Below are 161,930 nucleotides of genomic sequence, written 5' to 3' on the forward strand. Positions count from 1 at the left end.
TCGCTACGGCGCGACTAACGGCGCGCTCGCGAGCGGCTTCGTAACCGCCGAGCTACACCACCTGTGGGGACACGACCACAGCACGAGGGCGCTGAACACGAATCCGTTTCCGCCAGTCTGGGCGGCATCTAAGACGCTGCTGACCGACCAACCCTCATGTGCATCGCCGGAATCTGGCGGGACGGTGCGGACGGTGAGCCGCCCGACTTCACTATGCTGGCGACGGAACGGGATCCGGACATCGGGCCGTCTCAAGGTCGTCAGATAGTGGTCCTGAAGCCGCAGGATTGGCCAGAGTGGATCCATCTAACCAAGGCCGAAGGCGAACTCCTTCGGCCTTTACCTGTCGGCTCGCTCAAGGAAGAGACCGCGCGCTGCGGGCAGGCTGATTGCTATTCAGGCTTTGCGGGCTGCCCCGGCCTACCCCCGACCATTGTTGGGCCGGGAGCGACCTGTCCGGTTTCAGTCGGCGTTTTGCGGTTAGCTGCCGCTCCGGTGTCGACCATTTCGGAAGTTCTAGGCATTTCGGCCGCCTCCTAAAAAGCAACCACTCCCCATGCTTTTCTATCTTGCGAATATCGTTCGGCATCAGCTTCTTCTGCATACTCGTGAGAATGATGACGGACCGCAAATCGGGCCCTCCAAACCGGGAGAGAATTGATGGTCGTTAAGGCGTTAATCGACCATCCGGTAGCGGATTGGGTTTACAGGCGGGCCAATGAGCAACTCTCAGGCCGGGCCTTGTCGTGTGCGGTGAACGCTCGGAACCACCTGGTTCGGGCGCAAAAGATCGCTGACGCCGAAATTTCGAGTACCATCGCCTACTTCTGCGCGACACACGCCACCGAAGAGGCGGTCGCGGCGTTCATCGCTTCCGCGAAAATGCATGGCTACCGGAAGCTGGCCGGGAAAGTGAATATCCATGACCATGCGCAGAAGGCGGTGGTATCAGCTTACGCTCAGATCATTTCGGGTCATGCGGAAGAGTTGAAGCTGGTGGTAGCTCACAACCCTGCTGCGGATGACGTCCTGGCAAGGATCAGGATCGGAGGCGAAGAGACGGTCTATCCGCTGCGGCTCCGGCTTTTCTCGTTCAATGAAGATGGTGAGGACCCGTCCTCAGAGGCTGCTTTCGATGCCTTTAGAAGTTGGTTTCCGGACCGAGCAGCCATGGTTGAACGCGTTCGCGAAAGAGCGAGCTTTCGGGATAAAGCACTTTATGCTGGTGATGACGGCGGACCCGCTCTGTCGCGCCAGCAACTGGACGACGGACTTCGTGAGCACACACTCCTGACGCTCGGCCTCATCTGGGCTGCGATGGACGTCACCAGCCATAAAGAACCAGAGCCCTTCGTCGTGCAGGTTCTCGGCGCGATATCGACCGTTATCGACCAAGTAAGACCTTCGAAGGTCTGCAAACACTGCGGAAAGTAATGTCAGACACCGTCAATCACCACTTCATTCCGCAGTTCTATCTAAGGGGCTTCAGCGATGCGGTAGACCGACGGAAGTCCCAGGTTTTCGTCTTCGACCAGTCGACGAAGAAGTCGTTCCGAACGCTGGTCAGAAACATCGGAGCACGACGGAACTTTTTCCGGATCGACGTCGAGGGTTTTGACCCCAATCACGTCGAAGACGGCATGGCCGAGATCGAGAGCGAGATCGCACCGCTTCTCGAGGAAGTGATCGCCACGAAGAGCTTTCCCTCCGAAGCTCATTTTTCGTCGGTCATGATGCTGATGGGGAATATGGCCGTCCGCAATCCTCGTTTCCGTTCGATGATCGAAGACCTTCATGTGAAGGTTGCGAATGGCATGATGCGGATGACGATTAGGGACAAGGATCGCTATCACGACTCAATCAGAGATGCTCGGGAAAAGGGCGCACCAATCCGAGATGACATCAGCTACGAGGACATGAAGGAATTCATCGAGCGCGGCGAATACAACATCGCGATCGATCGGACCTACCTCATAGGCTTGGAGCTCGACTCGGTTCCGACGGTCGTCGAACAACTGGCTCGCAGAAGCTGGTCATTCGCTTCGGCGCCGCCAGGAACCACCTTCATGACCTGCGACGACCCTGTCGTCCTGGCTTGGGCTGATGGACAGGATAGGGGGCCATACTCTCCCGGGTTTGGAGTGCCTGGCACGATTGTCATATTTCCGATCGCGCCAGAGCTCGCGCTCATTGGTTTATTCGTCAAACAGCCGCCGAACCGGAATTTCGGCTGCGACCAGGTGGCCGACATGAATACGAGCATCGCAAAGAATGCCACGAAGCAGCTCTATGCCCGTGACGGCGAGTTCCAGATCCACACAAGGTCGGCTCTCTACACCAGCGGGAAGGATCTCCCCACCGTGTTGGCTCAACAGGCGAAGGCGAAAGTACAGTGGCATGGAAAAGAAGCGTGAGCTGAAATTTGGCGACGACATGGTCGGAGCTCTCAGCAATTGGGGTGAGAAAGCTCTCATTCCAGTGTCGATCGTGGGCGGCCGGCACATGGAGAGGAGAAACGTCAACAGAGGAACTTTCAAGGAAAACGACATTAAGTTGACGGAAGCGCACGCATTCGCCTGCAGTGCGTTCATGAATCTCGTTTCGCGAAGCTCCGGTAAAAAGATTGATGAAGATCCGAACGCGAGCCAGCAGATCAACCTGCTGTCGCATTTTATGCAGGGCATACATCTCTGCGAGGAAGCGATCGCCGAAGGTCTCTATGTCCAAGCGGCTACCCTGCTGCGGCAGGAGCACGAGATCATTTCAGCTGTCCAGGAGCTGGGGATAGGTCGCCGTAAAGAAGGGAAGACGCCGCACGCCACGATCGGCGTTCTGAAGAACATGGGCAAGGTCTACGGCGATCTCAGCGGGGCGGCGCACGTATCCCAGTCTCAGTTGCTCCACGACATCGTCGAGATGGAGCGCGGAGAACTTCGGGGGCCGTCGGCATTCCCGATCTATCACCGAGACCTGGCCCGAAACCTCTATTCACTGCATGTCTGCTACATCGTGCTGATGGGTCGTCTTACGAGTGAGATCCATGATGCCATCGGCCTTGGCAGGGCCTCGGAAGACGAGGAGAAGATGATGGTTCTGGCCATCGCTACACTGCACGCAGAGGGCCTCATCGATATCGAAGAGGCCCCCTTGGATAAGCCGATCGCGGAGCCGGAGAAGGCAGCTGAATAGACAGCCTCGTCCAGAGGGGGACTTCGTCTCCGTTCTCATCCTCGGTCATTACCACCTGCTCGACCTCGGCACCGGGAAAATGTTCCGTCGAGTTGTTGATCGCTGACAATCTGACGCTGGATACGAAACGTCGTGTCTGTTCAGATTTTTCAGATCACACTTCCGTTTTTCTTGGTCCATTTCAATATGTCCCCAACCGCTTTAATAAGCTGCTCGGGTGTCGCGTTTGCATCATTGAGAATGTCGAATGAACGCCTTGGCATGGTGCCGAAGACACCAGCAAAGTCGGTGTTGACGACTTCCCATATTTTCCGGGCCGCACCGCCTGTAGCGCCGATTGGGATGGGCGTTCGTCCCAACGCTTTCAGTATGTCGTACTCGGCGACCACCCCGTCGGCAACGACAACGGAGTCACCGTCAATTTTGGCGCCGCATATGAAGACGCAAGCTCCCGCTTGGCGGACGAGATCTTCCCGGTAGCGACGGTAGAATTCTTGCCGATCCTGTCCGGGCGGAATGAGCTGCGGGAAGGGCCGGAGGAAAAGCCGACGCTCAAGATTCGGAGCGACATCACGATAGAGTTCATCGAGCGCGCCTGACAGGGTCGCACTGCCGACAACGAGGCCGAATCCCGACACAATGCGGTAGTTCTCGTGGATCAGAAATTTGCCCACGCCTTGAGCCACCGCCTCGATCTTTCTCCGACAGTCGGGTTCTCCTTCGGGAAGTACCTCAGGGTAGCTGCCGGATACCATCACGCTTGCCGCGGCGAGCCTCTGCTCGACAGCTTTCATTAGCTCATCCAACTCTGCCCAAGCATCGACTTCGATGCATTGGATACCGTAGTTTTCCAGGTCCTTGACCCACAGCTTGTGTCGGCGATCTGCATACGCGAAACGCGCCTTGGCACCGCGACCTTCGAAGTCTCCCTGTTGCGGACGCCTGACGACCGCATAGTGCTCAGGTGGCATATCGCCGAATGAGTCCCGGATAAGAGTGAACAACTGGGAGAGATTCGGGTCCGTGAACGAAAAGCCAAGGAACAGCATGCGCCGGGAAACAAGGTGGCTGTGCAGCAGGTTCAGGAACTCGCCGCGCTCACGGCGGTAGCCTTCATAGTCCCCTTTGGCAATCACGACATCAGACGGATTTCCCACCGTACCGTGCATTTTGTACAGCTGCGCGTGTGCGGCAGGGTTGTTGATAACGAGATTCTGCTTCGCCGTATTCACCTCGAGGAAAAGCCGTTGCTCCCGCCACGCTCGTTCGAGAAGCTCGTCGTAATTCGTGGTCCAGATGTGTTTCAATGGGAGACGGGCTAGCGTGTGAAGGATTTCGGGGATTGGCTTGTCAATGCCGATCTCCTTTGAGATCAGGCTAGCAAGCCGGGTGCGCTTTCTCCCCGCGCTGTTCAGAAAATATTGCACCACTCCCGGAAGATCGGTTTCCTGGTTCACGTCAAGGCCGATCTCCTCCGCCAACTCTTGCACGAGGTCTTTCCAGCTCGGATAGCCCGCACCTGTCGATAGGCCGGCTCCGACAAACAGCCCCGCGTTTTCATGGTGCAGGGCCTGAACGTATTCCTCGATGAATTTCTCGTGGCGCATCAGGCGAGACTTCTTCCTGACTAGACGCGCGCCGTCATCAGCCGTTCGATTCGCCGCCCAAGTTCATCGGATGTCGTGAAATCAATGACAGGGGCGCGGTAGCTGGTGAGCAGTGCAGGGACGAAACCGGGACTGTCTACCGAGCCGAACTGGTCACGGAGATGGTGAATGCGAACACCCAAAAGCAGATTGCGACGAAGTGCGGACTGCTCGATCTCATAGGCAACATATTTCCGGGATGCCGTCTGGGCCCCAATGCACACAACCGTAACGCTGGTTCGTTCCAAACCCTTGTCGATCAGGCGCTTGATCGCGGTATCGCCTTGACGTTTGGCCTCTTCCCAGAGGGAGGCATCGTGCCACCCGGCGGCGGCCGCGCCGTCGATGATGTTGCTATTGCGAACGATGTTCACTCGCCAAATGTCGCGCTGATAGTGGAAGCTGAAAAATGTACGGTATGCCATTGGTGCTCCTATCGTAGGTAGGACAAAGGATCGCGCGACGCGGTGGCCCAGAATTTGAGCGGAAATGAAGTTGCGAGCCCGTAGACCTGCCCGGGTGTCATGATCCGCCGCAAGAGTTCTGGTGTCGCCGAGACCTTCAGCTTCTGCATCGCGTCGATCTCTACTACCGGGTAAAGACCAAGGAACTCGCGACCGCGGTAGGGATCATTCACGCTCCGAACAACGGGAAGGACGCCCACCTTGCCCTTGGCGGCATCGAACCATCCCAGTTCCCAGCACATCCATTTCGACTGGTCAGCGTTCTGGGTGTCCAGAAAAAGGAGTGAATCGCTGTGCTTCATTTTCTCGCGAACGTAGTGCGCATTCTCGGGTGTGACGTTTGCGCGATCAGTGTCAGGTGAGTCGATCCAATCACAGAAAACAGTCAGACCGAGGTCTTCCGTCAGAATTGCGTAGACCCCCAACACAAGTTCTCGATCCCTGATGGTCTGCGACAAGAACACGTCGTAGCTGCTCTTGTCGGCCCTCGCGACGGAGTTCAAGGCTTTCTCCACGGTCATGCCCTGGCGTTGCGCCCGGCTCTGGGCGCGGCGCCTAACTTGGTCCTCGGTCAGAAAAGCCAATCCGGCCCCCTTTGAATTTCGTTTCGCTCCCAAGAATCATTTGCCGGGCGCCGAGGCGCCCGGAATCTTTATTTCCTCGTCAGGGTAAGGGCCTAGGAGTTCGGATGGGCACTACCCGCCCGGATCCCCTACTGATTGGGACGGCACACCTTGCTGCGTTTGCAGACATTCTCGGCTGCAGAAGGACAATCCTCTTTGCCCTCCTTATTGATCGCTCGCCCCTCGGAACGGCGGAAAGCATGTTGAGGCGTACTGTTGTGTCTTTCGAGGCGGTTTAGCTGGAAATGTTACCAAACTATGCGCGCACCGATATTTATTAGCGCTTCAGATTCTCAGCTGCACCCGCTCGTGCTTCCACACGTATCGCACTTCTCACAGGTGCCGTTCCGCACCATGGTGAAGTTGTGGCATTCCGAGCATTCGTTGCCCGTGTAGCCCTGCATCAGCGATTGCTGGCGTCGGGTGGCGGCAAGCGCCTTGGCTTCCGCGGCCTCGTGCGCGGCGGCGTCGGAGAACAGCCCTTCGGCACCCGAAGCCCCGGCTTCCTCCTCGGCGATGTCCTCGACCAGCTCCCTGGCGCGTTCCTCATAGTCCCGCTTGTAGGCGATGGCCTCGTCGCTCGCCGGCTTCAGCGCCAGCACGTTGGAGCCGGAGAAAGCCGTCGGCGCCACGCGGGCAGGGGCCGTGGCCGGGCCAGAACCGCCGAATCCCTTAGGCTCGGCGCCCGACACCAGCTTGACCGGCGAGGCACCGCGGTAAAGCCCCTTGGAGAACGGCGTGGCCTTGCCTTCGGTGATGCCGCGGCCAAGTGCCGTCTTGTCGAAATCCGACTGGTCGACATGGGCGAGGTCGTGGCGGTTGAGATAAGAGACCGCAAGTTCGCGGAACACGTAGTCGAGGATCGACGTCGCGTTCTTGATCGCGTCATTGCCCTGCACCATGCCGGCCGGCTCGAACTTGGTGAAGGTGAAGGCTTCGACAAATTCCTCCAGCGGCACGCCATATTGCAGGCCGAGCGAGATGGCGATGGCAAAATTGTTCATCATCGCCCGGAAGGCCGCGCCTTCCTTGTGCATGTCGATAAAAATCTCGCCGAGACGCCCGTCGTCGAACTCGCCGGTACGCAGATAGACCTTGTGGCCGCCGACGACTGCCTTCTGCGTGTAACCCTTGCGGCGGTTCGGCAGCTTTTCGCGGTCGCGGTAGAGACGCTCCACGACGCGCTCGACGATCTTTTCGGTAACCTGCACCGCACGCTGCGCGGCGGGCGCGGCGACCAGCTGTTCGATCGCCTCGTCCTCGTCCTCCTCGCCATCGGCGAGCAGCGAGGCATTGAGCGGCTGCGAGAGCTTCGAGCCGTCGCGGTAGAGCGCGTTGGCCTTCAGCGCCAGCTTCCACGACAGCATGTAGGCGTTCTTGGCGTCCTCCACCGTGGCGTCGTTCGGCATGTTGATGGTCTTGGAGATGGCGCCGGAAATGAAGGGCTGTGCCGCCGCCATCATCTGGATGTGGCTGTTGATCGACAGCGAGCGCTTGCCGATCTTGCCGCAGGGGCTGGCGCAATCGAACACGGGGAGGTGTTCGGCCTTGAGGAAGGGCGCTCCCTCAAGCGTCATCGCACCGCAGACATGGATGTTGGCGGCTTCGATGTCCTTCCTGGAGAAGCCCAGTGCCGGCAGCATCTCGAACGAGAAGTCGTTGAGCTGCTCGTCGGTGAAGCCAAAGGTCTCCTTCACCCAGTCGGCGCCGAGCGTCCACTGGTTGAAGACGAACTTGATGTCGAAGGCCGACTTCAGCGCCGCGTTGAGCGCCGCGATCTTGTCGTCGGTGAAGCCCTTGGCCTTGAGCGAGCCGGGGTTGATGCCGGGCGCCTGGTTGAGATTGCCGTGGCCGACGGCGTAGGCCTCGATCTCGGCGATCTGGCTTTCCGAATAGCCCAGCGTGCGCAGCGCTTCCGGCACGGCGCGGTTGATGATCTTGAAATAGCCGCCGCCGGCGAGCTTCTTGAACTTCACCAGCGCGAAGTCGGGCTCGATGCCGGTTGTGTCGCAATCCATAACCAGACCGATCGTGCCGGTCGGCGCGATCACGGTCGCCTGCGCGTTGCGATAGCCATGCTCCTCGCCGAGTTCGATGGCACGGTCCCAGGCAGCCTTGGCGTGCGTCGCCAGCTCCTGCTGCTTGAGGTCGGAAGCGACCAGCGGCACCGGGTTGACGGCCAGCTTCTCGTAGCCGTCCTTGTCGCCATAGGCGGCGCGGCGATGATTGCGCATGACGCGCAGCATGTTCTGCGCATTGCGGTCGTAATCGGGGAAGGCGCCGAGCTCGGACGCCATCTCGGCCGAGGTGGCGTAGGCGGTGCCGGTCATGACGGCGGTGAGCGCGGCGCAGATGGCGCGGCCCTCATCGGAATCGTAGGGAATGCCCGAGGTCATCAACAGGCCGCCGATGTTGGCATAGCCGAGGCCCAGCGTGCGGTAGTCGTAGGAGAGCTTGGCGATCTCCTTTGACGGGAACTGCGCCATCATGACCGAGATTTCCAGCACGATGGTCCACAGCCTGACCGTATGCTCATAGGCAGCGATGTCGATCGTGCCGTCGGCATTGCGGTAGGGGAGCAGATTGATCGAGGCGAGATTGCAGGCCGTGTCGTCGAGGAACATGTATTCCGAGCATGGGTTGGAGGCCCGGATCGCACCGGCGGAGGCGCAGGTGTGCCAGTCGTTCATCGTCGTGTTGAAGTGCAGGCCCGGATCGGCGGATGCCCAGGCGGCGTAGCCGATCTTTTCCCAGAGATCCCTGGCCTTCAGCGTCTTCAGCACCTTGCCGTCCTTGCGGGCGGTGAGATGCCAGTCGGCATCATCCTCGACGGCGCGCAGGAAATTGTCCTTCAGCGACACCGAATTGTTGGAGTTCTGGCCGGAGACGGTGAGGTAGGCGTCGGAATCCCAGTCGGTGTCGTAGGTCTTGAACGACATCGAGGTGTAGCCCTGCTTGGCGAACTGGATGACGCGGTAGATGTAGTTCTCCGGCACCGCGTCCTTCTTGGCCGCCTTGATCTCGCGCTTCAGCGCCGTGTTGATGGCGGGGTCGAAGCAGTCGTCGTCATGGCCTTCGCAGTTGACGCAGGCCTTCATGATCGCTTCGAGATGCTTCTTGACGATCTTGGAGCCGGTCACCAGCGAGGCGACCTTCTGCTCTTCATTGACCTTCCAGTCGATGAATTCCTCGATGTCGGGGTGATCGGCGTCGACGATGACCATCTTGGCGGCGCGGCGCGTCGTGCCGCCCGACTTGATGGCGCCCGCGGCGCGGTCGCCGATCTTGAGGAAGCTCATCAGGCCGGACGAACGGCCGCCGCCGGACAGCTTTTCGCCCTCGCCGCGCAGCAGCGAGAAATTGGAGCCGGTGCCCGAGCCGTATTTGAACAGGCGCGCCTCGCGCACCCACAGATCCATGATGCCGCCCTCATTGACGAGGTCGTCCTGCACGCCCTGGATGAAGCAGGCATGCGGCTGCGGGTGCTCGTAGGAGGATTTCGACTTCGTCAGCTTGCCGGTGAACGGGTCGACATAGAAGTGGCCCTGGCTCGGGCCGTCTATGCCATAGGCCCAGTGCAGGCCGGTGTTGAACCATTGCGGCGAGTTCGGCGCCACGCGCTGGGTGGCCAGCATGTAGGCAAGCTCGTCGCGGAAGGCGCGCGCGTCTTCCTCCGACTTGAAATAGCCGCCCTTCCAGCCCCAATAGGTCCAGGTGCCGGCCAACCGGTCGAAGACCTGGCGGGCGTCGATCTCGGACCCGTAGCGCTCGGCTTCCGGCAACTTGGCAAGTTCGGCCTCGTCGGCGACTGAGCGCCACAGGAAGGAGGGAACATCGTTCTCCTCGACCTTCTTCAGCCGCGCGGGGACGCCGGCCTTGCGGAAATATTTCTGCGCCAGGATGTCGGCGGCGACCTGGGAGAATTGCGCCGGCACGTCGATATTGTCCAAGCGGAACACCACCGAGCCATCCGGATTCTTGATCTCGGAGAGCGCCTTGCGGAATTCGATCTCCGCGTAAGCCGATTGTCCCTGTCTGGTGAAACGACGCTCGATGCGCATTGGTCCGGTCCCTTTTGTCTATATATAGCGCTTTCGTCAGGAGATTTCTGCTCCCAATGCGAAACGCGCATGTCCGCCGTCTGCCGGCGTTCGAAAACGGCCGGCTCTCCATTTTCGCGGTCTTCGTCCGCCTTGCTGGTCAAACTTCTTGCGAAGCGCCTATCCAACTCACCGACGAACCCGCGGGTCCCTCAAAACTGATTTTTTCCGATTCCCTCACTCGAGGGAAATTCACATTATCTAGCGTCGAACCTGCCTGCAAACACTAAATATAGTGTTAACAGACAATTTATTCCAGTCCGACAATTCTCCCTTTTATCGCCCACGCCCCACAATCCCAACGCTTCCGCCAGCCTCGTAAACAGGCGGAAATGTGGGGAAAAACGCACATAATCCGGGAAAAAGACCGGGCTCAGAACTTTCCGGTCGCGCTCTCAACAGGAGCGCATGGCCTATAAAAGGCGACTCGTTTTGCGCCGTCAAGGATTCGTTTGCGTAGCTTTTGTGACCTCAACATCTTGTGTGTCACACATGTGGATAACGGGGATAGAATGGAGCTGCCGCGGTAGCCCCCGGCCGAGGGGACAAAGACGCGCTTGTCAGGCTTCGCGACGGCTCCGGGGCGTGATCCAGGCACAGACCATCTGGCCCATCCGACGTCGCGGATCAGCCGTAATGCGTCCTGGGCTTCGGCTCGGTTCCGGTGAAGTGCACCCCGATCCGGCCGTTGCGGCGCCAGCGGACCTCGCATCGATAGCCGATGCCGTCGACGGGCACATAGAGAAGGAAATGATCCGGAATCGTTGCTTCGGGCGGAACCTTGAGTTCGGCGCCACCTTCATTTTGATTGCGCAGCGTGCAGCCAACTTCCGAATTCGAGATGCCCGTGATGATCGTGCCGCCCTTGAGCACGCGCTGGCGATGCTCGCGCTTGTGCTCGTCGGATCTCTCTGGATTGGGATTTGCGGGATTTGTCATCGGTAAAACGCCAGGATCGGATCAGATCCTATTACGTCTTCATTAGAAAAGCATTCACGCCGCAGGCGCCCCCGTCCGAGCTGCTTGGTGGCGCGGCCGGTCCCGGTTCAGGCAAACCGACGCGGGTCGGCGCAGAAATAGGCGATGATCTGGCAAAGATCCGGTTCGTTGACCATGCGCACCGCTTCGCTCGAACTGACCCATTTGCGGGTGCGGGAGCGTTTTTCCTTCCAATGGTCGGCGACCTTGTCGACATGCAGCGGGAACACCAATACCTCGCATGGCACTTCCTCGCCGGAGGCCAGGGCCTTGGCGTAGAAGTAGCGGCCGGCCTCGAGATGCGAGATCGTCCCGCGCAGTCCGGCTTCCTCGACAGCCTCGCGCGCCGCGGCTTCGCAAAGCGGCTCCCTGGCTTCAGGCCAGCCCTTCGGAAGCACCCAGCGGCCGGTATCGCGGCTGGTAATCAGCATGATCTCGACGCTGTTTCCGGTTTCGCGCCAGGGCAGGGCGGCTACCTGCAGACGGCACGGCGCGGTGCCGAAGAGTCGCCGGACCCTTTCGGCCAGATGGTTGTGCGTCGTTGGCCTCGTCAGCATCGGAGAAGCTAGCCCCAGCCTCCAGAATCGTTTGCCGTCTCACGAATCTTACGGCCAATTGTCGGCAATAAAAGTAAAAACTTTCATCAGGATGGCCAATTTTCGCCAATAGACGCCGATTTCCGCGCGCCAGCCAGCCTCGCGAGACCCTTTGCCTAGTGGATGAGACTTCCCTGCGGCTCGATTTGCAGCAGGTTGCTTGCCGCGAATCAGCCGGCGTGATCGTCGGCGATCGGCTTCTGGTAGGTGAAGCCCATGTCCCAGGGAAAATAGATCCAGGTATCCTGACTGACCTCGGTGACGAAAGTATCGACCAGCGGCCGCCCCTTCGGTTTGGCGTAGACGGTGGCGAAATGCGCCTTCGGCATCATGGCGCGCACGATGCCAGCCGTCTTGCCGGTGTCGGTCAGGTCGTCGATAATCAGCACGCCCGCGCCGTCGTCGGCAAGCAGGGCCGGCGTGACCTCCTTCAGCACCTGCAGCTGACCCTGGCTGCTGTAGTCATGATAGGAGGCGACGCAGACCGTCTCGATAACGCGTATGCCAAGCTCCCGCGAGATGATCGCCGCCGGCACGAGGCCGCCGCGCGTGATGCAGACGATCGCTTTCCATTGCGCCTTGTTGGTGCCGGCAAGCCGCCAGGCGAGCGCGCGCGCATCGCGGTGGAACTGGTCCCAGGAGACGGGAAAGGCTTTTTCGGGAAGGGACATCTTTCGCGCACTCCGCAGCACGCGCGGTCGCGCGCAGAAAACAGGGGAATGCGCGCGGAAGTAACTGGAAAACCTCGCGCTTGGCAAGAGCGGCCGCAAACGACACTGTGAACTTACCGCGACAGGAAAGCCGCCACCGGCGCGGTGCGCAGCACGGAGCGCGTCACTCCGCCGAACAGGAGCTGGCGCAGCCACGAGTGGCTGTAGGCGCCAAGCACCAGCAAATCGGCGCCGGTCTCCGCGATCCTGGTCTGGATCACCTCGTCGACCGAGGTGCCGCCCGATCTCTGCACCGAGACACTCACGCTGGCGCCATGACGCGACAAGGCGGAAGCGATTTCCGCTCCGGCGGCCTCGGGGCGTTCATCGAGCGTGTCCGGCGGATCGATGACCAGAATGTCGGTTTTGTCGGCCTCGATGATGAAGGGCAGCGCATCGAAGGCGGCGCGTGCGGCCTCCTTGCTGCCGTTCCAGGCAAGCAGCACACGCTTGAAGGTGGTGATCAGTGGACCCAGGTGCGGCACTACCAGCACCGGCCGTCCGGCGTCGTAGACCAGTGTGTCGACGTCGGCGCTCGCATCGCCGCCCGTCTCGCGCTGCGCGGCGATGATCAGGTCGGCGGCACGCACGCTTGAAATGCCGGTCAGGGCGCTGTCGCCGGAAAAACTCTCCAGGCTGTGCCATTCGAAGGACAGGCCGGAATTCTCGATATGCCTGAGAAACGCGGCCCGCAGCTTTTCGGCCCGTTCGCGGTTCATGTCGGCCGAAACCTGCAGGAACTCGGTGTCGGGAAAGCCGGTGGCCGACGTGTAGGGCACCGGAAGCGCTTCGGCGTGGATGCCGATCAGATGGCTCTGGAAGCGGCCGGCAAGCGGAATGGCGAAGTCGAGCACGCGCTCCGCGTCCTGCTCGTTCTGCAGAATGGCGACGATGGTCTTGAAGCGCATGGTGATCCCCTCATTTTGCGAGCGATCCGCCCGCGGCAAGGAAACGTCGCCGCGTTGTGCTTGGTTCCGGCCTGGACCGGATCAGCTCGCGCTGCTGGCAAAGCCGGCCACCATCGCCTCGACATCGGCGCGCGCAGCGTCCAGGGCCTGCTGGCTGCGGGCACGGACCACCAGTTCGGTCCAGAACTTGCCGTCGCCGTATTTCGGATAGGAGCCGATGATCGTGTCCGGATGCGCTTTCTGGATCTCGCCCAGCGGCCCGCCGACGAGACCTTCGCCGAACGGGCAATGCACCGCTGCCGACAGCATTTTCGTGCCGGCTTTCAGCGTCGGCACGACATTGTCGAGCATGGCCTGGAAGATCGAGGGCACGCCCGCCATCACGTGGACATTTCCGATGCGGAATCCGGGCGCGACCGACACCGGATTGTCGATATGGTCGGCGCCGCGCGGCATTCGGGCCATGCGCTTGCGGGCCTCGGTGTATTCGATGCCGCGAGCGGCATAGCTTGCTTCCAGCAGGGCATAGGCCTTGGCATCGTATTCGCACGGCACGCCGAAGGCCTTGGCAATCGAATCGGCTGTGATGTCGTCATGGGTCGGGCCGATGCCGCCGGTTGTGAACACATAGGTATAGCGAGCCCGCACCGCATTTACCGCGGCGACAATCTCGTCTTCCTCATCGGGAACGATGCGCACCTCCTTCAGGTCGATGCCGATGGCCGTCATGATGTCAGCCAGATGGCCGATATTCCTGTCCTTGGTGCGGCCGGACAGGATCTCATCGCCGATGACGAGCATGGCGGCGGTAACGATTTCGGGCATCGATGGCTCCGGCAAAAACGGGTCGCCTGAAATAGCGCGGCACGCGGCCAGCGGCAATGCCATCCGACCGGTGAACAAACTGTGCCCGCATACGCGGTATTCCCCGAATATTGGCGCCCTAAGTACCCTGGCGTGGCTGGGGCGGGCGAGGATCATCTATCTCCGCATTTCAACCTGTCGGTGGCCGCCGGAGGCGATCGTCTTCCTGAACGGGACTGGCACCTCCCCAGATCAGTTTCGCCATGCGGGTCGCTGCCTTCGTCCAGGGCACAGTGGCTCGCGCATTCGGGATTAGGCTTCACCGACGCTTCACAAGGAATTCAAGGAACCATTCGGCTGATGACTGGTTTGCCCCGTGTCGCACCCAAGGCGACGAAGACAAAACGGAGTGATCCAATGTACAAAAAACTTTTCGCGGCATTCGTTCTGACGGCCGGTCTTGCCACATCGGCGATGGCGCAGTCGACTGACGGCAGGTATTACAACCATGACAGTTGGTGGAACAATTGGTCGCTGTTCGGCAATGAGGATTCATCAGCCATCGACCAGAGCACCACCGGGAGCATCAACGCATACGGCTCCGGGTTGAGCACCCAAGGCAATACCGGTGGGATGGGCCCATGTGCTCACAACACTCCAGGTCCGGACGCCAATGCTCAAGGCAACGTCAATGACCAGTACTGCGGCAAATAATCAGCCGTAAGCTCCCTGCTGACCGTAGGACGTTTTCTCTCCCGACGTCCGCGGTCGGCGCTCCGGGGCGGCCGGCCTTTGGGGCGATCGGGCTTTGGGCTGAAAGATCAGTCGGAAACCTCGGTCTGCGGCCGGTCGCGTCCATCAGCCAGTTCCTCATGCCATTTGCCGTCGGCATCCTCGTACTGGATGCCGTCCGTCGACCCCGCGACCTGCTGCTCGGCTGAAGCGATCTCGGCGGCCCGCAACGCGTCCTGATGCGTGGGAAACGTCTCCGAGAAGGTCGCTCCGACCTTGTAGGCCCAGCCGCCGTCATGCTCGACGATCTTGTAAGTCAGCTTCGCCATCAAAACCTCCGGTTTAAAGGTCCGTCCGCTCAATGCAGGCGGTCGTCGGACAGCTTGTCGTCTGGCACCAGCACTTCCGATTCCCTGGCGGCTTCGATAAGGGCCCGGCGCGCATCCGCTGTCGAACGATAACCTTCCAGCACTTTGAGGCAAGTGTCGAGAGCATCACGATGACGGGGGCCGCGATTGAGCGGCCAAACCGTCATCAGGCACTCCGCCGCCTCTTGGGTACTGCGGATGTGGCGATATTTGCCGACATGGCCGAGTTCGACCACGACCGGTGTTTCAAAAGGCTTGTTGTCCATCATGGCCGCAACGCAAAGCAGTCAATTTGGTTGCAACCGTGTCCTCAGCCTGCGCCCAAACGTCCCAGACCTCCTTGGAAGCTCCATTGCGCGGTCGTTCGACGACGCGTTCCGCCCTTCTCGGAAGGGTCGCTCAGCCCGCCGCCTTCATCCAGTGCTGCATCGTCGTCACCGAGCGCGCGAGCTGCGGCGCGGGATGGATCGTCTCGCTGAACGTGGCGGCCGCTCGCCACCCCCAGCGCGGGTCGGCGAGGAAGGCGCGCGCCAGCGCAACCATGTCGGCGCGGCCTTCGGCGATGATCGCCTCGGCCTGCTTGGGATCGTCGATCAGACCGACCGCGCGGGTAGGGATGCCGGCGCCCCTGCGCACGGCTTCCGCCAGATGCACCTGGTAGCCGGGCCCGGAGGGCAGTTTCTGCAAGGGCGAATTGCCGCCGCTCGAGCAACAGAGATAAGCGACGCCTTCGGCCTTCAGCGCTTTCGCCACTTCGATCGCATCCTCGACGTCGAAACCGCCATCGACCCAATCCTTGACCGACAGCCGGGCGCCCAGCATCAGTTTTGGCGCTGCCTTTTTCACCGCCTTGGCGATCTCGACGACAAGACGCATGCGGTTTTCCAGCGAGCCGCCCCAGCGGTCCGTGCGTTGGTTGGAGAGCGGCGACAGGAACTGGAAGATCAGATAGCCGTGCGCCGCGTGCAGCTCGATGAAGTCGAAGCCCGCGCGTTCGGCCCGCCTCGCCGCCTCGGCGAACCGCTCGATGAGCTGGAGGATCTCCTCTTCCTCCAGCGCTCGCGGCACGTTCCAGCCGGTATCGTAGGCGATTGCCGAGGCCGAGACGGTCTGCCAGGGATCCTCGTTCGGCTGCAGCGGTCCGCCCCCCTCCCAGGGCTTGCGGTTCGAGGCCTTGCGGCCGGCATGGGCAAGCTGAGTGCCGAATTTGGTGCCGGGTGCGGCCACGCGCCTTGCTGCGTCCAGGGCGCGGCGCGCAGCGGCTTCATTGTCTTCGGAATAGAGGCCGAGGCAGCCATGGCTGATGCGGCCACGCCGCTCGACATCGGTCATCTCGACCGTGACCATGCCGGCGCCGGACATTGCCAGGTTCATCCAGTGGTGGAGATGCCAGTCGCTCGCCGAGCCGTCCTCGGCCGAATACTGGCACATCGGCGCGACGGCGATGCGGTTGGGAAAGCTCAAGCCATCGAGCGTGATCGGCTGGAAAAGCGATGTGGTCATGAACGAAACTCCGGGAATAGGATGCGCTATTTAGGCGATCGATCGCCGCCATGCCACACACGAGAGAGTGAAATGCTTACTGGACCAACCGCTGCCCCGATTGCGTGAACGCCGGTTCGCGGCTACGCCTCCCGGGTAACGTGGAGGCAGCCGATGGAAGATCGTATCCGCATCCGTTCTGAAGAAATCCTATCCGACGACTGGGCGATTCTGAAGAAGACCGTCCTCGACTACCGTCGCCGCGACGGACAATGGGAGACACAAATCCGCCAGACTTACGATCGCGGCGATGGCGCGGTGATCCTGCCCTATGATCCCCAGCGTTCAACCGTGCTCCTGGTGCGCCAGTTCCGCTATCCCGCCTATGTCACCGGCCACCGCGAGCCGCTGGTCGAGGCCTGCGCGGGACTGCTCGACGAAAACGATCCGGAGACCTGCATCCGCAAGGAGGCGGAGGAAGAGCTCGGCTATCGGCTGAACCATGTGGAGCGGCTGTTTTCGCCCTACATGAGCCCAGGCAGCGTCACCGAGCGGCTCTGGTTCTTCACCGCCCTCTATTCGCCCGCCGACCGCATTTCGGCCGGTGGCGGCGCAGCGGACGAAGGCGAGGACATCGAGGTGCTGGAAATGCCGCTCGACGAGGCTCTGGCCGGCATTGCCGATGGCCGCATCATCGACGCCAAGACCATCATCCTGATCCAGCATCTGAAGCTCCATCCGATCGCTGTTTGACCGATACCGGTCGCCCCTGCGGGACGAAGAATCGGTGCGGGGCGAATGAAAACGAACGTGTTTTGCACAACGCTTTTTTGGGACTGCATGGGCCCCGATTGACGAGATCGCCTAGGTAGTTGAAACGAAAGGCGCGCGGACGTGGCGGAATTGGTAGACGCAAGGGACTTAAAATCCCTCGATCTCTGATCGTACGGGTTCGATTCCCGTCGTCCGCACCACCTTAACTCTACTTCAATGCTCTGCAGAGCCTAGCCGCCACCAACGGGTGCCACCCGGGTCTCTTAGCGGCGGCTCGGCGACCGTGCGCCGAGGCGCGCCGTCGGCTATGGGCCCTCGGCGAACGTTGCCACGATCCGCCGACCTGAAACGACGGATCGTGGCGTTCAAGCGCTCACTGGATAATCTTTACGATCTTGCGTGTGCCGGGATCCACGACGACGGTGTGATTGTCCACGACGACGTAGCGATATTTGACGTTGGGAATTTCATGAAGCTCGACCGTGTCGGGCAGGGCGGTCCCGACGTTGAGCTCGACGCCGGGAATCTTGACTGAGGCCAGAGGCTGTTTCTTTACGTATTCTTGTATGACGGTTTCGTCCTGCGGCTGAATGACCACATCCTGTGCGGCGGCGGCACCGATGCCGGCAAGCAGCAGGAATCCCGCTACGACGGTTGTAAGATCGGTTCTCATTGTTGCTTCCTTTCTCTCTCGTTGGGCTTGACGCGAAGCGCGGTGGCGCCCGAAGGATTGCCAGGGTTGGCAAGGGCTCCCAATGCTGGCCATCGATCAGGGGAACCATCGTTCGATGGCCTGTCAGGCAATCGCTCTTAGACGCGTGAGTTCCAAACAACCGTGGGTTTGGGCCTTTTGCGCGCCACGATCTGACTTTGGTCGCATGTTCAATAGGACCCAAGCCCTAGCAGTGGAACCGCCGGTAGGAAGCGTGCGTTGCGTTTGCTAATGATCTTCAACTGGAGGCCGATCATGGCAGCCGGGCCCGCTGTGGTAAATTCTGGCGGCAGCGCTGCCGTGGCCATTGTTCTGGCAGGCGGAAAAAATATTCGGCGTCAAGATTGACGCTCCCAAAGCCAAAGTGCCGTCCGCATCGGCGAATCCGGCAGCTCCGTCGAATGGTGGCTGATGTCAATCCGACGCTTCGTGAGGCAAAGCATGACCCCTGGTTCCATCAAAACTGATGGCCGTGACCGTGTCACAATCCCCGACAACGACAATCACATGGCTGGCGTCGACACCAAGCCGCTCTTGAAAAGTATCCAGAGCGACGATTTTGCTGAAGCGCTTTGCGCGAGAGCTGAGCGCTTCGCGACCAAGGTGGTCGTGGCAATGGCGATTTGTTTGACATCGACACTGGTCGCCGGCGCTTATTTTTTACTGGCGCCCTCTTGAGGGACCAGAAGCTCAAGCTGGAGAGCACGACCGGCCTCTCATACCCGGGCTGCGATTAAGCACTCATTTTCAACAGGGAAGACCCGCCTGGCTTCCTCCACTTCCCTTGTTGTCGGTCCGCCGCTCGCGGGCACGGCCCGGCAGGGTTGGCGATCAGCCGGGCCGGATTGCACAATATTAGTCGTTGCTGTCGTAGATCACCACTGGGTGACGCCGGTGGTGACGGCGTTCAGTTGAGCCCGTTATGACGACGGTGTCGCGGCGATGATGCCGGCGACCTTGGTCATAGAAAGCCACCGTGCCATGGCGCCGATGATGGAGGCGATGGCCCTGATCGTTGATCACTGCCACGTGACGGTGATGATGGCGATGGGTTTTGATGACGACGTCGGCTTCTGCCGCCGAAGCGACAACCGGCATTGCAACGAAAACGAGCGCCATGGCACTTGTCAGAAAAATCGCTTTCATAAGTGTTTCTCCATTCCAGATCCCTCGGGGTAGTTTCACGACAGCTCAAGCCGCACGAGATCTCGATTTGAGCTTTCTGCCTGCGAACTGAGCAGGGGGTTGAGGGTGCAAATGATTGTAACCCTGCTCTCGTGGGCACATGAAGGACCATTGCTGCACCCGTTCAACAAATGAAAGGAATGCGAGTACGTTCCTTGCAGGAGAGCTGATCGGACCTCTGCTGTAGGTATTCGGACCAAGGTCTTGCTGATGTTCTTGGACCTTCGTCCGCACTTGCGGGTTCGATGGCTCTTTTCTCGATGCAATTCTTTGAGTGTTCACTGCGCGATCGGGCGCGGGTACTGCGATGGCGGACGCGCGCCTGCGTGCGAGGGCAGGATCATAAACGGCACGCGGCATCAAGTGCTGCGCCGGTGACGTTCAGACAAGCGGGCATGGTGATACTGGTGCGATCACGCAATTCCGCGCGCCGCAGGCAATGATACGTTGTCTGCGCGGCGGATCTGATCCGTCGAGGCCGGCGTCTACCAGGCCCAACCCATCCCCCCGCCCACTGGGGACGCCGGCCCCTCAGTCCTTGGAATTGCCGTAGAATTGCCGTCGCGGACCATGCGAGATCGAGCATGATCCTGCCCGGTGACCGGGCGCGGCGATGGGGCTCAGAACTTGTAGCTCAGATTGATGCCGACCGTATTCAGCTTCACATTCTGGTCGCGATCGAGAAAATCGTCCGGCGCATCAAAATGCTCCTTACTGAAATCATAGTAGCGATACTGCGCCCCGACGACGAACCTGTCGGTCAGCGCATAGTCGACGCCGGCCCCAACCGTCCAGCCTATGCTGGTTCGCGTGTTGTCGAACGAGGTACCGGCATCTTGGGAGGTTTCGATGCCGGCAAAGGCGACGCCGCCGATGCCGTAGATCAGGAACCGATCCATCGCATAGCCGGCCTTGGCATTGATGGAACCGAACCACTTGACATCCGTGCCGAGCAGATTTCCCGCACCCAGTTCTTCGGCGCCCTTTGCCGAGGAATAGTTAAGCTCTGCTTCGGCGCCGAGCACAGCCTCGTCGAATTGCCACAGACCGGCGACATGGCCACCGACGAAACCGCCGTTGAGGTCTGGCGAGGCGGCAAACGGCTCGCCCTCGGTTCCCGAGATGTCGGAACTGCCCCAGCCATAACCGCCTTGCAGGCCGGCATAGTAGCCGGTCCAGTCGAAACCGGGGGCGGTCATCGGCACATCGGCCACAGGTTCGGCTGCGAAAGCCGGTGCGGCCAGAGCGGCAAGAAAACCGACACTTGCAAGCATTAGGCGACGCATCGAACTGCCCGAACGAAGAGCTGGAAGATCCTGGCAGGCACGGTAACCCGATTTGCGGCAAAACGGAATCGCATTTCTGTGCGGCCGATTTACGCTCTCCGTCGGTCTTGGAACAATCGGGAGAAAGTGTGAGGCTGGTCAAAACCGTGGCGGCTTGGCACAGTCGGGCAAACAGGAGTCGCTTCATGGCGAACACGCCGTCGGGCAGCAAACCCAGACCATGGACTGAAATGGCAACGCATCTGGTCGATGTCGCCATGGGCAGGAAACCCGCCGATCTCGTCATCCGCAACGGGCGCTGGGTCAATGTTCACTCCGGCGAGATCGTAGCCGGCACCGACATCGCTATTGCCGGCGGCCGCTTCGCCTATTGCGGTCCGAACGCCGGCCATGCCATCGGGCAGGGCACCAAGGTGGTCGATGCCGGCGGGCGCTATCTGGTGCCCGGCCTTTGCGACGCGCACATGCATGTCGAGAGCGGCATGGTGACGGTGACCGAATTCTGCCGCGCGGTGATCCCGCATGGCACGACTTCGATGTTTATCGATCCGCACGAGATCGCCAATGTGCTCGGCCTGCCCGGCGTGCGGCTGATGCATGACGAGGCCGTCGCCATGCCGATCAACGTGCATGTCCAGATGCCGTCCTGCGTGCCCTCGGCCCCCGGGCTCGAACATGCCGGCGCCGAACTGACGGTCGCCGACGTCGCCGAGGCGATGGGCTGGGAAAATATCATCGGGCTGGGCGAGGTGATGAATTTCCCTGGCGTAGCCGCCAACGATCCTGTGATGTCGGGCGAGATCGCCGCGACCGTGAAAGCCGGCAAGACCGTCGGCGGGCACTATGCCTCGCGCGATCTCGGCCTGCCGTTCCATGGCTATGTCGCCGGCGGCCCGGAGGACGACCATGAGGGCACGCGCGCCGAAGATGCCATCGCCCGCGTGCGCCAGGGTATGAAGGCGATGCTTCGGCTGGGCTCGGCCTGGTACGACGTCGCCTCGCAGATCAAGGCGGTTACCGAGGGCGGCATCGATCCGCGCAATTTCATCCTGTGCACCGACGACAGCCATTCCGGCACCTTGGTTCACCAGGGGCATATGGACCGCGTGGTCCGCCACGCCATCAGCCAGGGCTTGAAACCGGTGACCGCGATCCAGATGGCGACGCTCAACACCGCTCAGCATTTCCGGCTGGAGCGCGAGATCGGATCGATCGCGCCGGGGCGGCTGGCTGACCTTTTAATCGTCTCGGATCTCGCCGAAATGACCATCGACGAGGTCTATGCGCGTGGCGTCAGGCTGGCCAAGGCCGGCAAGCTCGACATCGACATTCCGGTCTACGACTATCCCAAGGCGGCGAAGAACACCGTCAAGCTCGGCAAGAAGCTGAAGGCCCACGATTTCGACATCACGGCACCCAACGGCGCGAACGAAGTCCGGGTCCGGGTCATCGGGGTCATCGAAAATCAGGCACCGACGCGGGCGCTGGAAGCGGATCTCGCCGTCGAGGACGGGCTGGTCGCCATGGATCGCCGCAACGACGTCTGCCAGATCGCGCTGGTCGAGCGCCACAGGGGTACCGGCGGCGTCACCAATGCCTTTGTCTCCGGCTTCGGTTACATCGGCGATTGCGCGATGGCGTCGAGCGTGGCGCATGATGCCCACCACATCATCGTCGTCGGCACCAACAAGCGGGATATGGCGCTGGCGGTCAACCGACTGGGCGAGGTCGGTGGCGGCGTCGTGCTGTTTTCCAAGGGTAAGGAACTGGCACTGGTCGAAATGCCGATCGCCGGGCTGATGTCGGACGAGCGGGCCGAAATCGTCGCGGCCAAGGCCGACAAACTGACCGAGGCCATGCGCCAGATGGGCTGCTCGCTGAACAACGCCTACATGCAGCACTCGCTGCTGGCGCTGGTCGTCATTCCGGAGCTCAGGATTTCCGATGTCGGCCTGATCGACGTGACGACCTTCCAGAAGGTCGACCTCTTCGTATAAGAGCAGTTGCGGTCGCTTCGCTCATCCGCCGGTGGCGATCGTCAGCACCTTGAACGGCGTGGTGATGACGATCTCGGCAACCGAGCCGACGGCCTTGCCGAGGCCTTGGCCGAGATTGTTGAGCTGCACTGGAGGTTCGTCCGACGCCAGGCCGGCCGGGGCCCGCAGCCGGTCGCCGAGCAACTGAACCAGGATCGGATTGTCGGCGAATTTGGCGTGGTTCAGCCGGTCGCCACCCTTGGTCTGGCTGAGATCGACCACAGACACGCCATAGCTGGCCAGATCGGCCGCGTCGCCATAGTCGCCGACGCGGGGCTTGTCGCCCGAAATCAGGGAAGACAGTTTGAGCGCCCGGTCGTCCGCGGAAAGCAGGATGGCGAACGGTTTGTCCGGCTTGCCGTAGCGGATCATCTGTTTCTTGAACACGTCGACGTCGATGTCGGGCGAGGCCAGGATGACATAACCAAGCTTGCCGTCGAGATCGCGGTCGCCGGTGATGGCAAGCTGGCGCAGCGCCTCCATGGTCACCCATGTTCCCATCGAATGGGCGACGATGTCGATGCTCTTAGCCCGCGTCTTGGCCAGCATCCTGAGCGTTGCCTCGAGGTCGTCACGCGCCGCGTTGGCGCTCTCCTTGTCGTAGATGTAGCCCGTCGTCTTGCCGCTCGAAGCCCAGGAAAACAGCACCGGCGTGCCCGGATATTTCGTGTCGTGCGCGATCTGCGTCAGCCGGTAGATACCGTCGTCGAAACCATTGTTGAACCCGTGCACGAAAACCAGCGCACGGTCGCCGCGCATGGCGATGTCGGCACCGACCGCTTTGGCGAATTGCGGCGCATCCGCATAGAACGCGACATCCTTGGCGGTGAAATCCTTGGCTGGATTGCTGTTGGCAGACCCCCGGACACGCTCGATCATGCCGACCTTGTGACTTTTCGGCACGGTGACGTCGACCCGGGCGAAGCTGGTGGTCAAGGAGCGATCGCCGTCGAACACCTGCCGCGGGTCCTTGGTCGCCTTCTGGCGGGTGGTGGCGACGAATATCTCGTGGGTGGCCGCGATGTCGGACGCGGGTACGGCAACCGTCGTCCTGTTCAGCAGATCGTGCGTGTTTCGGCCGGCGCAGCCTGCGACCAGCAGCGTGAACGCAATGACGACGAAACTCTTCGAATGCACCGTCACACGCCGGCTCCCGCAAAGGAGGACGTCAAACGCGTGACGTCGCTGGATATTTCGATAAGGCCAGAGGCCGGCGCGGTCCAGTTCAAAGTTGGTCGACTCTGTCGCAAGGCCGAGCGGGCCACGCGAACCCGCGGCGATGCATCTATTGGCCGAGCAGGCTGATGCGGTCGGTCACGTCGCGGTCGCTGGCAAATCCATCGTCTTCGCGCAGCCGTTGGCCGATCATCTTCACCAGCGCGGGATTGTCGGCGAATTTCGTATGGTTGAAACTGTCCGCTCCCTTGATCTTGGAGAGGTCGACGACCGTTACGCCGTAGGATGCAAGGTCGGCGGCGTCCTTGTAGTCGCCGACGCGCGGCCGCGCGCCGGCAATCAGACCGGAGAGCCGGAGCGCGCGGTCATCATCGGACAACAACAGGATGAACGGCTTGTTGGGTTTGCCATAGCGGCGCATCTGGCTCTTGAACACGTCGACATCGATGTCGGGCGATGCGAGCACGACGTCGCCGAGCTTGCCGCCGAGATCACGGTCGCCGGTGATGGCGAGCTGGCGCAGCGTCTCCATGGTCACCCAGGTTCCCATTGAATGGGCGACGATGTCGATGCGCCGCGCGCCGGTCTGCGCCAGCATGCGCAACGTCACCTCGAGCTGGTCGCGCGCGGCGCTGGCGCTTTCCTTGTCGTAGACATAGTCGGTGGTCTTGGCGCCGGATGCCCAGGAAAACAGCACGGGTGTGCCGGGATAGCCGGAATCGTGGACGATCTGGGTCAGGCGGTAAACGGCGTCGTCAAAGCCGGTGTTGTAGCCATGGACGAAGACCATGACGCGGTCGCCGCGCGCCGCGATGTCAGCACTTAGCGCATTGGCGAATTTCGGCTGGGTGTCGTAGCCGACGACCTCGGAGGCCATGAAATACTTGGCCGGATCGTTCGACTTGCCGCGCGAGCGGCGTTCGATCTGCCCGGTCTGGTGGATGCCGGGCACGGTGACGTTGACGCGGGCGTAGTTCAGCGTGGCCGATCGCTCGCCGTCGAAGACCTTGTTCGGATCGTCGGATTTCTTGCGCGTGGTGGCGATGAAGATGCTGTGATTGCCGGCGATCTCGGTCACCGGCGCTGCCACGATGGCGCTGCCGAGCAGTTCCTGGGTCTGCTGTCCCGCGCAGCCCGCGACAAGCAAGGCTAGGCCAATGGCAAAAATCGTCTTCAACGGCACGTCTGAAATTCCACTCCGGCCCGAAAAGGCCAATCGCCTCCGCAAGTCTCCCCCGACAGCGCAAGTGCGGCGGAAGTAAGTCGTGCCCAGCCGAAAAGCGGTCGGCGTCTCGCGACCGCCGCCGCAGTGTTGCACGAAAGCCAGACTGCATCAGGGCGAGCCCCGACGGGCCTTGGCACCCGCATGGATTTTAAGAATTACATGAACAATCACCTCCAACTAACGGCAAATATGTCACTAAACGCCGACCGCTTGGGAACATGAGTGACGGGCAATGGTTTCACGGGGTCGCCTGTGCAATAGACGGAATCGGGTTGCTTGGCGGCAAGGCTCGCGACAAAAGGGCGTTCCGCAGCCAATCGATGATAGACGTTCCCAAACGACATGCGTTCAAGGTGGCTTTCCGATGACCAGCTTCTCTTCCCGTGTTGCCACCGCTGCTTCCGCGATCCGCCGGATCTTTCCGGAAACGCCGCTGCAGGAGAACGACTATCTGTCGAAGAAGACCGGCGCGCGGGTGCTTTTGAAGCGCGAGGACCTGAGCCCGGTGCGCTCCTATAAGATCCGCGGCGCCTTCAACTTCTTCCGCAAGGCACTTGGCGAAGGCAATCAGGCCGAACTGTTCGTCTGCGCTTCCGCCGGCAATCATGCGCAGGGTTTCGCCTTCGTCTGCCGTCATTTCGGTAAAAAGGGCGTTGTATTCATGCCGGTAACGACGCCGCAGCAGAAGATCGACAAGACGCGGCTGTTCGGCGGCGACTTCGTCGAGATCAGGCTCGTCGGCGATTTCTTCGACGATTGCTATCGCGCCGCCATCGAATTCACCGAAAGCGCCGGCGCTCATATGGTGCCGCCCTTCGACCACAAGGACATCATCGAGGGACAGGCGACGGTCGCCTATGAGATCGCCCACCAGATGCCCGGCGCGGGCATGCCCGACATCGTCATGCTGCCGGTCGGCGGCGGAGGTCTGGCCGCAGGGGTGACGCACTACTTCGCCGATCAGGGGCGTGAGGCGCGCTTCGTCTTTTGCGAACCGGCAGGGGCGCCAAGCCTGCGCGAGAGCCTTGCGGCGGGAAAACGGCTCAAACTCGCCAAGGTCGATAATTTCGTCGACGGCGCGGCGGTCGCCGAAATCGGCCGTGAGCCCCTGCGGCACCTCAAGGACTTCGCCGCCGACACGGTGCGGCTGATCCCGGAAAACCGGCTCTGCGCGACCATGATCGAGATGCTCAATGTCGAGGGCGTGGTGCTGGAGCCGGCCGGCGCGCTGGCTATCGATGCGCTGAAGGATTTTTCCAGGAAGGAAATCCGCGGCAAGACCATCGTGGCCGTGGTTTCGGGCGGCAATTTCGATTTCGAACGGCTGCCGGACGTCAAGGAACGGGCACTGCGCTTCGAGGGCCTGAAGAAATACTTCATCATCCGCTTTCCGCAGCGGCCGGGCGCGCTGCGCGACTTCCTTGAAATGCTGGGGCCGGACGACGACATCGCCCGGTTCGAATATCTGAAGAAGTCGGCACGCAATTTCGGCTCGGTTCTGATCGGCATCGAAACCAAGGATCGCCGCAATTTCGACCTGCTGAAAGCGAATTTCGAGGCCGAAGGCGTCCAGTATCAGGATATCACCGATAACGAGACATTGGCCGGGTTCATCATATGAGCGGAAACGTCTTCATCGCCCTGTTTTCAGGCATTAATGTCGGCGGCAACCGCATCGTCAGGATGGCCGAGTTGCGGGCGTTCTTGGAGGATCTCGGGTTTTGCGATGTCGCTACCTACGTGCAGAGCGGCAACGCAGTGTTCCGGGCCAAGGAAGGTGACGCCGCCACGCTGACCAAACAGATCGAAGCGGCTTTCGAGGAGAAATGGGGTTTTCATTCGCGCATCATGGTGCGCGATCTCGGCTGGGTCGAACGGCTGGTCAGGGAAAATCCCTATCCGGAGATTGCCGAGGAGCCGACCAAGCTGCACGCGTATGCGCTGGAGCGCGCGCCTACCGCCGAGGAGGCGGCGCGGCTGGCCGAAAAATGTGCGGGTCCGGAGCGGTTCGAGATCAAGGGCGACGTGCTTTACCTGCATGCACCCGGCGGACTGGGCAAATCGGTATTTGCCAATCTCATTCCACGCGTACTGAAGGTACCGGGCACTGCGCGCAACTGGCGCTCGGTGCTGGCGCTGCTGGAGATGGCCGGCAAGCCCGGCGGCGGCTGATTAATGCCTGCCGTAATGCGCGGAGAAGAGCCTACGCCGCCTCGGCGCGTTTCCAGTCGAACGTCAGCTCCTCGCGAAACGCAAAGCGTCTGATGTGGTCGGCGACGACGCTTTCAAGGCGCTCGATAGAGCCGGGGTCGTCGCTCGACACGGTGATGTGCAGCGCAGCTCCGTCGGCATCCATGATGGTGCGGCCGAGCGAAAGGTCGATGGCGCCATGATTGGGATCGAATTCCACGGGGAATTTGTGCGCCCAATGTTTGCACAATTGCTGCAGATAACGGCTTGCATGTGCGGTGGTGACATCGGCATGGCTGATCGTCATGAAGGGATCTCCGAGGGTGAAACGCACAAAACGGTGCCCGCTTTCGAGGCGGGCGCTATCGCCGCATAGATAGGCGCAAGCTCGCCCGCCGCCATAGGCCGGCTGCCGACCGCTCGAAAAGGTGATCGATCACCAGCTTCCGGTGTTCGGCATCGACGCCCACGGTTCGGCCTTTGCCTTCGCCGGACCTTTCTGCAGAAGTTCGATCGAGATTCCGTCCGGCGACTTGACGAAAGCCATGTTGCCGTCGCGCGGCGGCCGGTTGATGGTGACGCCGTTGTCCATCAGCCGCTGGCACGTGGCGTAGATGTCGTCGACTTCATAGGCGAGGTGGCCGAAATTGCGGCCGCCCTTGTAGTCTTCCGGGTCCCAATTGTAGGTGAGCTCGACCAGCGGTGCTTTCTCGTCGATGCCACTTTGCTCGTCTTCCGGCGCGGCCAGGAAGATCAGCGTATAGCGGCCCTGCTCGTTCTCGTAGCGGCGCACTTCCTTCAGGCCGAGCTTGTTGCAGTAGAAATCGAGCGAAGCATCGATGTCGGCGACGCGGACCATGGTGTGCAGATAGCGCATGTGATTTCCTCGACTTGTTGGGTTGCGGCGCAACATAGGGGTGGGCCGTCCAAAGGGCAAATCCCAGGCGGCCGCCGGCGCCGCCAAAGAACAAATCCGGTATTCGCATAATGAACCGTGAAAAAAGGCACGTCAGGTCTTGCACTCACCGGAAGCCGCAGTGTTAATCTGGTGTCAAGAATCAGTTGCGGTGTTCTTGAAAAAAGGGGGCATTCTTATGGGGGAAAAAGCCTCTTTGACGGGGCGGGCCGAAACCCTTGGCGACGCCATGAAGCGCGACGAAGGCGGCGATGCCGTCGATCTGACCGAAATATCCGGCGCCATCAAGTGGTTCGATGTAGCCAAGGGCTATGGCTTCATCCTCCCGGATGACGGCGTTTCAGGCGACATCCTCCTCCATGTGACATGCCTTAGACGGGATGGTTTCCAGACTGCTCTGGAGGGAGCGCGCGTTGTCTGCCTCGTCAAGCAGGGCGAGCGCGGATTGCAGGCTTTCCGGGTTCTCTCGATGGATGTCACCACAGCGGTCCATCCGGCGGAAATGCAGGAACAGCGCACCCATGTCTCGGTGACGCCCGAAAGCGGGCTGGAGCGTGCCTTGGTGAAGTGGTTCAACCGCACCAAAGGATTTGGTTTCCTGACCCGGGGCGAGGGCACCGAGGACATCTTCGTCCATATGGAGACCTTGCGCCGCTACGGCATCACCGAGCTTCGGCCGGGGCAGGTCGTGCTTGTCCGCTTCGGGCGCGGCGACAAAGGCCTTATGGCTGCCGAAATCCACCCCGATATGGGAACCTTGCCGGTCGCGCATTAGGGCGGTTGCCGAGGATTTTCGCATGACACATAGGAACTGGCTGACGGCGGGCGCAATGTGCGTCCTGGCTGCCGTCATCGTCGCCGCGGGCGCCTATTTCTATTCGCCTGCACCGACGGCGGCCGACAGCCGGGTGATGACCCTGCCGGTGGACCCGACGCCGCTGGTCGTGGCGACGAAAGGCGGAGATCGCTCCTTTTCCATCGAAATCGCCGACACCGATGCTGAACGCGAGGCCGGCTTGATGTATCGCCAGGACATGGCGGACGATCACGGCATGTTGTTCGTCTTCGACATGCAGCAGCAGGTCAACTTCTGGATGCAGAACACGCCGATGCCGCTTGACCTGGTTTTTATCGGCCAGGATGGCAAGATCCGGGCGGTCAAGCACGGCGAGCCGCAATCCCAGGCGCTCATTTCGCCCGGCGTGCCGGTGCGCTTCGTGCTTGAGCTCAAGGCGGGCACCGCCGCCAGGAACGGTATCGATTATGGCGACCTGGTGCGGCATCCGGCCGTTGGCACCATATCAGGCCCCGAGGTGCCGCCATCGGACAATGGCGATGCGCCGAACGGCGGTGGCGGTTGAGGACGCGGGCAGTATAGCCGATGCAGTTTTTTTCCCATGACGGGTTCGACATCGCCTTCCTCGATCGCCAGCCGGGATCGGGCCGGGGCGATCCTGTGCTAATGATCCATGGCTTTGCCTCCAGCCATTACGTCAACTGGGTTTCGCCCGGCTGGTTCAAGACGCTGAACGATGCCGGCTACCGCGCTATAGCGCTGGACAATCGCGGCCACGGCTCGTCATCGAAAAGCTACGAAGAGGCAGATTACACCCCGGCCCGGATGGCCTCGGACGCGGCTGCTTTGCTCGATCATCTCGGCATCGAGCGCGCCCATGTCATGGGCTATTCGATGGGCGCGAGGATAGCGGCATTCCTGGCGCTATCGGATCCCGACAAGGTAGCGACGCTGGTCTTCGGCGGTCTCGGCATCGGCATGATCGACGGCGTCGGCGATTGGGATCCGATCGCGGCAGCCCTCCTTGCCGACGATCCGGCCAAGACCACACATCCCCGCGGCCGTTCGTTTCGCGCCTTCGCCGACCAGACCCGCAGCGACCGCCGGGCGCTCGCGGCCTGCATCGCCACCTCCCGCGAGTTGCTGAGCGAGGATGAAATTGCCCGGATCGCCCAGCCGACGCTGATCGCCGTCGGCACCACCGACGACATCGGCGGCTCGCCCGACGAGCTTGCCACGCTGATGCCCAACGCCAAGGCTTTCCACATCGAAGGCCGCGACCATATGCTGGCCGTCGGCGACAAGACCTTCAAGCGGCGTGTGCTGGAATTCTACGCCGAAAATCCGCTTTGACCCGGCGCAAGAGCCCGATAAAACCTGATGCACAAGCCAGATGTCACGCTGGTTTTTGCAGCGCTTCGAGCGATCGGGTGAGATTCAGCCTGGCCTGCTGCTCGAAGCGCCGACGGAATTCCTCGCTGTGGAAGATGTGCGGGCGTGTCAGGAAGCTGTTCAGCACCGCGCCGCGTCCGGCCCGCCAGATCGGCTCCTCCACCCATTGATATTCGGCGCGGATCGCGCGCTCATAAGCATCGAATGCATCCGGCGCTGCGCCGAGGATCGACAGGTCCATGTCCAGGAAAAGAGCGGCGTCATGCATCGCGGCCGTGTCTTCGAAGCCCGGCAACTGGTGTGTTGCGGTGGCAAGGATCATGGCGCTGATGCGGCCGAGGCGCTGGGCGTCGATGCGGCCCGCGAGCTTTTTTTCCGCGAGCGCCGCGCTTTGCGCCTCATTGTCCTTGGCCCGGCTGTCGTAGACGGCGTCGTGGAACCAGATCGCCGCCTCGACGGCCTCGGGATCGCCGAGCAGCTTCCGGTACTCGCCGGCGAGCGCCAGCATCGCCTCGATATGGGCAAGGTTGTGGTAGTGGCGATCCCGTCCCTCATAGAGGACGGAAAGCTCGCGTTTGAGGGCATTGTCGAGCAAGAGTTCATTTTCCATGCCGGCTTGAATTCCCGCGAACCAAATCCATTTGACAGAGCACTAAGGAAAATTGAGTTCAATCGTGCTATGATCTGGCTTATATGTGCGGCCCGATATTAGGCAAGGCGGCAGGACGACGTCGATGAACAGCATCAGCATTTCCCGACACAGCGCGTTGCAGCCGGTCGATCCGATCTGGCGCTCGATCCGTGACGAAGCGATGGACGCGGTCAATCGCGACCCGCTGCTCGCCGCCTTCCTCTATTCGACCATCCTCAACCAGGAGAGCCTGGAGGAGGCGGTCATCCACCGGCTGGCCGAGCGGTTGGCGCACCAGGACATAGGCTCCGATCTCATCCGCCAGACCTTCAAGTCGATGCTGGCCGACGACAAGGACTGGCCGACCACCGTGCGTGTCGACATCCAAGCCTATTACGACCGCGACCCGGCCTGCGACCGCTTCATCATGCCGGTGCTCTACTTCAAGGGTTTTCACGCCATCCAGACCCACAGGCTGGCGCATTGGCTGTGGAATCAGGGGCGCAAGGATTTCGCGCTCTATCTGCAAAGCCGTTCGTCCTCGGTCTTCCAGACCGATATCAATCCGGCGGCCCGCATCGGCAAAGGCATTTTCATCGACCATGCCACCGGCCTGGTCGTCGGCGAGACAGCGGTCATCGAGGATGACGTATCGATCCTGCACGGTGTCACGCTCGGCGGCACCGGCAAGGCCGGCGGAGACCGTCACCCCAAGATTCGTCGTGGCGTCTTGATCGGCGCCGGCGCCAAGATTCTCGGCAACATCGAAATCGGCCATTGCTCCAAGATCGCCGCCGGTTCGGTGGTGCTGTCGCCGGTGCCGCATAACAAGACGGTCGCAGGCGTGCCGGCTCGCGTCGTCGGCGAGACCGGCTGCGACCAGCCGTCGCGCCAGATGGACCAGCTTCTGCCGTCGCAGACGATGGACCAGGTCGTCAGCTTCGACATCTAGTTTTACTGAGGGGCGTCGCGGAGTTTCGCACTGCTCGCGCCGGCGGCTTCCATTGCCGTGCAATACGGCGAGCTTGCCTTTACATGGCCATCGTCGACGTGTCAGAAGCGCCGTTCAAACGAGCAAGCCCGATGATCGGAGAAGACTGTTGAAGCCTGACGAAATCAGAAAGCTGGACGCCTATTTCAAGCGCGTCTTCCAGAACCCCAAGCTCGAGGTCAAGGCACGGCCGCGCAAGGAGGATTCGGCCGAAGTCTATGTCGGCGACGAATTCCTCGGCATCGTCTTCAAGGACGAGGATGACGGCGACTACAATTTCTCGATGGCGATCCTCGACATCGATCTGGGCTGATCCTTGCATCCCATGGCGATGCCGGACGCAAACGCGACCGGCCTTTCCCGTCAACGTCCGGCCTTTAGGACACGCCCGGCCTCGGCGGTGATTGCCGCGTCAAGCGCCTGCCAATCCCCCAGAAATTCCTTCGGGAAGCGATAGGTGAGGCTGAGATCCTCGCCGACATGGATGTCGCGCTCGCAAGGCGCCAGCGATTGTTCTGCTGCCGGCCCGCTCAGGCAGCGGGCCACGAATGGGTCCTTGCCGGGCCGGTTGCCGACAACGAGCACCTCGTTGAGGTAACCTGATTTCGCGTTGAAACCGTAAATCGTCGTGCCGCCCGGACCTGCCGTGCCGGGCTGCACGATCAGCGCGCTGTAGATCGGCCCGAAACGTCCGCTCATGTCGCGAGACATCATTTGCGGTTCGAAGGACAGGAAGACGATGCTTTTGGCTGGCCCCGTGTGGTTGAAATCGCCGCGGGCGGCCTCGCTGTAGCCATCCATCTGGGGATAGCGCAGATAGAGGTCGAGCCGCGAGGCGATGCCGTCGCGCCGCGCCTGTTCGAAACGGATAAAGTTGGCAGGCACGGCGATGACATTGTTGCCGATCACCACCTTGCGCATCGTCGCATCATCCGTGTAGCCGGCCATGGCGATCGAATGGCCGAACCATTTGCCGCCCAGGCTGATTGCGACCGACAGCAGGGCGAGTGCTGCAAAGGCGTAGAACACCCGCTTCATCAGCGCGGAATCGACCACGGTGAATTGGGGGTCGTCGGCGATCGCTGCCTGCTTCATCTCTGTCACCGGATTCCTGTCCCGTGACGGCACGCATCGCACGGCACGGCTCTTGCAGTCCTTCCAGCGACTGTGCGATTTCATGGTAAACGGAAGGTAAAGATGGGCCCGGTTGAGCTAACTGCGTTCGCTTTTCTTGTCGGGTTGACGGCTTGCGGGCTGGTCGGATCGGCGATGGAGTTGGTTGTCGGGCGCAAGGTCGCGTTCACCGAGCCTTATGTGTCCTCCGCGCACGTACTGCGTTCGCTCGCCGCCACCGCGTGCGCCGGGCCGTTCATGCTGGTCAACGATGCCTTGGACGCCCGCCGCGACGGTCGTATTTCGTCGGTGGCGCTGATTTCCTGCGGCTGCACGGCGGTCGCCTGGACGCTGGCGCTCGGCATCGTTCTTGTGGCCGTTGCGTGTTGGGAGGTGCCAACCTAGGGTCGTTCGACTTCTAGGCTTGAGACGAATCGGAGACCAGAAATGCCGCTTTATGCGATCGATGGCACCGAACCGAACTTCGCGGATGCGGGCTCAAACTGGATCGCGCCCGATGCGACGCTGATCGGCGACATCAGCATCGGCCGCAATGCCGGCTTCTGGTTCGGCGTCGTCATTCGCGGCGACAATGAGCCTGTCGTGATCGGCGCCGACACGAACGTGCAGGAGCACACGGTCATGCACACCGATCCCGGCTTCCCGCTGACCATTGGCGAAGGCTGCACGATCGGCCACCGCGCCATGCTGCATGGCTGCACCATCGGCGATAACAGCCTGATCGGCATGGGCGCAATCGTGCTCAACGGCGCCAGGATCGGCAAGAATTCGCTGGTCGGCGCCGGCGCGCTGGTCACCGAAGGCAAGGAATTCCCGGACAATTCGCTGATCGTCGGCTCGCCGGCCAAGGCGATCAGGGTCCTGGACGAGGCTGCGATTGCAAGGTTGCGGGCCTCGGCCGCGCACTATGTCGCCAACGGCAGGCGCTTCAAGGCGGGTTTGGAGAAGGTCTAGGCCTCCGCCAGAAATGGCGGAGCCGGCCCGGGGACGGGGCCGGCTCCTTAGACCCGGTCGTTGGGACGGGGAGGGTGGGGACTCGACCGGGTTTCTCCTTAGACGCATCGCGTTGATGCGTAGCGCCTGGTCTCTGGTTCACGCGTGCCGGATCGACGCCGTCAGCGGACGCTGGCGACCGCGTCGGCGCGGCCGTCGTTGATCGTCACCCAGACGCCGGAATTGGTATCCGACTGTCGCTTGAGGTAGGTGTAGTCGGTGTCCGTCCAGGACAGGACCTTGGTTTCCAGATTGTCGAGGATGAATTCGCCGAGGCTGGTGCGCACGGTCAGCACCGCGTGGCCGTCACCGTTTGGCTGGCGCGCGACCGTCATCAACAGGTTGCCGGCCGGAACGCCGGCGTCCATCAGCTCGCGGCGCTTTTCCAGCGCGTAGTCCTCGCAATCGCCATAGCCATTGTCGGGATAGGCCCAATATTCCTCGACGCCGTTGTTTTCCATGTCGGTGCGCGGCTTGACGCGGGTATTGACCGAGTTGTTGATGCTGAGGATCGTCGCCCACAGCTTGCGGGTCAGTTCGACCGGCGCCCCCTTGGGTGTCCGCTCGCTGCATTCGCCCGGTATGCGCTGGCAGAATTCATAGTGTCCGACAGGCTGTGTCGTGCGGCCGCCGGTGTGCATATAGGCCGGTCCCGCGGCATATGCTGATCCCCAAGCGGAAAGCTGCATCGCCATTGCCATCAGCAACAGCTTGCCTCTCGTTTTCTTCATTGTTTTTGTCTCCCCGTTCGAGGGAGACATTGCCACAGGTGGATTTATTCGACGCAAAAGCGCGCAGTAGACATTGAGTAAAACGCCCCTAGAATAAGTATCAAATTTGAAACTTTTGAATGGTCAATCGTTTAACGTTTCGGGGACTGAAGTGACTCGAATTGCGCTGTCGTGAAATACAAAAAAACCGGCCGCGAAGGCCGGTTTTGATCTGGACGCTGTTCGACCTTCAGGCGCGCGGCGTGTTGAATTCCGAATCGAGCGTCTCAGGCCGCTGGATGACGGCGAATTCGATGGCGACGCCATCCTCGAAATGACGCACGATCTGTCCGCGCATGGTGCCGAGCATGACCTGGACGCCGATCGCCGGCTTGACGTCGATCTCGATCGCGGCGCCGGAGAGCGACAGGTCGATGATGCGGCACTGGTACTGACGGCCGTCGGTGAGCTGCAGGATGCTGGTCGGGTTGCGGGGGGCGACGCGCTCGTGGCGGCGGTCTTCCGGCAGATCGAGCTCGTGCTTGTTGGCGAGCCACGTCAATTGCGCGGCGAGCTTGTCCTTCTTGCGGTCCGACGCAATCACCGTCATTGCGAAACCGTCCTGCAAGGTGCGGGTGACGACGCCTTCTATGCGGCCGATATGGTCGACATAGGCGATGACCTTTTCACCGGGCATGCCGATGCGGTCCGTGCGAAACGCGACGTTACCCGGCGACATATCGACGACCTGACAAGGATGTTCGGTGCGGTCTTCCAGCATGAAGCGCCCGTATATCTTGACCCGGACGCGCTGAAAGTTACGTCTCTCAGCTTGGGACGGCGCGTAGTCGACCGCCGCTGACCTCATGACTGCCTACACCCCGTTTGGCATCCCCGCGCGCCGATGCCAGGGACTTCATCCCAGAACTACAGCAAAGCGGGTTAACAAAGGGGAAAAACGGGCAGGCGGGGCTGTAGGATCGTCAACTATTCCTCGCGCCCGCCATCGAAGACGACGAGGTGGCGGATGCGGCGCGCTCGGCCGAGCGCGGAGATGGTTTCGGGCGCCTCCAGTTCGGCGGGAACAAGCGAGGGAACGTCGATCGCCGGCCGGCTCGCCAGCAACTCTTTTTCGGGATCGATGACACGGATCGAATCGATCAACGCGTCCGTGAGCGGGTCGGCGCCCAGCCAGAACGGCTTCTCCACAGCGCTGATCACGCCAAGGCAACGCGGGTTTTCGACGCCGCCATCCAGCGGCAAGGCAAGCAGTTCGAACTTGTTGGAACGGCCGTTGCGGCTGAAGCCCTCGAACATGATCAGCACGACGGATTTCTGGTCGAACACGCCATGGATCAGCTTCGAGACCAGCCGCTGGTCCTTCTCGCGCCACAGCGAGGGAAAGGAGAACCCCTTGAGTTCGCGGCCATAGGAGGCGCAGAGCCTTGTGCCGGCCAGCCGGAACACCGCTTGCCCACGCGTGTCCCTTTCCAGGATGAAGGTGTCGGCCAGCAGCGACTTGATATCGGCCGGCTCCACTTCCGAGCGCTTCGGGGCTGGGCGTCCATCACGCAAGCGGTTCCAATACTGGAACAGCGTGATCGATCCGTTCTGGTTCATGCTAAGCAGCTCCGCGCATTCTGTCGTCTGATGTCCCATCGGTGAACAGAAGGGCGCCCTCCGATGACCTACATGCGTTGCGGAGCAGGAAGCGTGCCAGCGTCGTTAACACTTGTTCACGGGTCGGGGCCGTTAAGGTTAACAAGTGGTTTACGTTGCGCCCGGTCGAGCCGCGTGGCACACAAAAACCACTCCAGAAGCGGTCGTTTCGCGACGATCGGCAGCACTTCAGTCAAGAGTTCGGGGGAACAGGGGACTCGACAGCCGTTCAAGGGAAACCTTGGACGGCTTTCTTTTGATTCGGCACTTTTGATTCGCGCTGGGCGATTCGCCCTTTGTGGTCCGGCGGGCAGTGGTCTAGATGCTCGCAACAACGAATCCTGGACCGAGTGCTAGTGCGCATGAGTGAACCTGTAAGCCCACCGGAAATAGAACAGGCGGATCGCGAGCCCGAGCCGCGTCGCGAGCCGATCTTCAACCTGCCGCCGATCGTGCTGGCGGTGATCGCCATTTGCGTGGCCATCTACCTGTTGCAGCAATACGTGCTGAGTGATGCTCAGCAAATGACACTGCTTTACGATGGGGCCTTCATCCCTGTCCTCTACACCGGCCAATACGGCTTCGACTGGTTCCTGTTCACGCGGCCCTTCACCTATGCCTTCATGCATGGTGGATTTGCGCATATCGCCATCAATATGGTCTGGCTCGCTGCCTTTGGCTCGCCGTTGGCCAATCGGCTCGGAGCGTTCTGGTTCGCGTTGTTCTTCGCCGCGACGGGACTGGCTTCAGTGGCGCTTTTCTGGGCCATGCATCCATATGGCGAAGCGCCGCTGGTCGGGGCTTCCGGTGCGATATCGGGCATGATGGGAGCGGCGGCACGCTTTGGCTTCCGTACGGATCGTTCGGCGGGCAAAGCCGCTTTCGCCGGCCCCGTGCTGCCGATCGCAATGGTGCTGCGCTCGCGTGGCGTGATGATCTTCCTTGCCGTTTGGATGATGATCAATCTTGTCACCGGCCTTGTCGGCTTCGCCCCCGGCGTCGACAGCCAGATCGCCTGGGAGGCTCATATTGGCGGCTTTGTCGCCGGCTTCTTCGGCTTGCGCTGGTTCGACAGGCGTTGGCAGCCGCTCGATTGGGAGACGACCGACCACCGCACTTGAAATGCAACCGATCGCGGCGCACGATGTTCACTCTTACGTGAAAGCCGGTCAGGGCAGGAACCGGTTGGCAAAGTAGAGGAGGACGCCATGACGGTTAAGGCCATTCTCGAGCAAAAAGGCCACGACGTGTTGACGCTCGGGCCGAACGAAAAACTGAGCGAAGCCATCCGCATCCTTGCCGAGCACAGGATCGGGGCGTTGGTCATCACCAATGGAGACCGCAAGATCGTCGGCATCCTGTCCGAGCGCGACATCGTGCGCGTCGTCGCCAGGGAAGGCGCTGCCGCGCTCGACATAGCCGTTCGTTCCGCGATGACGCCGAAAGTAAAGATCTGCAACGAGAATCACACCGTCAACGAGGTGATGGAGATCATGACCCGGGGCCGCTTCCGCCATCTTCCGGTGGAAAAGGACGGCATGCTCGACGGCATCGTTTCGATCGGCGACGTGGTCAAGCGTCGTATCGAGGATGTCGAGCGCGAGGCTGAGGAAATCCGCGCCTATATTGCTACCGCCTGAGCGGCAAGCAACCGCCGGCCGCGCAAACGGCCGGCGGGCGATAGGCTACCTGTTGTCGAGTTCGGAGCGGACGAGTTGGAGCCCGCGCCGCGTGATGCGGTAGGGGCCGCCGTCCGACGACGAAACCGCCTTCTTGCGCTTCAGCTTCCGAAACAGGTCGAGATCGACGCCGGGGTAGTGCCAGCCGTCGCGGGTCAGGCATTTGACGGACGCGATCCGCTTCTTCTCACTTTTTTCGATCTCGATGCGTCCGCCCTGCGCGAGCAGGTGCAGAACGCGTTGTTCAATACGCGAAATATCCATGGGAGAGTTTCCGGGAAAACAACAAAAGCCGCCGCCGCGAAGCTTCGCGGCACGGGGTTTCAGGTTTTCTGCCCTGCCTCGCTGCGAGGTCAGGGCCTTACCGGGACTGAGCGTAAGTGGACATCCACTCTCCATTGGGATGGATGGCCTATAGGCGAAAGCGGCGGAAAAGGCCAGCGAGCGGCTTTACGCTTGTCTCGCGAGGCGGTTTGCACTAGCGAAGTTGCAAATCAGGATGTGCAAAACGCACGTTTCCATCGTTCTACTACGCAGGCCACCATGAGCATCATCGATACCCGCACGCCCGACGCGAAACGCCTGATCCCCGGCGCCACCGGCGACTGGGAAATCATCATCGGGCTCGAGGTCCACGCGCAGGTGACATCGGAAGCAAAACTCTTTTCCGGCGCTTCGACGTCGTTCGGCGCTGCCCCCAACGCCAATGTCAGCCTGGTCGATGCGGCAATGCCCGGCATGCTCCCCGTCATCAATGAGGAATGCGTCAAGCAGGCGATCCGTACCGGCCTCGGCTTGAAGGCGCAGATCAACCACAAGTCCGTCTTCGACCGGAAGAACTATTTCTACCCGGACCTGCCGCAGGGCTACCAGATCTCGCAGTTCAAGCAGCCGATCGTCGGCGAGGGCACGGTGATCGTCTCCGTCGGGCCGGACCGCCAGGGCGAGTTCGAGGACATCGAGGTCGGCATCGAGCGCCTGCATCTGGAGCAGGACGCCGGCAAGTCGATGCACGACCAGCATCCGACCATGTCCTATGTCGATCTCAACCGCTCCGGCGTGGCGCTGATGGAAATCGTGTCGAAACCGGACATGCGTTCGGCCGACGAAGCCAAGGCCTATGTCACCAAGCTGCGCACCATCGTGCGCTATCTCGGCACCTGCGACGGCAACATGGACGAAGGCTCCATGCGCGCGGACGTCAACGTTTCGGTGCGCCGGCCGGGCGGCGAATTCGGCACGCGCTGCGAGATCAAGAACGTCAATTCGATCCGCTTCATAGGCCAGGCGATCGATTTCGAGGCGCGCCGGCAGATCGCTATCATCGAGGATGGCGGCACGATTGACCAGGAAACGCGGCTGTTCGACGCCGTCAAGGGCGAAACCCGTTCGATGCGCACCAAGGAAGAGGCGCACGACTACCGCTATTTTCCAGATCCCGACCTGTTGCCGCTGGAATTCGACCAGGCCTATGTCGAAGCGCTGGCCAAGGAACTGCCGGAACTGCCCGACGACAAGAAGGCGCGATTGATCTCCTCGCTCGGCCTCTCGACTTACGATGCCTCGATCCTGGTGTCGGAAAAGCCGATCGCCGACTATTTCGAGAAGGTGGCCGCCGGCCGCGACGGCAAGCTCGCCGCCAACTGGGTCATCAACGACCTGCTCGGACAATTGAACAAAGCTGGCAAGGACATTGAAAACGCTCCGGTTTCGCCAGACCAGCTCGGCGCTATCATCGACCTGATCAAGGATGGCACCATCTCCGGCAAGATTGCCAAGGACCTGTTCGAGATCGTCTGGAACGAGGGCGGCGACCCGCGCCAACTGGTCGAGAGCCGCGGCATGAAACAGGTTACCGACACCGGCGCTATCGAAAAAGCGGTGGACGAGGTGATCGCGGCCAACCCGGACAAGGTCGAGCAGGCGCGCGCCAAGCCGACCATGGCCGGCTGGTTCGTCGGCCAGGTGATGAAGGCGACCGGCGGCAAGGCCAACCCACAGGCCGTCAATGACCTGGTCAAGGCCAAGCTGGGCATCGAGTAGGCTATGTTCGTGCGCACCGCCGGGGATCGCGACCTCGCCGCCATCCGGGCGCTGCTGGTCGAGACTTGGCATGCGACTTACGACGCCATCTATGGCGCCGAACGGGTGACAGAGATCACCGATGCGTGGCATTCGATCGCCTCGCTCAAGGCGCGGCTGGCGAAGCCAAACAGCGAGTTCCTCGTCGCCGACGATGGCCAGCGCATTGGCGGCATGGCATTTGCCGAAGCGCTCGATGGCGGCGGCGTGGTCATGCTGAAGCAGCTTTACGTGCAGCCCGGCCTGCAGGGCCGGGGCATCGGCGGCATGCTTCTCGACGAGATCATCGAAAGCTTCCCTGAGGCCCGCGCCATCCGGCTGGAAGTGGAAGAGAAGAACACGCGCGCAATTGCCTTCTACCAGGCGAACGGCTTCGTCCAGACCGGCCGCACCGACAATTGCGGTTCGGCCCAATCCGCTATCCCGGCGCTCGTCTATGAAAGGCCGCTTGCCGCATAGCGGCGGACCTTTCGGGTGCGCAATCCGGCGGTCGAATTCAGCGATCGAGCCGCAGTCTAACTGGTGGAGACGTCCACATTGTCGATCAGCCTGGTCTTGCCCAGCCAGGCGGCGGCGAGCAGGCGGCCCTCGTGCCCGCGGCGCCACGGCGTCAGCGTCCGGCTCTCGCGAGCTTCGACATAATCGATCTTGTGGAAGCCGGCCGCGAGTAGGGCGCGGCTGGCTTCGCCTGTCGCGCCGTTCTGGTCGGCGCCGGCCGCCAGCGCCGCGGCTGCCTTGCGCAGGATCACGTTGAGCCGGCGGGCGATCTGGAGTTCGGCCTCACCGAGATAGGCGTTACGCGATGACATGGCGAGGCCATGCGCGTCGCGGATCGTCGGCGCGCCGATGATTTCGACGGGCAGGTCGAGGTCGCGGCAGAGCTGCCTGACGACGCACAATTGCTGATAATCCTTTTCGCCAAAGACCGCGACGTCGGGCGACGCCTGCAGGAGCAGCTTCGCCACGACGGTGGCGACGCCTTCGAAAAAAGTCGGTCGAAAATCCGATTCGAGCCCGGCGGAGGGACCGCCGACCGAGATTTTGGTGGCAAAGCCGGCAGGATACATCTCACCAACCCCAGGCGTGTAGGCAAGATCGGCTCCGGCCAAAGCCAGCTGGTCGAGATCGCGGGCGAGCTGACGTGGATATTTGTCGAGATCCTCGCTCGGCGCGAACTGCGTCGGGTTGACAAAGATCGAGACGATGCAGCGCTCGGCTCTTTCAAGCGCGATCCTGACCAGCGATAGGTGCCCTTCGTGCAAGGCGCCCATTGTCGGCACCATGGCGACGCGAAGGCCGTCGCGCCGCCAGTCGCGGATCCGCGCGCGAAGGCCGGCGACCGTGTCGACGACGAGGGGCCGGCTCATCGGTTGTCCTTGCCCAAGGTGGCCGAAAACACATTTTCGGAACCGGGGAATGTCCGGTCTCGTACCTCGCTGGCGTAACGTGCGGCCGCCTGCGAGACCACGCTGCGCAAATCGGCGTACTCCTTGACGAATTTCGGCACGCGGTCGACGGTGAGCCCGACCATGTCGTCTATGACCAGGATCTGGCCGTCGCAAACGCCACTCGCGCCGATGCCGATAGTCGGAATGGCGATGCGGCGGGTGATTTCGGCCGCGACCGCTTCGACCGTGCCCTCGATGACCATCGAAAAGGCGCCGGCTTCTTCGACGGCGCGCGCATCGGCAAACAGCGCTGCCGCATTCTCGTCGGTCCGGCCCTTGATCCTGTAGCCGCCATCCTTCTCGACGGATTGCGGCAGCAGGCCGATATGGCCCATGACCGCGATGCCGGCATCGACGACCGCGGCGATCTGCCGGGCCATACCGACGCCGCCCTCGAGTTTCACAGCCTGGCAGCCGGTTTCGCCAACGATACGCCGCGCCGAGGCAACCGCTTGGGCAGCCGAATCCTCATAGCTGCCGGCTGGCATGTCGACGACCACGCAAGCCCTGGCCGAGCCGCGCATCACCGCTTGCCCATGCGCGATCATCATCTCCAGCGAGGCGCCCAGCGTCGTTTTGTGGCCATGCAGGACCATTGCGACGCTGTCGCCGACGAGGAGCAGATCGACATGCTCGTCGAGCAGGCGGGCGATGGGGTAGGTATAGGCGGTGAGACAGACGATTGGCACGCCACGCTTGCGGCGGCGAATGGCATCGGCGCCGATGCGAATGTCGGCGGTCGGCGATTCCCTGGCCAATCGTCACCTCCTTCGGCCAAGGGTCGGCCGGATACCCGCACGGGGCGCGCGCGCAGAGCTTTAGAAAGGCTGAGGGTGGTTGGCAAGCACCATACGGCGCCGGCAATGCATCACCGGCTTGTGTCGCCTTACCGGCGCGCCATTTGCGCCCTCTTGGCGGCAAGCCCCTTGCCTTCACGAAGGGCTGACGCCATAAGCAGGAAACGGACGCCATCGGCGCGAGGGTTTGAAGATGAAGACTTTCCTTAAGCAGTTTTTCACCTGGTGGAACGGCCAGACGCTTGGCACGCGCCTGCACACCTGGCGGCACGGCAGGAAGGTCGGGCAGGACGAGGTGGGCAACGTCTACTACGAAGGCGGTGTCGATTCCGAAGGACGCACGCGCCGCTGGGTCATCTATCGCGATTATTCCGAGGCTTCTTCTATCCCGCCCGGCTGGCACGGCTGGATTCATCACCGCGTCGACGTCGCGCCGCCGAGCGACGATTACAAGCCGCGCGACTGGCAGAAACCGCATCAACCGAACCTGACCGGCTCGCCCTCAGCCTATCGTCCGAAGGGCTCGGTGCTGACCAACCAGCACCGCCCGCAGGTCACCGGCGACTACGACGCCTGGACGCCCGGATCATAAGCGGGCGTCGATCCTTTATCGCCACAATTGGTGTTTAGCTGCTTGCTGATCAGAAAACGGCGACTAGCCTTTGTGATAGAGAATCACCCGGGCGCTAACCACCGGTATCCCTGCATGAGCATTTCCAGCCTGACATCGATGGGCGCACTGATGGTAGCCGCCGGGCTCAGCGTTGGCACAGCGGCACTTGCCGCTTCGCCAACGCCGGCCGCACCCGCGCCAGCGCCGGGGTCGGATCGAATCACCAACCCGGTCGCCGAATTCGCCGGCATCGACAAGATCACCGGCCGCATCATCACCTTCGACGTCTATATCGACGAGACGGTGCAGTTCGGTGCTTTGCAGGTGACGCCGCGCGTCTGCTACTCTCGGCCGCAGAACGAGGAGCCGAAGACCGATTCCTTTGTCGAAGTCGACGAGATCACGCTCGACCGCAAGATCCGCCGCATCTTCACCGGCTGGATGTTTGCCGAAAGCCCTGGTCTCAATGCCGTCGAGCATGCCGTCTATGACGTCTGGCTGAAGGCCTGCAAGCAGAAGTCGGATGTGCCAGCGCCCGATGCGGCCAAGACCGAGGCGGCCAAGTCCGATACCGCCCAGCCGAATGCCACGACCGCTCCGGCTGCGACCGAGCCGGAAGCCACGGAACCGCCTACGACCAACGCCAACTGATCCTTCGGAACCGCCCTGACGACAACGCGTTGGGGCCCTGACGGCCATACGATGCGCGCCGGGAGGATTTTCCGATGTCTGCCAGAAAGCGGATCACCGCCAGCATCAAGGAACTGCTTGAGCTCGAAAAGGGCTTCTGGACAGGCGATTCGGCATTTTTCGCGGCCAATGCCGACACCGAGTGCCTCGTGGCATTTCCGCAGATGGCCCAGACCATGAGCAATGCCGATCTCGCCGAAACCGCCGCCGATCCCAAGCGATGGCGTGATCTCGAGATCGATCTCAAGGGCGTAGTCGAACCAGGCAGCGACATCGTCATCCTGGCCTATGAGGCGCATGCCGTGAAGGGCAATGGCGAAGCCTACGCGGCGCTGGTCAGCACCGGCTATGTCCATCGCGTCAACGGCTGGAAGATGATGTTCCATTCGCAGGCTCCGCTGGAAACGAAGGTCCGCTGACGGGCTGGATCATCAGGGGAAAAACACCGCTTCACCCTTCAGCGCGTCGGCCAGCATCTTCTCGTATTTGCCGCGCGGCACGTCGATTGCGCCGAAGCGCTTGAGGTGTTCGGTGGTGAACTGCGTGTCGAGCAGTGCGAAACCGCGCGCCTGCAGGCGTTCGACGAGATGCACAAGGCAGATCTTCGAAGCATCCGTTTCCCGGGAAAACATGCTTTCGCCGAAGAACACCCTCCCCAGGGAGACTCCGTAGAGGCCGCCGACCAGCCGCTCCTCGCGCCAGGCCTCGACAGAATGGCAATGGCCGATGCGATGCAACTGCACATAGGCCTCCCGGATCGGCGCGTTGATCCAGGTGGAACGGCGCTCCTCGCGCCTTTCGGCGCAGCCATCGATCGTCGCCTCGAAATCGAAGTCGAAACGGATGTCGAAGAGGTTTCGCCGAAGCGCCTTCTTCAGACTTTTCGGCGTGTGGAAGCGGTCGAGCGGAATGATGCCGCGCGTCTCCGGCCGCACCCAGAACACTTCCGGATCGGCGGCGCTTTCGGCCATCGGGAAGACGCCCGAGGCGTAGGCCTTGAGCAGAAGGTCGGTCGGGATACGATAGCCTGGCGCGTAGGGGCGAGTCATCGCTTCATTATAGCGGCAAGTCCGGGGCTATTCGCCTTTGGCCAGATATTTTTCCAGCCAGTGGATGTCATAGTCGCCATTGGCGATGTCGGCGTTGCCGACGAGGTCGCGAAACAGCGGCAACGTCGTCTTGATTCCGTCGACGACGAATTCGTCCAGCGCCCGGCGCAGCCGCATCATGCATTCGACGCGGTTGCGCCCGTGCACGATCAGCTTGCCGATCAGGCTGTCGTAGTAAGGCGGGATCTTGTACCCTGAATAGACGCCGGAATCGACACGGATGCCAAGGCCGCCTGGCGTGTGGAAATGGGTGATCGTGCCGGGCGAGGGCGTGAAGGTGCGCGGATCCTCTGCATTGATGCGGCACTCGATGGCATGGCCCTGGAAGCGGATGTCTTCCTGCTTGACCGAAAGACCGCCGCCCGAGGCGACACGGATCTGCTCATGCACCAGATCGATGCCAGTGATAGCCTCCGTCACCGGATGCTCGACTTGCAGGCGCGTGTTCATCTCGATGAAATAGAACTCGCCATTCTCGTAGAGGAACTCGATCGTGCCGGCGCCGGAATAGCCGAGGTCGGCGATGGCGTTGGCGCAGATATCGCCGATGCGCGAGCGTTCCTCGGCGTTGAGGGCGGGTGAGTTGGCCTCTTCCCAGACTTTCTGGTGGCGACGCTGCAAGGAGCAGTCGCGCTCGCCGAAATGCACGCCCCGGCCAAAGCCGTCGCCGAACACCTGAACCTCGATATGACGCGGTTTTTGCAGGTACTTTTCAATATAGACGGCGTCATCGCCGAAGGCCGCGCCCGCTTCCGAGCGGGCCGTCTGCAAGGCGACTTCGAGGTCGGCCTCGGTATGCGCCACTTTCATGCCGCGTCCGCCGCCGCCGGCCGACGCCTTGATGATCACGGGATAGCCGATCTCTGCGGCGATGCGCTTGGCCTCCTTTTCCTCGGTCACCGCACCGTCGGAGCCGGGAACCACCGGGATGCCGAGTCGCTTGGCGGTGCGCTTGGCTTCGATCTTGTCGCCCATGATGCGGATATGGTCGCCGGTCGGACCGATAAAGGTAATGTTATGCGCGGCCAATATGTCGGAAAACTTGGCGTTCTCCGACAGGAAACCGTAGCCGGGATGCACGGCGTCGGCGCCGGTGATCTCGCAGGCGGCGACGATCTGGTGGATATTGAGGTAGCTGTCGCGCGATGGCGGTGGCCCGATGCATACGCTCTCGTCGGCGAGCCGAACATGCATGGCGTCGGCGTCGGCGGTCGAGTGCACCACCACCGTCTGGATGCCAAGCTCCTTGCAGGCACGCAGCACCCGAAGCGCGATTTCGCCGCGATTGGCGATGAGAATCTTCTGGAACATTAGGGCCGCTCTACTCGATCACGACGAGCGGCATGCCGTATTCGACCGGCTGTGCGTCCTCGAACAGGATCGCCGTCACCGTGCCGGCGCGTGGCGAGGGGATCTGGTTCATCGTCTTCATCGCTTCGATGATCAGCAGCGTCTGCCCTTCCTTGACGTTCTGGCCGATCTCGATGAACGGCTTGGCATCCGGCGAGGGCGCCAGGTAGGCGGTGCCGACCATGGGGGAGGCCACGGCGTTTTTCGACACGTCGGCCGCGGCCGGAACGGCTGCGGTGGCAGGTTGGGCCGCCGGCGCCGGCGCAAAGGCCGGCTGCGGCGCGGCTATCGCGTGAACCGCCGGCGCCTGCCGCGATACGCGCACCTTCAGGTCACCCAGCTCGACTTCGATCTCCGTGAGATTGGTGTCGTTCAGTATGCCCGCGAGGTCGCGGATCAGCTGCTGGTCAACACCGGTCTTCTTTATCGACATTTTCGAGCCTTCTGTTTGTTGGCCGGTCATAGGCGTGCGGCCAGCGCCTGCAGCGCCAGCGTGTAGCCGAGCGGCCCAAAGCCACAGATCATGCCGACAGCGACCGGCGCGACCATGGAGACGTGGCGGAATGGTTCCCGCGCATGGATATTGGAAAGATGGACCTCGGCGACCGGCAGCGGCGCCACGGAACGGATGGCGTCGTGAATCGCGATCGAGGTGTGGCTATAGGCGCCGGGATTGATGACGATGCCGACGGCCTTGTCGCCGGCTTCCTGGATCCAGTCGACGAGGTCGCCCTCGTGGTTCGACTGGCGGAAATCGATTTCGAGCCCGAGCGCCGCGCCCGCCTCTCTGCAGTCCTCCGCGATGGCGGCAAGCGTCTTGCCGCCATAGATGCCTGGCTCGCGCTTGCCGAGCGCGTTGAGATTGGGACCGTTCAGGACGAAAACCGTTTTCAAAAAATGCCGACCTTTTCCGGCACCGGCGTCAAACCGGCGCTGGGCCCTCTATAATGGGCATAGACGCCCGCGGAAAGAGCGCAAGTGCGTTCTTTCACTGTCCACAACAGGCGGAAATGCGCCCGTGAAGAAAACCCGCGGCCGATCAAAGCGCGGCTTTCGCCGCCTCGATCTTCTCCGCCAGGACTTCCTGTCCGAGCGCCCCGAACACGACCTCGTTGCCGACGACATAGGACGGCGTTCCGGTGATCGCCAGCTTGTTGGCGAGATCGTAGGTCTTGGAGAAGGCTTCGGTGATGGACGGGTCCTTCATCTTTTCACGCAGCGTCGCTTCATCGGCGCCGAGCGAAAGCGCGACCTTGATCGCCGCCGCCTCGGTGGCGCGACCCTGGCCGCCGAGCAGCGCATTGTGGAACTCGCCGTACTTCTGCGGCATCATCAGGTGGAAGGCCATCGAAACGACGCTGGCCTTCTGCGAATCCGGGCCGAGGATCGGGAACTCCTTGAGCACGAAACGCAGGTCCGGATCGGCCTTGGTCAGCGCCTGCATGTCTTCGATGGCGCGTTTGCAGAAGCCGCAATTGTAGTCGTAGAACTCGACGATCGTGACCTTGCCGTTCGGGTTCCCGACCACGCCGTCGAAGGAGGAGTTGAAGATCTGCTCCTTGGCGCCCTTGATGACGCCGAGATGGGCAATGCGCTGCTCTTCCTTCTGCTTGGCCTCGAGCGCATCCTGGACTTCCAGCAGCACTTCCGGATTCTTCAGGAGATAATCGCGGATGATGCCTTCGACCTCGGTGCGGTCGATCTTGGTATCGTCCGCTGCCGTCTGAAGCGGTTGCGCCGCACCGGCTTCCGCGATTTGCGGGCTGCCGGCCACGAAACCGAACGCCAGCATGGCAAGGGCTATCGCAACTCCCGTGGTGCCCAGCAGCAGTGCCTTTTTCATCGTTCCGTTCCTTTGCCTGTTTTCCGGCCTGGCTGCGTCGCAGCGCACGGCCGGAAGGTTCACTATACCTTGCCCGACGGCTTGTAGTTTATGATGTCCTGGGCGCGTATCCATCGCGGCTCGCCGCGTTTGAGTTGCTGCTGCGCTCGCATGGCGAAGATCTTCGCATCCTTGTAGTTACCGGAATAGAAATGACCCTCGGCCGTGGCGAGCTCGGCGCCCGGTATGTCTCCCAATTCGCCATAGGCCTGCGCCAGATAGCGGTATCCCACGGAATTTTCCTTGTCGCGTCGCAAGCCGTTGTTGATCTGCACCACGGCCTTTTTCAGAGCGTCTGGGGTGCCCGTCGCCATCAACGCCTGGCCGAGCGAAACCGGCAGCAATCCAGATCGCGCCTTGTCGAGGCTGACTGCCTTGGCGTAGGCATCGGCAGCTTCCTTGGGCTTGTTCGCCTTCATCAATATATCGCCGCGCAATTCCTGGAAATAGGCGTTGCCGGGCTGGGCTTTGATCAAGGCGTTGGTCTTGGCGAGTGCGGTGGCGATGTTGCCGAAAAGATAGGCCGATTGGGCCTCGCCATACTGCGCGGCAAGGCTGCCCTGCATCTTTCGCATCAGCCGCGACGCGGCGGCCTGGCCTTCCATGTAGACAGCGATCTTCACCCGCATCATGTCGTGGCGCAATTGCAGTGCCGGCGCATCGACCTTGTCGAGATAGGGGCTCTGCTTGACCAGCACTTCGAGGTTGGAGATTCGATCGCGCGGCATTGGATGGCTGATCCGGTAGGGATCGACCTGCGCGCCCGACAGCGACAAGGCCGTCTGGAAACGCTGAAACGTCTTCAGCATGCCCATGCCGGACTGGCCGGTGGCGTTGAGATAGGTGATCGCCGAGCGGTCGGCCGTCATCTCCTCGGTGCGCTGATAGGCGAGAATGCTGCGCTGCGCCATCTCGCCGCCGCCAGCCGCCACGCCCACGCCGGCGCCGGCAAGTCCGCGGCTGTTGGTGGTCGCCCCGGCGACCATGGCGCCAGCGCCCAGCAAGGTTGCGATGATGGCCATCGTCTTGGCGCGCTCGAGCTGGTCACGCAGTTTCTGCTGGTGGCCGCCGGCGATGTGGCCGGCCTCGTGGGCGATGACGCCGATGATCTCGTTGGGCGTTTCGGCTTCCATCAAGGCGCCCGTGTTGATGAACAGCCGGCGTCCGGTGACGAACGCGTTGAAGCTCTGGTCGTTGACCAGGACGATGTCGATGCCGTCATTCGCCAGACCGGCGGCCTTGAAGATCGGGCGGGCGTAGTCGCGCACCAGCGCCTCGATCTCGGCATCGCGCACCACCGGCACGTTCTGGGCGAAGGCGCTGATGGAACCAGACACCGCGACGGCGACGCCAAGCGAAAGCGTCGCAACGACGCGCGCTGCCCGGGCAACCATCGATTTGGGTCGGCTCAACATGACGTGTCCACTGGTAGACGAGCGGGCGAAAGATGAAAAGTCGGCACCGGAAAAACTTCCTCAACTTGTGATCCTCACACCAATCGGGCATTTGTGCGGCGCATGCGCCAGGACGTGGTGCGCTCAATCGTCGGATCGAGGTCAAAATGGTCGTTTCGCTCTCACGCCGTGGCAATGTCGAACCCTTCCACGCCATGGATGTGCTGGCCGAGGCGAACCGGCTGAGAGCGACGGGCGCGCCGGTCATTTCCATGGCCGTCGGCCAGCCGTCCGATCCGGCTCCGGCCCGCGTTCGTGCCGCGGCGGCCAGGGCTTTGCAGGACGGGCGTATTGGCTATACCGATGCGCTGGGCCTGGCTGGATTGCGCAAGGCGATCGCGGAACACTATGGGGATCACTACGGGCTTGATGTCGCGCCCGACCGGATCGCGGTCACCACGGGATCCTCGGCCGCCTTCAATCTCGCCTTCCTGGCAATGTTCGATCCCGGTGACCGCGTCGCCATCGCAGCGCCCGGCTACCCCGCCTATCGCAACATCATGGCGGCGCTGGGCATCGAAGTGATCGAGATCGAGCTCGGCGACGCGGCCTATCTTCATGCCGCTCACCTGGAGACCGCGCATCGCGAAAAACCGCTGAAGGGCGTGCTGTTCGCAAGTCCCGCCAACCCGACCGGCGCGGTCATTCCGGCCGATGATCTCGCGGACCTGGTCCGGACGGCGGAGGCGCTCGGCATTGCCGTCATCTCCGACGAGATCTACCACCGGCTGGCCTATGCGGCGCCCGACACCACGGCACTCGCCTTTGGAGCCGGTGTCACGGCGATCAACTCCTTCTCGAAATACTATTGCATGACCGGCTGGCGCATCGGCTGGATGGTGCTGCCGGAAGCGGTGGTGCGGCCCATCGAGCGCATTGCGCAGAGCCTCTACATCTCGCCGCCGGAACTGTCGCAGGTCGCCGCAATCGAGGCCTTTGCCGCTACCGAGGAGCTAGAAGCGGTCAAGGGTCGCTATGCCTGGAACCGCGAGCTCCTGATGAAGCGTCTGCCGGAGCTCGGTTTTCCGCTCGCAGCACCGATGGATGGCGCCTTCTATGCCTTTTGCGACGTCACCAGGCACAGCAACGACAGCATGGCTTTCGCCCGCAAGATGCTGGCCGAGGCGCATGTCGCGGCCACGCCCGGCCGTGATTTCGACACCCAGGCCGGGCACCGCACTATGCGTTTCTCCTATGCCTGCAGCCATGACGACATGGTCGAGGCATTGGCGCGCATCGAACGCTGGCTGAGGTAGATCCATGCCGGAACTCGAGCAGGCCCTGGCCGAAGTCGCGGTCGAAATGGCCGAACGCACCGATCGCGGCGAGGTCGCCACCTATATCCCGCAACTCGGCAAGGTTGATCCCAAGAAATTCGGCATCGCAGCCGTCACCAATGACGGCCGTGTGCTGATGGCGGGCGACGCCGACCAGCCCTTTTCGATCCAGAGCATCTCGAAAGTGTTCACCTTGACGCTGGCGCTGGGCAATGTCGGCGACGCGCTGTGGAAGCGGGTAGGGCGCGAGCCTTCGGGCAATCCGTTCAACTCGATCGTGCAGCTCGAGCATGAGAACGGCATTCCGCGCAATCCCTTCATCAATGCCGGCGCCATTGTCATCTCCGACATCCTGCTTGCCGGCCACCAGCCGCGCGAGGCGATCGGCGAGATCCTGCGCTTCATCCAGTTCCTCGCCGACGACGAGACCATCATCATCGACCGCGAGGTGGCAGCGTCGGAGCGCGCCACCGGCTATCGCAACTTCGCGCTCGCCAACTACATGAAATCCTTCGGGAATCTTCATCATGCGCCGGAGCTGGCGCTCGGCGTCTATTTCCACCATTGCGCCATCGCCATGAGCTGCCGGCAGCTGGCGATGGCCGGCCGGTTCCTCGCCAATGGCGGCAAAAATCCGGCGACCGGACATTCCGTGGTGTCGGTCGAGCGGGCACGCCGCATCGGCGCCATGATGCTGACCTGCGGCCACTATGACGGCTCCGGTGATTTTGCCTTCCGCGTCGGCATTCCGGGCAAGAGCGGCGTCGGCGGCGGCATATTGGGCATCGTGCCCGGCGTCGCCTCGCTCGCCGTCTGGTCGCCCGGCCTCAACGCCAACGGCAATTCCAAGCTGGGCTCGATCGCCCTGGAAAAGCTTGCCAGGATGATGAACTGGTCGATCTTCGCGCCGTAACGTTCCGGCAAACCGGATATGAAAATCCCGCGCCGTCTTTCGACCGGCGCGGGATTTTTTTTATTCAGGAAGTCAGTTCAAAGGGCTGAAATCTCAGAAGAAACCTTTCCGCTGCCACCAGCCGGCGCGCTTCGGCTTCTCTTCGGTCTTGGTTTCCGGCTCTTCGGCGACGGTCGAGGAAACCACCGGCACGATCGGCGCATCGATGGCCGCCGGCTTGCGTCGTGACGGACGGGCCTTCGGTGTTTCCTCGGCGGTCGCTGCCGCCGCCTCGTCCGATGCCGTGGCTGGCGTCTCGGCGGGTGCCGGAACGGCCAGTTCAGCGATCGGCTCCTCGGCGACAGCCTCGGCGGCTGCCTTCTTCGGCTTGGCTGCGCGCCGCGGCTTCTTGGGCTTCTCGGCGGTCGTCGCCTCGTCGCTCACTGGAGCCACCGGCTCTTCCGCAGCCACGACGGTTACCGGCTCGATCGCAGGCTCGCTTTCGGAAGCATCGACCCCGGAAGGTTCGGTCGCTTCATCGGCGCTTGCCTCGGCCTCGCCTTCGCCGTCCTCGCGCCGGTTGCGTTTGCCGCCGCGCTTGCCGCGGCGACGCTTCTTGCCCTGGCCCTCGTCGGATGCTTCCGCCGTTTCGGCAGTTCCGGCCGCGGGGACCGGAGCCTCGTCGCCGGCTTCCGCCTCGTCACGGCTCACCGGGCTTTCCGATGTGGACAACTCGTCGGCCTGCGCCGACACGGAAGCACCGTCGGTGTGGCCATGTTCTCGATCGCGATCCTTGCCGCCGCGGCGTCTGCGACGCTTGCGGCGCTTGCGGTCGCGGCCTTCGCCCTCTTCGCCGGGCCTCTGCTGGTGCTGACCTTGCTGCGGCTGACGCGGCTGTTCGGCCTGGGCCGGTGCTTCGTCTTCCTCCTCGACGATGGTCTCATCCTCGGGCTCTTCCGGTTCGACATAGGCCGGCAGGGTGCGTGCCTCGACGAAGCCTTCAGGCTTTTCGGCCAGCGCGCCGCGGAAGATCGCATAATGCTGCGAACCGACCGTGTCGTCGGCCTCGAGCGTGATGGTCAGGCCGAAGCGGCTTTCCAGTTCCACCAGCGTGCCGCGCTTGTGGTTGAGCACATAGAGCGCGGTCGCCGCGGGCGTGCGAACCGTGATGTGGCTGCGCGAATCCTTGAGCAGGAACTCCTCGATCGCCCTGACCACCATCAGCGCGACAGACGAATCGGAGCGCACATGGCCGGTGCCGCCGCAATGCGGGCAAGGCTTCATGGTCGATTCCAGCACGCTGGCGCGGATGCGCTGGCGCGACATCTCCATCAGGCCGAAATGCGAGATGCGGCCGACCTGGATGCGCGCGCGGTCGTTCTTGAGATGATCCTTCAACCGCTTCTCGACGGCACGGTTGTTGCGGTTCTCCTCCATGTCGATGAAGTCGATGACGATCAGGCCGGCAAGGTCGCGCAGCCTGAGCTGGCGGGCGACTTCCTCCGCCGCTTCCAGATTGGTGTGGAGCGCGGTGTCCTCGATCGAGTGCTCCTTGGTCGAGCGGCCCGAATTGACGTCGATGGCGACCAGCGCCTCGGTCTGGTTGATGATGATGTAGCCGCCGCTCTTCAGCGTCACTTGCGGCTGCAGCATGCGGTCAAGCTGCGCCTCGATGCCATTGCGCACGAAGATCGGCGTCGTATCGCGGAACGGCTGAACCACCTTCGCGTGGCTCGGCATCAGCATGCGCATGAAGTCCTTGGCCTCGCGGTAGCCCTCTTCGCCGGAGACGAGGATCTCGTCGATGTCCTTGTTATAGAGGTCGCGCACCGAACGCTTGATCAGGCTGCCTTCCTCGTAGACGAGGGCAGGGGCCGTGGACTGGAGCGTGAGATTGCGCACGTTCTCCCAAAGCCGCATCAGATATTCGTAATCGCGCTTGATCTCGGCCTTGGTGCGGCTCTCGCCTGCGGTGCGCAGGATGACGCCCATGCCTTGCGGCACTTCGAGATCGGCGACCACTTCCTTGAGGCGCTTGCGGTCCACAGCACTGGTGATCTTGCGCGAAATTCCGCCGCCGCGCGCCGTGTTCGGCATCAGCACGGAATAGCGGCCGGCAAGCGACAGATAGGTGGTGAGCGCTGCGCCCTTGTTGCCGCGCTCTTCCTTGACAACCTGCACCAGCAGGATCTGGCGGCGCTTGATCACTTCCTGGATCTTGTACTGGCGGCGCATCGGCTTACGGCGGTTGCGCGCTTCCTCCAGGGCATCCTCGGCGCCGACCGATTCGACCTCGTGATCGTCCGGATGCGAAGACTGAACCTCTTCCAGCATGCCGCGATCATCGTCGCTGGATTCACTGCCCTGTTCCGTCAGCGGGACGGGTTCGGAAATCACGTCGGCGTCGACGGAGGCGGCGATCGACGTCGGGCCGCCCTCGCGGGTCTCGCCTTCGTCCTGTCCGGACGATTCGTCGCTCTGCTCGGGGGAGGCTTCGCCATGATTGGATGCATCCGCGGCCTGTTCCGGGATATCGGCCGCATGTTCGATGGTTTCCGAACCGTGGGAAGTGTTCTCCGAGACGGCGTCATTGCCATTGTCGGCGTCGCCTGCCTCGCCGGCCGTTTCGGTTGCCTCGTCGGCATCGGCCCCGCTCGCATCGCGCTTGTGTTCTGCGCGGTCGCGGCCCTTGCCGCCGCGCCGGCGCCCGCGCCGGCCGCGATCGCGGCTCTGGCGGTCGTCGCCTTCGCCGTCCTCATCGTCCTCGTCCTCGGCTTCCTGCGCTTCGGCGCGCAGCAGCGCCTGACGGTCGGCGACGGGGATCTGGTAGTAGTCGGGGTGTATTTCACTGAAGGCGAGGAAACCGTGACGGTTGCCGCCATATTCGACAAAGGCTGCCTGAAGGGAGGGTTCGACGCGCGTTACGCGGGCGAGATAGATGTTTCCTTTGAGCTGCTTCTTGTCCTGTGATTCAAAGTCGAATTCTTCGATACGATTACCGCGTACGACGACAACGCGTGTTTCCTCCGGGTGGGAGGCGTCTATCAGCATTTTGTTGGGCATTATTTCGTTTCCCCCCGGCAGCCGTCAGCCGCAGCTTGCGGCGCAAGGGCCGCTGCTGTGTGTCTGGATGAATGTGGGTGCCGGATGTCTGAATGTCCGCCGGACGGTGCCTGCGCGCCATGGCGGTGCCGCCCGCAGCCATATTGGCGCGGTTTGATGCGGACCTTTCCATGATTGCGCTTGAAGCCATCGTCACCAGCAGAACCTTTTGAACCAAAGCCCGGAAACCGGACCAGCTTGTTTGCTCATACAGAGCCGGCGCGGGACAAACCCGGCCGTTTTCCTCACGCAGGCGATTCCCCCGCCACGGGCGCACACCTGCGAAATTCGTCGCGATCACCTGAACCCTTCTCGCATGGAGCGAAAGGAGCCGCCTTTCGTCTCACCTGTAGCGGGAAGCTGCGGAGGAGGGCGGTTCCAGGATTGCAGTGATCCACTATCGCTTTTATGATTTGGCGGGTTGGAAGGCAACCCCGTTTTCCGACGCCGGCAAAAGCGGTTCCGCCACGTAAGCACGGGTCCGGGCCTCGCGTGAAAAGGCTTGGTTAACCTTCTCTGGATACCAATCGTTAATCGAGTTCGCGGCCTAACCGGCACTTCGACTACATGACCGGGCGCCTTGGCGCCAAACCGGGAGCGACTGCAAAGAGATGGGACTGGCAGGCTTCACAGACAAGGGCAGTCGTGCCGGCGGCCGTTTGCTCGCGATCTTCTGCCTCCTGCTGTCGATGACCATTTCGTTGGTCGCCAACGCCGCCGATGCCCCGCTCACGGCAACCGGTTACAAGATGGCGGGCGATGCCACCAAGATGCGCATCGTCATGGATTTCGACCGCGAGCCCGACGTCAAATGGTTCCTTTTGCGCGGGCCCAATCGTCTGGTCATCGATCTGGCGAATACGAAGTTAGCCATCGATGCCAAGGATTTGAAGCCTCGCGGGCTGGTCAAGGGCGTGCGCCTGGGTGAGTTGGAGGCAGGCGTGTCGCGGCTGGTTCTCACCGGGAAGGGGCCGTTCGCGGTCGACAAGCTCGATGTTCTCAAGAACGAGGACGGCGCGGGCTACCGCATCGCCATCGACATGTCGGCGGCCTCCGAACGCGAGTTCGACACTGCCCTTGCCAATCAGGCGCTGACCACCGGTTCCACGGTTTCGACCGACAAGGGCGGGCGGGTCGGCACCGGGCCGGTCTCCAATCCGGGCCATCGCTTCACCGTCGTCATCGATCCGGGCCATGGCGGCGTCGATGGCGGTGCCGAGGGCCTGAACGGCACCGTCGAAAAAAACGTCACGCTGGCTTTCGCCACGGAACTGCGCGACAAGCTCGCCGCCGTCGGCAGATACGATGTCTTCATGACGCGCGACACCGACGAATATTTGCGGCTGGACGACCGCGTGCGCATCGCTCGCCAGCATGAGGCCGACCTGCTCATCTCCATTCATGCCGACACCATCAGCCTCAAGGGCATCCGTGGCGCGACCGTCTATACCGTTTCCGACAAGGCTTCGGATCCGGAAGCGCAGGCGCTTGCCGACCGTGAAAATCTCTCGGACCAGTTCGCCGGCATGGTGATCAAGGACGACAACAAGGAAGTCACCGATATCCTGATCGACCTGATCCGCCGCGAGACCCACACCTTTTCGATGAGTTTCGCCCACACGCTGGTCGGCCAGTTGTCGACCAGCGTCGGCCTCATCAACAATCCGCAGCGTTCCGCGGGATTCAAGGTGCTGAAAGCGCCTGACGTCCCCTCCGTGCTGGTCGAACTAGGCTATCTCTCGAATGCCAAGGACGAGGCGCAACTGCTCGACGCCGACTGGCGCGGCAAGGCGGCGCAAAGCATCACCAACGCCGTCGCGCTGTTCGCTTCCGCGCGTGCCGGAACGGGAACCGGGGGCTGAAATGCCTGACGACGCCTGCAACCACAGGCAGCGTTGCGCGGCGACAACACCCGACGCTTTTATTTCCGACTCACGGCCGCGAAATCCGGCCTTGCCGTATTTTGCCCACATGGTAGCGACATGGGTTTTCGATTACGGGTTGGGACCGGCTCGAATGCTTGCGCGGAAGGCGGCTTCGTTTAGGAAATTCCCGAACCAAGGACTGGAGCGGGCATGATTCGTCTCATTGGCTATTTCTTCGGTATCGGCACGACGCTGGCCCTGCTGGTCGCGGCGGGGGTTGCCATCTATATCGGGCATTTGTCCAAGGATCTGCCCGACTATGAGGTGCTGGCCAAGTACGAGCCGCCGGTGACCACCCGAATCCATGCCTCGGACGGCGCGCTGATGGCCGAGTACGCGCGCGAACGGCGCCTGTATTTGCCGATCCAGGCCATCCCCGACCGCGTCAAGGCGGCCTTCCTGTCGGCCGAGGACAAGAATTTCTACAACCACCCCGGCATTGACGTGACCGGCCTGGGCCGCGCTATCATCGTCAACCTGCAGAATTTCGGCTCGGGCAGGCGTCAGGTTGGCGCCTCGACGATCACGCAGCAGGTGGCGAAGAATTTTCTGCTGACCTCGGACCAGACCTACGAGCGCAAGATCAAGGAGATGATCCTCGCCTTCCGCATCGAGCAGGCCTATTCCAAGGACCGCATTCTCGAACTCTACCTCAACGAAATCTTCTTCGGTTTCGGCGCCTATGGCGTGGCGGGTGCGGCGCTCACTTATTTCGACAAGTCGGTGAATGAGCTGACCGTGGCCGAGGCCGCCTATCTGGCCTCGCTGCCCAAGGGGCCGAACAACTATCATCCCTTCAAGCATGCCGACCGCGCGCTTGAGCGCCGCAACTGGGTCATCGACCAGATGGTGGAGAACGGCTACGTCACGCGCGAGGAAGGCGACAAGGCCAAGGCGGAGCCCCTCGGCGTCACACCGCGCCGCAACGGCACCTATCTGTTCGCCGGCGAATACTTCACCGAGGAGGTGCGCCGCCAGATCATCGCCCGCTACGGCGAGAACGCGCTCTATGAAGGCGGCCTGTCCGTCCGCACCACGCTCGACCCGAAGATCCAGCTCATCGCCCGCAAGGCGATGCAGAACGGCTTGATCAAATACGACACGCTGCGCGGCTACCGCGGGCCGCTGAAGACGATCGACGTGTCCGGCGACTGGGGTGTGCCGCTGGGCAATGTGAAGGGACTGGAAGACGTTCCCGAATGGAAGCTCGCAGTCGTGCTCGACAGTTCGGCATCCGGCCTGTCGATTGGCTTGCAGCCGGCACGCCAGGCGTCGGGCGACATCGTCAAGGAGCGCGTCGAAGGCACCGTCAGCAAGGAAGACATGGGCTTTGCCATGCGCCATGTGGTCGGCGGCAAGACGGTCAGGGCCAAGTCGCCGGCCGATGTGCTGAAGCCGGGCGACGTCGTCTTCGTCCAGAAGAACGAAGGCTCCGACGACGCCTACAGCCTGCGCCAGGTCCCCGAAGTGGAAGGCGGCCTGATCGCCATGGATCCACACACCGGCCGCGTGCTGGCCATGGTCGGCGGCTTCTCCTACGCGCAGTCGGAGTTCAACCGCGCCACCCAGGCCATGCGCCAGCCCGGCTCTTCGTTCAAGCCGATCGTCTATTCCGCGGCGCTCGACAATGGCTATACGCCGGCGTCGGTGATCATGGACGGACCGATTACCATCCAGAGCGGCAACACGACCTGGACGCCGAAGAACTACGACGGCACGGTCGCTGGTCCGGCAACCCTGCGCTCCGGCATCGAAAAGTCGCGCAACCTGATGACTGTGCGCCTCGCCAACGACATGGGCATGAAGCTGGTCGTCGAATATGCCGAGCGTTTCGGCGTCTATGACCATCTGGCGCCGTATTTGCCGATGGCGCTGGGCTCCGGCGAGACGACGGTGATGCGCATGGTTTCGGCCTATTCGATCATGGCCAATGGCGGCAAGTCGATCAAGCCGACATTGATCGACCGTATCCAGGACCGCTACGGCAAGACCGTCTTCAAGCAGGACGAACGCGGCTGCGAAGGCTGCAACGCGGCCGAATGGCAGAACCAGCCCGAACCTGAGCTTGTCGATAATTCCGAACAGGTTCTCGATCCGATGACCGCCTACCAGATCACCTCGATGATGGAAGGCGTCGTCCAGCGCGGCACCGGCGCCACCATCGCCGAGCTCGGACGCCACATCGCCGGCAAGACCGGCACCACCAACGACGAAAAGGACGCCTGGTTCATCGGTTACACGCCGAACCTCGTCGTCGGCCTCTATATGGGCTACGACACGCCGCGCGGCCTTGGCCATGGCGCCACCGGCGGCGGCCTCGCCGCTCCTATCTTCAAGGATTTCATGCGCGTGGCGCTGGATGGCACGCCCAATGTCGACTTCAAGGTTCCCGAAGGCATGAATCTGGTCGCCATCAACCGCAAGACCGGCATGCGGGCCAATTCGGGCGATCCCGGCACCATCATCGAGGCCTTCAAGCCGGGCACCGGGCCAGCCGACAGCTATTGGGTGATCGGCATGGGCGCCGACGGGTCCAATGCCTCCGGCGGCGCGCTGTCGCCTCAGGCCAACCAGGCCATCCAGTCGGGCGGCGGCGGCCTCTACTGACGGGTATGCATGCAGGATTGGGCCGGCCCTGGGCCGGTCCAATTTGCTTTACAGGCGGCGGCGCCGTCCCTATGTATCGCGCCGACCAGGCGTCACTTTCAGCAACAGGATAAAACATCAGGCCATGCGCGCGGAAACGCAGAATATTGTCGACGAGATCAGGCAGGCAATTACCCTGCTGAGGAGGCATCTTTGACTGGGATCAGGCCATAAAGCGGCTTGAATATCTCAACGTCCGCGCCGAGGACGCCAGCCTCTGGAACGAACCGCTGGAAGCGCAGAAGCTGATGCGCGAGCGCCAGGGCCTCGAGGAAGGCATCGCGGCGGTCAGGGGCCTGACCCAGGCGCTGGAAGACAATATCGGCCTGATCGAACTCGGCGAGGAAGAGGGCGACGAGAGCGTCGTTGCCGAGGCTGAGGCAGCGATCCGTTCGATGCAAGGCGAGGCGAAGGCCCGCCAGGTCGAGACGCTGCTGTCGGGCGAAGCCGACGCCAACGACACCTATCTCGAAATCCACGCAGGCGCCGGCGGCACCGAAAGCCAGGACTGGGCCTCGATGTTGCTGCGCATGTACACGCGCTGGGCCGAGCGCCGCCGCTTCAAGGTCGAGGTGCTGGAAGTGCATGACGGCGAAGAGGCCGGCATCAAGTCTGCGACGCTGCTGATCAAGGGCCACAATGCCTATGGCTGGCTGAAGACGGAGTCCGGCGTCCACCGGCTGGTGCGCATTTCACCTTATGACAGCAACGCGCGCCGGCACACGTCCTTCGCCAGCGTCTGGGTCTATCCCGTCATCGACGATACGATCGAGATCGACGTTTCCGAATCCGACGTGCGCATCGACACCTATCGTTCGTCCGGTTCAGGCGGCCAGCACGTCAACACCACCGATTCGGCGGTGCGCATTACCCATCTCGCCACCGGTATAGCGGTCGCCTGCCAGGCCGAACGTTCGCAGCACAAAAATCGGGCAAAGGCCTGGGAGATGCTGCGCTCGCGGCTTTACGAGGAAGAGCTGAAGAAGCGCGAAGCCGTCGCCAACGCCACCGAAGCATCGAAGAGCGACATTGGCTGGGGTCACCAGATCCGCTCCTACGTGCTGCAGCCCTATCAGCTGGTGAAGGATCTGCGTACTGGCGTCGAAAGCACCAGCCCGTCGAGCGTGCTCGATGGCGACCTCGATGACTTCATGGAAGCCTCGCTGTCGCAACGCATCGAGGGTGGTGCTGGGGAAGCGGTGGCGGACCTGGATTAGGGTCGGCGCCTACAGTGCCACACATTTGGATTGGATGATGGCTCGCAAGCTTGTTGGAAAGTGCTTCTGCGGCGCGGTGCACTATGCGGTCGCTGACGAGTTCCTGTACGCGGCGAATTGCCATTGCTCGAACTGCCGGCGCACGACAGGTTCGGCTTTCAAGCCCTTCGCGGGCATCGAACGCGCCAAGTTTGTCCTGATCAAGGGCCACGACATGTTGCTGGTCTTCGGCGACGACAACGGCCATGACGCGCACTGCAAGCGGTGCGGTTCGCTGCTCTATTCGGTCGTGCGCCAGGGCGCCTTCGTCCATGTCGCGATGGGAACGCTCGTCGACAACCCGAGCATCCGCCCGACCGAGCATATCTTCGTCGGTTCCAAGGCGCCGTGGTACACGATCAGCGACGGCCTGCCGCAGTATGACGAACACGTGATCACAGGACCTGCTGGCGAATAGGCCGGAACTTCTCTCGCTGAATCTCGTTATCTGCGATCCCGTCTGCTGGGCATGGTTGTGCCTGCCTATCCAATCGAGAGACGGCGCCTGTTTTCTGTTGCCGATGCGCGGCATTCAGCCTGCGACATCGGCATGCAGTGGTTTCTTGCGCCGACTCACAAATCGGCCCACCATCCATGGTCGAGGGGAGACAAAAGCATCTATGGCCGGGCGCGGCAGAAATGCCTGCTGACGATCCGGCCGCTGGGAAGACACGTTTCAGGAACGGGCAAGCGAAACGCTTGATGCTCGTCGAAAGGAGCGCTTCCATGTCTGCTGCCCCATCAAAATCGGCTCGGGCCGCGGTGGGCCGACTCATGCTCTGCCTGCTTGCAATCGCAGCGATTGCGTTGCCGATGGCGCCTGCCTTCGCCCACGACGCCAAGCCTACAGCGGCGAAGCCGCTGGGTTGGAGCTATCCATTCGCATGCTGCGCTAACTACGATTGCCGCACGGCCCATACGGGCGAGGTTTTGGAAAAACCCGAGGGTTATGTGATCGCCGGCACGGGGGAAGTTGTCCCGATGACCGACAAGCGTGTGAAGGACAGCCCGGACGGCGAATTCCACTGGTGCGCGCATCAAGCGGGTCTAGACGCCGGTAAGACGATCTGCCTGTTCGTGCCGCCGCGCTCCTACTAAGCCCGGGAGGCGCAGCGGCGACCGGCCCGGACCGCGATGGGCGGGGGCCTGCTGACGGACGGTTGCCAGGACCGCTCCTTTGTGTTGCGTTGCCTGCGGGCGGCGGACAAGGGAGAGGTGACGTCCATGACCATCAAGGGAAGCTGCCACTGCAAGGCGACGATATTCGAGGTTTCGCAAGCACCGCAGACGCTGACGCAGTGCACTTGTTCGTTCTGCTCGAAACGCGGCTCGCTTTGGGCCTACTACACTCCTGCGCAGTTCAAGCTCCTCACGCCGCAGAAGAATGTTTCCTTCTATCAGTGGGGATCGAAGACCGTTAAGCACGGTTTTTGCGACACCTGCGGCTGCGGGACCTTCACCGAAACACCGGACTGGTCGAGCGGAGAGCCGGATTTCGACAATCCCAAGATCAGCGTCAACTCGCGGTTGTTCGACGATTTCGATCTGGACAAGGTCGAAGTGGTGGCCATCGACGGCCGGAATCTCTGGTAGATTCCTGGACGCCCAATCGGGAAATCGTGCCCCGGGGAAAAGCCGTTGCCGGTGTTTTTCCCGTTCCGCTTTTCGCCGCATTTCATGGTACAAGTCGCGCGAAGGGCTGATTTGGCGCCACCGCAAGGCGTGACTTGGAGAGGGACAATCCTATGAAGAAGACCGTGCTCGTCGTCGTGGCGACGGCTGTGCTGGTGAGCGCCTGCACCACCACCGATCCGTATACCGGCGACCAGAAAATTTCCAACACGGCGGCCGGTGCCGGCCTCGGCGCCTTGGCCGGCGCCAGCCTTGGCCTGCTTGCGGGCGGCAATGATCGTCGCAACGCGCTGATCGGCGCCGGCATCGGGGCGCTGGCCGGCGGCGCCATCGGCGCCACCATGGACCAGAACGAAGCCGAACTGCGCCGGCAGTTGGAGGGCACAGGCGTCAGCGTCACCCGCTCCGGCGACCAGATCATCCTCAATATGCCGTCCGATATCACCTTCAACGTCGATCAGGATGCGGTGAAGCCCGGCTTCTACCAGGTGCTGAATTCGGTCGCGCTGGTGCTGAAGAAGTTCAAGCAGACCACGGTCGACGTGTTCGGCCATACCGATTCGACCGGCGGCGACCAGCATAATTTCGATCTGTCGCAGCGCCGCGCGCTGGCGGTCGCCAACTACCTGGCTGGCCAGGGCGTCGATTCGCGCCGCTTCGCCGTCACGGGATTCGGCAAGACCCGTCCGGTAGCGTCCAATGCCACCGCCGAGGGTCGCGCTCAAAACCGTCGCGTCGAGATCCAGCTTTCGCCGCTCACCTGAGCAGCATCGATCAGAATGCAAAAACGGCCTCGCAAGGGGCCGTTTTTGTTTGCAAAATGCGACCGACGGCCAGGCCTGCGGCCCCCGGGGTTCTTCCATGATGTTACGGTGAGGTCGGCTTATCGACCGTCGCTCGTTGGGTCAGGCGCTGCCGCCGGACGACATGGGCAACGATCAGCCCATGAATGAGCAGCCCGACCGTAAGTCCAAGGATATGGAAGCCCGTTCCCGAACCGGAAAGCGTCAGGATCGACCAGCTGGATGCGGGTACGAACAAGACAATTGCGGTGATGAGCCCGGGGTTATAGCTGCGCATCCTGATGGCCTGCGCGATGTGAACCAAAGCGTTGATCAGGGTGGTGTAGGCGGCGATCAGCCCTATCCCGGCATTGACCGTGACAGCGAGGGTGAAAACCAGGGAATAGATGCCCCATACACCCGGTACGTTGATCACAAAGACATCGAAGCGGGTAAGCAGCGGCGCCCCACCGCCGAGCATCTTGTTGCCGAAAAGCCGGAACCGGTCCTCGGCATGCTCCTCGTATTGGTGGAGCATGTAAATCGGAATCAGCAGGAAGACGGCGAACTCGGCTGTCTCCAATCGAGCGGCCAGCCCGATCGCCACCACGCACAGGGTGAGGCCGGCGAGCACGCCACCATAGACCCAATCTTCCACCAGACGCTTCATCACGCCATCTTCGGCGAGGCCGTGCGTCCTTGCAACACACGACGATATCAGACCTTGGCGACAATGCGTATGAAGGCCGGTGTGTCGTAGCCGAAGCCAACGGTGGCGTCGCTTGGCGATGACGGCAACAGCTTCACCGGCCGCGACCGGCCGCGCTCAGATTGAGATTGGCGCGCCAGAGAATTAGCCAGTCCTAAATAAGCGCTTTCCCGCAGCCATGGAAAGGAATAGCATCGTCGCTGTTCCGGAGGGGATGAGGCGGTACACTTGGCCGCGCAATAAGCATTTTCTTTTTCAGCCTCGGTCTTGCACGGCCAGATCAAAAAAATCTGGGAGGAATGCATGACAAGAACAGCCAGCCTCGGGCGCTGCGGCGTCTTCGCTTTAACAGGTCTTGTAAGCGCATGGTTGGGCGTCGCTGCGGCTCGAGCCGAGGATGCCAACAAAGCTGACATCGAGGCCTTGAAAAAGTCGCTCGCCAAATATGAGGACTACACCGCCGCCGTCCGCGACCTTTATCTGTCGACGGTCGGCTGCGTCTACTATAGCGGAGAAAAGATATCCGGAGCGATGTACTACCCGAAAGGCGCCATGGGCATCCATTTCGTCAACGTCCCAAGTGTCGGCCAAAAACTCGACCCGATGCGCCCCAATGTGCTGATCTACGAGCCGACGAAAAACGGTCTGCGCCTGGTCGGGGCGGAATGGCTGGTGCCGCTGACGCCGGACCTCAAAGAGCCGCCGAAGCTGTTTGGCCAAACCTTCATGGGTCCGATGGAGGGACACTATCCGCTCATCCCGAGGGAGTTCGTCCACTACGATCTTCACGCCTGGCTGGGTGATAATCCCAACGGCATGTTCAGTCCGACGAACCCGAACGTGAAATGCAACAAGGCCGAGTTTCCGATGTTGGAGAAACCGACCAAGATGATGCCCGGGCCGATGTAACGGCGACCCCAGCCAGGAGCTTGCCGGGAGGGCAAGCCGGATGGCCGTCTTGTCTTGGAACCACTCGTCGGTCAGCCCTTGGCGACGATGCGCATGAAGGCGGGCATGTCGTCGCCGAAGCCAACGGTGGCGTCGTTTTCGTCTTCTCGGTTGCGGGCAGGGCGACGGTCATCGCGCTGGGGCCTGGTGTCGCCACGTTCCGGTGCACGTCGCTCGCTGCGCGCCGCGGAGCTCTTGCGCTCGGAATTTTCCGAGCGGATAGCGTCCTTGCGCGTGCGCCGCTCACCAGTGTCGGCGACCGTTTCCTCGGCCGCGACCGGCTGTTCCTCGCGCACGGTTTCCGGTGCCGCGTCTTCGCCATGCTTGGCCTGGCGTCCGCCTCTCTTGCGCTCGCCCCTGTCCTTGCGGTCGTCGTCCTTGCGGCCGGCACGACGCGGTGCACCGCGGCCACGGCGCGGAGCTTCGTCCTCGCCTTCGCTGGCCACCACCGTCGACAGGTCACCGTCATGCCACTCGATCTTGGTGCCGATCAGCCGTTCGATGGCGTCGATATACTTGGTGTCGGACTTGGTCGCGATGGTGAAGGATTTTCCGGAGCGCCCGGCGCGGCCGGTACGGCCGATTCGGTGGACGTAATCCTCGGCATGGATCGGGACGTCATAGTTGAAGACGTGGCTGACATCGGGAATGTCGAGGCCGCGCGCGGCCACGTCGGAGGCGACCAGATACCGCAGCTTGCCGTCGCGGAAATTGGCCAGCATCTGCATGCGCGCGCGCTGGTCCATGTCGCCATGCAGCGCGCCGGCGTCGAAATCATATTTCAGCAGCGAGCGGAACAGCTCCGACACCTCGATCTTGCGATTGCAGAAGATGATGGCGTTCTTCAGCTCCGCATCCTCGGCTTTGATCAGGTTGCGCAGCGTCTCGCGCTTGTCCCAGGGTTTGGAACCTGACTTCACCAGCCGCTGGATGATGTTGGTCGCGGCGGAGGCGGCCTTTGAAACCTCGACGCGCACCGGCGCGTGCAGGAACTTTTCGGTCAGCTTGGTGATCTCGGGCGGCATCGTCGCCGAGAAGAACAGCGTCTGCCGGGTGAAGGGGATCATCTCGCAGATACGCTCGATATCGGGAATGAAGCCCATGTCGAGCATGCGATCGGCTTCGTCGATGACGAGGATCTCGACGCCGTTGAGCAAGAGCTTGCCGCGCTCGCGGTGGTCGAGCATGCGGCCGGGCGTCGCGATGAGCACGTCGGCGCCACGCTCCAGTTTCTTGTCCTGTTCGTCGAACGACACGCCGCCGATCAGCAGTGCGATGTTGAGCTTGTGGTTCTTGCCGTATTTGATGAAGTTTTCCTCGACCTGCGCCGCAAGCTCGCGGGTCGGCTCCAGGATCAGCGTGCGGGGCATGCGGGCGCGGGCGCGGCCCTTTTCCAGTCGTGTCAGCATCGGCAGCACGAAGGAGGCCGTCTTGCCGGTACCGGTCTGTGCTATGCCAAGCACATCCTTGCCCAGAAGCGCGTGCGGAATGGCGCCGGCCTGGATCGGCGTCGGCTTGAGGTAGCCGGCGTCGGTGACTGCGGAAAGGACCTTCGGCGATAGGCCGAGGTCCGCGAAAGTCAACGCTTCTTGAGCGGTCTGGGTGTCTGAGGACAAGTTCTGGCTGTCTTTGGCTGTTCGGGGAAGCGCAACGGCATCCGTCGCGGCAGGCGCCGCGCGCCCGCAAGATCATCACTGCAACTAGGCGCAAGCCCGCGATTTGTCAACACAAACGGCCGGCAATGGCTCGATTGTGAAGTCGTAACCTTAATTACTATGTGTGATCCGGCCGCTTATCCGAGCGCCGGCTCAATATCGGGTCAATAACGGAACTGTTCCGCCAGTATGCGTTCGTTCCACGAGTGATTGGGATCGAACAGCAAAGTTGCGGTCGCCGTCGCAGATTCCCTCACCGTCACGGAAGCTACGGCCTTGACCTCCGTATGGTCGGCGGCGGCGTTCACCGGCCGCTTTTCCGCCTCTAGTATATCGAAGCGCACGGTTGCCTTGTTGGAAAGCAAAGCGCCGCGCCAGCGGCGCGGGCGAAACGGGCTGACGGGGGTAAGCGCCAGCAGCGGCGCGTCGAGCGGCAGGATGGGCCCATGCGCCGAAAGATTGTAGGCGGTGGAGCCAGCCGGCGTGGCGATCATCACGCCGTCGCAATTCAGTTCCTCGAGCCGTACCTGGTCATCTATGGTGATGCGGATCTTGGCCGTCTGATAGGACTGGCGCCATAACGCCACTTCGTTGATGGCCAGCGCCGAGACGGTTTCGCCATCCGAGGTAACGGCCTGCATCTCCAGCGGACGGATCGTTTCGGCGACCGCGGCCGCGATGCGCTCGGCGAGACCTCCGGAACGATATTCGTTCATCAGGAAGCCGATGGTGCCACGGTTCATGCCGTAGACCTTTTTGCCGGTTCCCATTGTATCGCGCAAAGTTTGCAGCAGGAAACCGTCGCCGCCCAGGGCCACGACGACATCGGCTTCCGCGACCGAATGCTGGCCATAGCGCGCCGACAGGCTTTCCAGCGCCGCTTTGGCGTCAGGCGTGCCGGACGAGACGAAGGCGATGCTGTTGGCGGCTTTGCTCATGGCTCCCCGACGGTGACCGGTTGGCGGCTGGGCCGGGGTAGCATGGGCGGGCCTGTGTGCAAAGAGAGCCCGCAGACGTGCGGTTCGAACCGGCAGTCGCGAATCATATCAGGGAACGAGCCAATGTGATGGTTAAGGCCGGGCTTAAACTCTCGTAAAGCCCCATGGATCATGTTAGCCGGCATGGGTGGCGTGGGGGCGCCCACAGCGATCTTATGCCTTTCAGGATACGAAAGACGCTGTGGCACTTTTGATCGTGCGTGAATCCTTCGAGAGTCGAGCCCGATTCCGGGGACACGCGCCAGCCGGGACCAACATATTGCTGGTAACACGCCTGATCATCATCTCCGTCGTGCTGGGAAGCTTCGCGCTTGTCTTCGCCGAACTGGTGCGCCACTCGGAAGAAACAAGCCTCAGGCCCTTGCCCACTGCCTCGCGCTGCGGCGACGCCGCCGGTATGCCTTGTCCGCAAAGGGCGCTGTAGATCAAAACAAGCTGATTGCTAGGAGCGTGGTTGCAGATGGCAGCCGGCCTGGCGTTTCTGTGCCAGATACTCGTCGATCAGCTGCCGATAGCGCACCTTGCCGAAACTCGGGAAATGGCCGCCATGCACGACCGAGACGTCGAGGTCGCGCATGGCAAGCAGCGTCTGCAAATAATCATCGATATCGGAATGGTAGACGTCGTCGATCAGCGGGCCGTCATAGATGATGTCGCCGGAAAGCAGGATGCGGGTCTTCTTCTCGTACAGAGCGATACCGCCTGGCGAATGGCCGGGCGTGTGGATCACCTCGAAGGCGCGATCGCCGAGGTCGACGATATCGCCATGTTCGAGCAGGCGGTCCGCCGGGGCGGGCATGATGCGATAGCGCGCCGTATCCCAACCTTGTGGCTGGCGATCGAACATCTCTTCATTGGCGTAGCGGTCAGCCACCGTCCATTCGTTGCGCGGATCGGTCAGAATCTCCGCCTCGGCGCGGTGCACGCAGCGGTCGGGAAATTCATGGTGGCAGCCTATATGATCGAAATGCGTGTGGCTGGCGACGCAGGTGAGCTTGCGCTCGCTGACCAGCGGCACATGGCGCCTGAGGCTGAAATGGCCAAGCCCGGTATCGAACAGCAGGTCGCGGTCGCGGCCGCGCACATGCCACATATTACAGCGGAAGAACGGTTTGATCCATGGCTCGTGGATCAGCGTGACACCGTCGCCCATGCGGATGGTTTCGTACCAGTCAGGTGCGTCGACGACCGCAAGCATGCCCATGTTCAATCCGTCAGCAGGATGATCTTGTCTGTATCGCAGGAAACCGAGACCGTGTCGCCCGGCTGCACGACGGACGTTGCGGGCAGTTTGGCGATGAATTGCAGCTTGGCGTCTTCAGTGGAGACCGCGAGCACGCGTTTGAAGCTGCCCTGGAAAACGACATCGCTGACCTGCGCCTTGCCCAGCTTTGTGGCGCCTGAGGTCGCGCCCAGGGCAAGGTGCTCCGGCCGGATGGCCAAGGCAACCGCCGATCCCACCGGCAACGCTCCGGACGCCGAGACCGGCCCGACCTGTGTCGCGACAGTGCTTGTCCTGTCCATCATCTCCGCCACCGTTCCGCGAAGAATAGTGCTCTCGCCCATGAAGGTCGCCGAAAAGCGTGTCTTTGGGCGCGCATAGACGCGTTCGGGCGGCCCTTCGTCCTCGATGCGGCCGTCACTCATCACCACGCAGTGGTCGGCCAGCGCCATCGCTTCTTCCTGGTCGTGGGTGACATGGATGAAGGCGGTGCCGACGCGCTTCTGGATCGCTTTCAATTCGTCCTGCATCTGCCGGCGCAGTTTGAGGTCGAGCGCGCCGAGCGGCTCGTCGAGCAGCAGCACGGCGGGCTCGATCACCAGTGCGCGCGCCAGCGCTACGCGCTGCCGCTGGCCGCCGGAGAGCTGGTGCGGCTTCTTGTCGAAGGCGGCATCCAGCCCGACCAGCGCCAGCGTCTCATGCGCCCGCGCGGCGCGTGTCGCGCCATCGACGCCTTGCATGCGCAGGCCAAAACCGACATTGCCGCCGACGCTCATATGCGGAAACAGCGCATAATCCTGGAACACCGTCGTAGTCGGGCGCTTTGCCGGCGGAACGGCGGTGCAGTCCTCGCCTCGGATGAACACGTTGCCTTCGCTCGGTGTGACGAAGCCGCCCAAAATCGACAAAAGCGTCGTCTTGCCGGAGCCCGACGGTCCGAGCAGGATGGTGTAGCTACCAGGCTCTATCCGCAGCGATACGTCTTTCAGCACCGCCAGCTGGCCGAAACGGTGCGAGATCCCGCGGATGTCGACCAGGGGCGCGCTCATGCCGGCTTTCTCCGCAGCAACGTCAGTTCGAACAGCACCACCAGCACGATGGAGACGGCGAACACCAGCGAGCCGGCCGCGTTGGTCTTGGGGTTGAGGCCGGAGCGCAAGAGGTTCCAGATTTCGACCGGCAGCGTGGTTTCGAAGCGCGTCAGCAGGAAGGAGATCACGAATTCGTCCCAGGAAAAGGTCATCGACAGGAAGAAGCCGGCGAAGATGGCCGGCGCCATGACAGGCACGGTAATCAAGAGCAGCACCTTCCATTCCGGTGCGCCGAGATCGCGCGCGGCGCGTTCGATGTTGATCTGGTGGTCGCCCATTTGGCTGTACACGATGGCGAAGCAGAGCGGCAGGTTGATCACGACATGGCCGATGCCGGCGGCGAGCAACGATTTCGGCACGCCGGCCCAGTTGAACAGCACCAGCAGCCCCATGCCGATGATGAGATAGCTGACGGTAAGCGGTAGTGTGATCAATCCCCGCAGCAGGGCCGAACCCGGCAGCACGAAGCGCGCGAACGCCCAGGCGCTGAGGAAGCCGAGCGTGACGGCCGCGAGCGACGAAAGGACGGCCACCAGCAGCGAGTTCACCAGCGCCGAGGTCAGCCGCGCATCGGACAGGACGGCCTGGTACCAGCGCAGCGACGGGCCGGTGAAGGGCGGGATGGGAAAGGAGGTTGCCTGCAGCGAGAACAGCACGAGCACGACCACCGGCAGGAAAATGAAGGCATAGATGGCGATCGCGTAGAGACAGGAAGCGGTTCGGACGATCAGGCGCATCTCAGGCCCGCTCGATCTTCAGCCAGCGGGCGCAGGCGAGATAGGCGATGGTCACGACCGCCATCAGGATGATCGAGAGCGCCGAGGCTAGCGGAAAATCGCCGCGCCGGCCGATCTGCATCATCACCAGTTGCGGCATGACCAGCTCGTTGTTGCCGCCCAGGATCTGCGGCGTGATGTAATCGCCGATGCACAGCACGAAGGTCAGGAAAGCGCCGACCATGATGCCGGGCAAGGTCAGCGGCAGGATGACATGCAGGAAGGTGCGCACCGGCCCGGCGCCGAGATCAGCGGCGGCCTTGCGGTAGCTCGGACTGAGCTGCTTCAAATTGGCGAAGATCGTCAGCGTCAAAAGCATGACGAAGAAATGCACGAAGCCGGTCACGGTGGCGAAGCGCGTATTGGCGAGCTGCAGCGGTTCGCTGATCAAGCCGATGCCGGTCAGCGTCCGGTTGATGACGCCGTTCTGCGCCAGCACCAGAAGCCAGGAATAGGAGCGCACGACGTAGGACGTCCAGAACGGCAGCACGGCCAGCATCAGCGCCTGCCGCTGCCAGCGTTCCGGCACCTGTTCGGCCAGGATCCACGCGAAAGGATAGGCGAGCAGCACCGAGACCACGGTGACGATCGCCGTCACCTCCAGCGAATTCACCATCGCTTGCCAATAGGCAGGATTGGTGAAGAACTGGCTGTAATTGGCTGATGTGAAGCCGCCGCCCTCATGCGACGTCAGGCTGGAAAGCCCCATGGCAATGAAAGGCAACACGAAGAACAGCAAGGTCCAGCCGAGCGCCGGCGTAACCAGCGCCCAGGGCAGGGCCTTGTTTGCGGTGCTGCTCACGACGCCCGTCTACTGCGCCTGCAGCATCTCGGTCCACATGTCCTGCATCTTCTTGTCGAGGTCGGCGTTCGGCGCCGGATAGGCCTGGGCGCGGGCAAGGAATTCGGGCTGCTCGTCGAAGCGCAGGATCTTCTTCTGGTCGTCGGTGAGTGCCGCCTTGCTGTTCGCCGGCATGCCCCAATAGCAGGAGGATGTGGCAAGACGGGCCTGGCCTTCCGGGCTCATGATGTACTGGATGAATTTCAGCGCCACGTCCTTGTTCTTGGAGTCCTTGAACATGGCGAGCGACTGCGACCACAGCACCGCTCCCTCCTTGGGGATCGAGAAGTCCAGCGCCGGGTTCTCCTTGGCCAGGCCCGCCGTCACCCATTCGCCGCCGCCGACCAGAATATCGACTTCACCGGTGGCGAGCGCTGTCTGGCTGGCGGTCACCTCGCCGACCAGCTTGGCGTTGGCCTTCATCTTGAGCAGTTCGGCCTTGAGGGCGGGAAGATCGGCCTCGGTGAGTTCAGCCGTTTTCTTGCCGATGGCGAGTGCTGCCATGCCGATGACCGGCAGGTAATAATCGTAGATGGCGACCTTGCCCTTGTACTTGTCGCTTGTCAGCGACGCCAAGGATTGCATGTCGGCCGGGTCGACCTTGGTCTTGTTGAAGCCGATCGTGTTGTAGCCGAACTTTTCGGTGATGCCGTAGCGCTTGCCGCCGACCACGGTGGAGTTGTCCATCTTCACCTGCGGAAAGAGGTCGCCCAACGGCAGCTTGTCCTCCGGCAGCGGCTCGAACAGGCCTTTTTCCACGCCGCGCGGCACGTCGATGCTGTCGATCACCATCACGTCCCAGTCGCCGGGTTGCGACTGTTCGACGATGGCGAGCCCCGCGCCGGTGCCCTCGAATTCCTTGACGTTGACCTTGACGTTGTTGGCCTCTTCGAAGGGCTGCAGCAGCGCCGGGTCGGCATGATCGCACCAGATCAGGGCGTTGAGATCGGCGGCCTGGCTGGCGCCGGCTGCTGAGAGCACCAGCGCCGTGGCGCCGCAAGCGGCGCCCAGATGTCTCTTCAGGATTGAAAGCGGATTGTTGGCTGTGGATCGTGCGGACATCGAGTGTTCTCCCTTGCCTTTGTGGCTTCTTGCAAAAAATTGAACCAATTCTAAAATTGAGTCAATTCTGTTTCTGTGGCAGACAGCCGGCATGAGTGGATTGAGGGCAAGGCAAAAGGCCGACCGGCACCGCCGCATCATCGAGGCGGCCGCCGAGCTTTTCCGCGAGGCAGGCTATGAAGGCGCCAAGATCGAAACGATCGCGGCCCAGGCCGAAGTGTCGATCGGGACGATTTACAATTACTACCAGAATAAGGGCGACATCCTCGGCGCCATCGTCTCCATGGAGGTCAACGAGGTGCTGAATGCCGGGCGAGGCGTGGTCGACAGCCCACCGGCCAATGTCGGCGATGCGCTGGACACGCTGATCGGCATCTATATCGAGCACTCCTTGCACTATCTCAGCAAGGAAATGTGGCGCCAGGCGATGGCGATCTCGACGCAACTGCCCGACAGCCCGTTCGGCCAGGCCTACACGGCGCTCGACCGCGCTCTGACGCAACAGATCCGCGCCCTGATCGCAAGGCTGCAGGAGATCGGCCTGGTGCGGCGCGACATCGACGGGCAGGCGGTGGGTGAGCTGGTCTTCAACAACATGAACATGATGTTCATCGAGTTCGTGAAACGCGACGAGGCAAGGATAGCGGAACTGCGCGCGGCGATCCGACGGCAGAACCGGATCTTGGTGGCGGCGATCGGGATGTGAGGATGGAAGCGACCGCGGCATGAACCAGCTTCCGCTGCCAGTGTGACTGACGATGAGTGCCAACGGCGGCGCCCGTCTACACCGCCGGGCCCCGCGCACAGGGCAGCGTAGCCGCTGGGCCTAATCAGCGATTCCTTCGAAGCATCGACCGAAAGGAAAGACGCGGCCGCAGTGTCGCAGGTAAAAATCAGTGATCGGTCGGATCGATCTTCGTCAGGCGCTCTCGCGCTTCGGTGACGCGCCGCTGCGCGGACCTTATCCTGCTGCAAAGCGCGAGATTGATGCCGACGCCACAGTCTCCGTCCAGCATTTCTTCCGCCCGCTTGAGGGCGAGTTCCGCTCGGCCAATTCGCTGCCTGGCTTGGGCCAGTTCCATATCCAAGAGTTCGATCATTGTTCCGCTACAGAGTTTGCGGTCCCTTCGGTCGTTAACCGTCTCCGGCCGGGTTTGGTTCCGGGTTGGGGCTCGAGACTCAGGACAGCAGGAGAAAGTCGCCGCTTCGGCACCGACCTCATTGCACGCGAAGTCGCCTCTTGAGTTGAATTTGAAATCTGTTACAACTTATAGGGGCAGACGAAGGGGAGAGATGGTAAATGGGGACGTTTTCAATCTGGCATTGGGCGATCGTACTGCTGATCATCGGCGTGCCTGTTTTCTTTGCGGTTCGCTCAGCCGTGAAGCCGTCACAGGGCCCGGCGGCTCTTGTAGGATTCGGTGGCTGGCTTATGCTATTGGCGATCGGCCAGGTGTTGTCGCCGCTGCGCACGCTCGCCGACTTGGCCAATTCGGCCGAGGGTTACCGGCAACTCATGCCCCTGCCAAATGGACTGGTTGCGGTTTATAGCGAGGTTGCCCTCAATCTGGCATTTCTGGCGCTTCAACTGGTTGTGCTCATTTCGATGCTGCGGCGAAGCCGACGCTTTCCACAATTGTTTCTGGTTCAGTGGATTGCGATACCGGTTGTGTTCGTCCTGGACACGATCTTGATCTCATCAACTCTAGGCGTCCCGGTGAGCCAGATCCTTGCTGGAGATGCGCTGATGACACCCATTCTGTCGTTCGTTTTCACCGGAGCCTGGGTCGCCTACGTCCACAAGTCTGTCAGGGTGAAGAACACGTTCGGCGGCGAAGTGGCAGCCGGCCAGGTCGCGACGGCCTCCTAGCGAGAGTCCGCCAGGCTCTCTTCCCATGAGCAGTCCTCTTTCGTCGAAGGCTTCGGAGGACTCCTCAGTCTAGTGGGCGCTGGTTGGCCTACCATCCGGGCGGGCCGCGCGCCGGTTGCGCTGGGCTAAATCGCCTGCAGCGCCGCGCCCGAACTTATCCGCAGTGCAGTATGTTTTCGCCAGATCAAGGGTTGGGTAATTTCGTTTGCCTATGATCACCTGGCAAGCAGGATGGATCGCAAGGCACATCATGGCCAGTTTGGATGTATGCCATCGGATCAGGATGAGGCTGCTAATCGGTATGCCTCTCGTTGTTGGTGGCGTACTTCTTCGGCACTACAGTTTTCACGCCTTCGAGCTTGTCATATTCGGGTTCTCGATTGCTCTGACCCTTTTCTCGATCTGGCTTGTCTATGTCAGCTGGCCCGGCCGAGAGCAAAGGCTGAAAGATAAGACCAGCGCCGCCTATGCGCGGCCGATCATGGCCTCATTCCTTCTCATTGTGTCTCTCTACGGCAACTATATCGTTCTGCCTGTCGTGACCGGGTAAGAAAATTGTCCCGGAAGGGGAAACTTACAAGGGCCATACTGGACTCAAGGGAGCTCTAAGGTGGCCTGCCACCCGAAGCTCGAAGAACGAAGGGTGGTGCCCCCGGCAGGAATCGAACCCGCGACCTTCGGTTTACAAAACCGCTGCTCTACCAGCTGAGCTACAAGGGCATGCGGCACCGGTTAGCCATATTTGCGGCGCCAGTAAAGACAAATGTCGGTTTTGAGGCGCTCATGAACGCTGCCGGGCAACAGGCACGGCATCCTGAAAACGGCCAATTCGCTTCCTATATCTACGGCAGGTGCAATCGCTTGGGCGAGGCTGCCGCATGATCAGATTTGTCATCATCCTGCCGATCGTCGTCATAGCCTGGATGCTTCTGGTGAAGCTTATCAGGAGCGTCAAGAACGCCAATATCGACTGGACCGGCGTCACCACCATCATCGGCTTCATCGCGCTCGCCTTCTGGCTGCGCCATGTCACGGGCATGGGGTGGTGAATAGTAGTCAGCAGTCAGTAGTCAGTAGTCAGTAGTCAGTAGTCAGTAGTCAGTAGTCAGTAGTCAGTAGTCAGTAGTACTCACTACTCACCACTCACGATTCATCCCATCTCCGGCCTTGCCGAAAAAAATCTCCTCCACCTTTCGAACCTTTTCCCGCGCCGCGCCGACTGATGGTCAGAGGCGAATGGGTCGCCTCGATCAAAGATCCAGGAGATCATCATGTTCCAGCGCACTCTCGTTTCAGGCCTCGTTGCCATTTTCGTCGCCACCGGCGCGCTCGCCGGCACCGTCGGCACGTCGTCAGCCCACGGCATGCACGGCCATCATCATCACCACCACAACCATCACAAGAAGCACTTCAAGAAGTTCTGGTGGAAGCACCACAACCATCATCACCACAAGCACGGCAAGGTGATCATCTTTCTTTGATGGAGGGACCCAATTCTCCCGAAAGGGCGGCTTCGGCCGCCCTTTTTCGTTGGGCGAAATGGGACGGTCATCAATGTCTAGCCAGGCCCTTGCAGGCCGCCGTCAGCATGACCTCCTTGGTTCACGTTCAAAAAAGATTTGAACCTTTTTCTTGTGCCGAACGACAGATGATCAAGAGGCGGATGGGTCGCCTCTCCAAACGAAGCAAGGAGATCGTCATGTTCAAGCGCGCACTCGTTTCCGGCCTCATCGCCACCGCTGTCGCCGCCACCGCACTGGTCGGCACCGTCCAGCCCTCGGCGGCTCATTCGCATCACCACCACCATGGCATCGGCATCGGCATCGCCGCCGGCGTCGGCGGTTTTGTCCTGGGCAGCCTGCTTGCCCAGCCCCGCGCCGTCTATGTGGATGAGGACGGCGGCTCGTGGCACGTCCGCCGCTGCTTCGATCGCTATTCGAGCTACGATCCGGACTCCGACACCTACATCGGTTACGACGGCTATCGCCATTACTGCCGTCTCTGAGAGGAGGGAGCACCGTTCAGCACCAGAAGAGGGGCTCAGGCGAGCCTCTTTTCTATTGCTTGGACAGCGGCACGCCTGTTGGATCGCCGACTTTCAATGAGATGCCTGAAAGTCCTCGGTTTTGTCGATGCGATCGGCAATGTACAGGCATTTCCCGAAGGCCTAATCTGCTTTGGCGATGATCTGCGGGCGATATGGGGAGGGTGATCCTTGGACGAGCAGGACCCGAAAGAGGAACAGGTCGAAATCATTTTCCGCAACGGCACGGTCACGGCCGTCGGCATCCTGCTGGCGTTTTCCCTGGGCTTCATCACGCATTGGGCCGCCAATCCGATCCCGTGGCAGACCTATCATCTCGTCGCCGTGCTGCCCATCCTGGCCGGCATCGCCTTGCAAATGCGGGCACTGTCGCTTCTGCTCGACACAAAGTGCCTGCGGCTGAGCGCCTATGAACGCGCCAACCGCATCTTCATCACCGGCCTTGTCTTCACCGCCTGCGGTGTCGGCATGGCGATCCTGCTCGATTTCTTCGATCTTGCGAGCAAAAGCGCGCTGCCCGGGGCAGGTTGATCATCCGGTTTGCACGCCGCCGATCATCTTGGTTACCTCGGCCGCGGCGCTGTGCACCAGCGGGCCGATCTCGGCCAGCCGCTCAGGCGTCACTCGGACCGTCGGGCCCGACACGGAGACACCGCCGATCGGCTCGCCGAATTCGTTGAAGATGGCTGATGCCACGCAGCGCATGCCTGGGTGCCGCTCCTCGTCGTCGACCGACCAGCCGCGCAGCTTGATCGTCGCGAGATCATGCGCGAGGGCGGGGATGTCGGACAGCGTCCTGTCGGTAAAGCGCTGCAGGCCGGCCTTGCGCAATATGGCTCCGACGCGCTCCGGCTCGAGATGGGCCAGCACCGCCTTGCCGATGCCGGAGGCATGAAAAGGGCTGCGCGTCCCCGGTCGGAAGAAGGCGCGGATTGCCTGGTGCGTCTCGACCTGGCTGACGAACACCACGCAGTCGTCCTCGGCGACGCCGAGATTGGCGGTCTCGCCGGTTTTCTCCATCAGCTCCTGCATGACGATGCGCGCGCGGTCGACCAGCTTGCGGCGGCGCAGGAACGCCGCGCCCATCCGGTAGGTCTCGACACCGATCGACCAAAGCTGGTCCGAGCTGTCGAACTCGACCATGCCGTGGTTTTCGAGCGTCGTCAGCATGCGGTAGGCGGTAGAGGCGGCCAGACCGCTTTGCGCGGATATCTCGCTCAGCGATAGGCCGCTGCCTTCGGCAACGATGGCCAGGATGCGCAAGGCCCGGTCCAACGACTGCACCGAAGCCGCTTCCGAGGGGCCGTTGAAGGCGCGCGGCCGGCCGCGCTGGCGTTTTTCAGCGGTTTCCATTTACGCCATCATGCCCGATTTTCCCGAACGGAGAATGAAAAAGTTTTTCACGCGTTCTGCATTGCCACTTTTTGGAAAACAAAAAGAGAAAGGAAATCAATTGGCAACGGCAGCTTCCCAGAAATGAAAAAATATTCTGAAAAAATTGAAAAATAGCCGGCTTGCTGACATTCTCAGTCATCCAACAATCACAACCCTGTGGAGGCCGGAACAATGGCCAGGATGCGCGCTGTCGATGCTGCGGTTCTCGTTTTCGAAAAGGAAGGCATCGCCTGCGCCTTCGGCGTGCCGGGAGCGGCGATCAATCCGCTCTACTCGGCCCTGAAGGCGAGGGGCACCATCCGCCATGTGCTGGCCCGTCATGTCGAGGGCGCCTCGCACATGGCCGAAGGCTTCACCAGGGCCAAGGCAGGCAATATCGGGCTCTGCATCGGCACGTCAGGCCCGGCAGGCACCGACATGATCACCGGGCTCTACTCGGCCGCAGCCGATTCCATCCCGATCCTCTGCATCACCGGCCAGGCGCCGCGGGCGCGGCTGAACAAGGAGGATTTCCAGGCCGTCGACATCGCCGCTATCGCGTCGCCCGTCGCCAAATGGGCGGTCACCGTCATGGAGCCTTATCTCGTGCCGATGGCGCTGCAGAAGGCATTCCACCTGATGAGGTCTTCGCGCCCGGGACCGGTGCTGATCGACCTGCCGGTCGACGTCCAATTGGCCGAGATCGAGTTCGACATCGACGCCTATGAGCCGCTCGCGCCGTTCAAGCCGGCGATGACGCGCGCCCAGGCCGAAAAGGCTCTGGCGATGCTCAACGCCGCCGAAAAGCCGCTGATCGTCGCCGGCGGCGGCATCATCAATGCCGATGCGTCGGACCTGTTGATCGAGTTCGCCGAAATCACGGGCGTGCCGGTCATCCCGACGCTAATGGGCTGGGGCGCGATCCCCGACGACCATCGGCTGATGGCGGGCATGTGTGGGCTGCAGACATCGCACCGCTACGGGAACGCAACGATGCTCGAGGCCGACTTCGTGTTCGGCATCGGCAACCGCTGGGCAAACCGCCACACCGGTTCGGTCGATGTCTACACCAAGGGAAAAAAGTTCATCCATGTCGACATCGAGCCGACGCAGATCGGCCGCGTGTTCGCACCAGATCTCGGCGTCGTCTCGGATGCGGGTGCCGCACTGAAGATACTGCTCGACGTCGCTACCGAATGGAAAACGGCCGGAAGACTGCGCGACTGGTCGGGCTGGGCGAAGGAATGCCAAGGCCGCAAGAAGACCATGAAGCGCAAGACGCATTTCGACCAGGTGCCGCTCAAGCCGCAGCGCGTCTATGAGGAGATGAACAAGGCGTTCGGGCGCGACGTCACCTACGTCACCACGATCGGCCTGTCGCAGATCGCCGGCGCGCAGTTCCTGCATGTCTACAAGCCGCGCAACTGGATCAATTGCGGCCAGGCCGGCCCGCTCGGCTGGACACTGCCGGCAGCCCTTGGCGTGCGCGCCGCCGATCCCGACCGCACCATCGTGGCGCTGTCGGGCGACTATGACTTCCAGTTCATGATCGAAGAACTGGCGGTCGGCGCGCAGCACAGGCTGCCCTACATCCACGTCGTCGTGAACAATGCCTATCTCGGCCTGATCCGCCAGGCGCAGCGCGGCTTCTCGATGGATTACGAGGTCAGCCTTGCTTTCGAGAATATCAACCGATCGGACGATCCCGAGGCCGGCTACGGCGTCGACCACGTCGCTGTTGCCGAGGCGATGGGCTGCAAGGCGGTCAGGGTGCGCAAACCGGAAGAATTCGCCGGTGCCTTCAAGGAGGCGCAGCGGCTGATGAAGGAGCATCAGGTTCCCGTAGTGCTCGAATTCATCCTCGAACGCGTCACCAATATCTCGATGGGCACCGAGATCGACAAGATCACCGAATTCGAAGACCTTGCCGAACACCAAGAGGATGCCCCGACAGCGATCGTGATGCTCGACTAGGACGGAAGAAGGACAAAAAGAATGCCGCGTTTTTCAGCCAATCTTTCGATGCTCTTTGGCGAGCATGACTTCCTCGAACGTTTTGACGCAGCTGCCCGCGCGGGCTTCAAAGGCGTCGAATATATAGGCCCCTACGACCATGCCCCCGAGGTGGTGGCCGCGCGGCTGAAGAAGAACGGCCTGACACAGGTGCTGTTCAACCTGCCGGCGGGCGATTGGGGCAAGGGCGAGCGCGGTATCGCCGTTTTGCCGGACCGAGTGCCGGAATTCCGCCAGGGCATCGCCAAGGCGATCACCTATGCGCAGGCGCTCGGCTGCTCACAGGTCAATTGCCTGGCCGGCATCGCGCCCGCCGGTGTCGACCGCAAGGTGCTCGAGGATGTCTTTGCCGAGAACCTCGCCTTCGCGGCGGAGAAACTGGAGCAGGCCGGTATCAAATTGCTGATCGAGCCGATCAACACGCGCGACATTCCAGGCTTCTTCCTCAATTATTCCGACCAGGCGCTGGCGCTGATCGACCGCGTCGGCTCGAAGAACCTGTTCCTGCAATACGACATCTACCACATACAGATCATGGAGGGGGATCTCGCCCGTACCATGGAGGCAAACCTCGGCCGCATCGCGCATATCCAGCTTGCGGACAATCCCGGCCGTCACGAGCCGGGGACAGGCGAGATCAACTATCCCTTCCTCTACGAGCACATCGACCGCATTGGTTATTCCGGCTGGGTCGGGGCGGAATACAAGCCGAAGGCGGGGACCGAGCAAGGGCTGGGTTGGTTAAGGGAGCTGGCCGGGCAGGGAAGTGCCGCGGCTTAGCCGTCGAAATCGAACTCGCGTTCCTTCACGCCCCCCTCTGGCCTGTCGGCCATCTCCCCCACCAAGGGCGGAGGTTGGATGTCACCGGCGGCTTCGCTAAATTTTGAACCGGGAAAGTTGGGGCCAGCGCCGAAACTGCCAATCTCCCCACCTGTGGGGGAGATGGCCGGCAGGCCAGAGGGGGGCGTGAAGGAACGCAACCTCAACAAGACGGAGAACCACAATGGAAACCATCGGCTTCATCGGCCTTGGCATCATGGGCGCGCCGATGGCGGGACATTTGCTGGACGCCGGCTACACGGTGATCGCCAGCGACCATCGCTCCAAACCGCGGGCCGATCTCGTCGCCAGGGGCCTGAAGTCGGTCACCGGCCACGCCGCCGTGGCGAAGGCCGCCGATATCATCATCATCATGGTGCCCGACACACCGCAGGTGGCCGAGGTGCTGTTCGGCGACAACGGCGTCGCATCAGGTCTTTCCAAAGGCAAATTGGTCATCGACATGAGCTCGATCTCGCCGATCGAGACCAAGGCCTTCGCCAAAAAAATCAACGAACTGGGCTGCGACTATCTCGATGCGCCGGTCTCGGGCGGCGAGGTGGGAGCCAAGGCCGCATCGCTGACCATCATGGTCGGCGGCGAGGAGAAGGCCTTCGAGCGCGCCAGGCCCGTTTTCGAGAAGATGGGCAAGAACATCACCCTGGTCGGACCGAACGGCGTCGGCCAGACCACCAAGGTCGCCAACCAGATCGTCGTCGCGCTGACCATTGAAGCCGTCGCCGAAGCGCTTGTTTTTGCTTCAAAAGCCGGCGCCGACCCCGCCAAGGTCAGGCAGGCGCTGATGGGCGGGTTGGCCGCCTCGCGCATCCTCGAAGTGCATGGCGAACGCATGGTCAGGCGCACCTTCGCGCCGGGTTTCCGCATCGAACTGCACCAGAAGGATCTCAACCTCGCCCTGGAAGGCGCAAGGGCGCTCGGCGTCCCCCTGCCCAACACGTCGACCACCCAGCAACTGTTCAATTCCTGCACCGCCAATGGCGGCGCCAGGGAGGATCACTCGGCCCTGGTCAGGGCGCTGGAGCGGATGGCCGGGCATGAGGTAGGGCAGTAGGGCAGTAGGAGCCGCCCGTTCCGGCCGATTTGGAAACCCTACTGCCGTACTGCCCTACTGCCTCAAGAATTTCCGTGCCGCATAAAGGCTTACCGCCGCCGCGTTCGACACGTTGAGCGAGCGGATGGCGCCGGGCATGTCGAGGCGAGCCAGTGTCGTCACCGTCTCGCGCGTCTTCTGGCGCAGGCCCTTGCCTTCCGCGCCCAGCACCAGGGCAAGCTTGTCGCCGGCAAAGCTCGTTTCGAGTTCGGCCGGGCCGTCCGAATCGAGACCGATTGTCTGGAAGCCGGCCTCGTGCAGTTGCGCGAGCGCGTCGGCCAGGTTCTTCACCTCGATCTGGTCGATATGTTCGAGCGCGCCCGAGGCTGATTTCGCCAGCACGCCCGATTCCTGCGGGCTGTGGCGCGCCGTGGTGATCAGCGCGCCGGCATCGAAGGCGACCGCCGAGCGTAGGATGGCGCCGACATTGTGCGGATCGGTGATCTGGTCGAGCACCAGCACCAGCTTTGTATTGCCGAGAGCGTCGAGGCGCTTGGGCTTCAGCGGCTCGGCCTCGATCAACGCGCCTTGGTGCACGGCATCCGAACCCGTGATCTTGTCGATGTCCCTGGGTTCGACCAACTCCGCCTTGAAGGGCAGGGCCGCGAGGTCGGCCAGTCCCAGCCGCTCGGCGGCATTGCGCGTCACCAGCATTTTCCGGATCTTGCGGCGCGGATTGTCGAGCGCCGCGCGCACCGTATGCAGGCCATAGAGCCGCACCAGCCCGTCGGCTGCGTTCTCGCCCGGCGGCATGGGCTGGCGCGGCCGGAATGCCGGCGCGCCGCCGCTCTTTTCGTCGCGGTGTGCACGACGCAGCTTGGCGTAGTGGGTGTCTTTCGGGGTGCCGGTCTTGTTGCTCATGGCCGGCTTCTATAGCGGTCTCCGGCGGCCAGGGATATGGCCCGTCGCCGCAGCCGGCGAACAACATCGAAAAACCCTTCCCACGCGGTTGACACCCACTGGCCTTGCCGCCATAAGGCGCTTCGCTGATTTCGGAGAAGTGATACTCGGGTCCGGATCGGCAAGAATGCCTCGTTGCATGGCTCCGGCGGCAGACTGGAGAGGTGCCCGAGTGGTTAAAGGGGACGGACTGTAAATCCGTTGGCTTAGCCTACGTTGGTTCGAATCCAACCCTCTCCACCACTGCCGGCCCGGAAGCCCTGAAACGTGAAAGCATCGGAGGCGAAAAGCGCATGGCGCTTTTCCGTGGAATCCGGTACTTCAGTGCACGGCGCGGGTATAGCTCAGTGGTAGAGCAGCAGCCTTCCAAGCTGAATATGCGGGTTCGATTCCCGCTACCCGCTCCAGATTTCCAACCCCATGCCATCGGTAAGCTGAAACGCTGCACGGCCAGGTCGCGCAGCGCTGCAGAGGATGGCAGTCCGCTCGCTTCAGCTGTTGAAGGCCGACGCGACCTGGTGTTGCTGCGGCACCTGGCCGTTCGGCGTCAGCTTGTCGACGATGCCAGGCAAGGCCGTGCTCAATTGCTTGAGCAGTTCCTGCTCGTCGAGTCCCGTCCGTTGCGCGATCTCGCGGATGACCTGCGGTCCGATCGCGTTGCCCAGGTCGTTGGCGTTGATCGGCTGGTTCTGGCCGGTGCCGACCCAGGAATCAGCGACGTTGCCGTGGCCGGAGTTCTTCAATTTGTCGAGCAGGCCGCCCAGTCCGCCAAGCAGGCCGCCATCGCCGGCCGTGGTTTCACCGGGCTCGGCCGGTACGGGAGCTTGGGGTTGCTCCGGCTGTTCGGCACTCCTGCCGCTGAGCATCTTTCCGACCAGCAGCGCGCCAAGCGCGATCATCAGGGGTTTGGTGATGTTGCCGCCCGGAACGGCATTGTCAAACAGTCCCATCGTGGATCTCCTTGTCAACCAAGCCCGTCCCATCCTCACAATGACGCAAACGGGCGGAATTTCAAGCTGGCTTGAGCTTTTGACAATCATATGAAAATGATGGACGCGGCAGGGGATTGGAGAGGAAAAATGTCAATCATCAGCTGGATTATTCTGGGAGTCATCGCCGGCTTTCTTGGCAGCAAGATCGTCAACAAGAGCGGCCAGGGCATGATCATGGATATCGTGCTCGGCATTGTCGGCGCCATTGTCGGCGGCCTGATCTTCAGCGCTTTCGGCGCGTCGGGCGTGACCGGTCTCAACATATACAGCCTGATCGTCGCGGTGGTGGGCGCCGTGGTCGTGTTGTGGGCCTACCACCAGTTCGCCGGCAAGCGGCCGATTTAGCACCAGTCCCATTCCGATAGTTCGGGATGGGATTTCTACCTGTCCGCTCGTGCATGAGCTTCCCCGAAACCGGATCCCGCACTCGGGTCATGCGCCCGTCCTGTCCTTCATCGGCGGTGTTTGCCACCGCGGAGCGCCGTCTGGCGCGTCTTATCTGACCCTCTTGAGGATATCGCGGACAGCGTGTTGAGCTTGCGGCGAGACCCCCGGCGATAATCGGCCGCAACTGGAGCCGACTTAGGCGACGACAGTCAGCCGGCGCCTGCGCTGGTCGAGCGAGACGATGGCCAGTCCGCTGCCGACAACCAGAAGGATGCCGCAGATCGCCAGCGCGTTCGGGAATTGTCCGAACACCAGCAGGCCCGAAATCATCGCCCAGACGGTGAAGCAGTAGTAGAACGGCGCCACCGCGCTGGTCGGCCCGACGCGATAGGCCATGAAGATGAAGAAATGGCCGAAGATCAGGAAAAACCCGGCTCCGGCCATGAGCAGCAAATGATGTGCTCCGGGCATGATCCAGCGCTCTGAAACCAGGTGTGCCGCACCGGCGCCGATCAGCACCACGACGACGGCGGAGATCGCCACGATCATTCCCGGCACCTCGGCCGGAACCCGCCTGCCGGTGAGATCGCGCGCGGCCGACAATGCCGCATTGCCAAGCGCCAGCAAGGCGTAGACCGAGATGCCCTGCATGGTCGGTTGCGCCACCATCAGCGCGCCGATGAAGCCGAGACCGATCAGCGCCATGCGCTGGCCGCCGATCCGCTCGCCGAACAGGATGGAGGAGCCGACCAGCATCAAGAGCGGCGTGACCTGTCCGAGGGCGGTGGAATCGGCGATCTGCATGTTGGCGAGCGCCACGACGTAACAAAGGATGGCGGCCAGTTCGAGCAGGTTGCGGTGCAGCACGCGCTTGTCGAAGATCAGCGGGATCTGTTTGCCATAACCAAGCGCAAGCAGCAGCGGAAAGCCCCAGAGCGCTGCCGCTGCGCCGCGCAGGAACAGCACTTCATAGGACGGCAGGCCCGCCGTGGCGAGCTTCATCATCGTATCGTTGATGAGATACGACCCGGTCGAGACGATCATGAACAGGGGGCCGCGAACGGCTGTCGGGATGAAATGCATCGGTGCAGGAAATCAGAGCGGGAACACCGCCGCAATGGGCCATGAAGCGCCGACAAATCCGACAGCGACCGACGAGCGGGGCGCGGGAGGCCGGCGCGATTGCGCAGGGGTTTAGGCCATTCCATTTCATGCGGCACGTTCCTATATCAGCGCCATATCCCCGCAATCGGATCACGGGTTCGGACCGAGTGAGAAGGCGCCCGGGCAAAAGACGCTTGTGTTTTTTGGCCTTTGTCGCTAATCGCCCCGCATTCGACTGAACTGAAGGTCCAGGCCGTCCAAGGAAAGAGACTATGGCAAAAGGTAAATTCGAGCGCACCAAGCCGCATGTGAACATCGGCACGATTGGCCACGTTGATCATGGCAAGACGTCTTTGACGGCAGCGATCACCAAGTATTTTGGCGAATACAAGCGCTATGACCAGATTGACGCGGCGCCGGAAGAGAAGGCGCGCGGCATCACGATTTCGACGGCTCACGTTGAGTACGAGACGGAGAACCGCCACTACGCCCATGTCGACTGCCCCGGCCACGCCGACTATGTGAAGAACATGATCACGGGTGCGGCGCAGATGGACGGCGCGATCCTGGTTGTGTCGGCCGCCGACGGCCCGATGCCGCAGACGCGCGAGCACATCCTTTTGGCCCGGCAGGTCGGCGTGCCGTCGATCGTGGTGTTCTTGAACAAGGTCGACCAGGTCGACGACGCCGAGCTGCTTGAGCTGGTCGAGCTCGAGGTTCGCGAATTGCTGACCAAGAACGAGTTCCCCGGCGACGACATTCCGATCGTCAAGGGTTCGGCGCTGGCGGCTCTGGAAGATTCGGACAAGAAGATCGGCGAGGACGCGATCCGCGAGCTGATGGCTCAGGTCGACGCCTACATCCCGACGCCTGTTCGTCCGCTGGACAAGCCGTTCCTGATGCCGATCGAGGACGTGTTCTCGATCTCGGGCCGCGGCACGGTCGTGACCGGTCGCGTCGAGCGCGGCGTGGTCAAGGTCGGCGAGGAGCTGGAGATCATCGGCATCCGTCCGACCACCAAGACGACCTGCACGGGCGTCGAGATGTTCCGCAAGCTGCTCGACCAGGGCCAGGCGGGCGACAACATCGGCGCGCTGCTGCGCGGTGTCGACCGTGAAGGTGTCGAGCGCGGCCAGGTTCTGGCCAAGCCCGGTTCGGTGAAGCCGCACAAGAAGTTCGTGGCCGAAGCCTACATCCTGACCAAGGACGAGGGCGGCCGTCACACGCCGTTCTTCACCAACTACCGTCCGCAGTTCTACTTCCGCACCACTGACGTGACCGGCATCGTGTCGCTGCCGGCCGGCACCGAGATGGTGATGCCCGGCGACAACATCACGGTCGACGTCGAGCTGATCGTGCCGATCGCCATGGAAGAGAAGCTGCGCTTCGCCATCCGTGAAGGCGGCCGCACCGTCGGTGCCGGCATCGTCGTCACCATCAAAGAGTAATCGACACCGGCATCAGCCGGATCGAGAAGGAAGGGCGGTCCTCGGGCCGCCCTTTTTGTCGGCGACCGAAGGTCAGCGTTGGCATGCCGGGGCCGACACGCGGTCGAACGGTAGCCGCGTTCATCGAACTGGCCATCGAGGCAGGTTGAGGCTTGCTCGATTTTTCCGCTATCGTCGCTGCAGGCGGCGCTGGGCGGAGGTCAAGTATGAGCCAGGATGTTCCCACACTCTACGAATGGGCCGGCGGCAGCGAAGCGCTCAACCGGCTGACGCAGACCTTCTATGACAAGGTGGCGCAGGATCCGGTCGTCGGGCCGGTGTTCAAGCATATGTCGCCCGACCACCCCGCTCATGTCGCGGCCTTTATCGGCGAGGTTTTCGGCGGGCCGAAAACCTACAGCGAAAAATTCGGCGGCCACCGCGAGATGGTCATGCATCATCTCGGCAGGCATTTGACGGAAGAGCAGCGCCGCCGCTGGATCAACCTGCTGGCCGATGCCGCGGATGCCGTCGGGCTGCCTGACGATCCGGAGTTCCGTTCCGCCTTCATGGGCTATGTCGAGTGGGGATCGCGGCTCGCCAAGATGAATTCCAATCTCGGCGAAACGTGCGACCCGGAGACCGAGCCGATGCCGGCCTGGGGCTGGGGCGTGCCCGGCGGGCCTTACCGGGTCCCGGACACCAAATAGCGTCCAACGGATACACGGGCCGGCAGGCAAGATCTCCGCGAACAGCATGCCGGCGCACTCGAGCATGAAACCGGAGATCGATGGCGGCGGGCTGGTCGTCGACCATCCCGATTTCCGGGAAAGGGGATGAAGGCGCGTTTGCTTGCAAACCGCTCTTTACAGAGCGCGCGGAAGCTTTTAGGAAGCCCCTGCTGCGCCGAGGCGCACGTGTACGGGCATAGCTCAGTTGGTAGAGCGGCGGTCTCCAAAACCGCAGGTCGTAGGTTCGAGCCCTGCTGCCCGTGCCATTTCGAGAAATGGCACGCCAAAACAAAAACTCAGCCATTTCCTAAATGGCCATCAGAAACGATATTTCTGCGGGCTGCCCTTTGAAAATCGGCGACCGGCTTGCCATATGAGGCTGATTGAGGCATAAGGGCGCCATAGCCGGGACGGAACGACTGGATGGTTCCGAGGCGGCGTTTGGTCATAAAGCGGACACTTGCCACTTGCGTGGATCAAGAATCGGTTTTATGTAGACGAAACAGACACGCGACGCGTGGAGCTGGGAAGCCGGCTTTACGCGTCTGATTTGCATGGGCGAAATGATTGCGCTGATTCGGCGCGAAAATGGACCCAGGCGGCACGTCCCGGCCAGCGGGATCATCCAGGAGACCCGGCCAACGGGTCTTGAAGACAGAGCGGCATATGGCTTCGAAAACCACAAATCCTTTCGTCTTTCTCCAGCAGGTTCGCGCGGAGACCGCCAAGGTGACTTGGCCGTCGCGACGCGAAACGATGATCTCGACGGTGATGGTTCTGGCTTTCGCTGTGATCGCGATGATCTTTTTCTTCACCGCCGATCAGCTCATGGGCCTCGCGGTCGAACAGATTCTGGGCATTGGACGCTAAGTCCGGCGATTACGGAGAAGTCGTGAAATGACTACGCGCTGGTACATCGTCCACGCCTATTCGAACTTTGAGAAGAAGGTCGCCGAGGACATCGAGAACAAGGCCAAGCAGAAGGGCCTGTCCGCCGATATCGAGCAGATCGTCGTGCCGACCGAGAAGGTCGTCGAGGTTCGTCGCGGCCGCAAGGTCGACGCCGAGCGCAAGTTCTTTCCGGGCTATGTGCTCCTGAAGGCCAACTTGACCGACGCCGTGTTCTCTCTGGTCAAGAACACGCCGAAGGTCACCGGGTTTTTGGGCGACTCCAAGCCGGTGCCGATCACCGAGGCCGAGGCGCAGCGCATCCTGAACCAGGTGCAGGAAGGCGTCGAGCGGCCGAAGCCCTCGGTTACTTTCGAGATCGGCGAGGCGATCCGCGTCTCGGATGGCCCCTTCGCGTCCTTCAACGGCTTCGTCCAGGAAGTGGACGAGGAGCGGGCGCGGCTCAAGGTGGAAGTTTCGATCTTCGGGCGCGCCGTGCCTGTCGATCTGGAATTCGGACAAGTCGAAAAAGGCTGATCCGAAATCCCTGGCGCCGTTCCGGTGGTCAGGGGAGGCGGCGCGGCAACGCGCGGCCTGAGAACGGTGGGAGGCGAATGCGGCTTTAGCCGGCCGCAGGAACCGCACCACCAGACTGCAACAGCCGGTGTTTTCCCAGATCGAGGGGCCGGCATAGACAAAGGCAGGAATAGAGATGGCTAAGAAAATTGCAGGCCAGCTCAAGCTCCAGGTTGCCGCGGGCTCGGCTACGCCGTCGCCCCCGATCGGCCCGGCGCTTGGTCAGCGCGGCATCAACATCATGGAGTTCTGCAAGGCGTTCAACGCGCAGACCCAGGAAATGGAAAAGGGATCGCCGATTCCGGTCGTCATCACCTACTATCAGGACAAGTCGTTCACCTTCGTCATGAAGACGCCGCCGGTGAGCTACTTCCTGAAGAAGGCCGCTAACCTGAAGTCGGGCTCCAAGGAGCCGGGCAAGGTCAAGGCCGGCACGATCGGCCGCGACAAGGTCCGCGCCATCGCCGAGCAGAAGATGAAGGATCTAAACGCAAACGACGTCGAGGCGGCCATGCGCATGGTCGAGGGCTCCGCCCGCTCGATGGGTCTGGAAGTGGTGGGCTGAGATCATGGCAAAGATTGCAAAGCGTGTATCGAAGACCCGCGAAGGCATCGATCCCAACAAGGCTTATACCTTGGGTGACGCGCTGAAGCTGCTCAAGGATCGCTCGACGGTTAAGTTTGACGAGACGATCGAAGTCGCGATGAATCTCGGCGTTGATCCTCGCCATGCCGACCAGATGGTCCGCGGCGTGGTCAACCTGCCGAACGGCACCGGCCGCTCGGTCCGCGTCGCCGTGTTCGCCCGTGGCGACAAGGCCGAGGAAGCCAAGGCCGCCGGCGCCGACATCGTCGGCGCGGAGGACCTGGTCGACATCGTCCAGAAGGGCACGATCGATTTCGATCGCTGCATCGCCACGCCGGACATGATGCCGCTCGTCGGCCGTCTGGGCAAAGTGCTCGGCCCGCGCGGCATGATGCCGAACCCGAAGGTCGGTACCGTCACCACCGACGTCGCGGCCGCCGTCAAGGCATCGAAGGGCGGCGCTGTGGAGTTCCGCGTCGAGAAGGCCGGCATCGTTCACGCCGGCGTCGGCAAGGTCTCGTTCGACGTCAAGGCGCTGGAAGAAAACGTCCGCGCCTTCGCCGATGCGGTGACCAAGGCAAAGCCGGCTGGCGCCAAGGGCAACTACGTCAAGAAGGTGTCCGTCACCTCGACGATGGGCCCGGGCCTCAAGCTCGACGTCTCGACGCTCGCGGCGTCCTGATTAACCGTTTGGATCGGCCGCTGAACGGGCCGATCCGTAAGTGAATTCCGGGCCTGGATCGTTCTGGGCCCGGTACCGGGAGCCGAAAGGTTTCCGGACATCCTGTCCGAGATTGCAGGCGGCCCGGCCTTGATTGAAAAGGGGGGCCTTAATTCATGTGGGCCTGCATGAGACGGGTGAAGACCTGACAACGGAGCAAGCGCTCCAATGAAAGGTTCGAACCGTGTTTGCCTTTTGTCTGCGCATCGTCCGGCTTGCCGGCGATGTGGCGAAAGGGGGCAGGATCCTCGAGCGCTGTTCGGGAGATCCGTTACTGGATGGCCCGGCCGGCAAAAGGCAACCCGACGCCTGTCCTCGTGAATGGGAATGTTCCCGTTAGCAGGATGGGGGTCAACTGGAGATAGGCAGTGGACAGAGCGGAAAAACGCGAACTCGTCACGGGCCTGAACGATGCGTTCTCGAACGCGGGTTCAGTGGTCGTGGCCCACTATGCCGGTATCACCGTCGCGCAAATGAACGACCTCCGGTCGAAAATGCGCGCTGCCGGTGGCACCGTTAAAGTCGCGAAGAACCGTCTCGCCAAAATCGCTCTTCAGGGCACGGACTCCGCATCGATCATCGATCTGTTCAAGGGACAGACGCTGGTCGCCTATTCGGAGGATCCGATTGCGGCGCCGAAGGTCGCGTCCGATTTCGCCAAGGGGAATGACAAGCTCGTCATTCTCGGCGGCGCAATGGGCACCACCTCGCTCAACGCCGACGGTGTGAAGGCACTCGCCACACTTCCGTCGCTCGACGAGCTGCGCGCCAGGCTGGTTGGCATGATCGCCACGCCGGCAACCCGGATCGCCCAGATCGTCAATGCGCCCGCGGCTTCGGTCGCGCGTGTCATCGGCGCTTACGCCCGGAAGGACGAGGCGGCATGAGGCCGTTCCTCGCTATCACAAACACACGTTCGAACCTTATGAAGGAATACAACAATGGCTGATCTCGCAAAGATCGTAGACGACCTTTCGAAGCTGACCGTCCTTGAGGCGGCTGAGCTGTCGAAGCTTCTGGAAGAAAAGTGGGGCGTTTCGGCTGCTGCTCCCGTGGCTGTTGCCGCTGCCGGCGGCGCTGCCGCTGCCGCTGCTCCGGTCGAGGAAAAGACGGAATTCGACGTCGTCCTCACCGATGCCGGCGCTCAGAAGATCAACGTCATCAAGGAAGTCCGCGCCATCACCGGCCTTGGCCTCAAGGAAGCCAAGGACCTGGTCGAAGCGGCTCCGAAGCCGGTCAAGGAAGCCGTTTCCAAGGCCGACGCCGACAAGTTCAAGGCCCAGCTGGAAGCAGCCGGCGCCAAGGTCGAGCTGAAGTAAGCGTAACAATCGGCGGACGGCCTCGCGCCGTCCGCCACTCCCTCGGGTGACCTGGGGAGGCTGCGTAGCGCGAGATGCACGAAAACCTCTTTCCTGAGGGCCGAAAACCGGCTCTCAGGAAACGGGTTTTCTCCCGTTTTAGCCGGCCGCCGCCAAGTAGTTTGGTAATGGGGCCGGAGAACAGACAGAGAGCCGCTGCCCAGGCGGTTCGGATGCAAGGCGAGCCGCGGCGAGGCTCGCCCCGAGTTTAGAGCTAAGGAGCGACGATGGCCCAGACCCAGACTTTCAATGGCCGCAGACGCGTACGCAAGTTCTTCGGAAAGATCCCGGAAGTTGCGGAGATGCCGAACCTCATCGAGGTTCAGAAGGCGTCCTATGACCAGTTCCTGATGGTGGACGAGCCCAAGGGCGGACGTCCGGACGAGGGACTGCAGGCTGTTTTCAAGTCGGTCTTCCCGATCTCCGATTTTTCCGGCTCCTCGATGCTGGAGTTCGTGAAGTACGAGTTCGAAGGACCGAAATTCGACGTTGACGAATGCCGTCAGCGCGACCTCACCTATGCCGCACCGCTGAAGGTGACGCTGCGCCTGATCGTGTTCGATATCGACGAGGATACCGGCGCGAAGTCGATCAAGGACATCAAGGAGCAGGACGTCTACATGGGCGACATGCCGCTCATGACCTCGAACGGCACCTTCATCGTCAACGGCACCGAGCGCGTCATCGTCTCGCAGATGCACCGCTCGCCGGGCGTCTTCTTCGACCATGACAAGGGCAAGTCGCACTCGTCGGGCAAGCTCCTGTTTGCCGCGCGCGTCATCCCCTATCGCGGTTCGTGGCTCGACATCGAGTTCGATTCCAAGGACGTCGTGCACGCCCGCATCGACCGTCGCCGCAAGATTCCGGTGACGTCGCTGCTGATGGCGCTCGGCATGGACGGCGAAGAGATCCTGTCGACCTTCTACAACAAGATCACCTACAAGCGCGCCGGCGATCACTGGCGCATTCCGTTCAACGTGGATCGTTTCCGCGGCCTCAAGGCCGTCGGCGACCTGGTCGACGCCGACACGGGTGAGGTCGTTGTCGAGGCCGGCAAGAAGATCACCGCCCGCCAGGCCCGCCAGCTCGGCGAAAAGGGCCTGAAGGCGATCAAGGCGACCGACGAGGACCTGCTCGGCAACTATCTCGCCGAGGACATCGTCAATTACGCCACCGGCGAGATCTTCCTCGAGGCCGGCGACGAGATCGATGACAAGACGCTGAAGGTGCTGCTTGGCACCGGCGAGGACGAGATCCAGATCCTCGACATCGATCACGTCAATGTCGGCGCCTACATCCGCAACACGCTCGCCGTCGACAAGAACGAGAGCCGCCAGGACGCGCTGTTCGACATCTATCGTGTCATGCGCCCCGGCGAGCCGCCGACGCTCGAAACCGCCGAAGCCATGTTCAACTCGCTGTTCTTCGACAGCGAGCGCTACGACCTGTCCGCCGTCGGCCGCGTCAAGATGAACATGCGCCTCGAACTCAAGGCCGAGGACACCGTGCGCGTGCTGCGCAAGGACGACATCCTGGCCGTGGTCAAGACGCTGGTCGAACTGCGTGACGGCAAGGGCGAGATCGACGACATCGACAATCTCGGCAATCGCCGCGTGCGTTCGGTCGGCGAGCTGATGGAAAACCAGTACCGCGTCGGCCTGCTGCGCATGGAGCGCGCGATCAAGGAGCGTATGTCCTCGATCGAGATCGACACGGTCATGCCGCAGGACCTGATCAACGCCAAGCCGGCGGCTGCCGCCGTGCGCGAGTTCTTCGGTTCCTCGCAGCTGTCGCAGTTCATGGACCAGACCAATCCGCTGTCGGAGATCACCCACAAGCGCCGTCTCTCCGCGCTTGGACCGGGTGGTCTGACCCGCGAGCGCGCCGGCTTCGAGGTGCGCGACGTGCACCCGACGCATTACGGCCGCATCTGCCCGATCGAGACGCCGGAAGGCCCGAATATCGGCCTGATCAACTCGCTCGCCACCTTCGCGCGCGTCAACAAGTACGGCTTCATCGAGAGCCCGTACCGCAAGATCGTCGACGGCAAGCTGACCAATGACGTCGTCTATCTGTCGGCGATGGAAGAGGCCAAGCACCATGTCGCGCAGGCCAATGCCGAGCTCGACAAGGATGGTCGCTTTGTCGACGAATTCGTCATTTGCCGCAGTGCCGGCGAAGTGATGATGGCGCCGCGCGAAAACGTCGACCTGATGGACGTTTCGCCCAAGCAGATGGTGTCGGTGGCCGCGGCCCTGATCCCGTTCCTTGAGAACGACGACGCCAACCGCGCGCTGATGGGCTCGAACATGCAGCGCCAGGCCGTGCCGCTGGTGCGCGCCGAAGCGCCGTTCGTCGGCACCGGCATGGAGCCGATCGTCGCCCGCGATTCGGGCGCCGCCATCGGCGCCCGCCGCGGCGGCATCGTCGACCAGGTGGACGCGACGCGTATCGTCATCCGCGCCACGGAAGACCTCGATCCGGGCAAGTCCGGCGTCGACATCTACCGGCTGATGAAGTTCCAGCGTTCGAACCAGAACACCTGCATCAACCAGCGTCCGCTGGTGCGCATGGGCGACCGGGTCAACAAGGGCGACATCATCGCGGACGGTCCTTCGACCGAGCTCGGCGATCTGGCTCTCGGCCGCAACGTGCTGGTCGCGTTCATGCCGTGGAACGGCTACAACTACGAGGACTCGATCCTCCTGTCCGAGCGCATCGTCGCCGACGACGTCTTCACCTCGATCCACATCGAGGAGTTCGAGGTCATGGCGCGCGACACCAAGCTCGGACCGGAGGAAATCACGCGCGACATTCCGAACGTCTCGGAAGAAGCGCTGAAGAACCTCGATGAAGCCGGCATCGTCTATATCGGTGCCGAAGTGCAGCCGGGCGATATCCTGGTCGGCAAGATCACGCCGAAGGGCGAAAGCCCGATGACGCCGGAAGAAAAGCTTCTGCGCGCCATCTTCGGCGAAAAGGCATCCGATGTGCGCGACACCTCGATGCGCATGCCTCCGGGCACCTTCGGCACCGTCGTCGAGGTGCGCGTGTTCAATCGCCACGGTGTGGAGAAGGACGAGCGCGCCATGGCGATCGAGCGCGAGGAGATCGAACGCCTCGCCAAGGACCGTGACGACGAGCAGGCGATCCTGGATCGCAACGTCTACGCGCGCCTTTCCGACGTGCTCGTCGGCAAGGAAGCGATCGCCGGACCGAAGGGCTTCAAGAAGGGCTCGACGCTATCGAAGGACACGCTCGACGAGTATCCGCGTTCGCAGTGGTGGCAGTTCGCCGTGGAGAACGAAAAGCTCCAGAGCGAACTGGAAGCCCTGCGCGGCCAGTACGACGATTCCAAGAAGGCACTCGAACAGCGCTTCATGGACAAGGTCGAGAAGGTGCAGCGCGGCGACGAAATGCCTCCGGGCGTCATGAAGATGGTCAAGGTCTTCGTGGCGGTGAAGCGCAAGATGCAGCCGGGTGACAAGATGGCCGGCCGTCACGGCAACAAGGGTGTCGTGTCGCGCATCGTTCCGGTCGAGGACATGCCTTTCCTCGAGGACGGCACGCATGCCGATATCGTGCTCAACCCGCTGGGTGTGCCGAGCCGCATGAATGTCGGCCAGATCCTGGAAACGCATCTGGGCTGGGCTTGCGCCGGAATGGGCAGGAAGATCGGCGAGATGATCGACGCCTACAAGTCTGCCGGCGACATCAAGCCGCTGCGCAAGACGCTGGAGAGCTTCATGCCCGCCAACGACCGCAATGAGCCGGTCCGCGAGTATGACGACGAGAGCATCGTTCGCCTGAGCGAGCAGATGCGCCGCGGCGTCTCGATCGCGACCCCGGTGTTCGACGGCGCGCACGAGGCCGACATCAACGTCATGCTGGAGCAGGCGGGCCTGCACACCAGCGGTCAGTCGCAGCTCTATGACGGACGCACCGGCGAGCCGTTCGATCGCAAGGTGACGATGGGCTACATCTACATGCTCAAGCTTCACCACCTCGTGGACGACAAGATCCACGCGCGTTCGATCGGTCCGTACTCGCTCGTCACCCAGCAGCCGCTGGGCGGCAAGGCGCAGTTCGGCGGCCAGCGCTTCGGTGAAATGGAGGTCTGGGCGCTGGAAGCGTACGGCGCCGCCTACACGCTGCAGGAAATGCTGACGGTGAAGTCGGACGACGTCGCCGGCCGCACCAAGGTCTACGAGGCGATCGTCCGCGGCGACGACACCTTCGAGGCCGGCATTCCCGAGAGCTTCAACGTTCTCGTCAAGGAGATGCGGTCGCTCGGCCTCAACGTCGAATTGGAGAACACCAAGCTCGACGAAGCCCCGGTTCGGCTGCCCGACGCAGCGGAATAAACAAGACACCCGGTCGCGGGAGAGGCTCCCGCGACCGGGTGCACCAAATTCTTCGGCCGGTGGGCCGACCACTCAGCGGGCATTTGCCCCGCATCAGATGCAAGGGGTTTTCGAGGACCCCGAAAGGAGAACGGCATGAACCAAGAGGTCATGAATCTCTTCAATCCCCAGGCGCCGGCGCAGGTGTTCGATTCCATCCGGATATCGCTCGCCAGCCCTGAGAAGATTCTGTCCTGGTCGTTCGGCGAGATCAAGAAGCCGGAGACCATCAACTACCGCACCTTCAAGCCGGAGCGTGACGGTCTGTTCTGCGCGCGCATTTTTGGCCCGATCAAGGACTACGAGTGCCTGTGCGGCAAGTACAAGCGCATGAAGTACAAGGGCGTCATCTGCGAAAAGTGCGGTGTCGAAGTCACGCTGTCGCGCGTTCGCCGCGAGCGCATGGGCCATATCGAGCTGGCGGCACCCGTCGCCCATATCTGGTTCCTGAAGTCGCTGCCCTCGCGCATCGGCACGCTGCTCGACATGACCCTGAAGGACATCGAGCGCGTCCTCTACTTCGAGAACTACATCGTCACCGAACCCGGCCTCACCGCGCTGAAGGAGCACCAGCTGCTCAGCGAGGAAGAGTACATGATCGCCGTCGACGAATATGGCGAGGATAGCTTCACCGCCATGATCGGCGCCGAGGCCATTCATGACCTTCTGGCCGGCATGGACCTGGAGAAGATCGCCGGCGACCTGCGTTCGGAGCTGGCTTCGACCACGTCCGAGCTGAAGCAGAAGAAGTATCTGAAGCGGCTCAAGGTCGTCGAGAACTTCATGGAGTCCGGCAACCGTCCGGAATGGATGATCATGAAGGTGGTTCCGGTGATCCCGCCGGACCTGCGCCCGCTCGTCCCCCTGGACGGCGGACGTTTCGCGACGTCGGACCTCAACGATCTCTATCGACGCGTCATCAACCGCAACAACCGTCTGAAGCGGCTGATCGAGCTGCGTGCCCCCGGCATCATCGTGCGCAATGAAAAGCGCATGCTGCAGGAAGCCGTCGACGCGCTGTTCGACAACGGCCGCCGTGGCCGCGTCATCACCGGCGCCAACAAGCGTCCGCTGAAGTCGCTGTCGGATATGCTCAAGGGCAAGCAGGGCCGGTTCCGCCAGAACCTGCTCGGCAAGCGCGTCGACTATTCCGGCCGTTCGGTCATCGTCACCGGTCCGGAGCTCAAGCTGCACCAGTGCGGCCTGCCCAAGAAGATGGCGCTCGAACTGTTCAAGCCCTTCATCTACGCCCGCCTCGACGCCAAGGGTTACTCCTCGACCGTCAAGCAGGCCAAGAAGCTGGTCGAGAAGGAGCGTCCGGAAGTCTGGGATATCCTCGACGAGGTCATCCGCGAGCATCCGGTGCTCTTGAACCGCGCGCCGACGCTGCACCGCCTCGGCATCCAGGCGTTCGAGCCGATCCTGATCGAAGGCAAGGCGATCCAGCTGCATCCGCTGGTCTGCACGGCCTTCAACGCCGACTTCGACGGCGACCAGATGGCGGTCCACGTGCCGCTGTCGCTGGAAGCGCAGTTGGAAGCCCGCGTGCTGATGATGTCAACCAACAACATCCTGCACCCGGCTTCCGGCGCGCCGATCATCGTGCCGTCGCAGGACATGGTTCTGGGTCTCTACTACCTCTCGATCGTCAACCAGAACGAGCCGGGCGAGGGCATGGTGTTTGCCGACATGGGCGAACTCCAGCACGCGCTCGAGACCAAGGCGGTGACCCTGCACGCCAAGATCAAGGGCCGCTTCCGCTCGGTCGACGCCGAGGGCAAGGTCGTGTCGAAGATCTACGACACCACGCCTGGCCGCATGATCATCGGCGAGCTTCTGCCGAAGAACGTCAACGTGCCTTACGAGACCGCCAACCAGGAGATGACCAAGAAGAACATCTCCAAGATGATCGACACCGTCTACCGCCATTGCGGTCAGAAGGAGACGGTCATTTTCTGCGATCGCATCATGGCGCTCGGTTTCGCCCATGCCTGCCGTGCCGGCATTTCGTTCGGCAAGGACGACATGCTGATTCCGGATACCAAGATCAAGCTGGTGTCGGACACCGAGGCCTTGGCCAAGGAATACGAGCAGCAGTACAATGACGGCCTGATCACGCAGGGCGAGAAGTACAATAAGGTCGTCGACGCCTGGGCCAAGTGCTCGGAAAAGGTCGCCGACGAAATGATGGCCCGCATCAAGGCGGTCGAGTTCGAGGACAATGGTCGTCAGAAGCCGATGAACTCGATCTACATGATGTCGCACTCCGGTGCGCGCGGCTCGCCCACCCAGATGCGCCAGCTCGCCGGCATGCGCGGCCTGATGGCCAAGCCGTCGGGTGAAATCATCGAGACGCCGATCATCTCCAACTTCAAGGAAGGCCTGACCGTGCTCGAGTACTTCAACTCGACCCACGGCGCCCGCAAGGGTCTGGCAGACACCGCCTTGAAGACGGCGAACTCGGGCTATCTCACCCGTCGTCTGGTCGACGTGGCGCAGGACTGCATCGTCAACTCCGTGGATTGCGGCACCGACAAGGGCCTCACCATGCAGCCGATCGTCGATGCCGGTCAGGTCGTCGCTTCGGTCGGCCAGCGCGTGCTGGGCCGCACCGCGCTCGACGACATCAACCATCCGGTGACCGGCGAATTGCTGGTCAAGGCCGGAACGCTGATGGACGAGCGCGACGTGGAGCAGATCGAGAAGGCCGGCGTGCAGTCGGTCCGCATCCGCTCGGCGCTGACTTGCGAAGTCAGGGTCGGCGTCTGCGCGGTCTGCTACGGACGCGATCTGGCCCGGGGCACCCCGGTCAACCAGGGCGAGGCCGTCGGCGTTATCGCGGCGCAGTCGATCGGCGAGCCGGGCACCCAGCTCACCATGCGTACCTTCCACATGGGCGGTACGGCGCAGGTGGTGGATAGCTCGTTCCTTGAAGCCTCCTATGAGGGCAAGGTCGAGATCCGCAACCGCAACGTGGTGCGCAACTCGGACGGCCAGCAGATGGTCATGGGCCGCAACATGGCGGTGCTGATCCTCGACGAGGCCGGCAAGGAGCGCGCCACGCACCGTGTCACCTATGGTTCGCGCATCTTCGTGGACGATGGCGACAAGGTGAAGCGCGGCCAGCGCATCGCCGAGTGGGATCCTTACACCCGCCCCATCCTCACCGAAATCGAGGGCAAGGTGGCGTTCGAGGATCTGGTCGACGGCATTTCCGTCCAGGAAACGGCCGACGAGTCGACCGGCATCACCAAGCGCGAGGTCATCGACTGGCGTTCGACGCCGCGCGGCAACGACCTGAAGCCGGCGATCGTGGTTCAGGACGCCAAGGGCAAGGTCGGCAAGCTGTCGAAGGGCGGCGATGCCCGCTTCCTGCTCTCGGTCGAGGCCATTCTCTCGGTCGAGCCGGGTGCTCAGGTTCGCCCCGGCGACGTCCTGGCGCGTATCCCGATGGAAAGCGCCAAGACCAAGGACATCACCGGCGGTCTGCCGCGTGTTGCCGAGCTGTTCGAGGCCCGTCGTCCGAAGGATCACGCCATCATCGCAGAGATCGATGGTACGATCCGCTTTGGCCGCGACTACAAGAACAAGCGCCGCATCATCATCGAGCCGCATGACTCGACGCTTGAGCCTGTCGAATACCTGATCCCGAAGGGCAAGCCGTTCCATCTCCAGGACGGCGACGTCATCGAGAAGGGCGACTACATCCTCGACGGCAATCCGGCGCCGCACGACATCCTGGCGATCAAGGGCGTGGAGGCGCTTGCGTCCTACCTCGTCAACGAGATCCAGGAGGTCTACCGTCTGCAGGGCGTGTCGATCAACGACAAGCACATCGAGGTGATCGTTCGGCAGATGCTGCAGAAGGTCGAGATCACCACGCAGGGCGACTCGACCTATATTCCGGGCGACCACGTCGACGTGATCGAACTGGAAGAGGTCAACGAGCGCCTGGTCGAGGACGGCAAGAAGCCGGCCGAAGGCCAGCCGGTGCTGCTCGGCATCACCAAGGCCTCGCTGCAGACGCCGTCCTTCATCTCGGCCGCCTCCTTCCAGGAGACGACCAGGGTGCTGACGGAAGCCGCGGTTGCCGGCAAGACCGACATGCTGCAGGGCTTGAAGGAAAACGTCATCGTCGGCCGGCTGATCCCGGCCGGTACCGGCGGCACGATGAGCCAGATCCGCCGCATCGCCACCTCGCGCGACGAACTGATCATCGACGAGCGCCGCAAGGCCTCCGGTGTCGAAGTCGCCGAGCCGATGCTGGCCGACATGACAACCGCCGCGCAATAAGCGCGGCGGCAAGAGATCTCAGGCAACAAGGCCGCCGGGGCAACCCGGCGGCTTTTTCGTTTCAACGAACAATCGAGGAAGGCAGATGAGCACGAAAACCTGGACGGCTGTCGATAACTACATCGTTTCCTCGCTCTTGGAGGCGGATCCCGTTCTCGACGCGGTCCTGGCGGCCAACCGCGACGGTGGCTTGCCGGCGATCGACGTCTCGGCGGCGCAAGGAAAGCTGCTCTCGCTGCTGGTGCGCATTCGCGGCGCGAAAAAGGTGCTCGAGATTGGTACGCTGGGCGGTTATTCCACCATCTGGATGGCGCGGGGATTGCCGGCCGGCGGAAAAATCGTGACGCTCGAACTCGATCCGCACCACGCCAAGGTCGCGCGTTCGAATTTCGAGCGGGCAGGGGTTTCCGAACAGGTCGATCTGCGGGTCGGGCCGGCGTTGCAGTCGCTCGCTGCGCTGGGGGCCGAAGACGCCGGGCCGTTCGACCTCGTTTTCATCGACGCCGACAAGCCTAACAACCCCAACTATCTCTCCTGGGCCATGCGGCTCTCGCGCTCGGGAACGGTCATCGTCTGCGACAACGTCATCCGCGACGGCACGGTGCTCGACGAGGATGGTCGCGACGCCAACGTCGAAGGTGCACGCGCGGCGTTCTCCTTCATCGGCGGCGACAAGCGCCTGGACGGCACCGCGATCCAGACTGTCGGCGCCAAGGGCTATGACGGGTTCGCCATAGCGATTGTCGATTGAGTTGTTGCGATAGGCGGACCGGATCCGCGATCCGGGCGACAGTCGCTGGTCAGTCGAAAAACGCCTCGACCACATTGCGCTTGCCGAGCATGAAGGCGTCGGCGACATGCTGGAGGGGCGCGAGATCGACATCGGAAGTGCCGGCGCGCACGATTTCGGCGAAACGCCTGTAGAGGTCAGGATATTCCGCTTCCGGTTCTTCATGGTCGACGCGGCCGTCGATGGCGAGTTTCGAGCCACCGCCCGAGAGCACCATCTTGCCGGCATCGGTATCGGCGAGAATGTCCCAGCTCTGCGGTCCGGTCTGGAGCCAATCCAGATCCATCGTCACCGCCGACCCGTTCGCCGCGCGGAAGGCGACCTGGGCGGCGATCGGTGCGTCGCGGTTCTCCGGGAAGTCGAGCGCGGCCGAGGTGATGTACATGGCGGGCAGGATGTAGGTCGCGATCGACAGCGCGTTGATGCCTGGATCGAAGACGCCGAAGCCGCCTGGCTGCCAGATCCAGTCCTGGTTCGGGTGCCAGCGGCGCACGTCTTCCTTCCAGACGATTGCCGCTGATTTGATTTGCGTCGCGGCCAAAAAAGTCCGTGCCGCTTCAACCGCCGGCGCATAGCGCGAATGCCAACTGGCGAACAGCGACACGCCCTGTTTCGTCGCCAGCGCCTTCAGGTCCTCGACCTCGCTGACCGTGGCGCCGGGCGGCTTTTCCAGGAACACGTGCTTCTTCGCCTCGAGCGCGGTGCGCGCCGCAGCGTAGCGGAATTGCGGCGGCATGCAGAGTGAGACGGCGTCGAGTTCGGGAACGGCGCCAAGCATCGTCTCGATATCGGGAAAATTCTGGATGTCTTCAACCTTGCCATGCCGGCTGGCAGCGGCGAGCAGCCGGTAGTCCCGGTCCTTGGCGAGCGCCGGAAGGTGCTGGTCGCGGACGATCTTGCCGACACCGACAATACCTATCTTGATGGGCTGGGACACGGCCGCTCCGTCTGTGGATGATGGTGAGCGCTTCTTATCAGAACACTTGCCCCGGACAAGCCGAAGCCGAAAGGTCAACTCCGTCTTTGCCGGAGCTGCAGCGTGGGCCTTTCACTCGTTGGAAGGCTTCAGCGGCGATTCGAACGGCAAGGGCCGGCACGCTTTCAGATCGGCACGTCAAAGGTCACGATCGACACTTCGCCTTCGAGCGCGCCCTGGAAGGCCGAAAGATGCGGCTCCTCGTCGGGCTCGCCCTCCATGTCGCCGATCTGGTCGAGCTCGGCTTCGGCGTAACCCTCCGCCGCCAGCGATTCGAGCGCACGGCGCACCGCCGAATCGTCATCAGGCGCAACCAGCATGACGTGCACGCCTTCCGGCTTGCCGCCTTTTCTCTTCCACACCCGGCCGGTGATGATGGTGACCGGGCGTTCCTCGTTGTCGTTCACGGGCCGATTCCTTCGCGGCGAGGGGCTTTGACTGTTCATGCGGCTTTTTCGCATGAAGCCGCGCCGCGTAACAGCCAAAACCCGGTCACTTTCTTCCTCGCCCTTGCAAAATGACGAAAGAAAATTACATGCGGTTTACGCATGGCTGCCAAGCCCCGGCTTCAATGCAATATTTGCCGCTCCGGGGTTGACGGTACGCGGGCTTGCGAGTAGAAGCCGCCCAGTCAGAACCGATGTGAGGCTCTCCCTTCCGAAGCGACACGCTTTGGAGTTTGCCTCAAACAGGGTTCGTTTTACGAGCGAAAAGACATTTCCGGCGTGCACGAAGCGGTATCCGCTTCCTCTGCGATTTGTTCGGGCAAGACCGCAAGGCGCGGTTTGTGGCCCGAATTTGCGTATGGAAATGACGCTTTGAGCGAGCCTTGACCGGCACGAGACACGGAATTGAGAGACAAGAGGGTTTAATGCCTACCGTCAACCAGCTGATCCGCAAGCCGCGCATTGCGCCGGTGAAGCGCAACAAGGTCCCGGCCATGCAGCAGAACCCGCAGAAGCGGGGCGTCTGCACGCGCGTCTACACAACGACGCCGAAGAAGCCGAACTCGGCGCTGCGCAAGGTGGCCAAGATCCGCCTGACCAATGGTTTCGAGGTGATCGGTTACATCCCCGGCGAAGGTCACAACCTTCAGGAGCACTCCGTGGTCATGATCCGCGGCGGCCGCGTCAAGGACCTTCCGGGTGTCCGTTACCACATCATCCGCGGCGTGCTCGACACGCAGGGTGTGAAGAACCGCAAGCAGCGCCGTTCGAAATACGGTGCCAAGCGTCCGAAGTAAGGTTTTCCGGCTTCGGCGCTTTTTTGACTGCGCCGGGCTATGAGAGATTGAGAGACAAAAGCCATGTCCCGTCGTCACAGTGCAGAAAAGCGTGAGATCAATCCGGACCCCAAGTTCGGCGATCTGATCGTCACCAAGTTCATGAACGCCGTCATGTATGACGGCAAGAAGTCGGTTGCCGAGACCATCGTCTACGGCGCGCTCGACCAGGTCCAGTCGAAGACCAAGCAGGAGCCGGTCACCGTCTTCCATCAGGCGCTCGACAATGTCGCGCCGCATGTGGAAGTGCGTTCGCGTCGCGTCGGCGGCGCCACCTACCAGGTTCCGGTCGACGTGCGCCCCGAGCGCCGTCAGGCGCTGGCCATTCGTTGGCTGATCGCCGCGGCCCGCAACCGCAACGAGACCACCATGGTCGACCGCCTTTCCGGCGAGCTGATGGACGCGGCCAACAACCGCGGCACCGCCGTGAAGAAGCGTGAAGACACCCACAAGATGGCTGAAGCCAACCGCGCCTTCGCGCACTACCGCTGGTAAAGCGCGAAAGAGACTGAGAGGCAGTTACGATGGCCCGCGAATATAAAATCGAAGACTACCGCAATTTCGGTATCATGGCGCATATCGACGCCGGCAAGACGACGACCACCGAGCGCGTCCTCTATTACACGGGCAAGTCGCACAAGATCGGCGAAGTGCACGACGGCGCCGCGACCATGGACTGGATGGAGCAGGAGCAGGAGCGCGGCATCACGATCACGTCGGCCGCGACCACGACCTTCTGGAAGGGTCGTGACGGCAAGATGCACCGCTTCAACATCATCGACACGCCCGGACACGTCGACTTCACCATCGAGGTCGAGCGTTCGCTGCGCGTGCTTGACGGCGCCATCGCGCTGCTCGACGCCAATGCCGGTGTGGAGCCGCAGACGGAAACCGTCTGGCGCCAGGCCGACAAGTACCGCGTGCCGCGCATGATCTTCTGCAACAAGATGGACAAGACCGGCGCCGACTTCTACCGCTCGGTCGAGATGATCGGCTCGCGCCTCGGTGCGCAGGCTGTCGTCATGCAGCTGCCGATCGGCGCCGAGACCGAATTCAAGGGCGTCGTCGACCTGGTCGAGATGAACGCGCTGGTCTGGCGCGACGAGACGCTGGGCGCTGCCTGGGACGTCGTCGAGATCCCGGCCGACCTCAAGGCTCGCGCCGAGGAATACCGCGAGAAGATGATCGAGGCCGCCGTCGAGATGGACGAGACGGCTCTTGAGAACTACCTCGAAGGCAGGATGCCGTCGAATGACGAGATCCGCGCGCTGATCCGCAAGGGCACCATCGCGGTCAAGTTCTTCCCGATGTTCTGCGGCTCGGCATTCAAGAACAAGGGCGTGCAGCCTCTGCTCGACGCCGTCGTGGAATACCTGCCGTCGCCGGCCGATGTGCCCGCGATCAAGGGTGTCGATGCCAAGACCGACGCCGAGATCGAGCGTCACGCCGACGACAACGAGCCGCTGTCGATGCTGGCGTTCAAGATCATGAACGACCCGTTCGTCGGTTCGCTGACCTTTGCCCGCATCTATTCGGGCAAGCTCACCAAGGGCATCTCGGTCGACAACACCGTGAAGGGCAAGAAAGAGCGCATCGGCCGCATGCTGCAGATGCATGCGAATTCCCGTGCCGACGTTGAAGAGGCCTATGCCGGCGACATCGTCGCTCTCGCAGGTCTCAAGGACACGACCACCGGCGATACGCTGTGCGATCCGCTGCATCCGGTCATCCTCGAGCGTATGGAATTCCCCGATCCGGTCATCCAGATCGCTATCGAGCCGAAGACCAAGAACGACCAGGAAAAGATGGGCCTCGCGCTGCATCGCCTGGCTGCCGAGGATCCGTCCTTCCGCGTCAAGACCGACGAGGAAAGCGGCCAGACCATCATTTCCGGCATGGGCGAGCTGCACCTCGACATCATCGTCGATCGCATGCGCCGCGAGTTCAAGGTCGAGGCCAATGTCGGTGCACCGCAGGTGGCTTATCGCGAGACGATCACCCGCAGGCACGAGCAGGACTACACGCACAAGAAGCAGACCGGTGGTACCGGGCAGTTCGCCCGCGTGAAGATCGTGTTCGAGCCGAACCCCGATGGCGAGGATTTCGTGTTCGAATCCAAGATCGTCGGCGGCGCTGTGCCGAAGGAATACATCCCGGGTGTCGAGAAGGGCCTGCTGAGCAAGATGGGTTCCGGCCCGTTTGCCGGGTTCCCGATGATCGGCGTCAAGGCTACCTTGATCGACGGCGCTTTCCACGACGTCGACTCTTCGGTGCTCGCATTCGAAATCGCTTCCCGCGCTTGCTTTATGGAAGCTTCGCCGAAGCTCGGCGTGCAGCTGCTCGAGCCGATCATGAAGGTCGAGGTCGTGACGCCGGAAGATTATGTCGGCGGTGTCATCGGCGACCTCAACGGCCGTCGTGGCCAGATCCAGGGCCAGGAAGCCCGCGGCGTGGCAGTCGTCATCAACGCGATGGTGCCGCTCGCCAACATGTTCAAGTACGTCGACAATCTGCGCTCGATGAGCCAGGGCCGTGCGGCCTACACGATGCAGTTCGACCATTACGAGCCGGTCCCGACCGCGGTCGCCCAGGAAGTCCAGAAGAAATACGCGTAACCCGGCAGGGTGCTGCGGCAACTTAATTAAGAGCCCGTACGGGCGAGCAGGAATGGAGACATCACATGGCAAAAGGTAAATTCGAGCGCACCAAGCCGCATGTGAACATCGGCACGATTGGCCACGTTGATCATGGCAAGACGTCTTTGACGGCAGCGATCACCAAGTATTTTGGCGAATACAAGCGCTATGACCAGATTGACGCGGCGCCGGAAGAGAAGGCGCGCGGCATCACGATCTCGACGGCTCACGTCGAGTACGAGACGGAGAACCGCCACTACGCCCACGTCGACTGCCCCGGCCACGCCGACTATGTGAAGAACATGATCACCGGTGCCGCGCAGATGGACGGCGCGATCCTGGTTGTGTCGGCCGCCGACGGCCCGATGCCGCAGACCCGCGAGCACATCCTTTTGGCCCGCCAGGTCGGCGTGCCGTCGATCGTGGTGTTCTTGAACAAGGTCGACCAGGTCGACGATGCCGAGCTGCTTGAGCTGGTCGAGCTCGAGGTTCGCGAATTGCTGACCAAGAACGAGTTCCCCGGCGACGACATTCCGATCGTCAAGGGTTCGGCGCTGGCGGCTCTGGAAGATTCGGACAAGAAGATCGGCGAGGACGCGATCCGCGAGCTGATGGCTCAGGTCGACGCCTACATCCCGACGCCGGTTCGTCCGCTCGACAAGCCGTTCCTGATGCCGATCGAGGACGTGTTCTCGATCTCGGGCCGCGGCACGGTCGTGACCGGTCGCGTCGAGCGCGGCGTGGTCAAGGTCGGCGAGGAGCTGGAGATCATCGGCATTCGTCCGACCACCAAGACGACCTGCACGGGCGTCGAGATGTTCCGCAAGCTGCTCGACCAGGGCCAGGCCGGCGACAACATCGGCGCGCTGCTGCGCGGCGTCGACCGTGAAGGTGTCGAGCGCGGCCAGGTCCTGGCCAAGCCGGGCACGGTGAAGCCGCACAAGAAGTTCGTGGCCGAAGCCTACATCCTGACCAAGGACGAGGGCGGCCGTCACACGCCGTTCTTCACCAACTACCGTCCGCAGTTCTACTTCCGCACCACCGACGTGACCGGCATCGTGTCGCTGCCGGCCGGCACCGAGATGGTGATGCCTGGCGACAACATCACGGTCGATGTCGAGCTGATCGTGCCGATCGCCATGGAAGAGAAGCTGCGCTTCGCCATCCGTGAAGGCGGCCGCACCGTCGGTGCCGGCATCGTCGTCACCATCAAAGAGTAATTTGGACTTAAACCGATCTGTCGCGGGCGCGGGTGCCCGCGCCGCGCCAGAACAAGGAAGTGACGCATGAACGGACAGAATATCCGCATCCGCCTGAAGGCGTTTGATCACCGGGTGCTCGACGCCTCGACGCGCGAAATCGTGTCGACGGCCAAGCGCACCGGTGCCAACGTCCGCGGCCCCATTCCGCTGCCGACGCGGATCGAAAAGTTCACGGTCAACCGGTCGCCTCACGTCGACAAGAAGAGCCGCGAGCAGTTCGAGATGCGCACGCACAAGCGTCTGCTCGATATCGTCGATCCGACCCCGCAGACCGTCGATGCTTTGATGAAGCTCGATCTGGCCGCCGGTGTCGACGTCGAGATCAAGCTCTAAGGGAATGAGAGCGCGGTAAGGGGCGGTGCCCCTGGCCCGGAACTCTAAAGGAATTGAACCGATGCGTTCAGGTGTGATTGCAAAGAAGGTGGGAATGACCCGCATCTACAACGATGCCGGGGAACATGTTCCCGTCACCGTTCTCCAGATGGAGAACTGCCAGGTCGTGGCGCAGCGCACGCAGGAGAAGAATGGCTACACCGCCGTTCAGCTCGGCGTTGGCCTTGCCAAGGTGAAGAACACGTCGAAGGCGATGCGCGGCCATTTCGCGACCGCTTCCGTCGAGCCGAAGGCCAAGCTTGCCGAGTTCCGCGTCTCCGCCGACAACATGATCGATGTCGGCGCCGAGATCACTGTCGAGCATTTCGTCGCCGGCCAGAAGGTCGACGTCACCGGCACGACGATCGGCAAGGGTTTCCAGGGCGTCATCAAGCGCCACCACATGGGTGGTGGCCGCGCGACCCACGGTAACTCGGTCTCGCACCGCACGCACGGCTCGACCGGCCAGCGCCAGGACCCCGGCAAGGTGTTCAAGGGCAAGAAGATGGCCGGCCACATGGGCGACACGCGCGTCACCACGCAGAACGTCGAGATCGTCTCGACCGATGCCGACCGCGGCCTGATCCTGATCCGCGGCGCGGTTCCCGGGTCGAAGGGTGCGTGGATCCTGGTTCGCGACGCCGCCAAGGTGGCGCTTCCGGCCAATGCGCCGAAGCCCGCCGCGATCCGCCCAGTTGCTGCCGGTATGGGCACGAAGAATGAGGCTCCGGCCACAGAGGGAGCGGAATAATGGATCTCAAGATCACAACGCTGGGCGGCAAGGACGCCGGCAAGGTGAAACTCTCCGAGGAGATTTTCGGCCTTGATCCGCGCGAGGACATTTTGCAGCGCGTCGTGCGCTGGCAGCTCGCCAAGAAGCAGCAGGGCACGCACAAGGCCAAGGGCCGCGCCGAGATCGCGCGCACCGGCGCCAAGATGTACAAACAGAAGGGTACGGGCCGCGCCCGTCACCATTCGGCACGCGCTCCGCAGTTCCGCGGCGGCGGCAAGGCTCACGGCCCGGTCGTTCGCAGCCACGAGCACGAGCTGCCGAAGAAGGTCCGCGCGCTCGGCCTCAAGCATGCTCTCTCGGCCAAGGCCAAGAGCGCGTCGATCATCGTCATCGACGAGCTGAAGCTGACCGAGGCAAAGACCAAGGCGCTGATCGCGAATTTCGCGACGCTGGGCCTGACGAACGCCCTGGTGATCGGTGGCGCCGAGCTCGACCGGAACTTCAAGCTGGCCGCGACCAACATCCCGAACATCGACGTGCTGCCCATCCAGGGCATCAACGTCTACGACATTTTGCGCCGCGGCACGCTGGTCCTTTCGAAGGCCGCCGTCGAGGCTCTCGAGGAGCGCTTTAAATGACCGACCTTCGTCACTACGACGTAATCGTCAGCCCGGCGATCACCGAAAAGTCGACCATGGCTTCCGAGCAGAACCAGGTCGTCTTCAACGTCGCCAAGAAGGCGTCGAAGCCGGAAATCAAGGCCGCCGTCGAAGCGCTGTTCGGCGTCAAGGTGATGGCCGTGAACACGCTTGTCCGCAAGGGCAAGATCAAGCGCTTCCGCGGCACGATCGGCCGCCAGAGCGACGTCAAGAAGGCGGTAGTGACGCTGGCCGACGGCCAGTCGATCGACGTCGCGACGGGTCTCTGAGCAAGGCCGCGAGGACAGGACAATGGCACTTAAAAAATTCAACCCGATAACGCCGAGCACCCGTCAGCTGGTCATCGTCGACCGCTCGGGCCTCTACAAGGGCAAGCCCGTCAAGGGTCTGACCGAGGGCCTGACCAAGTCGGGCGGCCGTAACAATTACGGCCGCATCACTGCACGCTTCATCGGCGGCGGTCACAAGCGTTCGTACCGCATCATCGATTTCAAGCGCCGCAAGTTCGACGTCGTCGGCACGGTCGAGCGCATTGAATACGATCCGAACCGCACCGCCTTCATCGCGCTGATCAAGTATGACGATGGCGAGCTGTCCTACATCATCGCTCCGCAGCGCCTTGCCGCCGGCGACAAGATCGTGGCTGGCGAAGCGGTCGACGTGAAGCCGGGCAATGCGATGCCGCTGGCCTCGATGCCGGTCGGCACGATCGTCCACAACATCGAGCTGAAGCCGGGCAAGGGCGCCCAGGTCGCCCGTTCGGCTGGCGGTTACGCCCAGCTCGTCGGTCGCGACCAGGGCATGGCGATCCTGCGCCTCAACTCGGGCGAGCAGCGTGTCGTTCACGGCTCCTGCATGGCCACCGTCGGTGCCGTGTCCAACCCGGACCACGGCAACATCAACGACGGCAAGGCCGGCCGCACGGTTTGGCGTGGCAAGCGCCCGCACAATCGCGGCGTGACCATGAACCCGGTCGACCACCCGCATGGCGGTGGTGAAGGCCGCACCTCCGGTGGCCGTCATCCGGTCTCGCCGTGGGGCAAGCCGACCAAGGGCAAGAAGACGCGGTCCAACAAGGCGACCGACAAGTTCATCCTGCGCTCGCGCCATCAGCGCAAGAGCTAAGAAGAGGTAACGCCAAGTGACTCGTTCTATTTGGAAAGGCCCCTTCATCGACGGCTACCTTCTCAAGAAGGTGGACAAGGTTCGTGAAGGTGGTCGCAATGAGGTGATCAAGATGTGGAGCCGTCGCTCCACCATCCTGCCGCAGTTCGTCGGCTTCACCTTCGGTGTCTACAACGGCCAGAAGCATGTTCCCGTCTCGGTGAACGAGGACATGGTCGGTCACAAGTTCGGTGAATTCGCTCCGACGCGGACCTACTACGGTCACGGCGCGGATAAGAAGGCGAAGAGGAAATAATCATGGGCAAGGCCAAAGCTCCGCGCAGGCTTGCTGACAACGAAGCGCGCGCCGTACTGCGCACGATCCGTATCAGCCCGCAGAAGCTGAACCTGGTTGCCGCGCTGATCCGCGGCAAGAAGGTCGCGACAGCGCTTTCCGACCTGGAATTCTCGGCCAAGCGGATTTCCGGCACGGTCAAGAAGACGCTGGAATCGGCAATCGCCAACGCGGAAAATAACCACGACCTCGACGTCGATGCGCTGATCGTGGCGGAAGCCTATGTCGGCAAGTCGATCGTCATGAAGCGGTTTCATGCCCGGGGCCGTGGTCGCGCCAGCCGTATCGAGAAGCCGTTCTCGCACCTCACGATCGTCGTTCGTGAAGTCGAAGAAAAAGGGGAGGCCGCATAATGGGCCAGAAAGTCAATCCGATCGGTCTTCGCCTCGGCATCAACCGCACCTGGGATTCGCGCTGGTTCGCGAACACCGGCGAGTACGGCAAGCTGCTGCATGAGGACATCAAGATCCGCAAGTACCTCGAGAAGGAGCTCAAGCAGGCTGCCATCTCGAAGGTCGTGATCGAGCGTCCGCACAAAAAGTGCCGCGTCACCATCCATGCCGCGCGCCCGGGTCTGATCATCGGCAAGAAGGGCGCCGACATCGAGAAGCTTCGCAAGAAGCTGATGGAGATGACCAAGTCCGAGACGCACCTCAACATCGTCGAAGTGCGCAAGCCGGAAATCGACGCGACCCTGGTCGCCCAGTCGATCGCCCAGCAGCTCGAGCGCCGCATCGCGTTCCGCCGCGCCATGAAGCGTGCCGTGCAGTCGGCGATGCGCCTCGGTGCCGAAGGCATCCGCATCAACTGCTCGGGCCGTCTCGGCGGCGCTGAAATCGCGCGCATGGAATGGTACCGTGAAGGCCGCGTGCCGCTGCACACGCTGCGTGCCGATGTCGACTACGGCACGGCCGAGGCGAATACGGCGTACGGCATCTGCGGCGTCAAGGTGTGGGTGTTCAAGGGCGAGATCCTCGAGCACGACCCGATGGCTTCGGAGCGCCGCGCGACCGAGGGCGATCATGCGCATGGCGGTGGTGGTGGTGATCGCGAACGCGGTCGTCGTCGCGAAAACGCCTGAGACATTTAGGAATTTGGAGTTAGAACGATGCTGCAGCCAAAGCGCACAAAGTTCCGCAAGCAGTTCAAGGGCCGCATCCACGGTACCGCCAAGGGCGGCACCAATCTGGATTTCGGTGGTTTCGGGCTGAAGGCGCTTGAGCCGAACCGCGTCACCGCGCGCGAGATCGAGGCGGCTCGCCGCGCGATCACCCGCGAGATGAAGCGCGCCGGCCGTGTCTGGATCCGTATTTTCCCGGATCTGCCGGTCACCTCGAAGCCGACCGAAGTCCGCATGGGCAAGGGCAAGGGCGCGGTCGACTACTGGGCGGCGCGCGTCAAGCCGGGCCGGATCATGTTCGAGATCGACGGCGTCAATGAAGAAACCGCCCGTGAGGCACTGCGTCTCGGCGCGGCCAAGCTCTCGGTCAGGACGCGCTTCGTACAGCGCATCGCAGAATAAGGACGGGCTGATCATGAAAGCCGAAGACATCCGGACCAAGACCCAGGACCAGCTGACCGACGACCTGGCCAGCCTGAAGAAGGAGCAGTTCAACCTGCGCTTCCAGAAGGCGACCGGCCAGCTCGAAAAGACCGCGCGCGTGAGGCAGGTCCGCAAGGACATTGCGCGTATCAAGACCATCGCTGCGGAAAAGTCCGCGGCTAAGAAGGCTTAAGGACGAAAACCATGCCAAAGCGCATTCTGCAGGGCACCGTCGTCAGCGACAAGAACGAGAAGACGGTTGTCGTCAAGGTCGAACGGCGCTTCACGCATCCCGTGATGAAGAAGACCGTGCGCATGACCAAGAAGTACAAGGCGCACGACGAGAACAACGCCCACAAGGTTGGCGATCAGGTGTTCATCCAGGAATCGAAGCCGATTTCCAAGGACAAGCGCTGGATCGTCGTGTCTTCGGACCAAGCCTGATCTCTGGGCGTAAACAAACGAATTTTGGACAGACCGGGGAGGGGTGAAGAACCCGTCCCGTTAGAAAAGAAGAAGGCGGCCAGTCATGATTCAGATGCAAACAAACCTCGACGTCGCGGATAATTCCGGCGCCCGTCGTGTCATGTGCATCAAGGTGCTGGGCGGCTCGAAGCGGAAATACGCTTCCGTAGGCGACATCATCGTGGTGTCGATCAAGGAAGCCATCCCGCGCGGCCGCGTGAAGAAGGGCGATGTGATGAAGGCGGTCGTGGTTCGCACGGCCAAGGACATCCGCCGCCCGGACGGCAGCGTGATCCGTTTCGACAAGAACGCGGCCGTTCTTGTCGACAACAAGAAAGAGCCGATCGGCACGCGTATCTTCGGACCGGTTCCGCGCGAACTCCGCGCCAAGAACCACATGAAGATCATCTCGCTCGCGCCTGAAGTGCTGTAAGGAGCCGGACCAATGCAGAAGATTAGAAAAGGCGACAAGGTCGTCGTGCTGGCTGGCAAGGACAAGGGCCGTTCGGGCGAAGTCCTGTCGGTTCAGCCGAAGGACGACACCGCGCTGGTGCGCGGCGTCAACATGATCCGTCGTCACCAGAAGCAGTCCCAGTCCCAAGAGGGCGGGATCATCACCAAGGAAGCGCCGATCCAGCTGTCGAACATCGCGCTGGCCGACCCCAAGGATGGCAAGCCGACCCGCGTCGGCTTCATCTTCCAGAAGGACGGCAAGAAGGTGCGCGTCGCCAAGCGCTCGGGAGAAGTCATCAATGGCTAAGGCTCAAACCAAGCAGGCGACTGCCCAGAACACGCCGCGCCTCAAGCAGGTCTACAACGAGACCATCCGCAAGGCCTTGCAGGAGCAGTTCGGCTACGACAACGAGATGCAGGTTCCGCGCATCGACAAGATCGTGCTGAACATGGGCGTTGGCGAAGCGACCGGCGATTCGAAGAAGCCTTCGATCGCGGCCGAGGATCTGGCGATGATCGCCGGCCAGAAGGCCGTCGTCACCCGCGCCCGCAATTCGATCGCGGGCTTCAAGGTCCGCGAGAAGATGCCGATCGGCGCCAAGGTCACGCTGCGCAAGGAACGCATGTACGAGTTCCTTGACCGCCTCGTGAACATCGCGCTGCCGCGCGTCCGCGACTTCCGCGGACTGAATCCGAAGAGCTTCGATGGCCGTGGCAACTACGCCATGGGCATCAAGGAACACATCGTGTTCCCGGAGATCAACTACGACAAGGTTGATCAGATCTGGGGCATGGACGTCATCGTTTGTACGACTGCGAAGACGGACGACGAAGCCAGGGCACTGCTCAAGGCCTTCAACTTCCCCTTCCGCCAGTAACGGCAGCGAGAAAAGGAAAAATCTGAAATGGCAAAGACCAGCTCAGTCGAGAAGAACAACAGGCGCCGCAAGCTTGCCGACCAGTACGGTCCCAAGCGCGCTGCCCTGAAGGCGATCATCATGGACCAGTCCAAGCCGATGGAAGAGCGCTTCCGCGCACAGCTCAAGCTTGCCGCCATGCCGCGCAACTCGGCCAAGATCCGCATCCGCAACCGCTGCGAAGTCACCGGCCGCCCGCGTGCCTATTATCGCAAGCTCAAAGTATCGCGCATCGCGCTTCGTGATCTCGGCAATAACGGCCAGATCCCGGGCCTGGTCAAGTCGAGCTGGTAAGGAGGACATAACATGTCATTGAGCGATCCTCTCGGCGATATGCTGACCCGCATCCGCAACGCCTATGGCCGCAAGAAGTCGAGCGTGTCGACGCCGGCCTCGCGTCTGCGCACCCGCGTCCTCGACGTGCTGAAGGCTGAAGGCTATATCCGCGACTACAGCCAGACCGACTTCGACAACGGCAAGTCCGAAATCGAGATCGAGCTGAAGTATTTCGATGGAGCGCCGGTGGTGCGCGAAATCGCCCGCGTCTCGAAGCCGGGCCGCCGCGTTTACGTTTCGGCCAAGTCGATCCCGCATGTCGCCAACGGCCTCGGTATCGCCATCCTTTCGACGCCGAAGGGCGTGATGGCCGACCACGAAGCGCGCGAACAGAACGTCGGTGGCGAGATCCTCTGCCAGATCTTCTGATCCGGCAGCGTGATCCCGAAAAAAATGGAATCCGGTCTTCGGATCGTCCCGAAGACAGAGACCTGAAACAAGAGAAGTGACGAGGACAACAAAATGTCTCGTATTGGAAAGAAACCCGTTTCGCTGCCGCAGGGCGTGACCGCGACCGTCAACGGCCAGACCGTGACGGCGAAGGGCCCCAAGGGCGAGCTGAAGTTCGTGGTCAACGACGAAGTGCTGGTCAAGATGGAAGGCAGCGAGATCGCTGTCGAGCCGCGCGACCAGTCCAAGACTGCCCGCTCCAAGTGGGGCATGTCGCGCACGCAGATCGTCAACATCCTGCAGGGCGTCAAGGACGGCTTCGAGAAGAAGCTCGAGATCACCGGCGTCGGCTATCGCGCGGCCTTGCAGGGCAAGAACCTGCAGCTGGCGCTCGGCTTCAGCCACGACGTCGTCTACGAGACGCCGCAAGGCATCACCATCACCGTGCCGAAGCCGACCGAAATCACCGTTGCCGGTATCGACAAGCAGCAGGTCGGCCAGGTGGCCGCGGAAATCCGCGAATACCGTGGCCCCGAGCCCTACAAGGGCAAGGGCGTCCGCTATGCAGGCGAGAAGATCGTCCGCAAGGAAGGCAAGAAGAAGTAGTGGGTTTGGCCCCGGGAAGGTGCAGACTTTTCGGAAGGGGCCAAGCCAGGAAGTGTAACGCCGCGGGGAGCGGTCGCGGGAGGCGCTTTCGCCTACCGCACAGGGCGGCCCCCGTTTTCTGAAGGCAAGGAAGACCATCATGGGTACCAAGGAAGCCACTCAGCGCCGCGCGCAGCGCGTCCGCCGCCAGATCAAGAAGGTCGCCGGCGAGCGTCCGCGCCTGTCGGTTCACCGCACGTCGAAGAACATCTACGTCCAGGTCATCGACGACGCCAAGGGCCACACCATCGCTGCCGCCTCGACCCTCGAGAAGGACCTCAAGGGTTCGCTCAAGACCGGTGCAGATACCGCTGCCGCTGCCGCGATTGGCAAGCTGATCGCCGAGCGTGCCGCCAAGGCGGGAGTCAAGGAAGTCGTCTTCGACCGCGGCCCGTACATCTATCACGGCCGCGTCAAGGCGCTGGCCGAGGCGGCTCGTGAAGGCGGCTTGAGCTTCTAAGCCTGATCCGGACCGAAAGTCGGCAGAAAGTTGCAGACTTTTCGAAACGGATCATGCAAGGGAGTGATGATTTTCACCGTCGGCGACCCGCAATGAGGCGTCGGCATTCAGCAACCCGTGCTTCCGGAAAAGAACAAGGAACAGGATATGGCACAGGAACGTAGGGATGGCGGCCGCGGCCGCGATCGTGAAGAACGCGATGACGGCATGGTCGACAAGCTCGTCCACATCAACCGTGTCGCCAAGGTCGTCAAGGGCGGCCGCCGCTTCGGTTTTGCAGCACTCGTCGTCGTCGGCGACCAGAAGGGCCGCGTCGGCTTCGGTCACGGCAAGGCGCGCGAAGTGCCGGAAGCCATCCGCAAGGCAACCGAATCGGCCAAGCGCGACATGATCTTCGTGCCGCTGCGCTCGGGCCGCACGCTGCACCACGATGTCGAGGGACGCTGGGGCGCCGGCCGTGTTCTCCTGCGCGCCGCCAAGCAAGGTACCGGCATCATCGCCGGCGGCCCGATGCGTGCCGTCTTCGAGACGCTCGGCATGCATGACGTGGTCGCCAAGTCGATGGGTTCGTCGAACCCTTACAACATGGTTCGCGCCACTTTCGACGCGCTGAAGAGCCAGATGCATCCCAAGGATGTGGCTGCCGCGCGCGGCATCAAGTATTCGACCCTTCAGGCCCGCCGCGGCACCGCCGTCGCGGCTGAAGAATAGTCGATCTGACCAGGGATTTTGACCATGGCCAAGAAAGCAACCAAGACCATCACCGTTGAGCAGATCGGCTCGCCGATCCGTCGCCCGAAGGAACAGCGCGCGACGCTGGTCGGCCTCGGCCTCAACAAGATGCACAAGCAGCGCACGCTGGAAGATACGCCTTCCGTGCGCGGCATGATCGCTGCCGTCCAGCATCTCGTCCGCGTCGTGGACGAGGGCTGAGCACAGGCGCAGGAGAAGCAAGATGAAACTCAACGATCTGCGTGACAAGGACGGCGCGACGCATTCGAAGAAGCGTCTCGGCCGCGGCATCGGCTCCGGTTCCGGCAAGACTGCCGGTCGCGGCGTCAAGGGCCAGAAGGCGCGCTCCGGCGTCGCCGTCAACGGCTTCGAGGGTGGCCAGATGCCGCTCTATCGGCGCCTGCCGAAGCGTGGCTTCAACAACATCTTCGCCAAGAGCTTCACCGTCGTCTCGCTGGCCCGTATCCAGGCCGCTGTAGACGCCAAGAAGCTCGATGCGAAGGCGACCGTGACGGCCGAGGCGCTGGTAGCCGCCGGCGTCATCCGTCGCGTGAAGGACGGCGTGCGCGTGCTGTCGGACGGCGATCTCAAGGCGAAGCTCGCCTTTGACGTCGCCGGGGCCTCCAAGGCCGCGATCGAGAAGATCGAAAAGGCCGGCGGTTCGGTCAAGCTGCCGCAAGAGGCGGCCGCCGAGTAACAGCAATTTGAAGCGCGCTCGGCAAGGCCGGATCCGGTTTTGCTTTCGATCGCGCTTCGACCTGTTCAATATGGCGGCCGCGTCAACGCGGCCGCTTGCATGTTTACAGTCCGGAGCTTATCTCGTGAGCTTCGGTGACACGCGCCGCCTGACCTTAGGGCCATCAAGCGTGACCAAGCGGAGAATCGGGCATGGCTTCGGCTGCTGAACAACTAGCCTCGAATCTGAATTTCTCAGCCTTCGCCAAAGCGGAGGACCTGAAGAAACGAATCTGGTTCACCGTCGGCGCGCTGCTCGTCTACCGCCTCGGCACCTACATCCCGCTTCCCGGCATCAATCCCGATGCCTTCGCGCAGGCCTTCTCTTCGCAGAGCAAGGGCGTGCTGGGCATGTTCAACATGTTCGCCGGCGGCGCCGTGCAACGCATGGCGATCTTCGCGCTCGGCATCATGCCTTACATTTCCGCTTCCATCATCATGCAGCTGATGACCTCGGTCATCCCGTCGCTGGAAGCGCTGAAGAAGGAAGGCGAGCAGGGCCGCAAGGTCATCAACCAGTACACGCGCTACGGCACGGTGCTCCTGGCGCTGGTGCAGGCCTATGGTATTTCGGTCGGGCTTGAAGGCGGCAACGGCATCGTCAGCGATCCCGGCATGTTCTTCCGCATCTCGACCGTCGTCACGCTGGTCGGCGGCACCATGTTCCTGATGTGGCTCGGCGAGCAGATCACCGCGCGCGGCATCGGCAACGGCATTTCGCTGATCATCTTCTCCGGCATCGTCGCCGGCCTGCCGCATGCCATTTCCGGCACGCTGGAACTCGGCCGCACCGGAGCGCTGTCGACCGGCCTGATCCTGGCGATCATCGTGCTGGCCATCGTCGTCATCGCGCTCATCGTCTTCTTCGAGCGCGCCCAGCGGCGTCTGCTGATCCAGTATCCGAAGCGTCAGGTCGGCAATCGCATGTTCCAGGGCGACACTTCTCACCTGCCGCTCAAGCTCAACACGTCGGGCGTCATCCCGCCGATCTTCGCCTCGTCGCTGCTCTTGCTGCCGGCCACCGTCGCCGGCTTCTCGCAGACCACGAACATGCCGGCCTGGGCCAGCACCATCCTGGCCTCGCTCGGCCATGGCCAGCCGCTCTATATGTTGTTCTACGCGGCGATGATCGTGTTCTTCGCCTTCTTCTACACCGCGATCGTCTTTAACCCGAAGGACACCGCCGACCAGCTCAAGAAGCACTCCGGCTTCATCCCCGGCTATCGTCCGGGCGAGCGCACCGCCGACTATATCGACTACGTTCTTACCCGCATCACTGTCGTCGGTGCCATCTATCTGGTGCTGGTCTGTCTGCTGCCGGAGTTCCTGATCTCGGCGACTGGCGTACCATTCTACCTTGGTGGCACATCGCTTCTGATCGTGGTCAGTGTCACGCTCGACACGGTTGCGCAGATTCAGGGCCACCTGATCGCGCACCAGTATGAAGGCCTGATCAAGAAGTCGAAGCTGCGCGGGGGGAAGAAAGCCAGATGAGGTTGATTTTGCTTGGGCCGCCAGGAGCGGGCAAGGGGACACAAGCACAAAGACTGGTAGAGAGACACGGCATCCCCCAGCTTTCCACGGGCGACATGCTGCGCGCCGCGGTGCAGGCCGGTACCGAAGTCGGCAAGCGCGCCAAGGCGGTCATGGATGCCGGCGAGCTGGTCTCGGATGCCATCGTCAACGCCATCGTGGCCGAGCGCATTGACCAGCCCGATTGCGCCAATGGTTTCATCCTCGACGGCTACCCGCGTACGCTGGTGCAGGCTGATGCGGTTGAATCGATGCTTGACGAACGTGGCATTGCGCTCGACACCGTCATCGAGCTTGTCGTCGACGACAAGGCGCTGGTCGGCCGCATCGTCAAGCGAGCCGATGAGGCCAAGGCAGCCGGTCAGCCGGTGCGCAAGGACGACAATCCGGCGGTGTTCGAGGAGCGGCTGCGGGAATATTACAAGAAGACCGCTCCGCTGATCGGCTATTATTATGCCAAGCGCCGGCTGAAGAGCGTGGACGGCATGGCGGGTATCGATGCCGTGACGTCGGAGATCGAAGCCGTGCTCGCGGCGACGGTGAAAGAGGCCGCCTCGGCCAAATAGCGATTGTGCTTGACTGAAGCGGTCCGCTGGGGTATGGCGGCCCGTCTTCCTGTCAGGCATGGAGTTTGCTTGCCCGCAAGGGCAGGGCAGCCGTTTTTGACCAGGAAACTCCCGCAAGGGCCGGCCTCCACCGGACGCGGGGCAACGCAGACAGCGCCGGCTCGTCCGGCCCACATGGAGATGAGAAGAACATGGCTCGTATAGCCGGCGTCAACATTCCGACCAACAAGCGCGTTGTCATCGCGCTTCAGTACATTCACGGCATCGGCAAGAAGTTCGCCCAGGAAATCGTCGACAAGGTCGGCATCCCGGCCGAGCGCCGCGTCAACCAGCTGACCGACGCGGAAGTGCTGCAGATCCGCGAGACGATCGACCGCGACTATCAGGTCGAGGGCGACCTGCGCCGCGAAGTCTCGATGAACATCAAGCGGCTCATGGACCTCGGCTGCTACCGCGGCCTGCGTCACCGTCGCTCGCTGCCGGTTCGCGGCCAGCGCACGCACACCAATGCACGCACCCGCAAGGGCCCGGCCAAGTCGATCGCCGGCAAGAAGAAGTAATTTAGGGCAGTAAGGGAGTAGGGGAGTAAGGCAGTAGGGAATGCCCGGCAATCGGGTCGCTCTTTCCCTACTCCCTTACTGCCCTATTCCCCACTCCCTTACCAAGGTGGAGCCGCTGGCATTACGGCGGTGTAGAGATCAACTGAAAGGAATACCATGGCCAAGGAAGCCGCTCGTGTTCGCCGTCGCGAACGCAAGAACATCTCGTCGGGCGTTGCCCACGTCAATTCGACCTTCAACAACACCATGATCACCATTACCGACGCGCAGGGCAATTCGATCGCCTGGTCGTCGGCCGGAGCCCAGGGCTTCAAGGGTTCGCGCAAGTCGACCCCCTTCGCCGCCCAGATGGCTGCCGAGGATGTTGCCAAGAAGGCCCAGGAACACGGCATGCGCATGCTCGAGGTCGAGGTCTGCGGACCCGGCTCCGGCCGTGAATCGGCGCTGCGCGCCCTGCAGGCGGCTGGCTTCACCATCACCTCGATCCGTGATGTGACCCCGATCCCGCACAATGGCTGCCGTCCGCGCAAGAAGCGTCGCGTCTAAGGAATTACCGAACGCCGCGTGAACGCCAGAAGCGTTCCTCCGCGGTTTTCCAGGTCGCCCGCCACGATTGGATGGTGGCGGGTCAACGGAAGGAAAGCATCATGATCCAGAAAAATTGGCAGGAACTGATCAAGCCGAACAAGATCGAGTTCTCGTCGAAGAAGAAGACGCTGACCACGCTGGTGGCCGAGCCGCTCGAACGCGGCTTCGGCCTCACGCTCGGCAACGCGTTGCGTCGCGTGCTTCTGTCCTCGCTGCGCGGCGCGGCAGTCACCGCCGTACAGATCGACGGCGTCCTGCATGAATTCTCGTCCATCGCCGGCGTGCGCGAGGACGTGACCGACATCGTCCTCAACATCAAGGAAATCGCCATCCGCATGGAAGGCGACGGCCCCAAGCGCATGGTTGTGCGCAAGCAGGGCCCGGGTGCGGTTCTCGCCGGCGACATCCAGACGGTGGGCGACGTCGAGATCCTCAATCCGGATCACGTCATCTGCACGCTGGACGAGGGCGCTGAAATCCGTATGGAATTCACTGTCGATACCGGCAAGGGTTACGTGCCGGCCGACCGCAACCGCGCCGAGGATGCGCCGATCGGCCTGATCCCGGTCGACAGCCTCTATTCGCCGGTCAAGAAGGTCTCCTACAAGGTCGAGAACACCCGTGAGGGCCAGGTTCTCGACTACGACAAGCTGACCATGACCATCGAGACCGACGGTTCGATCTCGGGCGAGGACGCGGTGGCTTTCGCCGCCCGCATCCTGCAGGACCAGCTTGGCCTGTTCGTCAATTTCGACGAGCCGCAGAAGGAAGTCGCCACCGAAGCCGTCACCGAGCTTGCCTTCAACCCGGCGCTGCTCAAGAAGGTCGACGAACTCGAGCTTTCGGTGCGTTCGGCCAACTGCCTGAAGAACGACAACATCGTCTACATCGGCGATCTCATCCAGAAGACCGAAGCCGAGATGCTGCGCACCCCGAACTTCGGCCGCAAGTCGCTGAACGAGATCAAGGAAGTCCTGGCGGCGATGGGCCTGCACCTCGGTATGGAAGTGCCGGACTGGCCGCCGGAAAACATCGAAGACCTCGCCAAGCGTTACGAAGATCAATATTGAGGCTCCGAGGAGCTTCTCGAACCCGGAATGAAGGAGAAGAGCCATGCGCCATGGATTTAAAGGCCGCCGGTTCGCCCGCAGCATAAGCCATCGCAAGTCGATGTTTGCCAACCTTGCCGTGTCGCTGCTCGAACACGAGCAGATCGTCACCACCTTGCCCAAGGCGAAGGACCTGCGTCCGATCGTCGAGAAGCTGGTGACGCTCGGCAAGCGCGGCGACCTGCACGCCCGCCGCCAGGTGATCGCGCAGATCGGCAATGAAGGCGTCGTCAAGCGCCTGTTCGACACCATCGCGCCGCGCTACGCCACCCGCAACGGCGGCTATCTGCGCATCATGAAGGCGGGCTTCCGCCACGGTGACAATGCCGCGATGGCGGTCATCGAATTCGTAGACCGCGACACGGAGGCCAAGGGCGCCGGCGACCGCGCCCGCCTCGAAGCCGAAGGCACCGATGCGGAAGCCGCAGCCGCTTAAGGCTTCGCTTTTCAAATGATTTAAAGGGGCCTGCGGGCCCCTTTTTCATATTCTGGCCGCCTCGGCTGCTCCTGCGTCAAAATAATTCGATTTAATCGCCTTAGCCTTTCATTTTGCACATTCGTCGGGACAATGCGCCCCAACTCGCACGGAGGATTCGCAATGCGCGCTAAAAGACTGTCCCTGGTTCTGCTCTGCGCCTTTATGGCGTTCGCAACCACGCCGACAGTCCGGCAGGCATTGGCCGAGGATGCCCCCAAAGCCGATCCGGGCCTCTCCGACGTGCTCACCGACCTGCTGCACGGCGTCGAGGGCGAAAACGCCACCTCGGGCCCCGACAAGCGCGTGCCGTTCGGCCGTGAGGAGGTGCAGTTGTCGTTCGCGCCATTGGTCAAGCAGACGGCGCCAGCCGTGGTCAATGTCTATGCCTCGCAAACGGCCAAGGTCGTTTCGCCCTTCGAAGGCGATCCGTTCTTCGAAGAATTCTTCGGTCGCGCGCAGCCGCGCGCGCAGTCCTCCCTGGGCTCGGGCGTGCTTGTCGATCCGAGCGGCGTCATCGTCACCAATTTCCACGTCATCAAGAATGCCGACGAGGTGAAGGTCGCGACCGCCGACGGGCGCGAATTCACCAGCAAGGTGATGCTCAAGGACGAGACGCTCGATCTTGCCGTGCTCAAGATCGAATCCGACAAGCCATTCCCGGTCATCGCCATCGGCGATTCCGATGCGCTCGAAGTCGGTGACCTGGTGCTGGCCATCGGCAATCCTTTCGGTGTCGGGCAGACCACCACGAGCGGCATCGTTTCCGCACTTGCCCGCAGCCATATAGGCGTTTCGGATTCGGGTTATTTCATCCAGACGGACGCTGCCATCAATCCCGGCAATTCCGGCGGCGCGCTGATCAACATGGGCGGCCAGCTGGTCGGCATCAACACCGCCATCTTCAGCCGCAGCGGCGGCTCGATCGGCATCGGCTTTGCCATTCCTGCCAATATGGTGCGCGCTTTCGCCGATGCCGCCAAGGCCGGTCTCGATTTCTTCGAGCGGCCTTACATCGGGGCCGAGTTCGAAGCGGTGACGCCGCAGATCGCTGAATCGCTCGGCATGGAAAAGCCTGCCGGCGCGCTGGTCTCGTCCGTTGACGCGTCCGGACCGGCCGGCAAGGCCGGATTGAAGCCTGGCGATGTCGTCCTGCAGATCAACGGCAGGCCGGTCGAGAGCATCGAGGCACTGGACTATCGCATGGCGACGCTGTCGATCGGTACAAAGGCCAATTTCGCGGTGCTGACCAAAGGCCAGCAGGCGGCGATGGACATCGCGCTGGAACGCGCGCCCGAGGGTGCAAAACCCTCGGAGGTGACGCTGCATGGCCGCAGCCCCTTCTCGGGCGCCAAGGTTGCGGAATTATCGCCGCGGCTGGCTCAGAAGCTCGGCCTGCGCACCGACATCAAGGGCGTCACCGTGGTCGACATCAATCGCGATTCGCCGGCCGCCGATTTCGGCTTCCAGCCGGGCGACATCGTGCGCGAGGTCAACGGCACGACAATCGATACGGCGGCGACGCTGGCGCAGGCTTCCCAGCAGGATACGCGCTGGTGGCGCTTTACCGTCGAGCGCGGCGGGCAGATACTGCGCCAGGTGTTGCGTTACTGAGCTCGATCGCTGAAGAGATCGCGCTCCAAACCCAAAAAGAAGTGCATGGCCGATCTGTTCAGTGTCGATGAACCGGAAAAGGCGCCGCCAGGCCGGCCGCTGGCAGACAGGCTGCGCCCGAAAAACCTTGGCGAGGTCGTCGGCCAGGAGCATCTGACCGGCCCCGATGGTGCGCTGACCCGGCTGATTAATTCCGGTTCGCTCGGCTCCATGATTTTCTGGGGGCCGCCCGGCACCGGCAAGACCACGGTGGCGCGCCTGCTTGCCGGTGAAACCAGCCTTGCCTTCGAGCAGATTTCGGCGGTTTTCTCCGGCGTAGCCGACCTGAAGAAAGTGTTCGAGGCGGCCAAGCTGCGCCGCGCCAATGGCCGCCAGACCCTGCTGTTCGTCGACGAGATCCACCGCTTCAACCGCGCCCAGCAGGACGGCTTCCTTCCAGTCATGGAAGACGGCACCGTCGTGCTCGTCGGCGCTACCACCGAAAATCCGTCCTTCGAGCTCAATGCAGCTCTGCTGTCGCGTGCGCGCGTGCTGGTTTTCCATTCGCTTGGCGAGGAAAGCATCGCAAAGCTTCTGGCCAGGGCCGAAGAGACGGAGGGCAGGGCGCTGCCGCTCGATGATGAGGCGCGAGCGATGCTCATCCGCATGAGCGACGGCGATGGCCGGGCCTCGCTAACGCTGGCGGAAGAAGTGTGGCGCGCCGCCAAACCAGGCGAAGTGTTCGGCCCCGAAGGCTTGCAGCGCATCATCCAGCGTCGGGCGCCGATCTACGACAAGGGCCAGGACGGTCACTACAATTTGATCTCGGCGCTGCACAAATCCGTGCGCGGCTCCGATCCCGATGCCGCGCTCTACTACCTCGCGCGCATGTTCGACGCCGGCGAGGATCCGCTCTATCTCGGCCGCCGGCTGGTGCGCATGGCGATGGAGGACATCGGGCTGGCCGATCCGCAGGCGCTGGTCGTCGCCAATGCGGCCAAGGACGCCTACGATTATCTGGGTTCGCCCGAGGGCGAACTCGCCTTCGCCGAGGCCACCGTCTATCTCGCCACGGCGCCCAAATCCAACGCGGTCTACACCGCCTTCAAAGCGGCCACGCGCGCTGCCAAGGAGCACGGTTCGCTGCTGCCGCCCAAGCACATCCTCAACGCGCCGACAAAGTTGATGAAGGACGAAGATTACGGGGCCGGCTACCGCTATGATCATGACGAACCGGACGCGTTTTCCGGCCAGGACTATTTTCCGGAAAAGATGGGCCGCCAGACCTTCTACGACCCACCCGAACGCGGTTTCGAGCGCGATATCAGGAAACGGCTCGACTACTGGGCAAAGCTGCGCAAAGAGCGGGAATAGCAGGCTTGCGACGGCCGGTGGCGGTTGCGGTCCGAAACGAAGCTTCGCCTTGGGGCATTTCCACGTCGGTTCTTCTGCACGCGCTGCTCGCGGCCACGATTATATCGATGCCGATGCCGAAGCTTCCGAGCCGGCCGGAGGAAGAACGGGTTATCCTGACCCCGCGACAGTTCGAGGTCTCGACAAGGCAGTCAGCCGGCGACGATGCCGTGGCCGTTGTGCGGCAACCCAAAAGACCTTATCAAGGCGCACGGCCGGGCGGTGGTCGTTGTCGTGATTTTGGCACTATTCATTCGCAACAGGATCGCGCTCGGCGCGTGGAAAAATGACAAAAACCCTTCGCAAGACCCTTCGCAAATTCGCCATTGCCATCCCGCTCCTTGCCCTTGGCTTCTATTTCATTCCGATCCTAACGACGATTTTCGTCGTTTGTGGCCTGATCGACGTGCTGCGCAACGACCGCAAGAATCTGTCCCTGTTCAGCGGCTATTTCCTGGGCAATGGCCTCTTCACCTGGCTGCTTTCGCCATTCAACCTGCTGGTCGACCTCCTGTGCTACAGAAATCCGGGCGTGTGGAAGCTGGAGCAGTTCCCGCAGGATTATCAGCGCGAAGTCAACGAGGTCTTGGATGTCTTCAAGGCGCGCAAGGCCGAAATCATCGCCGACATCGACGCCAATTTCGGCGCCGGCCGGCGCGGCATGTATGTCTACCAATGGTATGGCAAGCACAGAATAGACAACGTCGCCGAGTTCAACAAGAATTTCAAATACATCAAGACGATTGCCGTCTCCGTCTTCAGCAAGCGCGAATCGACCTCCTGGCACTTCGGACCGCTGCGGCTCAGCCTCCGCATCCTCTACAACCTCATTCCGGTGAAGTCAGAGATCTTCGTCGAGTGCGGCAACGTCAAGAACTACTGGTACGACAATCCGCTGTTCATTTTCGACGACACGCTGCTGCATCGCTCGGTCAACGAGTATGACGGTCGTCGCTACTGCGTATTCATGGACATTATCAGGCCGTCCCCGGTCCCCAGGCTTATCGCCGGCCTTCTCGCCATCGTCTCGGTGAGCGTCGAGAGGATCAATTCGATGTTCTACAAGAACTGGAAGATGATCGGCTCGACCAAGCCGAAAAAAGCAGAAACGACCTGAGCTGGCAAGTTTTCGAACGTAGCCGGCGCGCCGGATAGGTATGAATAGTCGGGGACAGTATACGGCGATGTTCAATCTGCTTCTCGTGGCCGCCGGCGGCGGCATTGGCGCCGGCGTTCGCCATCTGACCAATATGGGCTCGCTGCGCCTTGTCGGCCCCAACTATCCCTGGGGCACGATGGCGATCAACATCGTCGGTTCGTTCGCGATGGGCCTGTTCATCGCCGCCTTGGCGCGCCGCGGCGGGTCTAACGAAGTCAGGCTGTTTGTTGCCACCGGCATCTTAGGCGGCTTCACGACCTTTTCCGCCTTTTCGCTCGATTTCGCGACCTTGTGGGAGCGGGGAGCCACCTTGCCGGCGTTTGGATATGCGCTGGCCAGCGTGATTGGCGCCATCATTGCCCTGTTTTTGGGTCTTTGGCTCGCAAGAAGCCTGCCTTAATGCTATTGCCGCGCCGAGAGCAGGCCTGGGCCTGCCAGGAAACGGGTAAGCGAAAACAATATGGCAGGCGTTGAACAGATCACGGTGGAGGCCGGCGAGGCGGGCATGCGGCTCGACCGCTGGTTCAAGACCCATTTCCCGGGCCTTGGCTTTGGTCATCTGCAGAAGCTGCTTCGGTCCGGGCAGATCCGCGTCGACGGCGGCCGCGTCAAGGCCGACACCCGTGTCGAGCCTGGCCAGACGGTGCGCATTCCACCGCTGGAAGTGGACAAGAAGGGCGACAGCCCGCTGACCGGCCATTCGATCCGCAACCAGGGCGATGCCGAAGTCCTGGCAAAGATGCTGATCCATGAGGATCCGAAGGTTTTCGTCTTCAACAAGCCGGCTGGCCTTGCGGTGCAGGGCGGCTCGGGCGTCACCCGTAACGTCGACGACATGTTGGAAGCCTGGCGCAACCAGAAGGGCGAGAAGCCGCGGCTGGTGCACCGGCTCGATCGCGACACGTCTGGCGTGCTGGTCGTCGCCCGCACCAGGCTGGCGGCGATGAAGCTCTCCGAGGCGTTTCGCGCCCGCGAGACCAAGAAGACCTACTGGGCTTTGGTCAAGGGCGTGCCGCCCAAGCGCGAGGATAAGATATCGACCTGGCTGATCAAGGAAGCCACGCCGGATGGCGATCGGGTGCGCATTGCCAAGCACGGCGAAAAGGGCGCCGACCATGCCGTATCCTACTATCGCATCATCGAGCAGGCGGCGCAGGCGCTGACCTGGCTGGAGATGGAGCCCTATACCGGCCGCACCCATCAGTTGCGCGTTCATGCCGCCCATATCGGTTGTCCCATCATCGGCGATCCCAAATATTTCGAGGCCGACACCAATTGGGATTTTCCGGGCGGGATGCAGAACCGCCTGCATCTGCACGCGCGCCGCATCGTCATCCCGCATCCGGACCAGGGTTTCATCGACGTCACCGCACCTATGCCGCCGCATATGCGCCAGAGCTGGAACCTGATCGGCTTCGACGACGCCAGTGCGGAGGATTGACCATGAGCGGCGCTGCCGATGCGCTCGACCGTCGCGATACGGTCGACATGGCGGCCGCCGCCATAATGGTCGGCCTGACGTTCTCCTGGGGCCTGAATTACGTCGCCGCCAAGATCTCCTATGCCGGCTATGATCCGGTTTTCCTGTCGATCGCGCGCTCGGTTATCGGCGGGCTCTGCGTCTTCCTCTGGTGCCGCTGGCGCGGCATTGCGCTTTTCAAGAGGGACGGGACATTGCTCGCGGGCATTGCAGTGGGCGTGCTCTTCGGCATCGAGTTCCTCTGCCTTTATGTCGGGCTGGAGCACACCACGGTCGCCCGCAACACGCTGCTGGTCAACACCATGCCGTTCTGGATGCTGCTGGGAGGGCATTTCCTGCTCGGCGAGCCGATCAGCCTGCGCAAATCCTTTGGCCTTCTGCTTGCCTTTGCCGGCCTCGCCGCGGTCTTTTCCGACAAGCTCGGCGGCGGCGGGGACATGCTGTTCGGCGATCTGCTGAGCCTTGGCTCCGGATTCGTCTGGGCCTTGACCAATATCCTGATCAAGCGCTCGAAGCTGGGTAACACGAGCGCCGAAAAGCTGCTGCTCTATCAACTCTCCGGCGCTGCGATCGTCGGCGTCCTGGTGTTGCCTCTGGCCGGCCCCTCCGTGCGCGATCCCGCGCTGTTGCCGACGTTGGCCCTGCTTTTCCAGGCGCTCTATATCGTCGCCTTCACCTATGTGTTGTGGTTCTGGCTGCTGCGGCGCTATCCCGCCTCCAGCCTGTCGAGTTTCACGTTCCTGTCGCCGGTCTTCGGCGTGCTGTGCGGCGCCCTGTTCTTGAACGAGCCGCTGACCATACGCATTTTTCTGGCACTTGGTCTCATTGCCGCCGGTCTGGTCATCGTCAACAGGCCGCCGCGCCAGCAGACGGCCGAAGGAGGCTGACATGCGCGATATCCTCAGCGATCTCGAGGCGGGGAAACTGCTCTCCGACCCCGATCCGGTGCGCCGCGCCCAGATCCAGATGAAGAAGCCGCTGCCGAAGCGTTTTTACAAGATCGTTTCGGTCGCGCCGGCCGATGATGGCTTTGCCGTCCATCTCGACGGCAAACCGGTGCGCACGCCGGGCAAGGCGCTGCTGACGCTGCCGACCGAGAAGGCGGCATCGCTGGTCGCCGATGAATTCGCCGCCCAGGGCGAGACCATCGATCCGGTGTCGATGCCGGTGATGCGTCTCGTCAACACCGCGCTCGACGGCGTCGCCAGCGATCCGCAGGCGGTGCTGGAGGACATACTGCGCTTTGCCTCGTCGGATCTGCTCTGTTATCGCGCCGACGCACCACAAGGCTTGGTCGAGCGGCAGAACGAGCTGTGGGATCCTGTCCTCGACTGGGCGCAGGCAGCACTCGGCGCTCGCTTCAACCTTGCCGAGGGCATCATTCACGTCGATCAACCGCGCGAAACCATTGCTGTGCTGGGTGCGCATCTTGCCCAGCGCGCCGAGCCGCTGCGCCTGGCAGCGATCCACGTCATGACCTCGCTGACCGGTTCGGCGCTGCTGGCGTTGGCCGTGGAGTTCGGCGAACTCGGCGGTGAGGCGGCCTGGACTGCCGGCCATGTCGACGAGGATTGGCAGATCGAGCATTGGGGACAGGATGCGGAAGCTGTCGCGCGCCGCTCCGCCCGCAAGCGCGACATGATGGCTGCCGTCGGTCTGATCGAGGCGCTCGAAGGCTGACCGGCCACCGCACCGCACCTAATACCAAAGTCATAATCCCAAAGTCATCTGCCGTTGGCAGGCGCTTTCTGTCATTTTTCCCGTGATTGCTGCCGCGAGTCTGCGCTCGGAAGAGAATGCGAACGCAAGGGCGCTGCATCGAGCACAAGGGTCTCACGGGAGGAGCATCTCAATGGCTATCGCATCGACCGCCAGCGGAAAGAGCCGCGGCATGACGCGAGAGGAGAAGAAGGTCATCTTCGCTTCTTCGCTCGGCACCGTTTTCGAGTGGTACGATTTTTATCTCTACGGGTCGCTGGCGGCTTTTATTGGTTCGACCTTTTTCAGCCCGACCATTCCGGAAGCGACGCGCAATATTTTCGCGCTGCTGGCTTTCGCCGCCGGCTTCCTCGTCCGTCCGTTCGGCGCTTTGCTGTTCGGCCGCATCGGCGACCTTGTCGGCCGCAAATATACCTTCCTCGTCACCATGACGATCATGGGCCTGTCGACCTTCCTGGTGGGCTTGCTGCCTGGTTATGCGAGCCTCGGCATCGCGGCTCCGGTGATCCTGATCATCCTGCGCATGCTCCAGGGCTTGGCACTGGGCGGCGAATATGGCGGCGCGGCCACCTATGTCGCCGAGCATGCGCCGGACGACCGGCGCGGCTACTATACGTCGTGGATCCAGACGACCGCCACACTCGGCCTGTTCCTGTCGCTGATCGTCATCCTGATCGTCCAGGGCTCCATGAGCAAGGAAACCTATGCCGCCTGGGGCTGGCGCGTTCCTTTCATCGTGTCGTTCCTGTTGCTCGGCATTTCCATCTGGATCCGGCTGTCGCTTTCCGAATCCCCCACCTTCCAGCGCATGAAGGAAGAGGGCAAGGGTTCCAAGGCACCGCTCTCGGAAGCCTTCGGCCAGTGGAAGAACGCCAAGATCGCGCTGCTGGCACTGCTCGGCCTTACGGCTGGCCAGGCCGTGGTCTGGTATAACGGCCAGTTCTACGCCCTGTTCTTCCTCCAGAACGTGTTGAAGCTGGACGCACAGTCGGTCAACATCATGATCGCCATCGCGCTTGCGCTGGGCTCCATCTTCTTCGTCGTGTTCGGCTGGCTCTCCGACAAGATCGGCCGCAAACCGATCATCATGGCCGGGCTCGCACTGGCGATCGTCTGCACCTTCCCGCTGTTCAAGGCATTGACCTGGGCCGCCAATCCGGCCCTTGCCGAGGCACAGCAGAGCACCCGCGCGACGGTGACCGCGGCACCCGGCGACTGCAGGTTCCAGTTCAATCCGGTGGGCACCGCCAAGTTCACGACGTCTTGCGACATCGCGACCTCGTTCCTGACCAAGAACTCGGTGCCCTATGACGTCGTTTCCACGGCGGCACCCGGTACGGCTGCTTCGGTCAAGATCGGCAATGAAACGGTGGCATCCTACGATGCTGTCGCCGCGGGCGACCAGGCCAAGGCCAAGGAGGCCGCCTTCGTCAAGGCCGTCAACATGTCGCTGCAGGACGGCGGATATCCGCTGAAGCGTGCTGCGATCAAGATACCGGACCAGAAGCTCGACGCGTTTGTCGCTGCCAATCCCGAACTGAAGCTCGACGCCGCCGCCATCCGCGCCGGCGAGAAGGCGACGGTTCCTACCGATCAGGCTATCAAGGACAAGCTTTTGACCGCCGACGAGGCTGCCGGTGCGCCTGAGGTCACCGTCTACAACATACCCGGCGGCGGTGCCTTCGCCATGTTCGCCGACCCTGCGGCCGTGAACTGGCCTATGACGATCGCCATCCTGTTCGTCCTCGTCCTGTTCGTGACCATGGTCTACGGTCCGATCGCGGCCATCCTGGTCGAGATGTTCCCGACCCGCATCCGCTACACCGGCATGTCGCTGCCCTACCATATCGGCAATGGCTGGTTCGGCGGGTTGCTGCCGGCGACGGTGTTCGCGCTCAGTGCCTACAGGGGCGACATCTATTATGGCCTCTGGTATCCCGTGATAATCGCGGCGATGTCGCTCGTCATCGGCATGATCTTCGTCAAGGACACGCTGGGCACGAACTTGGAGACCAAGCAGTAACGGGTCGGATCCACATGCATGAGAAAACCCGGCGCGAGCGATCGCGCCGGGTTTTCATATCGAGGCTGAAGATGCGTTCAGCTCTTCGGCTGCTGGTTTTCTTCCTCGACAGCGGCCTCGTGATACCAGCCATCGAAATCGGCATGCGTGTTACGCAGCGAGGCAAGCTCTGCCGCGAACTTGGCCTTCGCGCCTAAATTTGAGGCAGATACGCAGCCTGCAAGCGGGAACATCAGGATCTTTGCCGACGGACGGGCGAGGGTGACTTCCATTGGCGGTCTCCTTTCTTCTCCGAGGGTCAGTTGATTCAGCTTTTCCTCAAAATAGGTTCTGCGATTCATTTAGGCAATATGCTTATGAAAAGATCAGTTATTGCCTATTATTTGCGCAATCTCTGCGTCTGATCGATCCCGGCGCATTGCTGGGGCGGTGCAGTGAATTCACGGGAATCTTACGACCATTTTGTCGCACCGGTCGATGCCAGAGTGGCATATGAATTGCTTTTTACCAGTCGGCAGGTCGGCTTGCTCCGGCCATGCGTCGACACCGCGTGCGGTGGTCAAGCACAACGAGAGGCTCTAGAATGACCAAATACAAGCTCGAGTATATCTGGCTCGACGGATACACCCCGGCCCCCAATCTTCGCGGCAAGACCCAGATCAAGGATTATGCCGAGTTCCCGAAGCTCGACCAGCTGCCGCTGTGGGGCTTCGACGGCTCGTCCACCATGCAGGCCGAGGGCCGAAGCTCCGATTGCGTGTTGAAGCCGGTCGCGCTTTATCCCGATCCGGCCCGCACCAACGGCGTTCTCGTCATGTGCGAAGTCATGATGCCCGATGGCGTCACGCCGCACGTGTCCAACAGCCGCGCGACCATTCTCGACGACGAGGATGCCTGGTTCGGTTTCGAGCAGGAGTACTTCTTCTACAAGGATGGCCGTCCGCTCGGTTTCCCCGAGAGCGGTTATCCCGCCCCGCAGGGCCCGTACTACACCGGCGTCGGCTATTCGAACGTCGGCAGCATCGCGCGCCAGATCGTCGAAGAGCATCTCGACCTCTGCCTTGCCGCGGGTATCAACCATGAAGGCATCAACGCCGAAGTGGCCAAAGGCCAGTGGGAATTCCAGATTTTCGGCAAGGGCTCCAAGAAGGCCGCCGATCAGATGTGGATGGCCCGCTACCTGCTCCAGCGCCTCACCGAAAAGTACGGCATAGATATTGAGTTCCACTGCAAGCCGCTCGGCGACACCGATTGGAACGGCTCGGGCATGCATTGCAACTTCTCGACCAAATATATGCGCGAAGTCGGCGGCAAGGGTTATTTCGAGGCCCTGATGGCGCAGTTCGAAAAGAACCTGATGGACCATATCGCCGTGTACGGCCCGGACAACGACAAGCGTCTGACCGGCAAGCACGAGACGGCCCCCTGGAACAAGTTCAGCTATGGTATCGCCGACCGCGGCGCCTCGATCCGCGTGCCGCATTCGTTCGTCAAGAATGACTACAAGGGTTATCTGGAAGACCGCCGCCCGAACTCGCAGGGCGACCCCTACCAGATCGCTTCCCAGGTCCTGAAGACGATCTCGCAGGTTTCGACCGGCGCATCGGTTTCGGCCGCTGCTTGATATTTCACGTCGGGCCTCAAGATCCCCGACAACCATGACGCGAGCCCCGGCGGGAGTTGCCGGGGCTTTTTCGTGTGACGATGGCGAGCACTATCGCATGCCGCTGTTTCCGTTCGCCGCTCCTCGTCTTCCTGGCTCCTGGCCTGGCAAAGCAAATTCCCCCAAAAAAAGTCAGGTTAAAAAGGGCGGCTCAAACCCATCCCGACAAGGCGGCTTTGGGCTGACGAAAGCATACCTTGGCGCCGGGCCGCAGGCTTCGAAATCCTCGAAAAAGCCCGGAAATCCGGCCATTCCGGCAAGAATGCCTGTCGACCGATCCTTTCATAAGCCCCTGTTCATACACCAAAATCGACCGTCTCGACGCCCGGCAGGCGACATTGACAGGCTGCGGCGCAACATGCGTATTCGCAGGCATTGGGGGATACGCCAAGCGGTGCTGTTCGAAGGGGCGGGGTTTCTTGAACGACAGCATTGGCGGGGGCGCCGGACGAGCGGGCATTGCAGCCTGAGGCAGTGTGCCGCTCGCTCCTGGCTTATCCCTTTACTCGCAAAAAGCGCATGCCGGATCGCCTGGCAGCCCAGCTTGGCTGGCTCAAGCCGGCCTGTGCCTCAGCGCAATCGGCACGTGTGACGTGACCAGCCGACGGAACCTCAGCAGCCGGTGCGCCTTTCCAGTCGCTGGATCGGGGCAGCATCCGATCGAACGCGTCAGTGTCCGCGGATTTGGCTGAATGGAAGCCTCGATATGAGCAAACAAAGAGGCCGGAAGAGGTTCATCTTCCGGCCTCGCATTTGCAGGCTGAATTGAAGCCGCTGGATCCGGGTTATGCCGGGTCCAGGGAGATCAAAAATCAGACCGAATAGTACATGTCGTATTCGACGGGATGCGGTGTCATTTCGAAGCGCATCACCTCGGCCATCTTCAACTCGATGTAGCTGTCGATCTGGTCGTCGTCGAAGACGCCGCCGGCCTTCAGGAAGCCGCGGTCCTTGTCGAGGCTCTGGAGCGCCTCACGCAGCGAGCCGCAGACGGTCGGGATCTTCTTCAGCTCCTTCGGCGGCAAATCGTAGAGATCCTTGTCCATCGGCTGGCCGGGATGAATCTTGTTCTTGATCCCGTCGAGGCCGGCCATCAGCATGGCGGCAAAGGCGAGATAGGGGTTCGCGCCCGGATCGGGGAAGCGGACCTCGACGCGCTTCGACTTTGGCGACGAGCCGAACGGGATGCGGCAGGATGCCGAGCGGTTGCGCGCCGAATAGGCGAGCAGCACCGGCGCCTCGTAGCCCGGCACCAGGCGCTTGTAGGAATTGGTCAGCGGGTTGGTGAAGGCGTTGATGGCCTTGGCGTGCTTGATGATGCCTCCGATATAGAACAGGCAGCTTTCCGAGAGGCCGGCATACTCGTTGCCGGCGAAGGTCGGCTTGCCTCCTTTCCAGATCGACTGGTGGACATGCATGCCCGAGCCGTTGTCGCCGAAGATCGGCTTCGGCATGAAGGTGGCGGTCTTGCCATAGGCATTGGCGACCTGATGCACGACATATTTGTAGATCAGCATCTTGTCGGCGTTGCGGACCAGCGTGTCGAACTTGATGCCGAGTTCGTGCTGGGCCGCAGCCACCTCGTGGTGATGCTTCTCGACCCGCACGCCCATCTCGGCGAGCACGGTCAGCATCTCGGAGCGCATGTCCTGCGCCGAATCGATCGGCGGCACCGGGAAATAACCCCCTTTGATGCGCGGACGGTGGCCGAGATTGCCGGTTTCGTAGTCGGTGTCGTCATTGGACGGCAGTTCGGTGGAATCGAGCCTGAAGCCGGTGTTATAGGGATCGGCTTTGTACTTGACGTCGTCGAAGACGAAGAACTCGGCTTCCGGGCCGACATAGATGGTGTCGCCGATCCCTTCCGACTTCATGTAGGCCTCCGCCTTCTTGGCAGTGCCGCGCGGGTCGCGGTTGTAGGATTCGCCCGAAACCGGATCGAGGATGTCGCATAGGATGACCATGGTCGACTGCGCGAAAAACGGATCCATGTGGACCGTTTCAGGATCGGGCATCAGCACCATGTCGGACTCGTTGATCGCCTTCCAGCCGGCGATCGAAGAACCATCGAACATCACGCCATCGGCGAACATGTCTTCCTCGACCTCGATGACATCCATCGTCACGTGCTGCAGCTTGCCCTTCGGGTCGGTGAAGCGCAGGTCAACGAACTTCACATCGTTGTCCTTGATCTGCTTCATGATGTCTTTGGCTGTCGTCATGTCATGTATCCCTGTGGTGACGTTTTTTAATAATGACGTTTCGGAAGATGGGCGAGGTGTCAGACCGCATCCATGCCGGTTTCGCCGGTGCGGATGCGCACAACTTCCTCGATGTTCGAGACGAAGATCTTGCCGTCGCCGATGCGCCCAGTCTGGGCCGCCTTGCGGATGGCTTCGATGGCGCCTTCGACCGCATCGTCGCCGAGCACGACCTCGATCTTCACCTTGGGCAGGAAGTCGACGACATATTCGGCGCCGCGATAAAGCTCGGTGTGGCCCTTCTGGCGTCCAAAACCCTTGGCCTCGGTCACGGTGATGCCTTGCAGTCCGGCCTCCTGAAGCGCTTCCTTCACTTCGTCCAGCTTGAATGGCTTGATGATCGCTTCGATCTTTTTCATGTAAAAAGTGGCCTCCACTGCCAAAAAAACGGGTTGTGAGCCCCCGCTTGCGCCTCCATCAAGCACGAATTGTGCCAATTGGCGGGATTTCAAGCGGTGTCATTCGATTCCAGAACATGCCGCACGAAGATGCAAATTCGCATCGTTCACTGCATCCAGCGCGCGACGGATGGCTGCAGCCTACGCGGCGTCGGTGTTTATGTCTGCCCGATATTTAGGCGTATTGCTTATTTGGTGGGCATTGCTCAGCTTGGCTGGGACCGCGCCAACTCCTCTGCGTTTGCGTCGAGCCGAAAACTGGACAATGCTTTATCGAATGCGGATCGGCAATCCATGAGCAACGAACTTCTTTCTCCCGAGGAGATGAGCGAGGCGGATCGGTTGACGATTGCCGCCGGCGCAATCGACGGCATCGGCCTGATGCGCCGTGCAGGCGAAGCCGTCGCGGCCGAAATTTTCAGGCGCGATCCGGCAGCGAAGCGGGTCCATGTGCTTTGCGGTCCCGGCAACAATGGCGGCGATGGCTATGTCGTGGCCCGCTGCCTGGCAACCGCTGGCGTCGACACGGTGGTCTGGGCGACGGGCACGCCGAAGCCGGGCAGCGATGCCGCGCTTGCCGCCGGCGAATGCCCGGTCAAACCTCGGCCGCTGGCGAATTTCGCGGCCGAAGCCGGCGCTGTCGTCGTCGACGCTCTTTACGGAGCAGGGCTGTCCAAACCGCTGTCCGGTGAAGCGGCGAGAACGGTTGGCGTGGTGACAAGCCTGGCCTTGCCGGTCGTCGCGGTCGATCTGCCATCAGGCGTTTCCGGGGACAGCGGCCAAGTGCTCGGCCATGCTTTTCGGGCTGGGGTCACCGTCACCTTCGCCCGCAAAAAACCTGGTCATCTTTTGCTGCCCGGGCGCGAGCTGTGCGGGGAGATCGTGCTCGCCGATATCGGTATCGCCGATGGTCTCATTGCCCGGATTCGGCCCCAGGCGTTCGAGAACTCGCCGGCGCTTTGGCTCAGCGCCTTTCCGATTCCGGGCGTCGATACGCACAAGTACAAGCGCGGCCATGTCGGCGTCTTTTCCGGCGGCCCGAGCGCCACTGGCGCGGCGCGGCTTGCGGCGCTTGCCGCGGCGCGAAGCGGGGCAGGGGCGGTCACCGTCCTGTCCCCGGCGAAAGCCATGCAGGTCAATGCCGCGCATCTGACCTCGATCATGCTGCGCAAAGCAAATGACAGCGCCGACATCGACGCCTTCATCGGCGAACGCCGGCCCTCCGCTTTTGTACTGGGCCCTGGCTTCGGTGTCGGTGAAAGAACGCGGAATTTTGCTCTCACGCTGCTTGCCGCTGGCCAGCAGCGGAACGTTTCCGCCTCGGTCGATGGTCTGGTGTTCGACGCCGACGCGATCACCTCGTTTCGCGAGAAGCCGGATGTCCTGTTCGAAGCCTCGCGCCAGCCGAGCGCGCCGTCGCTGGTGATGACGCCGCATGAAGGCGAGTTCGCCAGGCTGTTTGCTGACATCGCGGGTGGCGCCGTTTCGTCCAAGTTGGGCAGGGCTCGTATGGCCGCCACCCGTGCCAATGCCGTGATCGTCTATAAGGGCGCCGACACCGTAATCGCTGCTCCCGATGGCAAGGCCGCGATAAACTCCAATGGCGCGCCGTGGTTGGCAACCGCCGGTTCGGGCGACGTGCTCTCGGGGCTGGTGGCCGGCTTCCTGGCGCAAGGCATGCCGGCCTTCGAGGCGGCGTGCGCGGCGGTATGGATCCATGCCGAGGCCGGCAGCCGGTTCGGGCCGGGGCTGATCGCCGAGGATTTCCCGCTGGCGCTGGTGCCTGTGCTGCGTGAACTGGTGGCGGCTCGCGGCGCGCGCTGATTTGCCGCGACATTCAGCTTACAGCGGAATGTTGTCGTGCTTTTTCCAGGGGTTCTGCATTTCCTTGTTGCGCAGCATTCGCAGCGCGCGGGCGATGCGGCGGCGGGTCGAATGCGGCATGATCACCTCGTCGACATAGCCGCGCTCGGCGGCGACGAAGGGCGACAGGAAGCGGTCTTCGTAAGCCTTTGTATGAGCTGCGATCTTTTCGGCGTCTCCGATGTCCTTGCGATAGATGATCTCGACCGCGCCCCTGGCGCCCATCACGGCGATCTGCGCCGTCGGCCAGGCATAGTTCATATCGCCACGCAGGTGTTTCGAAGCCATCACGTCATAGGCGCCGCCATAGGCCTTCCTGGTGATGACGGTGATCTTCGGCACGGTCGCCTCGGCATAGGCGAAGAGCAGTTTGGCGCCGTGCTTGATCAGCCCGCCATATTCCTGCGCCGTGCCCGGCAGGAAGCCCGGAACGTCGACGAAGGTGACGATCGGGATCGAAAAACAGTCGCAGAAGCGCACGAAGCGCGCCGCCTTGCGGCTGGCGTCAGAATCGAGCACGCCGGCCAGCACCATGGGCTGGTTGGCGACGAAGCCGACCGTGCGGCCTTCAATACGTCCGAAGCCGGTGACGATGTTCTTGGCGAAACTTTGCTGGATCTCGAAGAAATCACCCTCGTCGGCGACTTTCAGGATCAGCTCCTTGATATCGTAAGGCTTGTTCGCGTTGTCGGGGATCAGCCGGTCGAGCGACAGATCGTGATCGGTGACCGACTGGTAGCATTCGATCTCGGGAATCTCCGATGTGTTCGAGGCCGGCAGCAAATCGACCAGCCGGCGCATCTGCAGCAGTGCTTCGACGTCGTTGTCATAGGCGCCGTCGGCGATCGAGGATTTCGTCGTGTGAACGGAAGCGCCGCCGAGGCTCTCGGCGGTCACCGTCTCGTTGGTGACGGTCTTCACCACGTCCGGTCCAGTAACGAACATGTAGGAGGTGTCGCGCACCATGAAGATGAAGTCGGTCATGGCCGGCGAATAGACGTCGCCGCCAGCGCAAGGCCCCATGATCACGGAAATCTGCGGAATGACGCCCGACGCCAGCACATTGCGCTGAAAGATCTCGGCGTAGCCGCCGAGTGCAGCCACGCCTTCCTGGATGCGGGCACCGCCGGCATCGTAGAGGCCGATGATCGGCGCGCGGTTGCGCAGCGCCATCTCCTGCACCTTGATGACCTTTTCGGCATGCGCTTCCGACAGCGAGCCGCCGAACACGGTAAAATCCTTGGCGAAAAGGTAGACGGGACGGCCGTTGACGGTGCCCCAGCCGGTGACAACGCCATCGCCGGCGATCTTGGTCTTTTCCATGCCGAAGTCGGTCGAACGGTGCTCGACATACATGTCGAACTCCTCGAACGAACCCTCGTCGAGAAACACCTCGATGCGTTCGCGGGCGGTGAGCTTGCCCTTCTTGTGCTGCGCGTCGATGCGAGCCTGACCGCCGCCCATGCGGGCGATCTCGCGACGACGCTCGAGTTCCTTCAGCACGTCCTTCATTCTCGATCTCCTGCGCGGGCTGCTTTGTGGTAATGATGCCCGCAGGTGAGCGCAAGCGTCGCTTTTTCGAGGCGTTTTGTTGCGCTGCAACATGATGCCCTTGCATTTCAGAGCGAACTCAGCCATATGCACGGCATAGGCGCTTGGGCCGGACCGATCCGGCCTTCTCCTCGAATGAGACTGGTTGCGTCTGTTTTCCCTCTTTCCTGCTGATCGACCCCGATTGGTTAGCAAGGTGGCGAAAAAGCCCCGTGGCATGATGCCTGCGGGCACGACAGCGCAGCCGCGCGGACGAACACGTCCGCCGCCTTGTCGTTCCATGACAATTGATTCGACGGCAGGTTGCGCCCTGCCGCCATTGATGTTTGCGGCCAGAGGCCGCGTGAAAGAAGAATATTTTGACCAACGAAAACACTTTGCCCGGCAACGACACTGGAGAACTCTCCGGTTTCGCAGCACTGGGAATCACGGGTGCGCTGCTCAAGGCCACCCATGCCGCCGGCTTCACCGATCCGAAGCCGATCCAGGCTCAGGCGATCCCGCCGCAGATGGAAGGCCGTGACATTTTCGGCATCGCCCAGACCGGCTCCGGCAAAACTGCGGCCTTCGCGCTGCCGATCCTGTCGAAGATCATTGCGCTCGGCACCAAGCGCCGGCCGAAGACGGCACGCGCGCTGATCCTGGCGCCGACTCGTGAGCTCGCCGTGCAGATCGAGGACACCATCAAGATCCTCGCCAAGGGCGCGCATGTCTCGACCGCGCTCGTGCTGGGCGGCGTCTCGCGCTTCAGCCAGGTGAAGAAGGTTGCGCCTGGTGTCGACATCCTGATCGCCACGCCTGGCCGGTTGACCGATCTGGTGCGCGAAGGCGACCTCATGCTTGCCGACACCAAATGGCTGGTGCTCGACGAGGGCGACCGCATGCTCGACATGGGCTTCATCAATGACGTCAAGCGCATCGCCAAGGCGACCGCGCCGGACCGTCAGACGGTGCTGTTCTCCGCGACTATGCCCAATGAAATCGCCGAACTGGCGAAAGGCCTGCTGAAGAACCCAATCCGTGTCGAAGTCGCGCCGCAAAGCACGGCGGCGGCCGAGATCGCGCAGAGCGTCGTCCTTGCCCGCACCAAGCAGAAGCGCCAAGTGCTGTCGACGATGCTCGCCGACGAGACGATGAAGTCCGTCATCATCTTTTCGCGCACCAAGCACGGCGCCGACCGGGTAACCAAGGACCTCGAGCGCGACGGCTTCAAGGCCGCTGTCATCCACGGCAACAAGTCGCAGAATGCGCGGCAGAAGGCACTGAACGATTTCCGCGAGGGTTCGGTGCGCATTCTGGTGGCCACCGATATCGCCGCGCGCGGCATCGACGTGCCCGGCATCAGTCATGTCGTGAATTTCGACCTGCCTGATGAGGCGGAGAGCTATGTCCACCGCATCGGCCGCACCGGCCGCAACGGCCGGGACGGCATTGCGATTACGCTCTGCGATCCGTCCGAGAACAGCAAGCTGCGCCAGGTCGAACGCATCATCCGCGCCAAGCTGCCTGTTGTCGCCGACCATCTCGGCAGCCCCGATCCGCAGCGCAACCCGGCTGAGAAGAACGAGCGCTTCGAGCCTGCCAATGACCGAAACGACCGCAATGGCCGTCGCGACGGCAGGCGGCCGGGCGGCCAGAACAACGGCTCCGGCAAGAAGCGCTTCGGTGACAAGCCGGCCTTCGCTGGCGACCGCAAACCGGAAGGCGCCAAGCCCTTCAAGGGCAACAATAAACGCCGCTTCGGCGGCAAGCGGCCCGCGGCGCGGGCCGCGTAGGCAGGCCGCTTCGTATTGGCCGGGCATTTGCGTGCCCGGCTGGTCACCAGTGAGATAAAGGGCGACCGCGGTGAGGCTGCGGTCGCCCTTTCCGTATGGAAGCTCGGGCTACTTCGCGACCGCCTCGATCCAGACGGCAATTCTTTGTGCAAGGAAGGTCGTGGTCGATGGCGACAGGGCGTCGCCGGCGATGACGTGGTTGTCGGGATCGCCGGTATCGTCGACCGGAACCAGCTCGTGCGGCGCGCCCCAACGCCCGGCGATTTCACGCGTGCGGTCAGGCCGCACCACGCTGTCCGAATCCGAAAAGATGAAGAGGGCAGGGACCACCGCTTTCTCCACCGGCGCGCCATAGGCAAGTTCCGTCAGCGCCTGCATCGGCAGCGTCGCGGCAAGGGGATATCTGGTGGTCCAGAATTTCTCGTGCAGCGCGTTGCGCGGCATGAAGCTGCGCTCCTTGCCGGCGACGAGTTCGGCTATTTGTTTGCCCCATCGCATGGTCAGGATCCCGGCGCCCGACGCCTTGACGCCGAAATTCGGCGAGATGAACGCGATCGCCGCCACGCCGTCCGAAGCACCCGGTTGTGTTGCCGCCCAGGCCGCCAGCGAGCCGCCGGTCGAGGTGGAGATGACGATCACCTTGTCGCCGATGGCCCGGCCGATCGCGAGCGCCTCCTCATAGTCGTTGATCCAGGCATCGACGCTGCCTTGCGTCATGGCCGCGCCATCCTGCCCGTGGCCGGTGAGGCGGGTAAAGAACAGATTGGCGTCGAGCTGGTCGGCAACCTCGTCGGGCAGCGGGCGGAGCTCGCCTTTCGACGCCGAAAAGCCGTGGATATAGACGATCGACAGCCGTGTCCTGGCATGCACCATCGGATTGGCCCAGATGATCTCTTTCTCCAGCCCGTCACGGATGCCGGATATCGCCGCTTCCGTCCTGGCCACATAGGCCTGCGGATCGTCGCCGATTGCGGCTGGATCGAAGCGGATCGTGGTGTCGACGGGAACCCGCGGGCCGAGCACGAAGGCCAGTGCGAGGATGGCGACTAACCCCAGCACAGCAAGCACGATTCGTCGCCCCATCGCAGACTCCAAACGCAACAACAACAAACCTACGGCGGCGGCGGGGAACAGGCAACGACCGGCCCGGCGATGAAGCCGCCGATCCGCTGGCTTCTATTCGCTCGGCGGCTTGCGGTCGTAATTCAGCGGCCGTGCCTTCCAGCTCGTCATGAGGCTGATCACGCCTCGGTACACCGGTCTCGGCAACAGGCTGAGCAGCTTCAGGGGCCAGCTCGTCCGGCGCGGGAATGTGACCTCGAAGCCGCCGGATTTGATACCCCGCACCATGCGCCGCGTCGCTCGGCTGACCGGCATCAGCCCCGGCATGGGCAGCATGTTCTTCTCGGTCAGCGGTGTGTCTATGAAGCCCGGATTCATGACCTGGACGCGCACGTTCATCTTGTCGAAATCGTATTTCAGCGATTCGGCCAGGATGTTGATCGCCGCTTTGGTGCCGCCATAAGCGGCCGTCGTCGGCCAGCCGAAATAAGCGGTGACCGAGCCGACCAGCACGATATGGCCGCGCGCCCGCACCCGCATGCGTTCGACGACCGGCACCAGCCCGTTGATGATGCCGAAATAGTTGACCTCGAAAGACCGGCGAAAATCGCTGACGACGAGAGCCTCGCCAGGCGTGGAAATGTAATTGCCCGCGTTTAAGACGGCGAGCACGATGGGGCCAAGCTCGTTTTCGATCGCAGCGACGGTTCTCGCCATGCGCGGCTCGTCGGTCACATCGCAGGGAAAAGCCTTGACCTTGCCTGGCATCTGCGCGGTCTCGACAATGAGCGTGTCGATCGGATCGCCATCGGGTGCGGTTACGGCCACCGCATAGCCCTGGGACGCAAGATCCCTGGCCAGCGAACGGCCGATGCCGCTGCTGCCTCCCGTGACCCAGGCGACGCCATGCTTCGGGTCGGCCCGATAAAGTGTCATGCTGCGCCCCCGTCGAATTGTTCTTGGCTTTTGCTCTAACCGCGAAGAAATCGAATGAAAAGAGCGGTTTTCGATGCCGGTCCCAAATGAACCGCGCGGATACGCCCGGCACCAGGGAGAGGCCGGCGCAAATGCAGTGCAGAAAATGCGACTGGACCAGGCAAATTCTTGCCTTGAAACCGAAGCTTCGGGTTTCTAGGGTTTCGCCGCAGCTACACAAGGACTCCCGAATGCCCCGCTCCGTGATCGACGCTATCGGCAACACGCCATTGATCCGCCTCAACAGGGCTTCGGAAGAAACCGGCTGCGAGATCCTGGGCAAGGCCGAATTCATGAATCCCGGACAGTCGGTCAAGGACCGCGCCGGCCTGTTCATCATCCGCGATGCCGAAGAGCGTGGGCTGCTCAGGCCGGGCGGCGTCATTGTCGAGGGCACGGCCGGCAATACGGGCATCGGGCTGACGCTGGTCGCCAAGGCGCTCGGCTACCGCACCGTCATCGTCATTCCCGAAACGCAGAGCCAGGAGAAGAAGGACACGATCAAGCTGCTCGGCGCCGAGCTGATCGAGGTTCCGGCCGTGCCGTACAAGAACCCCAACAATTACGTGAAATTGTCGGGGCGGCTGGCTGAGCAAATGGCGCGTTCGGAGCCGAACGGCGCTATCTGGGCCAACCAGTTCGACAATGTCGCCAACCGCGACGGGCACATCCGCACCACGGCGCAGGAGATCTGGAGCCAGACCGGCGGCAAGGTCGACGGCTTCGTCTCGGCGGTCGGCTCGGGCGGAACGCTGGCCGGCGTCGCTTTCGGACTGAAGGCGAAAAACAGGGACGTCAAGATTGCTCTCGCAGATCCGCTGGGCGCCGCGCTCTACAGTTTCTACACCAGCGGTGAGCTGAAGTCGGAAGGCAGTTCGATCACCGAAGGCATCGGGCAGGGGCGCATCACAGCCAACCTCGATGGGTTCACGCCCGACTTTTCGTTCCAGATTCGTGATGAGGATGCGTTGCCGATCGTCTTCGACCTGGTCCAGGAGGAAGGCCTTTGCGTCGGCGGTTCGACCGGCATCAACATAGCGGGCGCGATCCGACTGGCGCGTGAACTCGGCCCCGGCCATACCATCGTGACCATTCTTTGCGACTACGGCACACGCTACCAATCGAAACTGTTCAATCCCGAATTCCTGCGCGAAAAGAAGCTGCCGGTGCCCGGCTGGATGGAAGAGAAATCAGATATTTCCGTGCCGTTTGAAAAGGTCGTGTGATGGCGCACAAGACCGAAGCGCTGTTTCGCGACGACGCCTATCTCAGGACGGCCGATGCCGTGGTGGTCGCCGTCAACGAGCGCGGCGGCATCGTTCTGGACCGCACCATCTTCTATGCCACCTCGGGCGGGCAGCCGGGCGATAGCGGCCATCTCCAGCGCGCCGATGGCAGCCGCATCGTCCTGGCCGCCACCATCACCGGGGAAACAAAGGACGAGATCATCCACGTGCCGGCGCCGGAACAAGCCGCGCCTGCGGTCGGCGAGCGCCTGAAGCTCGCAATCGACTGGGAGCGACGTCATCTCTTGATGCGCATGCATGCCGCTTGCCATTTGCTCACCGTCGTCTGCCCGTTTCCGATCACCGGCGCGGCGGTTTCGGAAGACGACAGCCGTGTCGATTTCGACATTCCCGACGCCAGCTTCAGCAAGGAAGACGTGACGGCTGGCCTGATGGGCCTGGTGCGGGCCGATCATCCGATCTTTACCAGGCTGATCAGCGACGAGGAACTGGCCGCCAATCCGGGTCTGGTGAAGTCCAAGAATGTCCGTCCGCCGCTAGGTACCGGCAAAATCCGGCTGGTCTGCATCGGCGAGAATGCTTCGGTGGACAGTCAGCCCTGTGGTGGCACCCATGTCAAAAGCACCGGCGAGATCGGCGAAATCCATATCGGCAAGATTGAGAAGAAGGGGCGTGAAAACCGGCGCTTCCGCATCCGGTTTGGACCGATGCCCCAAACATGATCTCGAAAGCTACGATGTTTTCGGACAAGATCATGCGGCAAGGCAAGACAACGTCTGGTCAATGGCGGCAGGAGAACCACAATGGCTGAAGACAGTCCTTTCACCGTCGACGCGGACTGGTTGCAGGAGCGTTTGGGCCAGCCTGGCCTGACGATTGTCGATGCATCCTGGTATCTTCCGGCGCAAAACCGCGACGCGCGCGCCGAGTATGACGCCGGGCACATTCCGGGCGCCCGCTTCCTGGATCAGGACGCGGTCTCCGATCCGGACGCCGCGCTGCCGCATACGCTGCCGTCGCCGCAGCATTTCGCGCAGTATGTCGGCGCGATGGGCGTTTCGGCAGATGACACGATCATCGTCTATGACGGCCCGGGCTTTTTCTCGGCACCTCGGGCTTGGTGGATGTTCCGGGTGATGGGCGTCTTCCAGACCTATATCCTTGACGGCGGTTTCGATGGCTGGAAAGCGGCAGGTCGGCCGGTGACGGCCGAACCGACCAAAATCGCGCCAAGCGTGTTCCACGCCGATTTCGACGCCGGCCGGGTCGCCAGCCTTGCCGAGATGCGCCGCATCGTCGAAACCCGGGAAAGCCAGATTGCCGATGCACGCGGGGCAGGACGCTTCACCGGCGCGGAGCCGGAGCCGCGCGCGGGCGTCCGTTCCGGCCATATGCCGGGCGCGCGCAACTTGCCTTATTCGGCGCTGTCGGAAAACGGCGTGCTTCTGCCGAAGGAGCGGTTGCGCAAGGTGGTCGAGGACGCCGGCCTCGATCTGTCGAAGCCTATCGTCACTTCCTGCGGCTCCGGCGTTACGGCGGCGGTGATCACGCTTGCGTTGGAAACGCTTGGCCATACCGACAACAGGCTTTACGACGGCTCATGGACCGAATGGGGCGGTCTCTCCGACACACCAGTCGTGACAGGCAAGGAATGACGATGGAAAACGGCGAGCTGAAGGACATCGAAGTCACGGTGACGTTCCTCGAGATGCATGCGCCACCGGCCGTGTCGCCGCCCATGCCCTACAACCGCCAGGTCGCACTCCTGAAAACTAAGGACATTCCGCTGCATTTCTACCGGTACCTGATGGATCGGGTGGGGCGTAAATGGCACTGGGTCAATGTGCTGAGGCTGGATGACGACGAGCTTTCGGCCGGCGTCCACCGCGAGGATCGCGACATCAGGGTGCTCTATCTCGATGGCGCACCCGCCGGTTTTTTCGACCTCAAGCCGCATCTGCCGGAAGAAGTCGAGCTTGCCTATTTCGGCATGATGGAACACGCCACCGGGCAAGGCATCGGCCGCTGGTTCCTGGGATCGGCGATCGCCGCGGCTTGGTCGTATGGACCGAAGCGGGTGACGGTGCAGACCTGCACGCTCGACCATCCTGCTGCCTTGCCGCTCTACCAGAAGCTCGGCTTCGCGCCGGTGGCGCAGAAGAAGGAGACCGTTCACCCTCTGCCCTTCGCCGAGCGCTCGGCCAGCGTCATGCGGCCATAGCGACGCCCTCACAAAAGCTGAACCTCTCGTTCATCCGCGCTTCAGCCTGTCTCTGCCATCTTGCCCGCACATAATACGGGCCGAAGGAGAAAAGACATGCTGACCCGCCGTACCCTTGCCGCCGCGCTGATCGCAGCAATCGCAATGCCCGGTCTCGCCGCCGCGCAGGCGACAACGCCTTCGGCCGCAACCATCGAACGAAAGCTCGAGGCGGCACCCCGCGTGAAGCTGCGCCCGAACGAGCGCGTCACCATCCGTGAGTTCAAGCGCCGGCCGGACCTGCGCCGCATGGCCCGGTCGATCGATATCCAGTCGATCAATTTCGCTTTCGGCTCGGCCGCGATCTCCAGCTCGCAATACGACAAGATCGACACTATCGCCGATGCGTTGCAGCGTATCCTGCGCCGCAACCCCGGGGCGCGCGTCCTCATCGAGGGCCATACCGACGCCGTCGGCTCCTTCCAATCGAACCGGATCCTGTCGGAACAGCGCGCCGCCTCGCTGAAGCGCACGCTGGTGCGCGAGTTCGGCGTGCCGGCCTATGCTTTGGAGACGGTCGGTTATGGCGAGGAATTCCTGCTGGTGCAGACGCAGAACGAAAACTGGCGGAACCGGCGGGTCACCCTCCGTCGCTTTGACGACTTCATTCGCTGAGGGAGTTCCGACAATCCGGTGAAGTTCGCCTTGCCTTGGTCGGCTGGAACAAGCCGACCAAGGGCCAATGATTGTCAGGAATCGGGTGGGAGGCGGGGGCTGATGCGCATAATTTCCGATCAATGACATCGGAGATTTTCGCCATGACCATCCAGTTCAAAGCCTTGCCGACACAAGATGTACGAGCGCTTCAGCGCGGCGGGCCCGATGCCTATGGAAACACGCCCGAGCGTAAGGTCTCCGACGGCGACGGCATGCCATGCCGGCATTGCCTGAAGAACATCGCCGGCGGAGACGACTATCTCATCCTGGCCTACCGGCCATTCCCCAAACTTCAGCCCTATGCCGAGACCGGACCGATCTTCCTTCACGCGCAGGAATGCGAGCGCGCCGCGGAATCTCAGGCACTTCCCGAAATTCTCGAAAGCCCGGACTATATCGTGCGCGGCTACGGCAGGGATGACCGCATCGTCTATGGCAGCGGTGGCGTCATTGCGACCGATGCGATCGCCGCGCGCGCCGAGGCTCTCTTGGAACGCGACGAGATTGCCTACGTGCATGTCCGCTCGGCGCGCAACAATTGCTTCCAGTGCCGGATCGAACGTGTCTGACGGGCGCATGTGGCGGTGCGATAGCGGAGCGCTGTCGTACTCCTGTCATACCATTGCGGTACACGGGTAGCCGTCGATCGATTTGTCGACCGCGGATGAACCGGCGGCAAATCTCGACATCGAGGAAGCGGGGCCTTGGCTCCGCTTTTTTGTTTGCCTGAACCTTCCACAGAAATTTTCTGCGCAAAGAAGCATATGGGCTTCGACTATTTGCCTGGAGGGCTCAGTTAAACTTGCAATTGGCGCCGAGACGCAGGTTGCGGCACCATGTTTTAAGTCCGAGCCGGGTGCAGGCCTGACAGCCGCCAATCCGGAAAGAAAAAACCCGCCGGGAATGACCGGCGGGCTGACGGGAGGCAGGTATCCTCTCAGGAGAATCAGGCCGCGAGAACCGCCTTCGGCTCGACCAGTTCGTAGCCGAGCGCTTCGGCGACCGCACGGTTGGTGATCTTGCCTCTGTGGACGTTGAGTCCATTGCGCAGATGATGGTCGTCGACCAGCGCCTTTAGCCCCTTATCGGCGAGCTGAAGGCCATAGTGCAGCGTCGCGTTGTTGAGTGCATGTGCTGAGGTGACCGGCACGGCGCCCGGCATGTTGGCGACGCAGTAGTGGATGACGCCGTCGACCTCGTAGGTCGGCTCGGCATGCGTGGTCGCGTGCGAGGTCTCGAAGCAGCCGCCCTGGTCGATGGCAACGTCGACCAGCACCGACCCCTTCTTCATGCCCGAAAGCATTTCGCGCGAGACCAGCTTCGGCGCCGCAGCACCCGGGATCAGCACGGCGCCGACAACGATGTCGGCGGAAAAGCACTCTTCTTCCAGAGCCTCCACGGTCGAGTAGCGGGTATGGACGCGGCCGGCAAAGAGGTCATCGAGCTGGCGCAGGCGCGGGATCGAGCGGTCGATGATGGTGACGTCGGCGCCCAGGCCAGCCGCCATCCTGGCTGCGTGCAGGCCGACGACGCCGCCGCCGAGCACGGTGACCTTGCCGGGCAGCACGCCGGGCACGCCGCCGAGCAGCACGCCGCGGCCGCCATTGGCCTTCTGCAGCGCCGTGGCGCCGGCCTGGATCGACAGGCGGCCGGCGACTTCCGACATCGGCGCCAGCAACGGCAGGCCGCCCCGGTCATCGGTCACCGTTTCATAGGCGATGGCGGTAACGCCCGAAGCGAGCAGGCCCTTGGTCTGTTCCGGATCCGGAGCGAGATGAAGATAGGTGTAGAGGATCTGGCCATCGCGCAGTTGGGCCCATTCGTTAGGCTGCGGCTCCTTGACCTTGACGATCATATCCGACTTGGCGAACACGTCGGCCGCCGTCTTGGCGATGGTGGCGCCGGCGGCGCGATAGGCGTTGTCGTCGGCGCCAATGCCAGCCCCGGCGCCGGTCTCGACCAGCACCTCATGTCCGTGGGCGACATATTCGCGGACCGAGCCGGGCGTAAGTCCGACGCGATATTCATGGTTCTTGATTTCCCGGGGGCAGCCGACGCGCATTTTCTTTTCTCCTGACACGGCCCTTCGGGGCTCGTTCCCTGTATTGACGTAGTCAACCACGAATCGTTGCGTAAGTGTTTGCGAATGCACTTGCAGGAGGGCTCGCTATTCGATAATTGTTGCGTAAAATGCATAGAAATTCGCAGGAATCACGAAGAATGCCGCTCGACAGGATTGATATCGCCATTCTGGAGACATTGCAGAAGGATGGCCGGATGCCGAACGCCGCCCTTGCCGAAAGGGTCGGCCTGTCCCAGTCGGCCTGTTCGCGCCGGCTCGACAATCTGGAGAAATCCGGAACCATCCGCGGCTATCATGCCCGGCTTTCCAATGCAGCACTTGGTCACCAGATGACGGCGATCGTGCACATATCGCTGTCGGGCCAGTTCGAGAAGACGCTGTCGGATTTCGAGGCTGCGATCAAGCGCTGCCCGAACGTGCTGTCCTGCCACCTGATGTCGGGCGAGTACGACTACATCCTCAGGATCGCGGCCAAGGACCTTGCCGACTACGAACGCATCCACAAGGAGTGGCTGTCGGCGATGCCGCATGTGACGAAGATCAATTCGTCTTTTGCCCTGCGCGAAATCATCGACCGGACGGCGATGGGCCTGAAGCCCGAAATGGCCTGAGCATTCTCAGCCTTCCACGCCTTCAGCCGTCTACGCCTTGGCAGCATCCGTCACGATCCGGTCCATCGGGATATCGTGCGGCTGCGGGTAGATGGTGGCGATTCGCTGCAATTCGTAGCCGACGCCGATGACCAGCGGCTTGAACGGCATCGCCGCCAGCGTTCGGTCGTAGAACCCGCCGCCATAGCCCAGGCGATAATTGCCGGAATCGATGCCGACGATCGGTGAGATGACGATGTCGGGCAAGACCGGTTCGCCCTCGGCCGGAATCGGAATGTTCCACACGCCCTTCTCCAGCCGGTCGCCCGGAACATAGGCCCGGAAGATCAGCGGCTGTGCCTTTTCGATGACGACGGGCAGCGCGGTGCGCCCGCCTCGTTCATTGATGGCGGCCATCCATGGCCGCAGGTCCGGCTCGCCGCGAAACGGCCAATAGAGGCTGACCATGCGGCCGGCGATATCGCCGATCGCCGCGTCGAGGGCTCCGGCGATGCTCTGCGACATCGCCGTTCGCGCATCGGCGGAAACCGCGAGACGCGCCGCGATCAGGCGTTCCCGTTCGGCCTTGCGCCATCGTCTGACGTCGGTCCAATCGGATATCGGCGCGTGAAACGCGGGATCGAGTTCGTGCATGAAGCATGGCGGCGAGGAATATTGCGCCGGACCCTGGTCGTCGTGATCGTTGGCCATGCTCACCTCATCGCTGTTTTCCATAACGCTATACCCGGCGGGGGGATGCGACATGTGCATTCACGACATGGAACGACGAGTCTCGGGCACGGCCTTCGTGTTGTTGCATTGCACAAAAGCTCCTACATCAAAGGCATGCGATATTGCTGGTCAGGGTGAATGCGATGGATCAAGCCAATCACCATGTCGTCGTCGTAGGGGCGGGGTTCGGCGGCCTCGAATTCACCCGCGCTCTCGCCGGTGCGCCCGTGCGCATCACCATGATCGACAAACGCAATCACCATCTTTTCCAGCCGCTGCTCTACCAGGTCGCAACGACAGCGCTGGCGACCTCGGAGGTCGCCTGGCCGATCCGCCACCTGCTGCGCAAGCGCAAGGACGTGACGACGCTGCTCGCCAATGTCACCGGCATCGACCGAGCCGGAAAACGCGTGCTGCTCGATGACGGCAGCACCGTCGCCTACGACACGCTGGTGCTCGCCACCGGCGCCCGACACGCCTATTTCGGCCACGACGAATGGGAGCCGTTCGCGCCAGGGCTGAAGACGCTGGAGGACGCCACCACCATTCGACGGCGCATTCTGCTCGCCTTCGAGCAGGCCGAGCGGGAAACCGATCCTGCCAGGCGCCAGGCGCTGCTGACGATTGCGATCGTCGGCGGTGGTCCGACCGGTGTCGAACTTGCCGGCACCATTGCCGAACTGGCGCACGACACACTGCGCGGCGAATTCCGCAACATCGACACGCGCGAGACGCGTGTGGTGCTGATCGAGGCTGGCGACCGCATACTGGCCAATTTTGCGCCGAAACTGTCCGATTATGCCGGAAAGGCGTTGAAGCGGCTCGGCGTGACGATCGAACTCGGCCGGGCGGTCACGCGCTGCGACGCCGAGGGCGTCGTCTTCGGCGACACGCATCTGCCGGCGAGGACCATATTGTGGGCGGCGGGCGTTGCCGCTTCGCCGGCAGCCGAATGGCTGGGCGCCGCCGCCGACCGGGCGGGAAGGGTGCTGGTTGAACCCGATCTCACCGTGCCGGGCAGCCCCGAGATTTTCGTCATCGGCGACGCCGCTCTCGTGCTGCGGCCCGATGGACGGCCCGTTCCCGGCGTGGCGCCTTCCGCCAAGCAGGAGGGCCGCCATGTTGCCGCGACCATCAAGGCCAGGCTTGCCGGCGATACGAGCGTACGGCCGTTCCACTACAAGCATGCCGGGGACCTGGCCACGATCGGCAAGCGCGCCGCGGCGATCGATTTCGGCTGGATCAGGCTGACCGGCTGGCCGGCCTGGTGGCTGTGGGGACTGGCGCACATCTATTTCCTGATCGGCTTCCGCAACCGGCTCGCGGTGTCGCTGAGCTGGCTATGGATCTACGTCACGGGCCAACGCAGCGCCCGCCTGATCACGCAGGGCGACGACGACAAGGGCTGATCTTCCGCGCTTGCGACCGTTCATCCGCGCGTCATCTGTTGCTGATCGACTGACAGCTCCGACGCGCGCAACTTCTTGAATGGACTCGAATAGGTTTCAGCGCGAAGTTCGCTTCGGGCAGGGTCTTTCGTGTCGTCGAAAAGGAGAAAACATGTCGCAGCCGCTCCATTCCGTCTCCCGCCGCGGTCTCCTCGCGGGCGCCGCCGCCACGGGCGCGCTAATTGCGCTTCACCCTTTCTCCGCCCGCGCCCAGACCAACCAGGCGCATCTCCGGATCATGGAGACCACCGACATCCATGTGAATGTGCTGCCCTATGACTATTACGCCGACAAAGCGAATGACACGATGGGACTGTCGCGCACGGCCTCCCTGATCGACGCGGTGCGCAAGCAAGCCGTTAATTCGATGCTGATCGACAATGGCGACCTGCTGCAGGGCAATCCGATGGGCGACTACATCGCCTATGAAAAGGCCATGAAGGACGGTGACCTGCATCCGATCATGAAAGGCATGAACCTGCTCGGCTACGAGTGCTCGACGTTGGGCAACCACGAATTCAACTACGGCCTGTCCTTCATGGACAAGGTTCTGGCCGGCGCCAATTTCCCCTTCGTCTGCGCCAACCTGATCCGCGGCACCGAGCTTGCCGCGAACCCGCGCGACGACAAGCTCTACCTCAAGCCCTACGTCATCCTCCACAAGAAGATCAGCGACGGTTCAGGCACCGAGCAACCGATCAGGATTGGCATCATCGGCTTCGTGCCGCCGCAGATCATGGTCTGGGATCTCAAGAACCTCGAAGGTAATGTCAGAACGCGCGACATTGTCGAGGCCGCCAAGGCCTGGGTGCCGCAGATGAAGGAAGAGGGCGCCGACATTATCATCGCGCTCTCGCATTCTGGCATCGACGTCAAGCAGGGCGATATGATGGAGAACGCATCGTTCTTTGTCGCCGGCGTCGAAGGCATCGACGCGGTGTTCACGGGTCACCAGCATCTGGTGTTCCCTGGCAAGAAGGATTTTCAGGCGCTCGAAGGCGTCGATGCGCAAAAGGGTACGCTGCAGGGCAAGCCGGCCGTCATGGGCGGCTTCTGGGGCTCGCATATGGGCCTGATCGACCTGATGCTGGAGCGCGACGGCTCGAAATGGAAGATCGTGTCCGCCACCTCGGAAGCGCGGCCGATCTTCGAACGTGTCGACAACAAGAACAAGCCGACTGTCGCGGACGACAACCGCATCATCGCCGCGCTTGAGCAGGACCACCAGGCAACGCTCGCCTATGTGCGTCGTCCCGTCGGCAAGACCGCAGCGCCGCTCTATTCCTATTTCGCGCTGGTCGCCGACGATCCGTCGGTTCAGGTCGTCAGCCAGGCGCAGACCTGGTACCTCCAGGACATCCTGAAAAACACACAATGGAAGGACGTGCCGCTGCTGTCGGCGGCAGCCCCCTTCAAGGCCGGCGGGCGCAACGGCGCCGACTACTACACCGATGTGCCGGCAGGCGACATCGCCATCAAGAACGTCGCCGACCTCTACCTTTATCCCAACACCGTGCGGGCCGTTGAGATCACCGGAGCGCAGGTCAAGGAATGGCTGGAAATGTCGGCCGGCATCTTCAACCGGATCGAACCTGGCAAGGCCGACCAGGCGCTCATCAACACCGACTTTCCGTCCTACAATTTCGACGTTATCGACGGCGTCACCTACAGAATAGATCTGTCGCAGCCGCCGAAATACGATCCCAAGGGTGGGCTGGCCAATGCTAGTGCCAATCGCATCGTCGGCCTGATGTTCGACGGCAAACCGATTGATCCCAATCAGAAATTTGTCGTTGCAACGAACAACTACCGGGCCGGAGGCGGCGGCAATTTTCCTGACATCGACGCTTCCAAAATTATCTACGAAGCGCCAGACACCAACCGCGACGTCATCGTTCGCTACATCGTCAAGCAGGGCACCATCAACCCGTCGGCGGACGGCAACTGGTCGTTCGCGCCGCTGCCCGGAACCAGCGTCGTGTTCGAGACAGGGCCCAAGGCGAAGGACCTCATCGCCGAAGTGAAGTCATTGAAAATCGAGCCGGCGGGCGCCGGCGAGGCAGGATTTGCGAAATACCGCATCCTTCTCTGACCGCCATTCGCAATTGCGCCGCGGGCCATTTCTGGATCATGCCCGGCCAGTCGCCCGGCGACGAGATCGAAGGCGCGCCGGCATTGATTTGGCAGTTCCAGGTGCCGAGAGTTCATATACCGGACGAGGGTCGACACGGATCCCGTCTTTGCCTGGCGGAAACGTCTATGAGCACAGCCGGGCTTATGCGATAGATTAGCCATGCGTTATGTCATCGTCATCGCCGCCGTTGCGTTTTTCCTGATCTGGGACGGTCTCTACAACCAGGGCCGGTACCTCGATATGACGGTGAGGAATGTCTCTCACGTGGTGCGTTACGTCACCGGCAAGGCCTAGTTCCCGTTCAGGTCTCGTGCATCCCGGGCGCGTCGCAAGGACGCGCGGCACCCTGAACGGTTGACCTGACGGTTTCGTCGTCACAAAAGACCCCGGATTTTTGATCGAGGAGGCGGGGTTGATCCGGCATATCGTTTTCTTCAGCGCGCGGCGTGGCGAGGATGTGGAGGCAGTGCGCTCTGGGCTGCTGGCGCTCGGCGGCATTCCCCATTCCAGCCTGTTCGAGGTGACGCTGAACACCAAGGTCGATCCGCTGTCGGATGAGATCGACGTGGTCGTCTACGCCGAGTTCACCGATGCCGCCGCATTGGCCGCCTACAAGGCGCATCCGCTCTATGCGCAGACCACCAGCAGGGTCAAGCCATTGCGCGAACTGCGTTATTCCGCCGATGTGGTGGCCGGAAGCTGATTCGGGCGCCCTTGAACCCTTTTGCGCAATGATGCACACCGCGCTGGCATGATCCAAACACCACCCACAGGCACTCATCCGCTCGATCACCTCGTGCTGCCGACCTCGAGCCTGGATGTGGCGCGGGCGCGGCTAACGGCCCTCGGCTTCATCGTCGCGCCGACAGGCATCCATCCATTCGGCACGGAAAATTGCTGCGTCTTCCTCGCGGACGGCACCTATCTGGAACCGCTGGCTGTCGGCGATGACCAGGCCGCGATGAAAGCCGCCGGCCAGGGCAATGTCTTCGTCGCGCGCGACCGGCTCTATCGTGACCGCAATGGCAATGAAGGTTTTTCCGCCGTGGTCCTGACCACGGACGACGCCGATGCGGACCATGCACGCTTTGTCGATGCGAGCCTGTCGGGCGGGGACATGCTAGGCTTTTCGCGGGCGTTCACCGACGGTGCCGGTAAAAGCGACATGGCGTCATTCAAACTGGCCTTCGCGTCGACCGGGGGTTCAACCGATGCGTTCCTGTTCGCCTGCCAGCGTGTCAACGCGCCGGAAGTGGACCGCACGGCGCTGCAGGCTCACGCCAACGGTGCCACGGGAATTGTCGAGATCGTGGCGATCAGCGACGAGCCCGCCGAGCAGCGCCGGCTGATTTCCGTGGCAGTAAACGATCCAACGGCTGACGCGCGCGCCTCCATTTTTCGTCTACCTAACGCTATCTTGACTGTACTCGACCCGGCCTCTTTCACGGCACGCTTTGGCGTGCCCGCCGGTAAGCCGACGCAACTCCGCTTCGCGGCAGTCGTCTTTTCGGTTCGGCGTGCCGCCGTCGCGGCAGGTCTGCTTGCAGCCAATTCCATCAGATACGATATGTCGGGCAGTGATATCGTCGTGCAGCCGACATCCGGGCAGGGCGCGGCCTTCATCTTTCGGGAGATACAATGAGCAACGCCTTGGCGCCCAATTCATCGGTAACCGTCGGCAATGTCGTCTTCGACAACGCAGCGCCGCTGTCGCTGATCGCCGGCCCTTGCCAGTTCGAATCACGGCAGCATGCCTTCGACATGGCCGGCGCGCTGAAGGAATTGACAGGCAGGTTGGGCATCGGCCTCGTCTATAAGACCAGCTACGACAAAGCCAACCGCACCTCCCTGTCGGCAACGCGCGGTGCCGGCATGGAGGCGGCGCTCCCGGTCTTCGACGAGTTGCGCAAGGAATTCTCCTTGCCGGTACTGACCGACGTCCACACCGAGGAACAGTGCGCCATCGTTGCGCCGCATGTCGACGTGCTGCAGATCCCGGCCTTCCTGTCGCGCCAGACCGACATGCTGGTTGCCGCCGCAAGGACGGGCAAGGTGATCAACGTCAAGAAGGGACAGTTCCTCGCGCCCTGGGACATGAAGAACGTGGTGGCCAAGGTCACTGGCTCCGGCAACGCCAATGTCTTGACCACCGAGCGCGGCGCCTCGTTCGGCTACAACACGCTCGTCTCCGACATGCGGGCCCTGCCCATTATGGCCGACATCGGCGCGCCTGTGATTTTCGACGCCACCCATTCGGTCCAGCAGCCGGGCGGGCAGGGCGGTTCGTCCGGCGGCGAACGCCGCTTTGTCGAGACCTTGGCCCGCGCGGCTGTCGCCGTCGGCGTTGCCGGCGTCTTCATCGAGACCCACCAGGATCCGGATAATTCGACCTCGTCCGACGGACCGAACATGGTGCCGCTGAAGGACATGCCGGCACTTCTGGAAAGGTTGATGGCGTTCGATCGGGTAGCGAAGGCCCGCTGACCCGGCGCAGCTGAAGGTCGTCGCCGCGGAGGGCATATATCGGCCTGCCACGTCAGTAAGAAGTCACCTTTATACAGGTGGAAAAAGTCGAACAGACCGGCGGAAAAGTCGGGAACCTTCGATCTCGCCCCTCATTGTGAAAGTCCAGAGCAACGACAATGAGGAGCACATCATGACAACCCAGGCAGGACACACAGAGGCTATCGCTGCTTCGCGGGTCATCGGCACATCCGTCTATAACACCGAAGGCACGAAGATCGGCAGCATCGAGGACGTCATGCTCGACAAGCTGTCCAACGGCATCATGTTCGCTGTGATCGGTTTTGGCGGCTTTCTCGGCATGGGTGAAAAATATCACGCCATCCCGTGGGCGAGTTTGGATTACGATGAGGATAGGGGCGGCTATGTCGTGCCATTCTCGAAGGACCAGCTGAAAGCCGCTCCCGCCTATTCGATCAACGAGCTGACGGGCGCCGATGGCGAGGCCGCACGTGACGCCTCCTACAATTACTACAAGGTCGAGCCTTACTGGCATTGACCGGCCAGCCTGACGTGAAAAGGCCCCCGCAAACCAGCGGGGGCCTTTTACATGATCGCCTGCCGTGCTTACTCCGCGCTGCGGAGGGTCGACAGTTGCACCGCGCCCTGTGGAGGCTGCTGGTTGTCGCAGGACGTCAGGAACGCCGCCGCGATCAGGAACAAACTCACGATACCGCTTAACTCGGACATGGCGAAACTCCTCCTGTTTCGCCCCGCGCAGCCGCCATCATAGACCGGCGGCCATCCTATGGCGCATGACTTATGATGACAGGAATTTGCGCTTCGTGAATCGCGCCGGCGGCAATAATTGGCGGTGGCCCGATTGCCTTTTGCGCCGCTTTGGCTAAGACGGGCGCGACGTTTCGTCAGATCAATCGGGGACATCGCAATGACCGCCATCATCGACATTGTCGGGCGTGAAATCCTGGACAGCCGTGGAAATCCGACCGTCGAGGTCGATGTCGTGCTCGAAGACGGTTCGATGGGCCGCGCGGCCGTGCCGTCTGGAGCTTCCACCGGCGCGCATGAAGCCGTCGAACTGCGCGACGGCGGCGCCCGCTATCTCGGCAAGGGCGTGCTGCGGGCCGTCGAGGCGGTCAACGGCGAACTGTTCGAGGCAATCGGCGGCATGGAAGCCGAAAACCAGATCCACATCGACCAGACCATAATCGAACTCGACGGCACGCCCAACAAGAGCCGGCTCGGCGCCAACGCTATTCTCGGCGTGTCGCTGGCGGTGGCCAAGGCCGCGGCCGAAGCCGCCGGCCTGCCGCTCTATCGTTACGTCGGCGGCACCAAGGCGCATCTGCTGCCGGTACCGATGATGAACATCATCAATGGCGGCGCCCATGCCGACAACCCGATCGATTTCCAGGAATTCATGATCCTGCCGGTCGGTGCGCCAACGCTGCGCGAAGGCGTGCGCTGGGGTTCTGAGGTCTTCCACACGCTGAGGAAGAAGCTGAAGGACGCCGGCCACAACACCAATGTCGGCGACGAAGGCGGCTTTGCCCCGAACCTGAAGAGCGCGCCGGTGGCGCTCGATTTCATCATGGAGTCGATCGAGCAGGCCGGCTTCAAGCCGGGCGAGGAGATTGCGCTCGGCCTCGATTGCGCTGCGACGGAATTCTTCAAGGACGGCAACTACGTCTATGAAGGCGAGAAGAAGACACGCGATCCGAAGGCGCAGGCGAAATACCTGGCCAAGCTCGCCGCCGATTATCCGATCATTTCGATCGAGGACGGCCTTGCCGAGGATGACTGGGAAGGCTGGAAATATCTGACCGACCTGATCGGCAAGAAGACGCAGCTCGTCGGCGATGATCTCTTCGTCACCAATACGGCGCGCCTGCGCGATGGCATCCGCATGGGGGTCGCCAATTCGATCCTGGTCAAGGTCAACCAGATCGGATCGCTGACCGAGACGCTCGATGCCGTCGAGACCGCGCACAAGGCCGGCTACACCGCCGTCATGTCGCATCGCTCGGGCGAGACCGAGGATTCGACCATCGCCGACCTCGCCGTCGCCACCAATTGCGGGCAGATCAAGACCGGATCGCTGTCGCGTTCCGACCGCATGGCCAAATACAACCAGCTCATCCGCATCGAGGAAGAACTCGGCAAGCAGGCGCGCTACGCCGGCAAGTCGATGTTGAAGGGCTGAGCCGGAGCATCTGACACAGGGATGGCGGTGAGGGGCGGGAATTCCCGCCCTTTTTCGTTGGAGCGCCTGTGGACGTGTCATCCGTAACCGTCCGTTAAGCACAATGGAGCGAAAAAGACCGTGGTCGCCCGAGTTCGCGACTGCGAGGGAACGGACGATGTGGACGCGTCAGCACAAACAGAGAAACACCGGCCGGCTGATTATCCCCTCGCTCTGCGCGGTGTTCCTGGCCTATTTCGGCTTTCATGCCTATCACGGCGAGTTCGGCATCAATTCGAAATACCAGCTGGAGGCCGAGACTGTTGCCCTGCAGGCCCAGCTCGATGCGATCAAGGCGCGCAGGATGGAGCTGGAACGGCGCGTCAAGCTGATGCACGACGGCACGCTGGAGAAGGACATGCTCGACGAGCAGGCGCGTAAGGCGCTGAATTTGTCCCAGGCCGACGAAATCACCATCATGTTGCCGGTCTCGGCAAAGTAACCAATATCAGGTTAATCACCAATATTTTCAATGATTCTAATTGCTTAGTCGCATGCCAGCTATGCAATTTCGACATGGCGGAACACGTTCTCACGTGTTAGCCTCCCCAAAATCAGTGGGGAGAGCTGATCTCCCCTGAGCAGATTTCATCTTGCTCGAGCAGATTTCATCTTGCTCGAAATGTCCGCGAAGAGACGCCAACAGGGAGTGATGCATGGCAACCGCAGCCAGGAAAGCGCCTGCCAAATCGAAATCCGACGGCAAATCGGGCCTTTCCGCGCCCAAACCAGTGGAATTCACCAAGGACGAGGAGCTTGCCGCCTACCGGCACATGCTGCTTATTCGCCGTTTCGAGGAAAAGGCCGGCCAGCTTTACGGGATGGGCTTCATCGGCGGCTTCTGCCATCTCTACATCGGCCAGGAAGCGGTCGTCACCGGTATGAAGATGGCGCTGATCGACGGTGACCAGATGATCACGGCCTACCGCGACCACGGTCATATGTTGGCGATGGAACTGTCGCCGCGTGGCGTCATGGCCGAACTGACCGGCCGCCGAGGCGGCCTGTCGAAGGGCAAGGGCGGCTCCATGCACATGTTCTCCAAGGAGAAGCATTTCTACGGTGGCCACGGCATCGTCGGCGCCCAGGTGTCGCTCGGCACGGGCCTGGCCTTTGCCAACCGCTATCGCAGCAACAACAATGTCACGCTGACCTATTTCGGCGACGGGGCCGCCAACCAGGGCCAGGTCTACGAAAGCTTCAACATGGCTTCGCTGTGGAAGCTGCCGGTGATCTACATCATCGAGAACAACCGCTATGCCATGGGCACCTCGGTATCGCGCTCCTCGGCGGAGACCGACTTCTCGAATCGCGGCGCCTCGTTCAAGATTCCCGGCATCCAGGTCGACGGCATGGACGTGCGTGCTGTCAAGGCCGCCGGCGATCTCGCCACCGAATGGTGCCGTGCCGGCAATGGGCCGCTGATCCTCGAAATGCAGACCTACCGCTATCGGGGCCATTCGATGTCCGACCCGGCGAAATACCGCTCCAAGGAAGAAGTGCAGAAGATGCGCTCCGAGCATGACCCGATCGAGCAGGTCAAAGCGCGGCTGATCCAGAAGAAGTGGGCAAGCGAGGACGAATTGAAGACCATCGACAAGGAGGTTCGCGACGTCGTCGCCGATGCCGCCGAGTTTGCCCAGCACGACGCCGAGCCGGATCCGTCCGAGCTCTGGACCGACATCGTATTGTAACGGGAGGGCAAGGACATGCCGATCGAAATTCTCATGCCCGCCCTTTCGCCGACCATGGAAGAGGGCAATCTTTCCAAGTGGTTGAAGAACGAGGGCGACAAGGTCGTCGCCGGCGACGTCATCGCCGAGATCGAAACCGACAAGGCGACGATGGAAGTCGAAGCTGTCGATGAGGGCACGCTTGCCAAGATCGTGGTTCCCGCAGGCACCGAAGGCGTCAAGGTCAACGCGGTGATCGCCGTGCTGGCTGTCGATGGCGAAGACGTCGACAAGGCCGGCGAAGGCATCGGTGAAGAGCCCGCCAAGACTGAGGCAAAGGCGCCGACACCGGCACCCGCTGCGGCCAAGAGCGAGGCAGCGGCGCCTGTGGCGGCCGCGCCGAAGACGGAAGTCGCCGCCGATCCTGACATACCCGCCGGGACCGAGATGGTCTCGACCACGGTGCGCGAAGCGCTGCGCGATGCGATGGCGGAGGAAATGCGCCGCGACGGCGATGTCTTCGTCATGGGCGAGGAAGTTGCCGAGTACCAGGGCGCCTACAAGATCACCCAAGGCCTGCTGCAGGAGTTCGGACCGCGTCGCGTCGTCGACACGCCGATCACCGAGCACGGCTTTGCCGGCGTCGGGGTCGGTGCGGCGATGGCTGGGCTGAAGCCGATCGTCGAATTCATGACCTTCAACTTCGCCATGCAGGCGATCGACCAGATCGTCAACTCGGCCGCCAAGACGCTCTACATGTCCGGCGGACAGATGGGCGCGCCGATCGTCTTCCGCGGGCCGAACGGCGCGGCGGCTCGCGTCGCCGCCCAGCATTCTCAGTGCTACGCCGCCTGGTACAGCCACATACCAGGCCTGAAGGTGGTGATGCCTTATACCGCCGCCGACGCCAAGGGACTGCTCAAGGCGGCGATCCGCGATCCGAACCCGGTCATCTTCCTCGAAAACGAAATCCTCTACGGCCAGTCCTTCGACGTGCCGAAGCTGGACGACTTCGTGCTGCCGATCGGCAAGGCGCGCATCCACAAATCAGGCAAGGACGTCACCATCGTCTCCTTCGGCATTGGCATGACCTATGCGGTCAAGGCCGAAGCGGAACTGCGCGGCATGGGCATCGACGCGGAGATTATCGATCTCAGGACCATCCGTCCGCTCGACTTCGACACCATCATCGCCTCGGTGAAGAAGACCAACCGGCTGGTCGTGGTGGAAGAAGGCTTCCCGCAGAACTCGGTCGGCGACCATGTCGCCAACCAGGTGTCGCAGCGAGCCTTCGATTTCCTCGACGCGCCGGTCATCACCATCGCCGGCAAGGACGTGCCGATGCCCTATGCGGCCAATCTCGAAAAGCTGGCTTTGCCGAATGTCGGCGAGGTCATCGAGGCCGTCAAAGCCGTCTCATATCGCTGAACCGGGCGGGAGGACACAATGCCAATCAACATCACCATGCCGGCCCTCTCGCCCACCATGGAAGAGGGCAATCTGTCGAAGTGGCTCGTGAAGGAGGGCGACAAGGTTTCGCCCGGCGATGTCATTGCCGAGATCGAGACCGACAAGGCGACGATGGAAGTCGAAGCCGTCGATGAGGGCACGGTGGCGAAACTGGTCGTTCCCGCCGGCACCGAAGGCGTCAAGGTCAATGCGCTGATCGCCGTGCTTGCCGCCGAGGGTGAGGACGCAAGTGCCGCCGCGAAAAGCGGTGGCGATGCCGCACCGGCGAAAGCGGAGTCTCCCAAGGCTGAGACATCGAAGACCGAGACTCCCACCTCTCCGTCCGATGGGGGAGGTCGCGCCGCGGGTGAACCCACCGCCGCGCCCCCCACCCCGGCC

At 62.2% G+C, this 161,930-nt stretch carries 174 protein-coding genes and 5 tRNA genes; 121 read left to right on the plus strand and 58 right to left on the minus strand.

Annotated elements, in window-relative coordinates; all coding sequences use genetic code 11:
- Nucleotides 1-660 precede the first annotated feature (660 nt).
- From FJ979_RS25020 to FJ979_RS25030, 3 genes are read left to right on the plus strand one after another with little or no spacing between them, the layout of a single operon-like run.
- The gene (locus tag FJ979_RS25020) at nucleotides 661-1,434 is read left to right on the plus strand and encodes a hypothetical protein (RefSeq protein WP_140584149.1); all 774 of its coding nucleotides are present in this window, start codon (nucleotides 661-663) and stop codon (nucleotides 1,432-1,434) included.
- On the plus strand, nucleotides 1,434-2,414 hold the full coding sequence (locus tag FJ979_RS25025; protein WP_140584151.1) for a DUF4238 domain-containing protein: 981 nt from the start codon (nucleotides 1,434-1,436) through the stop codon (nucleotides 2,412-2,414). Before FJ979_RS25020 ends, FJ979_RS25025 begins: the two co-directional genes overlap by 1 nt.
- Nucleotides 2,398-3,189, plus strand: a complete 792-nt coding sequence (locus tag FJ979_RS25030) for a hypothetical protein (RefSeq protein ID WP_140584153.1) — start codon at nucleotides 2,398-2,400, stop codon at nucleotides 3,187-3,189. Before FJ979_RS25025 ends, FJ979_RS25030 begins: the two co-directional genes overlap by 17 nt.
- Before the next feature lie 149 nt (nucleotides 3,190-3,338).
- Here the strand turns inward: FJ979_RS25030 and FJ979_RS25035 are convergent, their stop codons facing one another.
- The 9 genes from FJ979_RS25035 to FJ979_RS25075 form a co-directional block, all read right to left on the minus strand.
- Entirely contained in the window at nucleotides 3,339-4,796 is a 1,458-nt protein-coding gene (locus tag FJ979_RS25035) for an SIR2 family protein (protein ID WP_140584154.1), read from the minus strand.
- Between the two features lie 20 nt (nucleotides 4,797-4,816).
- Nucleotides 4,817-5,260, minus strand: coding sequence for a TIR domain-containing protein (locus FJ979_RS25040; protein ID WP_140584156.1), 444 nt, complete (start codon nucleotides 5,258-5,260; stop codon nucleotides 4,817-4,819).
- Between the two features lie 8 nt (nucleotides 5,261-5,268).
- A complete protein-coding gene (locus FJ979_RS25045) occupies nucleotides 5,269-5,883 on the minus strand; it encodes a toll-Interleukin receptor (protein ID WP_140584158.1) in 615 nt (204 codons plus the stop codon).
- A gap of 332 nt (nucleotides 5,884-6,215) precedes the next feature.
- Nucleotides 6,216-9,983: a vitamin B12-dependent ribonucleotide reductase gene (locus FJ979_RS25050; protein WP_140584159.1), complete on the minus strand. Its 3,768-nt coding sequence runs from the start codon at nucleotides 9,981-9,983 to the stop codon at nucleotides 6,216-6,218.
- A 666-nt stretch (nucleotides 9,984-10,649) separates the two neighbouring features.
- Complete coding sequence (locus FJ979_RS25055; protein ID WP_140493741.1) at nucleotides 10,650-10,961, minus strand: PilZ domain-containing protein; 312 nt, start codon at nucleotides 10,959-10,961, stop codon at nucleotides 10,650-10,652.
- A gap of 107 nt (nucleotides 10,962-11,068) precedes the next feature.
- Entirely contained in the window at nucleotides 11,069-11,557 is a 489-nt protein-coding gene (locus FJ979_RS25060) for an NUDIX hydrolase (protein ID WP_140493739.1), read from the minus strand.
- Nucleotides 11,558-11,766: 209 nt separating this feature from the next.
- Nucleotides 11,767-12,267, minus strand: a complete 501-nt coding sequence (gene gpt, locus FJ979_RS25065; protein ID WP_140493737.1) for a xanthine phosphoribosyltransferase — start codon at nucleotides 12,265-12,267, stop codon at nucleotides 11,767-11,769.
- Between the two features lie 113 nt (nucleotides 12,268-12,380).
- Nucleotides 12,381-13,214: a universal stress protein gene (locus FJ979_RS25070; protein ID WP_140493736.1), complete on the minus strand. Its 834-nt coding sequence runs from the start codon at nucleotides 13,212-13,214 to the stop codon at nucleotides 12,381-12,383.
- 81 nt (nucleotides 13,215-13,295) lie between these two features.
- Nucleotides 13,296-14,039, minus strand: coding sequence for a competence/damage-inducible protein A (locus tag FJ979_RS25075; protein ID WP_140522083.1), 744 nt, complete (start codon nucleotides 14,037-14,039; stop codon nucleotides 13,296-13,298).
- Nucleotides 14,040-14,435: 396 nt separating this feature from the next.
- On the opposite strand from FJ979_RS25075, the gene FJ979_RS25080 reads away from it, so the two are divergent.
- A complete protein-coding gene (locus FJ979_RS25080) occupies nucleotides 14,436-14,732 on the plus strand; it encodes a hypothetical protein (protein ID WP_140494988.1) in 297 nt (98 codons plus the stop codon).
- Between the two features lie 107 nt (nucleotides 14,733-14,839).
- Here the strand turns inward: FJ979_RS25080 and FJ979_RS25085 are convergent, their stop codons facing one another.
- The 3 genes from FJ979_RS25085 to FJ979_RS25095 all read right to left on the minus strand — a co-directional run bounded on the left by FJ979_RS25085 (nucleotide 14,840) and on the right by FJ979_RS25095 (nucleotide 16,621).
- The gene (locus FJ979_RS25085) at nucleotides 14,840-15,079 is read right to left on the minus strand and encodes a DUF2188 domain-containing protein (protein ID WP_140493732.1); all 240 of its coding nucleotides are present in this window, start codon (nucleotides 15,077-15,079) and stop codon (nucleotides 14,840-14,842) included.
- 29 nt (nucleotides 15,080-15,108) lie between these two features.
- Nucleotides 15,109-15,387, minus strand: a complete 279-nt coding sequence (locus FJ979_RS25090) for a DUF982 domain-containing protein (RefSeq protein WP_032920128.1) — start codon at nucleotides 15,385-15,387, stop codon at nucleotides 15,109-15,111.
- Between the two features lie 130 nt (nucleotides 15,388-15,517).
- On the minus strand, nucleotides 15,518-16,621 hold the full coding sequence (locus FJ979_RS25095) for an NADH:flavin oxidoreductase/NADH oxidase (RefSeq protein WP_140584161.1): 1,104 nt from the start codon (nucleotides 16,619-16,621) through the stop codon (nucleotides 15,518-15,520).
- A 153-nt stretch (nucleotides 16,622-16,774) separates the two neighbouring features.
- Between FJ979_RS25095 and FJ979_RS25100 the strand changes: the two genes are divergently transcribed.
- Together FJ979_RS25100 and FJ979_RS25105 are read left to right on the plus strand one after the other, a co-directional pair.
- Complete coding sequence (locus FJ979_RS25100) at nucleotides 16,775-17,353, plus strand: NUDIX domain-containing protein (RefSeq protein WP_140522089.1); 579 nt, start codon at nucleotides 16,775-16,777, stop codon at nucleotides 17,351-17,353.
- A 135-nt stretch (nucleotides 17,354-17,488) separates the two neighbouring features.
- Nucleotides 17,489-17,574: transfer RNA gene (locus tag FJ979_RS25105), tRNA-Leu, on the plus strand.
- Nucleotides 17,575-17,747: 173 nt separating this feature from the next.
- On the opposite strand, the gene FJ979_RS25110 is transcribed toward FJ979_RS25105, so the two are convergent.
- A complete protein-coding gene (locus FJ979_RS25110) occupies nucleotides 17,748-18,047 on the minus strand; it encodes a DUF1236 domain-containing protein (protein ID WP_140493726.1) in 300 nt (99 codons plus the stop codon).
- 480 nt (nucleotides 18,048-18,527) lie between these two features.
- Between FJ979_RS25110 and FJ979_RS25115 the strand changes: the two genes are divergently transcribed.
- Nucleotides 18,528-18,764 carry a hypothetical protein gene (locus FJ979_RS25115; protein WP_140584162.1) on the plus strand — a complete coding sequence of 79 codons (237 nt, stop codon included), beginning with the start codon at nucleotides 18,528-18,530 and terminating at the stop codon, nucleotides 18,762-18,764.
- 177 nt (nucleotides 18,765-18,941) lie between these two features.
- Here FJ979_RS25115 and FJ979_RS25120 read toward each other — a convergent pair whose 3' ends face one another.
- Nucleotides 18,942-19,232, minus strand: coding sequence for a hypothetical protein (locus FJ979_RS25120; RefSeq protein ID WP_140558505.1), 291 nt, complete (start codon nucleotides 19,230-19,232; stop codon nucleotides 18,942-18,944).
- 659 nt (nucleotides 19,233-19,891) lie between these two features.
- Complete coding sequence (locus tag FJ979_RS25125) at nucleotides 19,892-20,557, minus strand: outer membrane protein (RefSeq protein ID WP_140584164.1); 666 nt, start codon at nucleotides 20,555-20,557, stop codon at nucleotides 19,892-19,894.
- A gap of 185 nt (nucleotides 20,558-20,742) precedes the next feature.
- On the opposite strand from FJ979_RS25125, the gene ade reads away from it, so the two are divergent.
- Nucleotides 20,743-22,554: an adenine deaminase gene (gene ade, locus FJ979_RS25130; protein WP_140493720.1), complete on the plus strand. Its 1,812-nt coding sequence runs from the start codon at nucleotides 20,743-20,745 to the stop codon at nucleotides 22,552-22,554.
- Nucleotides 22,555-22,575: 21 nt separating this feature from the next.
- Here the strand turns inward: ade and FJ979_RS25135 are convergent, their stop codons facing one another.
- Nucleotides 22,576-23,736 carry an alpha/beta hydrolase gene (locus tag FJ979_RS25135; RefSeq protein WP_140584166.1) on the minus strand — a complete coding sequence of 387 codons (1,161 nt, stop codon included), beginning with the start codon at nucleotides 23,734-23,736 and terminating at the stop codon, nucleotides 22,576-22,578.
- Nucleotides 23,737-23,878: 142 nt separating this feature from the next.
- On the minus strand, nucleotides 23,879-24,952 hold the full coding sequence (locus tag FJ979_RS25140; RefSeq protein WP_140493715.1) for an alpha/beta hydrolase: 1,074 nt from the start codon (nucleotides 24,950-24,952) through the stop codon (nucleotides 23,879-23,881).
- Nucleotides 24,953-25,358: 406 nt separating this feature from the next.
- Here FJ979_RS25140 and ilvA point away from each other — a divergent pair, with 406 nt between their 5' ends.
- Nucleotides 25,359-26,615, plus strand: a complete 1,257-nt coding sequence (gene ilvA / locus FJ979_RS25145; RefSeq protein ID WP_140493713.1) for a threonine ammonia-lyase IlvA — start codon at nucleotides 25,359-25,361, stop codon at nucleotides 26,613-26,615.
- On the plus strand, nucleotides 26,612-27,166 hold the full coding sequence (locus tag FJ979_RS25150) for a DUF1697 domain-containing protein (RefSeq protein WP_140493711.1): 555 nt from the start codon (nucleotides 26,612-26,614) through the stop codon (nucleotides 27,164-27,166). The genes ilvA and FJ979_RS25150 overlap by 4 nt, the downstream gene beginning before the upstream one ends.
- Before the next feature lie 31 nt (nucleotides 27,167-27,197).
- Here FJ979_RS25150 and FJ979_RS25155 read toward each other — a convergent pair whose 3' ends face one another.
- Together FJ979_RS25155 and gloA are read right to left on the minus strand one after the other, a co-directional pair.
- Nucleotides 27,198-27,491, minus strand: coding sequence for a DUF2218 domain-containing protein (locus FJ979_RS25155; protein WP_140493709.1), 294 nt, complete (start codon nucleotides 27,489-27,491; stop codon nucleotides 27,198-27,200).
- 129 nt (nucleotides 27,492-27,620) lie between these two features.
- Nucleotides 27,621-28,061 carry a lactoylglutathione lyase gene (gloA, locus tag FJ979_RS25160; RefSeq protein WP_140493707.1) on the minus strand — a complete coding sequence of 147 codons (441 nt, stop codon included), beginning with the start codon at nucleotides 28,059-28,061 and terminating at the stop codon, nucleotides 27,621-27,623.
- Nucleotides 28,062-28,329: 268 nt separating this feature from the next.
- On the opposite strand from gloA, the gene FJ979_RS25165 reads away from it, so the two are divergent.
- Genes FJ979_RS25165 through FJ979_RS25175 form a run of 3 tightly spaced genes read left to right on the plus strand, consistent with a single transcriptional unit; the run spans nucleotide 28,330 to nucleotide 30,249 of the window.
- Complete coding sequence (locus FJ979_RS25165; RefSeq protein WP_181165163.1) at nucleotides 28,330-28,875, plus strand: cold-shock protein; 546 nt, start codon at nucleotides 28,330-28,332, stop codon at nucleotides 28,873-28,875.
- A 22-nt stretch (nucleotides 28,876-28,897) separates the two neighbouring features.
- Entirely contained in the window at nucleotides 28,898-29,461 is a 564-nt protein-coding gene (locus FJ979_RS25170; RefSeq protein WP_140493705.1) for a DUF192 domain-containing protein, read from the plus strand.
- A 20-nt stretch (nucleotides 29,462-29,481) separates the two neighbouring features.
- Nucleotides 29,482-30,249 carry an alpha/beta hydrolase gene (locus FJ979_RS25175; protein ID WP_140517652.1) on the plus strand — a complete coding sequence of 256 codons (768 nt, stop codon included), beginning with the start codon at nucleotides 29,482-29,484 and terminating at the stop codon, nucleotides 30,247-30,249.
- A gap of 43 nt (nucleotides 30,250-30,292) precedes the next feature.
- On the opposite strand, the gene FJ979_RS25180 is transcribed toward FJ979_RS25175, so the two are convergent.
- Nucleotides 30,293-30,898, minus strand: coding sequence for a hypothetical protein (locus FJ979_RS25180; protein WP_140493701.1), 606 nt, complete (start codon nucleotides 30,896-30,898; stop codon nucleotides 30,293-30,295).
- Nucleotides 30,899-31,022: 124 nt separating this feature from the next.
- On the opposite strand from FJ979_RS25180, the gene cysE reads away from it, so the two are divergent.
- Together cysE and FJ979_RS25190 are read left to right on the plus strand one after the other, a co-directional pair.
- The gene (cysE, locus tag FJ979_RS25185; protein ID WP_140493699.1) at nucleotides 31,023-31,871 is read left to right on the plus strand and encodes a serine O-acetyltransferase; all 849 of its coding nucleotides are present in this window, start codon (nucleotides 31,023-31,025) and stop codon (nucleotides 31,869-31,871) included.
- 148 nt (nucleotides 31,872-32,019) lie between these two features.
- Nucleotides 32,020-32,223 carry a DUF3126 family protein gene (locus tag FJ979_RS25190; protein ID WP_019857879.1) on the plus strand — a complete coding sequence of 68 codons (204 nt, stop codon included), beginning with the start codon at nucleotides 32,020-32,022 and terminating at the stop codon, nucleotides 32,221-32,223.
- Nucleotides 32,224-32,273: 50 nt separating this feature from the next.
- Here FJ979_RS25190 and FJ979_RS25195 read toward each other — a convergent pair whose 3' ends face one another.
- Nucleotides 32,274-33,005, minus strand: a complete 732-nt coding sequence (locus FJ979_RS25195) for a hypothetical protein (protein ID WP_140584167.1) — start codon at nucleotides 33,003-33,005, stop codon at nucleotides 32,274-32,276.
- Between the two features lie 102 nt (nucleotides 33,006-33,107).
- Here FJ979_RS25195 and FJ979_RS25200 point away from each other — a divergent pair, with 102 nt between their 5' ends.
- Nucleotides 33,108-33,428, plus strand: a complete 321-nt coding sequence (locus tag FJ979_RS25200; protein ID WP_140584169.1) for a hypothetical protein — start codon at nucleotides 33,108-33,110, stop codon at nucleotides 33,426-33,428.
- A gap of 42 nt (nucleotides 33,429-33,470) precedes the next feature.
- A complete protein-coding gene (locus FJ979_RS25205; RefSeq protein ID WP_140493693.1) occupies nucleotides 33,471-33,998 on the plus strand; it encodes a gamma carbonic anhydrase family protein in 528 nt (175 codons plus the stop codon).
- A gap of 161 nt (nucleotides 33,999-34,159) precedes the next feature.
- Here FJ979_RS25205 and FJ979_RS25210 read toward each other — a convergent pair whose 3' ends face one another.
- The 3 genes from FJ979_RS25210 to FJ979_RS25220 form a co-directional block, all read right to left on the minus strand.
- Nucleotides 34,160-34,768 (minus strand): transglutaminase-like cysteine peptidase, encoded by a 609-nt coding sequence (locus FJ979_RS25210; protein WP_140517647.1) that lies wholly within the window; start codon nucleotides 34,766-34,768, stop codon nucleotides 34,160-34,162.
- Between the two features lie 229 nt (nucleotides 34,769-34,997).
- A complete protein-coding gene (locus FJ979_RS25215; RefSeq protein WP_140493689.1) occupies nucleotides 34,998-35,615 on the minus strand; it encodes a PilZ domain-containing protein in 618 nt (205 codons plus the stop codon).
- A 119-nt stretch (nucleotides 35,616-35,734) separates the two neighbouring features.
- Entirely contained in the window at nucleotides 35,735-36,367 is a 633-nt protein-coding gene (locus FJ979_RS25220) for a PAS domain-containing protein (protein WP_140493687.1), read from the minus strand.
- Nucleotides 36,368-36,768: 401 nt separating this feature from the next.
- On the opposite strand from FJ979_RS25220, the gene FJ979_RS25225 reads away from it, so the two are divergent.
- Together FJ979_RS25225 and FJ979_RS25230 are read left to right on the plus strand one after the other, a co-directional pair.
- Complete coding sequence (locus tag FJ979_RS25225; RefSeq protein ID WP_140522115.1) at nucleotides 36,769-37,527, plus strand: rhomboid family intramembrane serine protease; 759 nt, start codon at nucleotides 36,769-36,771, stop codon at nucleotides 37,525-37,527.
- Between the two features lie 87 nt (nucleotides 37,528-37,614).
- On the plus strand, nucleotides 37,615-38,046 hold the full coding sequence (locus FJ979_RS25230; protein ID WP_140493682.1) for a CBS domain-containing protein: 432 nt from the start codon (nucleotides 37,615-37,617) through the stop codon (nucleotides 38,044-38,046).
- 45 nt (nucleotides 38,047-38,091) lie between these two features.
- Here FJ979_RS25230 and FJ979_RS25235 read toward each other — a convergent pair whose 3' ends face one another.
- The gene (locus FJ979_RS25235; protein ID WP_140493680.1) at nucleotides 38,092-38,349 is read right to left on the minus strand and encodes a YjhX family toxin; all 258 of its coding nucleotides are present in this window, start codon (nucleotides 38,347-38,349) and stop codon (nucleotides 38,092-38,094) included.
- 279 nt (nucleotides 38,350-38,628) lie between these two features.
- Here FJ979_RS25235 and gatB point away from each other — a divergent pair, with 279 nt between their 5' ends.
- Both gatB and FJ979_RS25250 read left to right on the plus strand, forming a co-directional pair.
- Nucleotides 38,629-40,128, plus strand: a complete 1,500-nt coding sequence (gatB, locus tag FJ979_RS25245; RefSeq protein WP_140493678.1) for an Asp-tRNA(Asn)/Glu-tRNA(Gln) amidotransferase subunit GatB — start codon at nucleotides 38,629-38,631, stop codon at nucleotides 40,126-40,128.
- Between the two features lie 3 nt (nucleotides 40,129-40,131).
- A complete protein-coding gene (locus tag FJ979_RS25250) occupies nucleotides 40,132-40,626 on the plus strand; it encodes a GNAT family N-acetyltransferase (protein WP_140561020.1) in 495 nt (164 codons plus the stop codon).
- A 56-nt stretch (nucleotides 40,627-40,682) separates the two neighbouring features.
- On the opposite strand, the gene panC is transcribed toward FJ979_RS25250, so the two are convergent.
- Both panC and panB read right to left on the minus strand, forming a co-directional pair.
- Nucleotides 40,683-41,534, minus strand: a complete 852-nt coding sequence (gene panC, locus FJ979_RS25255; protein ID WP_140517642.1) for a pantoate--beta-alanine ligase — start codon at nucleotides 41,532-41,534, stop codon at nucleotides 40,683-40,685.
- Complete coding sequence (gene panB / locus FJ979_RS25260; RefSeq protein ID WP_224620065.1) at nucleotides 41,531-42,346, minus strand: 3-methyl-2-oxobutanoate hydroxymethyltransferase; 816 nt, start codon at nucleotides 42,344-42,346, stop codon at nucleotides 41,531-41,533. Before panB ends, panC begins: the two co-directional genes overlap by 4 nt.
- Before the next feature lie 259 nt (nucleotides 42,347-42,605).
- Here panB and FJ979_RS25265 point away from each other — a divergent pair, with 259 nt between their 5' ends.
- The 3 genes from FJ979_RS25265 (at nucleotide 42,606) to FJ979_RS25275 (ending at nucleotide 44,134) form a co-directional block, all read left to right on the plus strand.
- Complete coding sequence (locus FJ979_RS25265; protein WP_140522122.1) at nucleotides 42,606-43,004, plus strand: NADH:ubiquinone oxidoreductase subunit NDUFA12; 399 nt, start codon at nucleotides 42,606-42,608, stop codon at nucleotides 43,002-43,004.
- Between the two features lie 114 nt (nucleotides 43,005-43,118).
- On the plus strand, nucleotides 43,119-43,676 hold the full coding sequence (locus FJ979_RS25270) for a DUF2155 domain-containing protein (protein WP_140522124.1): 558 nt from the start codon (nucleotides 43,119-43,121) through the stop codon (nucleotides 43,674-43,676).
- Between the two features lie 74 nt (nucleotides 43,677-43,750).
- On the plus strand, nucleotides 43,751-44,134 hold the full coding sequence (locus FJ979_RS25275; RefSeq protein ID WP_140493667.1) for a hypothetical protein: 384 nt from the start codon (nucleotides 43,751-43,753) through the stop codon (nucleotides 44,132-44,134).
- A 12-nt stretch (nucleotides 44,135-44,146) separates the two neighbouring features.
- Here the strand turns inward: FJ979_RS25275 and aat are convergent, their stop codons facing one another.
- The 6 genes from aat to FJ979_RS25305 all read right to left on the minus strand — a co-directional run bounded on the left by aat (nucleotide 44,147) and on the right by FJ979_RS25305 (nucleotide 49,471).
- Nucleotides 44,147-44,764 (minus strand): leucyl/phenylalanyl-tRNA--protein transferase, encoded by a 618-nt coding sequence (gene aat / locus FJ979_RS25280; RefSeq protein WP_140517639.1) that lies wholly within the window; start codon nucleotides 44,762-44,764, stop codon nucleotides 44,147-44,149.
- Nucleotides 44,765-44,791: 27 nt separating this feature from the next.
- Nucleotides 44,792-46,135: an acetyl-CoA carboxylase biotin carboxylase subunit gene (gene accC / locus FJ979_RS25285; RefSeq protein WP_140493663.1), complete on the minus strand. Its 1,344-nt coding sequence runs from the start codon at nucleotides 46,133-46,135 to the stop codon at nucleotides 44,792-44,794.
- 10 nt (nucleotides 46,136-46,145) lie between these two features.
- Nucleotides 46,146-46,607, minus strand: a complete 462-nt coding sequence (accB, locus tag FJ979_RS25290) for an acetyl-CoA carboxylase biotin carboxyl carrier protein (RefSeq protein ID WP_140493661.1) — start codon at nucleotides 46,605-46,607, stop codon at nucleotides 46,146-46,148.
- 26 nt (nucleotides 46,608-46,633) lie between these two features.
- Entirely contained in the window at nucleotides 46,634-47,068 is a 435-nt protein-coding gene (aroQ, locus tag FJ979_RS25295; RefSeq protein WP_140522126.1) for a type II 3-dehydroquinate dehydratase, read from the minus strand.
- Nucleotides 47,069-47,213: 145 nt separating this feature from the next.
- Entirely contained in the window at nucleotides 47,214-48,017 is an 804-nt protein-coding gene (locus tag FJ979_RS25300) for a DsbA family protein (protein ID WP_140522128.1), read from the minus strand.
- A 62-nt stretch (nucleotides 48,018-48,079) separates the two neighbouring features.
- On the minus strand, nucleotides 48,080-49,471 hold the full coding sequence (locus FJ979_RS25305; RefSeq protein ID WP_140522130.1) for a M48 family metalloprotease: 1,392 nt from the start codon (nucleotides 49,469-49,471) through the stop codon (nucleotides 48,080-48,082).
- Nucleotides 49,472-49,617: 146 nt separating this feature from the next.
- On the opposite strand from FJ979_RS25305, the gene FJ979_RS25310 reads away from it, so the two are divergent.
- Both FJ979_RS25310 and FJ979_RS25315 read left to right on the plus strand, forming a co-directional pair.
- Nucleotides 49,618-50,766 carry an aminotransferase class I/II-fold pyridoxal phosphate-dependent enzyme gene (locus FJ979_RS25310; RefSeq protein ID WP_140584171.1) on the plus strand — a complete coding sequence of 383 codons (1,149 nt, stop codon included), beginning with the start codon at nucleotides 49,618-49,620 and terminating at the stop codon, nucleotides 50,764-50,766.
- 4 nt (nucleotides 50,767-50,770) lie between these two features.
- A complete protein-coding gene (locus tag FJ979_RS25315) occupies nucleotides 50,771-51,700 on the plus strand; it encodes a glutaminase (RefSeq protein WP_140517635.1) in 930 nt (309 codons plus the stop codon).
- A 93-nt stretch (nucleotides 51,701-51,793) separates the two neighbouring features.
- On the opposite strand, the gene FJ979_RS25320 is transcribed toward FJ979_RS25315, so the two are convergent.
- Nucleotides 51,794-54,742, minus strand: a complete 2,949-nt coding sequence (locus tag FJ979_RS25320; protein ID WP_140584172.1) for a ribonuclease E/G — start codon at nucleotides 54,740-54,742, stop codon at nucleotides 51,794-51,796.
- Nucleotides 54,743-55,392: 650 nt separating this feature from the next.
- On the opposite strand from FJ979_RS25320, the gene FJ979_RS25325 reads away from it, so the two are divergent.
- The 7 genes from FJ979_RS25325 (at nucleotide 55,393) to FJ979_RS25355 (ending at nucleotide 63,004) form a co-directional block, all read left to right on the plus strand.
- Complete coding sequence (locus FJ979_RS25325) at nucleotides 55,393-56,643, plus strand: N-acetylmuramoyl-L-alanine amidase (protein WP_140493640.1); 1,251 nt, start codon at nucleotides 55,393-55,395, stop codon at nucleotides 56,641-56,643.
- A 213-nt stretch (nucleotides 56,644-56,856) separates the two neighbouring features.
- Nucleotides 56,857-59,313 (plus strand): penicillin-binding protein 1A, encoded by a 2,457-nt coding sequence (locus FJ979_RS25330; RefSeq protein WP_140493638.1) that lies wholly within the window; start codon nucleotides 56,857-56,859, stop codon nucleotides 59,311-59,313.
- 124 nt (nucleotides 59,314-59,437) lie between these two features.
- Nucleotides 59,438-60,569, plus strand: a protein-coding gene (gene prfB, locus FJ979_RS25335; protein WP_140493636.1) for a peptide chain release factor 2 whose coding sequence is annotated in 2 segments (ribosomal slippage) — nucleotides 59,438-59,503 and nucleotides 59,505-60,569 — 1,131 coding nt in all. Because the reading frame shifts where the segments join, the coding sequence is not laid out codon by codon here.
- A gap of 37 nt (nucleotides 60,570-60,606) precedes the next feature.
- Entirely contained in the window at nucleotides 60,607-61,026 is a 420-nt protein-coding gene (locus FJ979_RS25340) for a GFA family protein (protein ID WP_140584174.1), read from the plus strand.
- Between the two features lie 308 nt (nucleotides 61,027-61,334).
- Nucleotides 61,335-61,706: a hypothetical protein gene (locus tag FJ979_RS25345; protein WP_140493631.1), complete on the plus strand. Its 372-nt coding sequence runs from the start codon at nucleotides 61,335-61,337 to the stop codon at nucleotides 61,704-61,706.
- A 126-nt stretch (nucleotides 61,707-61,832) separates the two neighbouring features.
- Nucleotides 61,833-62,201, plus strand: coding sequence for a GFA family protein (locus FJ979_RS25350; RefSeq protein WP_140584175.1), 369 nt, complete (start codon nucleotides 61,833-61,835; stop codon nucleotides 62,199-62,201).
- A 152-nt stretch (nucleotides 62,202-62,353) separates the two neighbouring features.
- Nucleotides 62,354-63,004 carry an OmpA family protein gene (locus FJ979_RS25355; protein ID WP_140493627.1) on the plus strand — a complete coding sequence of 217 codons (651 nt, stop codon included), beginning with the start codon at nucleotides 62,354-62,356 and terminating at the stop codon, nucleotides 63,002-63,004.
- Between the two features lie 103 nt (nucleotides 63,005-63,107).
- Here the strand turns inward: FJ979_RS25355 and FJ979_RS25360 are convergent, their stop codons facing one another.
- On the minus strand, nucleotides 63,108-63,692 hold the full coding sequence (locus FJ979_RS25360) for an HXXEE domain-containing protein (RefSeq protein WP_210241483.1): 585 nt from the start codon (nucleotides 63,690-63,692) through the stop codon (nucleotides 63,108-63,110).
- Nucleotides 63,693-64,034: 342 nt separating this feature from the next.
- On the opposite strand from FJ979_RS25360, the gene FJ979_RS25365 reads away from it, so the two are divergent.
- Nucleotides 64,035-64,640, plus strand: coding sequence for a hypothetical protein (locus FJ979_RS25365; protein WP_140564732.1), 606 nt, complete (start codon nucleotides 64,035-64,037; stop codon nucleotides 64,638-64,640).
- A gap of 71 nt (nucleotides 64,641-64,711) precedes the next feature.
- Here the strand turns inward: FJ979_RS25365 and FJ979_RS25370 are convergent, their stop codons facing one another.
- Both FJ979_RS25370 and FJ979_RS25375 read right to left on the minus strand, forming a co-directional pair.
- Nucleotides 64,712-66,295, minus strand: coding sequence for a DEAD/DEAH box helicase (locus FJ979_RS25370; protein WP_181165113.1), 1,584 nt, complete (start codon nucleotides 66,293-66,295; stop codon nucleotides 64,712-64,714).
- A 203-nt stretch (nucleotides 66,296-66,498) separates the two neighbouring features.
- Complete coding sequence (locus FJ979_RS25375; RefSeq protein WP_140493621.1) at nucleotides 66,499-67,272, minus strand: NAD kinase; 774 nt, start codon at nucleotides 67,270-67,272, stop codon at nucleotides 66,499-66,501.
- A 319-nt stretch (nucleotides 67,273-67,591) separates the two neighbouring features.
- Here FJ979_RS25375 and FJ979_RS32690 point away from each other — a divergent pair, with 319 nt between their 5' ends.
- Nucleotides 67,592-67,756, plus strand: coding sequence for a hypothetical protein (locus FJ979_RS32690; protein WP_181168343.1), 165 nt, complete (start codon nucleotides 67,592-67,594; stop codon nucleotides 67,754-67,756).
- A gap of 18 nt (nucleotides 67,757-67,774) precedes the next feature.
- On the opposite strand, the gene FJ979_RS25380 is transcribed toward FJ979_RS32690, so the two are convergent.
- The 5 genes from FJ979_RS25380 to FJ979_RS25400 are packed head-to-tail and all read right to left on the minus strand — an operon-like array spanning nucleotide 67,775 to nucleotide 72,324.
- Nucleotides 67,775-68,536 carry an MBL fold metallo-hydrolase gene (locus FJ979_RS25380; RefSeq protein WP_140493617.1) on the minus strand — a complete coding sequence of 254 codons (762 nt, stop codon included), beginning with the start codon at nucleotides 68,534-68,536 and terminating at the stop codon, nucleotides 67,775-67,777.
- 2 nt (nucleotides 68,537-68,538) lie between these two features.
- Nucleotides 68,539-69,603, minus strand: coding sequence for an ABC transporter ATP-binding protein (locus FJ979_RS25385; protein ID WP_140584179.1), 1,065 nt, complete (start codon nucleotides 69,601-69,603; stop codon nucleotides 68,539-68,541).
- Nucleotides 69,600-70,382 (minus strand): ABC transporter permease, encoded by a 783-nt coding sequence (locus FJ979_RS25390; RefSeq protein ID WP_140584180.1) that lies wholly within the window; start codon nucleotides 70,380-70,382, stop codon nucleotides 69,600-69,602. The genes FJ979_RS25385 and FJ979_RS25390 overlap by 4 nt, the downstream gene beginning before the upstream one ends.
- Before the next feature lies 1 nt (nucleotide 70,383).
- Nucleotides 70,384-71,223: an ABC transporter permease gene (locus FJ979_RS25395; RefSeq protein WP_140584182.1), complete on the minus strand. Its 840-nt coding sequence runs from the start codon at nucleotides 71,221-71,223 to the stop codon at nucleotides 70,384-70,386.
- Nucleotides 71,224-71,232: 9 nt separating this feature from the next.
- A complete protein-coding gene (locus FJ979_RS25400) occupies nucleotides 71,233-72,324 on the minus strand; it encodes a spermidine/putrescine ABC transporter substrate-binding protein (RefSeq protein ID WP_140584184.1) in 1,092 nt (363 codons plus the stop codon).
- Nucleotides 72,325-72,415: 91 nt separating this feature from the next.
- Here FJ979_RS25400 and FJ979_RS25405 point away from each other — a divergent pair, with 91 nt between their 5' ends.
- The 3 genes from FJ979_RS25405 (at nucleotide 72,416) to FJ979_RS25415 (ending at nucleotide 74,194) form a co-directional block, all read left to right on the plus strand.
- Nucleotides 72,416-73,030 (plus strand): TetR/AcrR family transcriptional regulator, encoded by a 615-nt coding sequence (locus FJ979_RS25405; protein WP_140493601.1) that lies wholly within the window; start codon nucleotides 72,416-72,418, stop codon nucleotides 73,028-73,030.
- A gap of 190 nt (nucleotides 73,031-73,220) precedes the next feature.
- A complete protein-coding gene (locus FJ979_RS32695; RefSeq protein WP_181168487.1) occupies nucleotides 73,221-73,568 on the plus strand; it encodes a hypothetical protein in 348 nt (115 codons plus the stop codon).
- 56 nt (nucleotides 73,569-73,624) lie between these two features.
- Nucleotides 73,625-74,194 (plus strand): DUF2569 family protein, encoded by a 570-nt coding sequence (locus tag FJ979_RS25415; RefSeq protein WP_140584185.1) that lies wholly within the window; start codon nucleotides 73,625-73,627, stop codon nucleotides 74,192-74,194.
- A 644-nt stretch (nucleotides 74,195-74,838) separates the two neighbouring features.
- On the opposite strand, the gene FJ979_RS25420 is transcribed toward FJ979_RS25415, so the two are convergent.
- Nucleotides 74,839-74,914 (minus strand) — tRNA-Thr (locus FJ979_RS25420).
- Nucleotides 74,915-75,072: 158 nt separating this feature from the next.
- Here FJ979_RS25420 and FJ979_RS25425 point away from each other — a divergent pair.
- The 4 genes from FJ979_RS25425 to FJ979_RS25440 all read left to right on the plus strand — a co-directional run bounded on the left by FJ979_RS25425 (nucleotide 75,073) and on the right by FJ979_RS25440 (nucleotide 76,769).
- Nucleotides 75,073-75,243: a hypothetical protein gene (locus FJ979_RS25425; RefSeq protein ID WP_140493589.1), complete on the plus strand. Its 171-nt coding sequence runs from the start codon at nucleotides 75,073-75,075 to the stop codon at nucleotides 75,241-75,243.
- A 222-nt stretch (nucleotides 75,244-75,465) separates the two neighbouring features.
- A complete protein-coding gene (locus tag FJ979_RS25430) occupies nucleotides 75,466-75,675 on the plus strand; it encodes a hypothetical protein (RefSeq protein WP_140584187.1) in 210 nt (69 codons plus the stop codon).
- Between the two features lie 218 nt (nucleotides 75,676-75,893).
- On the plus strand, nucleotides 75,894-76,199 hold the full coding sequence (locus tag FJ979_RS25435; protein ID WP_140584188.1) for a BA14K family protein: 306 nt from the start codon (nucleotides 75,894-75,896) through the stop codon (nucleotides 76,197-76,199).
- A 210-nt stretch (nucleotides 76,200-76,409) separates the two neighbouring features.
- On the plus strand, nucleotides 76,410-76,769 hold the full coding sequence (locus FJ979_RS25440) for a hypothetical protein (RefSeq protein ID WP_140584190.1): 360 nt from the start codon (nucleotides 76,410-76,412) through the stop codon (nucleotides 76,767-76,769).
- On the opposite strand, the gene bhcR is transcribed toward FJ979_RS25440, so the two are convergent.
- Nucleotides 76,770-77,591: an HTH-type transcriptional regulator BhcR gene (bhcR, locus tag FJ979_RS25445; RefSeq protein WP_140517623.1), complete on the minus strand. Its 822-nt coding sequence runs from the start codon at nucleotides 77,589-77,591 to the stop codon at nucleotides 76,770-76,772. It lies immediately after the preceding gene.
- A 213-nt stretch (nucleotides 77,592-77,804) separates the two neighbouring features.
- Between bhcR and gcl the strand changes: the two genes are divergently transcribed.
- The 3 genes from gcl to FJ979_RS25465 all read left to right on the plus strand — a co-directional run bounded on the left by gcl (nucleotide 77,805) and on the right by FJ979_RS25465 (nucleotide 81,516).
- A complete protein-coding gene (gcl, locus tag FJ979_RS25450; protein WP_140584191.1) occupies nucleotides 77,805-79,586 on the plus strand; it encodes a glyoxylate carboligase in 1,782 nt (593 codons plus the stop codon).
- 21 nt (nucleotides 79,587-79,607) lie between these two features.
- Nucleotides 79,608-80,405 (plus strand): hydroxypyruvate isomerase, encoded by a 798-nt coding sequence (hyi, locus tag FJ979_RS25455; RefSeq protein ID WP_140584193.1) that lies wholly within the window; start codon nucleotides 79,608-79,610, stop codon nucleotides 80,403-80,405.
- A gap of 223 nt (nucleotides 80,406-80,628) precedes the next feature.
- Nucleotides 80,629-81,516, plus strand: coding sequence for a 2-hydroxy-3-oxopropionate reductase (locus FJ979_RS25465; RefSeq protein WP_140584194.1), 888 nt, complete (start codon nucleotides 80,629-80,631; stop codon nucleotides 81,514-81,516).
- Nucleotides 81,517-81,570: 54 nt separating this feature from the next.
- Here FJ979_RS25465 and FJ979_RS25470 read toward each other — a convergent pair whose 3' ends face one another.
- Nucleotides 81,571-82,416 (minus strand): RNA methyltransferase, encoded by an 846-nt coding sequence (locus FJ979_RS25470; protein WP_140584196.1) that lies wholly within the window; start codon nucleotides 82,414-82,416, stop codon nucleotides 81,571-81,573.
- Nucleotides 82,417-82,613: 197 nt separating this feature from the next.
- Here FJ979_RS25470 and FJ979_RS25475 point away from each other — a divergent pair.
- Together FJ979_RS25475 and FJ979_RS25480 are read left to right on the plus strand one after the other, a co-directional pair.
- Nucleotides 82,614-82,698: transfer RNA gene (locus FJ979_RS25475), tRNA-Tyr, on the plus strand.
- Nucleotides 82,699-82,788: 90 nt separating this feature from the next.
- Nucleotides 82,789-82,862, plus strand: a tRNA-Gly gene (locus FJ979_RS25480).
- Nucleotides 82,863-82,946: 84 nt separating this feature from the next.
- On the opposite strand, the gene FJ979_RS25485 is transcribed toward FJ979_RS25480, so the two are convergent.
- Complete coding sequence (locus tag FJ979_RS25485) at nucleotides 82,947-83,405, minus strand: YidB family protein (RefSeq protein WP_140584198.1); 459 nt, start codon at nucleotides 83,403-83,405, stop codon at nucleotides 82,947-82,949.
- Between the two features lie 129 nt (nucleotides 83,406-83,534).
- On the opposite strand from FJ979_RS25485, the gene FJ979_RS25490 reads away from it, so the two are divergent.
- Nucleotides 83,535-83,792: a GlsB/YeaQ/YmgE family stress response membrane protein gene (locus FJ979_RS25490; protein WP_140525526.1), complete on the plus strand. Its 258-nt coding sequence runs from the start codon at nucleotides 83,535-83,537 to the stop codon at nucleotides 83,790-83,792.
- Nucleotides 83,793-84,029: 237 nt separating this feature from the next.
- On the opposite strand, the gene FJ979_RS25495 is transcribed toward FJ979_RS25490, so the two are convergent.
- On the minus strand, nucleotides 84,030-84,917 hold the full coding sequence (locus tag FJ979_RS25495; RefSeq protein WP_140525525.1) for a DMT family transporter: 888 nt from the start codon (nucleotides 84,915-84,917) through the stop codon (nucleotides 84,030-84,032).
- Nucleotides 84,918-85,210: 293 nt separating this feature from the next.
- On the opposite strand from FJ979_RS25495, the gene tuf (FJ979_RS25500) reads away from it, so the two are divergent.
- The 12 genes from tuf (FJ979_RS25500) (at nucleotide 85,211) to FJ979_RS25555 (ending at nucleotide 100,672) form a co-directional block, all read left to right on the plus strand.
- Nucleotides 85,211-86,386: an elongation factor Tu gene (gene tuf, locus FJ979_RS25500; protein WP_140515452.1), complete on the plus strand. Its 1,176-nt coding sequence runs from the start codon at nucleotides 85,211-85,213 to the stop codon at nucleotides 86,384-86,386.
- 206 nt (nucleotides 86,387-86,592) lie between these two features.
- Complete coding sequence (locus FJ979_RS25505; RefSeq protein ID WP_140525524.1) at nucleotides 86,593-87,075, plus strand: group II truncated hemoglobin; 483 nt, start codon at nucleotides 86,593-86,595, stop codon at nucleotides 87,073-87,075.
- 211 nt (nucleotides 87,076-87,286) lie between these two features.
- Nucleotides 87,287-87,362 (plus strand) — tRNA-Trp (locus FJ979_RS25510).
- 400 nt (nucleotides 87,363-87,762) lie between these two features.
- Nucleotides 87,763-87,966 (plus strand): preprotein translocase subunit SecE, encoded by a 204-nt coding sequence (gene secE / locus FJ979_RS25515; protein ID WP_013531408.1) that lies wholly within the window; start codon nucleotides 87,763-87,765, stop codon nucleotides 87,964-87,966.
- A gap of 27 nt (nucleotides 87,967-87,993) precedes the next feature.
- Nucleotides 87,994-88,521, plus strand: coding sequence for a transcription termination/antitermination protein NusG (nusG, locus tag FJ979_RS25520; RefSeq protein ID WP_140501620.1), 528 nt, complete (start codon nucleotides 87,994-87,996; stop codon nucleotides 88,519-88,521).
- A gap of 175 nt (nucleotides 88,522-88,696) precedes the next feature.
- The gene (rplK, locus tag FJ979_RS25525) at nucleotides 88,697-89,125 is read left to right on the plus strand and encodes a 50S ribosomal protein L11 (protein WP_140501622.1); all 429 of its coding nucleotides are present in this window, start codon (nucleotides 88,697-88,699) and stop codon (nucleotides 89,123-89,125) included.
- A 4-nt stretch (nucleotides 89,126-89,129) separates the two neighbouring features.
- Nucleotides 89,130-89,828: a 50S ribosomal protein L1 gene (rplA, locus tag FJ979_RS25530; protein WP_140501624.1), complete on the plus strand. Its 699-nt coding sequence runs from the start codon at nucleotides 89,130-89,132 to the stop codon at nucleotides 89,826-89,828.
- A gap of 407 nt (nucleotides 89,829-90,235) precedes the next feature.
- Entirely contained in the window at nucleotides 90,236-90,754 is a 519-nt protein-coding gene (rplJ, locus tag FJ979_RS25535) for a 50S ribosomal protein L10 (RefSeq protein ID WP_140515456.1), read from the plus strand.
- Between the two features lie 54 nt (nucleotides 90,755-90,808).
- The gene (rplL, locus tag FJ979_RS25540) at nucleotides 90,809-91,186 is read left to right on the plus strand and encodes a 50S ribosomal protein L7/L12 (protein WP_027146630.1); all 378 of its coding nucleotides are present in this window, start codon (nucleotides 90,809-90,811) and stop codon (nucleotides 91,184-91,186) included.
- Nucleotides 91,187-91,452: 266 nt separating this feature from the next.
- Nucleotides 91,453-95,589, plus strand: coding sequence for a DNA-directed RNA polymerase subunit beta (gene rpoB, locus FJ979_RS25545; RefSeq protein ID WP_140501628.1), 4,137 nt, complete (start codon nucleotides 91,453-91,455; stop codon nucleotides 95,587-95,589).
- A gap of 135 nt (nucleotides 95,590-95,724) precedes the next feature.
- Complete coding sequence (rpoC, locus tag FJ979_RS25550; RefSeq protein ID WP_140561040.1) at nucleotides 95,725-99,921, plus strand: DNA-directed RNA polymerase subunit beta'; 4,197 nt, start codon at nucleotides 95,725-95,727, stop codon at nucleotides 99,919-99,921.
- 85 nt (nucleotides 99,922-100,006) lie between these two features.
- Nucleotides 100,007-100,672 (plus strand): O-methyltransferase, encoded by a 666-nt coding sequence (locus FJ979_RS25555; RefSeq protein ID WP_140584199.1) that lies wholly within the window; start codon nucleotides 100,007-100,009, stop codon nucleotides 100,670-100,672.
- Between the two features lie 49 nt (nucleotides 100,673-100,721).
- Here FJ979_RS25555 and FJ979_RS25560 read toward each other — a convergent pair whose 3' ends face one another.
- Nucleotides 100,722-101,648 (minus strand): Gfo/Idh/MocA family oxidoreductase, encoded by a 927-nt coding sequence (locus FJ979_RS25560; RefSeq protein ID WP_140584201.1) that lies wholly within the window; start codon nucleotides 101,646-101,648, stop codon nucleotides 100,722-100,724.
- Nucleotides 101,649-101,812: 164 nt separating this feature from the next.
- A complete protein-coding gene (locus FJ979_RS25565) occupies nucleotides 101,813-102,094 on the minus strand; it encodes a transcriptional regulator (protein WP_140501636.1) in 282 nt (93 codons plus the stop codon).
- A gap of 464 nt (nucleotides 102,095-102,558) precedes the next feature.
- Here FJ979_RS25565 and rpsL point away from each other — a divergent pair, with 464 nt between their 5' ends.
- The 39 genes from rpsL (at nucleotide 102,559) to FJ979_RS25765 (ending at nucleotide 130,984) form a co-directional block, all read left to right on the plus strand.
- The gene (rpsL, locus tag FJ979_RS25570) at nucleotides 102,559-102,930 is read left to right on the plus strand and encodes a 30S ribosomal protein S12 (RefSeq protein WP_006333356.1); all 372 of its coding nucleotides are present in this window, start codon (nucleotides 102,559-102,561) and stop codon (nucleotides 102,928-102,930) included.
- Between the two features lie 63 nt (nucleotides 102,931-102,993).
- Complete coding sequence (gene rpsG / locus FJ979_RS25575; RefSeq protein ID WP_008875664.1) at nucleotides 102,994-103,464, plus strand: 30S ribosomal protein S7; 471 nt, start codon at nucleotides 102,994-102,996, stop codon at nucleotides 103,462-103,464.
- A gap of 29 nt (nucleotides 103,465-103,493) precedes the next feature.
- A complete protein-coding gene (gene fusA, locus FJ979_RS25580) occupies nucleotides 103,494-105,584 on the plus strand; it encodes an elongation factor G (protein WP_140584203.1) in 2,091 nt (696 codons plus the stop codon).
- A gap of 65 nt (nucleotides 105,585-105,649) precedes the next feature.
- Nucleotides 105,650-106,825 (plus strand): elongation factor Tu, encoded by a 1,176-nt coding sequence (gene tuf / locus FJ979_RS25585; protein WP_140584204.1) that lies wholly within the window; start codon nucleotides 105,650-105,652, stop codon nucleotides 106,823-106,825.
- 66 nt (nucleotides 106,826-106,891) lie between these two features.
- Nucleotides 106,892-107,200 (plus strand): 30S ribosomal protein S10, encoded by a 309-nt coding sequence (gene rpsJ / locus FJ979_RS25590; protein WP_006205468.1) that lies wholly within the window; start codon nucleotides 106,892-106,894, stop codon nucleotides 107,198-107,200.
- Nucleotides 107,201-107,261: 61 nt separating this feature from the next.
- Complete coding sequence (gene rplC / locus FJ979_RS25595) at nucleotides 107,262-107,990, plus strand: 50S ribosomal protein L3 (protein ID WP_140501257.1); 729 nt, start codon at nucleotides 107,262-107,264, stop codon at nucleotides 107,988-107,990.
- Nucleotides 107,990-108,610 (plus strand): 50S ribosomal protein L4, encoded by a 621-nt coding sequence (gene rplD, locus FJ979_RS25600; protein ID WP_140501259.1) that lies wholly within the window; start codon nucleotides 107,990-107,992, stop codon nucleotides 108,608-108,610. Before rplC ends, rplD begins: the two co-directional genes overlap by 1 nt.
- The gene (locus FJ979_RS25605) at nucleotides 108,607-108,900 is read left to right on the plus strand and encodes a 50S ribosomal protein L23 (protein WP_006205465.1); all 294 of its coding nucleotides are present in this window, start codon (nucleotides 108,607-108,609) and stop codon (nucleotides 108,898-108,900) included. Before rplD ends, FJ979_RS25605 begins: the two co-directional genes overlap by 4 nt.
- A gap of 22 nt (nucleotides 108,901-108,922) precedes the next feature.
- Nucleotides 108,923-109,756 (plus strand): 50S ribosomal protein L2, encoded by an 834-nt coding sequence (gene rplB / locus FJ979_RS25610; protein WP_140501261.1) that lies wholly within the window; start codon nucleotides 108,923-108,925, stop codon nucleotides 109,754-109,756.
- A gap of 16 nt (nucleotides 109,757-109,772) precedes the next feature.
- Complete coding sequence (gene rpsS, locus FJ979_RS25615; protein WP_006205463.1) at nucleotides 109,773-110,051, plus strand: 30S ribosomal protein S19; 279 nt, start codon at nucleotides 109,773-109,775, stop codon at nucleotides 110,049-110,051.
- A 2-nt stretch (nucleotides 110,052-110,053) separates the two neighbouring features.
- Nucleotides 110,054-110,443: a 50S ribosomal protein L22 gene (gene rplV / locus FJ979_RS25620; RefSeq protein ID WP_006205462.1), complete on the plus strand. Its 390-nt coding sequence runs from the start codon at nucleotides 110,054-110,056 to the stop codon at nucleotides 110,441-110,443.
- Nucleotides 110,443-111,171: a 30S ribosomal protein S3 gene (gene rpsC, locus FJ979_RS25625; RefSeq protein WP_140501263.1), complete on the plus strand. Its 729-nt coding sequence runs from the start codon at nucleotides 110,443-110,445 to the stop codon at nucleotides 111,169-111,171. Before rplV ends, rpsC begins: the two co-directional genes overlap by 1 nt.
- A 27-nt stretch (nucleotides 111,172-111,198) precedes the next feature.
- Nucleotides 111,199-111,612, plus strand: a complete 414-nt coding sequence (rplP, locus tag FJ979_RS25630) for a 50S ribosomal protein L16 (protein WP_027026963.1) — start codon at nucleotides 111,199-111,201, stop codon at nucleotides 111,610-111,612.
- Nucleotides 111,613-111,625: 13 nt separating this feature from the next.
- Nucleotides 111,626-111,826 carry a 50S ribosomal protein L29 gene (rpmC, locus tag FJ979_RS25635; RefSeq protein WP_006205459.1) on the plus strand — a complete coding sequence of 67 codons (201 nt, stop codon included), beginning with the start codon at nucleotides 111,626-111,628 and terminating at the stop codon, nucleotides 111,824-111,826.
- An 11-nt stretch (nucleotides 111,827-111,837) separates the two neighbouring features.
- Nucleotides 111,838-112,077, plus strand: coding sequence for a 30S ribosomal protein S17 (gene rpsQ / locus FJ979_RS25640; protein WP_010909280.1), 240 nt, complete (start codon nucleotides 111,838-111,840; stop codon nucleotides 112,075-112,077).
- Nucleotides 112,078-112,162: 85 nt separating this feature from the next.
- The gene (gene rplN / locus FJ979_RS25645) at nucleotides 112,163-112,531 is read left to right on the plus strand and encodes a 50S ribosomal protein L14 (protein ID WP_006205457.1); all 369 of its coding nucleotides are present in this window, start codon (nucleotides 112,163-112,165) and stop codon (nucleotides 112,529-112,531) included.
- A gap of 12 nt (nucleotides 112,532-112,543) precedes the next feature.
- Complete coding sequence (rplX, locus tag FJ979_RS25650; protein WP_006205456.1) at nucleotides 112,544-112,858, plus strand: 50S ribosomal protein L24; 315 nt, start codon at nucleotides 112,544-112,546, stop codon at nucleotides 112,856-112,858.
- The gene (rplE, locus tag FJ979_RS25655; RefSeq protein ID WP_023717521.1) at nucleotides 112,851-113,429 is read left to right on the plus strand and encodes a 50S ribosomal protein L5; all 579 of its coding nucleotides are present in this window, start codon (nucleotides 112,851-112,853) and stop codon (nucleotides 113,427-113,429) included. Before rplX ends, rplE begins: the two co-directional genes overlap by 8 nt.
- Before the next feature lie 27 nt (nucleotides 113,430-113,456).
- Nucleotides 113,457-113,762: a 30S ribosomal protein S14 gene (gene rpsN / locus FJ979_RS25660; RefSeq protein WP_013895695.1), complete on the plus strand. Its 306-nt coding sequence runs from the start codon at nucleotides 113,457-113,459 to the stop codon at nucleotides 113,760-113,762.
- A gap of 12 nt (nucleotides 113,763-113,774) precedes the next feature.
- On the plus strand, nucleotides 113,775-114,173 hold the full coding sequence (gene rpsH / locus FJ979_RS25665) for a 30S ribosomal protein S8 (RefSeq protein ID WP_006205453.1): 399 nt from the start codon (nucleotides 113,775-113,777) through the stop codon (nucleotides 114,171-114,173).
- A 93-nt stretch (nucleotides 114,174-114,266) separates the two neighbouring features.
- Nucleotides 114,267-114,800 (plus strand): 50S ribosomal protein L6, encoded by a 534-nt coding sequence (gene rplF / locus FJ979_RS25670; protein WP_140501269.1) that lies wholly within the window; start codon nucleotides 114,267-114,269, stop codon nucleotides 114,798-114,800.
- 139 nt (nucleotides 114,801-114,939) lie between these two features.
- The gene (rplR, locus tag FJ979_RS25675; RefSeq protein WP_140501271.1) at nucleotides 114,940-115,299 is read left to right on the plus strand and encodes a 50S ribosomal protein L18; all 360 of its coding nucleotides are present in this window, start codon (nucleotides 114,940-114,942) and stop codon (nucleotides 115,297-115,299) included.
- A 147-nt stretch (nucleotides 115,300-115,446) separates the two neighbouring features.
- Nucleotides 115,447-116,010 (plus strand): 30S ribosomal protein S5, encoded by a 564-nt coding sequence (gene rpsE, locus FJ979_RS25680; protein ID WP_006333394.1) that lies wholly within the window; start codon nucleotides 115,447-115,449, stop codon nucleotides 116,008-116,010.
- A 24-nt stretch (nucleotides 116,011-116,034) separates the two neighbouring features.
- Nucleotides 116,035-116,232 (plus strand): 50S ribosomal protein L30, encoded by a 198-nt coding sequence (gene rpmD / locus FJ979_RS25685; RefSeq protein WP_006205449.1) that lies wholly within the window; start codon nucleotides 116,035-116,037, stop codon nucleotides 116,230-116,232.
- 22 nt (nucleotides 116,233-116,254) lie between these two features.
- Entirely contained in the window at nucleotides 116,255-116,728 is a 474-nt protein-coding gene (gene rplO / locus FJ979_RS25690; RefSeq protein ID WP_140501273.1) for a 50S ribosomal protein L15, read from the plus strand.
- Nucleotides 116,729-116,919: 191 nt separating this feature from the next.
- The gene (secY, locus tag FJ979_RS25695) at nucleotides 116,920-118,260 is read left to right on the plus strand and encodes a preprotein translocase subunit SecY (RefSeq protein ID WP_140501275.1); all 1,341 of its coding nucleotides are present in this window, start codon (nucleotides 116,920-116,922) and stop codon (nucleotides 118,258-118,260) included.
- Entirely contained in the window at nucleotides 118,257-118,865 is a 609-nt protein-coding gene (locus FJ979_RS25700) for an adenylate kinase (protein ID WP_140501277.1), read from the plus strand. The genes secY and FJ979_RS25700 overlap by 4 nt, the downstream gene beginning before the upstream one ends.
- A 191-nt stretch (nucleotides 118,866-119,056) precedes the next feature.
- A complete protein-coding gene (gene rpsM / locus FJ979_RS25705; RefSeq protein WP_006205445.1) occupies nucleotides 119,057-119,425 on the plus strand; it encodes a 30S ribosomal protein S13 in 369 nt (122 codons plus the stop codon).
- A gap of 156 nt (nucleotides 119,426-119,581) precedes the next feature.
- A complete protein-coding gene (gene rpsK / locus FJ979_RS25710) occupies nucleotides 119,582-119,971 on the plus strand; it encodes a 30S ribosomal protein S11 (protein ID WP_006205444.1) in 390 nt (129 codons plus the stop codon).
- Nucleotides 119,972-120,072: 101 nt separating this feature from the next.
- A complete protein-coding gene (locus FJ979_RS25715; protein WP_023682599.1) occupies nucleotides 120,073-121,083 on the plus strand; it encodes a DNA-directed RNA polymerase subunit alpha in 1,011 nt (336 codons plus the stop codon).
- Nucleotides 121,084-121,126: 43 nt separating this feature from the next.
- Complete coding sequence (gene rplQ, locus FJ979_RS25720) at nucleotides 121,127-121,558, plus strand: 50S ribosomal protein L17 (RefSeq protein ID WP_140501279.1); 432 nt, start codon at nucleotides 121,127-121,129, stop codon at nucleotides 121,556-121,558.
- 162 nt (nucleotides 121,559-121,720) lie between these two features.
- Complete coding sequence (locus FJ979_RS25725) at nucleotides 121,721-123,211, plus strand: DegQ family serine endoprotease (RefSeq protein WP_140501281.1); 1,491 nt, start codon at nucleotides 121,721-121,723, stop codon at nucleotides 123,209-123,211.
- Nucleotides 123,212-123,256: 45 nt separating this feature from the next.
- Complete coding sequence (locus FJ979_RS25730) at nucleotides 123,257-124,564, plus strand: replication-associated recombination protein A (protein ID WP_140557280.1); 1,308 nt, start codon at nucleotides 123,257-123,259, stop codon at nucleotides 124,562-124,564.
- Nucleotides 124,565-124,889: 325 nt separating this feature from the next.
- Nucleotides 124,890-125,720, plus strand: coding sequence for an aspartyl/asparaginyl beta-hydroxylase domain-containing protein (locus tag FJ979_RS25740; protein WP_140584208.1), 831 nt, complete (start codon nucleotides 124,890-124,892; stop codon nucleotides 125,718-125,720).
- Nucleotides 125,721-125,787: 67 nt separating this feature from the next.
- Nucleotides 125,788-126,162, plus strand: a complete 375-nt coding sequence (gene crcB / locus FJ979_RS25745; protein ID WP_140561136.1) for a fluoride efflux transporter CrcB — start codon at nucleotides 125,788-125,790, stop codon at nucleotides 126,160-126,162.
- Nucleotides 126,163-126,222: 60 nt separating this feature from the next.
- Complete coding sequence (locus FJ979_RS25750) at nucleotides 126,223-127,203, plus strand: RluA family pseudouridine synthase (RefSeq protein WP_140515445.1); 981 nt, start codon at nucleotides 126,223-126,225, stop codon at nucleotides 127,201-127,203.
- A 2-nt stretch (nucleotides 127,204-127,205) separates the two neighbouring features.
- Nucleotides 127,206-128,129 (plus strand): DMT family transporter, encoded by a 924-nt coding sequence (locus FJ979_RS25755; RefSeq protein WP_140584210.1) that lies wholly within the window; start codon nucleotides 127,206-127,208, stop codon nucleotides 128,127-128,129.
- A gap of 1 nt (nucleotide 128,130) precedes the next feature.
- Nucleotides 128,131-128,922, plus strand: coding sequence for an ATP12 family chaperone protein (locus FJ979_RS25760; protein ID WP_140557278.1), 792 nt, complete (start codon nucleotides 128,131-128,133; stop codon nucleotides 128,920-128,922).
- A gap of 172 nt (nucleotides 128,923-129,094) precedes the next feature.
- Nucleotides 129,095-130,984: an MFS transporter gene (locus FJ979_RS25765; protein WP_140525514.1), complete on the plus strand. Its 1,890-nt coding sequence runs from the start codon at nucleotides 129,095-129,097 to the stop codon at nucleotides 130,982-130,984.
- Nucleotides 130,985-131,061: 77 nt separating this feature from the next.
- Here FJ979_RS25765 and FJ979_RS25770 read toward each other — a convergent pair whose 3' ends face one another.
- Nucleotides 131,062-131,256, minus strand: coding sequence for a DUF2735 domain-containing protein (locus FJ979_RS25770; protein ID WP_140584211.1), 195 nt, complete (start codon nucleotides 131,254-131,256; stop codon nucleotides 131,062-131,064).
- 311 nt (nucleotides 131,257-131,567) lie between these two features.
- On the opposite strand from FJ979_RS25770, the gene FJ979_RS25775 reads away from it, so the two are divergent.
- Nucleotides 131,568-132,608 carry a glutamine synthetase beta-grasp domain-containing protein gene (locus FJ979_RS25775; RefSeq protein WP_140501300.1) on the plus strand — a complete coding sequence of 347 codons (1,041 nt, stop codon included), beginning with the start codon at nucleotides 131,568-131,570 and terminating at the stop codon, nucleotides 132,606-132,608.
- An 851-nt stretch (nucleotides 132,609-133,459) separates the two neighbouring features.
- Here FJ979_RS25775 and glnA read toward each other — a convergent pair.
- The gene (glnA, locus tag FJ979_RS25780; protein WP_140515442.1) at nucleotides 133,460-134,869 is read right to left on the minus strand and encodes a type I glutamate--ammonia ligase; all 1,410 of its coding nucleotides are present in this window, start codon (nucleotides 134,867-134,869) and stop codon (nucleotides 133,460-133,462) included.
- A gap of 59 nt (nucleotides 134,870-134,928) precedes the next feature.
- The gene (locus FJ979_RS25785; protein WP_006205430.1) at nucleotides 134,929-135,267 is read right to left on the minus strand and encodes a P-II family nitrogen regulator; all 339 of its coding nucleotides are present in this window, start codon (nucleotides 135,265-135,267) and stop codon (nucleotides 134,929-134,931) included.
- A 333-nt stretch (nucleotides 135,268-135,600) separates the two neighbouring features.
- Here FJ979_RS25785 and FJ979_RS25790 point away from each other — a divergent pair, with 333 nt between their 5' ends.
- Nucleotides 135,601-137,130 carry an NAD(P)H-hydrate dehydratase gene (locus FJ979_RS25790; protein ID WP_140584213.1) on the plus strand — a complete coding sequence of 510 codons (1,530 nt, stop codon included), beginning with the start codon at nucleotides 135,601-135,603 and terminating at the stop codon, nucleotides 137,128-137,130.
- A gap of 18 nt (nucleotides 137,131-137,148) precedes the next feature.
- On the opposite strand, the gene FJ979_RS25795 is transcribed toward FJ979_RS25790, so the two are convergent.
- A complete protein-coding gene (locus tag FJ979_RS25795; protein ID WP_140584214.1) occupies nucleotides 137,149-138,681 on the minus strand; it encodes an acyl-CoA carboxylase subunit beta in 1,533 nt (510 codons plus the stop codon).
- 398 nt (nucleotides 138,682-139,079) lie between these two features.
- Here FJ979_RS25795 and FJ979_RS25800 point away from each other — a divergent pair, with 398 nt between their 5' ends.
- Nucleotides 139,080-140,495: a DEAD/DEAH box helicase gene (locus FJ979_RS25800; RefSeq protein WP_140515439.1), complete on the plus strand. Its 1,416-nt coding sequence runs from the start codon at nucleotides 139,080-139,082 to the stop codon at nucleotides 140,493-140,495.
- A gap of 108 nt (nucleotides 140,496-140,603) precedes the next feature.
- Here FJ979_RS25800 and FJ979_RS25805 read toward each other — a convergent pair whose 3' ends face one another.
- Together FJ979_RS25805 and FJ979_RS25810 are read right to left on the minus strand one after the other, a co-directional pair.
- Nucleotides 140,604-141,578 carry an alpha/beta fold hydrolase gene (locus FJ979_RS25805; protein ID WP_140515438.1) on the minus strand — a complete coding sequence of 325 codons (975 nt, stop codon included), beginning with the start codon at nucleotides 141,576-141,578 and terminating at the stop codon, nucleotides 140,604-140,606.
- A gap of 93 nt (nucleotides 141,579-141,671) precedes the next feature.
- The gene (locus FJ979_RS25810) at nucleotides 141,672-142,493 is read right to left on the minus strand and encodes an SDR family oxidoreductase (RefSeq protein WP_140501312.1); all 822 of its coding nucleotides are present in this window, start codon (nucleotides 142,491-142,493) and stop codon (nucleotides 141,672-141,674) included.
- Nucleotides 142,494-142,723: 230 nt separating this feature from the next.
- Here FJ979_RS25810 and FJ979_RS25815 point away from each other — a divergent pair, with 230 nt between their 5' ends.
- The 6 genes from FJ979_RS25815 to FJ979_RS25840 all read left to right on the plus strand — a co-directional run bounded on the left by FJ979_RS25815 (nucleotide 142,724) and on the right by FJ979_RS25840 (nucleotide 147,265).
- Nucleotides 142,724-143,758 (plus strand): cysteine synthase A, encoded by a 1,035-nt coding sequence (locus FJ979_RS25815; protein WP_140515437.1) that lies wholly within the window; start codon nucleotides 142,724-142,726, stop codon nucleotides 143,756-143,758.
- Nucleotides 143,758-144,501, plus strand: a complete 744-nt coding sequence (locus tag FJ979_RS25820; RefSeq protein ID WP_140515436.1) for an alanyl-tRNA editing protein — start codon at nucleotides 143,758-143,760, stop codon at nucleotides 144,499-144,501. Before FJ979_RS25815 ends, FJ979_RS25820 begins: the two co-directional genes overlap by 1 nt.
- An 81-nt stretch (nucleotides 144,502-144,582) precedes the next feature.
- Complete coding sequence (gene sseA, locus FJ979_RS25825) at nucleotides 144,583-145,434, plus strand: 3-mercaptopyruvate sulfurtransferase (RefSeq protein ID WP_140515435.1); 852 nt, start codon at nucleotides 144,583-144,585, stop codon at nucleotides 145,432-145,434.
- A 2-nt stretch (nucleotides 145,435-145,436) separates the two neighbouring features.
- The gene (locus FJ979_RS25830) at nucleotides 145,437-146,000 is read left to right on the plus strand and encodes a GNAT family N-acetyltransferase (RefSeq protein ID WP_140564586.1); all 564 of its coding nucleotides are present in this window, start codon (nucleotides 145,437-145,439) and stop codon (nucleotides 145,998-146,000) included.
- A 96-nt stretch (nucleotides 146,001-146,096) separates the two neighbouring features.
- Nucleotides 146,097-146,654: an OmpA family protein gene (locus FJ979_RS25835; protein ID WP_140501321.1), complete on the plus strand. Its 558-nt coding sequence runs from the start codon at nucleotides 146,097-146,099 to the stop codon at nucleotides 146,652-146,654.
- 143 nt (nucleotides 146,655-146,797) lie between these two features.
- Nucleotides 146,798-147,265 (plus strand): DUF1203 domain-containing protein, encoded by a 468-nt coding sequence (locus tag FJ979_RS25840; RefSeq protein ID WP_140515433.1) that lies wholly within the window; start codon nucleotides 146,798-146,800, stop codon nucleotides 147,263-147,265.
- A 377-nt stretch (nucleotides 147,266-147,642) separates the two neighbouring features.
- On the opposite strand, the gene ald is transcribed toward FJ979_RS25840, so the two are convergent.
- Nucleotides 147,643-148,758: an alanine dehydrogenase gene (gene ald, locus FJ979_RS25845; protein ID WP_140501325.1), complete on the minus strand. Its 1,116-nt coding sequence runs from the start codon at nucleotides 148,756-148,758 to the stop codon at nucleotides 147,643-147,645.
- 158 nt (nucleotides 148,759-148,916) lie between these two features.
- Here ald and FJ979_RS25850 point away from each other — a divergent pair, with 158 nt between their 5' ends.
- Nucleotides 148,917-149,390, plus strand: a complete 474-nt coding sequence (locus tag FJ979_RS25850) for an Lrp/AsnC family transcriptional regulator (protein ID WP_140557269.1) — start codon at nucleotides 148,917-148,919, stop codon at nucleotides 149,388-149,390.
- Between the two features lie 30 nt (nucleotides 149,391-149,420).
- Here the strand turns inward: FJ979_RS25850 and FJ979_RS25855 are convergent, their stop codons facing one another.
- Nucleotides 149,421-150,080, minus strand: coding sequence for a 5-formyltetrahydrofolate cyclo-ligase (locus tag FJ979_RS25855; RefSeq protein WP_140557267.1), 660 nt, complete (start codon nucleotides 150,078-150,080; stop codon nucleotides 149,421-149,423).
- 164 nt (nucleotides 150,081-150,244) lie between these two features.
- Here FJ979_RS25855 and FJ979_RS25860 point away from each other — a divergent pair, with 164 nt between their 5' ends.
- From FJ979_RS25860 to FJ979_RS25885, 7 genes are all read left to right on the plus strand, one after another.
- Nucleotides 150,245-151,510, plus strand: coding sequence for an NAD(P)/FAD-dependent oxidoreductase (locus FJ979_RS25860; protein ID WP_140525508.1), 1,266 nt, complete (start codon nucleotides 150,245-150,247; stop codon nucleotides 151,508-151,510).
- Nucleotides 151,511-151,661: 151 nt separating this feature from the next.
- Entirely contained in the window at nucleotides 151,662-153,641 is a 1,980-nt protein-coding gene (locus tag FJ979_RS25865) for a bifunctional 2',3'-cyclic-nucleotide 2'-phosphodiesterase/3'-nucleotidase (protein WP_140584216.1), read from the plus strand.
- A 201-nt stretch (nucleotides 153,642-153,842) separates the two neighbouring features.
- A complete protein-coding gene (locus tag FJ979_RS33390; protein ID WP_263486323.1) occupies nucleotides 153,843-153,977 on the plus strand; it encodes a hypothetical protein in 135 nt (44 codons plus the stop codon).
- Nucleotides 153,978-154,095: 118 nt separating this feature from the next.
- Nucleotides 154,096-154,386 (plus strand): Dabb family protein, encoded by a 291-nt coding sequence (locus FJ979_RS25870; protein ID WP_140501335.1) that lies wholly within the window; start codon nucleotides 154,096-154,098, stop codon nucleotides 154,384-154,386.
- Nucleotides 154,387-154,434: 48 nt separating this feature from the next.
- Nucleotides 154,435-155,325 carry a VOC family protein gene (locus tag FJ979_RS25875; RefSeq protein WP_140584221.1) on the plus strand — a complete coding sequence of 297 codons (891 nt, stop codon included), beginning with the start codon at nucleotides 154,435-154,437 and terminating at the stop codon, nucleotides 155,323-155,325.
- Complete coding sequence (kdsA, locus tag FJ979_RS25880; protein ID WP_140501337.1) at nucleotides 155,322-156,167, plus strand: 3-deoxy-8-phosphooctulonate synthase; 846 nt, start codon at nucleotides 155,322-155,324, stop codon at nucleotides 156,165-156,167. The genes FJ979_RS25875 and kdsA overlap by 4 nt, the downstream gene beginning before the upstream one ends.
- Nucleotides 156,168-156,339: 172 nt before the next feature.
- Entirely contained in the window at nucleotides 156,340-156,705 is a 366-nt protein-coding gene (locus FJ979_RS25885; protein ID WP_140501340.1) for a PRC-barrel domain-containing protein, read from the plus strand.
- Nucleotides 156,706-156,773: 68 nt separating this feature from the next.
- Here the strand turns inward: FJ979_RS25885 and FJ979_RS33395 are convergent, their stop codons facing one another.
- Nucleotides 156,774-156,896, minus strand: coding sequence for a hypothetical protein (locus FJ979_RS33395; RefSeq protein ID WP_263483006.1), 123 nt, complete (start codon nucleotides 156,894-156,896; stop codon nucleotides 156,774-156,776).
- Nucleotides 156,897-157,095: 199 nt separating this feature from the next.
- Between FJ979_RS33395 and eno the strand changes: the two genes are divergently transcribed.
- The 5 genes from eno to FJ979_RS25910 form a co-directional block, all read left to right on the plus strand.
- Entirely contained in the window at nucleotides 157,096-158,370 is a 1,275-nt protein-coding gene (gene eno, locus FJ979_RS25890; protein WP_140584218.1) for a phosphopyruvate hydratase, read from the plus strand.
- A 157-nt stretch (nucleotides 158,371-158,527) separates the two neighbouring features.
- Nucleotides 158,528-158,851, plus strand: coding sequence for a septum formation initiator family protein (locus FJ979_RS25895; RefSeq protein ID WP_140501344.1), 324 nt, complete (start codon nucleotides 158,528-158,530; stop codon nucleotides 158,849-158,851).
- 214 nt (nucleotides 158,852-159,065) lie between these two features.
- On the plus strand, nucleotides 159,066-160,103 hold the full coding sequence (gene pdhA / locus FJ979_RS25900; RefSeq protein ID WP_140501346.1) for a pyruvate dehydrogenase (acetyl-transferring) E1 component subunit alpha: 1,038 nt from the start codon (nucleotides 159,066-159,068) through the stop codon (nucleotides 160,101-160,103).
- A 15-nt stretch (nucleotides 160,104-160,118) separates the two neighbouring features.
- Entirely contained in the window at nucleotides 160,119-161,510 is a 1,392-nt protein-coding gene (locus FJ979_RS25905) for a pyruvate dehydrogenase complex E1 component subunit beta (protein ID WP_140501348.1), read from the plus strand.
- Between the two features lie 18 nt (nucleotides 161,511-161,528).
- Nucleotides 161,529-161,930 (plus strand): biotin/lipoyl-containing protein (locus tag FJ979_RS25910; protein WP_246679373.1); only part of this gene is annotated, 402 nt, incomplete at its 3' end.

The sequence above is a fragment of the Mesorhizobium sp. B1-1-6 genome (assembly GCF_006443035.1).
Classification (GTDB): Bacteria; Pseudomonadota; Alphaproteobacteria; order Rhizobiales; family Rhizobiaceae; genus Mesorhizobium.

Bases quoted from the DNA above. Each gene is read 5' to 3' on its own strand.
- FJ979_RS25020 (WP_140584149.1), top strand. From the start codon at position 661: ATGGTCGTTAAGGCGTTAATCGACCATCCGGTAGCGGATTGGGTTTAC.
- FJ979_RS25025 (WP_140584151.1), top strand. From the start codon at position 1,434: ATGTCAGACACCGTCAATCACCACTTCATTCCGCAGTTCTATCTAAGG.
- FJ979_RS25030 (WP_140584153.1), top strand. From the start codon at position 2,398: ATGGAAAAGAAGCGTGAGCTGAAATTTGGCGACGACATGGTCGGAGCT.
- FJ979_RS25035 (WP_140584154.1), bottom strand. From the start codon at position 4,796: ATGCGCCACGAGAAATTCATCGAGGAATACGTTCAGGCCCTGCACCAT.
- FJ979_RS25040 (WP_140584156.1), bottom strand. From the start codon at position 5,260: ATGGCATACCGTACATTTTTCAGCTTCCACTATCAGCGCGACATTTGG.
- FJ979_RS25050 (WP_140584159.1), bottom strand. From the start codon at position 9,983: ATGCGCATCGAGCGTCGTTTCACCAGACAGGGACAATCGGCTTACGCG.
- FJ979_RS25055 (WP_140493741.1), bottom strand. From the start codon at position 10,961: ATGACAAATCCCGCAAATCCCAATCCAGAGAGATCCGACGAGCACAAG.
- FJ979_RS25060 (WP_140493739.1), bottom strand. From the start codon at position 11,557: ATGCTGACGAGGCCAACGACGCACAACCATCTGGCCGAAAGGGTCCGG.
- gpt (WP_140493737.1), bottom strand. From the start codon at position 12,267: ATGTCCCTTCCCGAAAAAGCCTTTCCCGTCTCCTGGGACCAGTTCCAC.
- FJ979_RS25070 (WP_140493736.1), bottom strand. From the start codon at position 13,214: ATGCGCTTCAAGACCATCGTCGCCATTCTGCAGAACGAGCAGGACGCG.
- FJ979_RS25075 (WP_140522083.1), bottom strand. From the start codon at position 14,039: ATGCCCGAAATCGTTACCGCCGCCATGCTCGTCATCGGCGATGAGATC.
- FJ979_RS25080 (WP_140494988.1), top strand. From the start codon at position 14,436: ATGTACAAAAAACTTTTCGCGGCATTCGTTCTGACGGCCGGTCTTGCC.
- FJ979_RS25085 (WP_140493732.1), bottom strand. From the start codon at position 15,079: ATGGCGAAGCTGACTTACAAGATCGTCGAGCATGACGGCGGCTGGGCC.
- FJ979_RS25090 (WP_032920128.1), bottom strand. From the start codon at position 15,387: ATGATGGACAACAAGCCTTTTGAAACACCGGTCGTGGTCGAACTCGGC.
- FJ979_RS25095 (WP_140584161.1), bottom strand. From the start codon at position 16,621: ATGACCACATCGCTTTTCCAGCCGATCACGCTCGATGGCTTGAGCTTT.
- FJ979_RS25100 (WP_140522089.1), top strand. From the start codon at position 16,775: ATGGAAGATCGTATCCGCATCCGTTCTGAAGAAATCCTATCCGACGAC.
- FJ979_RS25110 (WP_140493726.1), bottom strand. From the start codon at position 18,047: ATGAGAACCGATCTTACAACCGTCGTAGCGGGATTCCTGCTGCTTGCC.
- FJ979_RS25115 (WP_140584162.1), top strand. From the start codon at position 18,528: ATGACCCCTGGTTCCATCAAAACTGATGGCCGTGACCGTGTCACAATC.
- FJ979_RS25120 (WP_140558505.1), bottom strand. From the start codon at position 19,232: ATGAAAGCGATTTTTCTGACAAGTGCCATGGCGCTCGTTTTCGTTGCA.
- FJ979_RS25125 (WP_140584164.1), bottom strand. From the start codon at position 20,557: ATGCGTCGCCTAATGCTTGCAAGTGTCGGTTTTCTTGCCGCTCTGGCC.
- ade (WP_140493720.1), top strand. From the start codon at position 20,743: ATGGCGAACACGCCGTCGGGCAGCAAACCCAGACCATGGACTGAAATG.
- ilvA (WP_140493713.1), top strand. From the start codon at position 25,359: ATGACCAGCTTCTCTTCCCGTGTTGCCACCGCTGCTTCCGCGATCCGC.
- FJ979_RS25150 (WP_140493711.1), top strand. From the start codon at position 26,612: ATGAGCGGAAACGTCTTCATCGCCCTGTTTTCAGGCATTAATGTCGGC.
- FJ979_RS25155 (WP_140493709.1), bottom strand. From the start codon at position 27,491: ATGACGATCAGCCATGCCGATGTCACCACCGCACATGCAAGCCGTTAT.
- gloA (WP_140493707.1), bottom strand. From the start codon at position 28,061: ATGCGCTATCTGCACACCATGGTCCGCGTCGCCGACATCGATGCTTCG.
- FJ979_RS25165 (WP_181165163.1), top strand. From the start codon at position 28,330: ATGAAGCGCGACGAAGGCGGCGATGCCGTCGATCTGACCGAAATATCC.
- FJ979_RS25170 (WP_140493705.1), top strand. From the start codon at position 28,898: ATGACACATAGGAACTGGCTGACGGCGGGCGCAATGTGCGTCCTGGCT.
- FJ979_RS25175 (WP_140517652.1), top strand. From the start codon at position 29,482: ATGCAGTTTTTTTCCCATGACGGGTTCGACATCGCCTTCCTCGATCGC.
- FJ979_RS25180 (WP_140493701.1), bottom strand. From the start codon at position 30,898: ATGGAAAATGAACTCTTGCTCGACAATGCCCTCAAACGCGAGCTTTCC.
- cysE (WP_140493699.1), top strand. From the start codon at position 31,023: ATGAACAGCATCAGCATTTCCCGACACAGCGCGTTGCAGCCGGTCGAT.
- FJ979_RS25195 (WP_140584167.1), bottom strand. From the start codon at position 33,005: ATGAAGCAGGCAGCGATCGCCGACGACCCCCAATTCACCGTGGTCGAT.
- FJ979_RS25200 (WP_140584169.1), top strand. From the start codon at position 33,108: ATGGGCCCGGTTGAGCTAACTGCGTTCGCTTTTCTTGTCGGGTTGACG.
- FJ979_RS25205 (WP_140493693.1), top strand. From the start codon at position 33,471: ATGCCGCTTTATGCGATCGATGGCACCGAACCGAACTTCGCGGATGCG.
- FJ979_RS25210 (WP_140517647.1), bottom strand. From the start codon at position 34,768: ATGAAGAAAACGAGAGGCAAGCTGTTGCTGATGGCAATGGCGATGCAG.
- FJ979_RS25215 (WP_140493689.1), bottom strand. From the start codon at position 35,615: ATGAGGTCAGCGGCGGTCGACTACGCGCCGTCCCAAGCTGAGAGACGT.
- FJ979_RS25220 (WP_140493687.1), bottom strand. From the start codon at position 36,367: ATGAACCAGAACGGATCGATCACGCTGTTCCAGTATTGGAACCGCTTG.
- FJ979_RS25225 (WP_140522115.1), top strand. From the start codon at position 36,769: ATGAGTGAACCTGTAAGCCCACCGGAAATAGAACAGGCGGATCGCGAG.
- FJ979_RS25230 (WP_140493682.1), top strand. From the start codon at position 37,615: ATGACGGTTAAGGCCATTCTCGAGCAAAAAGGCCACGACGTGTTGACG.
- FJ979_RS25235 (WP_140493680.1), bottom strand. From the start codon at position 38,349: ATGGATATTTCGCGTATTGAACAACGCGTTCTGCACCTGCTCGCGCAG.
- gatB (WP_140493678.1), top strand. From the start codon at position 38,629: ATGAGCATCATCGATACCCGCACGCCCGACGCGAAACGCCTGATCCCC.
- FJ979_RS25250 (WP_140561020.1), top strand. From the start codon at position 40,132: ATGTTCGTGCGCACCGCCGGGGATCGCGACCTCGCCGCCATCCGGGCG.
- panC (WP_140517642.1), bottom strand. From the start codon at position 41,534: ATGAGCCGGCCCCTCGTCGTCGACACGGTCGCCGGCCTTCGCGCGCGG.
- FJ979_RS25265 (WP_140522122.1), top strand. From the start codon at position 42,606: ATGAAGACTTTCCTTAAGCAGTTTTTCACCTGGTGGAACGGCCAGACG.
- FJ979_RS25270 (WP_140522124.1), top strand. From the start codon at position 43,119: ATGAGCATTTCCAGCCTGACATCGATGGGCGCACTGATGGTAGCCGCC.
- FJ979_RS25275 (WP_140493667.1), top strand. From the start codon at position 43,751: ATGTCTGCCAGAAAGCGGATCACCGCCAGCATCAAGGAACTGCTTGAG.
- aat (WP_140517639.1), bottom strand. From the start codon at position 44,764: ATGACTCGCCCCTACGCGCCAGGCTATCGTATCCCGACCGACCTTCTG.
- accC (WP_140493663.1), bottom strand. From the start codon at position 46,135: ATGTTCCAGAAGATTCTCATCGCCAATCGCGGCGAAATCGCGCTTCGG.
- accB (WP_140493661.1), bottom strand. From the start codon at position 46,607: ATGTCGATAAAGAAGACCGGTGTTGACCAGCAGCTGATCCGCGACCTC.
- FJ979_RS25300 (WP_140522128.1), bottom strand. From the start codon at position 48,017: ATGAAAAAGGCACTGCTGCTGGGCACCACGGGAGTTGCGATAGCCCTT.
- FJ979_RS25305 (WP_140522130.1), bottom strand. From the start codon at position 49,471: ATGTTGAGCCGACCCAAATCGATGGTTGCCCGGGCAGCGCGCGTCGTT.
- FJ979_RS25310 (WP_140584171.1), top strand. From the start codon at position 49,618: ATGGTCGTTTCGCTCTCACGCCGTGGCAATGTCGAACCCTTCCACGCC.
- FJ979_RS25315 (WP_140517635.1), top strand. From the start codon at position 50,771: ATGCCGGAACTCGAGCAGGCCCTGGCCGAAGTCGCGGTCGAAATGGCC.
- FJ979_RS25320 (WP_140584172.1), bottom strand. From the start codon at position 54,742: ATGCCCAACAAAATGCTGATAGACGCCTCCCACCCGGAGGAAACACGC.
- FJ979_RS25325 (WP_140493640.1), top strand. From the start codon at position 55,393: ATGGGACTGGCAGGCTTCACAGACAAGGGCAGTCGTGCCGGCGGCCGT.
- FJ979_RS25330 (WP_140493638.1), top strand. From the start codon at position 56,857: ATGATTCGTCTCATTGGCTATTTCTTCGGTATCGGCACGACGCTGGCC.
- FJ979_RS25340 (WP_140584174.1), top strand. From the start codon at position 60,607: ATGGCTCGCAAGCTTGTTGGAAAGTGCTTCTGCGGCGCGGTGCACTAT.
- FJ979_RS25345 (WP_140493631.1), top strand. From the start codon at position 61,335: ATGTCTGCTGCCCCATCAAAATCGGCTCGGGCCGCGGTGGGCCGACTC.
- FJ979_RS25350 (WP_140584175.1), top strand. From the start codon at position 61,833: ATGACCATCAAGGGAAGCTGCCACTGCAAGGCGACGATATTCGAGGTT.
- FJ979_RS25355 (WP_140493627.1), top strand. From the start codon at position 62,354: ATGAAGAAGACCGTGCTCGTCGTCGTGGCGACGGCTGTGCTGGTGAGC.
- FJ979_RS25360 (WP_210241483.1), bottom strand. From the start codon at position 63,692: ATGAAGCGTCTGGTGGAAGATTGGGTCTATGGTGGCGTGCTCGCCGGC.
- FJ979_RS25365 (WP_140564732.1), top strand. From the start codon at position 64,035: ATGACAAGAACAGCCAGCCTCGGGCGCTGCGGCGTCTTCGCTTTAACA.
- FJ979_RS25375 (WP_140493621.1), bottom strand. From the start codon at position 67,272: ATGAGCAAAGCCGCCAACAGCATCGCCTTCGTCTCGTCCGGCACGCCT.
- FJ979_RS25380 (WP_140493617.1), bottom strand. From the start codon at position 68,536: ATGGGCATGCTTGCGGTCGTCGACGCACCTGACTGGTACGAAACCATC.
- FJ979_RS25385 (WP_140584179.1), bottom strand. From the start codon at position 69,603: ATGAGCGCGCCCCTGGTCGACATCCGCGGGATCTCGCACCGTTTCGGC.
- FJ979_RS25390 (WP_140584180.1), bottom strand. From the start codon at position 70,382: ATGCGCCTGATCGTCCGAACCGCTTCCTGTCTCTACGCGATCGCCATC.
- FJ979_RS25400 (WP_140584184.1), bottom strand. From the start codon at position 72,324: ATGTCCGCACGATCCACAGCCAACAATCCGCTTTCAATCCTGAAGAGA.
- FJ979_RS25405 (WP_140493601.1), top strand. From the start codon at position 72,416: ATGAGTGGATTGAGGGCAAGGCAAAAGGCCGACCGGCACCGCCGCATC.
- FJ979_RS25415 (WP_140584185.1), top strand. From the start codon at position 73,625: ATGGGGACGTTTTCAATCTGGCATTGGGCGATCGTACTGCTGATCATC.
- FJ979_RS25425 (WP_140493589.1), top strand. From the start codon at position 75,073: ATGATCAGATTTGTCATCATCCTGCCGATCGTCGTCATAGCCTGGATG.
- FJ979_RS25430 (WP_140584187.1), top strand. From the start codon at position 75,466: ATGTTCCAGCGCACTCTCGTTTCAGGCCTCGTTGCCATTTTCGTCGCC.
- FJ979_RS25435 (WP_140584188.1), top strand. From the start codon at position 75,894: ATGTTCAAGCGCGCACTCGTTTCCGGCCTCATCGCCACCGCTGTCGCC.
- bhcR (WP_140517623.1), bottom strand. From the start codon at position 77,591: ATGGAAACCGCTGAAAAACGCCAGCGCGGCCGGCCGCGCGCCTTCAAC.
- gcl (WP_140584191.1), top strand. From the start codon at position 77,805: ATGGCCAGGATGCGCGCTGTCGATGCTGCGGTTCTCGTTTTCGAAAAG.
- hyi (WP_140584193.1), top strand. From the start codon at position 79,608: ATGCCGCGTTTTTCAGCCAATCTTTCGATGCTCTTTGGCGAGCATGAC.
- FJ979_RS25465 (WP_140584194.1), top strand. From the start codon at position 80,629: ATGGAAACCATCGGCTTCATCGGCCTTGGCATCATGGGCGCGCCGATG.
- FJ979_RS25470 (WP_140584196.1), bottom strand. From the start codon at position 82,416: ATGAGCAACAAGACCGGCACCCCGAAAGACACCCACTACGCCAAGCTG.
- FJ979_RS25485 (WP_140584198.1), bottom strand. From the start codon at position 83,405: ATGGGACTGTTTGACAATGCCGTTCCGGGCGGCAACATCACCAAACCC.
- FJ979_RS25490 (WP_140525526.1), top strand. From the start codon at position 83,535: ATGTCAATCATCAGCTGGATTATTCTGGGAGTCATCGCCGGCTTTCTT.
- FJ979_RS25495 (WP_140525525.1), bottom strand. From the start codon at position 84,917: ATGCATTTCATCCCGACAGCCGTTCGCGGCCCCCTGTTCATGATCGTC.
- tuf (WP_140515452.1), top strand. From the start codon at position 85,211: ATGGCAAAAGGTAAATTCGAGCGCACCAAGCCGCATGTGAACATCGGC.
- FJ979_RS25505 (WP_140525524.1), top strand. From the start codon at position 86,593: ATGAGCCAGGATGTTCCCACACTCTACGAATGGGCCGGCGGCAGCGAA.
- secE (WP_013531408.1), top strand. From the start codon at position 87,763: ATGGCTTCGAAAACCACAAATCCTTTCGTCTTTCTCCAGCAGGTTCGC.
- nusG (WP_140501620.1), top strand. From the start codon at position 87,994: ATGACTACGCGCTGGTACATCGTCCACGCCTATTCGAACTTTGAGAAG.
- rplK (WP_140501622.1), top strand. From the start codon at position 88,697: ATGGCTAAGAAAATTGCAGGCCAGCTCAAGCTCCAGGTTGCCGCGGGC.
- rplA (WP_140501624.1), top strand. From the start codon at position 89,130: ATGGCAAAGATTGCAAAGCGTGTATCGAAGACCCGCGAAGGCATCGAT.
- rplL (WP_027146630.1), top strand. From the start codon at position 90,809: ATGGCTGATCTCGCAAAGATCGTAGACGACCTTTCGAAGCTGACCGTC.
- rpoB (WP_140501628.1), top strand. From the start codon at position 91,453: ATGGCCCAGACCCAGACTTTCAATGGCCGCAGACGCGTACGCAAGTTC.
- rpoC (WP_140561040.1), top strand. From the start codon at position 95,725: ATGAACCAAGAGGTCATGAATCTCTTCAATCCCCAGGCGCCGGCGCAG.
- FJ979_RS25555 (WP_140584199.1), top strand. From the start codon at position 100,007: ATGAGCACGAAAACCTGGACGGCTGTCGATAACTACATCGTTTCCTCG.
- rpsL (WP_006333356.1), top strand. From the start codon at position 102,559: ATGCCTACCGTCAACCAGCTGATCCGCAAGCCGCGCATTGCGCCGGTG.
- rpsG (WP_008875664.1), top strand. From the start codon at position 102,994: ATGTCCCGTCGTCACAGTGCAGAAAAGCGTGAGATCAATCCGGACCCC.
- fusA (WP_140584203.1), top strand. From the start codon at position 103,494: ATGGCCCGCGAATATAAAATCGAAGACTACCGCAATTTCGGTATCATG.
- tuf (WP_140584204.1), top strand. From the start codon at position 105,650: ATGGCAAAAGGTAAATTCGAGCGCACCAAGCCGCATGTGAACATCGGC.
- rpsJ (WP_006205468.1), top strand. From the start codon at position 106,892: ATGAACGGACAGAATATCCGCATCCGCCTGAAGGCGTTTGATCACCGG.
- rplC (WP_140501257.1), top strand. From the start codon at position 107,262: ATGCGTTCAGGTGTGATTGCAAAGAAGGTGGGAATGACCCGCATCTAC.
- rplD (WP_140501259.1), top strand. From the start codon at position 107,990: ATGGATCTCAAGATCACAACGCTGGGCGGCAAGGACGCCGGCAAGGTG.
- FJ979_RS25605 (WP_006205465.1), top strand. From the start codon at position 108,607: ATGACCGACCTTCGTCACTACGACGTAATCGTCAGCCCGGCGATCACC.
- rplB (WP_140501261.1), top strand. From the start codon at position 108,923: ATGGCACTTAAAAAATTCAACCCGATAACGCCGAGCACCCGTCAGCTG.
- rplV (WP_006205462.1), top strand. From the start codon at position 110,054: ATGGGCAAGGCCAAAGCTCCGCGCAGGCTTGCTGACAACGAAGCGCGC.
- rpsC (WP_140501263.1), top strand. From the start codon at position 110,443: ATGGGCCAGAAAGTCAATCCGATCGGTCTTCGCCTCGGCATCAACCGC.
- rplP (WP_027026963.1), top strand. From the start codon at position 111,199: ATGCTGCAGCCAAAGCGCACAAAGTTCCGCAAGCAGTTCAAGGGCCGC.
- rpmC (WP_006205459.1), top strand. From the start codon at position 111,626: ATGAAAGCCGAAGACATCCGGACCAAGACCCAGGACCAGCTGACCGAC.
- rpsQ (WP_010909280.1), top strand. From the start codon at position 111,838: ATGCCAAAGCGCATTCTGCAGGGCACCGTCGTCAGCGACAAGAACGAG.
- rplN (WP_006205457.1), top strand. From the start codon at position 112,163: ATGATTCAGATGCAAACAAACCTCGACGTCGCGGATAATTCCGGCGCC.
- rplX (WP_006205456.1), top strand. From the start codon at position 112,544: ATGCAGAAGATTAGAAAAGGCGACAAGGTCGTCGTGCTGGCTGGCAAG.
- rplE (WP_023717521.1), top strand. From the start codon at position 112,851: ATGGCTAAGGCTCAAACCAAGCAGGCGACTGCCCAGAACACGCCGCGC.
- rpsN (WP_013895695.1), top strand. From the start codon at position 113,457: ATGGCAAAGACCAGCTCAGTCGAGAAGAACAACAGGCGCCGCAAGCTT.
- rpsH (WP_006205453.1), top strand. From the start codon at position 113,775: ATGTCATTGAGCGATCCTCTCGGCGATATGCTGACCCGCATCCGCAAC.
- rplF (WP_140501269.1), top strand. From the start codon at position 114,267: ATGTCTCGTATTGGAAAGAAACCCGTTTCGCTGCCGCAGGGCGTGACC.
- rplR (WP_140501271.1), top strand. From the start codon at position 114,940: ATGGGTACCAAGGAAGCCACTCAGCGCCGCGCGCAGCGCGTCCGCCGC.
- rpsE (WP_006333394.1), top strand. From the start codon at position 115,447: ATGGCACAGGAACGTAGGGATGGCGGCCGCGGCCGCGATCGTGAAGAA.
- rpmD (WP_006205449.1), top strand. From the start codon at position 116,035: ATGGCCAAGAAAGCAACCAAGACCATCACCGTTGAGCAGATCGGCTCG.
- rplO (WP_140501273.1), top strand. From the start codon at position 116,255: ATGAAACTCAACGATCTGCGTGACAAGGACGGCGCGACGCATTCGAAG.
- secY (WP_140501275.1), top strand. From the start codon at position 116,920: ATGGCTTCGGCTGCTGAACAACTAGCCTCGAATCTGAATTTCTCAGCC.
- FJ979_RS25700 (WP_140501277.1), top strand. From the start codon at position 118,257: ATGAGGTTGATTTTGCTTGGGCCGCCAGGAGCGGGCAAGGGGACACAA.
- rpsM (WP_006205445.1), top strand. From the start codon at position 119,057: ATGGCTCGTATAGCCGGCGTCAACATTCCGACCAACAAGCGCGTTGTC.
- rpsK (WP_006205444.1), top strand. From the start codon at position 119,582: ATGGCCAAGGAAGCCGCTCGTGTTCGCCGTCGCGAACGCAAGAACATC.
- FJ979_RS25715 (WP_023682599.1), top strand. From the start codon at position 120,073: ATGATCCAGAAAAATTGGCAGGAACTGATCAAGCCGAACAAGATCGAG.
- rplQ (WP_140501279.1), top strand. From the start codon at position 121,127: ATGCGCCATGGATTTAAAGGCCGCCGGTTCGCCCGCAGCATAAGCCAT.
- FJ979_RS25725 (WP_140501281.1), top strand. From the start codon at position 121,721: ATGCGCGCTAAAAGACTGTCCCTGGTTCTGCTCTGCGCCTTTATGGCG.
- FJ979_RS25730 (WP_140557280.1), top strand. From the start codon at position 123,257: ATGGCCGATCTGTTCAGTGTCGATGAACCGGAAAAGGCGCCGCCAGGC.
- FJ979_RS25740 (WP_140584208.1), top strand. From the start codon at position 124,890: ATGACAAAAACCCTTCGCAAGACCCTTCGCAAATTCGCCATTGCCATC.
- crcB (WP_140561136.1), top strand. From the start codon at position 125,788: ATGTTCAATCTGCTTCTCGTGGCCGCCGGCGGCGGCATTGGCGCCGGC.
- FJ979_RS25750 (WP_140515445.1), top strand. From the start codon at position 126,223: ATGGCAGGCGTTGAACAGATCACGGTGGAGGCCGGCGAGGCGGGCATG.
- FJ979_RS25755 (WP_140584210.1), top strand. From the start codon at position 127,206: ATGAGCGGCGCTGCCGATGCGCTCGACCGTCGCGATACGGTCGACATG.
- FJ979_RS25760 (WP_140557278.1), top strand. From the start codon at position 128,131: ATGCGCGATATCCTCAGCGATCTCGAGGCGGGGAAACTGCTCTCCGAC.
- FJ979_RS25765 (WP_140525514.1), top strand. From the start codon at position 129,095: ATGGCTATCGCATCGACCGCCAGCGGAAAGAGCCGCGGCATGACGCGA.
- FJ979_RS25770 (WP_140584211.1), bottom strand. From the start codon at position 131,256: ATGGAAGTCACCCTCGCCCGTCCGTCGGCAAAGATCCTGATGTTCCCG.
- FJ979_RS25775 (WP_140501300.1), top strand. From the start codon at position 131,568: ATGACCAAATACAAGCTCGAGTATATCTGGCTCGACGGATACACCCCG.
- glnA (WP_140515442.1), bottom strand. From the start codon at position 134,869: ATGACGACAGCCAAAGACATCATGAAGCAGATCAAGGACAACGATGTG.
- FJ979_RS25785 (WP_006205430.1), bottom strand. From the start codon at position 135,267: ATGAAAAAGATCGAAGCGATCATCAAGCCATTCAAGCTGGACGAAGTG.
- FJ979_RS25790 (WP_140584213.1), top strand. From the start codon at position 135,601: ATGAGCAACGAACTTCTTTCTCCCGAGGAGATGAGCGAGGCGGATCGG.
- FJ979_RS25795 (WP_140584214.1), bottom strand. From the start codon at position 138,681: ATGAAGGACGTGCTGAAGGAACTCGAGCGTCGTCGCGAGATCGCCCGC.
- FJ979_RS25805 (WP_140515438.1), bottom strand. From the start codon at position 141,578: ATGGGGCGACGAATCGTGCTTGCTGTGCTGGGGTTAGTCGCCATCCTC.
- FJ979_RS25810 (WP_140501312.1), bottom strand. From the start codon at position 142,493: ATGACACTTTATCGGGCCGACCCGAAGCATGGCGTCGCCTGGGTCACG.
- FJ979_RS25815 (WP_140515437.1), top strand. From the start codon at position 142,724: ATGCCCCGCTCCGTGATCGACGCTATCGGCAACACGCCATTGATCCGC.
- FJ979_RS25820 (WP_140515436.1), top strand. From the start codon at position 143,758: ATGGCGCACAAGACCGAAGCGCTGTTTCGCGACGACGCCTATCTCAGG.
- sseA (WP_140515435.1), top strand. From the start codon at position 144,583: ATGGCTGAAGACAGTCCTTTCACCGTCGACGCGGACTGGTTGCAGGAG.
- FJ979_RS25830 (WP_140564586.1), top strand. From the start codon at position 145,437: ATGGAAAACGGCGAGCTGAAGGACATCGAAGTCACGGTGACGTTCCTC.
- FJ979_RS25835 (WP_140501321.1), top strand. From the start codon at position 146,097: ATGCTGACCCGCCGTACCCTTGCCGCCGCGCTGATCGCAGCAATCGCA.
- FJ979_RS25840 (WP_140515433.1), top strand. From the start codon at position 146,798: ATGACCATCCAGTTCAAAGCCTTGCCGACACAAGATGTACGAGCGCTT.
- ald (WP_140501325.1), bottom strand. From the start codon at position 148,758: ATGCGCGTCGGCTGCCCCCGGGAAATCAAGAACCATGAATATCGCGTC.
- FJ979_RS25850 (WP_140557269.1), top strand. From the start codon at position 148,917: ATGCCGCTCGACAGGATTGATATCGCCATTCTGGAGACATTGCAGAAG.
- FJ979_RS25855 (WP_140557267.1), bottom strand. From the start codon at position 150,080: ATGGCCAACGATCACGACGACCAGGGTCCGGCGCAATATTCCTCGCCG.
- FJ979_RS25860 (WP_140525508.1), top strand. From the start codon at position 150,245: ATGGATCAAGCCAATCACCATGTCGTCGTCGTAGGGGCGGGGTTCGGC.
- FJ979_RS25865 (WP_140584216.1), top strand. From the start codon at position 151,662: ATGTCGCAGCCGCTCCATTCCGTCTCCCGCCGCGGTCTCCTCGCGGGC.
- FJ979_RS33390 (WP_263486323.1), top strand. From the start codon at position 153,843: ATGCGTTATGTCATCGTCATCGCCGCCGTTGCGTTTTTCCTGATCTGG.
- FJ979_RS25875 (WP_140584221.1), top strand. From the start codon at position 154,435: ATGATCCAAACACCACCCACAGGCACTCATCCGCTCGATCACCTCGTG.
- kdsA (WP_140501337.1), top strand. From the start codon at position 155,322: ATGAGCAACGCCTTGGCGCCCAATTCATCGGTAACCGTCGGCAATGTC.
- FJ979_RS25885 (WP_140501340.1), top strand. From the start codon at position 156,340: ATGACAACCCAGGCAGGACACACAGAGGCTATCGCTGCTTCGCGGGTC.
- FJ979_RS33395 (WP_263483006.1), bottom strand. From the start codon at position 156,896: ATGTCCGAGTTAAGCGGTATCGTGAGTTTGTTCCTGATCGCGGCGGCG.
- eno (WP_140584218.1), top strand. From the start codon at position 157,096: ATGACCGCCATCATCGACATTGTCGGGCGTGAAATCCTGGACAGCCGT.
- FJ979_RS25895 (WP_140501344.1), top strand. From the start codon at position 158,528: ATGTGGACGCGTCAGCACAAACAGAGAAACACCGGCCGGCTGATTATC.
- pdhA (WP_140501346.1), top strand. From the start codon at position 159,066: ATGGCAACCGCAGCCAGGAAAGCGCCTGCCAAATCGAAATCCGACGGC.
- FJ979_RS25905 (WP_140501348.1), top strand. From the start codon at position 160,119: ATGCCGATCGAAATTCTCATGCCCGCCCTTTCGCCGACCATGGAAGAG.